Origin of the sequence: Burkholderia sp. Ac-20365, assembly GCF_017104715.1 — a bacterium.
GTDB lineage: Bacteria > Pseudomonadota > Gammaproteobacteria > Burkholderiales > Burkholderiaceae > Paraburkholderia.
Map to the genome: position 1 here is coordinate 53,409 of NZ_JAAGPI010000004.1, position 223,308 is coordinate 276,716.

239 protein-coding genes and 1 pseudogene (2 of these 240 running past the window's edge) are annotated in these 223,308 nt (G+C 59.6%); 152 read left to right on the forward strand and 88 right to left on the reverse strand.

Annotation, left to right across the window (positions count from 1 at the left end):
- The 4 genes from G3O01_RS08900 to G3O01_RS08915 all read right to left on the reverse strand — a co-directional run.
- Positions 1–133: the 5' portion of a hypothetical protein gene (locus tag G3O01_RS08900; protein ID WP_205804174.1), read on the reverse strand. Its footprint begins 122 nt before the window's first position; 133 of the gene's 255 nt are visible here — the first part of the coding sequence; the start codon lies at positions 131–133; the stop codon falls past the left edge of the window.
- 81 nt (positions 134–214) lie between these two features.
- Positions 215–397, reverse strand: a complete 183-nt coding sequence (locus tag G3O01_RS08905; RefSeq protein WP_205804175.1) for a hypothetical protein — start codon at positions 395–397, stop codon at positions 215–217.
- On the reverse strand, positions 394–759 hold the full coding sequence (locus tag G3O01_RS08910) for a hypothetical protein (RefSeq protein ID WP_205804176.1): 366 nt from the start codon (positions 757–759) through the stop codon (positions 394–396). Before G3O01_RS08910 ends, G3O01_RS08905 begins: the two co-directional genes overlap by 4 nt.
- Positions 760–771: 12 nt before the next feature.
- Entirely contained in the window at positions 772–1,233 is a 462-nt protein-coding gene (locus tag G3O01_RS08915) for a hypothetical protein (RefSeq protein WP_205804177.1), read from the reverse strand.
- On the opposite strand from G3O01_RS08915, the gene G3O01_RS08920 reads away from it, so the two are divergent.
- The 8 genes from G3O01_RS08920 to G3O01_RS08955 all read left to right on the forward strand — a co-directional run bounded on the left by G3O01_RS08920 (position 1,232) and on the right by G3O01_RS08955 (position 8,828).
- On the forward strand, positions 1,232–2,071 hold the full coding sequence (locus G3O01_RS08920; protein ID WP_205804178.1) for a hypothetical protein: 840 nt from the start codon (positions 1,232–1,234) through the stop codon (positions 2,069–2,071). The two genes, G3O01_RS08915 and G3O01_RS08920, sit on opposite strands and share 2 nt — an antisense overlap.
- Positions 2,055–2,747 carry a DsbA family protein gene (locus G3O01_RS08925; RefSeq protein ID WP_205804179.1) on the forward strand — a complete coding sequence of 231 codons (693 nt, stop codon included), beginning with the start codon at positions 2,055–2,057 and terminating at the stop codon, positions 2,745–2,747. Before G3O01_RS08920 ends, G3O01_RS08925 begins: the two co-directional genes overlap by 17 nt.
- A gap of 284 nt (positions 2,748–3,031) precedes the next feature.
- On the forward strand, positions 3,032–3,766 hold the full coding sequence (locus G3O01_RS08930; RefSeq protein WP_205804180.1) for a hypothetical protein: 735 nt from the start codon (positions 3,032–3,034) through the stop codon (positions 3,764–3,766).
- Positions 3,767–4,000: 234 nt separating this feature from the next.
- Complete coding sequence (locus G3O01_RS08935; RefSeq protein ID WP_205804181.1) at positions 4,001–4,876, forward strand: hypothetical protein; 876 nt, start codon at positions 4,001–4,003, stop codon at positions 4,874–4,876.
- Between the two features lie 220 nt (positions 4,877–5,096).
- On the forward strand, positions 5,097–5,486 hold the full coding sequence (locus G3O01_RS08940) for a hypothetical protein (RefSeq protein WP_205804182.1): 390 nt from the start codon (positions 5,097–5,099) through the stop codon (positions 5,484–5,486).
- 159 nt (positions 5,487–5,645) lie between these two features.
- The gene (locus tag G3O01_RS08945) at positions 5,646–6,638 is read left to right on the forward strand and encodes a hypothetical protein (protein WP_205804183.1); all 993 of its coding nucleotides are present in this window, start codon (positions 5,646–5,648) and stop codon (positions 6,636–6,638) included.
- A 387-nt stretch (positions 6,639–7,025) separates the two neighbouring features.
- Positions 7,026–7,352 (forward strand): hypothetical protein, encoded by a 327-nt coding sequence (locus G3O01_RS08950; protein WP_205804184.1) that lies wholly within the window; start codon positions 7,026–7,028, stop codon positions 7,350–7,352.
- Between the two features lie 159 nt (positions 7,353–7,511).
- On the forward strand, positions 7,512–8,828 hold the full coding sequence (locus G3O01_RS08955; RefSeq protein ID WP_205804185.1) for a class I SAM-dependent methyltransferase: 1,317 nt from the start codon (positions 7,512–7,514) through the stop codon (positions 8,826–8,828).
- 183 nt (positions 8,829–9,011) lie between these two features.
- On the opposite strand, the gene G3O01_RS08960 is transcribed toward G3O01_RS08955, so the two are convergent.
- A complete protein-coding gene (locus tag G3O01_RS08960; RefSeq protein WP_205804186.1) occupies positions 9,012–10,172 on the reverse strand; it encodes a hypothetical protein in 1,161 nt (386 codons plus the stop codon).
- Between the two features lie 197 nt (positions 10,173–10,369).
- The gene (locus G3O01_RS08965; RefSeq protein WP_241023812.1) at positions 10,370–12,223 is read right to left on the reverse strand and encodes an AAA family ATPase; all 1,854 of its coding nucleotides are present in this window, start codon (positions 12,221–12,223) and stop codon (positions 10,370–10,372) included.
- 415 nt (positions 12,224–12,638) lie between these two features.
- Here G3O01_RS08965 and G3O01_RS08970 point away from each other — a divergent pair, with 415 nt between their 5' ends.
- From G3O01_RS08970 to G3O01_RS08995, 6 genes are all read left to right on the forward strand, one after another.
- Positions 12,639–13,100: a hypothetical protein gene (locus G3O01_RS08970; RefSeq protein ID WP_205804188.1), complete on the forward strand. Its 462-nt coding sequence runs from the start codon at positions 12,639–12,641 to the stop codon at positions 13,098–13,100.
- A gap of 72 nt (positions 13,101–13,172) precedes the next feature.
- On the forward strand, positions 13,173–13,616 hold the full coding sequence (locus G3O01_RS08975; protein WP_205804189.1) for a hypothetical protein: 444 nt from the start codon (positions 13,173–13,175) through the stop codon (positions 13,614–13,616).
- On the forward strand, positions 13,613–13,936 hold the full coding sequence (locus tag G3O01_RS08980) for a hypothetical protein (RefSeq protein ID WP_205804190.1): 324 nt from the start codon (positions 13,613–13,615) through the stop codon (positions 13,934–13,936). The genes G3O01_RS08975 and G3O01_RS08980 overlap by 4 nt, the downstream gene beginning before the upstream one ends.
- Positions 13,937–14,019: 83 nt before the next feature.
- A complete protein-coding gene (locus G3O01_RS08985) occupies positions 14,020–14,997 on the forward strand; it encodes a DUF932 domain-containing protein (protein WP_205804191.1) in 978 nt (325 codons plus the stop codon).
- A 76-nt stretch (positions 14,998–15,073) separates the two neighbouring features.
- The gene (locus tag G3O01_RS08990; RefSeq protein WP_205804192.1) at positions 15,074–15,469 is read left to right on the forward strand and encodes a hypothetical protein; all 396 of its coding nucleotides are present in this window, start codon (positions 15,074–15,076) and stop codon (positions 15,467–15,469) included.
- Between the two features lie 51 nt (positions 15,470–15,520).
- The gene (locus G3O01_RS08995; RefSeq protein WP_205804193.1) at positions 15,521–15,799 is read left to right on the forward strand and encodes a hypothetical protein; all 279 of its coding nucleotides are present in this window, start codon (positions 15,521–15,523) and stop codon (positions 15,797–15,799) included.
- A gap of 108 nt (positions 15,800–15,907) precedes the next feature.
- On the opposite strand, the gene ltrA is transcribed toward G3O01_RS08995, so the two are convergent.
- The 8 genes from ltrA to G3O01_RS09035 form a co-directional block, all read right to left on the reverse strand.
- Complete coding sequence (gene ltrA, locus G3O01_RS09000) at positions 15,908–17,152, reverse strand: group II intron reverse transcriptase/maturase (protein ID WP_205804194.1); 1,245 nt, start codon at positions 17,150–17,152, stop codon at positions 15,908–15,910.
- Positions 17,153–17,728: 576 nt separating this feature from the next.
- Positions 17,729–18,043, reverse strand: a complete 315-nt coding sequence (locus G3O01_RS09005; RefSeq protein ID WP_205804195.1) for a hypothetical protein — start codon at positions 18,041–18,043, stop codon at positions 17,729–17,731.
- Between the two features lie 92 nt (positions 18,044–18,135).
- On the reverse strand, positions 18,136–18,696 hold the full coding sequence (locus G3O01_RS09010; protein ID WP_205804196.1) for a hypothetical protein: 561 nt from the start codon (positions 18,694–18,696) through the stop codon (positions 18,136–18,138).
- A complete protein-coding gene (locus G3O01_RS09015) occupies positions 18,693–18,983 on the reverse strand; it encodes a hypothetical protein (protein ID WP_205804197.1) in 291 nt (96 codons plus the stop codon). Before G3O01_RS09015 ends, G3O01_RS09010 begins: the two co-directional genes overlap by 4 nt.
- 255 nt (positions 18,984–19,238) lie before the next feature.
- Positions 19,239–19,772, reverse strand: a complete 534-nt coding sequence (locus G3O01_RS09020) for a polymer-forming cytoskeletal protein (protein ID WP_205804198.1) — start codon at positions 19,770–19,772, stop codon at positions 19,239–19,241.
- Positions 19,773–19,801: 29 nt separating this feature from the next.
- Positions 19,802–21,190 (reverse strand): hypothetical protein, encoded by a 1,389-nt coding sequence (locus tag G3O01_RS09025; protein WP_205804199.1) that lies wholly within the window; start codon positions 21,188–21,190, stop codon positions 19,802–19,804.
- A 67-nt stretch (positions 21,191–21,257) separates the two neighbouring features.
- Positions 21,258–22,385: a hypothetical protein gene (locus G3O01_RS09030; protein ID WP_205804200.1), complete on the reverse strand. Its 1,128-nt coding sequence runs from the start codon at positions 22,383–22,385 to the stop codon at positions 21,258–21,260.
- 82 nt (positions 22,386–22,467) lie between these two features.
- Positions 22,468–22,701 (reverse strand): hypothetical protein, encoded by a 234-nt coding sequence (locus tag G3O01_RS09035; RefSeq protein ID WP_205804201.1) that lies wholly within the window; start codon positions 22,699–22,701, stop codon positions 22,468–22,470.
- On the opposite strand from G3O01_RS09035, the gene G3O01_RS09040 reads away from it, so the two are divergent.
- From G3O01_RS09040 to G3O01_RS09050, 3 genes are all read left to right on the forward strand, one after another.
- Complete coding sequence (locus tag G3O01_RS09040; protein ID WP_205804202.1) at positions 22,700–22,981, forward strand: hypothetical protein; 282 nt, start codon at positions 22,700–22,702, stop codon at positions 22,979–22,981. The two genes, G3O01_RS09035 and G3O01_RS09040, sit on opposite strands and share 2 nt — an antisense overlap.
- Before the next feature lie 75 nt (positions 22,982–23,056).
- Positions 23,057–23,968: a hypothetical protein gene (locus tag G3O01_RS09045; protein WP_205804203.1), complete on the forward strand. Its 912-nt coding sequence runs from the start codon at positions 23,057–23,059 to the stop codon at positions 23,966–23,968.
- 2 nt (positions 23,969–23,970) lie between these two features.
- The gene (locus G3O01_RS09050; RefSeq protein WP_205804204.1) at positions 23,971–25,818 is read left to right on the forward strand and encodes an ATP-dependent helicase; all 1,848 of its coding nucleotides are present in this window, start codon (positions 23,971–23,973) and stop codon (positions 25,816–25,818) included.
- A 579-nt stretch (positions 25,819–26,397) separates the two neighbouring features.
- Here the strand turns inward: G3O01_RS09050 and G3O01_RS09055 are convergent.
- Positions 26,398–26,937, reverse strand: coding sequence for a hypothetical protein (locus tag G3O01_RS09055; RefSeq protein WP_205804205.1), 540 nt, complete (start codon positions 26,935–26,937; stop codon positions 26,398–26,400).
- A 577-nt stretch (positions 26,938–27,514) separates the two neighbouring features.
- On the opposite strand from G3O01_RS09055, the gene G3O01_RS09060 reads away from it, so the two are divergent.
- The 16 genes from G3O01_RS09060 (at position 27,515) to G3O01_RS09130 (ending at position 40,063) form a co-directional block, all read left to right on the forward strand.
- A complete protein-coding gene (locus G3O01_RS09060) occupies positions 27,515–28,651 on the forward strand; it encodes a ribonucleotide-diphosphate reductase subunit beta (protein ID WP_205804695.1) in 1,137 nt (378 codons plus the stop codon).
- Positions 28,652–28,793: 142 nt separating this feature from the next.
- Positions 28,794–31,706, forward strand: coding sequence for a ribonucleoside-diphosphate reductase subunit alpha (locus G3O01_RS09065; protein WP_205804206.1), 2,913 nt, complete (start codon positions 28,794–28,796; stop codon positions 31,704–31,706).
- Positions 31,707–32,135: 429 nt separating this feature from the next.
- Positions 32,136–32,282 (forward strand): hypothetical protein, encoded by a 147-nt coding sequence (locus G3O01_RS09070; RefSeq protein ID WP_205804207.1) that lies wholly within the window; start codon positions 32,136–32,138, stop codon positions 32,280–32,282.
- A 95-nt stretch (positions 32,283–32,377) separates the two neighbouring features.
- Entirely contained in the window at positions 32,378–32,623 is a 246-nt protein-coding gene (locus G3O01_RS09075; RefSeq protein ID WP_205804208.1) for a hypothetical protein, read from the forward strand.
- 130 nt (positions 32,624–32,753) lie between these two features.
- Positions 32,754–33,002, forward strand: a complete 249-nt coding sequence (locus G3O01_RS09080; RefSeq protein ID WP_205804209.1) for a hypothetical protein — start codon at positions 32,754–32,756, stop codon at positions 33,000–33,002.
- Positions 33,003–33,145: 143 nt separating this feature from the next.
- Positions 33,146–33,394 carry a hypothetical protein gene (locus G3O01_RS09085; RefSeq protein ID WP_205804210.1) on the forward strand — a complete coding sequence of 83 codons (249 nt, stop codon included), beginning with the start codon at positions 33,146–33,148 and terminating at the stop codon, positions 33,392–33,394.
- 150 nt (positions 33,395–33,544) lie between these two features.
- Positions 33,545–34,027: a hypothetical protein gene (locus G3O01_RS09090; protein WP_205804211.1), complete on the forward strand. Its 483-nt coding sequence runs from the start codon at positions 33,545–33,547 to the stop codon at positions 34,025–34,027.
- A 137-nt stretch (positions 34,028–34,164) separates the two neighbouring features.
- Positions 34,165–34,494 carry a hypothetical protein gene (locus G3O01_RS09095; protein ID WP_205804212.1) on the forward strand — a complete coding sequence of 110 codons (330 nt, stop codon included), beginning with the start codon at positions 34,165–34,167 and terminating at the stop codon, positions 34,492–34,494.
- Between the two features lie 138 nt (positions 34,495–34,632).
- On the forward strand, positions 34,633–34,986 hold the full coding sequence (locus G3O01_RS09100) for a hypothetical protein (RefSeq protein ID WP_205804213.1): 354 nt from the start codon (positions 34,633–34,635) through the stop codon (positions 34,984–34,986).
- A 227-nt stretch (positions 34,987–35,213) separates the two neighbouring features.
- Positions 35,214–35,942 carry a hypothetical protein gene (locus tag G3O01_RS09105; protein WP_205804214.1) on the forward strand — a complete coding sequence of 243 codons (729 nt, stop codon included), beginning with the start codon at positions 35,214–35,216 and terminating at the stop codon, positions 35,940–35,942.
- Positions 35,943–36,125: 183 nt separating this feature from the next.
- A complete protein-coding gene (locus tag G3O01_RS09110) occupies positions 36,126–37,130 on the forward strand; it encodes a phosphoadenosine phosphosulfate reductase family protein (protein ID WP_205804215.1) in 1,005 nt (334 codons plus the stop codon).
- A 172-nt stretch (positions 37,131–37,302) separates the two neighbouring features.
- Positions 37,303–37,602 carry a hypothetical protein gene (locus tag G3O01_RS09115; protein ID WP_205804216.1) on the forward strand — a complete coding sequence of 100 codons (300 nt, stop codon included), beginning with the start codon at positions 37,303–37,305 and terminating at the stop codon, positions 37,600–37,602.
- A 201-nt stretch (positions 37,603–37,803) separates the two neighbouring features.
- A complete protein-coding gene (locus tag G3O01_RS09120) occupies positions 37,804–38,091 on the forward strand; it encodes a hypothetical protein (protein ID WP_205804217.1) in 288 nt (95 codons plus the stop codon).
- A 46-nt stretch (positions 38,092–38,137) separates the two neighbouring features.
- Positions 38,138–38,272, forward strand: a complete 135-nt coding sequence (locus tag G3O01_RS45550; RefSeq protein ID WP_277403017.1) for a hypothetical protein — start codon at positions 38,138–38,140, stop codon at positions 38,270–38,272.
- A gap of 547 nt (positions 38,273–38,819) precedes the next feature.
- Positions 38,820–38,993, forward strand: coding sequence for a hypothetical protein (locus G3O01_RS09125; RefSeq protein ID WP_205804218.1), 174 nt, complete (start codon positions 38,820–38,822; stop codon positions 38,991–38,993).
- 158 nt (positions 38,994–39,151) lie between these two features.
- A complete protein-coding gene (locus G3O01_RS09130; RefSeq protein ID WP_205804219.1) occupies positions 39,152–40,063 on the forward strand; it encodes a hypothetical protein in 912 nt (303 codons plus the stop codon).
- A 148-nt stretch (positions 40,064–40,211) separates the two neighbouring features.
- Here G3O01_RS09130 and G3O01_RS09135 read toward each other — a convergent pair whose 3' ends face one another.
- Positions 40,212–40,358 carry a hypothetical protein gene (locus tag G3O01_RS09135; protein ID WP_205804220.1) on the reverse strand — a complete coding sequence of 49 codons (147 nt, stop codon included), beginning with the start codon at positions 40,356–40,358 and terminating at the stop codon, positions 40,212–40,214.
- On the opposite strand from G3O01_RS09135, the gene G3O01_RS09140 reads away from it, so the two are divergent.
- The 8 genes from G3O01_RS09140 to G3O01_RS09175 all read left to right on the forward strand — a co-directional run bounded on the left by G3O01_RS09140 (position 40,357) and on the right by G3O01_RS09175 (position 50,480).
- Positions 40,357–41,778 carry a hypothetical protein gene (locus tag G3O01_RS09140; RefSeq protein ID WP_205804221.1) on the forward strand — a complete coding sequence of 474 codons (1,422 nt, stop codon included), beginning with the start codon at positions 40,357–40,359 and terminating at the stop codon, positions 41,776–41,778. The genes G3O01_RS09135 and G3O01_RS09140 overlap by 2 nt on opposite strands.
- A gap of 167 nt (positions 41,779–41,945) precedes the next feature.
- On the forward strand, positions 41,946–43,262 hold the full coding sequence (locus tag G3O01_RS09145; RefSeq protein WP_205804222.1) for a metallophosphatase family protein: 1,317 nt from the start codon (positions 41,946–41,948) through the stop codon (positions 43,260–43,262).
- On the forward strand, positions 43,186–43,893 hold the full coding sequence (locus G3O01_RS09150; protein ID WP_205804223.1) for a phospholipase D-like domain-containing protein: 708 nt from the start codon (positions 43,186–43,188) through the stop codon (positions 43,891–43,893). The genes G3O01_RS09145 and G3O01_RS09150 overlap by 77 nt, the downstream gene beginning before the upstream one ends.
- Before the next feature lie 242 nt (positions 43,894–44,135).
- Positions 44,136–46,565, forward strand: a complete 2,430-nt coding sequence (locus tag G3O01_RS09155) for a hypothetical protein (protein ID WP_205804224.1) — start codon at positions 44,136–44,138, stop codon at positions 46,563–46,565.
- Between the two features lie 122 nt (positions 46,566–46,687).
- Positions 46,688–47,362, forward strand: coding sequence for a hypothetical protein (locus G3O01_RS09160; protein WP_205804225.1), 675 nt, complete (start codon positions 46,688–46,690; stop codon positions 47,360–47,362).
- Positions 47,362–48,522 carry a hypothetical protein gene (locus G3O01_RS09165; RefSeq protein ID WP_205804226.1) on the forward strand — a complete coding sequence of 387 codons (1,161 nt, stop codon included), beginning with the start codon at positions 47,362–47,364 and terminating at the stop codon, positions 48,520–48,522. Before G3O01_RS09160 ends, G3O01_RS09165 begins: the two co-directional genes overlap by 1 nt.
- An 80-nt stretch (positions 48,523–48,602) precedes the next feature.
- Positions 48,603–49,184 carry a single-stranded DNA-binding protein gene (locus tag G3O01_RS09170; RefSeq protein ID WP_205804227.1) on the forward strand — a complete coding sequence of 194 codons (582 nt, stop codon included), beginning with the start codon at positions 48,603–48,605 and terminating at the stop codon, positions 49,182–49,184.
- 141 nt (positions 49,185–49,325) lie between these two features.
- Entirely contained in the window at positions 49,326–50,480 is a 1,155-nt protein-coding gene (locus tag G3O01_RS09175; RefSeq protein ID WP_205804228.1) for a primase-helicase zinc-binding domain-containing protein, read from the forward strand.
- A 210-nt stretch (positions 50,481–50,690) separates the two neighbouring features.
- Here G3O01_RS09175 and G3O01_RS09180 read toward each other — a convergent pair whose 3' ends face one another.
- A complete protein-coding gene (locus G3O01_RS09180) occupies positions 50,691–51,185 on the reverse strand; it encodes a hypothetical protein (protein WP_205804229.1) in 495 nt (164 codons plus the stop codon).
- Between the two features lie 177 nt (positions 51,186–51,362).
- Between G3O01_RS09180 and G3O01_RS09185 the strand changes: the two genes are divergently transcribed.
- From G3O01_RS09185 to G3O01_RS09195, 3 genes are read left to right on the forward strand one after another with little or no spacing between them, the layout of a single operon-like run.
- Positions 51,363–51,842: a hypothetical protein gene (locus G3O01_RS09185; protein WP_205804230.1), complete on the forward strand. Its 480-nt coding sequence runs from the start codon at positions 51,363–51,365 to the stop codon at positions 51,840–51,842.
- A 6-nt stretch (positions 51,843–51,848) separates the two neighbouring features.
- Positions 51,849–52,190, forward strand: coding sequence for a hypothetical protein (locus G3O01_RS09190; protein ID WP_205804231.1), 342 nt, complete (start codon positions 51,849–51,851; stop codon positions 52,188–52,190).
- Entirely contained in the window at positions 52,145–52,903 is a 759-nt protein-coding gene (locus G3O01_RS09195; RefSeq protein ID WP_205804232.1) for a hypothetical protein, read from the forward strand. The genes G3O01_RS09190 and G3O01_RS09195 overlap by 46 nt, the downstream gene beginning before the upstream one ends.
- A 192-nt stretch (positions 52,904–53,095) precedes the next feature.
- On the opposite strand, the gene G3O01_RS09200 is transcribed toward G3O01_RS09195, so the two are convergent.
- Positions 53,096–53,809: a hypothetical protein gene (locus G3O01_RS09200; RefSeq protein ID WP_205804233.1), complete on the reverse strand. Its 714-nt coding sequence runs from the start codon at positions 53,807–53,809 to the stop codon at positions 53,096–53,098.
- A gap of 515 nt (positions 53,810–54,324) precedes the next feature.
- On the opposite strand from G3O01_RS09200, the gene G3O01_RS09205 reads away from it, so the two are divergent.
- The 5 genes from G3O01_RS09205 to G3O01_RS09225 all read left to right on the forward strand — a co-directional run bounded on the left by G3O01_RS09205 (position 54,325) and on the right by G3O01_RS09225 (position 59,788).
- On the forward strand, positions 54,325–54,819 hold the full coding sequence (locus G3O01_RS09205) for a hypothetical protein (RefSeq protein WP_205804234.1): 495 nt from the start codon (positions 54,325–54,327) through the stop codon (positions 54,817–54,819).
- A 384-nt stretch (positions 54,820–55,203) separates the two neighbouring features.
- Positions 55,204–56,271, forward strand: coding sequence for a hypothetical protein (locus tag G3O01_RS09210; protein WP_205804235.1), 1,068 nt, complete (start codon positions 55,204–55,206; stop codon positions 56,269–56,271).
- 364 nt (positions 56,272–56,635) lie between these two features.
- Positions 56,636–58,366, forward strand: a complete 1,731-nt coding sequence (locus tag G3O01_RS45735; RefSeq protein ID WP_205804236.1) for an ankyrin repeat domain-containing protein — start codon at positions 56,636–56,638, stop codon at positions 58,364–58,366.
- A 57-nt stretch (positions 58,367–58,423) separates the two neighbouring features.
- A complete protein-coding gene (locus G3O01_RS09220) occupies positions 58,424–59,212 on the forward strand; it encodes an H-NS family nucleoid-associated regulatory protein (RefSeq protein WP_241023813.1) in 789 nt (262 codons plus the stop codon).
- 141 nt (positions 59,213–59,353) lie between these two features.
- Positions 59,354–59,788 (forward strand): SET domain-containing protein-lysine N-methyltransferase, encoded by a 435-nt coding sequence (locus G3O01_RS09225; RefSeq protein WP_205804237.1) that lies wholly within the window; start codon positions 59,354–59,356, stop codon positions 59,786–59,788.
- 23 nt (positions 59,789–59,811) lie between these two features.
- Here the strand turns inward: G3O01_RS09225 and G3O01_RS09230 are convergent, their stop codons facing one another.
- The 3 genes from G3O01_RS09230 to G3O01_RS09240 form a co-directional block, all read right to left on the reverse strand.
- Positions 59,812–60,033, reverse strand: coding sequence for a hypothetical protein (locus G3O01_RS09230; protein WP_205804238.1), 222 nt, complete (start codon positions 60,031–60,033; stop codon positions 59,812–59,814).
- Between the two features lie 123 nt (positions 60,034–60,156).
- Positions 60,157–60,567 (reverse strand): hypothetical protein, encoded by a 411-nt coding sequence (locus G3O01_RS09235; protein ID WP_205804239.1) that lies wholly within the window; start codon positions 60,565–60,567, stop codon positions 60,157–60,159.
- Between the two features lie 2 nt (positions 60,568–60,569).
- The gene (locus G3O01_RS09240) at positions 60,570–61,796 is read right to left on the reverse strand and encodes a hypothetical protein (protein WP_205804240.1); all 1,227 of its coding nucleotides are present in this window, start codon (positions 61,794–61,796) and stop codon (positions 60,570–60,572) included.
- 294 nt (positions 61,797–62,090) lie between these two features.
- On the opposite strand from G3O01_RS09240, the gene G3O01_RS09245 reads away from it, so the two are divergent.
- The 5 genes from G3O01_RS09245 (at position 62,091) to G3O01_RS09265 (ending at position 65,909) form a co-directional block, all read left to right on the forward strand.
- Positions 62,091–62,543, forward strand: coding sequence for a hypothetical protein (locus tag G3O01_RS09245; protein WP_205804241.1), 453 nt, complete (start codon positions 62,091–62,093; stop codon positions 62,541–62,543).
- A gap of 95 nt (positions 62,544–62,638) precedes the next feature.
- On the forward strand, positions 62,639–63,088 hold the full coding sequence (locus tag G3O01_RS09250) for a hypothetical protein (protein ID WP_205804242.1): 450 nt from the start codon (positions 62,639–62,641) through the stop codon (positions 63,086–63,088).
- Positions 63,089–63,138: 50 nt separating this feature from the next.
- Positions 63,139–63,876, forward strand: coding sequence for a hypothetical protein (locus tag G3O01_RS09255; protein ID WP_205804243.1), 738 nt, complete (start codon positions 63,139–63,141; stop codon positions 63,874–63,876).
- Between the two features lie 61 nt (positions 63,877–63,937).
- Complete coding sequence (locus G3O01_RS09260; protein ID WP_205804244.1) at positions 63,938–64,486, forward strand: hypothetical protein; 549 nt, start codon at positions 63,938–63,940, stop codon at positions 64,484–64,486.
- Positions 64,487–64,985: 499 nt separating this feature from the next.
- Positions 64,986–65,909, forward strand: a complete 924-nt coding sequence (locus G3O01_RS09265) for an HNH endonuclease signature motif containing protein (RefSeq protein ID WP_205804245.1) — start codon at positions 64,986–64,988, stop codon at positions 65,907–65,909.
- Positions 65,910–65,928: 19 nt separating this feature from the next.
- On the opposite strand, the gene G3O01_RS09270 is transcribed toward G3O01_RS09265, so the two are convergent.
- Genes G3O01_RS09270 through imuA form a run of 3 tightly spaced genes read right to left on the reverse strand, consistent with a single transcriptional unit; the run spans position 65,929 to position 71,194 of the window.
- Positions 65,929–69,084, reverse strand: a complete 3,156-nt coding sequence (locus tag G3O01_RS09270; protein ID WP_205804246.1) for an error-prone DNA polymerase — start codon at positions 69,082–69,084, stop codon at positions 65,929–65,931.
- A 3-nt stretch (positions 69,085–69,087) separates the two neighbouring features.
- Positions 69,088–70,554, reverse strand: coding sequence for a DNA polymerase Y family protein (locus G3O01_RS09275; protein WP_205804247.1), 1,467 nt, complete (start codon positions 70,552–70,554; stop codon positions 69,088–69,090).
- A complete protein-coding gene (gene imuA, locus G3O01_RS09280; protein ID WP_205804248.1) occupies positions 70,484–71,194 on the reverse strand; it encodes a translesion DNA synthesis-associated protein ImuA in 711 nt (236 codons plus the stop codon). The genes G3O01_RS09275 and imuA overlap by 71 nt, the downstream gene beginning before the upstream one ends.
- A gap of 262 nt (positions 71,195–71,456) precedes the next feature.
- Between imuA and G3O01_RS09285 the strand changes: the two genes are divergently transcribed.
- From G3O01_RS09285 to G3O01_RS09295, 3 genes are all read left to right on the forward strand, one after another.
- Positions 71,457–71,939 (forward strand): hypothetical protein, encoded by a 483-nt coding sequence (locus G3O01_RS09285; RefSeq protein WP_205804249.1) that lies wholly within the window; start codon positions 71,457–71,459, stop codon positions 71,937–71,939.
- Entirely contained in the window at positions 71,939–72,820 is an 882-nt protein-coding gene (locus G3O01_RS09290; protein ID WP_205804250.1) for a hypothetical protein, read from the forward strand. Before G3O01_RS09285 ends, G3O01_RS09290 begins: the two co-directional genes overlap by 1 nt.
- Positions 72,821–72,903: 83 nt before the next feature.
- Positions 72,904–74,121, forward strand: a complete 1,218-nt coding sequence (locus G3O01_RS09295; protein WP_205804251.1) for a DUF4268 domain-containing protein — start codon at positions 72,904–72,906, stop codon at positions 74,119–74,121.
- Positions 74,122–74,191: 70 nt separating this feature from the next.
- Here G3O01_RS09295 and G3O01_RS09300 read toward each other — a convergent pair whose 3' ends face one another.
- From G3O01_RS09300 to G3O01_RS09310, 3 genes are all read right to left on the reverse strand, one after another.
- Positions 74,192–74,608: a hypothetical protein gene (locus G3O01_RS09300; protein ID WP_205804252.1), complete on the reverse strand. Its 417-nt coding sequence runs from the start codon at positions 74,606–74,608 to the stop codon at positions 74,192–74,194.
- The gene (locus tag G3O01_RS09305) at positions 74,605–75,012 is read right to left on the reverse strand and encodes a hypothetical protein (protein WP_205804253.1); all 408 of its coding nucleotides are present in this window, start codon (positions 75,010–75,012) and stop codon (positions 74,605–74,607) included. Before G3O01_RS09305 ends, G3O01_RS09300 begins: the two co-directional genes overlap by 4 nt.
- Before the next feature lie 67 nt (positions 75,013–75,079).
- Complete coding sequence (locus tag G3O01_RS09310) at positions 75,080–75,838, reverse strand: hypothetical protein (protein WP_205804254.1); 759 nt, start codon at positions 75,836–75,838, stop codon at positions 75,080–75,082.
- Positions 75,839–76,180: 342 nt separating this feature from the next.
- On the opposite strand from G3O01_RS09310, the gene G3O01_RS09315 reads away from it, so the two are divergent.
- The 3 genes from G3O01_RS09315 (at position 76,181) to G3O01_RS09325 (ending at position 78,555) form a co-directional block, all read left to right on the forward strand.
- Positions 76,181–77,317: a competence protein CoiA family protein gene (locus G3O01_RS09315; protein ID WP_205804255.1), complete on the forward strand. Its 1,137-nt coding sequence runs from the start codon at positions 76,181–76,183 to the stop codon at positions 77,315–77,317.
- A gap of 143 nt (positions 77,318–77,460) precedes the next feature.
- Positions 77,461–77,754 (forward strand): hypothetical protein, encoded by a 294-nt coding sequence (locus tag G3O01_RS09320; RefSeq protein ID WP_241023814.1) that lies wholly within the window; start codon positions 77,461–77,463, stop codon positions 77,752–77,754.
- A gap of 93 nt (positions 77,755–77,847) precedes the next feature.
- Entirely contained in the window at positions 77,848–78,555 is a 708-nt protein-coding gene (locus G3O01_RS09325) for a lecithin retinol acyltransferase family protein (protein ID WP_205804256.1), read from the forward strand.
- 82 nt (positions 78,556–78,637) lie between these two features.
- Here G3O01_RS09325 and G3O01_RS09330 read toward each other — a convergent pair whose 3' ends face one another.
- The 8 genes from G3O01_RS09330 to G3O01_RS09365 all read right to left on the reverse strand — a co-directional run bounded on the left by G3O01_RS09330 (position 78,638) and on the right by G3O01_RS09365 (position 86,966).
- The gene (locus G3O01_RS09330) at positions 78,638–79,162 is read right to left on the reverse strand and encodes a hypothetical protein (protein ID WP_205804257.1); all 525 of its coding nucleotides are present in this window, start codon (positions 79,160–79,162) and stop codon (positions 78,638–78,640) included.
- Positions 79,163–79,171: 9 nt separating this feature from the next.
- Positions 79,172–79,588, reverse strand: a complete 417-nt coding sequence (locus G3O01_RS09335; RefSeq protein WP_205804258.1) for a helix-turn-helix transcriptional regulator — start codon at positions 79,586–79,588, stop codon at positions 79,172–79,174.
- Between the two features lie 57 nt (positions 79,589–79,645).
- A complete protein-coding gene (locus G3O01_RS09340) occupies positions 79,646–81,265 on the reverse strand; it encodes a S1 RNA-binding domain-containing protein (protein WP_205804259.1) in 1,620 nt (539 codons plus the stop codon).
- A gap of 49 nt (positions 81,266–81,314) precedes the next feature.
- Positions 81,315–81,959 carry a hypothetical protein gene (locus G3O01_RS09345; protein WP_205804260.1) on the reverse strand — a complete coding sequence of 215 codons (645 nt, stop codon included), beginning with the start codon at positions 81,957–81,959 and terminating at the stop codon, positions 81,315–81,317.
- Between the two features lie 46 nt (positions 81,960–82,005).
- On the reverse strand, positions 82,006–82,668 hold the full coding sequence (locus tag G3O01_RS09350; protein ID WP_205804261.1) for a hypothetical protein: 663 nt from the start codon (positions 82,666–82,668) through the stop codon (positions 82,006–82,008).
- Positions 82,669–83,315: 647 nt separating this feature from the next.
- Positions 83,316–84,206, reverse strand: a complete 891-nt coding sequence (locus G3O01_RS09355) for a hypothetical protein (protein ID WP_205804262.1) — start codon at positions 84,204–84,206, stop codon at positions 83,316–83,318.
- A 470-nt stretch (positions 84,207–84,676) separates the two neighbouring features.
- On the reverse strand, positions 84,677–85,141 hold the full coding sequence (locus G3O01_RS09360) for an HU family DNA-binding protein (protein WP_205804263.1): 465 nt from the start codon (positions 85,139–85,141) through the stop codon (positions 84,677–84,679).
- A gap of 241 nt (positions 85,142–85,382) precedes the next feature.
- Positions 85,383–86,966: a hypothetical protein gene (locus tag G3O01_RS09365; protein ID WP_205804264.1), complete on the reverse strand. Its 1,584-nt coding sequence runs from the start codon at positions 86,964–86,966 to the stop codon at positions 85,383–85,385.
- A 995-nt stretch (positions 86,967–87,961) separates the two neighbouring features.
- Between G3O01_RS09365 and G3O01_RS09370 the strand changes: the two genes are divergently transcribed.
- A complete protein-coding gene (locus G3O01_RS09370) occupies positions 87,962–90,118 on the forward strand; it encodes a hypothetical protein (RefSeq protein WP_205804265.1) in 2,157 nt (718 codons plus the stop codon).
- Positions 90,119–90,168: 50 nt separating this feature from the next.
- Positions 90,169–92,529, forward strand: coding sequence for a hypothetical protein (locus G3O01_RS09375; protein ID WP_205804266.1), 2,361 nt, complete (start codon positions 90,169–90,171; stop codon positions 92,527–92,529).
- Positions 92,530–92,618: 89 nt separating this feature from the next.
- Here G3O01_RS09375 and G3O01_RS09380 read toward each other — a convergent pair whose 3' ends face one another.
- Both G3O01_RS09380 and G3O01_RS09385 read right to left on the reverse strand, forming a co-directional pair.
- Entirely contained in the window at positions 92,619–93,848 is a 1,230-nt protein-coding gene (locus G3O01_RS09380; protein WP_205804267.1) for a hypothetical protein, read from the reverse strand.
- 84 nt (positions 93,849–93,932) lie between these two features.
- The gene (locus G3O01_RS09385; RefSeq protein WP_205804268.1) at positions 93,933–94,589 is read right to left on the reverse strand and encodes a hypothetical protein; all 657 of its coding nucleotides are present in this window, start codon (positions 94,587–94,589) and stop codon (positions 93,933–93,935) included.
- A 588-nt stretch (positions 94,590–95,177) separates the two neighbouring features.
- Here G3O01_RS09385 and G3O01_RS09390 point away from each other — a divergent pair.
- The 3 genes from G3O01_RS09390 (at position 95,178) to G3O01_RS09400 (ending at position 98,710) form a co-directional block, all read left to right on the forward strand.
- Positions 95,178–95,792 (forward strand): hypothetical protein, encoded by a 615-nt coding sequence (locus tag G3O01_RS09390; protein ID WP_205804269.1) that lies wholly within the window; start codon positions 95,178–95,180, stop codon positions 95,790–95,792.
- A gap of 28 nt (positions 95,793–95,820) precedes the next feature.
- Positions 95,821–96,009, forward strand: coding sequence for a hypothetical protein (locus tag G3O01_RS09395; protein WP_205804270.1), 189 nt, complete (start codon positions 95,821–95,823; stop codon positions 96,007–96,009).
- 478 nt (positions 96,010–96,487) lie between these two features.
- On the forward strand, positions 96,488–98,710 hold the full coding sequence (locus G3O01_RS09400; protein ID WP_205804271.1) for a phage integrase family protein: 2,223 nt from the start codon (positions 96,488–96,490) through the stop codon (positions 98,708–98,710).
- Positions 98,711–98,756: 46 nt separating this feature from the next.
- On the opposite strand, the gene G3O01_RS09405 is transcribed toward G3O01_RS09400, so the two are convergent.
- On the reverse strand, positions 98,757–99,239 hold the full coding sequence (locus G3O01_RS09405) for a hypothetical protein (protein ID WP_205804272.1): 483 nt from the start codon (positions 99,237–99,239) through the stop codon (positions 98,757–98,759).
- A 319-nt stretch (positions 99,240–99,558) separates the two neighbouring features.
- Here G3O01_RS09405 and G3O01_RS09410 point away from each other — a divergent pair, with 319 nt between their 5' ends.
- Positions 99,559–100,245, forward strand: a complete 687-nt coding sequence (locus tag G3O01_RS09410) for a hypothetical protein (RefSeq protein WP_205804273.1) — start codon at positions 99,559–99,561, stop codon at positions 100,243–100,245.
- Between the two features lie 158 nt (positions 100,246–100,403).
- On the opposite strand, the gene G3O01_RS09415 is transcribed toward G3O01_RS09410, so the two are convergent.
- The gene (locus tag G3O01_RS09415) at positions 100,404–100,988 is read right to left on the reverse strand and encodes a hypothetical protein (RefSeq protein ID WP_205804274.1); all 585 of its coding nucleotides are present in this window, start codon (positions 100,986–100,988) and stop codon (positions 100,404–100,406) included.
- Between the two features lie 983 nt (positions 100,989–101,971).
- Between G3O01_RS09415 and G3O01_RS09420 the strand changes: the two genes are divergently transcribed.
- Positions 101,972–102,601 carry a hypothetical protein gene (locus G3O01_RS09420; RefSeq protein ID WP_205804275.1) on the forward strand — a complete coding sequence of 210 codons (630 nt, stop codon included), beginning with the start codon at positions 101,972–101,974 and terminating at the stop codon, positions 102,599–102,601.
- A 4-nt stretch (positions 102,602–102,605) separates the two neighbouring features.
- Positions 102,606–103,103: a DUF3304 domain-containing protein gene (locus tag G3O01_RS09425; protein WP_205804276.1), complete on the forward strand. Its 498-nt coding sequence runs from the start codon at positions 102,606–102,608 to the stop codon at positions 103,101–103,103.
- Positions 103,104–103,134: 31 nt separating this feature from the next.
- Here G3O01_RS09425 and G3O01_RS09430 read toward each other — a convergent pair whose 3' ends face one another.
- Entirely contained in the window at positions 103,135–104,838 is a 1,704-nt protein-coding gene (locus tag G3O01_RS09430) for a hypothetical protein (RefSeq protein ID WP_205804277.1), read from the reverse strand.
- Positions 104,839–105,234: 396 nt separating this feature from the next.
- On the opposite strand from G3O01_RS09430, the gene G3O01_RS09435 reads away from it, so the two are divergent.
- Both G3O01_RS09435 and G3O01_RS09440 read left to right on the forward strand, forming a co-directional pair.
- Entirely contained in the window at positions 105,235–105,477 is a 243-nt protein-coding gene (locus tag G3O01_RS09435; RefSeq protein WP_205804278.1) for a hypothetical protein, read from the forward strand.
- A 242-nt stretch (positions 105,478–105,719) separates the two neighbouring features.
- The gene (locus G3O01_RS09440; protein WP_205804279.1) at positions 105,720–105,971 is read left to right on the forward strand and encodes a hypothetical protein; all 252 of its coding nucleotides are present in this window, start codon (positions 105,720–105,722) and stop codon (positions 105,969–105,971) included.
- Between the two features lie 197 nt (positions 105,972–106,168).
- On the opposite strand, the gene G3O01_RS09445 is transcribed toward G3O01_RS09440, so the two are convergent.
- From G3O01_RS09445 to G3O01_RS09465, 5 genes are all read right to left on the reverse strand, one after another.
- The gene (locus G3O01_RS09445) at positions 106,169–106,873 is read right to left on the reverse strand and encodes a hypothetical protein (protein WP_205804280.1); all 705 of its coding nucleotides are present in this window, start codon (positions 106,871–106,873) and stop codon (positions 106,169–106,171) included.
- Entirely contained in the window at positions 106,870–108,132 is a 1,263-nt protein-coding gene (locus tag G3O01_RS09450; RefSeq protein WP_241023815.1) for an HNH endonuclease, read from the reverse strand. Before G3O01_RS09450 ends, G3O01_RS09445 begins: the two co-directional genes overlap by 4 nt.
- A gap of 67 nt (positions 108,133–108,199) precedes the next feature.
- Positions 108,200–108,649, reverse strand: a complete 450-nt coding sequence (locus G3O01_RS09455; protein WP_205804281.1) for a hypothetical protein — start codon at positions 108,647–108,649, stop codon at positions 108,200–108,202.
- 24 nt (positions 108,650–108,673) lie between these two features.
- Positions 108,674–109,330: an ERCC4 domain-containing protein gene (locus tag G3O01_RS09460; protein WP_205804282.1), complete on the reverse strand. Its 657-nt coding sequence runs from the start codon at positions 109,328–109,330 to the stop codon at positions 108,674–108,676.
- 235 nt (positions 109,331–109,565) lie between these two features.
- On the reverse strand, positions 109,566–110,489 hold the full coding sequence (locus G3O01_RS09465; protein WP_205804283.1) for a hypothetical protein: 924 nt from the start codon (positions 110,487–110,489) through the stop codon (positions 109,566–109,568).
- A gap of 750 nt (positions 110,490–111,239) precedes the next feature.
- Here G3O01_RS09465 and G3O01_RS09470 point away from each other — a divergent pair.
- Positions 111,240–111,383: a hypothetical protein gene (locus G3O01_RS09470; protein WP_205804284.1), complete on the forward strand. Its 144-nt coding sequence runs from the start codon at positions 111,240–111,242 to the stop codon at positions 111,381–111,383.
- Between the two features lie 174 nt (positions 111,384–111,557).
- On the opposite strand, the gene G3O01_RS09475 is transcribed toward G3O01_RS09470, so the two are convergent.
- The 9 genes from G3O01_RS09475 to G3O01_RS09515 form a co-directional block, all read right to left on the reverse strand.
- The gene (locus G3O01_RS09475) at positions 111,558–112,769 is read right to left on the reverse strand and encodes a phospholipase D-like domain-containing protein (RefSeq protein WP_205804285.1); all 1,212 of its coding nucleotides are present in this window, start codon (positions 112,767–112,769) and stop codon (positions 111,558–111,560) included.
- Between the two features lie 198 nt (positions 112,770–112,967).
- Complete coding sequence (locus G3O01_RS09480) at positions 112,968–113,504, reverse strand: hypothetical protein (RefSeq protein WP_205804286.1); 537 nt, start codon at positions 113,502–113,504, stop codon at positions 112,968–112,970.
- An 84-nt stretch (positions 113,505–113,588) separates the two neighbouring features.
- Positions 113,589–114,374: an ATP-grasp domain-containing protein gene (locus tag G3O01_RS09485; RefSeq protein ID WP_205804287.1), complete on the reverse strand. Its 786-nt coding sequence runs from the start codon at positions 114,372–114,374 to the stop codon at positions 113,589–113,591.
- Positions 114,375–114,376: 2 nt separating this feature from the next.
- Complete coding sequence (locus G3O01_RS09490; protein WP_205804288.1) at positions 114,377–114,850, reverse strand: hypothetical protein; 474 nt, start codon at positions 114,848–114,850, stop codon at positions 114,377–114,379.
- Between the two features lie 646 nt (positions 114,851–115,496).
- Complete coding sequence (locus G3O01_RS09495) at positions 115,497–115,877, reverse strand: hypothetical protein (protein WP_205804289.1); 381 nt, start codon at positions 115,875–115,877, stop codon at positions 115,497–115,499.
- A gap of 90 nt (positions 115,878–115,967) precedes the next feature.
- Positions 115,968–117,287: a hypothetical protein gene (locus G3O01_RS09500; RefSeq protein ID WP_205804290.1), complete on the reverse strand. Its 1,320-nt coding sequence runs from the start codon at positions 117,285–117,287 to the stop codon at positions 115,968–115,970.
- Between the two features lie 255 nt (positions 117,288–117,542).
- The gene (locus tag G3O01_RS09505) at positions 117,543–118,622 is read right to left on the reverse strand and encodes a ParB/RepB/Spo0J family partition protein (protein WP_205804291.1); all 1,080 of its coding nucleotides are present in this window, start codon (positions 118,620–118,622) and stop codon (positions 117,543–117,545) included.
- A gap of 2 nt (positions 118,623–118,624) precedes the next feature.
- Positions 118,625–119,383, reverse strand: a complete 759-nt coding sequence (locus tag G3O01_RS09510) for a ParA family protein (protein ID WP_205804292.1) — start codon at positions 119,381–119,383, stop codon at positions 118,625–118,627.
- A 1,942-nt stretch (positions 119,384–121,325) separates the two neighbouring features.
- Positions 121,326–122,837 (reverse strand): replication initiation protein, encoded by a 1,512-nt coding sequence (locus tag G3O01_RS09515; RefSeq protein WP_205804293.1) that lies wholly within the window; start codon positions 122,835–122,837, stop codon positions 121,326–121,328.
- 1,800 nt (positions 122,838–124,637) lie between these two features.
- On the opposite strand from G3O01_RS09515, the gene G3O01_RS09520 reads away from it, so the two are divergent.
- The 25 genes from G3O01_RS09520 (at position 124,638) to pilV (ending at position 151,641) form a co-directional block, all read left to right on the forward strand.
- Positions 124,638–125,894 carry a TraI domain-containing protein gene (locus G3O01_RS09520; RefSeq protein WP_205804294.1) on the forward strand — a complete coding sequence of 419 codons (1,257 nt, stop codon included), beginning with the start codon at positions 124,638–124,640 and terminating at the stop codon, positions 125,892–125,894.
- Complete coding sequence (gene traD / locus G3O01_RS09525) at positions 125,878–127,713, forward strand: conjugative transfer system coupling protein TraD (protein WP_205804295.1); 1,836 nt, start codon at positions 125,878–125,880, stop codon at positions 127,711–127,713. Before G3O01_RS09520 ends, traD begins: the two co-directional genes overlap by 17 nt.
- A 78-nt stretch (positions 127,714–127,791) precedes the next feature.
- A complete protein-coding gene (locus tag G3O01_RS09530; protein ID WP_205804296.1) occupies positions 127,792–128,289 on the forward strand; it encodes a hypothetical protein in 498 nt (165 codons plus the stop codon).
- A 2-nt stretch (positions 128,290–128,291) separates the two neighbouring features.
- Positions 128,292–128,918 (forward strand): DUF4400 domain-containing protein, encoded by a 627-nt coding sequence (locus G3O01_RS09535; protein WP_205804297.1) that lies wholly within the window; start codon positions 128,292–128,294, stop codon positions 128,916–128,918.
- Between the two features lie 166 nt (positions 128,919–129,084).
- Entirely contained in the window at positions 129,085–130,131 is a 1,047-nt protein-coding gene (locus G3O01_RS09540) for an ATPase, T2SS/T4P/T4SS family (RefSeq protein ID WP_205804298.1), read from the forward strand.
- Positions 130,100–130,429: a hypothetical protein gene (locus tag G3O01_RS09545; RefSeq protein ID WP_205804299.1), complete on the forward strand. Its 330-nt coding sequence runs from the start codon at positions 130,100–130,102 to the stop codon at positions 130,427–130,429. Before G3O01_RS09540 ends, G3O01_RS09545 begins: the two co-directional genes overlap by 32 nt.
- Before the next feature lie 7 nt (positions 130,430–130,436).
- Positions 130,437–130,763, forward strand: a complete 327-nt coding sequence (locus tag G3O01_RS09550) for a hypothetical protein (protein ID WP_205804300.1) — start codon at positions 130,437–130,439, stop codon at positions 130,761–130,763.
- Entirely contained in the window at positions 130,757–133,270 is a 2,514-nt protein-coding gene (locus G3O01_RS09555) for a hypothetical protein (protein ID WP_205804301.1), read from the forward strand. Before G3O01_RS09550 ends, G3O01_RS09555 begins: the two co-directional genes overlap by 7 nt.
- The gene (locus tag G3O01_RS09560; protein WP_205804302.1) at positions 133,251–134,030 is read left to right on the forward strand and encodes a hypothetical protein; all 780 of its coding nucleotides are present in this window, start codon (positions 133,251–133,253) and stop codon (positions 134,028–134,030) included. The genes G3O01_RS09555 and G3O01_RS09560 overlap by 20 nt, the downstream gene beginning before the upstream one ends.
- Before the next feature lie 206 nt (positions 134,031–134,236).
- Entirely contained in the window at positions 134,237–135,541 is a 1,305-nt protein-coding gene (locus tag G3O01_RS09565) for a type IV secretion system protein (RefSeq protein ID WP_205804303.1), read from the forward strand.
- A 100-nt stretch (positions 135,542–135,641) separates the two neighbouring features.
- Positions 135,642–136,613, forward strand: coding sequence for a type IV secretion system protein (locus G3O01_RS09570; protein WP_205804304.1), 972 nt, complete (start codon positions 135,642–135,644; stop codon positions 136,611–136,613).
- Between the two features lie 304 nt (positions 136,614–136,917).
- A complete protein-coding gene (locus G3O01_RS09575) occupies positions 136,918–137,604 on the forward strand; it encodes a type IV secretion system protein (protein ID WP_205804305.1) in 687 nt (228 codons plus the stop codon).
- Between the two features lie 92 nt (positions 137,605–137,696).
- On the forward strand, positions 137,697–138,425 hold the full coding sequence (locus G3O01_RS09580; protein ID WP_205804306.1) for a TrbG/VirB9 family P-type conjugative transfer protein: 729 nt from the start codon (positions 137,697–137,699) through the stop codon (positions 138,423–138,425).
- A gap of 10 nt (positions 138,426–138,435) precedes the next feature.
- The gene (locus tag G3O01_RS45740; protein WP_205804307.1) at positions 138,436–139,863 is read left to right on the forward strand and encodes a TrbI/VirB10 family protein; all 1,428 of its coding nucleotides are present in this window, start codon (positions 138,436–138,438) and stop codon (positions 139,861–139,863) included.
- Positions 139,864–139,913: 50 nt separating this feature from the next.
- Complete coding sequence (locus tag G3O01_RS09590; RefSeq protein WP_205804308.1) at positions 139,914–140,906, forward strand: TrbG/VirB9 family P-type conjugative transfer protein; 993 nt, start codon at positions 139,914–139,916, stop codon at positions 140,904–140,906.
- Positions 140,906–141,529 carry a toxin co-regulated pilus biosynthesis Q family protein gene (locus tag G3O01_RS09595; RefSeq protein ID WP_205804309.1) on the forward strand — a complete coding sequence of 208 codons (624 nt, stop codon included), beginning with the start codon at positions 140,906–140,908 and terminating at the stop codon, positions 141,527–141,529. The genes G3O01_RS09590 and G3O01_RS09595 overlap by 1 nt, the downstream gene beginning before the upstream one ends.
- Positions 141,526–143,241: a secretin N-terminal domain-containing protein gene (locus tag G3O01_RS09600; protein ID WP_205804310.1), complete on the forward strand. Its 1,716-nt coding sequence runs from the start codon at positions 141,526–141,528 to the stop codon at positions 143,239–143,241. Before G3O01_RS09595 ends, G3O01_RS09600 begins: the two co-directional genes overlap by 4 nt.
- Positions 143,242–143,252: 11 nt before the next feature.
- Positions 143,253–143,804 (forward strand): type IV pilus biogenesis protein PilP, encoded by a 552-nt coding sequence (gene pilP, locus G3O01_RS09605; RefSeq protein WP_205804311.1) that lies wholly within the window; start codon positions 143,253–143,255, stop codon positions 143,802–143,804.
- 1 nt (position 143,805) lies between these two features.
- Entirely contained in the window at positions 143,806–145,371 is a 1,566-nt protein-coding gene (gene pilO2 / locus G3O01_RS09610; protein WP_205804312.1) for a type 4b pilus protein PilO2, read from the forward strand.
- Positions 145,371–147,173: an ATPase, T2SS/T4P/T4SS family gene (locus G3O01_RS09615; protein ID WP_205804313.1), complete on the forward strand. Its 1,803-nt coding sequence runs from the start codon at positions 145,371–145,373 to the stop codon at positions 147,171–147,173. Before pilO2 ends, G3O01_RS09615 begins: the two co-directional genes overlap by 1 nt.
- Positions 147,170–148,303, forward strand: a complete 1,134-nt coding sequence (locus G3O01_RS09620) for a type II secretion system F family protein (RefSeq protein WP_205804318.1) — start codon at positions 147,170–147,172, stop codon at positions 148,301–148,303. Before G3O01_RS09615 ends, G3O01_RS09620 begins: the two co-directional genes overlap by 4 nt.
- Before the next feature lie 44 nt (positions 148,304–148,347).
- Positions 148,348–148,848: a prepilin type IV pili gene (locus G3O01_RS09625; RefSeq protein WP_205804319.1), complete on the forward strand. Its 501-nt coding sequence runs from the start codon at positions 148,348–148,350 to the stop codon at positions 148,846–148,848.
- Positions 148,849–148,878: 30 nt separating this feature from the next.
- Entirely contained in the window at positions 148,879–149,871 is a 993-nt protein-coding gene (locus G3O01_RS09630) for an ATPase, T2SS/T4P/T4SS family (protein WP_205804321.1), read from the forward strand.
- Complete coding sequence (locus tag G3O01_RS09635) at positions 149,871–150,350, forward strand: hypothetical protein (RefSeq protein ID WP_205804323.1); 480 nt, start codon at positions 149,871–149,873, stop codon at positions 150,348–150,350. Before G3O01_RS09630 ends, G3O01_RS09635 begins: the two co-directional genes overlap by 1 nt.
- 10 nt (positions 150,351–150,360) lie before the next feature.
- Complete coding sequence (pilV, locus tag G3O01_RS09640) at positions 150,361–151,641, forward strand: shufflon system plasmid conjugative transfer pilus tip adhesin PilV (protein ID WP_205804325.1); 1,281 nt, start codon at positions 150,361–150,363, stop codon at positions 151,639–151,641.
- Between the two features lie 2,097 nt (positions 151,642–153,738).
- Here pilV and G3O01_RS09645 read toward each other — a convergent pair.
- Positions 153,739–154,827 (reverse strand): CAP domain-containing protein, encoded by a 1,089-nt coding sequence (locus G3O01_RS09645; protein WP_205804327.1) that lies wholly within the window; start codon positions 154,825–154,827, stop codon positions 153,739–153,741.
- A gap of 437 nt (positions 154,828–155,264) precedes the next feature.
- On the opposite strand from G3O01_RS09645, the gene G3O01_RS09650 reads away from it, so the two are divergent.
- Entirely contained in the window at positions 155,265–155,705 is a 441-nt protein-coding gene (locus G3O01_RS09650) for a lytic transglycosylase domain-containing protein (RefSeq protein WP_205804329.1), read from the forward strand.
- Between the two features lie 26 nt (positions 155,706–155,731).
- On the opposite strand, the gene G3O01_RS09655 is transcribed toward G3O01_RS09650, so the two are convergent.
- The 9 genes from G3O01_RS09655 to G3O01_RS09695 all read right to left on the reverse strand — a co-directional run bounded on the left by G3O01_RS09655 (position 155,732) and on the right by G3O01_RS09695 (position 162,197).
- Positions 155,732–156,088, reverse strand: a complete 357-nt coding sequence (locus G3O01_RS09655; protein ID WP_205804330.1) for a hypothetical protein — start codon at positions 156,086–156,088, stop codon at positions 155,732–155,734.
- The gene (locus tag G3O01_RS09660; protein WP_205804332.1) at positions 156,060–156,401 is read right to left on the reverse strand and encodes a hypothetical protein; all 342 of its coding nucleotides are present in this window, start codon (positions 156,399–156,401) and stop codon (positions 156,060–156,062) included. Before G3O01_RS09660 ends, G3O01_RS09655 begins: the two co-directional genes overlap by 29 nt.
- Complete coding sequence (locus G3O01_RS09665) at positions 156,382–156,987, reverse strand: hypothetical protein (RefSeq protein WP_205804334.1); 606 nt, start codon at positions 156,985–156,987, stop codon at positions 156,382–156,384. The genes G3O01_RS09660 and G3O01_RS09665 overlap by 20 nt, the downstream gene beginning before the upstream one ends.
- Before the next feature lie 156 nt (positions 156,988–157,143).
- Positions 157,144–157,698 (reverse strand): FlhC family transcriptional regulator, encoded by a 555-nt coding sequence (locus tag G3O01_RS09670; RefSeq protein WP_205804336.1) that lies wholly within the window; start codon positions 157,696–157,698, stop codon positions 157,144–157,146.
- 41 nt (positions 157,699–157,739) lie between these two features.
- Positions 157,740–158,405: a hypothetical protein gene (locus G3O01_RS09675; protein ID WP_205804337.1), complete on the reverse strand. Its 666-nt coding sequence runs from the start codon at positions 158,403–158,405 to the stop codon at positions 157,740–157,742.
- The gene (locus G3O01_RS09680; protein ID WP_205804339.1) at positions 158,398–159,459 is read right to left on the reverse strand and encodes a hypothetical protein; all 1,062 of its coding nucleotides are present in this window, start codon (positions 159,457–159,459) and stop codon (positions 158,398–158,400) included. Before G3O01_RS09680 ends, G3O01_RS09675 begins: the two co-directional genes overlap by 8 nt.
- Before the next feature lie 644 nt (positions 159,460–160,103).
- Entirely contained in the window at positions 160,104–160,784 is a 681-nt protein-coding gene (locus G3O01_RS09685) for a hypothetical protein (protein ID WP_205804340.1), read from the reverse strand.
- Positions 160,785–160,793: 9 nt separating this feature from the next.
- Complete coding sequence (locus G3O01_RS09690; protein ID WP_205804342.1) at positions 160,794–161,621, reverse strand: hypothetical protein; 828 nt, start codon at positions 161,619–161,621, stop codon at positions 160,794–160,796.
- A gap of 9 nt (positions 161,622–161,630) precedes the next feature.
- Complete coding sequence (locus G3O01_RS09695; protein ID WP_205804344.1) at positions 161,631–162,197, reverse strand: hypothetical protein; 567 nt, start codon at positions 162,195–162,197, stop codon at positions 161,631–161,633.
- Between the two features lie 1,487 nt (positions 162,198–163,684).
- On the opposite strand from G3O01_RS09695, the gene G3O01_RS09700 reads away from it, so the two are divergent.
- The 3 genes from G3O01_RS09700 (at position 163,685) to G3O01_RS09710 (ending at position 167,675) form a co-directional block, all read left to right on the forward strand.
- Positions 163,685–165,376, forward strand: a complete 1,692-nt coding sequence (locus tag G3O01_RS09700; protein ID WP_205804346.1) for a site-specific integrase — start codon at positions 163,685–163,687, stop codon at positions 165,374–165,376.
- Between the two features lie 280 nt (positions 165,377–165,656).
- Complete coding sequence (locus G3O01_RS09705) at positions 165,657–166,385, forward strand: hypothetical protein (RefSeq protein ID WP_205804348.1); 729 nt, start codon at positions 165,657–165,659, stop codon at positions 166,383–166,385.
- Between the two features lie 72 nt (positions 166,386–166,457).
- Positions 166,458–167,675 carry a DUF1173 family protein gene (locus tag G3O01_RS09710; RefSeq protein WP_205804349.1) on the forward strand — a complete coding sequence of 406 codons (1,218 nt, stop codon included), beginning with the start codon at positions 166,458–166,460 and terminating at the stop codon, positions 167,673–167,675.
- A 227-nt stretch (positions 167,676–167,902) separates the two neighbouring features.
- Here the strand turns inward: G3O01_RS09710 and G3O01_RS09715 are convergent, their stop codons facing one another.
- The 4 genes from G3O01_RS09715 to G3O01_RS09730 form a co-directional block, all read right to left on the reverse strand.
- Positions 167,903–168,559 carry a protein-glutamine glutaminase family protein gene (locus G3O01_RS09715; protein ID WP_205804351.1) on the reverse strand — a complete coding sequence of 219 codons (657 nt, stop codon included), beginning with the start codon at positions 168,557–168,559 and terminating at the stop codon, positions 167,903–167,905.
- Positions 168,560–168,602: 43 nt separating this feature from the next.
- A complete protein-coding gene (locus G3O01_RS09720; protein WP_205804353.1) occupies positions 168,603–168,830 on the reverse strand; it encodes a hypothetical protein in 228 nt (75 codons plus the stop codon).
- Position 168,831: 1 nt separating this feature from the next.
- Positions 168,832–169,131, reverse strand: a complete 300-nt coding sequence (locus G3O01_RS09725) for a hypothetical protein (protein ID WP_205804355.1) — start codon at positions 169,129–169,131, stop codon at positions 168,832–168,834.
- A gap of 421 nt (positions 169,132–169,552) precedes the next feature.
- Complete coding sequence (locus G3O01_RS09730) at positions 169,553–169,897, reverse strand: hypothetical protein (protein ID WP_346779163.1); 345 nt, start codon at positions 169,895–169,897, stop codon at positions 169,553–169,555.
- A 407-nt stretch (positions 169,898–170,304) separates the two neighbouring features.
- Here G3O01_RS09730 and G3O01_RS09735 point away from each other — a divergent pair, with 407 nt between their 5' ends.
- From G3O01_RS09735 to G3O01_RS09835, 21 genes are all read left to right on the forward strand, one after another.
- Complete coding sequence (locus G3O01_RS09735; protein ID WP_205804357.1) at positions 170,305–170,970, forward strand: hypothetical protein; 666 nt, start codon at positions 170,305–170,307, stop codon at positions 170,968–170,970.
- Positions 170,971–171,535: 565 nt separating this feature from the next.
- A complete protein-coding gene (locus G3O01_RS09740; protein ID WP_205804359.1) occupies positions 171,536–171,796 on the forward strand; it encodes a hypothetical protein in 261 nt (86 codons plus the stop codon).
- Between the two features lie 1,298 nt (positions 171,797–173,094).
- The gene (locus G3O01_RS09745; RefSeq protein ID WP_205804360.1) at positions 173,095–173,604 is read left to right on the forward strand and encodes a hypothetical protein; all 510 of its coding nucleotides are present in this window, start codon (positions 173,095–173,097) and stop codon (positions 173,602–173,604) included.
- A 9-nt stretch (positions 173,605–173,613) separates the two neighbouring features.
- Positions 173,614–173,823, forward strand: coding sequence for a hypothetical protein (locus tag G3O01_RS09750; protein ID WP_205804362.1), 210 nt, complete (start codon positions 173,614–173,616; stop codon positions 173,821–173,823).
- 1 nt (position 173,824) lies between these two features.
- Entirely contained in the window at positions 173,825–174,190 is a 366-nt protein-coding gene (locus tag G3O01_RS09755) for a hypothetical protein (protein WP_205804363.1), read from the forward strand.
- Entirely contained in the window at positions 174,187–174,540 is a 354-nt protein-coding gene (locus G3O01_RS09760; protein WP_205804365.1) for a hypothetical protein, read from the forward strand. Before G3O01_RS09755 ends, G3O01_RS09760 begins: the two co-directional genes overlap by 4 nt.
- A gap of 13 nt (positions 174,541–174,553) precedes the next feature.
- Positions 174,554–174,949: a hypothetical protein gene (locus tag G3O01_RS09765; RefSeq protein WP_205804367.1), complete on the forward strand. Its 396-nt coding sequence runs from the start codon at positions 174,554–174,556 to the stop codon at positions 174,947–174,949.
- Positions 174,950–175,012: 63 nt separating this feature from the next.
- Entirely contained in the window at positions 175,013–175,363 is a 351-nt protein-coding gene (locus G3O01_RS09770) for a hypothetical protein (protein ID WP_205804369.1), read from the forward strand.
- Between the two features lie 17 nt (positions 175,364–175,380).
- A complete protein-coding gene (locus G3O01_RS09775) occupies positions 175,381–175,659 on the forward strand; it encodes a hypothetical protein (protein WP_205804370.1) in 279 nt (92 codons plus the stop codon).
- A gap of 56 nt (positions 175,660–175,715) precedes the next feature.
- A complete protein-coding gene (locus tag G3O01_RS09780; RefSeq protein ID WP_205804371.1) occupies positions 175,716–175,967 on the forward strand; it encodes a hypothetical protein in 252 nt (83 codons plus the stop codon).
- A 27-nt stretch (positions 175,968–175,994) separates the two neighbouring features.
- Positions 175,995–176,300, forward strand: a complete 306-nt coding sequence (locus G3O01_RS09785; RefSeq protein ID WP_205804373.1) for a hypothetical protein — start codon at positions 175,995–175,997, stop codon at positions 176,298–176,300.
- Between the two features lie 6 nt (positions 176,301–176,306).
- On the forward strand, positions 176,307–176,654 hold the full coding sequence (locus G3O01_RS09790) for a hypothetical protein (RefSeq protein ID WP_205804375.1): 348 nt from the start codon (positions 176,307–176,309) through the stop codon (positions 176,652–176,654).
- A gap of 280 nt (positions 176,655–176,934) precedes the next feature.
- Complete coding sequence (locus G3O01_RS09795) at positions 176,935–177,399, forward strand: hypothetical protein (protein ID WP_205804377.1); 465 nt, start codon at positions 176,935–176,937, stop codon at positions 177,397–177,399.
- A 27-nt stretch (positions 177,400–177,426) separates the two neighbouring features.
- Positions 177,427–177,717: a hypothetical protein gene (locus tag G3O01_RS09800; protein WP_205804379.1), complete on the forward strand. Its 291-nt coding sequence runs from the start codon at positions 177,427–177,429 to the stop codon at positions 177,715–177,717.
- A gap of 16 nt (positions 177,718–177,733) precedes the next feature.
- A complete protein-coding gene (locus G3O01_RS09805) occupies positions 177,734–178,003 on the forward strand; it encodes a hypothetical protein (RefSeq protein WP_205804381.1) in 270 nt (89 codons plus the stop codon).
- 106 nt (positions 178,004–178,109) lie between these two features.
- The gene (locus G3O01_RS09810) at positions 178,110–178,418 is read left to right on the forward strand and encodes a hypothetical protein (protein WP_205804382.1); all 309 of its coding nucleotides are present in this window, start codon (positions 178,110–178,112) and stop codon (positions 178,416–178,418) included.
- Between the two features lie 97 nt (positions 178,419–178,515).
- Positions 178,516–178,884: a hypothetical protein gene (locus G3O01_RS09815; RefSeq protein WP_205804383.1), complete on the forward strand. Its 369-nt coding sequence runs from the start codon at positions 178,516–178,518 to the stop codon at positions 178,882–178,884.
- 20 nt (positions 178,885–178,904) lie between these two features.
- Positions 178,905–179,135 (forward strand): hypothetical protein, encoded by a 231-nt coding sequence (locus G3O01_RS09820; RefSeq protein ID WP_205804385.1) that lies wholly within the window; start codon positions 178,905–178,907, stop codon positions 179,133–179,135.
- A gap of 44 nt (positions 179,136–179,179) precedes the next feature.
- Positions 179,180–179,500, forward strand: a complete 321-nt coding sequence (locus G3O01_RS09825) for a hypothetical protein (RefSeq protein ID WP_205804387.1) — start codon at positions 179,180–179,182, stop codon at positions 179,498–179,500.
- 38 nt (positions 179,501–179,538) lie between these two features.
- On the forward strand, positions 179,539–179,748 hold the full coding sequence (locus tag G3O01_RS09830; RefSeq protein WP_205804388.1) for a hypothetical protein: 210 nt from the start codon (positions 179,539–179,541) through the stop codon (positions 179,746–179,748).
- Positions 179,749–180,367: 619 nt separating this feature from the next.
- Positions 180,368–180,553 (forward strand): hypothetical protein, encoded by a 186-nt coding sequence (locus G3O01_RS09835; RefSeq protein ID WP_205804390.1) that lies wholly within the window; start codon positions 180,368–180,370, stop codon positions 180,551–180,553.
- Positions 180,554–181,326: 773 nt separating this feature from the next.
- On the opposite strand, the gene G3O01_RS09845 is transcribed toward G3O01_RS09835, so the two are convergent.
- Both G3O01_RS09845 and G3O01_RS45240 read right to left on the reverse strand, forming a co-directional pair.
- The gene (locus G3O01_RS09845; RefSeq protein WP_205804394.1) at positions 181,327–181,836 is read right to left on the reverse strand and encodes a hypothetical protein; all 510 of its coding nucleotides are present in this window, start codon (positions 181,834–181,836) and stop codon (positions 181,327–181,329) included.
- 1,067 nt (positions 181,837–182,903) lie between these two features.
- Positions 182,904–183,086: pseudogene (locus G3O01_RS45240) on the reverse strand (hypothetical protein); the annotation flags it as partial.
- Between the two features lie 67 nt (positions 183,087–183,153).
- Here G3O01_RS45240 and G3O01_RS09850 point away from each other — a divergent pair.
- Positions 183,154–183,405 (forward strand): hypothetical protein, encoded by a 252-nt coding sequence (locus G3O01_RS09850; RefSeq protein WP_205804395.1) that lies wholly within the window; start codon positions 183,154–183,156, stop codon positions 183,403–183,405.
- A gap of 202 nt (positions 183,406–183,607) precedes the next feature.
- Here G3O01_RS09850 and G3O01_RS09855 read toward each other — a convergent pair whose 3' ends face one another.
- The 3 genes from G3O01_RS09855 to G3O01_RS09865 are packed head-to-tail and all read right to left on the reverse strand — an operon-like array spanning position 183,608 to position 186,371.
- Positions 183,608–185,095, reverse strand: coding sequence for a hypothetical protein (locus G3O01_RS09855; protein ID WP_205804397.1), 1,488 nt, complete (start codon positions 185,093–185,095; stop codon positions 183,608–183,610).
- A 32-nt stretch (positions 185,096–185,127) separates the two neighbouring features.
- Positions 185,128–185,889, reverse strand: a complete 762-nt coding sequence (locus G3O01_RS09860) for a hypothetical protein (RefSeq protein WP_205804399.1) — start codon at positions 185,887–185,889, stop codon at positions 185,128–185,130.
- Positions 185,889–186,371, reverse strand: coding sequence for a hypothetical protein (locus G3O01_RS09865; protein ID WP_205804400.1), 483 nt, complete (start codon positions 186,369–186,371; stop codon positions 185,889–185,891). Before G3O01_RS09865 ends, G3O01_RS09860 begins: the two co-directional genes overlap by 1 nt.
- 321 nt (positions 186,372–186,692) lie before the next feature.
- Here G3O01_RS09865 and G3O01_RS09870 point away from each other — a divergent pair, with 321 nt between their 5' ends.
- The 8 genes from G3O01_RS09870 (at position 186,693) to G3O01_RS09905 (ending at position 190,914) form a co-directional block, all read left to right on the forward strand.
- A complete protein-coding gene (locus G3O01_RS09870; RefSeq protein ID WP_205804403.1) occupies positions 186,693–187,427 on the forward strand; it encodes an HNH endonuclease in 735 nt (244 codons plus the stop codon).
- Between the two features lie 171 nt (positions 187,428–187,598).
- Positions 187,599–188,315 (forward strand): hypothetical protein, encoded by a 717-nt coding sequence (locus tag G3O01_RS09875; protein WP_205804405.1) that lies wholly within the window; start codon positions 187,599–187,601, stop codon positions 188,313–188,315.
- Between the two features lie 144 nt (positions 188,316–188,459).
- Complete coding sequence (locus tag G3O01_RS09880) at positions 188,460–188,663, forward strand: hypothetical protein (RefSeq protein WP_205804407.1); 204 nt, start codon at positions 188,460–188,462, stop codon at positions 188,661–188,663.
- A 137-nt stretch (positions 188,664–188,800) separates the two neighbouring features.
- Positions 188,801–188,971, forward strand: coding sequence for a hypothetical protein (locus G3O01_RS09885; RefSeq protein ID WP_205804409.1), 171 nt, complete (start codon positions 188,801–188,803; stop codon positions 188,969–188,971).
- Between the two features lie 48 nt (positions 188,972–189,019).
- Complete coding sequence (locus G3O01_RS09890) at positions 189,020–189,907, forward strand: hypothetical protein (protein ID WP_205804411.1); 888 nt, start codon at positions 189,020–189,022, stop codon at positions 189,905–189,907.
- A 16-nt stretch (positions 189,908–189,923) separates the two neighbouring features.
- Positions 189,924–190,124, forward strand: coding sequence for an antitoxin VbhA family protein (locus tag G3O01_RS09895; protein WP_205804413.1), 201 nt, complete (start codon positions 189,924–189,926; stop codon positions 190,122–190,124).
- A 47-nt stretch (positions 190,125–190,171) separates the two neighbouring features.
- Positions 190,172–190,675, forward strand: a complete 504-nt coding sequence (locus tag G3O01_RS09900; RefSeq protein ID WP_205804415.1) for a hypothetical protein — start codon at positions 190,172–190,174, stop codon at positions 190,673–190,675.
- A 95-nt stretch (positions 190,676–190,770) separates the two neighbouring features.
- Positions 190,771–190,914 carry a hypothetical protein gene (locus G3O01_RS09905; protein WP_205804417.1) on the forward strand — a complete coding sequence of 48 codons (144 nt, stop codon included), beginning with the start codon at positions 190,771–190,773 and terminating at the stop codon, positions 190,912–190,914.
- 139 nt (positions 190,915–191,053) lie between these two features.
- Here G3O01_RS09905 and G3O01_RS09910 read toward each other — a convergent pair whose 3' ends face one another.
- From G3O01_RS09910 to G3O01_RS09920, 3 genes are all read right to left on the reverse strand, one after another.
- Positions 191,054–191,977 carry a hypothetical protein gene (locus G3O01_RS09910; protein WP_205804418.1) on the reverse strand — a complete coding sequence of 308 codons (924 nt, stop codon included), beginning with the start codon at positions 191,975–191,977 and terminating at the stop codon, positions 191,054–191,056.
- Between the two features lie 150 nt (positions 191,978–192,127).
- Entirely contained in the window at positions 192,128–193,702 is a 1,575-nt protein-coding gene (locus G3O01_RS09915) for an SEL1-like repeat protein (RefSeq protein ID WP_205804420.1), read from the reverse strand.
- Between the two features lie 2 nt (positions 193,703–193,704).
- Positions 193,705–194,520: a hypothetical protein gene (locus G3O01_RS09920; RefSeq protein ID WP_205804422.1), complete on the reverse strand. Its 816-nt coding sequence runs from the start codon at positions 194,518–194,520 to the stop codon at positions 193,705–193,707.
- A 246-nt stretch (positions 194,521–194,766) separates the two neighbouring features.
- Between G3O01_RS09920 and G3O01_RS09925 the strand changes: the two genes are divergently transcribed.
- Both G3O01_RS09925 and G3O01_RS09930 read left to right on the forward strand, forming a co-directional pair.
- Positions 194,767–195,279: a hypothetical protein gene (locus G3O01_RS09925; protein ID WP_205804424.1), complete on the forward strand. Its 513-nt coding sequence runs from the start codon at positions 194,767–194,769 to the stop codon at positions 195,277–195,279.
- Between the two features lie 119 nt (positions 195,280–195,398).
- The gene (locus G3O01_RS09930) at positions 195,399–196,262 is read left to right on the forward strand and encodes a hypothetical protein (protein ID WP_205804426.1); all 864 of its coding nucleotides are present in this window, start codon (positions 195,399–195,401) and stop codon (positions 196,260–196,262) included.
- 65 nt (positions 196,263–196,327) lie between these two features.
- Here G3O01_RS09930 and G3O01_RS09935 read toward each other — a convergent pair whose 3' ends face one another.
- Positions 196,328–196,960: a hypothetical protein gene (locus G3O01_RS09935; protein ID WP_205804428.1), complete on the reverse strand. Its 633-nt coding sequence runs from the start codon at positions 196,958–196,960 to the stop codon at positions 196,328–196,330.
- Positions 196,961–196,989: 29 nt separating this feature from the next.
- Entirely contained in the window at positions 196,990–197,190 is a 201-nt protein-coding gene (locus tag G3O01_RS09940) for a hypothetical protein (protein WP_205804430.1), read from the reverse strand.
- A gap of 127 nt (positions 197,191–197,317) precedes the next feature.
- Between G3O01_RS09940 and G3O01_RS09945 the strand changes: the two genes are divergently transcribed.
- The 6 genes from G3O01_RS09945 (at position 197,318) to G3O01_RS09970 (ending at position 200,914) form a co-directional block, all read left to right on the forward strand.
- Positions 197,318–197,755 carry a helix-turn-helix domain-containing protein gene (locus G3O01_RS09945; protein ID WP_205804431.1) on the forward strand — a complete coding sequence of 146 codons (438 nt, stop codon included), beginning with the start codon at positions 197,318–197,320 and terminating at the stop codon, positions 197,753–197,755.
- A 361-nt stretch (positions 197,756–198,116) separates the two neighbouring features.
- Positions 198,117–198,392: a hypothetical protein gene (locus G3O01_RS09950; RefSeq protein WP_205804433.1), complete on the forward strand. Its 276-nt coding sequence runs from the start codon at positions 198,117–198,119 to the stop codon at positions 198,390–198,392.
- 8 nt (positions 198,393–198,400) lie between these two features.
- Positions 198,401–198,847, forward strand: coding sequence for a hypothetical protein (locus G3O01_RS09955; protein ID WP_205804435.1), 447 nt, complete (start codon positions 198,401–198,403; stop codon positions 198,845–198,847).
- Between the two features lie 45 nt (positions 198,848–198,892).
- Entirely contained in the window at positions 198,893–199,210 is a 318-nt protein-coding gene (locus tag G3O01_RS09960; RefSeq protein ID WP_205804437.1) for a hypothetical protein, read from the forward strand.
- Positions 199,211–199,511: 301 nt separating this feature from the next.
- On the forward strand, positions 199,512–200,303 hold the full coding sequence (locus tag G3O01_RS09965; RefSeq protein WP_205804439.1) for a hypothetical protein: 792 nt from the start codon (positions 199,512–199,514) through the stop codon (positions 200,301–200,303).
- A gap of 26 nt (positions 200,304–200,329) precedes the next feature.
- Complete coding sequence (locus G3O01_RS09970) at positions 200,330–200,914, forward strand: hypothetical protein (protein ID WP_205804441.1); 585 nt, start codon at positions 200,330–200,332, stop codon at positions 200,912–200,914.
- Positions 200,915–200,972: 58 nt separating this feature from the next.
- Here the strand turns inward: G3O01_RS09970 and G3O01_RS09975 are convergent, their stop codons facing one another.
- The gene (locus tag G3O01_RS09975; protein WP_205804443.1) at positions 200,973–201,125 is read right to left on the reverse strand and encodes a hypothetical protein; all 153 of its coding nucleotides are present in this window, start codon (positions 201,123–201,125) and stop codon (positions 200,973–200,975) included.
- A gap of 786 nt (positions 201,126–201,911) precedes the next feature.
- Here G3O01_RS09975 and G3O01_RS09980 point away from each other — a divergent pair.
- From G3O01_RS09980 to G3O01_RS09990, 3 genes are all read left to right on the forward strand, one after another.
- Positions 201,912–202,979 (forward strand): hypothetical protein, encoded by a 1,068-nt coding sequence (locus tag G3O01_RS09980; RefSeq protein ID WP_205804445.1) that lies wholly within the window; start codon positions 201,912–201,914, stop codon positions 202,977–202,979.
- A 4-nt stretch (positions 202,980–202,983) separates the two neighbouring features.
- Positions 202,984–204,114, forward strand: coding sequence for a hypothetical protein (locus tag G3O01_RS09985; protein WP_205804447.1), 1,131 nt, complete (start codon positions 202,984–202,986; stop codon positions 204,112–204,114).
- A 109-nt stretch (positions 204,115–204,223) separates the two neighbouring features.
- On the forward strand, positions 204,224–204,814 hold the full coding sequence (locus G3O01_RS09990) for a hypothetical protein (RefSeq protein WP_205804449.1): 591 nt from the start codon (positions 204,224–204,226) through the stop codon (positions 204,812–204,814).
- Positions 204,815–204,927: 113 nt separating this feature from the next.
- On the opposite strand, the gene G3O01_RS09995 is transcribed toward G3O01_RS09990, so the two are convergent.
- On the reverse strand, positions 204,928–205,608 hold the full coding sequence (locus G3O01_RS09995; RefSeq protein WP_205804450.1) for a hypothetical protein: 681 nt from the start codon (positions 205,606–205,608) through the stop codon (positions 204,928–204,930).
- Here G3O01_RS09995 and G3O01_RS10000 point away from each other — a divergent pair.
- On the forward strand, positions 205,607–207,178 hold the full coding sequence (locus G3O01_RS10000; RefSeq protein ID WP_205804452.1) for a hypothetical protein: 1,572 nt from the start codon (positions 205,607–205,609) through the stop codon (positions 207,176–207,178). The two genes, G3O01_RS09995 and G3O01_RS10000, sit on opposite strands and share 2 nt — an antisense overlap.
- A 115-nt stretch (positions 207,179–207,293) precedes the next feature.
- Here the strand turns inward: G3O01_RS10000 and G3O01_RS10005 are convergent, their stop codons facing one another.
- The gene (locus G3O01_RS10005) at positions 207,294–207,701 is read right to left on the reverse strand and encodes a hypothetical protein (RefSeq protein WP_205804454.1); all 408 of its coding nucleotides are present in this window, start codon (positions 207,699–207,701) and stop codon (positions 207,294–207,296) included.
- A gap of 143 nt (positions 207,702–207,844) precedes the next feature.
- Between G3O01_RS10005 and G3O01_RS10010 the strand changes: the two genes are divergently transcribed.
- Entirely contained in the window at positions 207,845–208,804 is a 960-nt protein-coding gene (locus G3O01_RS10010) for a GIY-YIG nuclease family protein (protein WP_205804456.1), read from the forward strand.
- 294 nt (positions 208,805–209,098) lie between these two features.
- Here G3O01_RS10010 and G3O01_RS10015 read toward each other — a convergent pair whose 3' ends face one another.
- The gene (locus G3O01_RS10015) at positions 209,099–209,803 is read right to left on the reverse strand and encodes a hypothetical protein (RefSeq protein ID WP_205804458.1); all 705 of its coding nucleotides are present in this window, start codon (positions 209,801–209,803) and stop codon (positions 209,099–209,101) included.
- Between the two features lie 351 nt (positions 209,804–210,154).
- On the opposite strand from G3O01_RS10015, the gene G3O01_RS10020 reads away from it, so the two are divergent.
- Complete coding sequence (locus tag G3O01_RS10020) at positions 210,155–210,646, forward strand: hypothetical protein (RefSeq protein ID WP_205804459.1); 492 nt, start codon at positions 210,155–210,157, stop codon at positions 210,644–210,646.
- Positions 210,647–210,759: 113 nt separating this feature from the next.
- Here the strand turns inward: G3O01_RS10020 and G3O01_RS10025 are convergent, their stop codons facing one another.
- Complete coding sequence (locus G3O01_RS10025) at positions 210,760–211,914, reverse strand: DUF4238 domain-containing protein (RefSeq protein ID WP_205804461.1); 1,155 nt, start codon at positions 211,912–211,914, stop codon at positions 210,760–210,762.
- A gap of 98 nt (positions 211,915–212,012) precedes the next feature.
- On the reverse strand, positions 212,013–213,458 hold the full coding sequence (locus G3O01_RS10030; protein ID WP_205804463.1) for a DUF746 domain-containing protein: 1,446 nt from the start codon (positions 213,456–213,458) through the stop codon (positions 212,013–212,015).
- 265 nt (positions 213,459–213,723) lie between these two features.
- Here G3O01_RS10030 and G3O01_RS10035 point away from each other — a divergent pair, with 265 nt between their 5' ends.
- Entirely contained in the window at positions 213,724–214,140 is a 417-nt protein-coding gene (locus G3O01_RS10035) for a hypothetical protein (RefSeq protein ID WP_241023817.1), read from the forward strand.
- Positions 214,137–214,346, forward strand: coding sequence for a hypothetical protein (locus G3O01_RS10040; protein WP_205804466.1), 210 nt, complete (start codon positions 214,137–214,139; stop codon positions 214,344–214,346). Before G3O01_RS10035 ends, G3O01_RS10040 begins: the two co-directional genes overlap by 4 nt.
- A gap of 51 nt (positions 214,347–214,397) precedes the next feature.
- On the opposite strand, the gene G3O01_RS10045 is transcribed toward G3O01_RS10040, so the two are convergent.
- Positions 214,398–214,622 carry a hypothetical protein gene (locus tag G3O01_RS10045; RefSeq protein WP_205804467.1) on the reverse strand — a complete coding sequence of 75 codons (225 nt, stop codon included), beginning with the start codon at positions 214,620–214,622 and terminating at the stop codon, positions 214,398–214,400.
- Between the two features lie 225 nt (positions 214,623–214,847).
- Here G3O01_RS10045 and G3O01_RS10050 point away from each other — a divergent pair, with 225 nt between their 5' ends.
- A complete protein-coding gene (locus tag G3O01_RS10050) occupies positions 214,848–215,924 on the forward strand; it encodes a hypothetical protein (protein ID WP_205804468.1) in 1,077 nt (358 codons plus the stop codon).
- Positions 215,925–215,978: 54 nt separating this feature from the next.
- Positions 215,979–216,416 (forward strand): hypothetical protein, encoded by a 438-nt coding sequence (locus G3O01_RS10055; RefSeq protein WP_205804469.1) that lies wholly within the window; start codon positions 215,979–215,981, stop codon positions 216,414–216,416.
- A 76-nt stretch (positions 216,417–216,492) separates the two neighbouring features.
- On the opposite strand, the gene G3O01_RS10060 is transcribed toward G3O01_RS10055, so the two are convergent.
- Positions 216,493–217,362 carry a hypothetical protein gene (locus G3O01_RS10060; RefSeq protein WP_205804470.1) on the reverse strand — a complete coding sequence of 290 codons (870 nt, stop codon included), beginning with the start codon at positions 217,360–217,362 and terminating at the stop codon, positions 216,493–216,495.
- 247 nt (positions 217,363–217,609) lie between these two features.
- Positions 217,610–218,596 carry a DNA translocase FtsK gene (locus G3O01_RS10065; RefSeq protein WP_205804471.1) on the reverse strand — a complete coding sequence of 329 codons (987 nt, stop codon included), beginning with the start codon at positions 218,594–218,596 and terminating at the stop codon, positions 217,610–217,612.
- Between the two features lie 418 nt (positions 218,597–219,014).
- On the opposite strand from G3O01_RS10065, the gene G3O01_RS10070 reads away from it, so the two are divergent.
- Positions 219,015–220,085: a hypothetical protein gene (locus G3O01_RS10070; protein WP_205804472.1), complete on the forward strand. Its 1,071-nt coding sequence runs from the start codon at positions 219,015–219,017 to the stop codon at positions 220,083–220,085.
- A 351-nt stretch (positions 220,086–220,436) separates the two neighbouring features.
- Here G3O01_RS10070 and G3O01_RS10075 read toward each other — a convergent pair whose 3' ends face one another.
- The gene (locus G3O01_RS10075; RefSeq protein WP_205804473.1) at positions 220,437–221,315 is read right to left on the reverse strand and encodes a hypothetical protein; all 879 of its coding nucleotides are present in this window, start codon (positions 221,313–221,315) and stop codon (positions 220,437–220,439) included.
- Between the two features lie 140 nt (positions 221,316–221,455).
- On the opposite strand from G3O01_RS10075, the gene G3O01_RS10080 reads away from it, so the two are divergent.
- From G3O01_RS10080 to G3O01_RS10090, 3 genes are all read left to right on the forward strand, one after another.
- Positions 221,456–221,929, forward strand: a complete 474-nt coding sequence (locus G3O01_RS10080) for a hypothetical protein (RefSeq protein ID WP_205804474.1) — start codon at positions 221,456–221,458, stop codon at positions 221,927–221,929.
- A 113-nt stretch (positions 221,930–222,042) separates the two neighbouring features.
- On the forward strand, positions 222,043–222,495 hold the full coding sequence (locus G3O01_RS10085) for a hypothetical protein (RefSeq protein WP_205804475.1): 453 nt from the start codon (positions 222,043–222,045) through the stop codon (positions 222,493–222,495).
- A gap of 57 nt (positions 222,496–222,552) precedes the next feature.
- Positions 222,553–223,308: the 5' portion of an abortive infection family protein gene (locus G3O01_RS10090; RefSeq protein ID WP_205804476.1), read on the forward strand. Its footprint extends 138 nt past the window's final position; 756 of the gene's 894 nt are visible here — the first part of the coding sequence; its start codon is at positions 222,553–222,555; the stop codon falls past the right edge of the window.

Sequence of the window (223,308 nt, forward strand, 5' to 3'; positions counted from 1 at the left end):
TGTCGAAGGCCGCCCACTTCTTTCGCCATCCCGCCACGATTCCAATGTCCGCATCGGCGGCGTTTCGCACGACATAGTTGCCGGCTCGAATTCTTAACAGGCTGTAATGGGTGCCTTCGACAAACGGTTGCATCTGAAATCCACACGGCGACTGCGAAGAAGTGAAGGGGGATGTGTGCGGCGCCTGTTCCGCGCCACACGTCAGGCGCTTTTTTCAATAGCGACGTCGACCGGGGCGTGACCGCGTGATGACCCAGACGACGGCGATGATGCCTGCGCCGATTGCGAGAACCATGGGCAGCCCCATGCCCTTGAACAGCACCCGCTCTGCGTTGTATACGACGCCCCTTACGACCGCGCCGGCGATCTGGTCGCCGAGATGGAAATGGTGGCTCAACTGTTTCTCCCTGGTTTTCTCAGTTGTAGAGTGAGGTCCGCGCCGAACCCTCGCACGAGGGGGAAGCGCGCTCCGATCATTTCTGCTACCCACGCCTGCACGTGTTCTCTGTACTCCGCGCCTAGCGCGCCGCCTGTTGCGGCATCTGTATGCTGACTAACGCCGTCCTCAGCCGATCGCGAGAGGAGGGCGACACTGCGGGTGTCGATCTGCTGCATTGCTTCGTGCGAGCACAGGTATTCGTCCACCGCCTCCGCTTCAGGGTGGCTTGCCTGTCGGAGCGTGTGCGTCACGGCCCGCGCCACGCGGTCGAAAGTCACGCCGGGCAGCAGGGACGTGGAAATCAGAGTCGATACGTTCATGATGAAAGTCGTCTAGGTGCTGGTGTTCTGCTGTTCCGCCGCTGGATCGGCGTTCTCACACGGCGCGCACGCGTCAAAGTTAAAACGGGCGAGCGGATCCTGCTGCGTTGGGCCGTTGCGGATGGCGTAATGCACATCGCGCATATAGGTCTCGGTGATCGTAAATTCGTCACCTACAACCAGTTGTTGCGACGCCGCGTAGTCGTGAAGCGAATCGAACCCTTCAGACTCGCTCTGTGCGAGGTACCCGGTGAAAATCAGGGGCGCCGCGTTCGGTGCGGGTGCAACGAGCGAATTGGCCGCCATCCCGCGAAGCAACCGGTTTTCCTCGATCGTCTCAACGAACGCGCGATAGAGATCAGGAAACGCCCCCAGAAGCGTGTCTTTGAGATCGTCCAGCGCTGCCGCCTGGCTGCGCTGATTTCCGACGCACCCTTCGTACTGATTTTTCAGGCTCAAAAGCTTTTCGAGCATGTTTCTCCCTTATGACCGGTGGCACTGGCCTTATGCCGAAAGCCACTTCAGCGTCAGCATGCACCTGCATTCCGGGAATGCAAGGCAGGCGGCGGCTGCGCGCGCCGGGATTCTGAAAGTCTACTGGTTCAAGCGTGGGCCTTGCTGCCGGAAAAACGCTTATTTTCTGCCGCTTTTCGCGCAACACACGAACGTCGAAATCAGTAAAGTCACTTTCATGAGCACACCGATCCCAACCCAAACGACAGCGGCACGCACACCGTCGGCGAACCCGGCGCTCAGTCGCAAGCCGCTTCCGATCCGTATGTTCCGCTGGCTGTTCGCGCGGGTCGCGCTGACGATATTCCGCGTGTCGGTGCACTGCCCGGCGGAAGTCGGCGCGATGCTGAAGGAGGGCGGGGTGCTGGTCACGGGACATCACGTAAGCAAGATCGACGCGCCGCTCATTTCACTCACGTCCCCGGTGCCGCTCGCGTTTGCGTCGGACACCGACTACTCGCGGCGCTCGGAAGCCGCCCGCCGCGGCATGGCCTTTCTTGTTGCTATCGGCTGCGGCGACGTCTTCGATCTCGATGCGACCGCCCCCTTCGCCATCCGTCGGGTCGTCAAGGATCTGCGCGCCGGCGTGAATGTGATGATTTTTCCGGAAGGGCAGATCACGCTCGGCTCGCCGATGCCCGACATGCCGGGGTTGGACTGGATCATTGAGCGCGCGGGCCCGCGGCGAGTTCATGTCACGCTAAGCGGGGCAGAGCAGTCACGGCTCTTCGCAAAACGCGGTACGAAATGGCTGCCGCGAATCAGACTGGAATACAAGGTATATGAAGCTGCTCGGTAAATATTCACTCGTCAAATTGAGCATCGCGGCTGTGCTGGCTACCTGCGGGGCGATGTGGGTCGTGTCCCGCGTTTCGCTCGCCAATGACCACTACGGCCCGTCACCTGAGGGTTATGCAATCATCCAGTCTGCAAAGGACAGCGCGCCGACGGTAAGCGGCGGTGCCGTCGAGGTCCTGGATCTTTATTTTAGTGCCTGCCCGCACTGCAAAAGCTTTGACCCGAAACTGCAGGCGTGGATCGAGATGGAAGGCAGCCGGATTCATGTGCGCCGCATCCCTGTGGCGAACGGCGACGTATTGACCCGCCACGCCGCGCTGTTCTATTCGCTCGACAGGATGGGACAGGCGGACCGGCTCCGCACTGCCATTTACGATGCGCTGGCCGACGACTCGCACGCGCTGGACACCGATCAGAAGATCGCTGACTGGGTGACGAAGCGGGGCGTCGACGCATCCGAGTTTGGGCGGCTCTACCGCTCGCCCGACGTTGCTGCAGTGATTCAGGCTGGCCGTGATGAGCTCGCCCACACGAACGTCAACACCGTCCCTGCCATTGTGATCGGCGGGAAGTGGGTTGTGAGCCCGACCACCGCTGGCGACGAAGCAAAGGCGCTGGATGTGATGAGCGGCCGCATCGACGCAGCGCTTGGGTCAGCCGCTAAAAACCCAACATGACTGACGGCGACGGTTGTCACGAACCCTGCCTACCGCTAGAATCAGGTCGCGCCGTTAGATCGGCAATAGATCCGCGCCATTGGCAAGATGGCGACAGACAACCTTCAGACTCCACGTCTCAACCTCCGCAAGGGCATTTCGCTCAGCGTCGCTGACCCAAGTGCCCCCTCCCGGTGCCTGCTCCTTTCTCACCGCCGACAAGTCGGCATCAAGGAGCGTTCATGAATAGCACAGCTGCACTTCTCCCGCACGCGTCGTCGAATCAGGCATCGCCAAATCTGGCCATGTTCGCCTCGCCGGACAACTGCCACGAAAAGGCTTTGCCCACCCGCGAAGAACTGGGGCGTCAGATCGTGGAAACCGTCCGTCGCCTGGATACCCTGATGAAATCGGCGATCGTACTGCCTGCTGATCACGAATGGTGGGCAGGTCCGAACCGGCTGAATTTCGGCGATGGGCCAGTCCAGGCAACCGAGTACGGCGTAAGCCTCTTCATCCGCAAGCGCTTTGCAAACCATGCGGCGGCAACCGCGGGCGTTGGTGATCCGGATCAGGTCGCCGTCGAAATCCGCGTCATGCTGCCACGCGCGCAGTACGCCACGAAAAAAGGGGTGCAGACGTACCGGGCACACGATGATGCGCAATACTCGGCAATTCTGTGGGTTCAGTCGGGGCCCCAGTGGGCCGGCAAGTCGACCGACCACATGGATCAGTCGACTTCGTTCCCGAAAGGCGCCACACCCGAAGCGTTCGTGATCGCCGTAGCCTCCGCAGTGAACGCAGCGCTGTATCGCGCCGTGCCGCAGCGGATGCCTCCCGCAACACCGCGCATGACGGCCGACCAGTACGCCGCTGAAGTGGCGCGCCTCGAAACCGCGATCGCCGCTGAAGACGCCGGGAAGAAAGACCCGACGAAGACACTCGCGCAAAAGGTCGAGCACAACCGTGCGCGAAACCTGTTGCAAGAGGACCTTCGGCAGCTGAAGCTCCGATACTTTACCGTCGTCGAGAACCCGTAACCACGATCCACGCAGCGTACGTCCCTCACGGATGTACGCTGCGCGCGGTCTTTCCGCACGTCCGGCACCGGACGCTTCGATGAGGCGGACGCCTCATCCGAGCGGCAGCTGCGCTCACTGCTTCTCATTCGCCTCAACAGGCAAAAAGGAGCAACCATGAACAGCAAGAGCAATGAGGCGGCCGCAGCGACGCCAGCCCAACGGCTCGTCGGGAATTTTCAGGTGGCGATGCGTGTGGCGCTGCCTGAAGTCGTGAGTGTCTGGCTGAGCATCTGCGATCCGCAATGCGTGCAGCTCGAGCAACTGTGGTCCGAGCGATATCGACGCGCCGGCCTCGCGACAGCTGCGCTCAGGCTCCTGCTCGCCTGCGCAGACGCAGAGCAGGTCAGCATCAGGCTCGTCGCACATCGTCTCCTCTACGGCATCGACGACCCTGCGCTCAGCGAGCCCGATATTGCCGAGCGTCATACGTTGAACGGCTATGCGCTGAGCAACGAAGATCTGGCCGCGTGGTACACCCGTCACGGGTTCTCGCGTTGCAACGAAGCGGGGGGGGATGACGCCATCCTCTATCGCGCGCCGGCGCATACGGACCCGAGCGACGGCATCTCTCGTGAAGTGAGCGAGATATTGCTGGCCGATCTGAAGTCGGGTGCCGTGGAAGCCGATGCATTCCGGTACGAGATGTTCGCCCGACGCATCGTCGCCGCCGAACACGGCCGGCCCGACGCAGTCGAATGGGCGATGGCATGGTTTCGTTCGCGCTTCGTCGATCAGGCTGCAGGAAATGCCGAGGCTGCACTGAGGGCCGCACAGCACGAGGCTGCCCGGGCACACGCGAGGGCGGAACTGCGAGCTGGCCGGGCGGGGAACCCCAACTATCAGGCATGGCTCGACACGGTTCAGGATCCGACGACGATCAAGAACAACGTCGAATACATGGCCTGGATCAGCCGTCTCAGCGCCGCGTTCGACAAAGCCTACCCACGGCGGAAATTTCCCGACGACCAGCAACGGGACCGATTGTGGAAGGCGTTTCTGAAAGCGGAGCGTGACGCAAATCTGTGCGATCGCGTCAAAGCTGCGGAAGCACTGCAAGCAGCGGCGTAATCCTTTTGGCAACTCCGGTCCCCACCACGAGGTGGCGGACCGGGCACTTGCCGCGCCTTTTTGCCGCCCAGAGATCGAACCCAGCGTCAATCGACTGAAAAAAGCCCAGCGCACTCGCGCGATGGCGCGCTCCGCTAACTCGTCACACACAGCTAGCGAAGCTCGCTCTCAGGCGCAGCTCCTCTCTTTTCAACGCCTCACAGGCAAGAGGAGTATTCCCATGAACCAGGCAATTCCTGCGCACGACCATCGCGCCGTTGTCGAAGCTCAATCGTCGCCTCCCGCGCACGACCCGATCTTCTACGTTACGGTCCGCTTCAGTGAAGAGGTCCACGCGAACGGCTTCACCTCCCGGCTCGACAAGTATGTGTGTGCCGCTGATGCAGACGAGGCGAGGCGCGTTGGAATCGCGTACTTCGAGAACAAGGGATGCAAGGTCACGACGGCCGAAGCCCGGCTGAGCGGGATACAGGACACGAACCGGCTCAATGCCGACAACATCGTGAACATCCCGCGCGAAGTCCTTTTCGCGCAGTATGAACGACGCCAGACGCCGCTACGGTACCGCATCGAGCCCGTCTACATCGATCCCCGCCGCAAGGCACATTAACCACGCAAAGCGAACCCTGCGCGCCGCCGATCCCAGGCGGCGCGCAGAGGTGGACGACCCAGCAATCCTGCAGTGAAGGCGGCTTTTCGCTGTCTTCACTCTAGCGTTGCCCTCCGTCTTTCTTAACGCCTTCCCAGGCAAAACACGGAGCGAACCAACATGAACCAGCAAACGGCAGCAGCACCCTCCGAGGTGCACGAATTCCTCTTCGACGTGAAACTCGACGCCTCGATACGGCTTCGGGCACCTAGCGAAGCGGCGGCCCGCGAGGCATTGCGCGAGTGTCTCAACTGCGGTGACGCCAATCTCGGCGAAATCCTCGGTCAGACGATCGTCTGCGAAGTTAGCCTCAACGGCGAAGCTGAACTCGCGGAAGTGGACGACGTCCCGACAGACAGGAGTGGGCCGATCCGAACCGGCATTACACAAACGCAACATGGCCCCCACGTGCGCGCGCTGCTCGCAAGAATTCTGGTCAAGAGCAACCGTGCGTCGGAGGACGGAATCGTCAGAAGGCTGTCGTCCGTGAATCGGCACGCCGACGCCGCAAAGGAGAACTTCGCCGCGCAGATGGAAGGCGTCGGTGCCGTGCAGGATGATGCCGTCTTCAACCCCGACTACCTGTCAAAGCGCGTTGGCGACGTACAGGACGAACTGGTCGAAGCCCTCAACGCCGACGCGGCAGACGCCAGTCCGACGGCGGCGCGATCGCCAGCGCGTTCCGACGTCGTCTCGGTGGTCGTTGTCGCGATCGATGCATTCGGGATTGTCGAGTATCGCGCGACGGGTGTTCTCACACCGATGGGCGACGTCTTCGTCTACTACCCGCTACGGGCTGAGGGCGAAGCCAACGACGTCGAACGCAAGCCAGGGGATGAAGGGCAGATCGACTTCACCTATGTGATCCTTCCTGATGGGCGTGAAGTCGGCTTTGATACGGAGGATCTGAAGGAAGCGGCGGAGTTCACACCCGACATGACTGCGGAACCGATCGCAGGCGCTGTCGCGCGCGTGCGGGAACTCGACGTGATGTTGCATGAAGGCGCCCGGTATCAGTGGAACGATGCCTTCCAGGCCTACGTCGCTATCGACGGGGTTCCGCGCGCGCTGATGGCCGGGGAAATCGCGCCACTGGAAACTACCAGCAAGTAACGACAAACGCCGTCTTTCCGCGAAGCGGAAGGCGGCGTCTTGTCTACGCTGACGGCGCCGCATACAATAAGGCCTGCCGTTCAAACGGCAATATGCGTGTCGCCTCACCCTGGCCGTCTGCGCCAATCACTTCTCTGCCGTGCACTTCGGTGAGCCTGATTTCACCAAAGTCCACCATCTGACTTTCCCTCTTGTAGCGCCCATTCGGGCATGAGGGACTCACCATCAAACCGTAATTCCTTCGACTGCAAGCTTGTCGAGCCGATTCATCGTGTGACGGGACGTGACCTTCCAGCGTACCGGCAACACCCGCAACCATTAACTTTTCCCATTGGGGCAACCGACCCCGAAGGGCTCTGGTTTGCCCCTCGCAAACTGGAGCAAGCAATGCTGAAAATCGCACCCGCAGCAATCGTCGCCGCAGTCCTCGCTGTCTCCGCGGTGCAGGCCGCAAGCGCGCAGTCGTTCGCGCCTGCCGTGTCCCAGTCCGCGCCGAGCGTGCGCGGAACTGTCGTGCGTCTGCGCCTCGCAACGCCGGCGACGACGTCGCCCGCAGTCGAGGCCGCTCGCGAGATGGCTGAAAGCGTCGAAGTAGCGGTGAAGCTGTCCAACGGCGACCTCTACTTCGCCTACGTCGATCAGGCTCACCAGCCGGCAGTTGGCGACACCGTGAAGCTGGCTGTCGCTGGCAACCACGTCCGGATCGTCGACTGACATCAACAGCAACACTGAACCGGGATCCCGAAAGGGCGCCCGGTTCCTTCACACCTCGCACCCGTCACCGAACGTGACCTTCGTGGACCTCACGGTCCCCAAAGCTCATGTCCGAGCGCTCCTTTGTCAACCGCCGGTTACCGGCACAAAGGAGAACCCATGAACGAAAACAACGCACGCCCCCCATTCGACGATTTCCATACGCCGGCTGAATGGCGCCTGAGCGACGACGATGTCCGCGAGGCATTTCTCGCGGCGACACCGTCCATCACCACAAACGCCCCAGGCTACTGGTTGCGACTCCCCTGCAACACCGCGCGGCTCATCGAAGAGGTTTCAGGACTGGATGTTGATCTGATGCGCCAGCACTCGATGCATGCGTTCGTCCGCTTGCCGCAGACGGCAGCAATCAGTCGCGTGCTCGATGCCCGCAGCATTTACGGGTCGACGGACGGTCCTCGCCAGCATTTCCTCGAACTGACGGAGGAGGGCCGCCTCTTTTTCCGCTATCAGACGATCCTCGGCCAGTGGCAGTGTCATGCGCAAGTGCCAGCAGATCTGACCGCCGCGCTCGTGGAAAGCGTTGCCGCCCAACTTCCCTCGCTGGTGTTACCGGCGCTCGCGAAGAAAGGCGTAAAAACGTCCACGCGCTCGTTGCACGAAGAGCTGTCAATGCTAAGCGCGGATGAGGGTCGCATCTATTTGCCCACAACGATGCTGCAGCACTATGCGTCGATCAAAAGGAAGATCGAGAACGCGGGTGGCACGTATGAGTCCGGCGGCTTCAATTTCAGCGTGGGAATCGACGCAGCTGATGTGCTCGACCGACTGCAGGGTGGCGAGAACATCAACTTGCAGCAATCGACGCAATTTTTCGCCACGCCTGAGGCGCTTGCCCGGAAAGTCGTGGCGGCCGGTATTGATGCGCTGGCAACCCGGAGGGTCCTGTTACCCGCGCCGCGGCCTCTGGAAGGCGTGGTCGTACTCGAACCCGAAGCGGGCGATGGTGCGCTCGCGCGGGTCGCTCGCGACCTTGGGGCCACGGTAGTCTGCGTGGAGGATTTTTCGGTAAACGCGGCCATCCTGCGTGACGCCGGCTTCGAAGTTCACGAGCGGGATTTCCTCACCGTCTCGCCGCAGGAACTGGGAACGTTCTCGCTCATTCTGGCCAATCCGCCGTTTCGTCGTAATGCGGATATCCAACATGTCGAAAAGATGCTGAAGTTTCTCGCGCCGGGCGGCGTCCTCTCCGTGCTGATGTCCCGTGCATGGCTGGATAGCAATCGCCGCTTGCACGTCGATTTCCGGGAGCGGTTGAAGGCTTACGCTGTCACGCAGACGGATGTGCCGGCAGGGGCCTTCAGGTCGTCAGGAACAGAAGTCGCTACCGTTCACCTTCTCATCCAAAGCGCCGCGCATCAGGCTCACGTGCCTCAGGCTGTATCGCAAGGAGAACTGGAACTCGAAGCGGCGTAGTGCTGAGAGGTGGCGTCGGGGTCCAATGCTCCGGACACGCTCGCCCAAGGAAATGATGGTTTGTCTCGAGGCCCTCATCAGGCTCTCTCTCGCTGATCCTGCCCGCTCGGCAGGATCAGCACTCTCTGCTCCCTTGCGTTTCAAGCTGGCAGGGGCGTTGCCCCGTCGGCTGCACCGTCTAGGTCACGGTTCCTTGGTGGTCCCGCTATTCCGTTCTTCGGGCGAGTCTGCCGCCGAGGCCACCTTCCGCGTTGCTCTCTTCCGCGTGCGCTGCCTCATTTTTTCACCCAGGAGGTCAGCAGGCTGCGACAGCTTTTGTAGCAACGCGAACTGCTCCTTGATAAACACCCGGGTATAGCCGGCCGCCAGCGCCTCGTCGAGGCCGACATGCCCTTGCTGAACCATTGCCCGCATGATGTACATAATCGCGCGGTCAACGATAAGATGCTTGTCCATGCCCGGCATCCTTCGACTGATCAGATCAAGGTTTCGCCACGTCTCTTCATTCATTGAGTAGGGGCGACTGGGTAGCTCGTCCCGAAGCGTTTTCGCCGCAAGGGCGAGGTCGGAATGCGTCAGGTGGATGCCAAGCCGGTTGGCCGCTTTGCGTATGCTAGCCTTGAGAGGGACAGCACCCGCCAACTCGAGTTTGATCTGGGCGAGGCGTTGGGGTGAAAGGCCGTTATCGACGCGCCTGCTACGAAGCAACTCCACGGCAGTATCAATCTGCGCGAGAAACGGCAGCTTGATGCCCATCTGCTCCGCGAGCGCCTTCATCAGTGATGGATTGGCGCGAAGGCCAGAGTTCCGCGCGGCGTCCAGGACCTGATTATCGGCACACTTCGTCTCGGTGTTCATCAGGCGACACAGTTCGGTCACGTTGACCAACCAGATCTTTCGTCGATGCACCTTCAATCGTTCAACTACGTCCTGCGCCGTCCATGTCTTCATGGTCGGCGTGGACCGCTTGAGGAATGCAGCGGCGCTCTCGGGCGACAGCGCGTTGCCGTACGGATAGAGCGCGGAGGCAAGGCGTCGGTGGTCTGCGGTTCTCAGCTTCACGTCCAGGACGCCGCACAGCATTTCAATCGCTGGAACGTTGATCGGCGTATTGAGTCCGATTGCGCGAATCAGCGTCAGGCGTTCTTCGTCAGTCTCGATAGCTTTTCGCGTCAAAATCTCGACCGCATGCCGAAGCTCATCAGCACTCAGCCGGTCGCGCACGGTTGGAATATCCGCATTGGCGTCGCCCGCATCGGATCGGCCGGGCGAGTCCTGCAGGCCGTATGGCGAGCTCTCCACCTGGTCGTTCTGGTCTGTAAAGTCCATCAGCTGACTTTCCATCAAGGTTTCTGTCAAATTGCCGAAAGCGCACCCAACTGATTGTTGGTTTCGCCTGGCACCCATTTTCTGGCGCACAGGAATCTCTTTCGGCAAGATCCTGGGAAATTTCAGTCGACAGCGCGAGCGGTCGTCGCACCGCACGCAACACGGAAGGGAAAGCCAAAGGGAAGGGGTGCGGCTTCACAGCCGCACCGGCCTTAGGGCTGCGTGGAAGTTGTCGCCACGAGTACGACCCGCGCCGCCGCGCTCACATCATCCGGGCCGATTTGCGCGACGTCGTGGCGAAGCGCACGCAGCGCGGCGTTATCGACCGCTTTTTGCAGCACTTCGTCCGCGTCTGCAATCGAGCGTCCGGCGAGGACTTCGATCAGACGGTCTGCCGTGCCCGGCAAGATCTCGAATTTTCCAGCCACGACCGCGACCAGTCGCGCGTTCAGGTAGCCAACCATATCCTTTTCGCCCGGTACATCGAACAGGATCTTCTCGGCGAAACGCCCGCCGCGAAGCGCTGCGGGATCCAGCCGGTCAAAATGGTTCGTCGCCGCGATATACACCACGTCCCGAACCCGTCCGCCGCCACCGTCGAGCGTCGTGAGGATCTTGTTCGTCAACGTCCCGACGTTCGAATACTGCCGGTCGCGCAAAATATCGTCCGCCTCGTCGATGAAAACGATGGCCGGACGGATATCTCTCGCTTCGCGCACAAGGGCATCCCACGATTCGGGCTTGGCCATGATTTCGGCACCCGTGGTTTTCAGGAACGCAAAGCCGCTCTCCTTGGCCAGCGCCATCGCGCCGCCCGTTTTACCCGTCCCGGGAGGGCCGTAGAACACGAGTCCCGCCGGAATCCGGCCACCGATCTTTTCCAGTCGATGAACGTTCTTCATCTTGTAGGCGAGATCCTGCAGCGCATCCCGCGACTGCGCCGGCATGATGATCTCGTCGATCGACTTCACGTTCTCAGGCAGCTTGCCGCGTCGGCCCACCATCAACCGCATGGCCTGCATTCCAACGTCGAAGGACATCTTCCCGGCACTGATCACACCATCGCGCCGCATGTCGCTCAACTGTCCGCCGAGTGCCGTCAGACGGCTTGCGCTGAATCCCTCCCAGCGCTGTGCAAGGCTCGCAAGCGCTTCCGGGTCGACCGCGGCATAGCCGAGTGCCTCTCCAATGCTCTTGCGAAGGATGGCTGCCCGCGCTTCTTCGTCCGGCGGCGGGATCTCGATCTTGAAATCGAAACGGCCTTCCCGGATCGCGGCGCTATCGAGCCGCTCAAGAAAGTTCGTGGCTGCGACGAGGACCACGCGCGAGCCGCGCAAGGAGACGACCTCGGTCAGCATCACGTTGGTCAGGTCCTGATCCATATGATGCGCGCCGCCATCGCGCGGCTTCACGAACGAGTCATACTCGTCGACAAACAGGACACAGACACCCACCCGCTTGGCCTGTTCGAACACAGCCTTGACCTTCTGTGGTGTCTCGTTCACGAACTTCGAGGCAGTGTCTCCGTAGGCGATCGAAAAGAACGGCACGTTCAGTTCACCCGCAAGAGCCTCGGCAAACATCGTCTTGCCGTTGCCGGGCTCGCCAAAGAGCATCATGCCATTCCGGTTACCCGCCTGGCCGCCGACAATCTCCTGCGCGGATGCGTACAGACGCTTCTTCGTGTCGGCCATGCCGACGATGTCCGCAAAGGTGTAGCGTGCTCGCTGGATGCGGTGGTCGTAGCTGTACTCCTGCGCCGGTTGCTGAGCCGCCGGCTGGGCCGCCGCCCCCTGTGCGGACGACATCTGCGGCGTGTACGTGCCTTGGCCCGTGACGCGCTCCAGACGGCGATGCTGGTAGATCATGCCCATAAAGGCGAGACCCCAGACAAACGCGCCGTACATGCTGTATTCATTGAATGCAAACAGCAGCCGCAGCAGCCCGACGCTGAGTACAGCGAACGCGGCCTGCGTCCAGCCCCAATGATTGCGTCGCTTGAGCCACACCGCTGCAGCCGCAACGATCGTGAGGGCGAGCATCTGCTGGCTGGCCTCGATGCTCATGCGCACACCCTCCTGGAGCGAGCTGAAAATCATCGTCGCCAGGATCGCCGCAGGCGCCCAGAAAAACATCCCAAAAAAGATTCGAAAAAACTCGAGCATCTAGCACCTCGATTCTTGATCCCGGTAGCGATCGACGTTGCCGCTATCAGCACGCTCGCTACCCTCTGATCTGATTGTGCAGCCTATTTTATTCGACGCAAGTCGACGCCCATTCTGCGCCGTACACCTTTAACGTTGAGCCACCCCGGAACACATCTGCCTCGTAATGCAAGCTCGAAGAAGGAATGCTCCCGATCCGACCTCCGACGACACGATTTCACTTCACACCATCGACGTCTTCCGATAATATTCCCACACCTTTGTGGTCCTCTTTCTTTTAGCCGCCGGCGCGGCATGACGTGAAAAGGAGGACGCAGTGCAAATACCTGTTCCTGAAACTGGGAACCGCTCCTTCGAGCGTGTTCTCAAGGCAATCGAACTCGATGAGTTCATCGGTCAAGCGCAGATTTCCAAATTTGTCGCCCCGAGAACGCGGACGAGCGAGGGTATCGACGGCCAGCCCGTTTATCCCCCAGGCAGTTTGCAACAACGTGATCTCGCGATTGTCCGGACTCTGTTCGTTCATCCCGATTTCATCGCCCGCGTAATCATCAACAACCCCGTATTCGATTCCACTGAAGCACGGGTCTATCAATTCCAGAATCAAACCAGCAACGGCAACTTCGTCTACGGCATCGTCGTGACGGACAGCGCTCGCAATCTGGTCGACTTCTGTCTTGACGCGTCGCGGCAGCAGCAGCGGCGCAATGTCCTGAAGCCTTTGATTCGCGCGATTTGCACGCCCGAGTCCCTGCAGCTTCACGGTCGAGTTCATTAAGTTCAGTCGCAGTATTCAATCGCAATTCATCTGGCCCAGTCTCCGGGCCGAATTCACAGAGGAAAATTCATCATGTCTCAAAAAGGCTCGCGCAAAGAGCGCCTGTTGATCGCTGACGTCCGTACGCATTGCGGTTCGCAATTCGCTCGCCTGTTCCAGACGAGCAGTTCGAAGCATGACAAGCCCGTCTTCATCTGGGAGGCGGGCACGACGGTGCCGTACAGCGCAAACGCAATCGGCGAAGGTGAAATTACCGCGGATACCGCCGCGGAAGCCATCCCGCTGTTCCAGAAGCACCTGTTCGAAGCGAAAGTGATCCCGAATGCGGCGTTCCGCACCGGCACGCATCTCTCGTCGATCCTCGTGCAGTTCAAACCGAAAGCGAAAGACGAGAGCGTCTGCGCGCTCCTCCAGCCGTATGGCGGCGCGCATCTGATCCGTCCGATGGCAGCGGCAGCACTGCTCGCGCGTCAGGCGGCGGAGCAGGCTGCGCAGCATGTCGCGGTGGCGGCATGAGCGCAGCAGCGCAGGCGCCCGCTCCGAAGTCGATCGACACCAGTGTCCTGATGTCGCCATGCGCGAGCAGAGCGGATGTGCTCAGGCTCATCCGCGAAGCGGACGCGCCGGCGAACGACGGGTCCGGATTCATCGTGCTGCTGAAAATCCACTCCGGGGATTTCTTCCGTGGCGCGCTAGTCGGTCTTATCGATGAAATCGACGCCACAGGAAAGCTCACGCTTGAGTTGTGGGAGGGCAAGCCCGATGGTGGCGGCCCGATCGGAGCCGATCTGACGGTCGATCTCGACAAGATCGGGCAGGCAGGAATCGAGTGGTAGAGAAGGGCGCGCGTAGTACAGCGCGCCCTTTTTCACATCAACTTTCAATCGGCGTCTATCGCCACATCAACGGAGAAATCTCCATGCCGCATCTGATTACTCAGCGCCAGCAAAATTTCGCTGAAATGGCCTTTCGCGGTTTGCAGCCGTGGCACGGGTTGGGGCAACAGGTAAGATCTGGCGCGAGTCTGGATGAATGGCGTAAGGCAGCCGGGCTGGACTGGGAGATCTTGCGATCGCCAGTCAAGTTCGAGCATGGCTCGCTTCGCACCTTCCGGGCGCACGACGTTCTCTATCGCAACGACAACTCGATGCCAATAAGCATCGTCTCGCCGCGATACCGTATCGTCCAGCCCCGAGAAGCATTGGCATTCTTCGAAGACCTGGTGACCAGTGCCGGCTTCGAGATCGAAACGGCCGGATCACTGGCGGGTGGCAAGCGGATCTGGGTTCTCGCCCGCACGGGCTTCGCTGGTGAAGTTGTCCCGTCGGACGACGTTACAGGCTATCTGCTGCTAGCGACCAGCTATGACGGAAACATGGCAACGATAGCTCAGTTTACGAGTGTTCGAGTCGTTTGCGCAAACACTCTACAACTTGTGCTAAACGGTGACACCAGCTGCTCGGTTCGCATCCGCCACTCGACCGAGTTCGAAGCCGACAAGGTCAAGGACGCACTGGGCATCGCAGCGAAGGACGCATGGGACTTGTTCATGAAGCGCATGCAAATCCTGGCGAACCTGAGGTTGACGTCGAGCGATTTCGGTGACGTTGTCCGTGATCTGATCCGCCCGCGCGTGTCGCCCGACAAGCGGAAGATCGTCGACGACACCGACGGCTTCAAGAAAATCATGGCGCTGTTCAACGGCCACGGCCGCGGCTCGCTCCTCGACGGATGCCGCGAAACGGCTTGGGGCGGCATCAACGCGATCACCCAATGGGTGGATCACGAGGTCGCTGCCCGTAGTCGCGAAAATCGCCTGACCAGCGCATGGTTCGGCGCGGGCGCGCGCCTGAAGGAAGAGGCGACCCTCAAGCTGCTCGAGCTCGCTGGCCAGTAGAAATGTAGCAATAAGGCTCCCCGCTTCCGGGGAGCTTCTTTCTGCGCGGTCGTCGCGACTGTGTACAAAGAAGCTCTTGCTCTATCCCTTCGACCTACCCAACTACGAAGAGGTTACCGTGCAACGCCAAACCGACTGCGTGCTTGCCTTGATCGTCACAAATGCCCTTCGTGACATTTCCATCGGCGAATCGATTGAATGCCAGGTGCTTGCGGCACCGATGGATCCTGATGTCGACGACGCGATTACCTGGCAACCGGCCCGGTTGGGCATCGACAGCGGGATCGTGCAGCTGGTTGGCGCAAGCGGCACCGGCATTCTCAATCACGAGCAGGCGTCCGGCACCACGCTGTTTCTGCGGCTGCCCGTCGCACAAATCGAAGTGCCGCTCGCGAATTCCAACCGTGTCGGGTGTGACGGACTCGTGGTGGTCAGAAGGGTGCTGTCCAACGGTGGCTACCTGGTCTCGTAGCGATCGCGTCTTTATTGGCGCCGACGTATTCGGCATAAGGAGAAGCAGACGATGAATCAGGACACTATCAACGGCATGAAGGCGGCCGCTCATACGCCCAACGCAACTTCGGGTGCGCGTGGAAAGGGTGGACAACTCGCCTCTGGCACGACGCAACGGCTCCTCGACGCGGGACATGCAAGGGACGTTACCGCCTTTGCACGAAGCATCGGTTATCGGGGGCCGCGGCGCGTCATTGTCATGGATAGCAAGGTGATCTCGCTCCGCTGGATCGACTGGGGCAGCTTCTGCGCGGCTTGCCGCGCGCGGGCCCGCCGCGAGCTTCACTGAACAGGACCGCGGTAAGCAATCGGGATAGGGGCGGTCAGGTAGTCTGACCGGTCCCCTCCCACACCACCCGGCATGCGGGTCCGCACCGGGCGGTTCGAGTAGTTGAGGTTATGAGAGCCGAGGTACGCCAAGCCGATCGAAGTAGGCAATGGGCAGGGCTCGGTTCAGCAGCTGGTGACTGTTGCGCCACCAGCGGCGGCTATTGGCCGCCACCTTACGGGCGTCCCGCTCCGAGGCGCCCAGCGCCCGCAACTCCCGGTACATCGTCGTTCCCCGACGCCAGTGCTTGAGCTGCATCGCACGCAGCCGGTGCCTGATCCACTCGTCGAGTTTGCGGAACACCGTGGGCGTCTGCGCCAGTTGGAAGTACGCCTTCCAACCCGGCATGTACGCCCGTAATCGCTCCGCACTTTCCGCCAGACTGCGCCCGCCTGAGCGGCGGGTCATTTCCCGGATGCGTCGCCGAAAGGTCTCCAGGGCCTTTCGGGCAACCGCGCATTTGATCCGATCACCCGCACCGCGCCACAGTTCGTAGCCCAGAAACTTGCGACCGGTCGCCTGAGCAACTGCCGTCTTGCCCTCGTTCACCTTCAGGTGGAGTCGGTCGTAGAGCTTGCGCAATCCCTCCAGCACCCGTTCGCCCGCCCGGCAACTGCGCACGTACACGTTGCAGTCGTCGGCGTAGCGCACGAAGCGGTGGCCCCGCCTCTCCAGTTCCCGGTCCACTTCGTCCAGCAGCACATTGGCCAGCAGCGGCGAGAGCGGTCCGCCTTGCGGCGTACCTTCCCGACGCGCCATGACCACGCCGCCATCCATGATCCCGGCCACCAGGTAATAACGAATCAGCCGCAGCACGGCCTTGTCTTCGATCCGCCTCGATAGCCGTTCCATCAGGATGTCGTGATTGACCCGATCGAAGAATTTCTCCAGATCCACATCCACTACCACCCGGTAGCCGTCCTGTACGTGACGCTGCGCCATCAGCACCGCGTCACGCGCTCGACGCCCCGGCCGGAAACCGTAGCTGTGTTCACTGAATGTCGGATCAATGATGGGCTGCAGGACTTGCAGCAGGGCTTGCTGGATCAGCCGATCCGTTACCGTCGGAATCCCCAGTTCACGCATCCCGCCACCGGCTTTCGGAATCTGGACCCGTCTCACCGGCGCAGGCCGGTAGCTGCCATCCAGTAACGCTTCCCGAATCCCCGGCCAGTGCGTCTTGAGATGTTCCGCCGTCTCGGCGATCGACTTCCCATCCACCCCGGCACTGCCTCGATTGGCTTTGACGCGTTTCCACGCCATCACCAGATTCGCTCTCGCGAGCGCCTGCGATAGCAGACTGTCTCGCCCCAAGCCTCCAGTTTCATGTCGCGCCGTCCGTGCTTCATCACACCTCGCTTCAGGCTCGGCTTCACCTCGCCATCCCGCGTTGCGCGCTACCTGCGTAGCCTTCTGATGCCCTGCACATCCGAGCGACACGGCCTTTGGCTCTCCTACTCGTTCGGCCCTTCGCTGCCACAAGCGGCAACTACTACGGCCTCTGCTGACTTCTCGCTCCGCTTTACCAGCGTCGCCCTTTCAGGCACAAGGCGAGATCTCCCCAGGTAAGAACGCACTCCTTCATCGCACAGCCGCCGCATTTACGCCACCTCGCCTTGGTCACCAGAGCTTTGTGGTCTTTTGCCCACTCGCCCTGCCCGGTTGCGCCTTGTATGCGGTTCTTGTTCATCGGCTCGCGATTTACGCTCCACGCTTCCTTCCCACACTCGGTCGCCCTCATGCAGTTGCGCTTCGCTTCGTTCGCAGTGACCAACTTACGGCGGGACTCGCACCCGCAGGAGTGCGCCCATGCTGGGCGCACAAAAGAGAAGGGCGCCTCGCGGCGCCCTTTTTTTTCGATCACGTTACCGGTGTTGATCACCGATGGCGTCACTTGACGCCGTGTTCGCGAAGCACGAAGGCCAGCGCAGCGCCCGAATAATCATCGCCGTATTCAATCGCAAGCTTCCCTTCAACCTCGAGCTTACGGCCGAGGTCTGTCAGTCGAAGCATCAACGGAATCAGCTTGCGCAGCGCGGCCATGTTCGTGCTTGCCACGGAGATGTCTTTCGCGAACTGGTCGAGCGTCTTGGACGGGTCGATTGCGAACGGAGCAGGCCGATCTACACCGTCCTTCTCAGACTGGAGCACCTGGCAGAGTGCAAGCAGCTCGAGGCCGCGATCAATCTCTACGTCGAGATCCATCGGTGTGCCTCCATTCGTGCAAGTCGATCGCTCAGCAAGCTCTCTATCCTTTTTCGTCGTTAAAACAGCGTCCGTTGCTATGTAATGCAACCTCAGCCCAACCTCGCGTCAGGGCGCGCCAATTCCGCCGCGTCGACGATGAGAGGTGACTGCGCATTGTCGAAGAAGTGCAACCGGGTTCGTCCGCGAAGCGCCTGGCACAACGCCGGCAGCGCCAGATCCCGTTCTGATTTGCGGCCGGGGGTCCAGCCACGAGGTGTCGTTTCGGCGCGCGCGATCAGGCGTGTCTCCCGATTCTGACGTGGCGTATGCACATAGACGAAAGACCAGTCCGCCAGATCGCCGAGGAGCTGAAGATGCTCGGCGGTGGCTGGGAACCCGTCGACGGCGATTCTCGGGCGCTGTCGGAGGAATTCAATGAGGACTGTCGCTGCCCGCGGCGCCAATGGCGTCCCCGGTTCGTGGCGCGCCAGTTCAAGAATAAGGCGACCAGGGATGTCCGATGGCCGTCTTTTCCGTTTGATCAGCCGTGCGAGCGTGCCGATGCTGAGATGCTCGTATCCATGCTGCGCCAAGGCGCGCCCGAGGGAGCTCTTTCCTGAACCATGCGGGCCGATCAAAAACGTGCGTGGCCCAAAGCGCGGCGGATTCATGGGTTCCCCGACATCGCGGAGCCAAACGGCGCAACGACCTTCTTGTCGAGCGATCCTGCGAGTGCGGCGAACAGGTGCACCCGGTAGTAGTTATCCCGCGTCTGGGAGAAGCTATCTCGTAGCTTCTCCAGCGAGGCGATCTCTTTCTCGAACGCGGCCCGTACCTCCGGTTCGATCGGCTCACTGCGCTTTAACGTGTCATAAAGCGTTTCGAGCGACTCGCGAAGACAACTGATCGCATCGCCGAACCGTTCGTAAGTCCATTCTGGAGTTTTTGATGCTGCCATGCTGGCCCCTGTAACCCTGCGCTCTACCTTGATTGCAGGCACAAGCGATCTTCTTTCTCGTCGCTCTTGTGCGCCTTGCAGTAGACCTCTCGTATCATTTTGAACGTGTTTCCGTCGTCAGCACCTTTGATCTCGCCGCCATGACGGAAGAGGGTGAGGCCCCAGAAGGCCGCGACGAGGGCGACTGCAAAGAGCCGCCTTCGTTGAAACAGCAGGAAGAAAGTTCCCACGGCTCACCCTGGCGATGGCCGGCGGTCAGGCCGTGAACGGCGTGATCTTGCCGCGGATCGCGCCAGCCGATTCCAGCGAACCGTACGAGATGTCGCCCGCCATCGAACCGTAGTTCAGCACGAGGTCCGACACTTTCGCGTCGCCTTCGAACTGGCCGAGGTTATAGAGTTTCTTGCATTCGATGCGCGCGTAGACGACTGCACCTTCGGCGATGATGACCGTCTGGCCCGGCGCCTTGATCGTGCCCTTCGGTGCGCTGAAGTTTTCGCAGATGTGCAGGCCGTGATTGAACGTCATCGTACCTTCGAATTCCGAGATGCCGACGAGCGCGCTGCGGACGTTTTCTTCTTCGTGATCGATGTAGAGCTGGCCGCCGTCGGTCTTCTTGAAGCGCTCGAACATCGACTGGAAGATCTGCGGCAGCAGACGTGCCGACGTGCGGTGAGCCGAGTCGCGATCGAAGTTGTATTGCGTCTGTTCTTGTGCCGATGCGGACGTTGCGGGTTCTTCTTCACGACGGAGATGAGCGACGTTTGCGGCGGCGAGCGGGCTGTTCATGGTGCGGTTCCTGGTTAAGTGAAGTGCTTTCAATAAGCGGCGAACTTGCCGCGCGAAGTAGTGAAGCCGCCGCCGTCGGGGTTGACGCTCAGCAACTTCGATCCATCGGGCAGGGACTGACCGACGGGAATCTGTTTCATCTTTCCGTCGACACGCACGACGACCGAATCGTCGGTGTGTGTGACAACGCTGTACGACGGATGCGAGGGGCCTTGGGGCGCAGCCTGGTCATCAGCGGTAGAACGCTTCGCGGGACGCACGACTAGGTTGACGGGAGCTGAGGGGTCGTCTTCACCGTCACCGCCAGCCGCCTGCGGCTCCGCCGTGGCACCGACGCTTGGCTGGTTCAGAAGCACCAGATCGCCGCTCGTGCGCGTCGGCTGCTGGACGCGGGGCGACGTGGGCTGCGGAGCCGCAGCGGGGGCGGGATGCTCCTGCGGATGGGCGACATGGCTCGATGAGGCAGTCGGGTGAGCTTCGTTTGAGGCCCGCGCGTCTGGCTTCCTGTCTGCAGGTGCGCGATCCCTTTCCGCGGAGGCGCGCTCTTTGTGTTCGGGTTGAACGACGACTTCCTTGACCTCAGCAACCTTGGTCGGCATCAACTGGACACTGTCCTGATCGTCGTCCGACTCGGGGGCCGAGAACGGTTCATTGACGGTCAGATGGACCGGAGCCGATGTCGAGGGTACATATGTAGAAGCCATCCCAGCCGGCAGCGGACCACCCGATGGCATCGGAAGGTAGGAGCCAGGGCCTTTACGGTAGTACTGCGGTACGTATGCCGGGTCCGCACTTTGAGGCTGCGCGCCACTTGCGCCACCCGGCGCCCCTTGCTGAGCTGCGTCGACGGGATGTGCCGGCGTGAAGCTGACGGGTTGATCCGTCGAAGCCTGCATCGGTTGGCGGACCGGAGGCAACGCCTGGACGTCAACGCTGTCGACAGGCTTCCACGGCGTGAGAAAATGCGGAAGTGCGAAGTGGACAGACTGTGCGATCGCACGGACGTCGATGTGCACAAACCGTGAAAGGCCCGCAACACACAGGACACCCACGACCGCGAGCGCGATCGCTTTCGGTATCAATCGCAGTGCGTTACCGATGTCGCCACGCGAAGCGGTTACGGCGCGCGTCAGTGCTCGCGGTGCGCCAGCGAACGCACGACCGAGCGCCACAAGCAGCGTGACAGGATCGAAGCGAAAACTGGCACGCTTCAGATTAAACGAATAATGCAGTTGCTGGACGAGGGAGAACTCAACGCCTTCAGCCGGAACGCCCCTCCGGGCGACACGCTGATCCTTTCCGTCAAACTCGAGATAGCTGGACCCCGGCTGCAGTTGGCGGATGCGCAGACGTCGTGCTGGCACCGCCGTAAATGCGCCGGTTACTGGTCGTTGGCTGAAGAAAAGTCGTGAGTCCATGGACGCCAAAGATAGGCGAGAAACGGACTCTCGTGGTGTTCAAATGTAAGCCAAAAAAAGGCCTTTTTCAGATCTGCGGGAAGCCCCGAGAAACGGCGAGGCTCGAGTGAAATAGCCGCGCCCACGAATGAGCCAGACCGACCTCGATATCCATGATCCCCGATCGATCCCACCAACCATTTCCGACCAGAATGATCGGTCGTCCATAGCCTAGATGGTAGAGCGGAAGCGACGTACTCGCCTCAAAGCAAACGAGCAGAGAATACTTTTCGCCCCCGATGTTTGCAATCTTGTGCAAGGCACTCCAATGCGGACGGAGCCCAGGTTCGATAACCGGGATAGGCTGGATCGCCGGGTAAAAGATGCCCGCCGGAAATACCCAGACGCCTTTCTGGTATGAGTCGAACCCCGCAACCCGGGCAATGCCGCCCGCGATCAAGGTACGATCTGCAGGGACGTCCAGCAAAGCGACGGTGGTAGGCGTAGGAAGCCCCAGGACGTTTTCGGGCAGGACAACTTTTTGTGCTCCCTTCGCATACTCGGCATGCACGGCAGGAGAGAAGCGCACACTTGCAAGTATGCTTCGCGCGAGGTTGGCCGGAGGCTGCGGTACCGGCATGGAAAGGGCCGAGACATCAACTGCGGCGGGCGGTGCGATGACATGAGCAACATTGCAGCCCGCGACCAGCAGAGCGGGAATCACCAACGGCCTGCAACTGCGCCGCTCTACAGCGTCGATCACCTTGCCACCGAACCATACCAGCAGTGCAATTCCCACCAGCCCGGTGCCCGGGAAGAGCCAGCCCGCGGAAGCGACAGGAGGGGCGACGAAGACAAACCCAAGACCCGGTATTGACAGTGAAAAGAAGACCCACGCGGATACAGCGCGGCTATCGGTTTGTAGCGCCTTAGGAACGACCGAGCTTGCGACGGCTGCAACGAGTCCGTAGCCAAGCCATATCGTCGCCGCAAGGGGAATGCCCGCGCCGACGTCAAAAACGGCAAACGGGATCTTTATCCCTACGCCAAGGAAGAACGCGAAGACATACCACGGACCGAGCGTGCGCTCCCTCAGTTGCAACCACGCGAGCAGCGGCAAAAAGACAAAGGGAAGCCCCGAGAACGGAGGCCGCGACGTCAAATGACCCGCGACGATCAGGCAGACGAGGGCGGCGGTGGCACGAAAGTATTTCATGGCGGCAAGATTAGCAGCGACATACCGTGGACCAGCCCGCCAAATGCGGAGTTGTTTTCACCGATATTCGTCCTCACGCCCATCAAAAAAATGCAGTTTCGCAAACAGTGGGGGGATGCGTTTTGTGAAATTGAATGCCTCTGTCGATGGAAAACCGCGTGAAATCAAGGGTGCTCTGTCTCACTGTGAGATTGGACGACAGTGCGCGTGGATGACGCTCGACCATCGAAACACCATGGACTTGGCAGTTCATTTCGGCGCACCCGGCCACGTTGCTGGCGGTAAAGTCGGTGCTTCCAAAAGGCAAGGCGATCATGGAAGAATTCGAAAAGGCGGTCAAAGAAGCGCTCCTGCACGCAGGCTTCCGGTTCCGCAACCGCATTCGCGCAATCCGACATACGGGCAACGGCGTGGACACGCTGCGCCGAACAGCGTGGTATGGCTACGAAGTGACGTGGGAAAAATCCCCCTCAAGGGATCTCCTGAGCCATCTCGCCAACCTCGCACCCCTGCGACCGACCACGCAGTTGTACGCGTCAGATGTGGATCGCATCAATCTGGTCGTATCCAGTACTCCGGCCACGAATGCGGGCTAAAAGCCCGTGTCATTTCGCGCTGCCCGGCGGCTCAGTACGTCCATCCTTCAGGGACCACCACCTCAAGGAACAGACATGACCGAACATCTTCTCCCCCAGGGCGAAATCACTAGCATTCTCGCGCGTGAACTCGGCGGTACGCCGGCACTGCAGACGTCGTCTGCAGACGCGGCGCCCGTCGACGAAGCTACCCAGGTCCATGGTGAGCTCGAGAGCGCGGCGCTGGCTTCCAGAAGCGACATCGAAGCAAAGATCAAACTGAACGATCTCGAGCCGCGCGACGACGAAGCGGGCGAACGCACCCAGGAAGAAATCCGCGCACTCCGCGATCGCCTGATGAAGCGCGCCGCAAAGCAACGACAGCAGGGCGCCGCAGGCCTCGTGCGCGTCGATGCGGGCGTGACCGCACTGAGCCTCACCGTGCAGATCAAGACGAAAGTGCTCGGCTCGGCGTTCCAGCGCTGGTTCTCGGCGATCGACCAGTGCGCGGCGAACCTCCAACGCCGCGGCGAAATGCTGCTGGGCGACAAGGGCCAGGTCCTGCTCGATGCGTTGAAGACGCAGATCGATGAAGTTGAAGCCGAGTCGATCGGCGAACTCGAGCGCATGAAGCATCTCGTCAACCAGGCCAAGTCGGAAGACATCTCGGACTCGTGGGTCACCCCGCATATCGAAGTGTGCGCGCTCAGTCTCGACGGGGCCAACATCCGTTCGAAACTCGGCCACCAGTTGTACAAGGCCGTGCGCCGCTTCGACGACGCGATGGAACTTGCGGACGTACTCGTGTGGAACGACCAGCTGACCGACTTCGCGAAGGCTGAACAGGAACTCCAGTACAAGAAATCACTCGGCAAGCTCTATGGTTTCGCCGCGCATACCAACCTGAGCCTGTTCCGCCAGTTCACCGCACGGCGCAATGCTGCCACCCGCCCGCCGAAAGCCAACGACGCGGGCAAGGAAGTCGCGCCGCTCGAACAGGCCGCGTAACGATGCGGGCCGACGTTCTCGACGGCCTGAACGATGACCAGCGTGCGGTCGCAACCTGTGAGCGCAATGCGATGGTCATCGCCGGGCCCGGTTCAGGAAAGACCAGTACGCTCGCACGCAAGGCAAGCCTGATTCTGCAGGATCCCGGCAGGCGGCTTGCCGCTGTGACGTTCACGCGAGAGGCGGCCCTTGAACTGCGCGAGCGGATCGTCAAGCTGGCAGGCGAGGAGTGCATGCCTCGTCTGCTGGTGGGCACCTTCCACTCGACCATGCAGATGATGTCGTTTCCACACCTGTGCCGCGGGAAGTTCGCTACCGAAATCATGTCGTCCGCGAAGTCCGGCTTCGGGAAGAAACAGTGGGAAATCGCGCGGGAGTCGGTCCGTCGGCTGTACATTTCACGCGCAATGGCGCACCTCGGCCTCGACATGGAGATCGAAGACGCGTCGCGCATCATCGAGCAGGTCAAATCCGGGCGACCGGCTGAAGAAAAGATCCACGAGGATCTGGCCTATGCCTACGCCGACGTAATGGAGCGCAATGGCGTTATCGATTTTCAGGACATTCTGCTGAAGACCATTCAGGGTCTCAAGGACGGTCACGTCACGCCTCTAAACGTGACCGACATGTTCATCGACGAGTACCAGGATACGGACCTTGTCCAGTTCAACTGGGCGGAGCAGCATTATCTGGCCAACGTCCGCCTCACGGGTGTCGGCGACGATGACCAGTCGATCTATGGCTTCCGGAATGCCCTTGGCTACGAGGGCATGCTGCGCTTCTGTAGCATGTTCCGCGCGGAGCAACTGATGCTTGGTCGGAACTACCGAAGCCATCAGGAAGTTCTTGGCCCCTCGGTGAACGTCATCCGCAACAACCAGGGGCGAATCGACAAGCATCTGGTGGCGAACAAGGGTGTCGGCGGTGCGGCGCGCTGGCAGACCTTCGGATCGCGAAATGACGAAGCCTTCGCCGCAGCGTCGTATGGCTTTGACGCCTTGCGTTCGAACGCAACCGTGGGCATTCTGGCGCGCACCAACCGTCGTCTGGACGACGTCGAGGCGAACCTTTCTGCGCGCGGCATCCCGTATCGCCGGCCACCAGGCGAGTCTGTCCTGAACCGGCAGGAGGTGGAGATCTTTGGGACCGCCTTGCAGACGATTTTCAAGCCCGACGCCCGGTCCCTTGACGCCTTGCTTGGGTGGAACGGCGTTGGCGAGGACGATCTGAAAGGAATCAAACGCGCTTTCAACGGCCAGATGATCGTGGGTAGCCCCGACGACTTCCGGCGAAACAACATCTCCGATGACGGCAAAAAGCGTTGGCAGGACTTCGTGAAACTGTTCACCGGATGGCAGCATAGTCTGAACTCCGGTGTTGAAAACCTGCTCATCCACGGCGTCTATGAATGGCTGTTGATCGGCGCTCCCGACAACCGGTCGAAAAAGATGCTGGAGATCGCGAAAGAGATCTACCAGCCACGACGCGCCGACGCCAACGGCAACCCGGCCCAGTCGATCAAGGAGCGTCTCGCGGCGGTCAAACGTGCGCAGGACGATCGCAAGGAAAAAGAGAACCTGAAAGAGACGGTGGTCGAACTCATGACCGCGCACGGTTCGAAGGGCCTTGAGTTCGACCACGTCTGGATCATCGGCGCGGAGGAGGGCACCTTCCCGGCGAAGGACGGCGCGCTTGAAGAAGAGCGCCGGTTGATGTACGTCGCAATGACGCGCTCGCGCAAGGATCTCGTTATATCTACAGGCGGCGGAAGCCCGCCCAGCCTTTTCATCGCGGAAAGTGGCATTGAACGAGTCTACGCCAAGGAAGAAGAGTCCGAAGCCGTTGCGTGAACGGATGCCGGGGGTCGCAGCTCACATTGACGGGTTGCGACTCCGGTTTGGACCGGACGCCGTCGACGCGCGCCTACGACAGGCAAAAGCGGGCGAGGCCACATTCTATGCCCGGGAAGGTCCGAACGAGTTCGGCACTGCGCCCTCCGAATTGCAACCCTGGCTCGCCTCACTCGACGAAGCCTTTAACGGGGAGTTTTCAGCCATTGCCGCTGAGACTGGCCCCGATCTCCCGACGGTCACCCTTGGCGACTCGCCGGCGCGCTCTTCAAATTTCTCTATGCGGCTCTTTTGCGATGGCTGCGACGGGTCGTGCGTAGGCACCGCGCGTCGATGCAGCGAGATGCGACAGTCGCTGGCAATCAAATCCCGATCTTCAGGAAGGAAGGAAAAGGAACTGTGGGCTTCCCCGGCCGAGGTACAGCCGATCGAGTTTGTCGATCCGTAGGGAGGCGGGTGGCGCCACGAGACGAGGCCCATGCCGAGCCTTCGATAGGTTTCAGCCGCCAGGTGCGCGGAGTGCGCAGAAATGAGGGGTGTGAGCGGATGGCTCGGCGGCCGGAGCCGCGAGCCGGGCAATTAGCCGATTTCGAGTTCTTCCGCCATCTGGGCAGCAGTCTTGGGAATGTGCCCGATCGAGAACTGCTTGATGCCGAGTAGCGCCTGGGTCACGGGTTCGAGCAGCAACTCGCGCTTGTCATGATCGAGCTTTCCGTTGAACTCGGACATATAGAGCTTCGTGCAGGCAACATCGGCGCGCACAAGCAGCCGATAGATCGTCGCGGCAAAGGGCGAAATAATGCGCAATGTGTACGTTTCCCCCGGGAACACAGCCTCGTTGATTTCCCCTTCGTAGTACTCGGTATCGGCTTCCAGCATCTCCACAGCGCCAACCAGATCGCCGAGCAGTTCGTTCAGGCGTTCCTTCTTGTTGGTACGACGGCCTCTCGCCGAATTCACGGACAGATAGAGACGGCTCGTCACAAAGTTGAATTCGCGGATCACCCAGCGGCGAATGCGGGGAGAGCGAATAAACGCCGTTGCTTCGGCGGCGACCGCCGTATTGATCTGGTTTGTCCGAGCCTCATTTTTCGGCGCGGAAAGCTTGATATTGTTCATCTTGGGTGCCTTGACCTCCCGAACTGCGTTCACTTGTTGATCTGCCAAGAGACGCGTCCCGGGTACCGAGACTGGCCGACCGCATGCCAGGAATGTCCTGAATGCTCTGGATTCTGCACCCTGTCACCCATCCGGGTCTCATGAATGCAGCCGCTTTTGCTTCGATATTCGCCGTGTGTCACTGCCCTTTTTTTCGGTTATGATTCTTCTCAGATTTTGAAGCGCCGATAGTTCGGCATGACATGCGACCGGTTTTACCGCGTCGCTCCAATCGGGTCACCTAGGACCCGACCCGCGCGTAGACCACGTGTTGGTGATGAATTTGGAAAGCGAACTGGTCGTCGCTTTTGACGTCGGGATACTCCTTAGTCCCGAAGTCGTTGTCGGTGACGATGACGATGTCCGGAGGCGGGTTCCTCGGAATCTGCCTCCGGGAGTTCAACATCATCCAGAAGCCGCCGTTTCGGGCGGCGTTTGCATTTGTGGCTTCAGAAAGGCGACTACGGCCGGCAGAGCGATCTCCGTCGACCGAAGATGCTTTTCAACCGCGTGCGTGCACGCACAAACTGGAGTCCACATGTCTACACTATCCTGGGATGAGGAGGCCACCGACGCCATTTCGCCCAAACCCACCAGCGCATCGAACACCCAGCAAGAACCCGGCGCAATTCCGCAGATCTCGGCACCGCACAACACGGGCCGGATTAACGTAGCGGACAAGCGCATCATCAACGGCCAGACTGACGTCAATCAGCTCGTGCCGTTCAAGTACAAATGGGCGTGGGAAAAATATCTGTCCGGTTGCGCGAACCACTGGATGCCGCAGGAGGTCAACATGTCCCGCGACATCGCGCTCTGGAGAGACCCGAATGGGCTGACGGAAGACGAGCGTCGCATCGTCAAGCGCAACCTCGGCTTCTTCGTGACGGCCGACTCGCTCGCGGCGAACAACATCGTACTGGGCACGTACCGCCACATCACGGCGCCCGAATGCCGCCAGTTCCTGCTGCGCCAGGCCTTCGAAGAGGCGATCCACACGCATGCTTACCAGTACATCGTGGAGTCGCTCGGACTCGATGAAAGCGAGATCTTCAACGCTTATCATGAGGTGCCGTCAATCCGCGCGAAGGATGAGTTTCTGATACCCTTCATCCACACGCTGACCGACCCGGCCTTCACCACGGGAACCCTCGAAGCTGACCAGAAGCTGCTCAAATCGCTGATCGTCTTCGCATGCGTTATGGAGGGCTTGTTTTTTTACGTCGGCTTCACGCAGATACTCGCGTTGGGCCGCCAGAACAAGATGCCGGGTGCAGCGGAGCAGTATCAGTACATTCTGCGCGACGAGTCGATGCACTGCAATTTTGGCATCGATCTGATCAACCAGATCAAGCTCGAAAATCCGAATCTCTGGACCTCTGGGTTTCGCGAAGAGATTCGTGAAATTTTCCTGCGAGCCGTCGAGCTGGAGTATGCTTACGCGGAAGACACCATGCCGCGCGGCATCCTCGGCCTCAATGCATCGATGTTCAAGAGCTATTTGCGCTTCATCTGCAACCGCCGTTGCCAGCAGATCGGTCTCGATCCGCTCTTCCCGAATGAGGAAAACCCTTTCCCCTGGATGAGCGAGATGATCGACCTGAAGAAGGAGCGCAACTTCTTCGAGACCCGCGTCATCGATTACCAGACAGGCGGCGCCCTGTCCTGGGAATAACCCCCTCAAGAAAACCGCTGGGCTCATGCCCGGCCGGACCCTCGACAAGCTAATCCCCTCGGAGTTCTTAGCCGGTAGCCATCACGCTACCGAGTAACAGCTCCACCTGTTACGTACGCCCATAGGTTTTTCAACCGGCGCAATGGCGCCAATACCTAGGAGAAGTTACGTGAACGACGATCTTATCAACTCGAAGAAGGTCATCAAGCGCACAGGGGAAGTCGTCCCGTTCGACACGAGCCGCATCCGTGTTGCGCTGACCAAAAACGCCCTCGACGCGCGCGGGCTAAAGGCGGCGGGGCGAACCGATCTGCCGCAGCACGACCGCGCGCTCATCGATGCGGTACTCGACGATGTCCTGCGCGCAGTGACGCGCACTGACGCGCTGGGAGTCGATATCGAGACAATTCAGGACACTGTCGAACTTTCACTCATGCGTCGCGGCGAGCACGATCTGGCACGTAGCTACGTGCTGTATCGCGCTAAGCGCACTGAAGAGCGTGAGGCGACTGTTTCGCCGCGGGCAGATCGCGCAATGCGTGTAGTAAACGCGGTCGGCATTTCGACGGACCTGAACACGGCCGCCTTGCTCGAAGAGCTGGCGTTCCGTTCTGCGGGCCTCGATGTTCCGGCACCGCAGGTGATTCTCGATGGCGCGATGCGTCAGTGTTTCGACGGGATGCCGGAGGAGGCCGTTCGCACGGCACTTCTGCTGAGCGTGCGCGAGAAGATGGAAATGCATCCGGATGCGACCAAACTGGCGGCCGGAATCGTCATCGGGACGCTGCTGGCCGAAGTGACGGGTGAGATCGTTGCTTCGCAGGATGTGAACGCCGCGTACGTGGACGGTTTCGCCCCGTACATCAAGCGTGGCATCAAGGCAGAGCTGCTCGACGAAAAGCTGGCCGGGTTCGATCTCGTTCGCCTCGCGAAGGCTTTGCGGCCCGAGCGCGACGCGCGATTCAACTACCTCGGTATCGAGACGATCGCCGAGCGCTATCTGCAGCACATCGAAAGCACGCGCATCGAATTGCCGCAGTGGCTGTACATGCGGGTCGCGATGGGTCTGTCGCTGAACGAGATCGACCGCGAAGCGCGAACGATCGAGTTCTACGAACTGCTCTCGTCGAACGACTTCATGTCGTCGACCCCGACGCTGTTCAACTCGGGCACACGCCGCTCGCAACTTTCGTCGTGCTATCTGACGACGGTGGCGGACGACCTGGACGGCATCTACGAGTCGCTGAAGGACAACGCACTGCTCTCGAAGTTCGCCGGCGGTCTCGGCAACGACTGGACGCGGGTGCGGGCACTCGGTAGCCACATCAAGGGAACCAACGGCAAATCGCAGGGTGTCGTGCCGTTCCTGAAGGTGGTCAACGATACGGCTGTCGCGGTCAATCAGGGTGGCAAGCGCAAAGGCGCGGTGTGCGCATACCTGGAGACGTGGCACCTGGACATCGAAGAGTTCCTCGAACTGCGCAAGAATACGGGTGACGACCGCCGCCGCACGCACGATATGAACACGGCGAACTGGATTCCCGACCTGTTCATGAAGCGCGTGATGGACGAAGGCCACTGGACGCTGTTTTCGCCGAGCGATGTGCCCGATCTTCACGAGAAGTTCGGCAAAGAGTTCGAGGCGGCCTACGTCCAGTACGAGCAGAAGGCCGCTCGCAAGGAAATCCGTCTTTCGAAGACAGTCGAAGCAGGGTGGCTGTGGCGCAAGATGCTCGGCATGCTGTTCGAAACCGGGCATCCGTGGATCACGTTCAAGGATCCGTGCAACGTTCGCTCACCGCAGCAGCACGTCGGTGTCGTGCACTCGTCAAATCTTTGCACGGAGATCACGCTCAACACGAGCGAGATGGAAATCGCTGTGTGTAACCTCGGCTCAGTGAATCTCGTCGCGCACCTGAAGCAGGGAGGCGACGGTTCGTACGCGATCGACGTTGAAAAGCTTGAGCGGACCGTGTCGACGGCGATGCGCATGCTGGACAACGTCATTGACATCAACTACTACGCGGTGCCCAAGGCTCGGAACTCGAACCTCAAGCATCGCCCGGTGGGTCTCGGCATCATGGGATTTCACGAAGCGCTGCAGGTGATGGGCGTTGCATTCGCCTCGGAAGCAGCAATCGAGTTCGCCGACGAGTCGATGGAGTACCTGGCATATCACGCGTATCGGGCTTCCAACGATCTCGCGAGGGAGCGTGGCCGTTATTCAACGTTCGCGGGTTCACTGTGGGATCAGGGCGTCTTGCCGCACGAAAGTGTAGCGATGCTCGAGGAACAACGTGGACTGAAGGTGGGGTTCGAAATCAGGCCGCGCCTTGGCGAAAAGTGGGCTAGGTTGAAGGAAGACATCCGCAAGTACGGGATGCGCAACTCCAACTGCTTGGCCATAGCACCAACGGCCACCATCAGCAATATTTGTGGAATTTCGGCGTCCATAGATCCGGTCTTTCAGAACATTTTCGTGAAGAGTAACCTGGCTGGCGAGTTCACACAGGTTAGCCAACGCATGGTCGTTGATCTGAAAAAGGAGGGTCTTTGGGACGAAATGATGGTGCTGGATCTGAAACACTTCGACGGGTCGCTTGCGAAAATCGAGCGCGTTCCGGAGCGGCTACGGCAGATCTATGCAACTGCGTTCGAAATTGATCCGACATGGCTCGTGGAGTGTGCGGCTCGCCGACAGGTCTGGATCGATCAGGCACAGTCGCTCAACATCTATCTGGCGGGTGCATCGGGTAAAAAGCTCGACGAGGTCTACAAACTCGCATGGGTGCGTGGACTGAAGACGACGTATTACCTGCGCACGATAGCAGCAACGCATGTGGAAAAATCGACGGTCGCACCGGGACGCCTCAATGCCGTGCCGTCGGGCGGTGAAGATGGGGCCCGCACGAAACCGACTGTTGAAGATTCCAAACGTGTTGTGACGTCGCCAGCAGCCAGTGCTACATCGGAAGAACCTGATGCGCTCGAAGGCCGGGTGTGCATGTTCCGTCCGGGAGACCCTCTGGCGGCCGACTGCGAAGCGTGTCAGTAGCGGTGGGCGAAGCAAAGAAATCTAGCGGTACGTAAGTTCTTTACAGCAATCATTCGGTAACTGTAGAATGGGGAGTCCGTAAGGGCTTTCCTTTGTTCACCCAAACGTGGACAAAGGAAAGCGCCTCCACCCCGAGGCGGAAGAAGCAAAACGCGCCGTGCAGATGCGGCATACGGGGACACTCATGAACTTCAAGAGCGAACGCTTGCTAAGCTCTCGGCCCGCCTAGGCGCCGAATCACGCAAGCGGCACTGCTATTGCCTTGCGAAAGAAGCAGGTAGAGCAGAACGTCTTCGCTCACGCCATTCCATCAAACTGAAATCGTTCGCGCCCGCGAAGGCTTTCCTGCGCCTGTTTGGCTCACGAAAGTCGTTGCGTCACGCACCGGCTTCCTCTTTTTCACGCCGCTACGGCAACAAGAGGAACCTCATGAACGAGCAAACCATCAAGTACCAGCGCACCCCGGCTCGCCAGATCGACAGCCAGGACCCGAACAAGTCCTATGTCTATCTCAATGGCTGCAAGCTGACCGAAGTGCGCATCAACGGTGTCTGGGTCTGCACGAACGTGGAATAAGGGTCGATCGCATTCATGCGACCACCCCGATCCAGTCCGTGTGGTCCAGTGCCTGTGTAAACCATCAAACCCGCAACTATCAAGAGGTAACTCTCGTGGATATCCGTAAAGGTGTTCGCCGTCGCATCCTGCTGTACGTTTTCCTTTCCCCCATCTGGGCTCCGCTGCTGGCGGCTGCTCTCTGGCGGATTGTGATTTTCGCCCTGCATGGTGTGCATAGCCATCACAAGCCCGAAGACATGCGCGCTGTTGTGCTGTTCTTCTGGGCATTGTTCGCAATTGCACTTTTTGTGAAGGTCGTCTTCATCAAGAAGCCGAAAACCGAACCCGTTCGCGTCTAGCGAACCAGGAACGAAAGCCCTCTGGGCTTTCCGATGTGCGTCATGTGACCACACCGGAAAGCCAGATTCACTCCGTGAACTCAGGCTTGCCCTTTTTTCAGCGCCGTTACGGCATCCAAAGGGGTAATTCATGAAAATCGCAAATCTGATCCAGAAAGTCGCTTACATCATCGCAGCTGTTCTGGTGATCGCAATTGGTGTGTACGAAGCGGTTGCAATTCCCTCGGGCACGATGACGATGCGCGCTGCGATCTTCATGCTGTGCATCGCTACGCTGGCAGCATGGTTCACGCTCGCTGGCTATCACGCACCGGGTTTCGGCCGCTTCCTGCAATCGCGGATGCGCAAGGCATCCTTCCCGCAAATCCAGCGCGTCTGACGCGTCATCAACCTGAAATCGAAAGCCCGTCCGGGCTTTCCGCTGTGTGTCCTGTGACCACATCGGAAAGCCAGTTCACGGACAACGTGAAAACCAGGCTTACCCTTTTTTCAGCGCCGTTACGGCATCCAAAGGGGTAATTCATGAAAATCGCAAATCTGATCCAGAAAGTCGCTTACATCATCGCTGCTGTTCTGGTGATCGTAATTGGTGTGTACGAAGCGGTTGCAATTCCCTCGGGCACGATGACGATGCGCGCTGCTTTCTGCATGCTGTGCCTCGGTACGCTGGCAGCGTGGTTCACGCTCGCTGGTTATCACGCACCGGGATTCGGCCGCTTCCTGCAATCGCGGATGCGCAAGGCATCCTTCCCGCAAATCCAGCGCGCCTGACGCGTCATCAACCTGAAATCGAAAGCCCTCAGGGCTTTCCCGTGCGTGTCGCATACGACCACACCGGAAAGCCTCGATGGCGGATGTGCCCCGAGACGTACCCGAACCTCTTTAAAACGCCGCCGTGCGCGGCATCACAAGGGGTTAGTCATGAAATTCGTCACGAAGTCCATCTCCGCTATCCATGTCGCCGCGATAGCTGTCGTTTTTGCGTGCCTCCTCTTCGAAGTCCACGCACTGTTGACGGGGACGATGACGGTGCGCATGGCGATGCAGGCGCTTACGGTCGGATCAGCCGCTGGCTGGATCGTGCTTACGACCGGATGGACCGCGCTTGCCGGACACTTTGCGCTCGCACGGTTGCGCTCGCGCAGCGCACAGATCGTCAAAGGCGCGCTTCCCAGGATCAACGCAGGCATCAACTGGTTTCTCCTCACAACGATCGCTGCGTGTGCCCTGATCCTCCTGTTCGGACTCAGTGAGGGCACCCTTTCCGAGGGCATACTCATCGGGGTGTTGCTCACCGCGGCCAGCTTCTCGTTCGTGGGCGTGGTTTGGCACCTCGCGTATAGCCAGTACGAGGAGTTGAACGGGTTTATGCAGCCGGCGGGAGACCTGGCCGCCGGGCAATAATCTGCACGCTGGATGTAACAGGAAAAAGCCCCTCCGGGGCTTTCCCGCGCCAGCCTTAAGGGGGGCGTCGGAAAGCCGCCCAGACGTTCGTGGCTATCCCTTTTTCACGCCGATCTTCGGCACATAAGGGGTAACTCATGAAAATCGCAAGCTCGATGCTGGCAAAGTTCGTCACACCCAAAGTGACGCGCTATCACAGTCTGTCGGCTCACAGCGTCGACCTCAAGCGCACGGCCCACACGAAACTCGCGAGCCGCGTGTTTTTCTGGGCAATGATGTTTGCGGTCGCCGTGTACATCGAGTCGGTGGCGTTTGCGAACATCCTCCATCGCGATGTCCCGCCTCTGGCGGCGTCCATCCCGGTATGTGTGCTCGTCGCTTTCGGCGCGCGGCTCGCCATCCAGATGCTGCTGTCCGCGCGGGCAACGAACAGGCGACTGCACGCTCACGCACTCTCGCGACGCTAGTCGCCGCGTTCACTGAAATCAAAAGCCTCTTCCAGAGGCTTTCCCGTGAGCGTCCTTCGGCGCCCACCGGAAAGCCTTCGGCACGCGAAGGTTTCCCCGATTACCACGCCGTTTTCTCGGCAATTCAAGGGGAATCTCATGAAGAACGTAATCGCAAAGGTCCAGGCTTTCGTCCGCGCTGTCGTGGTGCTCTTCGTCACACCGCGTGATTCGGGTCTGGTTCGCGAAATCTGCAACTACCGTTTCGCAACGGCCGGCAAGATGCACTCTGTCCTGATCTCGGGAATCGCGATCTCGGCGCTCGTGTTCATCTACATGATTCTCAGCGCGGCCATGATGAACGTCGACGTGAACTTCCGGTTCATGGTGACTTTCGCATGCTCTCAGACGGCGCTGCTGGTGATCTCCTTCATCGCACTCAGCTGGTATTACTCGGCGATGTGCAATCCCGAAGTGATCCTCGCGCGGCGCAGGCTGGAAGGGCGTCTGTAAGCTTTAAACCGAAATCGGAGCCCCAGCGAGGGCTTCCGCGAGGTAGTCGCCAGATTGCCGCGCGGAAGCCTTTCCGGGGCTCAACAAACGCGACGAAGGGCATCCCGCAACGCTCACGGTCTTTAAAAACTGTCCAGCGATGCAGGGCGTCTTTCCGGTTGTTTAAGCCACTCCGGGCCCGGTCCTATACTCCTTTCCCAACGCCAGATGGCAACAAGGAGTAATCCATGAAACCCCGTAACAACGCCCGTCGTCAGACGTCCCGCAAACAAGCGAACCGGAACGGCTCGCACCGGAAGCAGAAGGCGGCCAATCCGGCTACGGTCTCTGCGTCGCAGACGTCGTCGACGCCTGCGCCCCAGGCGCCGGCGAACGCGAGCCCTGGCAACGCGCAGCAGTCGAACGCCCAGTTCCTGAAACATTCAGCGTCGCATCTCATCGGGCACCTGGCCGGCGACGCGAAAGAACTGCTCAAGGTTCTCGTGCTCATCGCAGTCGCAATTCCGCTCTTCGCGTTGAGTCATCTCGCCGATGGCACGGACGTCACGCTGAGCTGGCTCATGCAGGTCGGATTCAGCGCGGCGCTCGTCGCCGCGAGCCTCATCGTGATTCTGTCCGCGGCGAAGAAGGCGGGCGTCCGCCTGCTGAGCGCCCAGAGCAAAGTGCCGCTCCCGAAGCCGACGGACGTGCTGGAATTTCAGGCGCTGGTATCGATTGGTATTTCGACAGCCATTCTGCTTGGGGCCATTGCCGTGTATGTCGCGTGCGAACTGCTCCTGGAATTCGGTCACGCAATTCATGCGCCCGAGTTCCCGCTGCAGGTCCTCGCCTTCATGCACAAGTGCGTTGTCGAGATGGGCTTCGGTGTCTGGCTGGCCGAAATGCTGGTCTGCGCACTGAAGTATGCGCACGCACTGTTTGCCAACGCCTCGGCGGAGGTTCGCGGCGCGCCCTGACACGCAGGGATTCGAAGAACTGAGGGACGCGACTGGCAACAGTCGCGTTTCTTTCACCCGGTTGCATGGCCCGTGATGAGTGAAATCTGCGTATCGCAACGTGCGTGGATCTGACTTATCCCAACCCCCGAACCCTTTTTCTGATCGCCGACTCTTCGGCACCAATATCAAAAAGGGAAAGCCATGCATCAGCAAACTCTGTTCGATGCGCCTGTCGAACCTGAAAGTGTCGAGCCTCTGTTCGATCCGTTCGCCTACGAAACGTACATCGTGTTCTTTTCAGGCGGGAAGGATTCGGTCGCGTGCCTGCTTCATCTGCTTGACCTGGGCATTGACCGCTCCAGAATCGAGCTATGGCATCACGACGTCGACGGAAACGGCGAGTCCTTCATGGACTGGGCGATTACGCCCGACTATTGCCGCAAACTCGCCGACGCGTTTCGCCTGCCGTACTACGTGAGCTGGCGTGAGGGTGGATTCCTGCGCGAGATGTTGCGTACTGACCAGCCAACCGCGGCCGTGACGGCTGAGACGCCGTCGGGTCTCGTCGTGGCAGGCGGGGCAGGGCCGTCGAATACGAGGCGCAAATTCCCGCAAGTCACCGCGTCGCTCGCGCAGCGCTGGTGTAGCGCGGCCCTGAAAATCGACGTGGGCGCTGCGGCAATTCGGAACCAGGAACGCTTCATCGGGTCTCGCACCCTCGTCATCACGGGCGAGAGGGCGGAGGAGTCGGCAGCTCGAGCACGCTACAACGTGTTTGAACGAGATCGAACGCATACGCAGAGCCGTCACGTCGATCACTGGCGACCGGTGCTGCACTGGACCGAGGAGCAGGTATGGGACGCACTGCGACGCCACGGCGTTGTGGCCCATCCCGCCTATCACCTCGGTTTTAGTCGGGTGTCATGTGCCCACTGCATCTTCGCAAATCCCGACCAGCGCGCGACTGAACGCAAGCTCATGCCACTGCGATTCGACCGAATTGCCAGTTATGAAGTGGAGTTCGGCATGACGATCGCACGTTCGAAGAGCGTTCACCAGGTTGCAGACGAGGGCACTCCCTACGACTACGACGAGGAGACCGCGGCAGTCGCCCTCGGGACGCTGTATCAGCAACCAATTCTCGTCGATCCAGCAGCATGGAAGCTGCCGTCCGGAGCATACCGGCACGGTGGCGGCCCGCTCTGACGACGCAGCCATCAACACAATCCTCAACGACAGGGAATGCCTCACGGCATTCCAGAACCACACGCGGTTCTGGAATGCCCCGTGGCAGATCGCTTTTCCCCGCCGGCATACCGGCAATCGCGATCATGGGCGCCACCCGGTGTGTGCCCAATCAACCGAGAGGACATGAAAGATGAAACAGCAAGCGCAGATCGAACCGGTTCAGGATCTCTCGAGCCGGGCAATGAAGGCTCGCCTCGATGTCTGGAGTCTCCCGCGTATCAAGGACAGCATCGCCGACCGCTCCAAGGTCGTCGGTCGCTGCGTCACCTGGGGCGCCGGAGGCCAGACCACTGTCATCGTGGCCTGCGATCCCGCGACACATCGGGTACTCACGCAGTCAGGCTCGGTCTACGAACTCGGCATGCCAAACATCGGATTCGCGGTCGCGAACCCCGGACTGATGGCACAAGTGGGCTTTGGCTCAACCTGAGTGCATCAAGCGCCAGCAAATGCCTGCTGTTCTCCGCCGGAGACGACAGGAGGGAATGCCTCCACAGGCATTCCAGAGCCGATGGGTTCTGGAATGCCACATCTCGGCAGATCGCTTTGTCCGCGCCGGATTTACCCGGCATCAATTGGTAAGCGCAACGGAAACGTTGCAAAGCGGATTAACAGCAATTGGAGAACAACAATGAAATTCAGGTTATCGGAAGAACTCAGGAAAGAGCTGACCAACTCTCTTGAAACGCTCGTCAGGTTCGCTGCCGACGTTTTCACCTCGGTTGTGATGCTCTTTCTCGTCGCAAAATCGGCACTGTTCAGCCATTCGGTTATCGAAGGGCTGGCTGTGGCGACACATGACACGCTGACCAGCGACCTGCTGTCGGCTGCTCATGTGGTCACGTTGGTCCTCCACGTCTTCGCCTTCGGGTGGGTGTCGTGGTTGGCCTTCAAGCGCTTCGTGAGAAGCCTCAAGTAAGTAGTCCCTTTTCAAACCCTGGTGTCTAATTAACCGGAGAATCCTCATGAAGAAACTCGCCAATCTGTTCGTCGGTGAGGTGCTCGATTTCACACGTGAAGTCGTTCAACCGATCCAGTCGGGCGTCCGCGCTCTCATCAGCGCGGTGGGCCGTGGTGCCCCGGCACAGTCGGCAGACTGATCCGGCTCCACTGTCCGCGAGTAACAGTCGTGAGCAGTGGCAAGAGGTCCCTTCGGGGACCTCTTCCGCTTCCACCCATCAAGAACCTGTTCGGCAGGGCATACAGCAGTGGAGGAACCACCGCTGTGTCTCCTGACACTCCAGTTTTCACACGCCTTCATTGGCATACTGGAGAAACCCATGAACAACAAGTTGTCTGCGAGGACGAAACCCGAAACGGGCCCCGCAATCACGGCCCCCATGCTGCCCGCAGTTGGCCAGCGTGTAGGCGTAGTGTGCGGTCCCGGCGAGCAGCCCCGCGATAACGCTGGCACGGTGCAAAGCATCGTGAAAGATCGCTGGGGCTCTCACGCCGTCATTCAGATGGATGCTGGTGACACGCGAACCTGCCACAGACTAAACAGAGGACCGGGAATCGGATGGCACACTCTCTAAGGAACGTCCGGTATTCCCTGGCACCGCATGCCTTGATCGCTTCGAATTCGCGCGCCAAACGGTGGTGGCCTGCTGCGCACGCAATCGTAGGCTTTCCCGGCGGAGGTGATTCGTGAAAACGGCAAGCTGGGTGATCCGCGAAAAGTGTACAGGCAATGTCCTCTTCGAAACCTGGGACGAACAGAAGGTCGCTCGACTCAATACGTCCAGGTACGAGGCTGTTCCAATTCTCGACTATCTGACCGGCCTCAATCGCGCGATCCGCGAGGGGACGATCGGTAACTGACACCGCCGCGAAGTCTCGCGCGCCGCCCGCCTTTGCGGTAGCGCGCGAGCCTCGCGATCAACAATCAGGGGGCACACCGGTTATCCAGACCGGCGTGCCCCTTGGGCACTCCCTTTTTCCAACGCCGATCCGATCGGCAACAGTCAAGGAGTGCATTCATGAGTAACAGCAACAGCAGCATCATGTCGTTCCCTTCGAGAGGCGAGTGGGGTAAGGCTTCGTGGCGCGGAAACTGTAGCGGTCACGTATACCGCACGCTGTTCGAGCAGATCCTCGTGGGCCTCGCCGATCCTGTATTCATCGACCCGATGATGGGGTCGGGCACGAGCATCGATGTCTGCAAGGACATGAACATCCGCGCGCATGGGCTCGATCTGCACATGGGTTTCAACGCGTTGCGTGACAGCATCCTGGAACGAACTGGGGAGCCTGGTAATCTCGTGTTGTCGCATCCACCTTACGGGGGGCAGATCAAATATTCGGGAGAAGTTTGGGGCGAGACTCCTCATCCCGATGACCTGTCACACTGCGTCGACGACGAGGACTTCCACAACAAGCTTGCGTACTGCGTGCTCAATCAGCGCGACGCCACCGTCGATGGTGGCTACTATGGCGTGATCATCGGAGACTGGCGTCGCCGTGGTAATTACACGAGCTATCAGGCCGAGCTGATCGCACGCATGCCGTCGGACGAACTGGCGGGCGTGCTGATCAAGGCGCAGCACAACACGATGAGCTCGTTCAAGAAATACGCGGGCAAGACAGCTTTGCCCTTCATCACGCATGAGTACATCGTGCTCTTCGCGAAGAAGGCACGGACCGTGCTCGATGTGCTCGCAATCACAGCGCGCGAAGCGCATGCGCGCCTGCAAGGCACCTGGCGCAACGTGGTGAAACTCGTGCTGATGAAACTCGGGGGCAGTGCGCCACTTCAGAAGATCTATGAAGCGGTGTCGGCCGCGACTGACAAGGTCGCATCGAACCCGAACTGGCAGGCCAAGGTGAGGCAGACGCTGCAGTTGCATGCAGAGTTTGCCCGGTCCGAGCGTGGCGTCTGGGCGCTCGCGTAAGCGGACAACGGCGAACGGAAGGTAACCCCTTTCCGTTCGTCCGTCGTCACGTTACACTGGTTGTGCTTCAAGGGACCGCGCCCCCTGGCGCATGACAGGGCTCTCGCCCGGATCGCTTCGGCGATCGACTGCATCACATCAACGAGCATCACGTCATCAGCGTGCCCACTGGCATGGAGTCACCATCCCAGTGCGCGACGCGCACGCCTGCCTTTAATCGCCAGTAATGGCATGAGGATCGATCCGGCAACCGCCGGCGATAACCGTCCGGACGCACGTCCAGGAAGGCAGACATGACCATCAAATCGAAATCCATTCTTTCCGACCGCCTGCAGACCAACGGCAGCGCTCGCGCTACCGGCAAGATCCGTTGCGGCACGAAGGAACTCACGAAAGCAGCAAAGCGCAACGAGCACGCAGTCAAGATTTTCGAGGCAGGTAAGCGCGATCGGCTTCGTGCTTCCGAAATCGAGAAACTGATTCGCGAGCAGACCGATATCGCGAATCCGATGTATCCGAAAAACACCGAGTACTTCAACGTGTCAGCGACCGACTTTGTCTTGCCGCTGTTCGCCCAGAAGATCCTCGAAGTCTATGGCGAAGACCGCGGCGAGGGACGTCAGCTGTACAAGATGCCTGTCCTTTTCCATTCGGACCATCTCCTCGATTTTTTCCCGCACCGGTTCGAAAGCCATACGGGCCCGGACAAGTTCCGCTCTGCATTCGACGACGCAGGTAATCGCGTCTGCGAAGCGCTGCCGGCCATCAAGCCACAGGACATCCTCAAGCAGCGAAGCGCCGGCATCAGACGGGTGCCGCGCCGAGACTGGCAGGTGCGCAGCCTGTGTGAGCCGCGGGTGTGCAAGGAGTTCCAGACGGGGCAGTGCAAGTTCAGAGGGCAGGTGAAGTTTTTCCTCCCGCTGATTTCTGGCCTCGGCCTGCTTGTGCTCGAGACGAGTTCGGAATACGCGGCGGAAAACATCTGGGCGACACTGGATCAGATCAAGGATGCCCTCGGGTACATCCCGCGATCGAATCCCCAGAAGCCAGGACAGCCCGTCTTCATGCTCAGCAAGGTACAGGAGGAGCGCGTCTACTACGACGAGAATGGCGAAAAGAAGAAGGGCCTGCAGTGGGTTCCTCGACTGACTGCCGATCTCGACATGGGGTCGTTGCTTGCCTCGTCGCATGCTGCTCTCGCTGCACCGACGGTCCCTGCCGCGTGGCTCGCCAATCCGGCCGCAACGGCGCCCGTCGACGAGCCTGCTCAACAGGCAACGGTGGCGCAGTCAGCCAGTGTCGCAAAACAGGAAACGGTCTCGGTTGTCGACCCGGTTCTGGTGCAGATCGAGGCAGGCCTGAAGACGGCCGGCTGCGACGCCGCGCTTTTCTACCGGTACGTCGAAAGGAAGTATGGCGCGCAGTGGCGTAATCAGCCGGGCGCTCTCCAGCAGACGTTCGACGCGTTGCAGAAACTCATGAAGTACGGCAAGGACATCGACCTCGTCGTGCGTGTGCGACTGATGCCTCTGGATCTTCAGATCGACGAGGCGCAGTTCGCGGTGTACACGCGGGAAAAGTTTGGTGATGACTGGCACAGGAGTTTTCCCAAAATGCGCCAGATCATCGGGCATATGGACCAACTCTTCGCCGGCGGCCGCGACGCCGCGCTCCAGACCATCGGGGCGTCCCACGATCTTGCCACGCCCGCGTAACGGGTAACAGGAAGGCCTCTCCCGGGGCTTTCCTGAGCGGTAGGGTGAAATCAGTATCAACACAGAAAGCCGCCTAGCGGCTTTCCCAAGGCTTCGGTCTTGGGAAAGCCTCTCTCTCCTCCTGTCCTGTTTTTATACGCCGCTCAATGCGGCAGGAGGGGATTCTCATGAACCAGCAATCCGGACGGGCTGTGCGGATCGCTCATTTGAGCGACCTTCACTACGCGCCGACGACCATCGCCGAGGTTGGGCCGTGCATGGAAAGCGCGGTATCGGACGCCATCGCAGCAAACGTTGATGTCGCCATCATCACGGGCGACTCAACTGATCGCCCACTCGGCGCTCACGTCCCGGCATTTCAGGACTTCGTACGGCAGGTTCAGCGCCTGGCAAATCATTGCCCGGTTCTGCTGCTACAGGGCACCTTCTCGCACGAACCACTGGGCATGCTCCATCTTTTCAGTTTTGTCTCCGCGCGTTTTGGCATTGAGGTGGTGGACCGCATTGGCCAGATCGCGCTGATCGACAAACGCTGGAAGTGGGTGCAGTCCGCCGGCGAGTGCAGAGGTGCCGACCTTGTCGTGTCAGCCGTTCCTACCGTCAATCGTGCGGATCTGATCGCATCGGTCGGCGCGGAACACGTCGCACAGGCAATGGGTGACGTGCTCGCGGGACTCATGGCTGGCGTCTTCGCACCCATCAATCGCGAACTGCGCGCGATGGGCATACCGACCGTTCTCATTGGGCACGGAACGGTAAGCGGTGCGCGCACGGAAACGGGTGTTCCGATGGATGGCCTCGATCACGAGTTCACGACGGGCGGGCTGTATGCCGCGCTCTGTTCCGCCGTGATGCTCGGCCACATCCATCAGCACCAGAGCTGGTCGCGCGAGTTCGAGGGCGTCTCACAGCTGATTGCATACGCCGGCAGTATCGGTCGCAATCACTGGGGTGAAACCGGCAAGCGCGGTTTCCTCATCTGGGAAGTCCTCGCACGCTCCGCCAGTTTCGATTTTGTCGAGACGCCGGCATGCCGGATGGTGGACTTCACATTCGAAGGCGCCCCGGACCTCGACTATCTGAGGACGAACGCTAGCGATCTGTCTGGCGCATTTGTGCGCGTCACGTACGAAATCGACGAGGAGTTCGCGTCGACGGTAGATCGCAAGGCCATCCGGGAAATTCTGCGGATGGCGCAGGAGGTGCATATCGACGGTCGGGTGATCCCGGCCATCCGTCGACGCGCACCAGGCATTTCCCGGCTCGCATCACTCGCGCTGAAGGCGGCGCGCTGGTGCGAGGCAACCGGCAACGAAGCAGAAGCATCAATGATCGTCCCGCGTCTGGAGATGCTCCAGACGTCGGACCCGCAAACCATCGCTACATCCATCCTGAAAGGACTTCAACATGAAAAAAACGATCAAGGCAATCGCCGCGCTGACGCTGTTGACGGCGTCGACGCTGTCGCATGCGGGCCGGTATGACTGGATCGCGGAAAGCGTCCAGCCCGTAGCGGACGTCATCACGAAAGCAGAAAACAAGGTGTCGTCGGCTATGGGTGCTCCCAAGGCGTCCGAGGCAAACGCCGATCTTCCGTCGATCACGAGCAAGGGCCACGCGAACTGCGACAGCATTCCGCTGCCTCCAGGCTCGACCCTCGACGTCGGCTTCTCGCCCGAGGGCACAGCGGAAGCGAAGGTGGTTAAAGCAATCCGTGAAGCGAGCGCCGGTAAGGGCGAGCATTCGATCCGCATGGCCGCCTACGAGTTCACCTCGTGGCCGGTAGCCAAGGCACTCGTCGCGGCGAAGGATGCCGGCGTGAAGGTCGCGGTCGTCGTCGACGCGAAGGAGAACCAGAAAAAGGCGTCGAAGGTCAGCTATCTCGTGGGCCACGGAATTCCGGTCCGCATGGATAGCAGCATCGCGATGCTCCACGACAAGGCGATCATCATCAATTCTGACACCGTCGAACTTGGCTCCTTCAACTACACGGCAGCTGCCGCCTCCGCAGAACATGCGGAGAACGCCGTGATTCTGCGACACGCGCCCGCTGTGGCTGCGTGCTATGCAGTTCATTGGCGGAAGCTGTGGGAGCAATCGACACCCGTGAAGTGAACTGAAAGTGATATGGGCCACCGGCGATCCTCTGGATCGCCGGTGTGTCTCCAATCAGCACTGGTATCCGTTCCCCGTTTGTTGTATTCTTTGCTCGCCGCCAGCGCGGCATTAACGCATTAAAAATCGCAGGTGTTTTTCCTTGCCGCAAGGCTGCCAAGGACAAGCATCTACGTCGATCTCTCTGAGACTCCGGCTCCGGACGTTTTCAAATCGCCGCTCCTGCGGCATGGAGATCGAAAATGAAGCCACTTGGGCTCTATCTGAAGGGCTTTTCAGGGATCACGTACGGTCTTCACAAAGACGAGATCACCCTGGACCTCACGGCCATCCCCGAAACTGCAACACTCATCGCTCTGTCTGCGCCGAATGGCAAAGGCAAGTCGACGATCCTCGATAACCTCCACCCGTACCGCATCATGCCGGGGCGGGCGCGAGGCAAAGCAACCCCCACCGCGTTTTCCTACTGGAACGAACTCGCATCGCCTGTCGCTGAAAAGCGCTTCGACTGGGAGCACGAAGGGGCCGTCTACCGGACCCATCTGCTATTCAAGTCCACGGGCAAAAGTCAGTCCCAGTCGGCGTATCTACTCGAGCGTCGCGGCCTGAACTGGGAGCCAGTCAGTATGCCGGACGGCACAAAGTCGGACGGCAGCGTCGCGTCGTACGACCGGTGCCTTGAAGCAATCCTCGGCAAGTGTCCGGTATTTGTCACGACTGCCTTCGCGGCTTCCAAGCGAACCATGCTGGCCGCGTATGACACGAGCGACATCAAGAAACTGCTCAGCATCTGGCTCGACGTCGAACGCCTCATCAAGATGAGCGATGACGCTGCCAAAGTCTCCGCGCTGCTTCAGGTGAAGCTCGATGAGATGCACACCCAATTGCGCGACGAGCAGTCGATACGGGACGCTGTACGTGTCGCGAACGAACTTCGCGCGCGCCTCACCGGCCAGATTGAAGCGCAGAACATCGCACTTCACTCAGCCGAGACCGTCGCAGAGGACGCCCGCCAGTCGGTCGTGCGCCTTGATGCACAGGTCGAGGGTATGCGCCAGATCGAGGTTCAGCGTGCGGACCTGCGCAGGCAGATCAACGAGGAGCGCAGTCGCGCGGAAGACCTGGCCGGTTCGATCCGCAAGCAGGCGAATGCGGCACTCGAACTCCACCGGCAGCAGGAGCGCGATCTCACGCAGAACCTCACGGCAACCGCGCAGGACATCCGCCAGATCCGGGTGCAGCTCGAAACAGTCGAGGCCCGGATTGGTGAAGAGGCTGGCGTCATCGCGGCAGCCACGAAACTGGCCGAGGTTCAAAAATGCCAGACGGATATCACCTCGCAACTGGAGGTGATCGCCCGGAAGGTCGCAGAACTCAAGCCACATCGTGTCATTGTCGTGCAGCAGACGGAATTGCAGGCGAACGCTTTCACGAACGGAAGCGCGACGCGGCAGCGTATCGAGCAGATCGAGAACACGGCAGCGTTGGCTGGCAAGGTGCCGTGTGTGGCGACCGACCTGCAGTCGCGATGCGAACTGTTGAACGACGCGCTGGCGGCCAAAGCGCAACTTCAATCGGTGACGACTGAACTGTTCCGCCTTCGCAAGGAGTACCGGTCGGCTGGTGAGTTGCTCAAGCGTGCCGGTGTCGAAGTCGCGAAGCTCGACGAGCTCGAAACCCAGGAAAGCCGCTTGCGTGCTGAATTGGGCGAACTGGCCACACAGGCTACTGCACTGGCCGCAACGGCGGCGCGGGCACAGTCAATCGCCGAGGCGAGACAGCAGCTACCCGTGCTCCGGTCGACCTTGTCCCAGAAGGAGCAGCATCTGGCCGAAGTCGAAGGCCGACGAGCAGCGAACGCCAGGGCATCGCAGGCGCTCGACGCGGAAGTCGAGGCGAAGGTCGGCGAGTGCCGGAAAGCGTCTGGTCTGGCGGTACAGGTCCTCGAACAGCGGCTTGCCGGTCTCCCCGCCGAGATCGCTGCACAGGTCAGGGCGGACGCTCTGGCGGCGCGTAACAACGCGGAGCAGGCAGTCGCGGTTGCAAAGCAGAAGCTCGCCGAATCTCGCGGGCAACTGACAGACGCTGAGCGCCAACTCGCGCAGGTGCAGGTGAAGCTCGAGCAGCTCGAACCTGTTCGGTGCATGGCCGACACGCTCTCGATAGAGATCGCCCACTGGAAGCAGACCTCGTCTGCCGCTGGCAAGGACGGCCTGGTCGCATTCGAGATTGACGACGCCGGTCCGGAAATTTCCGCCTACGCGAACGAGTTGCTCAAGCAGTGCTACGACGGTCAGTTTGTCGTGCGCTTTGCGACGCAGCACGAGTTGCGCAGCGGCGAGGTCCGGGAGGGCTTCGACATCAAGGTCCGCGACACACAGGGCGGCCCCGAGAAGTCGATCGACGATCTCAGTGGTGGGCAGGAAGTTTTCGTCAATGAGTGCGTCACCCGTGCAGTCGCGCTGTATCTCGCCGAATCCGGCAGGTATCGGTACGACACGCTGTTCACGGATGAGGCAGACGGTCCGCTTGACGAGGATAAGAAGCGCAAGTTCATCGCGATGAAGCGCAAGGTGCTCGAAATTGGGCGCTATAGCCGCGAATACTTCGTTACCCAGACGAAGGAACTGCAAGGAATGGCCGACTACGTTATCGACGTGGCCGCGCTGTAACCGAGCGGGAAAGCCCGAAAGGCTTTTCCCCTGTGGTCGCGATGCGATCCCAGGGGTAAGGCTTCATGGCCCGTTTCTCCGGTTTTTAACGCCCTTGATGGGGCATCACCCACGGAGAAACTATGAACTGGGGAATCGTTGTGAAAAGTCTTGAGCGCGTTGACAGCGCGAAGGTGATGCCGGAGGCACCCGCACCCGTCGTTGCCACAAAGCCGAAGAAAGCAGCCAAATCCGCTGCCGTCTGCGCGACTGTCGTGACCGCTCACGCGAAGCTCAGCGAAGTTCGTACCGTTTCGCTGGCGGAGCCTGACGACCTCGATGACGACGTCGTTGTCGTTGAAGCGAGCAGTCAGATTGAAATCGACCGGTCGGACAGCGCGGAGACCATCCTCGCGAAGTCGATGTGGAACCTGATGGGCAACGACCTGCGCGCGAGCTTCCAGTGCGTCGCCCTCGAGGAGTCGTCAGGGGACCTGTTCGGTCCTTTTACGGCACCGGATGCCAATCAGACGCGGCTGTATGACTGCCTCGCGTGGATCTACAGCTTCCAGCGTCCACGACGCACGGAAGTGATCGATGGGAAGGTGGTCAAGGATGTCTGCGTGACGATCGAGTGGGTTGCAAACCAGCTCGGCTGCGACGTGCACGCATTGCGTCGTCGTCTTGGCCGTGTGATGCGCCCGCATCTGAAGGGTCTGCTTCGCACCGTCGCAAAGATCACAAGTCCGGGCTTTGTCCGTGACTGTGAAATGAAGCTGGCGGAGTACGTCGATGTCACAGGTTGGAGGGTTCAGTAATGGGCTCCATGAACCTTGGCATTTTCGGCGTCGCTCTGCTGGTGTTCCGCGCGGCGTTCTACATCGTGAAGCACGTCTTCATGGGGTTCCGCGAAGTTGCGCGTTACACCGCGCGGGTCTTTATGACCTATCGGATCACGCGGCGCGAAGAGCAGGCTGTCGATGTCGCGAAAGCGAAGCTGGATTCGCAGGCGGGTGAAGCGGCGTCTGTCGCTGAACCCGCTGTGGCCGCAGCCCCTCAGAAGCGGGAAGCGCCGTCAGCCTCAGCGACGCCAGTCGAAAGACAGGCGCCCGCTGCTGCAAAGACAGCCGCTCCTTCGACGGAGGAAGCGGTTCGCAGCGGTTTGCACGCGTGCGACGTAACGATCGCCGACAAGCACGCCATCCGGAAGATCGGGGGACGTCCGTATCGGTTCTCGATGTATCGCGACGCGGGCAAGGTGGAACGGTTCGATCAGAAGGAACAGTCGAAGCTTGAACCGTTTACCCGGAGCCTGGCAAAGAAGCATGGTCTTGCCTTCAGCCTCGACGAAGCGATCCGATTCACGGCAACGCAAATCGCAGCCGCGAAGAAGTCGCCCGCACCGTCCCAACCGGCCAAACCGGGGAAGACATCGAAAGCTGCAGCGCCGGCCCCGGACGAGCGACAGCCTGCGCCGGACGCCATGCCGGACTACGGTGACGGTGATCTGCCGCCGGAAATGCCGCCGTGGATGAACACCGAGTCCATGAGTTCGCAGCAGGAAGACCACTACGAGCAGTTTGTCGCTCGAGAGGCAAAGATGGCGCCCCCGGAGGTTGGTCAAACCAGTGTCGACGACGAGGAACCCACATGGGAACCCGACGCCTACCAGGGTGTGATCAAAACTCTTGAGTGGCAAGCCCGCAGGCGTTCGGGTGGTCGCGGATTCAAGATCTACACGATGACTCTCGATACCGAGTCGGACGGAGATAAGGAGTTCGGCGGCGTCGAGATGCAAACTCTCGCGCAACGCTTCGACCTGAAGGTGGGCGACACGGTGCAGATTCGCAAGGGCACGCAGCCCTTCACGACCGTGAAGGGTGACGGCGAGTCCGAACGGCGAACCCGCAACGTTTTCAACCTGCATGTGGTTGCGCGGGCAATGAACGGACGTCGTCGCTACGCGAACGGTAAGTAACTGGAGAGGAGGGCGCGAAGTATCGCGCCCGACTCGCACGAATTTTTCAACGGCTTCGAGCGAAGCCTGGAGGGAAGCAAATGGCATCAGTGAACAAGGTCATCCTTGTCGGGAATCTCGGAGCCGATCCGGAGGTACGTTATCTGCCCAGCGGCGACGCGGTGGCAAACATCCGGCTGGCAACGACCGATCGCTATAAGGACAAGCAGAGCGGGGAGTTCAAAGAGAGCGTCGAGTGGCACCGGGTGAATTTTTTTGGGCGCCTAGCTGAAATCGTTTCGGAATACTTAAAGAAGGGTTCGTCCGTTTACATCGAGGGACGCATCCGCACGCGCAAGTACCAGGCTCAGGACGGCACCGATCGCTATTCAACCGAGATCGTTGCCGACCAGATGCAGATGCTTGGCGGCCGCGGCGGCGGCGACGGTGCCGACGGCGAACAACGCAGTGGAAACGGCAACCGTAGTCGGCCAGCAGGCAGCAGTGGCGGCGCTCGTTCTGCGGGTGGCAGCAACGGCTCGTCACCGGGACAAGCAACTGGTGCGCGACCCGCGACCGGCAGCTATCCTCAAGGCGGTGGGTTCGACGAGATGGATAACGATATTCCGTTTCCGGTCCTAACTAATTTCACGGATTCGCAACGGATGTATAGCGAATTCTAGAAAAAATGCGTCAGTTTCACTGACGCCCTGAAGGTCCCTCACGGGATCTTCTTGATGCAGCTACTCAGCTTCATCAAGAAGGTTCTGACTTCGCAGTACCTGCGCCTTTTTTGTCGCCATTCATTGGCATGAGGAAGAGCTATGAACAGCAAAACGCGTAGCACGCAACCTCGGCCCGTCCGGGAGAGGATTGATCTGGACAAGGTGGACTGGTTTGCCGTTTTGCCCGCCTACGGAATCCACGAGGATTACCTCAAAGGGAAACTCGGCTCGTGTCCGCTACCGAACTGTGGTGGTAAGACCCGCTTCAAGTTCTACAAGAATGCCTCGAACGGACGATGGTTCTGCGTTCACTGTGGCACCGGAAACGGCCTAAGCCTGCTTCAGCAATACACGGGCAAGGAGTGGGGGACTCTGTGTTATGAAATCCGTACCGGGAACTACAACGGAGGCATGCCGGTTTTTCAACCAGCACCGCCGCCGAAGGAGGCGAAGGGACGGGACGACCAGTCGGACGAGGATAAACGGCGCGCACTGCAGTACGCATGGGATCATCGCGCGCCGGAAGTAACTGAAGACTCCCCGGTATGGCAATACATCTCCGGTCGCGTGCCCGGTCTGAAACGGGAATGGTTGTCGCCCGACGTCGCGTATCACCCGGGCATGACCTTCGTCGACCATACGGGCAAGAAACTGGGCAAGTATCCAGTGATGCTGTTAAGGGCGCGAAGATCAGATCGCACGCCAGTCACACTGCATCGCACCTTCCTCACCAAGGAAGGCGAGAAAGTACCTTTTGTCGACGAACAAGGAGATTCAGCCGCGAAGAAGCAGATGAGTTCGCCGTATCCGCTGGCCGGCGCATCCATCAAGCTGAATACGGCCGTTTCGCGGAAGCTTGATCTGGTGGAAGGTTCTGAAACCGGCTTCGCTCGTGTTGCTGCGTGCGAAAACCGCCGGGAAGTGCGTTCGCTTCTGAACGCACGAAACCTTGGGGACGCGGATCTCGATTGGGACCAGTATGACGAAATCGACATCTATGCAGATCGTGATCGACTCCTTCCCGACAAGGGTTACAGGACGGGGCAGCACTTTGCGGAGAAGATCAAGCAAAAGGCCGAAAGCCAGGGTAAGCGCTGCCGCATCATCTATGCAGTGACGGAGGGCGAGGACTTTAACGACGTCTGGAAAAAGCAGTATGCAAAGCGAGAAGCGCGCAAGGCCGCGCGCGAAGCAAAGAAAAAGGCACGCGATGAAGCACGGGCTCAACACGCCGAACTCCGTCAAGCTGCCTGACACACTGTAGGATGCCGCCCTTCGGGGCGGCATTCACCTTTCCGCGCATCTTCAGCAACGCTTGCTGAGCGTTTCCGAAGATCCGTCTCTCCGTTTGCGCCTATTGGGCTGCCGCACACGGCGCCTGCCCCCCACGCCTCACCGCCTCAGCGCCTCAGCGCCTCACCGCCTCACCGCCTCACCGCCTCACCGCCTCACCGCCTCACCGCCTCACCGCGTCGCCCACGCCGGGCGGCCTATCGCTTCGTCACGCATCCACTCTTGCAGGCGTCCTGCCGTCACGTGCCCGCCTTCGGCCGCCGCGTCTAAGAGGAACGCACGGACAAAGCTACGACAGACGTCGTCAAAAAACGTCCAGGACCAGAAACTGTCCTGCCAGTCGGGCCGCAACCGCCAGACGACGTCGGAAGCGAGTTGATGCGCGGACTCACCGGCATGCCCCCAGGGACGATCGTCAACGGACCATGTCCGCCCGCTCGCGTTGCTCACAGCACGATGTTCGATCCCGGTGCCGACATGGGCGACGTGTGTATAGCCGAACGCCAGACCGACCCGATAGAAGTCGATCGGGCCGATATGGCCATCGGTAATCAGGGTGCGTCGACGCTTCTCGTCGACGAAATTGAAGATCTGAGCAGTCAAGATTTTCCTGATGGTGTCCAGGCCCAGCACAAAGTTTGGCCGCGCAACTGCGCGATCGTACATCTGAATCGCCTGCGGTCAACCCACCTCCCGTCAGCAGCGGGGGAATTTGAACCAGCCCGTTCTATGTTACGTTACTTGCTACAACCATCCGATTTTGCTCTTCAACTGCCACATACTGAGGCATCATGGTGTATATTGCGATCCCATACCTCAACCTCGTATCGCCGCGGAGGCGCTGTGCAAAACGATACTGTCCTTGTTCTCACCTATAAGAGCGTCGACACGATGTTTAAGGAGGGCGGGTGTGGGTACTGGCGGGCCAATGCCCATTCTTTGTCCAGTTGTAAATATCTTGTGGCCACACGCAACTCACGGCGGGCTGAACGGGAAGGCGATGAGCCGCATGGAGCTGCTTTCTTTGTCGGCGAAATCAACGGCGTGCGAGCTGACCGGGATCGCTACGTCGTCACGTTCAGCCGGTATGCGGTGCTCACAGTGCCGGTTGATGAAGTCTGGACCTCGGGCGGCTCAAATCCCGTGCACTATGCCGAATTCAGAACGCTCAAACTCCCCAAAAGCCTTGATTGGCAGGCGTGGCCGGCAACTCACGCCGAGAAAGTGGTCGATCGCCCACTGACTATCGCGCAGGCGAAAACAGGCTTGGCGATGACCTTCGGCGTCGATCCGTCTCAAATCGAAATCGTCATCAAGGGGTAGATGGTCATGGCAGCCAGAATAGCGAATGTCCGCTCCTCGACCGTTCTCGACGGAAAGCTCCTGTCGATCCGGGACGGCGGCTTCACGAAGGTCACGCGTGAGCAGCTAAAGCGCTGGTACGGATTGCGCCGCAATCTTCGCAGCGGCGTGACAGGGGCGCTCGCAGACGTTCATGAACGCTGGTTCGCAATCTCCGGCAGAGACCGGGGTTCCCTTCTTCAAATCGAGACCATCGACGGCTATCTTCTTTTCGCCGCCCACTCAGTGACAGTTTTCGGATGCCCAGACAGGATGGTCAAGCCATGTTCGAGAGCGGAAGCAACGCGCAAACGCCGCCTTGCGCAGTAGTAGGGGTCGGCGGCTTCGCCACCCGCATCGCCGACGAACTCTTTCGCCTGGCGCCGGCTGGCGAGTTGGCTCGTCGCTCGCCAGAGAACGCATCCACAGCGGGTGTCGATGCCAACGTGACCTTTGTGCTCTGGAACGGCGAAGACCCTGCGGCCGGGGAAGTCGCCGCCCGGGTCGAGAAGCGGGTTCGTGCAACAGGAGCACTTGCGGCGGGTGTGAGAGTGTTCTCGTCTGAAAGAGCACGTCCGCCTGTTGCGGACGGCCACGACAAGTCGAGCCTGCGGATCGACCTTGTCCGGGACGGCCTCGAGCACAAAATCGCCTGCCTCGTTGGTGGCTTCGCCGGCGCGATGGGCGAGCGCGGTGTCATCGGCGTCGACCTCGCGGACGTTCGCGAGGCCCTTGAGCATGCGGATAACGTCACGTACATCAGCGTTGGATACAGCGCTGGAGTGATGCGGGCGCAGGAGGCAACTCACCGAGCGCTTCAGGAGTTGAACAGGGCAGGCGTCAGGCCGATCAGTGCGACAGGAATATTCGTCCTGATCGCAGGCGCATCAATCAGGCCGACAGAAATGCGAGACGTGACGAACGTTGTTCGAACGGCCGCGGGAGGGCAGACGCATGTCTATCCGGGTGCCTATCGCGACGACCGCCTCGGACGACTGCTTCGAATAACCCTTGTCGTATCTGTGCCGACCGAAGCCCGGTGAGCTGTATAGCGTTGCCCCACCTGATCTCTTCGGCTGGCCCGCTTCCATGAATCGAACCGGTGTATTTGAAACTAAAACGCCATTTCATCATAAGATGCAGTCCTGACTACTGCATATACGGGGAGCGTCTGATGCAGTACCAACGGGCCCCTTCGGGGCCAAAAACCGGCCTCCAACGAAGGGGGTTCACTGTCACACGTCCATATATTGGCGTTCGCTCAGGGCCGTTCCGAGAAAATTGGCCACGTTCTTCATGATGCTAAGCAGCTGATATCCAACTTCCGCACTCCACCGATCACAAAGATCGAAGGAGGCCGCCTCGACGTTGCCAAACGGCTCCTCGGACGGTGTCCTGCGCAATACGCAGGCGCTCCAAAGCACAAAGCCACCAGAAGAGCGTGCGGGTAGCGCCGAATGAAGCGAAAACCCGACAAGCGAGGTCCTGCGGAACCTGAAACTCTCGTTACGCCAGCGGAACCCCGCCCACTCTCCGTCACGGGACCGGAAAACGAAGAAGTGCGCATCGTCTTCGAAGTCGGGCACCCATCCTAGGTCACGGAATGCGACAAAGTCCGCTGTGCTCGCCATAGAGGTGGGTGAGCCCGTCGTTCCGACTTCGATCTCGGTGATATCGCGAAAAGATCGCTTAAGCCCCTCATAGAGTTCGCCGTTCAGGCGCCCGGCCGACTCCCGCGCCCACTCCGGCGTCCAGCTCTCGTATTGCAGTCGAAGCCCGATATGCTCAAACACCGCATGGTCGCCGACATTTCCCCAAAGCTTGTTGTCGTTTTCCCGCGAACTGGCGTGCAAGGAGCCGATTGGATAGGGTGTTTTCTCGATCGGCATCCGCTTGTCGGTTGGGCGCTTCTCTTTACGGGGGGAGGACTCCGCTTCGTTTGTTGACATACAAGACACCCTTCGGACCTCGATCATTGACTGCACGGACGAGTTAGCCACTGCGGCCGGCATTCGGGTAGAAAAATCAGTTTAAGCGAAGAGAATAGCCCTCCGGAAGCCGGAGGATGCACCTGACACGCATAAAGTCGCAGGCGTGTGAAGACGTCATGTACAGTTCTATCTCAGTGCAACTTCCATTGCGACAGCGAGACTACGGGAAATGGTGAAACCGTCTTTGCTAGCGCCGATCGCGGCGCTAACCGTGCTTTCCTGCATCGCTAGCGGCGTGCGCGCCGCCAGTTTCGACTGTGCGAAAGCCAGTTCCAGGCAAGAGAGGGTGATATGCAAAGACAATACTTTGGACGAACTCGATTTCCGTCTTGCCGTCGCATACAAACAGACGCTCGATCGAGCTGACGATCAGGCTGGGCTTTTCAGGTCGCAGAGGGAGTGGATTCAGGCACGAGACCGCTGCAAAGACGTGGCCTGTATAAAGGAGTCCTATCTTACGAGGCTGCAAACCCTTGAAACAGGTCAAGCTCGCTGGCTATGCAACTTATCGCGATCCGGTCCTCGAGGTCTCGTTCGACTATCTTGCCAACAGGCAAGTCAAGAAATCCTGCAGCGCTGACCGTGTTTGTTCGCTCGCCCTGCTCGGCAAGAACATGGGCCCGAGCCATTACATCCTCAGGTTCACGCTAAAGGCCGGCGATCTGGAGACTGCCGCAGAGGATGCCGGGTTTGAGCGACAGGACGACGGCAGGTGGATGACAAAGTACGGTCCCGGCGTGCCCACCGAACCGGATGCTTTCAGCGGGCGTGGCTGGAAGGGGATTCGCGCGACGACGGCGTGTGGCGTCTGGGACCCCGAGACGGGAATGCATACGGGCGAATGCGTGCAGGCCGCGATCAGAAATGGAACACGGTCTGCGGTAGTCGATAGCGAGGGCAGCCTTGGCCTCGACGAGCCGAGCACGCGTAGCGTCGAATCGTTCAGGTTCACGTCCAAACAGCCTTGACCTCACCATCGGCCTCGAGGTCGAAAAGCCCTCGTTTATGGGGAAGTGGCGAAGCGCCTTTATCTACGGGGCATCGCGGGGCTGAGAAGACTACGTTTATCGGACGTCTCAACAAGGTCAGGAGAGATCGGCCGTGCCGGACCCAACGTCCGAACTGATTTTTCGACGTCGAAAATCTGCAAAGAACCGAATTCGAGAGACCCGGTTTTCCGGGCATCGGGTGCCCGACGCCTCGTCCCGGCCGGCCCGAAGCGGTGATGCGCATCGCAATTCCAACCGAACGGATTTTCCCAAGCCGTTGTTTACAAACACTATTCGCTTGTGATGCGGAACTAGATCGGATACTCTGCGGGGGGTGTGCTGTATATTTATACAGGGGGCCCAATGTGGCTAGAAGACCAACCTCAAGCCATCTTTGATATTACTGCTCCGCATCTCGACGAGTGGGTCGAGCGCCCGCTAAAAGCGTTCGAGATTTACATCCGACTGTTTGCTGGCAAGCAGTACTCGGACGTCTCCGCACGGCAGTACATAGCGAATTTTCGGAAGCTGGTCACCTTCCTTGAGTCGCGCAAGCCGCCCCAGAACGTGACGACGATCGGCCCCGACGGACTGTATGAGTTTCTGACCTGGCTTGAGGGGCGTAACCCCGAGTCGCCCATCGCACAGTCGACGGATGAACCCGGCACGACGACGGCCGCTACCCGTCGACAGGTCCAGAGCGAGACCAAATTCCGCTACATCGACGTCCTCAATGGGCTGATGGACCATCTCGTCGCTTACGGGTACCGGAAAAGCAACCCGATGCTGGACACGGCACGCGCCGTCAAGCGGGGGCAGGGAGAGGGGCAAATTGTCTTTCTTGAAGAGGAACAGGACAAGTTGCTTCAGCGCTACCTGCTCGAGGACTATGACGTCTCGACCACCCTCGGGAAGCGAAACCGCGCGCTTATGCTCATGCTGCTTGGAACGGGCATCACGCCGGCGCAGGCGCAGGGCGCCTGGGTGGACGACTTCATCTTCAACGACGGCCCCGCGGAGTTCGTCGTGCTCAAGGAGCGACCGGATACCCGCGATCGCAAGGACCAGCACCGTGTCCGCCTTTCTGCATTTTGCGTCGAGCCTATCGTTGAATGGCTGGCGCTGCGAAAAGAAGCACTCATCGACGGCCCGAACAGGCACGGCGAGCGCCTCGCATTTCCGAGTGAGCGAACCGACGGCCGACTGTCGAACGAAGGCATCTATCATATCGTCCGAACGACGTTCGAGACTCTCGGGTTGGATACGGCCGACGTGGGTCCGCGCGTGCTTCGGTACACCTTCATGCGCCGCCAGATCAAGGCGGGGACTTTCTCCGATCAGGACCTTATGAATATGTTGGGTCTCGGCACCACCAAAACGCTGTTGCGCGTTCGAAAACTGACGTTCAAAGGCGACACTGTCCCGGTATAATCCCCGCCGGACGGGCGTTTCCGCCGAAGGAGATGCCCGGTAGATAATCCTCACACCAATAGCCGTATAGCGTGTGGTTTCGCACATACGGCGGGTGTGGACGCACAGATATAATCGCCGGGAAATAAAATCGTCTGATGATTGTAATTGAAATTAGGTGTCAATCAGCCAGTGAGCTTATTGAAAGCCTGCTTAATCGCGATTTTTAGATCGATACCAGCCAGGGGCAGAAGGGTCCCTTGACTGGCGACAGCGCAGCGATAGCGCGCTAAAAAAATGAAGGCTGCCTTGGGCTACGTGCTCGCGGCCTGAAAGGGGAGTGAATGGGCGTTACGGGGACCGGTGGCCCCATGGGGGCACATCCGTGAGCGAGCTTGCCGCACGGGGAGAAAAGGCATCGCAGGACTTGATGGATGAGTTCGGGCGATTGATCTCGCTTTGGAGCGTCCACGACTCGTTGTCGCGAGCGCGCCAGCAGCGCGTTCAGGCGGCGCCACGAGCAATTGCGGACTGGATCGATCACTTCGCACCCAACCTCAAGGATCAACCGACCCTCGATATCGTCGTCGTGGCCAGTGCAGAGAATCTGGAGATCGAGGACGGCGGGGTCTGGTATCACCTCATCCCCAAGTTCCTAGAACGGATCATGACGGTCAACGTTACGATCCTGCCCGCGCTGGAAAGCCTTGGCTGGATGCGACTCGGCCGGAAAACCCGCTATTCGCGCACCCGATCGCCCCGCGAGATCTCCGCGATCGGGGCGCGCGCCGCAGAGTTTGTGCAGGCGTCGCTGCCCGAGTTTCTCGAACGCAACCCTGAGAAACCGATCGACCTTGTCGTGCTCATGGATGCCGAACTGGACGATCTGAACCGACGACTGCTGGGTACCGGCGGCATCGAGGCCGCGCTCGCGCGCGGTGCGTGCATTGCCGTGGGTTCAAACGAACTCCAGTCCTACGAAAAGCAGCAATGGTTGCTCGGGCAGTACGGTTATGGTGTGAGCGCTCCGGTTTGCGAAGTGGGCACGCTGCGGCTTGAGCACCTCTGTCTTCCTGACTACGAGGTGCGTTGGTCCGATGTGCTCTGGAAGATTGAATCGGCACCCTTCGATGGTCCATGGCCGCATGACCCGGCCGCAATGAAGCGGCTCGACAACTTCGAACTGTATCTGCTCGCAGCAGAGAAGGGGCTGGGCAAGCGCGTACACCGCGCTTATCTGGGCCAACCGAACTTTGCGCTGGAGTATGACGACGGAGAGCATATTCTGGTTGGGCTTCCGTCGGGCATTCTCGTCGACATGGTTGACGGCGCGCTGATGTACGCAGACGAGAATGAGGGCGTAGACGATCTGGAAAACGCCGCCGGCTTCACAGTCCCTGCGCACGTACGCGCCCAGTATCCCGATGAATCCGCACCGGCCTTCGAACGTGCGCTGTGGTCCGCAGAAACGGCCCGGCTGATTGACAAGGTGCTGCGAGCCGCCACGGATCCGGAGCCGCACTTTGTGCACGATGGCGATACCCCTGATGAGGTATTCGACGCGCTGAGGCCCGTCCAGAACGTCACAAGCTCAGACTCGGCCGGACCATTTGCACTCGGGCGACCAACACCCGGAGGCGAAGCCCTTTTTCGCGCATTATCCAAAGGGCAGTGGGGCGCGGCAATCAATATGATTCTCGAGGATCCCCACCTCGTTAATGCCGTCAACGAATACGGTGAGACCCCCGCTTTCCTGATTCGCCACAAGGATCGGACTGACTACCAGAAGCTCAAGCGTCTGGGTGCAAACCTATCTCACAAAGATAATCTCGGCTTTTCGCTTATTCACCGCATCGCACAGGCGGGTTCGAGAGATGCGGCGCTATTCTGCCTGATGAGTGGTGTCGACGTTAATCTGACTGGACCTGACGGATGGACACCTGCTTTACTTGCCTTGGCAAACGGCAATTTCGAAGTGCTTGAAATTTTGCTGCTGCAGGGTGCGGACGTAAGCAAGAGGACAGAACTCGGTTACAGTCTGCGGGATCTCGGCGAAGGATTGAATATGCCTGACAGACTTAAAGATCTCCTCAGGCACAGGGCGACGCCCAATTAAGCGGTGACTACCCGAATCCCTAAGAGTTGCTGCTAAGCCACTTTTACCTGCTATTCCTTGTCAATTTCGACAGTCATACTGTACGGCGTCTATAATCCAGGCGCTGGCGCGGTGTGCGCCTTGCACCACCGGGGAAACGACATGACAACTTTGAGTGCAATTCAAAAGCAGATTGCGAAGCTGGAAGGGCAGGCACAAGCACTGCTGAACAAACGCGGAAATGCCGCGCGTAACATCCTCAAGCAGATGCGCAAAGACGGCGTAACGATTGAGGATCTTCAGGCAATTGAACCGACGGGTCGCGCTCCTCGCAACGGCAATGCAACAGCTACTGCGCCGGCGGCAAAAAGCAAGATGCCCGCCAAATACCGTGACCCCGCTACTGGTGCAACGTGGAGCGGCCACGCGCGCCCTCCCGCCTGGATCAAGGACGCTAAAGACCGCTCGGTGTTCCTGATCGAAAAGAGCGCGACGAAGGCCACCGCCGTGCCGAAGACGACGGCAAAGGGCGCCGGCGCGTCGAAAGCTGCGGCTCAGCCGAAGCAAGCCCGGACCATGAAGGCGAAGTATCAGGATCCGGCATCCGGTGCGACGTGGTCCGGTGCAGGTCGTCCGCCCGCATGGATCGCTCAAGCGGAAGACAGAAGTGCGTTCCTGGTCGGCAATGCGTCGAAAGCTAAAGCGTCGACGAAGACTGCTGCAAAGCGGAGTCCCGCAAAGAAGGCCTCGACGAAAGCACCTGCGAAGAAGGTTCGCGTCGCGAAGAAAGTGACAACGAAGAAGGCTGCGGCGAAAGCACCCACTGCTCCGGCCATCACTGAGACTCAGGCCGCGGCAAGCGCCTGACGCTGAGCTCGGCGACATCGAGAAAAGCCACCTTCCCGGTGGCTTTTTCTTTTTGGCTTGCACATATCCGTCACGCATCGTCGGCGTGTAGACTTTGATTCAGCGTCCCAGCGACGAAACAGATCCTTTGGGAGTTCTTCTGTGCGGCGAGTCGTCGTAAGAAAGTCAGTAATTCATGGGAAGGGAGTGTTCGCACTGACGGGCCTAAAAGCCGGCGAGCGGATACTCGAATACAAGGGCGAGATTATCCGGTGGAAGAGCGCGATGCGTCGCTATCGCGACTCCGCCGAAACAGGCCATACGTTTCTGTTCGGCCTTTCGGACGGTCGACTCATTGACGGGGGGCGCGGCGGAAACAGTTCCCGCTGGCTGAATCACGCCTGTAACGCCAACTGCGAGACGATCGAGATCGGCGAAAAGGTGTTTATTGAGGCGACCCGAGATATTGCCGCAGGAGAGGAACTCTTCATTGCATACGCCCTTTCGGTGGATGATTGCAACGCTGAAGAGACCCGCAGACTCTATAACTGTCACTGCGGCGCAGCCGAGTGTCGAGGCACGATGCTAGCCGCTTGAGTGGGTGCGGCGCCCAGGAAAGGTCAGTTCGATCGGCCCAGTACAGCCTTGCGATACTGTGCGCGCAACAGGAAGTCGGGCACCGGTGCCAGAACTTCCGACATGAATTGAAGCTCAGGGCATGACTCAATACCGTGGCGGCGACCTGCGCGATAGAAGGCTTCCCGCGCAGCATCGAGTTGCGATCTGTCGCCGTTGGCAACGGCGCGAATAGCCAGCGTTTCGGACTCGGTCAGGATCTGCATGTCCGGAATCTCATGATTGTTGTCAGGTATGTCATTTTAAGCAACGGAAAGCGACCTGCAACTCGCGACCCGGTGAAAAGCAGCGAACGATGGACGATCGCCGTTTTTCCCGGTTCGCAGCTTCTAACAGGCCGACCTGCGCGGGAGCGTCTCGCTGTACGCACCCAGGCCGTACACGACGACGCCCCTCGCGAGGATCCATTCCGGTTCGCCAATCCTCGCCGCGAGCACGTCGGGCTTCCCGACGACTATCTCCGTGAACCTGAGTGCACGCATCTCAAGCCCCACCGAGCGCAAACTGGCCGCGAATTCTTCATGGAATCCAAATGGGCAATCTTCGGCGAAATCGATTCTGAGCACTGCCTGATCGCGCGAGCAGAGGTTGAGCACTTCAGCCCACGATTCGTAGCCCAGGCGCGCCGCCGCATGCTCAAGAACCACGCGGCCTGCCGCGCGGTCATCCTCAGTCGGCGTCATCTTGCGCCGGTAGCCGGAGCGGCCCACCGGTTCCTCCTGTTGGCGAGTCGCGGCCACGTCTAGCTCCAGTCAGAATCCACGGAAGAACCGGTACCCGTCGAATCGCGTCCAGTATCACCCCAATCATTTCCACCGTTGCCGGCGTCGAAAATCTTGTCGGCGGCCGGAGGAGGGCTCCGACGATAGTCGTCATCATCTGGAGCAACACGGCTTTCGGTTCGAGGTGCTTCGCGTGGGCGGTCGCGCTCCACATACACATCGCGCTCGATAACGCGATCGTGCTGGACGCCCCTGTCGTGATCGCGCAGAACATCCGCGAGCACGACAGCTGACAGCAGGTCAGAGGAGTCGCTGTTCTGCTGAACGATGACGGTTTGCGGCGCATGTGCGGGGGCCGCCGGCGACGGGGCGACGTAGTCGTCGCGATGCCTGTCCGTATAGGTTCCGCCGAACCGGAACTCCGGTTCCGATCGCGTCCCGGTGCGGCGTGTCTCGACGACTGGCTCGGTTCCGTTGATACGGTTACGAAGATGTCCTGCTTCACCAACGAGATAGGCCACATTACTCGCCGGCACAGGCTGGCCCGCTTCAAGAGAGGTCAGTGCGCCGACGATCCTTTGCTCAAGATCAACGGCGTTTTGCTCCAGCGAGCGAATGTCGGCGGACATCGCCAGCTTCGCATCGAGTTTTGCGTGCTTGACCGTAGAGAGCGCGTCGGTCAACTGGCGCATCTGATCCTTGCGCTCCTGAGTCTTGCGCTCTTCACGCGTCCGCTTGTGGCGCTTTACCAGCCACACGAAATAGAAGACCCCTATGACAAGTGCAGCGACCGAGGCGATCCACACGCCAACAGGAATCTGAATCTCCTTTTTCTGCGGCGCTCCAGCAACCGGCACGGTCGGCACTGTGGCGAGCGTCGCCGGAAGGGGGCCGCTGTTGTCACGTGAGGCAAGGGTCAGCTGTTCCTTCAGACGCGCCTCAATTTTCGCTACCCGATCGGCGCTCGCGAACGTCAGGGCGGCGTCAAGGCGCTTCGCCTCTGCAAGTTCCCTGAGGCCATCACCTGGGCGACCTTCAAAACCGAGTACCTGTGCCTCCCAGAAATGTGCCTTCGCGCTCGAGGGATGCGCTTTCAGAACATCCTGAAGCAGCACGTCGGCCTTCGCATACTGGTGCGCGTCAACGGCTTGCGCGATCTCGGCGACCGTCGGCGTCGCGAGCGCCATCGGTGCCGCGCAGGTCAAGGCGAGAGCTGCTAGCAGTTTCACTGTCTTCATTTTTGTCATTCATTCACCTGAAAGGAATCATCCCAGTTCCGGGATGCGTTACGCGACAGCATCACTCATGAAATCTCTACTGCAAGTCGTACCGCTCGATCTGGCTAACCGCTGCTCGCGCGATCCGTCGGCCGTCCCTGCGGCACCCCTTATCGACCACCCGAGGCGAAATTTCAGCCTTCGCCCGACAAATATCGCGACCCTTGCCCCGCAATTGGACTGAATTTCATCGTGTCGGCGCCGATAAGCGGGAATAGTGGCGCCCAGCGCGCGTGTTTAGCAGCGAGTCCAAGGGAACAGGCTATGAAGCAGATCGGGATATACATCAGTCCGCGTGGCATAGCGCGCCGTCTCGCGCTCGGGCGGTGGGATTACTCAACCGCCCATATTCTGGAACTGGCGTTCGTCAAGACAGTGCTGCGCGCCGGCTTCTCCCTCTTCCGGCAGCCGGAGTCGTTCTACGAAGAACGGGTCTGGGTATTTGAGCGGCGCGAGGCGTCCGGCATGAAAGCTCTGCTGGAAATCGGTGTCGCTGGCTCGGACCTTCGCGCATCTTGCTATGCACTACCGCCCGGTGAAGTGGACGGCACAGTCGTTGCGAAGGAGTTGTTGGTCCCCGACGATTCGCTCTCTACGAACCGGCTCAACGGCGCGACGAGGGCGTCGCTCCTGCTCGAGCAGTTGGCCAATCTGGAGATCTTCTGTACCGCGTCGCCCGGCTCTGCGCCGCGCGTGTCGTCGACCGTTGTTCAGTGAGGACACGGTCACGCCAAAGCGAGACAGCTTCGGCCCGAAGCTGGTGGGAGCCGCGTGACAATCTGGCTCGCCATTGAAAGACCGAATCCGGCTGTATGGCACAATCCGCTTCCACCTCACGCCACCATATGAAAATGATCAGAAAGACCGCGATTGTCCTCGTCGGCGTGTTCGTCTGTGCGTCGGCCGCAAGAGCCGAATGGGTTGCCTACACAAAGCCCGACGGTGACGCGCCCACTTACTTTTCAAACGAGGTTTGCCACGAGCTTGGTGCCAAGTCATTCGGCTTCATGGTGCAATGGAGCGACCATGGGGGCGAAGTTCGCGGATGCTGGGCGCCGGATGAGGTCTCGTGGCGGGTGGGTTACCCAACAGACGAAGAGGGTCCGACTAACCGAACGTGGACGCCTAACCAGGTGCATTGGAACAATGACGGCTACTACGGTGTGAAAGGCACGCGGCTGCCCGCCGGGGTACACGTGCAGGCCATCCCGCCCAAAGGATCAGGCGCCAATGCGCCGCGCCGGGTCCAGTATGCAGGCTGAACCGGCACACTGACACCCAGGTAATTTCGAACCACTTACAGGAGAGTAGCGTGTCCACGATCGTATCGGCAGCGCTTACCAAGGTTGAAATCTTCAACGTCACGGTAAATCACTATCATGTTCAGACGATTCCTGCTGTTGAAACCCTGATCGCCGGTCTGCGAGAAAAGCAGGAGGCGTTCGAGCTGCGCGCCGCGGCGATGGTCTCACCGGACCGGTTACAGGACAGCGCAATCGATGTCATCGCACTTTTCGGCAAGCTGCTGGACATGATCAAGCCGCAGGCTTTCGGGTCCAAATACGTCTACAGCACCGAACTTCTCAATGCGATGAAATCAGGCGTTGCTCTGCTGGACATGTATGAGCGAGTCAGCGCACAGGTTCCAGGATTTGGCCATGTAATTCGCGATCATCTCGCCAAGCGGCTGGACGCGTTCTATCGCGACAGTGAGGCGGGTCAGGCCATCAATACCGAATGGTTGGGCGACGCGATGTTCTACGACTGGCTGATTGCGAACGAGATGCTCGAGGACCCCCAACTCAATCGATGGGCCGATTACAAATACGTGCCGACTTTCAGCGCAGAGGAGCTCCAGGCCTTTGAGCAGGAGAAGGGCGCGAAAATCGCTAAGGCCGTCAAAGAGATCACTGCCGAGAATGGCGGGCGATGCTACATGGCGAATCCGCATCGGGATCCGATGATGCGAAACTACTTCGAAGCATACAAACTGCAGCGCGCCGGCATCAAGGATATGGGCAGCATCCCGGAGCAACATCGGCTCGCGTAGCCCCGATAGCCCGGTCATCCTGGGGCGCTTTAGTTCACACCAAAAAGGCTGATCGAACCTGATGCGAAGCATCTACGAGAACAAGAACTTGCGGCAGGCGCTCCACGACGTCTACGTGGCTCAGTTCAACGCCATCCGCCAGTACGGATCATGCTTCATCCCTAGCGACGCGACCAGAATGCTGACCGGGCTGATGGGTAGCCGGGTCTGGAGCTGGCGCGTGATCGGCGTGACACCCGCGGCCCTCGACGTATTCGCGGAAAACGGCTTCAAACCGCCTCGCCGCGCCCTCCAGCGCGGCCACAAACACAACCGGGCGGACACGGCGCAAGCATTGTTCTTTGACCGCGACGCGCCAATGCAGTTGAACGACTTCTACGACTTCTTTCTGGCGCGCGACGAGACTGTGCTCATGAAAAGCGGAGAGAACAGACCTCGGTCAAAAGCACCGTTTCCGGACTACATTCCGATCGATCGCAAACTGGATCTGTTCCCTTGCGCTCCAGTTGTCGGATGGCATCACCGGACGGAAGAAGTGAATTTTCTTCGCAACCTTCACGCGTCGTGGAAGTCTGGTGCGCTGGCGACAATTGCGGGCCGTACGGGCTGACAGCGGCCGGCGCTGAAGATGCGAGGCATCGTTGCCAGCCGCCCGAAGGGGTTACCCGCCCGCGTTCGGTGAGCTTTTCCAGGACCTCGGTGCGCATCGAGTATCGCTGATTGCGCATCCATTCCTCGAGCTCCGGACGCCACGCTGACCAGACTTGGTTGTCCAGGTCGAACTCCTCGTCGATCCTCGAGCGGTCTTCATATCGAAGGAGGGCAAAGACGATCTGCTGCCCGTCCCACCACGCGGCGCACGCGGCTTCCAGGTCTGCAGTCGTGCCAGGCGGCACATCGCGCAGCATCATGGCGAGATTGGACTTAAACGCCCTAAGCGATGAAGCCACAAGCGGGTCGTTCGGGTCAGATTCCAACAGTCGCTTGAGCGTCTCTTCAGAGCACATGGACGGTCCTCCACAATCGATACGTACGGCAAGCATTGCGCATGCCCGTGTCAATCCACATCGCAACTATACTTTCGGCAATTCACGCGAGCGCTTTTGTCCATGATTGATCTTTCAAACTATACCGGCCCTTCGCCGACCGATTTCGCGACGAGTGTCATGCAAGCGCTGTCAGCCGAAGGCTTTGACGTCGTGACGACCCCGCAAGGTCGTTTTGAGGACAGCCGGGCGACCTTGCGTATCCTCTGGCGGGGTGTCGTCGTTGGGTTGATGTCGGCCGACCTGTGGGAGAAAAAAGGATATGCCTGCCTGTACAAGTTTCCGGACGACCGTTCATCTCTCTCGATATCCAAGGCTCCTAAGGACTTCGACGTGGTTTCGTTTGCTACCCAGCTTCGTTGTGAACCAAACCGGCTCTACCTTGACCCTCGGTCTGACGGCTCGTACCTTTACGTAGAAGACGAAGCAACGTGCCTGGTCCTGATGCTTGACTGGGCGAGGCGGATTGACGAGATCCTGTTCCCGTCGCGGGGCAACGGGGAAGCGCAGCAGATTCTGAACGACGTACGCGCCATTCTTGAAGACAAGACAAAATCGCCGACCCAGCGGCGCGTCGAAGCAGACGCCCGACTGGGACAAGGAAAGTTCAGGGCCGATCTGATGAAAGAGTTCGGAAGCGCGTGCGCTGCGACGCAACTTGGCGTCGCACAGGTGCTGCGCGCCTCCCACATCCTCCCATGGAAAAAGTCCGACGACGACCAGAAGGTCGATCCCAAAAACGGGCTTCTGCCGTCGGCGAACCTTGATGCGCTCTTCGATCGGTATATGATCACCTTCCGGCCGGACGGCAGACTGGAATTTTCCGCATCAATCACACAGGCCGAACAGGAGAGGCTCGGACCCGCGCCCGACCTTCAAAGGAGGCCATGTGACAAGCGCGCGGCGTACCTCAAGCTACACAACGCGGAATTCGACCAGCTCGAGAAAAAACGACTGAAATACATGCAAGCCTGGGAGCGGTCCTGACGCAGTCAGCGCGCGCCACTCAGTGAAAATTCCGGCTCGCCGTTGGTAGTTCGCCCAAAAGGTGCGATAGATTGACTAGGCGTTGCGCAACAAGGTGCTTAACGTCGCCCTCACGTTGCCACTGCCCGTACACCGCCAGGAGCGAAGATCCGAGCGCCTCGGCACGTTGCCGCTCGAGTACGGACTGCCAGACGATCACGTTCACCGACCCGGTTTCGTCTTCCAACGTCATGAACATCACACCGTTCGCCGTTCCGGGACGTTGCCGGACGGTGACGATGCCGCACGCGCGCGCGAGTTGCCCGTTGCGGTATTGCGATAAGGCGTCCGCAGGCATGAGGCGCATCCCCTGCAACTTGGGACGGAGCAAGGCGAGGGGATGTCGACCCAATGTCAGGCCGGTCGACCTGAAATCGGCGACCAGATCCTGGCCTTCAGTCGGCGCCACGAGATCGGGGGATTCTTCCTCGCGAGCCGTTGCACGTAGCAGATCCTTGTCCGGCACAGCAGCCACGGCCTTCCAAAGCGCCTGATGACGATCGCCAGCAAGCGGCTTCAACGCATTCGCTGCTGCGAGCACCTGAAGGTCGTGTCTGTCGAGTTGCGCGCGATTCGCAAGATCAGCGACGTCTTTGAAGTCCATGACCGCGCGCGCGGCCTCAATACGACGCGCAGTTTCCTCACGCATGCCCCGGACTAGCGACATTCCGAGCCGTACGGGCGCCATCGTCCCTGCACCTTCGAGCGTCGATTCCCAGCTACTGATCGTGATGTCGACGGCCAGCACGCCGACGCCGTGTCTCTTCGCGTCCTGGACCAGTTGCGATGGCGAGTAGAAACCCATTGGCTGGCTGTTGAGCATCGCGCACAGGAATGCTGCTGGTTCATGGCGCTTGAGCCAGCAGCTTGCATAGACGAGCAGCGCGAAGCTCGCCGCGTGGCTCTCCGGAAAGCCGTATTCGCCGAAGCCCTGGATTTGCGCGAAGATCGATTCCGCAAACTCGCGGTCGTAGCCGCGCTGAAGCATCCCTTCAACGATGCGGTCGTGATAGTGTTGCAGGCCGCCCTTGCGCTTCCATGCGGCCATCGCGCGCCGCAACTGGTCTGCTTCGCCCCCGCTAAACCCCGCCGCGAGCATTGCAACCTGCATCACCTGCTCTTGGAAAATCGGAACGCCGAGCGTGCGCTTGAGCGCTTTTTCAACTTCCGGACTTGGATAGCTGACGGGTTCGAGCCCCTGCCGACGGCGAAGATACGGATGAACGGCTCCGCCTTGTATAGGTCCTGGTCTGACCAGGGCGACCTCAATAACCAGGTCATAGAACTCGCGTGGCCTCAGGCGCGGGAGCATGCTCATCTGGGCACGCGACTCGATCTGGAACACGCCGATGGTATCAGCGGCACAGATCATATCGTAGGTCGCCTCGTCCTCGGCGGGAATGTCCTGCATCTCGAATGGCTCGCCACGCTGCTGCGAGACCAGCTCGAGTGTTCGGCGGATCGCCGACAACATGCCGAGCGCGAGCACGTCTATTTTGAGGAGTCCTAGCGCTTCCAGATCGTCCTTGTCCCACTGGATGACGGTGCGATCCACCATCGACGCGTTTTCGACGGGCACGAGCCGCGAAAGCTTGCCGCGCGCGATCACGAACCCCCCTACATGTTGGGACAAATGACGAGGGAAGTTGAGTAGTGTCGCCGCAAGCGTTGCCCACTGCTGGATGATCGGCGTCTCTGGGTCCAGCCCGCTATCAACGAAGCGACGCATCAGATCGGCGCTCGAATCGAACCAGTGATGTTCCTTCGCGACGCGATCGACAATTACCGGATCGATGCCGAGCGCCTTGCCGGAATCGCGAATCGCCGATCGGGGGCGATAGGTTGTGACGGCAGCCGCGAGCGCCGCGCGCGTGCGCGTGTATTTGCGATAGATGTACTGGATGATCTCCTCTCGTCTCTGGTGCTCGAAGTCGGTGTCGATATCGGGAACGTCGCCCGCCAAAGCGCGTTCCCTTGAGATGAACCGTTCGAACAACAGATTGCCGCGCGCGGGATCCACCTCAGTGATCCCGAGGCAGTAGCAGATAGCCGAGTTCGCCGCCGATCCGCGCCCCTGACACAGGATGCCTTCGTTGCGTGCGAAACGGACGATGTCGTACACCGTCAGGAAGTACGGCTCGTATTTAAGCTCAGCGATCAGCGACAGTTCGTGCTCTATCTGCGTCTGCACATTGTGCGGGATGCCGCGCGGATACCGGCGATGGGCGCCGAGATAGGTTTCCTGCCGCAGGTACGCGGTCGGCGTGGTGCCGGGCGGCACGAGCTCGTCTGGATATTCGTATCGCAGCTCGTCAAGCTTGAATGTACAGCGCGACGCAATGATTAGCGTTTGCGCGAGCGCGTCGGCCGGATAGACGTTAGCCAGCCGCAACCGCGAGCGGAGATGCTGTTCGGCATTCGGCGCCAGTTCGAAACCGCATTCGGTCACGGGCCGGTTAAGGCGTATCGCCGTCAGTGTGTCCTGCAGCGGCTTGCGCGAGCGCACGTGCATCAACACCTGACCGCTGGCCACCACGTTCAAACCGTTCCGCTCGGCGACGTTGTAGACAGTATTGCGATGCAGGTCGTCGAGCGCGCGGGCGTGCAGGGTCAGCCCCATCCAGCAGCGGTCTGCGCCGAACGTCAGTGCCGCCCACTTCGCCTGCGCGTCGAGGCGTACATCCTTCGCGGGAAATTCAGGTGTCAGGATGACCAGGCAGTCGGGAAGCGCGCGCAGATGCGCATAGGGTGGATCGGGGTGTTCGAGGTCGTGCGGGTACACGACATAGGTGCCCTTGGCCGTGCGCGTGCGCGCGAGCGTGATGAGTTCCGACAGGTTGCCGTAGCCTTCACGGCTCTGGGCGATCGCAGTGAAGGCGAGGGCGGGCGAGCCGTCGGCGTTCGTGACGCGAAAGTGTGCGCCAACGAGAAGCTTGATGCCCGCTTCCTTTGCGGCGACGTGCGCGCGCACGATGCCCGCCAGCGAGCATTCGTCAGTGATCGCAATTGCCTCGTAGCCAAGCTGCGCCGCGCGAGCGGCCAGTTCCTCGGCGTGCGAAGCACCCTGCAGGAACGTGAAGTTGGATGCGCACTGCAGCTCGGCATAACCGGGCAGGCCGAATGACAGGGAGGACATGACTTAACCGAACAGACCATGCAGATACCAGCGTGGCTCGTCCTCGTCGACGGCTCCGATCCGCTCACGGAAAATCCAGTAGCAGATGTGATCGTCGGCCTCGGCAACAAAGTAATCGCGCGTTACCGGCTCCCCCTGGAACCAGCCCGCTTCGACACGTTCGCCGGATGAGACCGTCCGTAGTGGCGAGCCGTAAAACGGTCGCTCGCCCCGCATCAGCAGCTTGATCGGCGACTCCAGCAGCCACGCGGGACGGGGCGTGTCCGTCGCTGGCGGGACGTACTTCGTCTTGTCCGTGACGGACACCCAGCGCGCCGCGACTTCAGGCCTATGATCGGCAACAGGGGCGGGTTTGAGTACGTTTTCGGCGCCTAGGCGCGCGACCAGCAGTTCAAGCAGCCGCGCGTGATCGGCGGCCGTACCGCCGGGCTCTGGGAACAGCGAGTCCGACGCTGGCTCCGCCTCCTTTACGTCCTGCACAACGAGTTGCAGCGCGATGACGGCGGCCGCCAGTTCGACGCGGCCCAGCCGTTCTTTTAGCAGTCGCATCAGGTGGTCTTCCCGCCACGTCGGCTCGGCGAGTGACACGTCGATCGTCGTCGGCTCAATCGCGCTGCGGCCACGCTCGTGTTCGAGCAATAGCGCGATGCGGGTGACAGCGAGCTGCTTCTGTGTCAACCAGCCCGTCAGCTGCACAACAAGGCGACGAGCCGCGAATAGACACGCTTCCGCATGCTCAATCCGGTCAGGGAGTTCGACGCGCGCGTCGAAGGTGGGTGGCGTCTGGTACCACTCGTACACGTGTGGAGAATCCCCGCTTGCGCGGTCCAGCATGTCAAGAAGTGCCGTCCCGCAACGTTTTTTCAAACCTTCACGAGGAAGGCGCATCAGTTGACCGACGGTCTCGCACCCGATCCCCGCGAGCCATTCGAGATGACGACGCGCGGGAATGGCCAGTCCGACTGGTAAGGACGCAAGCGCGCCTGGAAGTGAATCGTGTGAGAGTGATACGCCGCCCCGATATCGGGCGAGCATCCACGCACCCTGGCCGGTCGGCGCGACGCCGATCGTCGCCGTGAGGCCGATTGCGTCAGCAACCCGCCGCGCCATCGCGCGCATCGACCGGATTCCGCCGAACAGGCGCAGGCTTGCCGATACGTCCACGAGCAGCGTGTTTTCCTCGGCCACGACCACCTGCGGCGACAGGTTCAGCAGACCGGTTGCCACCTCCCGAACAGCCACGATCTCGCGCGCGCCATCGCGCTCGTGCATCACGGTCTGCGGTGCGAGCGTAAGCACGCCTCCGCGTCGCATGCCCGTGCAGACGCCCGCACGCCGCCCTGCGTCGTCCACCGCAATCACGCGTTCCTTTTCGAGTACGGCGAGCCCATCGTCTCGCTCAAGCGACCACTTCGGCCGGAATATCTCGAGCGACAGGAGCGGAAGATGGACGCCAATCCAAAGCTGCATTGTTTCGTTTTACATTCAGGACCGGGGAGGGTGACAGCGGGACAAATAGCGGCTCATCGCGCGCGGGACCCCGGCGCTTCACAAACTCGATATTCACACCTCCGTTTGCCGCCCGTATCGCAAGCCGTAGCGGTGCTGGAGACGCGTCGCGCGTCGTAGCCAATGGCCGCATCATGAAGAAGAGCGAATCGGAAGCCTGCGCGGCCTGATGAAGCCGCCTGAGCGACTCCGGCCGCACGTGCTGCTGCCACATAAGCAGCGCACCACACGTGCCCGCCCGAAGAATCTGCTCACCTGCCCATAACACGTCCGCCGTCGAACCGGCGCCCACCGTCAACAGGTTGTCCGCTCGCAGCCCCCACCACGCGAGCGCCGTCGGCTGCAACTCGTGCGGGGGCTTAAGCAGCACCACGGGCTTGGCCTGGAGGGCCTCGAAGGCCGCGCGCAGCAGACGAAGCTCGCCGCAGCCGTGCTGTTGCACGAGGAGGTCGGTGAGAGAGCCCCGGGGCCACCCGCCGCCGGGCAATTCCGCAGCGAGACCCGCGTCGCCACAATCAACCGTCCTGCCCGCTACGCGCGCGAGCTGATTGCCCCTCCACAGGGCAGGATGTATCGCTTCCGGCAGCAAAACGGCCCCCATCGCTCCCTCCGCGCACTGTTAAAACACTGTATGGATAAACAGTATATCCTGGAATTCGCTGACCGGAAATCCGTCAAAAAGGGCGCTATCCCAGGTCCTGACCGCCCCACGCTCTGGCGACGCTTGACCAAAGCCACGCATCTGTGAAAATCGCTGCGCGTGCAACCAGACCAGCACAAATGCAGTGGCATCGCCGAAATATGCGCCCGCCAGGGGCAGTGGGCGCCGGCACCTCTTTGAATGTCGTTACAGGGGATCCAGAATGGACTACGAGACCGCGCTGTTCTTCGACAGCGCGTTAAGGGAAGTCATCGCTCGACATCGTCGTACGGTGTACGGGCGGGAGATAGGGCGTCAGCTATCCGAACTGCTCGACGCGGCGAACGAATGGCCTCGAGACGAACAAGCCTTCGCTCGCGCCGTGGAGTCCGCACTTGAAGTGCTGGTCGAACTTGCGTTCGAACACCCGTCGGAGATGGACCGGGAGAACCTGTTCGACGGATTGTCCAGAATCTGCCAGAAGACGATCTCACGCATTGAGTACGTCGACCGCGCGAGCAGCCGGGTCACCGGGGAACTCAACCGCCCCGAGCGCGCCGAGCCCGAGGATGACGAAGTCCTCCTCCGGTCGTTTGCGAGGGAATGGATACCGCCCGCGGACAACGAATTCCAGTCCGCCGATCCCGCGCCCCGTCGTTCCGGTGGCCGCGGTCGTGCGCGAAACAGTAACCGTGCGAGGTCCTGATGGCTGCCCGAAAGAAAGCGACTGGTAGCTCCGCGAAAGGAACAGCCTCGCAGAAGCAGAAGGCGCCCACCGCTGCACAAAAGAATGAAATCAGGAAGCGCCTCGACTCGCTGTTTACGCGTGCCGTCGAACAAAAGAAGGCGGCACATCAGCAGTCAACCGCTATCGGTCGCGGCCCCCTGACGATCGGCGGCCGGAATCTGAAAAAGGGCGCCGCGTTTGAACTGTTCGCCCTCGGTTGCCTACTGCATTACATGCGCGAACAGGGTTTCGATATCGAGGCAAAGAATGTCGGCCCCGGTAACACGCTCACCTTCGCGGGCGGCCCGTCGATGGCCGATAAGAGCGTGCACAGCTGGTTTTGCATTACCAAAAAAAGCTCCCCAATGCTGGAGGCGTGGGTCTCGATCGAGGCGACCACCATCAGCTCTTCGCTCTCTAACGGAACGAAACCCTCCGCGAAGAAAGCGTCTGCACACCATCACGAGTTCGACGTTGCCCTTTTCACCCCACTCGAGAAAGAGCCGCACAGGCCGAGCTACACGCAACTCGTGCTGGGCGCGTCGTGCAAGGACTTCCTCGTCAAGAAAGAACAGGTTCGGGAGGCCCTGGGGCTTCGCATGGAGACTGGCCGGCTTATAAACGCCGCCAAAACGAGCCTATGCGACTGGTTCGTGCCCAAGATTCCGGTGGATCCCGCTTCAGCTGTTGTGCTCTTCAGCAAGGGAAGTAACTGCGAAGCCTACGCACACCCTGTCGATAAACTCGGCCTGTATGTGCGCCAGCTGCAGCCGTGGATGGCTGCATACAGCCCATTAAAGGCCAGCGGTTCGCCTACCGGAAAGGCGCTAAAAAAAGATAATGGACTGGCGAAAAAATGAGAAAACCAGCGATCGCACAAAACCGCACAGACCTCGCGCCGACCGCTGACTCACGCGGCCTGTAACCCACGCATCCATCTTCTATGTCCCGCAACTCGTTCTCACCGCTTCTCATATCCCCACAATCGGAGACCATCCAGCTACGGCCCGTCGTAGCGGGCGGTCGTGAGGGTGACTACAGCGAAGCTGATTTACAGCGCCTCATCCACGCGCACCCGTCGTGTCTGCCGATCGCGGAGATCGATACGGTATTCGCTGACCCGATTGCGATCTGCACAGAGCTTGAAACAACTACCGGCCGAATCGACAATTTCATGGTCACCGCATCTGGTTTGCCCGTCATCGTCGAGTGCAAGCTGTGGCGCAATCCCGAGGCGCGACGTGAAGTGGTTGGCCAGATCCTCGACTATGCGAAGGAACTGACGCGCTGGTCCTCATCCGATCTGCAACGCGGAGTGCGGAGCCGCCTGAAACGCAGTGGCGATCCGATTCTTGAACTGGTGCGCGCGGTCGCCCCGGACACCGATGAAATCCAGTTCAACGACGCGCTGACGGGCAATCTTCGGCGTGGCCGTTTTCTGTTGCTGATTGTCGGAGATGGAATTCGCGAGGGTGTGGAAGCGATCAGCGATTACCTGCAGGCACATGCGGGCCTACATTTCACTCTCGGACTCGTCGAAATGCGCATGTTTTCGACGCCCGACGGAAGCCGTCTGATTGTGCCGCGCGTCCTCGCCCGAACGAAAGTGCTGACGAGAACCGTGGTGGCCGTCCCTGACGGCTTCGGTCTCGCTCCCGACGAAGAAGAGGCGATCACCGCCGGCATCGATCCTGCACGCGTCGACCGGATGAACGGGCAACAACAGTTCTGGAGCGGCTTCCTGCAGGCACTGAAGCTGGACGATCCCGAGCAGGCGATCCCAAAGCCCGCAAGACAGGGCTACCTCAACTTCATGCTGCACCCGAACGCGTGGTTGAACGTGTACCGGAATCAGCAACTCAATGAGGTCGGCGTCGAGCTCTCGTCAAACAGGAATACCGTCGGCGACTACGCCATGCGGGCTATCGTTGAGGAGTGGGCCAACATCAAGACGGACCTTGGCGGTGCCGCCGAAATTTTTCAGAGACCGTCCGATGGAAGAACGTCAATTCACGATCGCCGCTCATTTCCGAACACCGACGCGCCAGAAATCCGCGAACAGATCTATGAATGGCTGGCCGAGCGGACCAACGCGTTCGTCAACGTGTTGCGGCCGCGCGTCCGATCGGCGGTCGCGGACTTTGAACGGAAGGAAGGATGATCGGCGCGATGCGAAAACCCTAAATTGATTCGGCATTGCCGTCCGCCAGTAGGGCGGCAATCCGCGATGTTCAGTTTCCGGCGCGAGTCACCTGCTGGACTGCGAGACGCCAGTCCAGATTGCGCAGGGCACGGCCGAGCGCGTCATAGAAGACGTCGTCAGCAAGATCCTGACTGCCCGGATGGGTGTCTACCATCGTCGAAATGCCGGACGTGCCGCTGGTACGTCCATTTACCTTCATGATATGCACCGAGGCCCACGCAACGTTGATGCCGCTGAGCACAGTCGCATCACCATCAACGTCTAGGGCGAGACCGCGCTTCTGGAGCATCTCGCATTGAGCGTCCGAGACCTGATACCCGCCGTGTCGCTGAATGATGAAGACGAGGTTGTTCGGGGCGCTAACGGGGACCTCGCACGCCATCACTGCGCCGCACGAGAAGGCGGCAGCTGCTGCGAACGCTATCTTTTTCAGAATGGGTTTCATCGGTTTCGCTTCCGTTCTCCGCCAGACACTCCCGAACCGTGATGAACCCACACGAAGCCCATCAGCATCGCTACAAGCATGGCGAGCACAGAAAAAGCGCAAACGGCGTCTGCGGAACCGATGATCTCGATCGTCCGAAACTGCCAGCCGGTGACACCTTGTCCCGACGCCGCGATTGCCGGAGCCACGATGTACCGCAGCATGAGCGCGACGACCGGCAAAGCTGCCGCCGAAAACGTCGAGGGCTGGCGTGAGACTGCGTACATCGAAGCATTCATGCCGACGGCGGCGACGGCCAGACTGATGTCGACGGGAACGTCTGCGAGGTTGATCGCGAGCAATGCTGCGATGATCCAGCCAGGAATAATGCCGATGTTCATAGTTGTTGCTTCCTCCGTTTTCAAAGTTAAGGTCGATTTCGATCATTGATTCGACGGCTTGCCGTGTCGCTTGACGTAGATCCCGTACGGGTCACGACGCTAAATGATCCGGCATGCCCAGGCGTTTGCAATGTGACGCGAGAAGTGCGAGTGCAAGGCCCGCGCAACAGAGAGCCACCACCAGAAACCCACCCTGAGTCCAGTCGAAACGCCCGGTCGAGGCGGCGTACCGGAAGCGTTCGTCGATGAAACTCGCCGCAAAAAGATTCGCGAAGTAGAGCACGGCACCTAGAAGGAGGGCAGAGATTTCCCGAACGGATACCGCCAGATTCCAACGCGCGAGCGCACTCAGCAGCAGTAACGGAGTCAGGAAAACAGCAGTGCCTATCCACGCGATCTCCACCACGAGAGTCTTCCGGAACACACCCATGACGATCGAGTGGACGGTGAACGCTGCCAGGAGCATGAACAGTGCGGTTGCGGCGCCCCTGACGGTGAGCGCCTTGTCTTTTTTCGTTGCGACGGTGAAGTAATGAACGATCGACGGCATCCGGAAGAGCAGCGCGAAGGATAGTGCGTTGCCGATCATCGGGAAGACATACGCCGGGATCGCTCTGGCGTCGCTGAACGGCGCGATCATCACGTATCCGATCACACATAGGACGAGCGCCATCCATCGCACCCAATTCCATCCCCGGAACAGCCCGACACTCGCGACGAGGGTGCCTATCATTACGACATTCAACAGGTCCCACTGGAGGCGCGGATTCAGGACGGTGCCAAAGAATATCGGGTCGCTTCCAATGTGGGCGTGCTTATCAAATTGCCAGACCATGGTGAGGAAGTTCAACACATTGACGTACGCTAGCGCTGCGAGAGTAGGGGGTCTTTTCATCGCTGCTTTGAGATAGCCTGCAAGGGCTTGATCGCGGTTGTCTGCTCAGTTGGGTTCGAAGACGCGATCGTTTAACCAGTCGCGTTGCGAAGTGCCTTTTTCGCCCCGAGAGTTCCTCCATGGGGCGGCACCCCATCCTTTACGGCATATCTGCCGGGAATTTCAGTCCCGAGCCGGCGATAGCTGCCGAGAAAGTCCCTTATTTCGGGCCAGGTCTGTCTATACTTGGTAGGCGACGCGCGCCCGTTCGCCGGCACTGAATGCGCAGGAGCGCGTACGCGGTCACTGGGGATTGCGATGCCACCATTGAAATGCCTGACAGCAGAGAACAAGGTCATCCTCGCGTACAAGCTGACGCCGGACAGCTTCGAGAGCCTGCGGGCAGAGCAACGCGCGACGCACAATCTGCATTTCGACTGTTGCGAAGCCACGGTCGGATTGCGCGTCTCGCGCAACGGTCTGCAGCACTTCTATCACCTCGGCGGCCGGGGCCTGTGCCCCTATGAGGCCGAGTCCGAAGCGCACCTGAGCTTAAAGAAGGCGGTTGCGGATGCTGCCGCGGAGGCAAACTGGGCCGCCGAGTGCGAAAAGTCCAGTGGCCCCTGCGACGAACCCTGGCGGGCTGACGTGTTCGCGGAAAGAGGCGCCGCGAAGATCGCCGTCGAAGTACAACTTGCCAACCTGCCGTGGGACCGCATTGCGCAGCGGCAGGCGCGGTACCGCGCCGCCGGCGTCAGGGGGTTGTGGTTGCTCGGCCAGCAAAACTACCACGTCTCGCAGGAGGTCCCCGCCTTCCAGGTGCGTCTGGATGGCGACGGAATCTGGCAAGTGCGTGTGAGCCCGCCGAACGACCATTGGAACGTGACTGAACGGCCATATCAGGGCCACTGGACTCCGCTCGAAGTCTTCATCAAGGCTGCACTGACAAAGAACCTCGTCTGGTCACCCGTCTCCGACCTGAACCGGGTCGACGTGATCATCCGTACAGGCGACGCTCTTCGCTGCAACTGCGGTGCGAAGGTGCTTCGTCCGTCCAGTCTCGCGGTTGCGCTACCATTCCCGGGCCATCGAACGTTGCTATGGACCGTGCTTTCGCGTTCCCCGCAGCAGCCCAACCCTGGTCCGAGATGGCTCAACGAGCTCGTCGCCATCATCAATAACGGCTACCCGGAAAAGTCGGGCGCGCTGCTGGCTACCCGGCACCTGCGCGGGCGGGCTTACCACTACTACCAGTGTCCCGTCTGCGGCGCGGAGAAGGATGACGTGACAAACCGCCACGGCGAGACAGCCATTACCCGTCGAGATCTGCCGTTTCGCGGGCTCCTGTCTGTCCCACTTGCCGGCTCGCCAGAGCATCACTTCGTCTTTCAGTGGTGGCTTAGAACGGCGCGGCCAAACCAGCCCGAGCATCCCCAGATGGCCTTGGACCTCTGAACGGACTCCCAAGCCGGGAATCGCATCTTGCCGTCACGCATTGGTCCGCGGGCGCGAACCTGCACGGGGAAGGCATTCGGCGTGGGCCATGGGCGTCCGATTCTTGGTATCCTGCCTGACACCATTCATACAAGAACAAGACCATGATCAGGAATATCCTTCTGCTGGCGGCTGCCGTCGCCTTATCCGGTTGCTCCTCGACCACGGGCATCGTCCCGATCGGCAGCGGCATGTACATGCTCGGTGCCCAAGACGGGTGGGCGTACACCGGATCGTCGGTCAAGGCCGATCTGTACCATCAGGCCAACGACTTCTGTGCGAAAGACGGCAAACAGGTCGAGCCCGTCAACAGCCACGGGCAGGACTACGGGTTGGGCCAATATGCATCCGCCGAGATCCAGTTTCGATGCGTCGACAGGACAGCCCGCAATCAGTAAACCAGGCCGGGCATCGGCAAACGTTGAACTCTCCGCCCGAGCGTCTGGCTTCCATACGGCTGAATGAGCCACGGCAGCTGAGGCGCGCGTAGATTGGCGGCTCCGCCTTCAGGCGCGAAAACACCAAAGTTCGTTGGCCGCCTGCCGATCAGTTCAGCATCCACAACCAAAATCAGCGCTCAAGTCATGTCTATCTGGGATTCGATCGCCGACGCGCTCGGTGGGATTAAAGACGCAATTCAGAGCTTTCCTGAAATCATGAAGGACCCGAACGCGGTGTCGATCGGCCACGTGAAGGTGCCGAAGGTCTCATTTACCAATACGCTCTCGAAGGGTGTCGTGATCAAGGTCGGCCGCACGATGTACGACCACTACGGCGTCTATATCTCGGACTCCTGCGTCGTGCACTATCACGATGCCAAACGCGGGCTGCCGGGCGGCAAGAACCGGATCGAAAAAACAACCCTCAAGGAGTTTATGGAAGGTGCGACCGAACTGAAGGTAGTGACGTTCCCGACTTCGATTCACGCGCCCCGTAAACACGAAACCTATCAGGTGCCGTCCTTCATGCCCCAGCCGTGGCGTCGCCCGGTGGTTAGCCCGAACGCGGATCTGTACATGAATTTTTCCGCCGAGGAGGTAGCGAAACGGGCGCTAGGCGAGGTGGGAAAGGGCGGTTATCACCTTCTCTTCAAGAATTGCGAACACTTTGCAGTCTGGTGCGCAACTGGGGTCAGCGAGTCGGTACAGGTGCAGCGAATCATAGACATTCTGAAGGCGGGTGGAGGCGTGTATCGTTAGCCGCCAAGGATTCGTGCCCGCGGCTGTCTCCTGAAAGTCTGCAGTTACGACTGGAAAACGCGTGGCTTCAAAGTTGACACGGTTATTCGTCCAGTAGCGCGCGCTGCACCTTGGCGAGCGCATCGTATTTCTCACGTTGCTTCGCCTCGATCAATCGATTCTGATCATCTTTCCTGATTCGTGCTCGAAGACGATCCGCATTGATCCCCCACGAGAGCGCACTGTACAGCGTGTCAACCACTATCTCCAGGGCCTCGGTGCGCTGGTCCTTTCGAAAAACCTTCGTCACTTCCGCTTCGGCCCGGACATCCGCAAACAGCCTGGCCGACCCTTTGGTGCGGAGGTGCTTCAGCGCAGTGAACGAAACTGGCTCAGACGCCGCGACACTTGCAGAACTCAGTGTGTTCATCCACCTGTCGCCAAGCCGGGTGAACCGACACAGGACTGCGCAGATGCGCGACTTGAAGCCCTGTCGCGAAAACATCGGCAGGGAAAGGCTGATGGCACGGCACACTACTGCCGCATCCTTTCTCGACAGCCAGAAATCCTTGTCACCAATGGTCGCGACGTGCTCGCGAAGGCGATCGTTCACTGTTCTCGCATCCATATCGTTATCCTATGCTTCACTTTCTCGAATCCGAAGCTGACCAATCATCGCAATCACCTCGTTCCTGCTCATCACCTTCCTCGCGATGAGCCTCGCCACGATCGTCGCCAGTTCCGCGACAACGTCATCGCCGGCCGGAGCAGCGCCACTCCCAAACGAGCCCGGTTCATTATTCCAGGCCAGCCACTCCGCAGGCACATCGAGCGCTGCCGCGACCTGTTTCAGGAATGGCCCGCTGTAGGTCGGGTTCTTTCGCCCACGCATGTTGGAGATGACCCCGACACTGCAGTTTATCGCTCTCGCCAACTGTGAAGTTGACAGCTTCGCGCGGTCCATCGCGAATTTTAGCCGGTCAGGATAGAGCGCTAACGAGGGTAGCTCGCTCGAGCTCCTTCCGGCAGCGCCCTCAGATTCGCTGGTTACCATACGCTGGATTTTTCCTTGATCTGGGATATACGTCCACTTGGAGTAGGGCTCTTTTGACTACTCATCCAGCAGGCTTTTCGCTATGTCCACGCCAAGCGCGATGGCGTCCGCCTCGGGCGGCTCCTCTTGTTTTACCGATGACGGCAAGTCAAACAGCATAGCGTCCTCGAAGTCGTCAGAAAGCTCAACCTCTGCTCCTGCAGGAAGTGAGAATTTTGCCAGATCGGGGCGAGCACTGCGTTGGCCGCGGGCCGCCTCGTCACCTGGCACCGGCTTACACCGCATGATGCTCAGCTTCAAAAGGCGACGGGCTTCATCGACCTCGAGCACCACGACTGCGACACGTGAGCCTTTTACTGCAACCCTGGACCGATCAAGTTCAGTACTGTGAACGAGCCCCTCAATGTCCGATCCCACATCGACGAACACTCCGAACTCTACAACGTTTGTCACCACCCCTTCGAGGCGCTTACCTGGCGGGCAACGGTTTGCAAAACCTATCCAGGGATCCGGCTCGCACTGTTTCATGCTGAGGCTCAGTCGCTGCCGGGTCGTATCGACTTCGAGCACCTTGACCTTGACGACGTCGCCGGCGTTAAAAATCTTCGCCGGTGTGCTACGGACTCTTCCCCACCCGATTTCCGACGTGTGGACGAGTCCGACGACGCCGGGTTCCATCTCCACGAACACGCCGAATTTGGCGAGGCGCGATACTGAACCAACCAGCACAGTGCCGGGAGGACAGCGCTGCGCAAAGGAACCCAATGAATTGCCTGAATCGATCCGTTTGAGGCTGAGACGCAGTCGCCGATTGTCTTCATCAACATCGGTGATCGTGACCTCAACCGTTGCGTCTGGTCTCAGGACCTTGAACGGATTCACGTTCGAATCCGTCCCACCCATCTCTTCCCTGTGAATGAGGCCTTCAACGCCTCCCTCTACTTCAACGAAAGCGCCGTATCGTGTTAGATGCGTGACCTTTCCTGTGAGGCAAGCGCCAGGGGGACAGCGGTGCGCAAAGCCGACCCACGGGTCCGGCATGCATCGCTTCATGCTGAGCGTCATCTGGCGATCCGCTTCGTCGAGCTTAAGCACGATGGCTTCGAACGCGTCACCGACCTGAACGATTGATTTTGGGCTAATGTGCCGCGTCGCCCAGTTCATTTCACTTGCTGGAGCGAGCCCCTCGACACCCGGCGCAACCTCCATAAAGGCGCCGAACTCCGTAACTTTTGTGACCTTGCCAAGGAGACGCTGACCCGGAGCGTAGCGAGACGTGATGCCTTCCCACGGATCCGCGCTCAGTTGCTTGACCCCTATGTTAAATCGCCTCTTGTCTGCGTTGAACTTGAGTATCTTGCCCGTGACTCTCTGGCCGACAGACAAGACGTCGGCGGGATGGTTCACTCGAGTCCACGCCAGGTCGGTGACAAAAAGCAAAGCGCTGACGTCGCTTCCAATATCCACGAACGCGCCGTAATCGGTGATGCCAGTCACGACACCTTCGACGATGTCGCCCACTCTGTGCGGCATCTGATCATCTCGTTCCACATCTTCCGGCTGCTCCGCCTGACCGGGCGACTCAGAGGGCGTCCATCCACTCGCGGGCGGGCTTCCCGTCGCGCGAGTAAAGGGTCCAACTCCAAAAATTGCCGCAATGCGTTCTACCAGTCTCATGGTGATCCTGTTCTTCTCGATCGAAAGCCCGCTCAGTTGCCGCCGCAGCTCACAACAGGCTTTGAATCGCCAGCTTTATGCCGTGTCCAATGAGTTTGCCACCCGAGATGTCACTCAGACCACCAAGAACAAAAAAGGCAAGTCCGCTGATGACCACGAGCCCCGCCAGGAGCGCCACGCAAAGGAAGATCCCCAGAAAGTTCTGCCTGCGCGTGTACTTTGACCCGTTCGGGAACACCTCCGACGGTTCATCCAGCCATTCTTTTATTCGCGATTTGATGTTCATCCTAATTTCCTGTCGTCGATATCCCGCCGTCATGCCTTCTCGTAATCGGCTGCAAAATCTCCCGACCGTCTGCTCGGGGTGCGGCGCGCAGGGCGCCGCGCCGTTTGAGCCCCGTTGCTGACACAGTTCCCGCGCGGCGCGCTGCCGCCTGTACTCGGACTTCGTGCCCTCGGGGCGCTCAAGATCGAACAGGACGTGACCGCCGATGCCTTCGACGGTCATACGCTTTTTCTCTTCATCCCGGAACGTGCACGCGTCATCCCAGGAGACCTCCGTGGCAAGCACCCGTTGGATGTGCGATTGCCCTGCGAAGTACAGCCCCTTAAATCGCACGGTGTAGCGCGCCACAGCGCGCCAGTCCGCCGTGTACGCCGTCAAGGAAGCATCAAGACTTAGCGGTTCGATCATTGGTGTAGTCCTTAGTCGCTTACTCTTCACGTACGAATGCTGCTGCCTAGTCGGCCTTCTGACCAGACGTCTGCTTCACGTTCAGGCTCCATTCGCTGGTAAAACCATCGCAAAACTGACAGCGAGAGTCAGCAGGCCTCGGACTGCCGCAGCTGTGGCAGCTCATGATCTTCGGTGCGCGTTCCGCGAGAATCAGCGACTCACGTCGTCGCCACTCCCTCGACCCTTCCTGGATGAAATTCGGAATCGGCTCCTCGTGACGAGCGGCCCGATTCAACTCCTTTTGCGCCTCAACCCAATCGGCGGCTTCCTGTGTGGACCCGAAAAACACCTTCCGGTCTTTGCCTGCCTTGTTGACCTTGAACGGCTGCTTGTCATTTCCCAGGTAATGGCAGGTGTAATGCCTGGCCGTTTCCTTGATGATCGTGACGATCGAGATAGAGCCATTCGACTGAGCCAGGAGGGCGTGGGTCCGAACCGACGCCGCCCCGACACCTTTGAGCGAGTCGGACGCTCCGGTGTCGCCTGACGTCGGCAGTCCCAACGCTTGCTTGAGCCCGTCGACGCCATCTTTAAGCGCATCCTCCTTCGCACCGCGGACTTGAGCCGGCAGCGCCATCACGCTTGCGACGGTCTCCGCATCCTTTGCCAGCGCAATAATCTTTGCGCGAGCAGGGGATGGCGGCACCAACCGGGCGAGCTTTCTCACTTCCCCGGCACTTCTAGCGAGCAACGAATGCAGTCGCGGGTCCAACTCAGCTGACTTGTCTCGGCTTTCCATCTTTTCCCTGTATTGCAGTCTGTAGTGCGTCCCGCTGGCGCTTGCCCATATGGATTCCGCCCGGCAGACCGGCTGCCAGCGTAGCTTCTACGCGATATCACACGCTTGCGTCACGGCGGCCCACGACCCAGCCGCAACACACCGCGGAGCGTCAAACGGCGCGCATGCCTCCTTATTCGACGTTGTCCGGGGAGAATTCAGTCCGCGATCGCACTTTTTATCCGGTACGCCGTCCAGCTTCTGGAACGTTTGGCCACTATGCTTCAGCCCGCAGCGGCAATTTACCCTCGCCGCGTTCGACGCAAGGCCCTCCGCCGGCGGGCGGGGGCGGTGTATTCTGTGACCTCGAACAAAGGCTGGCGCGGGCCAGGCTGCTCCCACACCGCCGATTCCAATGCCTGTCACGCCATCGCCCGGCCTCACGATGGGACGAACCGCTTCCGATCCGCGAACGGGTGCGAGAACGATGGGCGAAAAAAAGGCCCGCCGGCCTTCCCCAAAAGGGGAGGCACGACGGGCCGCTTCCAGATTGATGGGTCGAGCCTCCAGGAGACGACGACTTCGTCTGTGGATTCTCAAACCTTTGCAGGGTACATGCTCTCGAACTCGCGGGTCGATAAACCAGACTCCAGGCGCTCGATGACCGAACTGCTGCTCATGTACGCCTCACATTGTTCGGGCGTCAGAAGCTTCCACATTTCGCGAAGACAGTCCTGGAGATCGCCCACCTCGTGATCCGGCGCGGACTCCTCGCCGTGCGCCTTGGCTGCACGAATGCACAGCTCAACAGAGCGCAGCGGATTCGCAGGCTTCGGCGCGGCGTTGCCCCGCCAAATCTTGCCTTCATTGTCGGAAGCGAACGCTTCCATCAACGTCGCGCTTCCGGCGCTGAAGCGTGCAGTGAAAATCAGATCGAACGAATCCAGCGAAGGAGGGCTGCCGTCATTCCTGTCCGCGCTCCAGGCCTCGACGCGAGCGTACTGGGTCAACTCATTGCCATCCGGCGAGTGCTCCCAGGTTTCGCCCGTTTCAATCAGGGTGAGACCGCTCCCAAAGTCGTAATCCTTCACGGCTTGAGACGCAACGCAGGCCAGGTGCTCTTTTCGATCCAGCACGCCGTTTGCAGACAAAAGGTCAGTCCACGTCGACGATTTCATCGCTTCTTGAGAGACAGCCCATCGATCGTCCGCACCGTCGCGTGACACACCCTCAATCAACTTTACTTCGAGGACGTGCTCGAAGTCGAAGTCCGACGCGCGCGTATCGCCGAAGCGGAAGGACCACTCGTCGCTCCCGGGTGTGTAATAGAAGCCGTCGCCAAGATCCGAACCGACGAGATCCAGATCACCGTTGCTGAGCACCGAAACTGCCTTCCGCGGCGTGGCGTCATAGCAGAGAAAACCGGTTCCGGGTACGACAAGTTTGATTGCCGTTTGCGTCGCGGTTTGATTGGCTTTTTCGTTCATGGTTTCTCCTTGATGTCTCTCGATGAGACGTTTGAAAAGGAGAGTGGGCGACGCTTGGATAAGAGCGACTGACAACCACAGCGCTTATCGAAGAATGCAAAGGGTGTATGGCAGGTCGCGGCCGGGGTGAACACCGGAGACCAGTGTGAAGAATGTGCTTGGTTGCCGATCTAAACGGCTCGGGCACAGTATATCAGCCGCGGGAAGGCAGGGGCAATGCGGCAAGGATAGCCGCTGGAGAGCGGTCCTTCGGGGTCGGGCGCCCGCAAACAGCGGTATATGCAAGGCTGGAAGAGAAGCGCCACGTTCGCTAACGCTACGGCAGCGGAAAGAACCGGTTTGTGAGGTCGGATCTGGGAGGGGACCGCGGTTTCTAACCTTAACCACCCAGAGGCCATCGCTCGTAAGCGCAGCACAAAGCAGGGCAGAACCCGACAACAGTCCGATGTCGGGTCCGGTGCGACCCAGGCTTACGCTGCTGCGTCCTTAAGCTTCTTGAGCGCGCGAGCCTTGATGCGCACACTCGCCGGCTTCGCGTCGAACCAGCGCTCTTCGCCCGTGAACGGATCCTTGCCGAAGCGCTTCTTCTTCGCCGGCACTTGCTGCACGGTGATCTTCAGCAGACCCGACAGGGTGAACTCGCCCGCACCCTTTTTGTGGACCGTGCCGAGGATCGTGTCTTCCAGCGCTGCGAGCACCGCCTTCGCGGCCTTCGGCTCAACATTTGCCGCCGTAGCAACGTGCGCGGCGAGCGATGCCTTGGTGAACTTGTCCTTAACCGGCGCGCCAGCGACGAGCTTCTTTGCCGTACCGTTTGTCGCCTTCACTGCAGTTTTCTTGGCTGCGGGTGCTGCCTTCTTTGCAGTCTTCGCAGCGGCTTTCGGTGCAGCCTTGCTTGCCGGATTCGTTGCAGCCTTCGTTGCAGTCTTTGCCATAGTTGTCGTTGACTCACTATCGTTTTAGGAACGCTTGCTGTGTATATTGCTGCAAGCAGTGCACATTCTATGACGCTTTTTTTGGCCGGTGCAAAGAATGCGTCGTAAAAGAGGCACCCAAACAGCAATTTCGCAACACTGCGAGCGCCATGATTGGGGGTATAAGTCGCAAAGGTGAGGGTTTTCAGGATTGCCAGGGACTAGACTTACTGCAGCGTCACTCAGAAAGAAGCGGGGTTCGTTACTCGGCCCGCTTGATCGTCTCGCGGACGCTCTTATTGATGTAGCGATCGTTGACCTTTCCGTTCGCATCGACGGGAAACTCCTTGGCCGCTTCAATCGCACGAAGCGCTGCCGGTGAGGCTTGTCTGGCCAGTTTTGTGAGTGCCGCGTCTGCGTGAAGTTCATTCGCCTGCGCAGCCACATCGGCATTACTGCCGTCTCTTTGGTCAGTCTGGCTTTCCGCTAGCCCGACATCAGGTGGCGAGGGGAGCGATGCCTTCTCTTTAACATCCGATACGCCACTTTTCCTCGGTCTCACCTCGTGGACCGGAACCAGGTAATTCCCCCCAATGTGCCCCAAATAGTCCCCAACATCGCGAGGTGGACCCAGATACTCCTGAGTCCAGCGAAAATCGTAAAGCTCCACACGCGTAAGCCGTTCGGTGACAATTAACGGCTGAAAGGGCAACGCGTTGAGCGCGACGACAGCCCCACGCGCCCCCTCGGCCGCTCCCTTCGTCAACGCATCGGTGAAGTACTTTGCAAGAGGGCGTTCGCGGCGCATCAGTTCCGCCTCCGGGATCGAGCCGGTGTCATCCTTCAGGCTATCAACCGCTGCTTCACCGACAAGATCGAATCCCGTTTTCACGACCTCGTCAATTACCTCGGCAAACGGTCCGGTCGCCTCAAAACCCGTCGCATCTGCTAGCATGTCCGCGAGACGTGCCTTAACCATTGGCTCGGCCAGATCCAACTGTCGCTCCTTAGCGATGACATCGCGCCGAATAGCGACCCACCTCTCTTCGAGATCGCCTCGCTGCATCCGCTCATCGCCGCCCTGCATATCGGCTGTACCAAGGCTCGCCCTTTCATCCGTCGACAGGTACATGTCTCCGGCCTGCTTGGCCAGTAACAAAGCAGTTGCGAGAAGCAACAGCCACTCCTGTCTCGCTTGCCCGGCCATCCCATTTTTTAGAATCTCGGCCTGCTCGGGATCGAGCTTCGTCGACGCATCATGCGATTTCGCTTCGTGCGCGGCCGTTTCCGCAGTTGCTGACGTGTTGGTAGTGGTGAGTTGCTGGGCAAGGACGAGCTTGGCGTTGTCGACCGTCCTTTGATGGGCCTGTGTCTTGAGCCGCGCGTGTATATCTGGTGTCCAGTCTGCCGATGGTACAGCCATCGACAACCCGAAGCACATGAACACAGCGGTCGCGAAGAAGACGCGTGACGCGGTATTCGTTGCTGCTCCATATGCACGCACAAGCATTCGGGTCTCGAGAAACACTGATGTTCCCAGCACCGCGATGTCCACGATCACCGCGACAACGAGTCCCATGTGTACGAAAGGTTCGATCGCATCGTGTACCCAGACTGCGAGGCGATCGTACGACAACGCCAGGCGTACAAGCAGCGGGTCGCCACCAGGCGATTCCGCAATTTTCAGGTGTGGGAAGAGGAGCAGGAAAGCCGTCTGAAAGCAGGTTCCAAGCAGTACTGCGTCGCAAACGCGTGTGACCAGACGATTGCTGATTTCACGCCACCTTCCGGTCAGGCACCAATCGGCCACGGTGATGCTGATCGCACGTACCAGCAGCGCGAACATGAACACAGCCACAACCACCGGAAAGTCCCGGATCCAGACGCACAGCGCGACGATTACTCCTGACGCGACAAGGGCGAAAAGAAGCGAGGCGAGGTAAGACGCTATCCGGACCCAAAGGACCTCAACAGCCGAGGGCGGGGACATTGAACACCCCCTTAAAACTTAACACCCCCTTATCACCGAACCTCAGACGAACGAGGCAACAAACAACCAGGGGGTTCATGCCGCCCCCTACCGCAAAAAGGGGGAGTGGAGATCCACACAACAGCTGCTATGTCGAGCTTGGAAAATTTTAGGTCACGGACCTGACGGTCTTCGCACGGAAATCCCTCAGAAATCGCCAAGGCCCTGTGCTTCGACGCCATCGCCACTGATGACGACTACTCGGCGCAGTGCCACAGTTCACGAAAGGTCCGTCCATCGCGGTCCCGCGTCAATTTCGGAAGTAGTGGATGCCCGCGTGCGCGCCCGGGGCCTTTCAACACCGCGCAGACGCCCGCCGGGATTTGCCAACTCAGCCTTGTCTCTATCTCTCTTCAATCTGAAGCGGAAGCTCAATCATCCATCGTACTTTGTCACGCCGTGAACGGTCGACAGATGCCCTCCGGATCAGCGAACACATGGCATGTGCGACTGCCGGAGTTACGGGCCCGCCAAGATGGGAAAGGAGACGATGTGCGACCGAGATGCGACTGTCGCGTTCGCGCCAACCCCATCCCGCAGACAGCACCCATGCCAGAGCCACTTCCGGTACTGAGAACGTCACACGACGCCACGGTTCAAGGGCATCCGGTCACGCCGACCTCGCCATTCGGGCTCTACCGTGCCGCTTGATCGCTCCAATGAATCGGGCTACCCTACCAGGGCATAAACGGCTCCGGAGCCGTGCCACCCACATTGGCGAAGCGTTAGTACCGGCATGGTTCAAAACGGGCCCCGATCTGCGGGGTCGAAAGTGGGTGCCACCCCTTGCTGACAACAGCAGAGGAGCCGTTATGCGAATTTATTTCGATTCGATGGCGCATCCCAAGCGCCTCGCCAAACGCCTTACGTCAGCCACCGGGCAGAAGCTCAACGCGTCGCAAGCCGCCGTTGCCCGCATGTTCGGGCACGCGGACTGGCACGCGCTCGAAGCCACAACTGAGCACTTGGGCCGGCGTCGGGCGTCGCTACCCGATCGCTTCTGTGCCCCCGACGTCGTGGCATCAAGATTCGTGTTCCAGTGCCACTCCCTCGCGCAAAGCTTCGATCTGGACGAAGACGAGGCTGATGCGCTGGTTCGGAAACTCCGGCCTACGGACGCTTTTCGAACAGCCGAGGAACGCGAGCACGCCGCAATCCTGCAGTTGATGTTCCCGACGCCTTGGGAGCGCGAGTTGTCCTACGAAGTGCTGGACGACATGATGCTGGGCGACGTTGATTCTCTTGACGTCGAGGATGGCATCACAGTCATTGTTTTGAACCCGGAGGAGGAACTCGCGGAAGGTGCCGCCGTGGGAAATGGTGCGGCTGATGCTCCCCAATATGGCGGCACACGCGTCTTAAGCGTGTTCGACGATGCCGGGGACAAGTGGGCCGCGCTCTTCTTCATCGTCGAGCCGACGATCAATCAGGATATTGTGGTTGGACTCGACATTACCCTGGGAAAGCTCGGCGATCTTGAGCAAGGCGAACTTGCCGCTGAGGCCATCGATCTCATCGCGCGCTGCCTGGTGCTCTATCTGAGCAGCCCCACGCTGAACGCATATTCGACTCACGAAATTTCCGGGGCCGTCGACGGTATCTGTGTCCGATTACACGGGCATCTCGACTCCCCCAATCTGTGCGAACTAGCTGCATGCTTCATGGAAGCCCTCGAGGAATGCCACGATGCCTTCGCCGATTTCGGCCATGATGACCCGCCTGAGTTGAATCACGCGGAATTCGATCCGAATTGTTCGCTTCCAGTCCGCGCGATCGAGGACTCAACGACCAGCGACTATATCCAGGCGTCGGAAGCGGGCGAAGACGACGAAGGCGATGACAGCCACGAGATTGGAAAATACGCGGACGAAATTGACGAAATTCCCCAGATGTTGGGCGAGTATTTGAAGGGCCGCGGGCGCGCTGACCTTGCGGCATTCGCGGATCACCACTCCCTCCGCGGCGACAAGGTAGCAACCCTTGAGTTTCTTTCGTTCCTGGGGGCAACCTCTCGCGCAGGCGCGCTCCCCCTGGACCTTGCCCGGACCCTCCGGATGGTGACCGTCCGCTGTTTTGCCGATCGGCTGGCCGCTGAAAGGGGCGAACCAGCGCCGCTCGATGCGGCCGAGCGCCGCAGTCGCGATGTAACAACCGCTCGAGAGCTAGGTGAACCCGCCCTGGCGGATTATTTCGAATCGGTATCGGCCACTGAGGTGAATAACGACTTCCGAAAAGGCTTTGCTGAGCTTATCGGCTTGGATCCGTCGGACCTCGCGGCGATCGACGATGCACGCGACGAAGCCGGCAAGTTGATGTCGGCAAGCGATTTTCACAAGTTCGCGTCGACCTTGCTGAAAAGGGCACTTGGACGTGACGTCGATCCGGCGGACTTCATCCGTCAGATGCGCATCAACGGGGGACTCATCGGTGTCCCGCACGAAGACTGGTACCAATGCCTCAAGCATCTAGGCTGGGACGTGGTCGGTGAACCCCGTGAGGTTGTTGCCCGTTTCGATCCATCCTTTTGGGTGTCGACGCGCGACGGCACTATCGAGTTGCCAGTTGTCGTCGAAGGTTACGCCTATGTACCTGAGGACACGACAGACGTCCTGGCAAAAGAGGCGTTCGAAGTCCTCGCAGCAAAGTTCCCCAAGGGCTGTCTACTCCTCTTCGGCGCGCTTCACTTCAAAAAGATACAGGACCGCTGCTATACCTGCGGCGGCATGTTGCTCCGTGACGGACACTGGGCGCCCTTCGCTCTGAGTGAACGAGTGGACGGACTTGAGCGTCTTTTAGCCCAGCGACAGGCCGGGTTCTCGTTTGACGCTCCGCTATCCGAATATGAGGACCCGTGTGGCGTCCTTGCGGTCTCTTTTAACCTTATGGTTCGAGGCCATGACTTTGAGCGCGACCCAAATCCCGACGTGATGGTGATGGAGGTTCACGGCTGGAAACTGCCGGTTGGCTAAGTGCCGGCCGCGCGGTGCGCGATGTTGACGGAATAAGGACTGGCCAGAACATGAAGCTAGCAATCAGAAAACTCGCGAAATACCTCTCCCTTCCGCTGCGCGGCGACGGCGACCTGATCAAACGTATCGAGTGCTGTCTCGCAACGTCCGACCGCGACCTGAGGGTTTTTCCAGAAACGGAAGCGGCGATCGCAATGATGCCCGACACGGCGTTGCGCGAAGCTACCGCGCGGTGCTTCTGGCGCTGGTTCGACGTGTTGCGAATGTTCGCCAGTGGTGCAGAGCCGCCACCCCGGGGGACAGCTTTTCTGGTCGCCGTTCCCTTCACGGTAGAGCGGCTCGACGCCCTGCGTGGCAGACCCTTGGAGACGTTGGTCCAGCCCATTGAACCGGCCTTCTCCCTCGATGCCCGTGATCCAAATTACCCTGGGCACAAAGCTTACGTGGTCGCTGCGCCGATGGTGAATGTGACGGCAACCGACATGTTTTGCCTGAATTTCATGCTGGCGAATTCTCACCTCGACACGCCGATCGACATCGTTTATCACGAAATGTGGGCAAAACACCTGGCGACGCCTGATTACTCGCGAGGACCCTACGCATTCATCTTTCCGGCGGTCATGCCGGACATTCCGCTCGAAACCGCGCTTAAGGAAGACTCTTTTCGCGGCGACTACCCGTGGCTCCAGCGCGGCCTCGACGTCATCCTGCAGCATGCCGATCATCTTAACCGCCAGTTTCCGATCCTCGGACTTGAGTTGCGGCCCGTTTGCCGTCTCTCCGATGCCCTTGCCGACGCCACACGATTTCGCCTGCAGTTGCTGATGAAACGGATGGTTAGTGAGTCCGGGCGCCTGGATGGCAAGCTCGATCCAAAAGACACGTTCGACCCGGCTTTTTTCGAAGAAGTCTTAAGAACGCTCCCGCCATCAGATGAATCAAACGAACCGGTCGCGGTCACGCGCGTCGTCCTTGGTACCTGTAGCTTCGCCGAACTCGGCGAAAAAGGATGCGCCGGCCGGCAGATTGGCCAGATCGCTGCTTATGGCGCGAATGGCCAGATGCTGGCCGCGATCTCGCCGCTGATGCTGCTTGGCTTTCCGTCCGCTGGCATGCGTGAAGCATGGGATGACACCTCGCATCGCGCCGCGATAGAGGTCGTCGAACTGCCCTCGGTCGCGGTCGACAGGGTCCCGGTGACACCGGACGGACAATCGATGCTACGTGACCCCGCGGGCGAATGGCGGGAGCGGGAGCTACTCTTGTATGGGGAACCTGGACAGGTTCTCAGGCATGGGACTTGGGAGCGCGCGATTGCGGCGAGTTCGTTCAGACATGTCGCCGCGCATCCGCAAACTACACTTTCGCTACTCAACGAGCAGCGGGTGGCTGAGCTTGTCGATGAGCACTACAGAAGCGACGTTGCGGGGATGCTCAGGTCACTCGGCGCGGAACCCGGCTTGTCGTATCGGGATGCAATGCGCCGACTGATGGAACGATGGCCGGAGTTCGGCTACCTGCAGTTGATGTCAAAGTCGACGATCCCTCCCAGGGGCCTGTGGTGCCTGCTCCACCATCGCCTGGCAAGAGGGGCGGTTTTCCGTGTTACCGACGCGCTTGTAACGATGATGAACGTCACCGACATAGACGAAAGATTCCCGGCCTCCTTCCTCCACTCTCCGTTCCCCGACGTCTATTTGCACTTCGAAACGCCGATAGCTCTACCCGCCATCGAAGGGATGCAGCCCGCCCGCCTTACCGGCATATTTGTTTCCGAGGAAGCGCTAAAGGATGGGACTGACATCAAACCTCGGGCGCGTAGAATCAGCTTTACTTTCAGTATCGACGAGGCGTCGGGGAGATACTCTCTTGACCAACCGGGCTTCGATTACTACATCGAGGAACGCGAAGGCGAGCAGGATAACTTCTATGCGCAGATGCACGAGTCGTTGCATCGCGGCATATCCGAGGAGATTGGGCCGATCTCTAAAGTGGACATGGAGCGCGGAGCGGATGCAATCCTGTCACATGTGATGCTCGCCGCGAAGATCCTCGTGTACTCGACTGTACGGAACGCGCGGCTGGTGCACCACAATGAAAAAACTCAGCTCACCGAACTTGCGAAGACGCAGACCGGTGCGGCCAGACACAAAACCGCCCTGCGCGCAGCGGCTGCGCTCGACTACATCGAGATAGGCCCCGAAGAGATTCGACCGCCCCGCGGACCCGGCAATACCGGCCGAACCATGCCGATCAAATGGCGTCGCGGTTTCATGGCCAATCAGGCTTACGGACCACGCTGGTCGCTGCACCGGCCACGATTCCAGCCTCCCGTGCTCGTCAATGCAGACTTGTTGGGGGAGTATGAACCGCCGCCGTTGCCTTCGGAATACCGGATCGGGGCGAAATAGCGGACGGCGAATCCCTTTCCGACTGTTGCTTCCAGTACCCCTTTTTTGCTCATGCGTTTTACAGTTGCCTTGGCTGACGACTATAGAGGTCAGCGGACGATGTAAGGCTTATTGACAAGGTCGGCCATCTCAGGCCCTTTGTAGAAAGCGTTAACCCAAACGTCTTTTTTTGCGTCAGGCGGACTGTTGGGTGGCCGTCTCCAGAATCCTGGAACAAGGAACCTCTTTCGAAGTGTGCGTTTGCCAGCGGCCGTTGCGAGTGGGTCATAGCTTACTGTAGGGTCGATCACTACGGGGATCTGCTTAATGCTTTCTCCAACGACAGAGTACGTGCGCGAATGCTGCGGATCGAAGCCCGGATTAGGTGCCCGGTGGCCTCCGCTGTGAATTGGACGTCCCGCGAGTTTTTCGGTGATCTCTGCGCCACGGGAGGTAATGTAAAGAATGCCGTTCAAAACCATCCGCGTGAAACGGAGTTGATCGTTCAGGAAGTGTTCGGGGAGTTCCTCCTCAGCTACGATATCGCCGTCTGGGGTCGTCTTCCAACCCGTGCTTATATCCCCCTCGTCCGGACGCATTCCGGGTTTGTCCCAGTCAGTATTGAGAGCCTGCTCGAGGTCCCAATCGTCCTTCATCGCCAATTGCCGCGAGACACCGGAATAAACTTTGCCCAACGTGTCGCCATGCTCATAGGCCACGATCAGTAATCGCCGAAATCCGACCTGCTCCAGCGTGTCGTCCCTGACAAAGACGGTGATGGTGTTGACGCCGTCGTGGGGAGTCTTTGAGATCGCGTGAAACGCCTCCGTTGCGGCTTCCGACCGGAACACGAAAACGAACCCCGGGACGGGGAGCTTAAGGTCACGTGCCGGCATGTTCAAAGCCGTGTATGACAGGCTTTCGGACAACCCGTCACTGAAAAAATACGTTTTGCTTCCTCCGTGGAGAAAGCTTACAAGCGATCGATACTCACGAAGCACGTGCAAGACGGCCGCCTTCAGGGCCGCGCGATCGTACAACCAAGGATTTATCTCTGGTCGGCGTCTCGCGTTCTCGATATATCCCTCGACATAAGCGTTTTCCGCGCAATCGCCGACCGGATCGAAGATTTGCTCCGGAATTTCTCCCGTCTGGCGCATCCGGGCCAGGTCTACCTCTGCAAACTTGAATATTGCGCGGTTGCCGACGCGTAGCAGGTCAACGTAGTCGAGAGGTAGTCCTGTGGGGGTCGGATCGGTGATGGCGCCGGGCCTCACCTGTGCCTGGTCAAGCTCGATCAGTCTCTTGATGGCCTGCTTACGTCTGCTAGCTTTTCCCATGGGAGGCTCCATTTCGCGGTTCGTGATCTCAAGTCCGTCACCAGGTCCGACGCAAGGCGGTAAAGCCACTTGATGGACACCCGCTCAAAGGCCGTATTCTTTCGGAGGCGCATCCATTGCTAACCTGTCCAGAAGTGCATATGGCAGATACTCGCAACCGAAGATCCGGCCCATTCGTTCGCGAGAAGCTTTCGGCAATTGGCCTTCAAAATTCGTACTGTCTGTGTTGCCGCGCGACTGTAACAATGATTCCTGGAGTGCGTCAGGCAGGAATGGCAGACCAAGGCTCGGCTTAGCCGACGCGTGCCAAATCATGGCATCTTCGAAATCAGCGGCCTCTATCACGAAAGGTATGAGCACCGGAGGCGGCGCGAAATTCCGGTCAGCATATGAGTGGAGTGGTTGCCAAGCGCGATGAACGTCAACGACATCACCTTCTTGTGAGGTGGCAGATTTGAGCAAGGCGCGGCCGAAGTCGTCGCAGCGAATGCTGCCTGCTGGAGGTCGAGCGCGCGAGAGCTCGCCGTTTCGATGTTGAACAGTCACCTGGTCAACAGTATCGTTCGCCACGCGGATGCGCACGTGTGGGCCGTAAGCGAAGAGTTCGCGAAGCGCTTTAGCCAGGTCTCCGAAATCAACCTTGGAGTGGTTGACGTGTGGAGGCTTCGCTTTCCCGGTCATCACAGACGTGAAATCAGGGGCTACCCACAACCCGAAGACGGCTCGGAACACGTTGCTCATAACGAATTTCGCGCGTTGACAAGTACTCAAGCATATCGCATCCTGCCGGCGGCGGCCTTGCCTGGGGTGCCCGGGCACAGAAGGACCGGTCCGGCGGGGCCGGAAAAGACCGATGGATTTTGCCGACAACTGCCAGTCCAACCGTTTTCCCAACGGAAACGCATCCTGCCTACCGAATGACCATGCCAGCCCGAACGCCTTCTCCCACCAAACCTCGCGGCGCCGTCTTTGCCACAACCAAACGGCACGCGGTATGACGGTTGCCTTTACGCAGACGGGCAATTGTCGACCATCGAACTGGGGCACGTTTTGCAACAGCTACCCGAACCTTCGCTGTCGATTTGAAGGCCCGAGTCAAGCCGTCGCCACTCACCGCGTACCACTCGAAGTGCGCAAGCCAGGTGATCCAACAAGTCCGAACGATGCCCCCAGGCGTTCATCCTGTATGATCGGGGCAGCCGTTCGAACGGCAATCACCTGAACCGGTTCCCGTCTATCCCAGCCCGCTTCCACGAGCACTGTTTGTGAAAGCGTTGCTGCGCCTCCTTTTTATGTAGGCCGCCCATGCGGCAAAAGGAGAGACGATGAATGATTAAAGAAAACACAATCCCCCAAAGCATCCGGGAGGATGCACGGGTCCGCTTCGCCCAGCTTCGCCGCGACGTCGCGTACACCGCTGAAGAAATCCTCACAGCTGAAAACGGCTTTCCCATCAGCATCCGGGAAATCTCTGACGAGGCGGCCGCTCACGCGCAGCGGTGGCAGTACGAGGACGCAAGGTCGGAACACGTCCCGGGCTGGAGCTGGCCGGACGAAGTCCGCCGCTTCCGCCGCAGGCCGCGTCGCGTGGACGCAGCGTTCTACGCGCATGACCCAGACAGTATCCGGTTGTGGGGACTGGTACTCGGCCGGATCAGCGACAGCCGCGTCGTCGCCTCCATCTATTTTTTGGAGCGCGATCCCGCGCAGAACCGCCACGCGGCGTTTGTCGCCGTCGCGAGTCGTTACCTGCAACTCTTCGCGGCTGCTGCGCGCTGCTCCGTGTATGCAATCAACCAGCCGAACCCGGCGCTGATCGACTATTACAAGGACTACGGGTTCAAGCGGGAACAGAGCCGGAAGAAGCGGGTCGTCCGCCTCGAGCAGGACGTGCCGCGCGACTTGCTGCGCGCGGCCGGGCTTGACGGAGATGAGCAAGCATGATATTCCTTATAAATCAAGGAGATTCCGCATGAAAGCAAAGCTGAAAAAGGTGCGTCACGCGCTCCCGCCGGCGGAAACGTCCGAGCAGTTGCGCGCGCGGTTGCGCAAGTTCGCGATGCTGACGCGTTCGGAAGCGACCCGTGCCCGTACTGTGCCGTTCCCCGAGAACGTCACCGTCCTGGCCGGACCGCTACGCCGTCGTGCGACCGCACGTTGACAGAGAAAGCCGCGTGAGAGGAGGGCGAGAGCCCTTCCGGACGCCAGAAACCGAGCCCCGCCATCCGGCGGGGCTTTTTTTCGTCCCTCGAAGGGCTGGATACCCGGACGTATCCAGCCCTTCACGTTTTCTCGACAAAGACCCCCTTTTCAAACTACATCTGCTAGGATGCCCGTGGGGTAAGGCGCGGCGCGGAGAAGCTCGAAATCCGATCAACGGGTGGTCTGAGGAATTGGCCGGTCCAAATGTCCTGGCAGGATTTTTTCGTCCGCCCCACTCTGGTGCAGAGAGACGGGAGGCAAGCGCCTGTAATGCCCGGTACGGAAACCGTAACGGGCGCGCTCAGGTGCCGGGGGAGATGGGCCAGATGCCAGAAGCAAGGTGTCCAGTTTCACTATAGGAAGCGGTGCCGCGCGCCGCCAGAAAAAAGTAGCGCTGGCCGTCGGCAGCGCGCCATCGAGCGAACAGGAAGAACGCGATGACGAAACTGCTGGATGATCACCGTGCCGCCACCGCGGACGCCGAGGCGCTCGCCGGCTTGCGTCTGCGGGCGCGCGAGGTTGAGGACGTCGACTTCCGCGAGACGTCCCGCGACGCCGTCGGCGAAGGCCGTACGGGTGCCCCGGTAGAGGGCGGTGCTGCTGCACCCGCGAAGGAGCCCGCGCGCCGCCGCATCGGACTGCACCACATCGCGTTTTTTCGAGCCTATCTCGAAGGGCTCGACCTGAGTGAGCAGGCCGAGCGCTATCTCGAAATCGGGCGCGACGCGCGGCGCGCCCAGAAGACCGTGCGCTGGCTGACAGCCGAACTGGTCGCCGCTGCACGCAAGCGGCTTGACTTCGGCGCCGCGCGCCTGCTCAAGATCCGGCCGTCGCTTATACGCTCCGCGTCGCCTGTCGTCGGCGCGGGTGTGAACGCTCCGCGGCGCCCTACGCTCGAGGAATTCGCGGAGGCGCATGACCCCGACGGCTTCTACACCGAGCGCGAGCTACTCGCGCTGTTCGCGCATGAGTACCCGGAAGACCGGCAGACGGGCGAGGATGCGGCCACCGCGCGCCGACAGGCGCGCAATGAGCGGTTGCGCAAGCGCCAGATGGCTGCGCTTTATGAACTCGAGCGCCTGCTCGTCGAGGATCCGAGACCGGACCATCACGTGACGGGCTGGTTTGACACGTCGGTCGCATTGCGGCTGGCGGACGCGAGACTCCACACCCTGGGGCAACTGGTCGACGTGATCAACGCCATCGGATATCGCTGGTATCGCAGCGTGCCAAAGCTGGGTGAGCAGGGCGCCGCGCGCATTGTCGCGTTCCTGCATGCGAGCAAAGCGGCGCTTGGCATGACAATCGCACCGGCTGCGCTCGATCGGCCGCCCGCGTATCCCGTTGCCGTCCCGGGTTTGGCCCGCGAGCCGTCGACAGCGCTGGGGCCGCTTGAGCTGTACGTGCCCGCGCCTGAACACGACGGCTCGCTGGGCGAGAACCGCGCGCAACCTTCACGGAACAAGACGGGCGCGTTCACCGACCGCGAAGCGATCTATTTCTGGCTTCGGAAGTACGCGCAGAAACCGACCACGGCAGAGAAGTACCGGAACGAGGCGGAACGGCTGCTGCTCTGGGCGAACCTGGAAAAGAACAAGCCACTCTCCAGCCTGAGCATCCTCGACTGCCACGAATACCTGAATGTGTTCCTGAACAACCCGCATCCGGCCCACACATGGGTAATGGAGCGGCCATTCAAGCGCGACGACCCGCGTTGGCGGCCATTCCGTGGGCCGCTCCGCTACAGCAGTCGCGAATCGGCCATGACGTCGCTCAAGAGCCTGTTTTCGTCTCTTACCAATGCGCGTTACCTGGACTTCAACCCGCTCGCTGAGGTGCGGATCGCCACGCTCGAAGTTGAGGGCGCAAAAGGGTCGGCCGCGCGTCAGACGCGCACTCACCGGATGCAGATCGAGCGCAGCCTGAGTCAGGACGAGTGGCGCTTCGTTCAGCGGTATCTGCGCAAGCTGCCTGATGACAAACCGGCCACACATCGCATGCGTTTCATTGTGCGCTTCGCCTACGGCACGGGTTTGCGGCGCGCTGAATTGGCCGGCGCCCGCACGGGCGACGTCGCTCACAGATTCGCTGGCGCTGAACTGGGAACGATCACCGTACTCAATGTACTCGGCAAGGGCGACGTGCTGCGGCAGATCCCGCTCTCGCCGGGCCTGCTCAACCTGCTCGGCGACTATCTCCAGCAGCGCGGCCTGAGCCGTGATCCGGCGCGCTGCCCGCCAGACACGCCACTCATCCCCGCGCTCGAAGACAATCGCGACAAGGCGAAGCGCAACGCCGCCGAGCAGGCGCTCGCAAACGCCGGAGTCAGTGAAGGCGAGGGTGCGGTCGCGCCTCCCGTCAAGGACAAACCGATCACCCCGGACAAGCTGTATGAAGCCATCAAACGCTTCTTCGCGAACGCGGCCAGCGCAGCGGCATTTGAAGCGCCCGAACTGGGCGCGACCTTCGCCGCGGCCTCGACACACTGGCTGCGCCACACGTTCGGCTCGCACGGCGTGGCCGGCGGCATGGCGCTCGCCACCGCCAGAAATATGCTCGGACACGCTGATATGGCGACTACATCGCTTTACTCTACGGCGGAGATTGCGCAGCAGTACCGGGAATTGGACGCTTTTCTCGCTGAGGGATTCGAAGACTGAGGCTACCTGTCCCTACGGTCCCGTTTGCGGAGGACCTTGTCGTCGTTCATGTGTCGCGAACGACTGAAAAGCCGAGCCAGAAAAGTTTGTCAAAAGCAGCTTCCTGATCTTCACCCGAGCTGCTGTCGCTTACGTGGTGGAGTTTGGCGAGAGACATCGTCGCTATAGGCTTCCAGCCATTGTTCGCCCAGATCGCAATGCGCGCCGGACACTCAGCACTCATCGCAAGCAGCGGTACGGTCGCTTTCATCACGATCCGAACCTTTCGCTCATCAAACGACTTCTTCGAATTCTTAAGCGAGAGATATTCGAACCGATCAATTGCGACCAGATAACCTTTGACCGAACCGGAGTCACCTTTCTCGATGTCGCGTTCAATCTCTCGCGACAAACGAAGCCTTTCAAGAAGGCCAACGCCAGCCCAAATTCCGTTTTCGGAACGCATTGGAATCCTTTGGTTTGAACTGAAAGAACCGCGTTCATGCGCCAACGCTTCGCGCCGCCCAACACGTTCGCCACCGACCGTCATGATCTGTCCGTTCGCTTGCTGTCCAGGTCACATCCAACACCGTATGTCGCTTCGTCGGCTACGGCTATGTGCAGTATATCAACCGGTTCCTGATCGAGCCGTGTGCAGGCAGATCTGAGGTCGGCCTTGACTCAGAGCAGCTGGCTTCGCTATATTCACGTCGCAACAAGGGACTTCCCTCCCCGGACGTGGACGGCCGACAACGGGATCACCTGAGTCTTCAGGTGACACAGCCTACCTTTGAACTGACGAAACTCCGTCAAGAGCGGGACGAACAACCGTCCACCGAATTCCCGCGACTCTTGGCCAAGGAATCGTCATGTCTCAAATTTTCACCGCCCCGGCATTTGATGCCAAAAATAGGCTGAAGCAATTCGGTCTGGACCTCTCTCTAAACCAAATCAAGGAAAGCTTCGCGCCGTTCTTCGGGTACCATCATCTGACCGACATGCTGCCGGATATGGAAGAGATTTCGGATCATCTGTCGCGGCAGAATGTGTTGCTCGTCCTGCAGTGCCCCGCCGGATTGGAGTGGGTCAATCGCAAGATTGGAGGCGACCCGGAAAAGCGCGTGGTGCCCGCGTATCAGATTCTCAAGCAGACGCTATGCAGCATGTTGCCGGGCTCATGCTTTGATAACGAAAGCGATCTGCTCGATCAGTGGGTGAAAGAGAAGCTGAGCCACCACTTGCTGCACGACTATGTGCCACAGGTTGCGACAGCACAGGAAAAGGTTTCTCGACGCTGTACGATTTTCGAATCCGCCGATATTGACTGCCAGGATCTGATCTTGGTGCGCGAACCCTTGTGGCACATCGAATATATGGGGAATCTGTATGCCCCGACGCAGGACGGCACGCCTGATTACCTCGGCGAGCAGATCGGCACCAGCTCGATGCTAACCTTCGACAAGGTTGGCCGCACCATGCTTGTTAAGGAGTTTGCTGCTAACACGAATGCGTTCGCGTGGAAACCGCACGTCGGTATGGGCGGTATTGAGCTGTAGCACTGGCAGCCTTTGGATCGACGACAATGGCAGCACTGAGGCGGGTGGCGGCAGAAGCCAGCCCGCCCCAGACAGTCGTGCCAGCGGCATGACACAGACCGCAAAGGCGCGTCGTATTCGTCCCACCTGCCTCGTACGCGTGCCGTCAATCGGTCCTACTACTCGTCCGTGTCGCGAAGTTTCTTAAGCAATGCCTCGATGGTCTCGGCATCGGGCGCGGTCGCGAGTATCTGCATGTCGTCTCCAGGTCGCTGGGGGTGGACCACCGCCGCGAACTCCCGCGCACTAAGTATCAGCACGCTCGGCCGCCCCCTGATTCGCTTCCATTCCTGCAGCTTCACCCGGGCAAGCTCGCGAGCCTCTTCGAGCGTCGCTACCACGCCATAGAACGTCGGTCTATCCCACGCCCCTCCGTCAAGGCAGCGCACATCAAAACCTCGGGGACCGCTGACCGCGTAAGGCCTGTCCCACCACTCGTCGAGTTCACTTTCACTGCGGTCTTCGTTCGGTGTGTCGTAGAAACCTTCCGGCAATTGAGGATCAACCAGCAGGACATCCACCTCTGGAGAGCCGGCTACGGCCTCCCTGACGGCCTGGGTGAGCGCGAACCAGCTTTCGTAGCCCGCCTCCTTCGCAGCCGCTTCCAAAGCGTCTGAATGAGAAATCGCGGCGGTGCGCGATCGAACCTTCGCTGACCGCTTGATGCGATCGAGCAATGTGCGGGTAGGGCGTTGTTTGGGCATATCGATCTCCTGCTGCGGGATGACAGCCCACTTGCCGCCCTCGCTGGAGGTCGATTGAATGAAGTGAATCCGTCGCGTCGAAACGCGTTCACCAGTCGTGGGCGGTAGGCGCCGGATGGAACGCCGATGAGAGTGAACCACACCGATGCCGAAAATTCAATTATGCGAAGCGCATTGCCAACTCATTGTGACTCCTTGACGAGGCACAGTAGCCGCGTGTACTCGCTACAATCGCTTCTCACCCTCACGACTGACAGACACATGCCGTTTCAATTTGGCCTGGTCCATTGCGCATTGCTGTTCTCCTGCAAAGCCTGGGGCGCCGACAATCCGCCCACAGTCAACCTGGCCAATTTCTCGAGGCTTGTCTTTTAGCGACGGCGGCGACCGTTGAGGCAGGCATCGTCGCCACGACCACTGTCCACAAAGGCGTCCCCGCAGTACAACAACCAGCGCGGTCCGCAGACGGCGGGCTTCTCACGTAGACATATGCGAATAGTCACCCTCGGAAAGGTCACGGCAGGCGCGCTGTGCATCGCAATGCTGACATCCGGCTGCTCGGAAATGCCGCCACGGGAAGAGTCCCAGCCCAGTCCGAAGAACGCCTTCGACCCACATGCACCACATCCCGGTACGATCGTTATGAATTACGCATGGGATCGCTCGAAGGTTGTGTTGAGTACGGCAGACTTACCGGACGCGTTCATCTTTCGCTGCGCCGACGCACGCGGACAAGCTATCGCACGCGAGGAGGCCGCGTGGTGCATTCCCGTCGTTGAGGTTGAGACGATCTCCCGCGACAAGGCGGGCAGTCCGGTCGCACCGAACGTGGCCGATACAATCACGAGCCTCGTGTACGGCCCGGGTCACATCCTCCTTGAAAGCGTCGAGTCCGGGCCCAGTGGCAACTACGCAAGCAAAGGTGAGCATGCCCCTCCTGGAAATGTCCGGGAGAAGTCAAACCGAAACAGCGAGGGACAACAGTGAAAATTCTCGCTCCACTCATCGTTGCAGTCAGCCTGCTGCTACCTGGTTTCGCCCGCGGCGAAGAACTGCGAGCCGGCATCTACGCGCTGCGAACAGTGCCCGGTGCTGACCTCGACCATCGCAAGGTCTACGTGGCCGTCAACGGAACTGAGATATCAGGCTTCTTCGACAATCCCTTTACGACGCCAGCAGCAAATAATCCCGACCGGGATCCTACGTGCCGCTTCCTGCTCAAGGGATCGAGCGCGGCGGGTGGCGTCGTGGAGTTCACGACATTTTTCGGAGCAGAGCGGGGCGCGAGCATCGCCGTTACGTCGCGCGGACGGGGAGCGTGGTCAGTACACGTAGATGGCGATCTCCCAAACTGCGAGGTGTCGACAGTTGAGTCTGGGGACTCGATGACTTTCGACTCGGAGCGGCACTGGCTCGGCTTCGCGCGCATCGCAAGCGCGAAGGCACCGCTGTTCAATGAACCGCAGGCTGATGCGCGGAGCAAGGCTTATCTCGTGCGTAACGATGTCGTGGCCATACTCGAACGGCACGCCGGTTGGGCGAAGATCGACTACTTCCAGCGCGGCGGTAACCTTGTGCGGTGGGTGAACGCAAGTGATCTGGCCGGAAGGTAGTGTCGTGACGTCGTCTACCGGATGGATCAGGGTCGGGGTAGCCGGACTTGTCATCGCCCTCGGAGCGTCAACGCTGACCGGCTGCAAGAAACAGCCTTATGAGCTCGAGCTGGTCGGTTACGACTATACGGACCGCGCCTTACTCGATTTTTCAGTCAACGGGATATCCGGCGGTAACGTCTTTCTCAGCACGAAGACGTCGGGAGGAGGGAAGTATGCCTGTTGCATCTTGCTTGACCGATCCGCGCATTTCCCGCTCGACATCGAAGTCGGGTACATGCGCGAGGCGCTGGTAGCGTCCCCCTCCGACAGGATTCTCGAGCCCGCAGACACGCGCCGGTTGATAGCGCGCGTACAGCTGCGTGGCCCCATCCCAGAAAGACCCGCGTTTCTTGAGGTGCACTTCTTTCCCGACGGACACATTGATGCCTCGTTATCCGGCGAGGAAGGGCCGTCGCCGCCGCGTCTGAAACTCGATCGGCGCTTGCCCTACGTGCGCTGACCAAGCGCGTATTGCCCGCGGATACCCCTGGTCAGTCGTCCACGTCGCCCCGATAGGCTAGTGCGAGTGCCTCCGCGCGCGGCTTCACGCCTCGCAACACGTAGACGCCTACCGACTGGCTCATGATGATCGGCGATCGGGAGAGCAGATTCTGAAGCGTGCTGAGATCCATCTTTCCAGCATCGAGCAAACTCGCCGTGAGCGTCTGTTTGCTGACCACAAACCCATGTCGCAAAAGCTCCTGATAGAGGTCATACTCTTTCCCGGTGAGTTCCCGGCTCGGATCAAGCTGAACGGTCGCTCGATAGCGCCCCTTCATGAAGCCGAGGAAGCTTGTGCGGTTCAGGATTTCGGCTGTGACAAGCCACGGCGGTGTAGGGTAGGGAGCACTTGAACTGCGCTCGTCCCGACCGATACGCAGGGCACGTACGCGCTCAATGGCGCCCATCGCGACATCGGTCGTAAGCGCCGCGTCGGCCACCGAACACACGCGTCGGATCGCAACGATCACGGGATTGTCATCAGCCGTTTCACCGAACCAAAACCACTCAGGATTATCGCGGCCCCGTTGTTCGAGCCACTCGAAGCCCTGGATAGCCTGAAGGTGGTCACGGATCGATCGCACAGCGTCCAGGTCCCATCCCAACTGAATGGCTTGACCGATCAGCACTCCAAGGTGGGCGGCTCCAACAGCGCGGATCATGGCGCGCGCCATGTTCCTCACCACAACGGTTCTCTGGTCATCGACGGACTCCGTCGAGCCAAGGTCGTTGAGGTAGCTCTCAAGCGTCAGAAGCGGCTTGCCAAGAATCTCGCGAGCAAAGCGCGAAGCGTCTGCAATCGACAGACTGTCACCTAGAAGCGGCCGGAGGACCCGCTCCATCTGGCTGGGCGAACACGGCAAGTGCTGCTTAGCGGTTGCTTCGATAACGTCAAAAACCGCAACGACGCTCGCCGGAAGACCAGATTCCGATGCGATTTGCAGCATGTCGCCCACAAGCTGACACGCACGGCTCTCGGTGATGCCGAAATCTCTTGCGATAACAGCCAGGCCGGTACCGTGCGGCGCATTCACCCCGTAGCGTTTCGCGAGCAGCGCTGCGTTACGTGCGGATGTCGTCGCTGTCCCACAGGCCAGAAGACTGCTCGCCTCGGTGATTGCCTTGGCCGCGGTGTTACCCGACGAAAGCACCCGCTCGGCCGCAGGCTTGCGCGTCGGGGAAGCTGTGCCGCCACTTCTGCCGAGAAGCCAACCAGGCGCAACTTGGAGCGCCGCCTCCCATGCGGCGATTGTCCCCTCGCTGACCGAATGCGGGATACCGTCGATTTCCCACTGTCTCAGCCTTGAGTCGCGCACCGCGATGGCAAGTGCGAGCTTTGTACGTGACAGGTTCAACTCCTCCCGGCGAGCGCGTGCGCGTGCGCCCGCGGCCCGAAGTCGGTCCGTAGCTTCTGCCTTGCCGGCTGGTGGTTTCGGTTCACGTTCCGTCTTGCCAAAAAGCCAGCCGCCCGGAACGTTCAGCACACGCTCCCAACTAGACGTATCGCTTCGCGACAGGTGAACAGGAACGCCAATTTTTTCCCAGCGAGAAAGCGACGCCAACGAGATGGTGCTGTTATCTGCGACGAATTTGCGAGACAGTCCCAACGTCTCACGGCGGCGTCTTGCCCGGTTGGCGGCTTCCATCTCGCGGTTGATGCGATTCCCCGCGTCGGCAAAAACGATCTGCGTCATGTGGTGAAGGAAGGGCGGCCGCGATTTTCGCTCGCCACCTCAAGAAATCGTGAAAGTTGCCGCAAGAGTCTCATAGATCGGGAGCGGCCGATCCCTCGAACTGGCGGCAAAACTGATTCCTTTTCGTCGCGGAGTCAATTGGAGAGGCTCCGCGATCCTGAGCCGCGCGGAGCTTAAAACCTGGCGCTTCCGTTTGTGGGGCACGGCGGCTAGAATATGCGCAGCCGCTAAAACGGCATCAGTCAAAGGTTGGCTTGTGCCAGCCACATGAACGTTTCTACCCATATCACAGGCCAGCCGTCAGCGCGGTCCGATGAGAGTGTGTCGCTCACCAGACCGAAGTTGTGTGTCGGTCCCTCCTTTTTCCCTGCCTTTCAGGCAACAAAGGAGAGTGATATGAATCAGCAAGCCGTTGTCAAAGTGCAAGAGCTGCGTGGCATCAAGGAAGGTACGCGCGTCGTCGTGCAAGACGTTCAGGCTCACCCGCCCGAATGGCACAAAGGCCGCGTTGCGTCCCTCTGGAGCGACAATAGCGCAGCGATCGTGTGGGACGAGCCGAACTATCCCGCCCGTGATCGTCGTCTCTACGACGATTTCGGCCACGTGGATATGCATAACGTGAGCGCTCTCACCTCGTAAGGTTGTAAAGGCCGCCTGTCCCTCGACAGGCGGCCTCCCGCCCAGCAAGGGCCGACACACATCAGAGCGTCGATCGCTCGCGTCTCCAGCCTTTCCCAGACTCGTCTGCACGCCGCCGGCTCATTCTGCTGAATCCTCCCGGATTGACCAGAGTGGATAGAGCCCCGATCTTCGGGATCGCCGACCGGACCACTCTCCCGTTTCTAACAGCCTGTATCCAGGCATAACAGGAGAGAGTCAGCATGAATTCGAAAGCCAACGAAGGCATCGAACGCCAGCACCGATTTGTGGCCGGTATCCAGATCGTCGACGCCGCCGAACGCGTTCTCGGGAAACTGACCGCAGTCAAGAGAGAAGACGGGCGCCTCCGAGGTACCATCAACGACGAATACGATGTCGACCTGAGCGGTAGTGTGGAGATTCTCGATCTGACGGGGCAGGCAAGGGCGCAGAATCCCGCGCTGGAAGCGGCGTATGTACGCCTGGCGCAGTGACCTTTCGTTCGAGCGTTGATGTCCCGGCTGCCGCGACTTAACGTCCGGCTGCTGCGTGCAACACTCCCGAAGCTATCGGGCACGTCCCTTCCAACGAATCCGTAAAGCCGCAATCAGCCCGTACCGCCTCCTAAGGCGGTGCGGGCTTTTTTGTTTTCAACCGCGACCGGCTGGGAGCGACGTCATGGCCCTATCCTTCAGACGTGGGAGAGCGCCAGCCGCAACGCCTCGTCGCGCCAATGGTTATGTGCCACATAACGCGGATGACTCGTGCGGTAGCAACGGGCGCGCCCCACGCGAAACTCCCAAAGACAGCGTTTCTTGATTACCCGGCTCGATGCACGGTCCGGAAAACAACTGTGCACGTACTCGTCGTAGACGTGTCCGGTGGTGAAAAGGATTACGTCGGGGTCGACGAATTCGATCTGCGCCCGCAGCAGCTGTGCCGACAACTCTCGCACCGCGTGAAATGCTTTTGAGTTGGTGGGGCTTCCACCCGCATGGCTTAGGCAGAAGAGGTTACCCCAATGTACGGACGGATTTGATCCTGGTATGTGCTTCGCGGCGGCCTTCTCGACCTGCTTCACGAACTGGATAAATTTCACATGGCCGGCGGCCTTCCGAAGGTACGCCTGCTGGGTCGCCATCGCCGAGCGCACCGCCTCGACCACGGGCGGATTGTTGCACCTGATCTCACACTCGCGATCGCGCCACTTCTTGGTCTCCTTCCCCACTACGAGTATTCGGAAATCCGACTCTGCGAATCGGTCCGGAAATCCCGCGAGGAAGACGCCCGAATACCGGTGCGGCTCCTGGAAAATCTCACCTAGATCAGTGGATGTGAGAATTTCCAGGTACCGGGAGGCGAGGGCGGCACTGTCTTGATCTGCAGTTCGACTCATGTGCGCTTGGCTTCCGCCTCGGCAAAAGCGGCAAGACGCTTCTCCAGTGCGCCAACTGAAGGACAGTCTTCCAGTCGCTCTGGAGTGACCTTCAACTCTTTGCCGTCGTAGTCCTTGTATTCGGAAGTGCGCAGCGCCTTCGAAAGTTTCACCCGCAGACGAGCGTCGATCGTCAGCAAATGCAGATCGAATAGCGTGTGAATGTCCGCGCGCAACAGAATACCGTTGCGCGTATCGTAGTCCGTGTTCACGGAGTGCGGAACGATATGCGCTGCCTCCAGGAGGTCAACAGTGAAGCTCCCTGTCACGGCGCAGCGTCGCCGATATGCTGCGAGCAGCCGTTCGCGGAAGTCTCGCTGCCCACGACGAGTCTTGATTGCCCGTTGCTGACGGTCGTCAAGATCGGTCTCGTCGCCGGTCCCAGGCTCATCGGCATCGTCACCTCCGATTTCCGGCTTCTTGCCCCGGACGATGCGGCTCGCACCAGTGTCTTTGTCATAGCGGTGCACATACCACGGCTCGGGGTCGAGAAATCGCCGGCTGACTGCCGAAGCCTTCTCCGCGAGCTGGTCGCGCGCGCGCCGGTCGCCGTCGCAGACGATCACATGGACGGGAAGGCCGCGGCCATACGACTCACGTATCGCCTCATCCAGCGCCCAGGCCCGCTGCGACTGCTCAATGACCCGTGATCTTTCGGACGGGTCGACAGTCGCCCGCGCCAGGCGCTCGAGCTCTAGCGCGGTTTCCTTTACTGACTCGTCCCAATAGACGACACCATCGGACGCCAAAAGCGTTCCGTACCACAGGCAAAGTACGAAGCCCTCTCTCACAGAGCCAAACGACCAGTTATAGCAAAACTGGGGGTTGGACCGATACTGCTCGACGGGATCTCCGTCCTTCGTGACGTGCCATTGGTCTACTGACACCTGCAGGCTCTTCAGGATGTCATAGATGACCTGTTTGGTACGCGGCTTGAGGCTATCGAGCGCTTCGACATCAGGATCGGTGCCGGCCCTCCGAAAAGTGACCCAGCCCGCCTCGCGATCGGCCTTGTACTTACGCCAACCGGCGCGCATCCACGCGTGGGCATGCACATGTGATTTGTCGCCCAGCGCAGAGTTTTCCCACCAGGCGTCAAACTTTCGCGAGGAGGGCGGTAGTTCACTCTCGATGATCCGCTCGATTTCGTCAAAACTCAGGGTGATTTCGTCGCTCGTGGTCAACCGCAAGAACTCGGAAAGCGGCGCGTATTTGCTCATGCCTTTTTATATTGGGTGATTGGAGTTTCTGTACCGCGTCGTGCCGAGCGCGGATGCACGTCCGCGCTCAATCGAACGGCGAAGCCTTGGACTGGCTCAGCAGAAAGCGCCGAAGCATTTTGTCCGCTTCCATCACGTGCCCGGCCCTCGCGGACCCAAGTTGCGTGTCATGAAGCTGAAGCAATTCCTCCATGGAGCCGGCCGCCTCGGCGGTCAGCTGCCAGACACCATCCGCAACGCCGCGATTGATTGCCGCCTCCAGGCCGGCCTCCACACGCCGATAGAACTCGTTATCGGCATGTCCGTAGCCCAACTCGCCCAGGTAAAAGGCGAGATAGAGGGCACGCGTTAGCTCATTCATCAGGTGCTGATTGCCAGCGAGCCCGCGACAGGCCACAAGGGCAAGATGATATCCAAGCGATATCTCCTTGACCGTGTTTGTGGGAAGGGGAAGCAACTCCTTCTTCGTCGGGATGTGCCGGCTTTTGCTGTGACGACCGGATGTTTTGCGTGCCATCTGGACGGGGAGGGCGTGAGGGTTCTAGCCGTGCAAGTCAACCGCCGGCGACCGCAACGCTTCCACAATGCGTTCCGCGGTTTTCAGGCCGATTCCGTCAACGGTTCGCAGATTGCTCGCCTCCGCAGTGAACACCGCGTGTGCAGAGCCGAACTTCCTCAGAAGTGCATCGGCCGTCGCGGGCCCCACACCCGGCAACCCCTGAACAAGATACTTGGCCATCAGCCCTGCGTCCTTCGGTTTTGATCCACGAAGGGGAGGGACATAGCCGAGTCCTTCAAATGCGTGGCGTGCCAACGTGAAAATGGTCATCGCGCTTCGCTCAACACTCGGCGTGGGGATCACCTGGATGCCACAGTTGATCACGAGGTGCGAAATCGCCCCCGTGATTGCGTCAGGGGCAATCGCAGACCGCACCATGTACGGATCGCCTTCGAGAAGAACAATCGGCTTCAGATACGCGGATTTCAACAGTTCTGATTGGCCGATGAACCGTCCGTCCATGATTGAAGCCACCAGGTCGTTTGCGGTCTTGCGCTCAATCGCTACGCCTTCGGCGATCAGGTAGTCCCCAACCTCAAGCTCCTGCACCTCGACTACGGCACGTTCAAACTTTTGAATGCGTTCGGGGATTGTCGATCGCGATTCCCGCGAGTCGACCACGATTCGGATTTCGTTCATTCGTCACCTCAGTGGTGCCGACAGGCTAACACGTGGGCGGTGCGGACGCGAACCCAGTTCGCATGCTTCGGAACGCCACAGATCTTTCGGCAACCGGCCGGTGTTCGATGGCAGAACCAGCGCCTCGAGTGCCCGATGCAGCGAAACAGATTGCAGCCCTCCACCATGCCCGCATCGGCATCGAAGCGGGCGACGGCGCGCGAGGACTAACTGAATCACGGAGGCAAGGGTAGAGTCAGGGCGCGCTTCGTGAAGTCATGTGAAATGCGCCGTCTGCGACCACGTTGAAACCGAAGCCGCAATCGCTCGCATTTCCCAGCGTCGTGACCGTTAGGGTTTCTTTGCCGTCGTATTCGAGGTGCAGGACGCAGCGGTCCGATTCGATGGCGGAGGGCGCCAATCTGCGGGTTCCGTCAACTGGCTTCCCGGTGTCATCGACAACGATGTCCGCTTTCCCGTCAAAAAACCGGACCAACCCTGCGATATTGCCGGTGTTGACGGACGCTGGCCCGTCGGACTGAATCTCTGGATAACCGAACTCGCCCGTCAATCTGAAAACGTCGGGCTTACCGCTCACTGGGCGAAGGGTAATCGTGTTGTTGACGCCCATGAAAATGTAGCGCTCGAAGGTCGCCCCGCTGGCCGGAACGCCTTTCATGACGTCCTTGTCGTTGATAGCGTCCAGCCGGGCTGTTGCGACGAGCCTTACCCGATCAATCATGGGTTGTGGGCCTGACCGGCCGGCACGCTCCAGAGCGAACCGATACCACGCTCGGGCTACCGCGGGATCGGTTTTGGCTGCAACGTCACCTTCGTGAATGAGCGCCATGATTGCACGTGCGGTGCCGCTCGCCTGTCGCTTCTCACTTTCAGCAGCCATCGCATCCAACTCCGCGAGGTCCAATTCCAGATCTACCGCCTGCGACGCCTCCACAGTATTTCCGGCCTCCAGACGCGACACGCCAAGTGCAGCACATGACGCATTGGTACGGCACGGTGTCAACCTGTTGTCGCGGAGAAGATAAGCCCTGTAGGCGTCGGCGGTGTCGGTGTCATTGACCGCCCATACGTCAGTGGACATAGTGGCGAGCACCAGCAACGCTGCCAGACTATAAACAGGTAGCACTCTGCGGTTGTTCTTCTTGGCGGACCGATTCATCAACATCGACACGGCTGTTAGCACATCACGATTCTATCGAGCTTTTTCTCACCGGAGCCAATCTGACTCCATTTGACATATATAAAACTGTCAATGAGACAGTTTTATTGTGCTTCGGACTACTACCGATATGTTGATAATTGGCCTTATGTCAAATCGCATAAATTGGGGAAATCGCAACGTCGAAGCTGTGGAACCTGATAGCCCTGTCTTTTCCCGGAGTGATTCCACTCAAACGCGTTCTACACAGGTCTTCAAAGCCCTTCAAGACAGCATTCGCCGCGCTCTCAGTGATTCTCGCCGACTTTGAGTTGACATTTTTTGTGTCGGATCCAACCAATGTCGTAGGAAAGGTCTATCGACAGCCACCCAATTGTGAGCGGAAAGGCCCAGATACGTACTCATGTTCTCCCGAGTGAAGATCCGGTCGACGTCAGGCTTAACTCAACGCTCCGGGCCAGACGTAGCTCACTTAGCCCTGTCTCTTCCCGCACGACGGGATCGGGACACAAACGCTACAGACCATGGCCTTGCCCGCTAGTCGCGCCTCATCGTCATCCCCTTTTTTCAGTGCGTGCCGTGGGACTCGGCCCGCACAACGCGGACAAAACACCGGCAATCCGCTAACCTTGAACCGACGAGACGTATTCATTGCCCCCCTTCCTTCCGGAACAATCTATGCCAGAGAGAGATGCGTTGAACATGCCAGCGGGACTCGAAGGCGCCAGTTCGAAGGGGATCATCAGGTTCATGAAGACCGTCGCGATGATGAACATCGCCAATCCCCTTTCTGACGAGCAGCTCAAGGATATCGAGAAGATGGGGCGCCAAACTCTGACCGACATTGAGAGAGCGACGCTCCGACGCATCGCGCTGGCCTGGTTCGCTGAGTAGGCAGTCGCGAACTTTGCTCATGGGTCACACTGGCGCGCGACGTCTTTGTATGCGGGATTTTCGGGGACCGTCAGAGCCCAAACCATCGCGCGTCGGCGTCACCGCAACGGTTTTCAAGTCTGAGGCAGTCCCTGCCAAACTCGCATTCACGACGTGCCAGCAGCCAGCCGAAGGTCACAATCGCGTTGCCACGAGAACCGGAACATCGTTTTCAAGTACAACACGCAGCCTGATGCGGGTATTGACCGGGCCAAAAAACCGATCCGCTTCAGGGCCATCAGCGTTGCCGCGACCGTACTGGAATGGCTCTGTAAATTCGGGCATGACGAGATGCCGGAAAGCGCCCAAGTTGCCCCGTATCCAGTTTGCCATTCTCTCCGGGTCCGCTGACTTGTTGAAAGGCGACCACGCACGTCTCGGTTCGGCGGACGGGAGCACGCTAATTATCTCGAGGTTGCCCGGCGAGTACCACGCGTCCACGGCACAGAGCAGGACACTACCCGTCACGTCGAACACCTCGATAATGACGTTACCATCGCCACTGGTGCGTGAGCAGTCAAAGACGAGCCGGAACCTTTCGCCCTCTATTTTCACCGGTCTGCGGTCGAGCCCCGGCTGAATAAAGGTGATCCGCGATCTCACTACCCTCGCCCATCCCAGCGAGCCAATGTCCTCTAGCACGCAAAGATAGCGATGGAAATCCTTGAGTTTGTACGTTTTTGCGCCAACGACCCACGAAGTCAGATCCACATCATCACGAACGACCAGAGAACACCGCCCATTACCTCGGTCCATTCGCGTCACCACACCAACAGCACCAGTGACCGACTGCCGTCGCGCTAACAACGACGCGCCCAACTCGGCGAGGCGGTGATGCAATCCCCTCTGCCGCTGCCTCTCTGACTCGGCTTGGCGTTCTCTCTCCTTTACTTCCATCGCGGCGAGAAATCCTTCCTGTGCGGCTGCGGCCTGCTTTCGAGCCGTGTCGAAGAGTTGCGCTAGCGGCCCGATGCGTACCTGCATCTCGTCGATCATCTCTCGCGTGACAGGCGTCCTTTCCAACACCCAGGGTCCAACCAGTTCCACCGCGGCGGTCGCGGCGTCAGGGCTGTCCGTAGTCACGGTCATCTCCCTGCGCACCGTCCCCGAGCGTGTGAGATTCTGACTGCCAATGCTCAGATATTTTCCCGGGACGAGGAATATTTTGGCGTGTAATTCCGCCACATGAAAAATGCGATGCCCCGCATCGAGAAGTCGGCGAAGCGCATTTAACGAAGACGCTCCGGACGCAAACTGCTCAGCCTCGAACAAGAGATGAAGGTCGACAGACATCCCATCGCCGAGAACAGTTTCGGCCGTCTTGGAGGTCACGTAGGGCGAGAACACTAGCGGCCTGCTGTCGGCGCCTGAAATCGCCTTGCGCCAATCGCGATGTACACCCTTAGTCCGATATGTAGATACGCCTGGCGCTGCTTTATGAAATCTTTCTGGCATGAATCGACTCGTCCCCTGTCCGCTTTCCGTCGAGCGAAGGCCCTCTTCGGGACCGCCTGTGTTCCGGGCTTTTACACTTCATCCGAATCTTCAGGCTGGGTCAAACCCACCGGCAGCCGAGGTAAATGACGCCCCCAGCGAAATCTGAGCTGCAGCCAAGAGAAGCCTTCGAAATTCCCGAACGTTCGCGAAAGCTTCTTCTACGGTCTCCGGCGTGCAGTGTTGATCCCACGGTGAGGCCATCGCTTCGTTAAGTTCCTCTTTCGTAGTCACGCGCGCAGTCGACCGCATCGGCTTTCCGTGAGCGAGTTGGTTGCGGACCTGCTTTAGTGTTGTGAGAGTCAGCCATGGCTGAGCCGACGCTTCGGTTGAGAGGTTGATCTTGCGACGCAGTATGCGCAGCTTGTCGGGGTAGCTTGACCTTTCGTTCCATGCCGGAATCTTTTCGGCTCCGACATAATTGATAAGGGCCTCGACCGCGAACGCCATCGCGATTAGCGCGCTCATGCAATCTAGCTTTATCCCGTCCTGCCGTCCTGCCTCGATCTTTTCTCTTATGGTCGTGACGTGATGGTGTGCCAACGCCATCAGATCGTTATGCGGATGATGTTTTATTCTGACCGACATAGATAACCTCGTTGCTCCGGCGCTGAGAGTGCGGTGTTCGCCCCAACGTCCGCTGTCACTCTCGCAGGGTCGCCGGGACATCTGTCACTTTTCCGTCGATTGTCCACCGGGGTACCCGCCGTCGACAAGTTGTTGCCAACGGCAAACTGTCACGGACCAATACGTCGTCATGGGCAGATCGTCGTACGCGCCCATCGAAAAACCGTCATTTAACTCGACAAGAGCGGTTGTTCCCGACTCGAGAACGCCGAAGTCTGCAACATATCCCCGCGCGGCACCAGCAACGGTCTCCAGCCGCCGGACGGCGTCATTGATCACAGCGATATCGGGCTGGATCTGCCGGTCGCCGCCGTGGTCAACAAAGCGCACGTCGAGGACTCTCCCATCCGCAACGTAAGCGCGCCATTCGCTTACGAACCGTACGGGTTCGGAGATCCAAACGGGTTTGTTCCCAGACGTGCCGCTGAAGCGGTAATCGTCCTCAAACTCAGCGACGAACCCCGTAAAGCGCTTCCAGCCCTCGGCCGGCTTGATGAACAACCGCTGCCCTGCCGCCAATAACGCCTTCGCTTCCCGCAGGGTCGACAATTTCTGAACCCGTCGATGGAGAAACGGAGCAAGCAGCGCCGGGTATGGTGTGTGTTCCGGGAGCGACTTGCCGAACTGTCTCAGCGCGTGCTTCACAAAGCCGACCGAACCCACCGGGACAACGCCGAACGGCACCCGAATCTTCTCACGTTCAAGTTGACGCTCCGAGGCATATGCGACTGGGACACCACGCTCGCGCGCTAGCGTTGCCATTCCTTGCTCCTCGCGTCCAAGTGCCTTGCCTCCCTTGATCTCGACGAGAATCCCCGCAGGCAGGTTCATGTCTACCGCCCCAGTCCGGTGGAATCCGGCAGGGGACGGACAGAAAGGAAGTAGTCGCTTCCGTCGACACCGTGTATTACGCCCTGCTCTTCGCGCTCGCTGACCAACACCGAAATTTGATCGATGTTCCGCGCCCTACCCTGTGATGCCGTGGGGGTCGCGTACAGTTCGGCGTCGATGACGCTGCGATCGCCATCGCTCAGATCAGTTTGTTTGAGCCTCAACGTCCAAGGGCTCAGATACGCTCCGCCGGCCTGCCCATCGCCCGCAACGCTTACCGCAGGTAGATAGCCAGTGTGGTCTCTAAGGAGCGCGTCCGCGCGGTCGCTCATAATGACGCGCTCGTGAAGTGTGGGCGCTCCAGCGGGACTAACGATCTTCAGGTCAACCACCAGAAGCCTCTGGTGGGCGAATACACACGTGTTGATGCTGACTAGGGCCGCAGCCAGGGCCACGAAAACGAGCTTTTTTGCCACACTTTTCTCCGATCTGATAAGGCTCAATAGACAAACGCCGTGCGCCGCGACGGGATAACGGACGGCCCCCGCCCTTTCGTACGCTTTTGTGAGAAATTCAGGCGTGGTCTCGACACCTGCCGCGGGAAATTGCGTGATCTTGCGTCGAACCCGTCATGCGTACGGCAGAACGGCCGTTGGAGGGCTTTGGTAATCGGAGGGTGGCAAGATGACTCGAAAGCGTCTATAACTGATTTGCAGGCCGCGCAGCGGGCTGCAATCGCCTTTCCTCTCCCCTCCCCGCGCCTGTCTGGGAGCAATTGCCGCGACGCGGAGCGGCGCGAAAGGTTCTACTGCTTAAGACGCTTCCCGTATATGCAGTAAATCGGACCGTGATCTTTCAGGAAGTCGGCTTTAATTCGAGATGTACTTCGGCGTAAGCGGCATTGCACCGCCAGATTTCCTTTCCTGAACTATAGAACACCGCCGTGCCATTTGTTATGCGACACGTCGCGCGAGGGTATATCGCGCCGTGACCGTTCATCGCAGCTGACAGCGCGTTTTTCTCCTTGCAGGTCGCCAAATAAGGCCCGTCCCGAGTATTCATATTTCGCTTCCTGCAAAATTCGCGACCTCTCCCACGAAATCGTAGCAATGGCCAGATGCCCTACTCCGTGGTGTGACGCAGACTTCCGGTGCACTTGAGCATGGGCGGCACAGCAGCAATGCCAAACGCGCCCAGCAAGCCGTCAAAGGTGATCAGATCGACGCGCTTTCCGGTGTCGGGCGGCAGTAAAGGCACGCCGGTAAGCTGATAACTCACCCGGGCATCAGCGCTGCGCCCGGAATGCTCCACCGCCTCAAAAACACCTCGGCGCATCCCATAGTCGAGCGCGCTTCGAAGGTCTCTCTTGGACATCAAGCCAGCCCCTGCCATCTGGGCAATTGTTCCCTCCCGGCCATTCGTCTTCAGCCAATCGCTCAACGCAAGCGCCCTGTCATAAGCTCCCATACTTTCACCCCACACAGAGAAATCAGTAGCCAGCATCGCATCCGCACTGCACGAGTCAATCGACGATCACGGTTTCAATCCCATAACCCTTCCTTGACCTTCCGGCAATGTGTAATTAAGGCCGCATCACTTCGCTCGGCCGCCGACTGACTGAAACAAAGTCGCGGCACCGGCCCCCTGATGGGATTCATCCGTCGCGTTATGACTGCTACTCCATGCCAGTACTGGTTGCATACGACCCGTTCCGGCCTTGGCTCCTTTCGCAGGCCCGTACTGGCGCACGTACTCGCGTCGTAGTTCGCAAGCCCGATCCTGGCTGATCCGGAAAAAGCGCCGAATCTCAGCTACGGTGTAGCGCGTCTTTCCGGCGGCTACCGCCGCAGCGAGTTGCGTAAGTAGATCCGGGGCCTCCTCAGTCTCCTGACGCATTGCCACTGGGGCAAACGGCGTCAACGACTCCGCCGTAGTATCGGGACCGCCCGCCGTTGCGTTCGCTTCGCTACCCAAGTTGAAGGAACTGTCGGACGACGTCGCGCCAGTATCGGTAACGAGTAACGCGTCGCTACTCTCATCCGTTACTGATGCGGTAACACGACGACTACTGTGCTCCGAATCGGTCACTACGGCCCCGGGCTTGGGCAATGTCAGTAACCAGCCGAGGCAGGCCACGCTCTCGAGTAACCATCCCAGGACCAGTGCTACAGCAAGATCGACGTCGCCAGTCGCGATACCGAGAGCGGCCGCGAGGAGTCGCGTCACAGGGTCCGCAGTCTGATCGGACCTCCTGTTCGCTGCGCGCTCATGTTCGGCCAACGCCTGATCGACGGCGCGTTCTCGACGTTGCGCCTCGGCGAACTCGACATTCAAGGCAGACAACCGCGACTCGAGATTGCTCTTGCGGAGGGTCAACCAGGTGCAATTCTCCGGACATTTTTGTGCTCGAGCCCGCGCGAGATCCTGTTCGACGTTCGACCGTTCGCCGGCAATTAGCGACAGGCTTCGCGTGGAAACGGCCCCAGCGACGTTTACGACTTTAGGCGGTTCTGGAATTCTCGACGCACGGATCTCGCCGGCATGCTGCTGCGCGAGAATAAAGAACGTTGCGTGGCCGTAGCCTGTCGCGACCATCGAAAACAGCCAGATGAGCAGCGCGGCGATCCTTGCCGTGATCGATAGTCCGCGCGTCAACGCGGGAATGAGATGCGCGCTCAACAGCAGCACGATGCCTATCGCGATCCAGGCCGCACGCTCTGTGGGATTGCCACCACGATCCCAGCCGGCGACGATAGCTATGCCGGCAGACGTGACAGTAGCGGTAACAGACAAGAGTCCCGCACACAGCCGCGTGAAGCGCGAGAGGCGCCTTGGGGCCGATAGTGATCCAGACGTGGGAAAAGAACTGTAGCTCGTGGCCGTTAGGGCCGAGCCGACGACGTGGTCAGTCATGATGCGTCCTGTGTGAGATTTCCTCCCGCACACCCGCTGTCAATCGGGTGAGTGGGCGCAAGGCAAGGTTGACAGACCGGCCACACAACACCGGCGAGCACGAAGCTCCCTCACCATGGCCCACCCATAATGGCGCACCAAGCAACAGCACTGGACAAAACGGGCCCCAGTGTGAAGTGTGAATCGGGCTGTCAACCCCGACCCCTGTTGTCTCAGGGGAAGTATAACGCTTCGGCGGCTCCCGGCCGCCCGCGGCTATGCCGCTTCTGCTGGTTCCGCTGGCAGTTGGCTGGTTTCCTGTTCGAGGAAATCTCTCATCTTCGTCGAGAGCGCATCACGAAACTCACGAGGCAGATTCTTAAGCGTAATTGTCAGCGAGTCGCCCCCATACGCCTTGATCTCGCCCGCCTTGATTCCGCCCGGCAAGGACACTTCAAATCGATGGACATATTTATTGCGGTCGCTCGACTTTTCTACTGCCTGTCCCTCGTTGCCCTTCAGAAGTTTGTCGACGGTCTTAACTGGCAGATCCTCAGTGATGATCCGATTGATAAGCCGATGAGCTGCCTGAGTGCCACGCGCGCGTTGATATCGGGACACGGCGTACGCGAAATCAAGCGTGAACTTTTCCCGACGTTCCAGCATCTTTTCTACCAGCTCGGGCGGGAGGTCTGCCAGTGCGATTATCTTGCTCAACGACGCGGCCGAAACCTTGAGGTCTTCAGCGAGTTCACCCTGGGTCGCGTACTGGTTCTCCCTTAGCAGGTTCTTCCATGCAAATGCGTCATCGAATACCGTTTGCCGCTCCTGCGTAATATTGAGAGTACGGCCGAGTTTGTAACTTTCCTTCCCCAACGGGATATCCAAGACAATCGACCTCGCAGCCTTCGCCTTATTTTCCCGGAGACCGCGCACACGTCGTCCACCGTCGTGGATAAAATATTTGCCCGGCCTGGAATAATCAGGACTCACATGGATCGGCTGTTGTTGTCCTTGTTGCGACAGGTCGCGCGAGAGCTCGTCAATCGAGCCCTGCATGTAGAAGTGCCGCGGATTGAACGGGCTCTGATCAAGGTCCGCCAACGGAATGTCGATGACTGTGCCCGGTGTATAACCGTTGTGGACACACCACGTGCGGAACTCGCCTGGCGGCAACTCGGCGAGCGCTGCACCGACATTGATTTCCGAGGGCGCTGGGGCAACCTCCGCTACACCGGCGCTCGGACTTATAAGCCGATCGGCCGTCGAGAATTTGTCAATCTGGTCCATCGCGGTCGGCTTGGAGGCCAGCTTGGGCGCGCGAAACGCGCTATTAAAGTTAGTGTTCTTTCCCATTTTCAAGCCTCTGCGATAGTTTCGTTTTCGCCTTCCGCTTCGGCCGCCTCGAGTTCAATCCGTCGCTGCTCCCGAAGCTCTTCAATGTACGGAGCCGGTTCTTTCAACCGTTGAAGCAGCTCCTTGACGATCGCGGTGACTTCTACCTGAGCGAGCTTTGACCCGGAACCACCGACCTTAAATACAGTTCTGCCAAGCGCGCATGCCTGCTTGTAGCACTCCCGCGTGGGAACCACGCGCTCGAACTGCGGGACGCAGGTCTCAACAATGGCACCGATCACGCTTTGGTCCAGCTTGCGCTTGCCCTCCGTTTTGTTCAGGAGCCAGATCGGGCGCAAGTCAGGGTTGTGTCGTTGAACCTTGATTACTTCGGAGATGAATTCCTCGCTTGACCAAAAGTCCGCGGGCGAGGACGACACCGGAATTATCACGGCCTCCGACACGAGCATTACTGCAGCAGGTCGAGGATCCTCGACCGATGGCGGGCAATCCACAACGATGAAATCGTAATCTTCTATAAGTTTTTTAAGTTCGCGATGGATATTGTGTCGGCTAGTATGCAAACTCACCACCATGAAGGGCAGGCCCTCTTCATCCTCCGGAGCTGCAGCTGCCCACTGGGAAAGCGTCGTCTGCGGGTCCGCATCGACGCCAAGGACCTTATAACCAGCATGGTGCAAGCCGGTACAAATGCTCACAGTCGTCGTGGTCTTCCCGACGCCCCCTTTTTGGTTCGCGACAGCTAGAATTTTGGCTGGCATGTTTTTATTTCCAAAATTATAAAGTTAAAGCAGATTATCACATCGATTCCCCAAGTCAAGGAATCTTCGGGGTTTTCTTCGCCCCGACCTACCCGTCCCTTTTTCCACGGGTGAGCCATGTTCGCTAGCGTTACACGCTCGATCAGGTGGTCAAGTCGGTTTTTCGACGTCGAAAACCTGCAGGAGGCAAACCCGCCGCACACCATGCCCCGCCTCCCATACCACGCCCGCTCGCAACGGCACACTGAGCCATCCCAATTTTCGACGTCGAAAAGTCACGGCGATGTTCAAATCCAATCCTCCGCAAAACCAAGCGGCCGGATATGTTTCGACGTCGAAAACGTCACCCGACTGTCTCTGCAATGCCGAATCCTCAAGCCCAAATTAGTTGTGTAATCACCGATCTCACTCACTACTTCGGTCGACGCGCCATACACCGACTCAACCATTCGATGAGACGCGAACCCACTTTTCGACGTCGAAAACACGCAATGTCGTTGACGCGGAGGTGTACTGCGTTCCTTCTCTTCAGCACCTTCCCAGATCCCAAGGCATCTAGCGGCCGCCAGACATCAATTATCAGACGGGCTGCTGCTCCGGAAGATCCACTGGATCGTGCGAGTTGGACTCACGTGATTTTCGACGTCGAAAGTTCACGGCCGTCAACTGTGTCGACGCCGCATTGAGTTTCTGAAATGGATTACGCATCATCGGCGATACAGATCTTTCGACGCCGAAAACTGGCGAACGCTCCGGCAACCTTGTTATATGGCGGCAGCGTCAGGTTTTCGACGTCGAAAACGCTCAGGCTCTTGCATGAGGTAATCAAATTTCGTTCGTGAGTCAGTCATCCACCGTCGTCTCTTCGGGTCCTTAGCCCACCACTTTCGGTGAGCGGCGGTGTAACTGCCAGAGGGCCGTAGAGCAGGCGGGCCCCTCGATGAGTCATCCGTGGCACTCTGCTTGATACGAGGACGTGGGCCTGATCGCCCGCGGAACGAAATCAGTCGACGCTCATCATTTTTCGACGTCGAAAAATGGCCCGCTCTCTCTTCTGTTAAACGTGGATCGACGGATTTGTCGGGGCAACGATCGCGGGCAGTACAGTCGACACAGCCAATCCATCGCACCAGTCAAACAGGCTGCAAGTACAAACTCGGCTCGGCGCGTCAAAGTTGGATGTTGCCAATCCGCTCGGCACGGCTGCCCGAACGGCCCCGGGCCATCGCGGAATAGAGTTTTCGACGTCGAAAATCGCCGCTCACGCAAAGGTCGGCTGATGGCACCGGGTCATTGCGGTATTTTTCGACGTCGAAAAATGCGACTGCTCGTTAGCGGGATATGGCAACAACGGTCGTCGCGTCGGCGCCGACCTCCGCTCCCCGTGCAAAGTTCAACTGTCGCCACTCAGGTTTCGACGTAGAAACCTGCGCCCTGAGGTCGAGATGGTGTCAATGAGCCCGACTCTGAACGCCTTTTCGACGTCGAAAACCGCGGCTCGCGGCTAATGTCCCGAAGCGAGAGCGTCAAAGAGGTGGCGGGCGGGCGGTCGCTGACGTCGTTCTACTGAACGCAAGACGAAACATCGGTCGCCTAGTTTTCGACGTCGAAAGCCGAGCGCGTTTTAAAGGTTCATCTAACGATGCCCGCGATCGCCGGACTGCGAACTGGACATATGGGTCGTGTGGCTGCGCGTTGCGCGAGAACAATGTGAGTCTGCGGCTCGACGAGAGGGGAGGGATGCATGTCCTCTGGTTGGCCAGAGGGTGGCGAGGTGATCACAACAACGACGGGAAACTCCGTAACCTTTGCAAACTTTCTAAATTTTTCTTCTTGTGCAAATGCCACTTATATCGCTATTGCTCAACGCAAGATCAATTTGCTACCATTTGGCGTGTTGGGCGGTTGCTCCTTCGCCCAACAGCCGCATTTGGAGCATGACTTAAATTCGCTCGATCTGGCGAAGATAGCCAGTGAGTGCGGGGCGTACGAGCGGATGTTGAATGTTCGGCGCGCTGCCCGCCCGAATTCTCAATACCATCCTGATCGACTTCGCGTCGTCCGACGCAACAAATCGGTCCCATACGGCCTGTCGTTCATTGTCCGAAAGGTTCGTCCAGTAGTCGTCGAATTGGCTCGTCAACGACCGCTGCGCTTCGATCAGGCGTTGTTTCTCCTCCGCATTGCTCCGCTCCACTTGCGCGATACGATCGGCCTGAGCTTTCACCTCTCGGTGGCGGGTCAACTCGGTCTTTTCCGAGTTCGTAAGCAGGTAGCGATCCTCTTTGTCCTCGATCGCATTGTTGAAAAGCCCGATCCAACTCCTCACGGGAGCCTTCTGCTTTTTGAAGATGTACCGATAAAAGAGCACATCGACGATTTCTTCGATCCGCTCGGCAGAGTGGCGCAGTGTGATCTCTTTGATCTGCTTCTGGTTCAGGCCGAATTCCTCACGCAATTGCCTGAAGGTTTCCGGTCCCACCAGCGCCCGATCATCGGCACCAGCATTCTTCGGGTTGCTGGCGATGGTGAAATTCAGTCCCGTGACAGAGCGGTTCTCCCTTCGGTATGTCACCGTCGCAAAGATGTCGGCTTCCTTTTCCAACTCGGCGAGGGCCGGCTGAAGAACCCGATACGAAAAACGTTTGAACTCGGGATACTCGGACTCGCTGACCATCATCTTTTCTCTGAAGTCTGCGAGCCGGAGAAAGCCTGTCTGGCCCTTGAACATATGTTCGCGCAGTAACTCGTAGAGGTGTCCCGTGTATCGGCTCTTGAACTTCGCCACCATCGCCATCGAAATGTAGTAGTAGCGCTCCGGGGCTGCGTACAACTTGCACAGAAACTGCGGGATTTTCCAATGCAGCGTGGTGCCGTCGAAGTACACTTCCTGGATCATCTGGGTCGAAAAGAACTTCCCTTTGCCATTGGGGATGTACATGATCGCCTGCTGCATCTCGTGGATCGACTGCTTCAGGTAGTCGTAGTCCTTGACGTTGTGGTCAACGAGCCATGAGAGATAATCCAGGGGGACGGAAAAAAAGTTCTGCCGACTGAGATTAGGGCGAGCAACGAAGATCAGCGCGTTGTGGAGCTTCCACTGCAGAAGCCCAAAAGGGTTGACGTATTTGACGTTCTGAATTGCTTTCTTGAGCAGAATGTCTTCGCGAGCCTGGACGATCGGAGTGCCTTCGTTGAACAGGTCAAGACTCTGCTGATAATTCTGCTGCCCCTCGAGCTCGTTCGTCAGATAGAACTTCGCCAGATCCGGCGCGGAGAATTCCTCGGCCAGAGCGGCCTCGTCCTCGGCGGTGATCACTTGCGCGACGGCTCCACCGACCTCCGCGTCACCAACGGCATCTAATTTGAGAAAAGACGGTATCTCAATAACGTCCGTCACTTCGTCGGATTTCTTGTCGTGGCTTGAGCCGCGCCGCTTCTTCGGTTGGTCCATCGTCGGGTTCCACACTGTTCTTCGTGTGCCCGTACTATGAAGCCCGTAAAGTCCCAAGTCAAAGCTTTTGACGTGGTCTTTTCAACGACAAAGTCCCCTTCTTTCCCTATAAACGTAGTCTTTTCAAGCAATCGACTAAGCCGAGATGCCAGTTCTTCGATAATCCTGCCTTAGGATTCGCACTAAAAACGGGGGGTTCTGCAAACCCTATAAACGTGGTCTTTACGTCCAAACGCACCGTTGGCTGTACACCACGAGACGACCCCGGGGTACGCAATTCGCATCAGCGCGGCATGAACCCAGCGGCACCCAACGTGCCCTTGACAGCGCCAGCCCTATAAACGTGGTCCTTTGAAACCGCGACGACGCGCTTAAGCACCAACCGCCTGCTGCTGCGGGGTGCTCTCTTCCCTATAAACGTAGTCTTTACGCTGTCAGATGCCCGCTAACGACCCTCGCCTGGCGACCTGATTCCCTTCTACCACGTCGGCAAGATCGACCGCCGGACGCAGATGCAGGCTTGGGACTCGCGATCGGAGCGAAAAGACCACGTTTCTCGGGCGAGCCGACAGTCCGACGCCGCCTTGAGAGTGCCACGCGCCAGGCGGCAGGTTCAAAAGACCACGTTTATCGGGGCCGGTCAGGTGTAGACGCATAGCTGAAGACCACGTTTATCGGCGAGGACTCGCTCGAGGGGGCGAAAGGACTACGTCTCTGGGGAATCGACGCGCGGCCGGCTCAGAATGCGGACCGTTTCGGCCTTGCGATGCCCGGAAGATGGTCTCTAACACAGGTTCCAGCTGCTCTTTTCCCGATAAACGTAGTCTTTTCGAGCGCATTTAGGTTAGTGATCACTCACTTTCATCGCTCCAGAGTCTAAAAATCGCCCTATAAACGTGGGCTTTTCGATTCCACGCAGCAAATCAACGCTCCTCAGCCCAAGGATGGGCCCGGGAGCGCCTGCGATCCAGCATATCCCTATAAACGAGGGCTTTTCAGCCTTCTGACCCAGGAGTAAACATTAAGACTGGTGGCTAAGGCGCTGTTTATAAACAGAATAGCGACAGCGCGAGACTTATTTCCGGCAAGTTGGAGCTCCGTCCACCGCGTCACCCCTATAAACGTGGTCTTTTGGGTTCTCCGGACACCCGATGGCTACACGAACCGAGGGGGCCTTCCGGAAACAACGAGAACGCGGCCAAGGAACTTGCTGATTTTCCAGGAGAAATGGCTGATCGGCCGGTTTCGTTTGCCCATTTTTTTCTGGAGACTTTTGACCGCAGACGCCAGCATTTATCCACAGCATCTCTCTCACCGATCGGATCGTAAGATGTAAACCAAATCAAAATCTAATCGTTAACGCCTCGCAAGCCGTTGATTCTTTACCGCTTTTACGACGACAGGACCACGTTTATAGGGAGGTTTACCCCTGGAAACGTGGTCCTTAAGCGTGAAGACTACGTTTGTAGGGCGCACAAGGACCACGTCTATAGGGAGTGAAGCCCACGTTTCCAGGGTTGGGACTACACCTATAGGGGAGGGCTTTTCCCCGGCCGGCTGCCGTTGATACGCCGGTGTGCGGGCAACTGAGAAAAGACGTTTCGTGAGCAGAGGGTGGGTGGGCACCAGGAAAAGTGCATCCTCTGCTCACGGAAAAGCCCGAGAAACCGTGCCTTCGGGCCGTTTTTTGTCTCACTGTGAGACTCGACGGGACCGCGTTATCGCGGTCCCGTCGAATGTCGATTGTGGCAGCGGGTTATTTGCGACGGTTTGCCCGAAGCCGGTTCGTAACATCGGGGAATGGAATTCAAACTCCGCTCCCCCCTCGAGCTTGTCGACGCCCTCGACACAAAGACGAAGTTGATCCAGTTGCTCGAAACGGCAGCTGGCGTCACGGTCTCGCAATTCAACGATTTCTACAAGCCCCTCGTCTACGGGCTAGCGGCCTATGTTCTCGAATGTCCCCTTCAACGGGACGCTTACGCCGAACCGAGCGGAGCCCTGCGATTCGGAATGACTGCGGCGCTCTTTGCGCTTCGAAACACCACGACGAAGATCTTCTCGAACGGCCAGGGGTCGGAAAGGCGCCGGCTTCTATCCGAACAGTATAAGTACGCGGCCTTCGCCGCGTCGCTGGCTTCCGTGTTGCCCATCGTCCATAGCAAAGTTCACGTGACGGCGATGAAGGAAGGCCAAGCGGCTGTGTGGGCCGCATATCACGCGTATCCGCAACTGGAGAATTGGCTGAAGGCGTTCGCGCGAGCGGACCGCTACGAGATCGCCTGGAGGACCAATGAAGGGTCATTCAGCCAGTCTAACGCGGTCGCGTTGTCGGCCGACTTTTTCAAGGTCGGGCAGTGGCAATACTTCGACAAAGAGGTCGTGCAGGATTTGTACGACTCGATTTCTCCGGGTCAGAAGCAGGGGAAGGAGACGCCGCTATGGCTGACCGTCCACGAAGGACTGACCCTTGCGCATGAATATGAGCGCAAGGCGGCTGTCGGCACATACATTCCGATGGGGATGCCCGAAGGCGTTGGAGCGGAGTCGCTCGCTGCGATGGCCGACGGCAAACAGCCTGCATCCGCTATCGCCCAGCCCGCGCCGGCAGCACCGTCGAAACCAGCGTCCGGCGCCGCCGCGATTACGCACACAAGCCCTGCGTCTGAGCGCGTTCCGCAGAGCGAGCGGACAGACACCGCGCCTTCCGCACCTTCCCAGTCCGCGGAGCCGGCAAATCCAGTGCATGAGAGCGCGCGAAATCTTCTGAAGACGCTGCCGTCTCATGTTGCCGAAATATTCGTCGCTATTCGCGCAAAGCCGAACTACGCGGATTTGAAGGCAACGTGGACCTTCACAGACGATGGGTTGGCCCAGATCACGGTCGACACCATCAAATCACTGGGGCGCGGGCCCACGGATATCGCGACGGATCTCAAGGCGTTGAATCTCGCTAAGACCGTCCAGGGGCCGCCGCCCGGCCGGCGCAACCTCCTCCAGTTGTCTCCGGAAGCCACAGCCTTTCTGCTAGGTGAAGTCGATGCGATCGTACAGTGACATGTTCAGGCCCAACTACGACGTCGGGGCCGCCGCCATGTGGCTCGCCGGCGTCGGATCGCTGGCCGCGACGAGACCACCGTTCTGGGAGGTGCCGGCGCTCGCATCAGGCGTCATGGTTTTCTGCCGAGCCAAACTCGCGGCTGACCTTTACCGCTTCCGGCTTTCGCTGAGTGGGTACCGCGTCGAAGTGAAGACCCTCCCGGACACGCTCAAGGAATCCCACGCCATGTACGAGCGCGGGATGCTCTTCCTCGGCAATGGTTATCGTTGGGAGCAGTACCACTCCGAAGTTGCAACGAAAATAATGCGTCGAAGCTCGTCGGAGATCCCGGGCGTCCCCGCGTGGCTGCCCAAAGGTGTCGTCAAGCGATTGACTCCGCAGCACTGGACGCCCGTCAAAGACACCGCAGTCGGCGTCCCTTGGATTCACGGTATCGAGCCGGATGACGCGCCGATCGGTATCCCTTTCGACGCGCTCGAAGGGCACACACTAATTGCCGGGACTACCCGTGCGGGCAAAACGCGCCTGTACGAACTGATCATCACCCAGCTCATCTACCAGAAGCGGACCGTCTTCATCATCGACCCGAAGGGCGACAAGGACCTCGAGAAGCGGTGCAGGGAAGAGTGCAAACGTGCAGGCCGCAAGTTCCTGTTCTTTCACCCGTCTCGCCCTTCCGAGTCGATCCGGCTCGACCCGCTCGCGAACTGGACCAACATCGCGAACATTGCGACGCGAGTGGGGCAGCTCGTCAATGCGGACGATTCATTCAAGTCGTTCGCATGGAAGACCCTTTACACCATCATGCGCGGCATGGTGGCGGCAGGTCAGCGGCCGAACATCCAGTCTGTCAAGCGCTATGCCCAACTGGGCGTGGAGACCCTGCTCGACACGGTTATTGGGATCTGGATGCCGAAGAATCACAAGGGCGGTCACAAGTGGGATGAGGACGTCAAGTCCCACATGAGCCAAAAAGATCCGCGCGAGATCGTCGCAAAGATCGCCCTTTACAAGAAGCTGACCATCGAGACGGGCGCCAAGGACGAAGTGATCGACTCGCTGATCGCGATGGTCGAGCACTCGAAAGAGCATTACTCGAAGATGATTCAGGTGCTTGAGCCAATCCTCGAGATGCTCGGCTCCGACGAAGTGGGCAAGATGCTGTCGCCGGATCCGACGGACCTCGACGACGAACGTCCCATCTACGACACGCGAAAGATCATCGAAGAAAACTGCGTCTGCTATATCGCGCTCGACTCGCTGTCCGACGCTACGATTGGCTCCGCGATCGGCTCGATTATTCTCGCGGACCTCGCGAACGTCTGCGGGCACATCTACAACTTCGAGAAGGGAAAGAAGGACGTCTTCCTTTTCGTCGACGAAGCATCCGAAGCTCTCAACGACCAGTTGATTCAGATCCTGAACAAGGGTGGCGGTGCCGGCATGAAGTGCTTCATCGCAACGCAGACGAAGGCCGACTTTGCAGCGCGCCTTGGTAGCGAAGACAAGGCACGACAGGTGCTCGGCAATCTGAACAACGTGATTTCCCTTCGTCTGAAGGACTACGAAACGGCCCAGTGGATTGCCGAGTCCTTCGGCAAGACAGCATTCCGCGAGGTCAAGGAAAGCATGAACTCGGGGATGGGAAGCGTCGCGCATCCGACGGAATTCAACGCGTCGAGCGGACGGTCTCTGGATGAGAAGGAAGCAGCGTTCGTATCGGCCGACTTGCTTACCCGTCTACCCCCGTTCAACTTCTTCGCGTTCATCGGCGGCAGCACGCTGTACAAAGGACGCTTCCCAATCATCAACTGAAATCCCCCAGGAACCGACTCGCGCTCCCCGGTAGGTCAAATGGATAGCACTAAAGAACACCACAACCAGCCCGTAACGATGACCCAGATCGCCCGAGAAGGGGGCGTGTATCCGGCCGCGAGTGATCTGTGGACCCGGCATCCCGATTTGAAGGCGTGGTCCAACGACCTCTCTGCCCATCTCGGCCCGATGTTGCCTGGGGCGCACGGTAACCTCTTGATGGACTGCCTTGTCGACGCGATCGCCTCGTACAAGAAGGCCGAGGCGGACGGCGAAGACCCGGTCGGAGCGTACGTCGTCGCGCTGCTTGAGCGCGCGACGGACGTTTTCGACATCGACGTCACAGCAAGCGTCGAAAAGGGCGTGATTGCTTGGGACCCGTTGCAGCAATCGCTTCCAGATTTCTGCAGACTTTATTCGGACGTGCCGATCTCCGTGGCGCGGGGGAAACGGGTGGTGTCCGACGAGGTGAACGGAGAATCACTTCTGCTGCTCGGAGCTCGCCTGTTGCCGGAATACATTGGCAGGCACATCGTCCGCAAGGTCATCAAGCGTAACGCGCAACCGGTTTCCTGATCATGGCGAGAAGCACAAACCGTTTCGTAACGGTCATCTACTTCTGGTGGCTCATCGCTCCGATACTCAGCGCGATGCTTTTTCCGGCTTTCATGCCAGCGGAAGGGCTCCAGATACAGGCACCCGAGGTTGATTTCGCGATCCAGTGCGATAGAGACCTCGCACAGATCAATGAGAGTGCGCGAGCGAACTTCGATGCGTGGTTCGTTCAGACTGGCATTCTCCGCCAGACGTTGACGAGTTCCGTTCACGCTGAAGATACGGGGTGGTCGGGCTACTCGTGGATGGGGGGAATGACTCACAAGTGGTTCGCGAAATTCTGGATGTTCACCTATCGAGTGATCTGGCGTTGGACAGCGTTTTGGCCGCTCTACATCGCGGGGATATTCGGAATCGTTGCACCCTGTCTGGGTGACGGCCTTGTCGTCCGAGCTCGAAAGCGATACGAGTTCGGCTCCTACAATCCGCTTGCCTTCAATATCTGGGGTACGTTGCTATCGCTCGGTATCGGCCTGATGATCTATCTCCCTATGTGGCCGTGGTCGCTGACAGCGATAGTGATGGCCTCTCTCTTCTGTGGTTTGGGCGGCTTCGCCTGGTTTGCCACAGCGAACTTCCGAACGTCGTGATGCAACAACGACGGCAGTCGTACTAGAACCCGGCATATTCGCCGGGTTTTTTTTTTGCGTAGCGATTTTGAGCCGATTGCGAATGCGGCCGTTTTCGGGTGGTTTTTCGGGCCAGTTGGTCAGCTATCGCTCTCCAAAATTACTCCCAATGGCTGTGACGAGAGGGATGAATGCTCGATCTCAGCGCCTCGTGTCCGAAAACTCCGTCGCCTATTGGATCGCCATGCTGACCGCCCCCGTACTCACCGAGAACCTCCATAAGGCCTTGCGAAGCCTGAAGCCCTATTTCGACGACCCGTTCGTGACAGAAATCATGGTCAATCCAGGCGGCCGTGTGTTCATCGAGCGTGCGGGTGAGATGTTGGCTGTGGAAGCCTTGCGCATCTCGAACGACGAGATTGAATTTGCGATCAAGCAGGTCGGGAAGTTGGTGTCACAGGACCCGACACGAAACACAGCTTCTGCGGTCATCTCCGCCTCGGTCGGCGACCTCCGGATCGCAGGCACATTCGATCCTGCTTCGCATGGCGGATCTTCCCTTTGTATCCGCAAGCACCAGCCTCCGGAAACGCGCCCGTCGCTGGAGGAACTGGTCGCGCGTGAAATGTTGACCGAGAAGCAGGCCGAAAAAATTTTGCGGCTTTTCGTGCACGAACGCAAGAACGTGATTGTCGCTGGCTCAACCGGGTCCGGAAAGACAACCTTCGTGAACGCTCTGCTGAAGCGCATCCCCGGATTTGAACGTGTCGCAACGATCGAGGACTCGGTCGAGCTTCACCCCGGCCTCCCGAATCACATGCCCTTCGTCGTGAACCACGACGCCAACGTGACTGCTCAGCTTCTGGTCAAGCAGTCGCTTCGTTACCGTCCGGACCGTCTGATTCTCGGCGAGACGCGGGGCACGGAAACATACGACCTCATTCGCGCCTTCAACTCGGGCCACGACGGTTCGCTCAGCACCATTCACGCGAGTTCTGCTGTTCACGCACTCGCTGCGCTGGAGATGCTCTTCCAGATGAGCGTTCCTGAGAACGCGACTCTCTCGGGAGAGGCAGCACAAAAGTTTATTGCCACGGCAGTGCACGTCGTCGTGCACGTGACGCGGCACACCGAAGAAGTAGATGGGCGGGTGAAGAGCATCCGCAAAGTCAACGAAGTTGTCCTTGTTAAGGGAGTGAACGATGGAAATTACGACATTGAAAAAGTGGCTTAAGTCCCCAACGCTGAAGGCGGGAGCCATCACGGCTGCGATGGTGATGAGCCAGGCCGCGATGGCTCAGTCGGTGGGCGGCGCCAACCTTTCGGGCCTCTGCATCATTCCGCAGATCCTGAAGTACATCGTCGGTATCGTCGCGATGGGCGCGCTGCTGCTGTGGGCGGTCGCGCACATGAACTCGAAGAACGAACTGTCGGACCTGACGATCAAGATCGCTGTTCCCTGCGTGCTCGCCGGCATCGTGGGCTACCTGATCACCCAGTTCGGCCTGTCGGCGAGCTGCTCGGGCATCTGACGTCAGCATGCGCCAAACCCCAATCGAACGCGCGCTCGTTTATCCGAAGATGTCCGACGGTATGAGCACGACCGCTATGGCCGCCATCTACGGGTCCGCCGCAATGCTGGCTTTCTTCGCTTTTCAATGGAAGCCCTGGGCGGCGATCTTCCCGTTCATCGTTGGCGGTGTGGTGCATGCATTTCTGAAGGTCCAATACAAAAAGGACCTGTTCATCATGCAGATCTACAAGATCTACAACCAGACCGGCGATCACTATCAACCGTGGTCGCGGGAAGAGTTGAGGGGGCGCGGATCGCGGCCCCGTGGATTTGGTCGGGGGTTGCGATGCTGAAGCCGTTCTACAAGGACCTCGGAAGGAAGGAGCGTCCTTTGCAGGAACTCGTCCCGTACATGGTGTACGTCACCGACGACATGCTCCTGAATAAGGACGGATCGTTGATGGTTGGGTTCGAGTATGAGGGCCTTGACCCGGACAACATCGACAGCGGGCTCATCAACTATGCTACTGAGCAGTTGCAGAACGCGATTTCTGCGAACTTCGACGAGCGCGTAACCCTCTGGTGGAGCACGTTGCGCCGAAAGGACGACGGTTACCTCGAGAGCGATTTCTCGAACGAGGTTGCAAAGCGGCTCGACGATGCGTATTCACGCCAGTTTCGTAGCGGCCGCTTTTACAAGGTCAAGCACTGGCTCTTTGTTCTTTTCACCGGAAGTACCGGGGTCTCGGGGCTTATGGATCGCGCCTCGCAGATGATCAACGAAGACGGCGTCAATCCCGTTGCAGCGTTCATCAAATCGATGTTCGGCGCGGTGTCGGTCAACGCCTCATATATGCGCGACGCGAAGCTGCTAGCGCAGAATATCCGGGCCTTTGAGCAGGTGCTCTCTGGCTTCACGGGAACGACGCCGTCGCTCAAGATGACGCGTCTGAGCATGCGCCGTCTCGACAACGCGCTGTTCCAGATTCTCAATCCCGCATCGCCTGAAATGACGATCAATCGTCCCCTCGAGTCGATGCTGGACAGCTATCTGCCGGCTAACGAGATCGTGGCCGGAGAAGACGTGCTGCGGTTCACGGGCAACCGCGGCGACCGCTTTGCAGCGGTGTACGGTATCAAGGAATGGCCGAGCCATTCCAACCCGATGATGCTCGAACAGCTGCTCAGTTCGGACAACGAGATGCTGGTCACCCAGATCGTCCGTTGCATGAGCCGCGAAGCGAGCGCGAAAATCATCACCGACGTTCGCAACTTCCACAAGATGACGCAGCACAGTCTGATGAGCACTGTGATGTCGAAGGTATCTGGCAAAAAGCCAGAGCCAATTGCTGGTAAGGCCAACCTCTATCACCAGTGTGAACGCGCGCTGGCGCGCCTCAATGAAGGCGGCCCGACGTCGGCGTTCGTCAACGTCTCCGTTATGGTGTTCGACAGGGATCAGGCGGACCTCGAGGACCGGTGCAAGAACGTCGAGCGCATCTTGTCGCAGCGCTCGCTCTTGATGATTCGCGAGCGGCTCAATTTGCTCCCGAGTTACGCGGCAATGCTGCCCGGCCAATGGGCGATGCAATCGCGTTACCACCTGCTCGGCGTCGACAACGTAGCGGACATCGCGCCGATCTACACGATGAATCCGGGTCCGACGCATCATCCTTACTTTACCGAAGTATTCGGGGCGAAACAGCCGGCCCACGCGATGTTCGTCGATAGCTATGGAGGCAAGTATTCGTTCGTCCCTCACGTGGGTCAGGTTGGACACGCGATCCTTATCGCGCCGACCGAGTCTGGGAAGACAACGCTCGTCACGTTCCTCGCCTCGCAGTTCCTGAAGTATCCGAACGCCAACATCTTCATTTTCGACCGGGACCATTCGTGTCGTACCGTCACCGGCCTCATGGGTGGTGAGCACCTCGACTACCGTGCGGGCAAGATGAAGTTGAATCCCTTCGCGCTGGACGACGGCACTCCGGAAGGGCGTACATGGATTCGAAATTTCATTATCCGCATGTTGGGTCAGTCCGGATATGACGCGACGGCCGAGGATCGGGAGGAAATCGACCGCGGTATCCGCGCACTCCTGGAAACCGAAGTGCTTGAGAAGCGGCTCCGGACATTTGCGGCCGACATGCCGGCACACCTCACGACGGCACTGGGTGAGTGGCTTGAAGGCCGCCCGTACGACATCTTCGACAACGAGGAAGACGAGTTCGAACTGTCGCAGTGGACCACCATCGAGATGAAGGAACTCTCGAAGATACCGCCGCTGATGGAAATGTTCATGGAATACGCATTCCGTCAGATCGATCTACGCCTGAGCCAAAACGCCCAGCAAGTCACCTTCATCTACCTCGAGGAGGCCAGCTTCCTTCTGCAGAACCCGAAGTTCGCGGATGCGATCGCCGATTGGTTGAAGACGTTCCGGAAAAAGAATGCTTTCCTGTGGCTGACGCTTCAGAGCCCCGATTCGATCGACGGCGCGGTGAAGTCGTCACTCGTCGACAACATCAAGACCACGGTGCTCATGTACAACCAGAAGGTTGAGATGCACCGCGACTACTACAAGAGGAACTTCGGTCTAACGGACCAGCAGGTCGACATGATTCGGCACCTGCGGCCGAAGCGCGAGTACATGTTCGTGCAGGACAAGTTCACGCGGGTCGTGCAAACGGCGTTCACGCCCGAGTCGCTGAATTTCCTCCGTTCCGAGGCTCACCTTCAGGCGCTCTTCAAACAGTACGCCGATGCTCGTGACACCAACCCGCACTGGCTCGACGACTACCTCGAAGCCGCTGGCAACGTCAAAAATATGGAGTTCCAACATGCAGAAGCTGAAGTTTAGTCTTGGGTGTATCGCCGCGGCGGTATCGTTGGCGTTCCTGTCGCCGGCGGCCGTCGCTGGAGGGGGCGGGCTCGTATTCGATCCGACGAACTTCGCGCAGAACATTCAGACCGCGATGGCAACCGTCAAGACGGAGTCGCTCGATATCGAGGAGGCCATCCGTAGTGCGCAGATGCTGGAAAACTCCATCAAGAACACGGCGAACACGGTCTCGAACCTGAGCGGCATCGGCTCGATTACGAACGACATCGCATCACTCCAGTCACAATGGAACGTTGACCAGACGTTGATGACCCAACTCGGCGGTCAGGCAAATTTCGTGCAGAACGTGATGTCACAGTACGCGGCTACGGGCACGGACGGCTCGTTCACCGACTATGTGCAGGCTCTCGCGAAGGCGGCACAGCAGGGCCAGCAGAACGCGAACGGCCTGTTCTCGAACTACACGAGTCTGACCCAGGAACTCCAGAAGACGATCAACCAACGCCAGTCGATCGCGCTGAAGAACTCCGGCGCGCTCGGCACGAACGATGCGATCCAGGTGACGAACGCGTCCCTAGACAACATTGCCGAGATCAATCAGGCGACGCTGCAGGGTATCAACACCTTGGTGCGCCAGCAGGCGTATCAGCAAATGCAGCAGTCCGGACGCGACGGCGCGAACGCTGGGAGCCTGGACAGCTATAACAATGCGAAGTCCGCCGACGCGCAGAACTTTATCAATCGGGCGCCCACGGCAACCACGATCATGGGCTACTGAAAATGGCAGGCAGCCGGTCCACTGCGTCGCTGACGCGCCTTATCAACTGGAAAGCGTTCGCCGCACTGTGTATTGCGTGCATCGGCTTGCTTACGATATCGGAGGCTCACGCAAGCGTTCTGGGCTCGATCTTGGGGTCCGGCGGGTGCTCGACATCCCCGGCATGGAAAGCGGAGGCGCAGACGTTCACGAAGGTTGTGGACACAATGCTTGCTCCTTTCAATGACGCTGACAGCGTCATATCCAGCACGGCGTTCGATATCGCCAACAATCTGATGGGCGGCGCATACGTGTTGGGCGGCATTCTCGCTAGCGGGTACTTTCTCTGGGCGACCTTGCGGTATATAGCAGACAGCCAGGAAAATTACATGTCGCTGGTAATGGATGCGCTCATTCCGGTCGCAATCGGAGCGGCGGTCCTGAAGAACTACACGTCGGTCATCACTGGCGTGCAGAACATCTTCAAGTCGATGTTGGTCGGGTCATTGAGCAACGGGCTCACAGGTCAGATCGCCCAGCTGTTTGCCAACTTCATGAGCGGCCTCGCCAACGGGTTCCTTGGCGAACTCAACGCTATTGCGTGCGCGGACTTCACGTCGTCCCTAGCAGTCTATTTCAACTCGTTCATCAACCTGCTGTGCCTGCTGGTGGCCGCGTTCCTTGCGGTTTTCGCGCTGGCGGAGTTGGTAGGGGTTTTGCTGACTGGCTCTGTGTTGATGGGCGTAGGAATTTCCGTCGGGCCGTATTTCGTGGTGTCAGGCGTCACCCCTTGGTCCAAGGGCTTCATGGACAAATGGCTCAGTTTTTCTATGGGCGCATTCTTCTACAAAACACTGATCACAATCGTTCTCGCGTTGATGAACGGGGTGATGTCGAGCGTAATCACCCAGCTTGCATCTTATAACGGCACAACGGGGCTGCCCCTCGGTACCGTCATCGCGCTTGTTGGCCTGATGTGGGTGATGCGCCATATCTTCATGGGAATCCCAGGCATCGCTGCCGCGCTAGTTGGTGGTCATCGTATTGGTCCGCCGAGTCTGAATCGTGAAGCGGGTAACGTCGCTCGTGATATCAGCAACTACATGGAGAAGAAGGAGCGCCAGGAAGAGCGCCGGCAACAACAAGCGGAGCGCGAAGAGCGTAGGGCGGACCGTCAGCGGGAGGCGGAAAGCAGAGGTAATGGTGGCGGGACCGGTCCGACGGTATCTTCGCAGCGCGGCTCCTTCAATCCCGGCGCGGGTCCGTCCGGCGCACCCGCGCTCTCAGGACGTGGCGGGTCTGGCGGGTCCTCGGGATCCTCCGGTAGCGGTTCGTCGAGTGGTACCGGCCCGTCAGGCGGCGGAGGACCGAGCGGCGGACCGGCGAGTGGTCCTCGTTTCCGTCCTGAAGCGGACGTGCAGGACGTCCGGTTCAAAGAAACGCCCGATGACGGGTCCAGCGGCTCGGGCGGTCGTACCAGCACGAGCACCGGTATGCCGCGTGGCGGCGGTTCCGGATCGTTCCAGGTCTAAGGTCGTAAGCGTGCGGACAGTTACAGGCTTAAGGTCCTGGATACTAGCGCTCGGGCGCGTTCTCGGTGGCCTCGCGCTGGGCCTCATCAGTGAGTTCGCAATGGCCGATACCGCGAGCACGTCGGGCTGCGACATCACTGCGTTCCAGACAAGCGCAACCACGCTAAACAAGGTGGTCGGTTTCCTTTTGTCTCCGTTCACCGACGCGGACGCCGTGATCAGCAGTTTCGCCCAGAGCACGGCGACCAGCCTGATCCCTGGCGCATACGTGATTGGCGGGATACTGGCAAGCGGCTACCTGTTGTGGTCGACGCTCAAGTATCTGGCGGACGGGCGCGAAAACTATCTCTCCGTGGTGATCGACATCGCGGCGCCGAGCGCTGTGTGCGGAGGCGTCCTCCATCAATACGATTCCGTCACGGATTCAATCGGGGGGATCTTTACCTCGTTGGGGGTCTCGTCGACAGGAGGGCTGACGAACGCGATTGCACAGTTTGGTATCGCCCTGTTCAACGGTCTGGTTACCGGATTGATAGCCGCCTTTAAGGCGATCGCGTGCGCCAACATCCTGACGTCCGGGATGGGAACATTCTTCTTTGGCTTCATGATGGTACTGCTCGTATTGTTCGCGATCGTGCTGTCGGCGATCGCGTTAGCCGAGCTGATAGGGGTATTACTGCTGGGAAGCATCCTCATGGGGATTGGCATCCTGGTGGGTCCCTACTTTGTGATCTCAGGGGTCACGCCATGGTCGCGATCTTTAGCCAACCAATGGCTGGGTTTCACGATGTCAGCATTCTTCTACAAGTCGCTAATCTCCATCGTCTTGACCTTGTTGAAGCCGGTGATCGACACGTTTAATACGCAGTCCGCGGCAGCGCTGACGAATGCGACAGGGCTGTCCTTCGGTATGGCTCTGGCGATGATCGGCCTGATATGGATCATGCGGTTCATCTTTCTGAAGATCCCTGGCCTTGCTGCTGACCTCCTCGGAAACGGCCACGCTCAAGAGGTGAGCCTCGTGAAAGATGGAATGCGGCTCGCGCGAATGATTGCGGGCATGGCCAAATAGCCGCGATCGAAAAATAGCGATCCATCGACACGATGTGCACGGGTCTTAGCAATTTGTGCGATCCGTGCACACGAAAAATCCCGTAAATGCTGGGGTTCCGCAAACTCGCCCGTCTCACGGTGAGACAGCAGATACGGTCGGCTTGCGACTCGACGTCGCCTCGACCGGCAGTCTTCGGCCCGAAGCAAAGCGGAGTTCGACCACATCAAAACAGGCCAGAACGAGGCTTACATTCCGCGCAGAAATCAATCTTCCAGCGGGCACCATCTAGACGTGCACTCAACAGTCTGGATGATCCGCGCAAATGTCTCAAACAACTTCCGCAGCACCGGTGAACTTCACGCCTGGTCCCGTGAACGAGGCGGCGACCCGCGAATTCTTTGTTCGTGGCGCGAAACTCAAATTGCAGAGCGACAGAAGTTACTGGTTCTCTGTTCTCTCAATGATCATGAATCTGGCGCTCGTCGGCGTGGTCATCATGCTGTTTCCGCTGAAGACGGTGCAGACCGTGGTTCTGCATGAGTCGCCGAGTGGTTCCCTCTCGCCTGATTTCCAGGCTGTCGACAACTACACACCCGATCAGAACGCTATCTCGTACTTCCTCTCGGAGTGGGTCGAGAACGTCATGGACATCAACGCATCGGTGATCAATGACCGGCTGGTCACCGCTGGCAATCAGGCAATCGGCGACGCGGCCGATCAGTTGAAGGACCTGATCCACCAGCAGAACCCGCTGGGCCGCCTCCATCAGTACCCGGCTCTTCGTCGGACCTATAAGCGTCTGAGCGTCAACTTCATCAAGAACGATACGGCGGTGCTTCGCTATTCGCTGACTGAGCGGCTCGGACCCGGTGTGCAACCCACGATCACCGTGTGGGTGATGACGATCACTTTCACCCGTGTGCCGCCCCATACCCAAGAACAGGTGATGAGCAACCCGGCGGGTCTGTACGTCACGAGCTTCAACAACAACCAAGAGTCGACTCAATGAGAACCCCCCGATTCGCATGCGCAGTCGTCTTCTTCGTAGCGGCGATGCTGCGGGCATCGCTCGCGAACGCAGGCTATAGCGCAGAAGACCCCGTGCCCCTGCCGACTGACAACCGCATCGTTACGTTCACCTACAGCTCGGACGCCGTGTACACGCTTCTGGCCATGCAAGGGGCAGCCACGCATATCGAACTCGGAGCCGACGAAGGCATTACCGAGAAGCCCGGTATCGGTGACTCGATCCAATGGCGCGTCAGTGGCGGTCCGAAGAACCTCTACATCAAACCGGTTCGGCCGGGCCTGATGACCACCATGACGCTGGTCACGAATAAACGCACCTACGAGTTCGAGCTGCGGTCGTCGCCTGTGGGTGGGAAGTTCTATCAGAAAGTCGGCTTTGTTTACCCCGACGAAGAGCAGGCGTTGCAACTGCGCGCGCAGTCGCAAGCGCAAGCGTTTATCGCAGAAAAAACGCGGCTGAATGATCAGTTGATCTCGCCCTCGGGCGACCCGTCGACCTACCACTACGGGTACACGATTACAGGCGACGCGCCGTTCCGTCCGCTTGAGGTTTTGGACAACGGTTCGAAGACCTTCATCCACCTTCCGCATATTCAGGATCAGCCCGCGGTCTTCCTCAAGGATGGGAACGGGAAATTGCAACTGGTTGACAACCATATGCGTGGCGAGGACTTCGTCGTCGTCGATCGCCTTGCGGATGCCCTGGTTCTGAAGCTGAACGATCAGGAGGTGACGATTACCTCGGATCGCGCTCCGAAGCATTGGTGGCAGCGGTCTGCCTCGACGGATTACACGCATTGAGGTGACCAACGTGTCCGATACCTTCGATAACCCCTTTGATCACAAGCCGGATGCGCAGGACCGGCCGATGGCTGATCCTCCGCAGTCCGCTCAAACGCCGAACCGTAGCGCTGCGTCGGACATGACGCGCAAGAAGCCTAAGCGGAACCTCCAGATGTATCTGGTCGGATTAGGCGTTGTCGGCCTTGTCGCGTGGTTCCTGTGGCCGCAGTCCAAGAAGGCGCCGACCGTCGCGAAAGCCGACCAGCAGGTTGTGGCCGCAGCGAGCGGCAGGGACGTGTTGCGCGCTGCTGAAGACGCGGACGCAAAAGCCAGGCAAGCCGCGCTCGCAGCGAGCGCTGCGACCGCTGCCGCCGCTTATCCGTCGAGCGATCCGAATGCCGCTGCCGCGGCTGCTATCGGCACAAACAATTATTCGGCGGCAGGCGCGGGCGGTCAGCAACGCAACCCTGCGGCGTCACAACAACAGGCCCAGCAGGAAGCGGCCGCGCATCAGGCAGAACTCGACAAGGCGGAGCAGAAGCGCGCAGAGATCGCTTCCTCGGAGATTCTCGCGAACAACGTGGAAACCGTACGGAATAGCAACGGTGGTGGGTCGTCAGGAGCAAGCGGCTCGCAACGTGAGACAGCGGACCAGCTTCGTACGCGTCTGATGTCCGATCTCGCCACGCAGCAACAGCAGCAGACGGCAACACTCGACAAGGCGATGCAGATGGCGGCAGCTGCGGCCTCGGGTCAGCAGAATGCTTCGGCGATCCCGATCGTCGCAGGGCCGGCCGCTCAGCAGGATAAGTGGTTGGCGTCCCAGTCGAGCGACGGCGATCAGGTGCTCCGGCAGCACTCCAAAGCGGACGGCTACATCATCTCCGAAGGTACGCCTGTCCGCACGGTCCTGATCACGGGTCTTAACACCGACACACCGGGCGTGGTCACGGCACAGGTGACCTCTGATGTCTTCGACTCAGCGACTGGCAACGCGCTGTTGATCCCTCGTGGTTCCCGCGTGATGGGGAAATACGACCACGACATCAAGAACGGCCAGGACCGCGTTCTCGTTGCACTGACGCGTCTGATTCGCCCAGATGGGACGTGGATCGATCTCGCGAGTGCGTCCGGCGCGGAGATGGATGGGAAGGGGGGCCTAGAGGGCGACGTCAACAACCATTTCTGGAAGATCTTCGGGAGCTCTCTCGTCATTGGGGCAGCGACGCTTCTGCTCGATAAGAGCCAGACGACAACGACTGTGTCCCAAGGGCTCGGCACCACGCAAATGGGCGGGACCATCTTCGCCCAGACGCTTCAGGACGTTCTGAACACTCTGCTGTCGCGAAACAAGGACATCCCGCCGACGATCAGTCGCGACGCGGGCACCGAGTTCATTTTCATCGTGCGTCGTGACATGTCCCTGACGCCGTATCACCGTTCCAACGGAGTCTAGTCATGAGTTCAACTCGCGCGCGCGCGCTCATGCGTCGTGTTCTCCCGGCGTTGGTCGCATTTGCCAGCGTTGAATTTCCGATCGCGGTTCACGCTGCTGGGCCACTGGATTTTGGCTATGCGGTGGACGGGCCGGCAGCGGTGCGCCCCGTTCTCGTGTTCAACGACGGAACGGACACGTACATTCAGCCGGCGCCTCACATCCCGACGACGGTTAAAGGCGGCGTGCAGGACGGCCCTTATCTCCGCGCCCCTGGTTTGCCGGACCAACTCACTGTTCGCGCCGGACGGTATTCGATGGTGGTCACCCACAGTGGCGCGCCGAGCGCTGGCGCCGGAGCAACTCCGTCTCGTGGCCTCAGCAACGGACTGCGGTCGGTATCCGTTCCCCCTCAGCCGGCTGGCCCACGAGCCGTCGGTCTGAACGTCGTGAGTGCGCCGGCGACGGCGCCGGATGCAATAGAGAAAGTGGCGATGAGCATCGCTGCCAAGGACGCGATCGGGGGCGGGGCAGGCCCCGTCGCCGCGTCCGGCGCGCATAGCGGTGTCTCGCTGCTCGCAAAAAACTTCGGCGCGCAGGCAATTCGTGACAGCGACGATCTCCATACCCAGATCAAGTTTGCAGCGAAGCAGGCGGCACTTTCGTTCACTACGCCCGATGGGAAATCGCTGGCGGCTACGTGGGACACGTCTGGAAACGTCGTGACCATTGACCGTGCACCGCGCTTCATCGTGTCGAACGGGCAGACGAGCGTCGAAGTCGGCCGGACCTCCTCGAACGTGTACCAGTTCGACGTCGCTGGTCCTGCTCATCTCGAAGCCGTGTTTGACAGCGACGGCGCGACGTATTTCAAGTTCGCCCCTTCGGTTGTGAAGGTGACTGTCGAAGACGTCAACCATGCGGGTTCGGGCGAGCAGAAGGGCAACTTCTATCGCTTCAAGGGTGTCGCCGATCAGTTCATCGTCGTCGCCGACGGGAAGACCGCCAACGTCACCCGAAAGCTCGAGGTCAAGTACTTCGAGCGTCTTGCGCAGAAGTCCTGATGTCAGCGGCCCATACGAAAAAGCGAACAGCAATGAACAAAAAAATTTCACGAGCGAGCGCGATCGCATTCTCCACCGCCGCTGTCTACGCCGCGTTTGCTGGAAGTGCAAATGCCCAGAGCGATTGGCAACCGCTTGGCGGTGGGGAGTCGTTCAACACGGCTTCGCTGAGCCCCCAGGACAAGCTGCCGTCAGCAGCCGATGGTCTTCCGGGTAACGGGTGGAACCTGGTGTCGAAGGAAGAAACGGCACCGACCCCTGCGGCACCGGCACAAGCCCCGCAGAAAGTCGCGGCCGCGTCGGGCGCGATTGCGGCGGCGCCCGTGGCGACGCCTGCGGAAGTAGTGGTCACACCTGTACCGCCGGTGGCGTCGTTCGATTTGGTCGCGGGCCAGTCGCTCGAAGCACAAATACAGGCGTGGGCAAAGCGGGTGGGGTGGTCGGTGGTGTGGAAAGCGACTGATGACTACATCGTTCCGGCGCCGAGTTCGTACGGAAGCGATTTCATCGTGGCTACGCAGACGGTGTTCGACGATGCCGCCAAAAACGGCGCTGATTTCCGCGCAGACATCTACAAGGGTAACCGCTCGGTGGTTATCGACCAATCCGGAGCAAGCGAATGAAGCTTGATTTCAAGAAACTGATCGCCACGGTGGTGGCTGTCGCGTCGATCGCGACGATCACGGGCTGCGCAATCCCTGACGTACAGCGGCAACAGGCCGCACTCGCGGCAACGGCGCAGGCTAATGCAGAAAATGGCCCGTTGTCCCGTCCTGTAGTGCAGATTCACGATGGCGCGTGGTTGCTTGGCGAGAAGATCAAGGCGAGCAAAGCACAGCCGGAGATCTTCGACCGCGACGTGTACTTCTCGTGGACGAAGAGCGGATCGCCGACCCTCTCGGACATCGCGCAGTGGATCGTCGAAACGCAGCACGTGCGCTCGTCGATCGACTCCTCGGTTACGGCGGGAACGTCCGCGTCGAGCGGTGCAGCGACAGCGCCTCTGACTGGCTCGCTGGTCGCACGGGCCGGCGGTCCGCTGCCTTTGCCTGGAATGGTCCCGGCCGTAGCCTCGGCGACGCCTTCGGGTGCCGGAGCTATCCCCGTTGCTACGGCGCGCGGGCCGGTCAAGTACACCGGCAAGTTTCGCGGCTTCCTGGATATCGTCGACGCCTCGTTTAACGTCTGGTCGCGCTATCAGGACGGGACAGTGTCGTTCTTCCGCACGGAGACCCGGACGTTCGCCATTCCGACTTTGCCCGATACATCCAGTATGACGGGCTCGATCTCGACCGGAGAGGGCAACTCGTCGTCGAGTTCTGGCTCGGAAAACGGCGGTCTCACGTCTGGCACGCAGAGCCTGACGCCGACGACGGGCGCTGGCTCGAGCAGTGGCAACTCCGGCAGCGGAGGCCAGACGATTCGTCTCGGTATTCACGTGAGCCCGTGGGAGAAGCTCGAAGCATCGGCAAAGGCCGTTGCGGGTGGCGACGCGCTGGTCCACGCAGACCCGAATCTGAACATGCTGACCGTGACGGGCACCCCGCCGCAATGCGATCGCATCGAAGACTGGGTGAAGAGTCTCAACGCTCAATACGGCAAGCAAGTCGCGATCGACGTTCACGTCTATCAGGTTCAGCGTACGCAGGAAGACAACTATGGCCTGAATCTCCAGCTCGCGTATGAAAGTTCAAATGGACATACCGGTATCAAGTTCTCGGGTGCGGCCGCGCCGACCGTGACGAGCAGCTCGTCACCGATGTCGTTCGGCGCGACGATTCTTGGCGGAACGCTGGCAGGGTCGAGTGCAGCGGTGCAGGCGCTGTCGACGCTCGGCAATGTTTCACAGGTGGTGGCGCGTTCGGGTGTGACACAGAACGGCAAGGTCCTCGCGCTTCAGGCGGCTCGCAGCCAGGGGTATGTGGCGTCGACTCAGACCACGCTGGCGACGAGCGTCGGCTCTTCGACCTCCATGCAGACAGCGACGCTGGTGCCGGGTTTCACCAGCAGCTTTTTGCCGAAGATTGTGAATGGGCGCGTCCTCATCGACTTCGACATGACGCTGTCGGATCTCGTCAACCTTGTGACGTTCACCTCGGGCAGTGGCTCCAATCAATCGAGCGTCCAGTTGCCGACCCTGCAGGTCACGCGTTTTGAGCAGTCGGTCAGCCTGAAGCCAGGCGAGACGCTGGTGCTCACTGGCATGCGACAGCAGTCGGCTAGCACGACGAACAACGGTGTCGGTTCCGCATACAACCCGCTGCTCGGCGGCGGCATGGACGCCCAGAAGGGCGACACGATTATCGCGGTTGTGATTACCGCACGCCTTCTGTGAGGGATCCCATCATGCGTACCAAGAAGATCGCTTTTGTTATCGCGGTGCTCGCCACCGGTTTGTTCGGAAACGCGATGGCTGCGACTGTCCAGCAGGACAAGCCAGAAGGGGCGGCTACGCCAGGTGCTGTTTCTGCATCTCCCGTCGACCCTGTCGGTAAGTCGCAAGCACAACAGGCGGCCGAACTCGACGCTGAGGCCGAATTGCTTTCGAGACGACTCAAAGTCGCCGAGTTGAAACGCAAACTCGCGGAGTTTGGCGACGCAGGGACGAATAGTCCCACGCGGGTGCAGAACTTGACCGATCGGGGCCCGGGGCGCGCCGAGGCGGCGCGCCAGCTTGGCCTTCAACTCGTGCCGACGGATAGCGGCGCGTCGATCACGATCGACCTGATCAGCGCAAGCGAAGGTCACTGGCAAGCGTGGCTTACCGTGAACGGCCGTAGCGGGTTCCCTGTTTCCGTAGGTTCCACCGTTGCTGGCGGATGGACCGTCCGTCAGATTACGGAAGACAGCGTAGAGCTCGAGAAGGGCAAGCGTAAGTGGACACTGAAGGGAGCATAACGTGGCGCACTCGCTTTCCCTACCCAACGTAAAGGGTGAGTTCGTCGTCGGCATGTCTTGGCGTCATGAAGACCACCGTCCCAAGCGCAAGGACCTGCAGCGCCACTCGCTCGACAAGGGCCGGTGGGGCCTTCGTCGCGAGACGATCTCGGGCAACCACCAAAGCGCCTATTGCGACCCGATCTTCGGTAAGAAACCGGAAAAGCTGGTTTCTCTTGCGGCAATCGTCGCTGAGCAGCATCAGCAGCCGTGGATGGGCCTGTATCAGCTGGATGATGACCTGTACTGGTATATCGCTGTTCGCGATGGTCATTCCGTCATTCCTGACGGCGACAAGATCGGCACGTATGCCGAAGTTATTGGCGTCCACAACCGGCACTTACACGAGCTCGGAGAATGGGACGAGCAGGAAGGTACGCTCAACGATCTCGCGGAACTTGTCAGGGGATCGACGAGAAATATCAAACTCCAGGATCTGCAGGGCGGGGGTTGGGGCAAGGCGCTCGCGATCGGAGGCGGCATTGGGGTGGCTCTGATCGGCGGGATCGCTGGTGTTGTGTACTACCAGCACGGCGAAGAAGAAAAGGCACGTGTTGCGGCCGAGCAGCGGCGCGCTGTGCTCTCGGCCATCAAGGCGCGTAAGGACGCCGAGTCGCGCATTCTGCCATGGACCCGGTTGGCTATGCCGTCGGACGCTTTCGCAGCGTGCCGGGATGCGTGGTATTCCCAACGGCTTTCGCAAATGGGATGGAAGCTGGCTTCGTGGCATTGCGGTGTACAGCCCAACGCAGTCACTATCAATGCGACCTTCGACCGTGACGGTGGGCTAGCAGATGACGCCCCGGGCCGGATGGCCGCTGATGCGCAGCACTCAACTGTCAGTCAGCAGATTCCGGTCAGCTTTCCGGCGCCATCGTCGCTGGCGGAGACCTCGGACGCAGCAAGCCGTGCCGCATGGACGCTCTCGCAGCGCTACGGGATTCCATTGACCCTAACTGCGCAGCAGACCGTCGCGCCGTTGCCGGGGAGCAAACAGGCGGAGGCGGAGCAGGCACCCTGGACGTCGTCACCTGCAATTTACACCACGCGTGTCGCCCCTTGGCTCTGGTTCGCAGAGCTATTCGATGCAGTGCCGGGTATGCGAGTCAACACGCTCGACTGGACCGCGGCGAAAGGCTGGGAAGTGAATGGGTCGCTCTACTCACTGCGCGGTGGCATGCAAGCAGGCCAAGGAAAAGTTGGTCCGCAAAAACTCGCGCCGGCCGCTGTCGTTCATAAGGCAGCTGATGTTCAGCAGATCGTCGCGATAACGCCATCAACGGCTCAACCCGTGCCGGCTGCTGTTCCACCCGTGACGGCCGTAGAGCCGCCTGCAAAGAAATCTGATGCCCCTGTTGGCGTCCAGCCGAGCGCGCCGGCCGTCCCGGCTGCACAAGCAAAGACAGCCTCAGTGAGCGGTGTTGCTCCCATGCCGTCGGCAATCGCCGCGCTGAGCGAGATGCATCCACCGAAGGCGCCGACCGAACAACCGAAGGCGGCCTCACCCTCTAAAGGAGAAAGTTGGTAATGGCATTTCCTGGAATGTCCCTAAAGAGGGCGTCAGTCGTTGCTGAGGCACCGGCCAGCATCGAACGCAATGCCGCCGCAAGGGCGGTAGACGAGGCGGCGATCGTAAAGGTACCGGCGGTTCCGGCGAGCATCGCTGATCGAGTGTTTGTGTCGGCGGATTCGACACGGTCGTTTGCGTATTTTGCCGTGACGTTGAGACTGATGGCCGATGATCAGGCAACGGCATTGTCGCGGCACCACCGAACCAAGCGGGGCGATATCGGAGAACTCGCTGTCGGCACCGGAGCGCTGACGCCGGAGGGCGTAGCGCATATCTCGGCCGCGCAGGGCGTGGAAATCAGTGTTGACGCACGCCACGCAGGACTGCCGCAGTTCTTGACCTGGATTGAAGATGTCCGCGGGCTCGGGATTATCCCGAAGGTGCGGAGGGTGTCAGCGCAGGATCTTGTTGCTGTTCGCGAGTCGAGGCGGGTCGAGCCGTCGAAGGAGCAGTCAGACCTCAAGACGCTCACCAAAGCGCGGGACCTGATATCCGACGCTGCTCTCGTCAAGTCGAGCGACATCCATATCCGGATCAACGAAAAGTTCACCGAGGTCCTGGTTCGCGTAAAAGGCGATCTCCAGGTTGCTGAGAAATACAGCATGGACCAGGAGGAAGGGGACGCGCTCGTCCGCTCGATGTACACCGGGCTTGCGACCTCAAAAGAAGGAACCTACAACCCGCGTGAATTTCAGGACGCGCAGATCCGGGGCGACGTAATACCTGGCAGTGGCCTCTCCAGCGTTCGAATCATCCGTGGGCCGAAATATCCCGAGGAAGCGGGTTGCAGCTATGTAGTCGCGCGTCTCCAGTATGAAACAGCAACTGGGAAACAAGCGGACCCGTCGAAGGCCGGCAATCTTCAGTTGAGGAAGCCGAAAGCGCCGATAGGCGACATCGAGCTGATTGGGTTCACGCCGCTTCAACAGGAACTCTGTGACCGGCTTATCAGGCTCCCGGCAGGGATCGTTCTCGCGACTGGCCCGACGGGGTCGGGGAAGACGACGACGCTCTACAACCTCATGAAGCGTCAGGCCCAGCTGTTCGTTCACAAGGCGCAGTTCACGATCGAGAACCCACCCGAGTATCCGCAGGATTGGGCAGTTCAACTCGCCTCGGATGGTGACGATTTTCAGGCACGACTTCGAGACGGACTCCGATCGGACCCGGACATCATCATGCTCGGCGAAATTCGCGCCGCTGCCGAAGCCGTCGCTGCTGTGCAAGCAGCAATGACTGGCCACTTCGTGTGGTCGACGCTGCACGTCAACGACCCGTTTTCCGCATTCCGGCGACTCGAAAATCTTGATCGCGCTCTTCTTGATCCGCAGAAGATTGCGGACGCGGATCTGATCTCGGGACTGCTCGCACAACGAATCATCCCGATCCTGTGCGGCGAGTGCAAGCAGCCTCTCGCGGAGAAGCCCGAAGCACTTACATCCTATCTCGGAAGCATCGTCGGGACGTGGGGGAATGGCGAGCGCCTCTATGTGCGCGGCGACGTTCCTGATTGTGGTTGTTGCTTCGGCACCGGGATCATCCGCACTCAGGCAGTAGCAGAGGTGGTCGTCACGGACGAGGAGTTTATGGACGACGTGCTAGCACAGGGAATCAACGCTGCCCGAAAGCGGTACCGGACGCGTAAGGACGCCGACAAGTCTATGCTGGGCAACGCGATGGACCTGGTCCTCGCAGGTATGGTTGACCCGAACGATGCACACGCCAGCGTGCGCCTTCGCCAGAAGCGGGAGGGCGCATGAGCACGCCGATCCTGGGGTGGGCAACGCGCAAGCGGACGGTGGATGAGGTGACGAAGCAGGCAGGCGAACGGGCGCGTCCGCAGAGTCTGAGTTGGAGCGCGCGCAAGCGCCTGTACGAACAGGCGTCGAGCCAGCTGGACAACGAACGGACACTGCCTGAGATCCTGCTCGACTATCGCGACCGTCTGTTGCGTCGTGGAAAGAAGAATGCAGGCGCAGCCGCGAACCTGATCTATCGACGCGTCATCGACGGCGACACCTTCACGGTCGCACTCGGCGAGAAGATCAGTCCGCTCGAGCGAAGCGTAATCGCAGCCGGCGAGAAGGCAGGGGAGTTGTCGCACTCGATGCGGCTAGTTCTTCAGTTGCGTGACCGGCTCACGCGGATACGGCGCTCAATGCAGTCGAGCTTCTTCGCGCCAACCGTGTACCTCATCTCCTTGTGGTGTGTCCTTTTCACGATCGGATACATGATCGTGCCGCAATTCGAGATGGCATTGCCGGCAAACCGCTGGACAGGCTGGGCGAGGGTCCTGTACCTGATGGGATCGATTGCGGTGGGCTGGGCAGCACCGGTGTTTGTAGTGCTGTCTCTCGCCGTGGGTCTCTTGATCTGGAAGGCCCTCCCTAACTGGACAGGGGAAGGGGTCATCAAAGGCCGAGCTTTCTGCGACAAGTACGTCTTCCCCTTCACGGTCTACAGGGAGGTACAAGGCTTTGCGTGGCTGCTCGCCTTTGCCACGCTTCTGCGTTCCAACGTGCCCGACGCAGACGCCATCTATGACCAGATGAAAACCGCAACGCCATGGGAGCGGTCACGGTTGCGTCCGATTCACGCCGGACTCAAGAACGGCCTTGATATGGCGAAGGCAATGCGGTTGTCGGGGTACGAATACCCCTCTTTGGACCTCATCGACGAGGTGAATGCATACGTTGGATTCCCCAATTTTCCGGAAAAAATCGAGGTCGTGGCCCGGCAATATGCAGACACGCTAGAGCGCCGTCTGCTGACCAAAGGAATGGTGCTCTCCGCCGGATTCTCCGGGTTGATGTTTTTCGCGTTCGTAATTCTCCAGTTGGGCGCCAACGAGATCTCTTCGCTCTTGTCGTCGTCCGTGGGCCATTTCTAGTGCGATCGAAATTAACAACGTTTTGCTTCTAAAGGGGGTTTTGAATGGACGGTATTCTTGGGCGCATCGTCGCAGTGATTCTCGGTCTGCTCGCGATGGCAGGTGTTGGGGTGCTGGCGTATAAGGCGTTTTCGACGGACAAGAACGGCGGTGTCACGACGGACATCACGCAGGTCATCACGAATGCGCGGGCGCAGTTCTCGCAGAACAACAACGGCTACACGAACTTTACGACCGCGAACGTCGGCGCAATGGACACGGCGGGCATCTTCCCGAAGAGCATGGTCCGCGGCGGGGTGGTGCTCGATCGTTGGGGCAATCAGGTGCAGTTTGCGAGCCTTAATTCGGCGACGCAAGGCCAGATCACGTTCGGCGGTGGCGGCTCGGAAAACGCGGAAGCGTGTACGGCTGTCGTGACGAGCCTGAAGGACTACGTCAGTCTCCAGGTTGGTGGATCGACGTTCGATCAGACCAACCAACCGGATGCGGTGACGGGCGGTCAAGCCTGTGCGAATTCGCTGACGCTGACGCTCACGTTCCAGTGACCTACTGACAACTGCCTTTCCTGAGAACGTATGTCGTCGCTGCTCACCGAACCGTCAACGCTTTCTTCGCTTCCGTTCTCGGATCTACTTCTGGAGCCGGACGGCTTTGCCTGGTATAAGGCGAGCCCTCTGGACCGAAAGCGCAACGCGCTTGTTGATGAGGCGCTTAGCGAGGCGCAAGCGTTGCGGGAACACCTTGTCAGTAACGACATAGGCATGGATGAGCGGGTACCTTTTGGCGACCGCATCCTGCGCATCATGCGGCAATACACGGTGCGCGGCGACGTCTACGTTTGCCGCGACATTCGTGTCGAGGTTATGCCCTTTGATGAATTGGGGCTGCCGCCGATGCTTCTAGATTCGCTCCTGAAGCCGCGAATCCAACGCGGTGGCCTCGTCATTTGGTTCGGGCAGGCAGGAGCCGGTAAATCAACAAGCCAGTTCTCCTTCGTCTCCGAATATCTCAAGAAATTTGGAGGCATCGCGTGGACGGTTGAGAACCCGGCAGAGACCATGCTAGACGGTCCGCACGTTGGTCCAAATGGGACCGTTGGAACGTGCTATCAAACCGAGATCAAACGAGATTCTGAGTATCCGGAAGCGATTCAGAGACTGTTGCGGGCAGCGCCGAACCTCATCATGCTCGGCGAAATTCGCACGCCACAGGTTGCGGCTGAAGCGGTGCTCGCTGGCATGAGTGGTCACGTAGTGTCGACGACGCTTCACGGGAGCGACGTAGTGACTGGGCTGGAAAGGCTCAAGAACCTCGTCCGGGAGTCCGGTCTCGATGCGTCCATGATTGCAGATGCCCTGACGGCCGTTGTGTATCAGTCAATGTCTATGGGCAATTTTGCTGGGGTTGCGCGGAGGGTCATTACTGGCAGTCCGTTAATAATCGGTGGATCTGCGACTGAAACATCGACCCGCGTCACGCTGAGAAAGGGTGACTACGCGCAACTTAAGACGGAGATCCAACGGCAGCAGAATATCTTCGATGGTACGAGCGTTGGAGGAAAGATCTGATGGGCTTCGCTATCTTTCCGATCGTCGTGGTGATGTTCTTTGCCGGCATCACCATGCAGTTGATGCAGTCCGCTAACGGAGTCGTTGGTGCTAGTGTTGCGGAGCACATACAAAACAAGGCGATCGTCAGTGCCCTAGAGGCAGAGGCGTTTTCAACTTCGTGCCTCAACGCGGCACTCTCGAGCCCCGGGATGGTTAGTGCAAACATCACGGTTGTTTTGCCCAACGGGGTTCCGACGCCGCCGAATGCGGTGTGCATGTCGACGAGTGCGCCAGGTGGGGGGCGCAACGTCTACAGCTACCTACCAGCCGTCCCTGGCGAGTTCGGGCGTATCGGCGCGGATTCAGGTATGAGCGAGCTGTGGCTGCGGGGGCTAGGCCAAGGTCAAGCCGCGAGCATCGCTAGTGGTCAGTCTGTGACCGTGCCGACCAACATTCCGACCGGAACTGTCATCCAGCAGGTTCTGGTCAACCCGTGAGAGCTTCAATATGGAATCGCTAATCGGCGCGATGGTCGCGCTTGTGCTCTCGATGCTCAGCGTCGGTGGGTTCATGACGTGGGCTGTAGTGGGCAGCAAAAATGTCCAGAATGCCGTCGTCGCGTCCCAAGGACAGACTTTCATCAAGGCTGCGATGCAGTACGTTGGAGACTACGGCACAACCATCGCTGCAACCGCTACAGCAACTGTACCGGTGACAATTACGCCCGCCATGTTGAGCGCGGCAAGCTATCTGCCTGGTGGCTTCTCTTCAACGAACGCGTTTATGCAGACGTGGCAATTGCAGGTGCTTCAGCCCACCGCTGGCACATTGCAGTCACTCGTTACGTCTGTCGGTGGCAGAGCTATTTCGGACACGAAGCAGCTTGTTCAGATCGCCGCACAGATGAGTTCCCAGTACGGCCCGGGTGGCTTTATCCCGTATGCGAATCAGGCCGGCGACGCGACGATGAACGCCAACACCGCATATGGGGCGTACGGCGCCTGGAAGATCGCTATGACGGGTTACACAAACCCGGGAAGCGGACACCTTGCGGCGCTGCTGGCGTTCACAAGCGCAGCAACCAATGGAAGTTACCTCTATCGCGTGCAGGTGCCGGGTCAACCGCAACTGAACGCAATGCAGACAGACTTGAGCCTTACAGATACGGGCGGAACGGCCCACAATTCAACGGGTGCTAATTCGTATCAGACGAAGGGCGGCGGTCAGCTGAATAACGACCAGGGCGGGTCGCTGGAGCTCGGTGGCAATAACTCAACTGCAGGTGCGGGCACCCCGTACATCGACTTCCATCTTGCAGGGCAGGGGGTGCAGGACTACAACGCCCGGGTCATCAATGATGCTGACGGTCATGTCGCACTGATCGCAGCGAGCGGAAAAGCCGGCCTTCAGGTTCAAGGCACGCTTCAGGCAGGCAACGTAGCTACGCCAAATACGGCGTGCACCACGAATGGCGTGATTGCAGCAAACAGTGATGGGTCGGGCCAAATCCTTTCATGCCAATACGGCAACTGGCTGCCGATCGGCGGACGTGTGCTCCGCATGGCCTACTACACGGTGCAGAACGGCTGGGGCGTCCCGGCGCCGACATGCCCTGGCGGTGGCATTCCGGAAATCGAGGTAGATCCGCAGACGTTTTACGTCAATCCGACGGCTGTCGTGAATTTTGGTCCGGTGACCGGTACAGGCCCGTGGGTTGTTCACATCACGGACGGCGCTGGCAATCCGAATTCCGGAACTGCTGTTGCGTCGACTTACTGCGCTTACTGACGCTCCGTCAACTCTTAGCGGCCATCCAGCCGGACGACGGTAGGGCGGTGTCGACTGAAATGGCGAAAGATTCGTGGCGTCATTTCAGCAAAAACGGCTTATTTGACAAGATAAATTCTTCGAAACGTTTGGCGCATCGCCACGCGTCAACTTCTCGCGAAGACGGGGATAGATATGAAAGGTTTGGAGGTAACGCGCGTCGGGATAGCAGCCGGCGCGCTGGCTCTTGCGATTGGAGCGCATGCAGCAGGACCGCAGCATTGTGCCGCGGGGTTTCAGGACTCAGCTTGCGTTACCCAGTTATCACACGCCGCAGCCCCCCAGCCCCAATGCCCCACAGGGGCGGGCTGGATGACCGTCGCTGCATCGACGTGGATTGGATCAACCTGGACATCGCCGCAGTGTAGCTATCAGGCACCACCCACGTGCCCGGCGGGTTATAGCCAAACATCTGCGCCGTGGTGGACAGGTTCTTCCTGGGTCGGTCTTTCGTGTGCTCCTCCGCCGCCTCCACCGTCCGACGACGCCGATCCCTTAGGATTCTGCACTCCTAAGCTTGCGCAGCCGGGATACACCGCTCCTTGGGCTCCGTTGAAGCTGGTGTCGTGGCCAGAGGTCGTTTCCGGAACCCAAAATAACCCCTATGAAGGGCAGCTGGTTTATGCGTGGTACCTGACGGGGCCGACCTATTCTCTCGCGTGCCGCGACGACAACCTCTACATAGGCGAATGCTTCTTCAGCAGCGCCGATCACCACTACCTGGGGACCGTTATTGCGCAGGGCACAGGGGGCACAGGCGGCAACTGCGGCCACTAGCCAGGTAGTTCGTTACGCAGTCTGAGAAAGAGCTGACCGGTTCTCCGCGGTCGGCTCTTTCTCTTGGATGAATTCCAGTCGTCGTGCCAGCGCCACTTGTTGGGGGCGGCCAGGTTTCCACAGGCTCGCTGTCCAGTGCGCTCAAGAACCAAATTGTGCGGGCCTTGTTCAAGACAAGGTGCCAGCGGCACCAGGATCGTAACATCCGATTGAGCATGGACCGACTGCTCAAGGGGGTTAGCCGGTCGAATCTTGCTTGGTTTCGGCTTGGTTTTAGTCACTAGGCAATGGGTGACCGAGGGCAAGCTTCGGCTTCTGCATTGACGTTTCGGCGGCAACAGTGCAGTCTCTTTAACTTACAAACATCGGATAACTAAGAAAAACGTCTTTTCGCGAGTCATACGCGTTTCATGTGTCCCTTATACAGTCCAAAACACTGTTACTTGGGATCGGTATGAAAACTCTCGCAAAACATTCTTTGAGTTTGACGGTGCTCCTGCTGGCCGTTTCGGCATTTGCAGGATCCCCGCAGCTCTGCAGTGTGGGGTATCAAGATAGTACCTGTGTGCCCGCGTTGGTCCGATCTGCAGATCCGCAGCCAATGTGTTCGACTGGTCCCGGTTGGACCACCGTCACCGCTTCGACATGGATCGGCTCACGCTGGACGGATCCGGCGTGTAGATATCAAGCACCGCCGACCTGTCAGGCGGGCTATACGCAAATTATCGCGCCGTCATGGACTGGGTCGTCGTGGGTCGGCCTGAATTGCGCACCTCCGCCGCCGCCTTCGGCACCGGGCGCGCCATCTGGCGGAGTTCCATCTCCGGTCAACGTCATCATCTTGCGTTGGTTCCCAATGTACGGGAATGCCTGGTATGACGAAGGAAATGCTACGGCGACAAAATACACGATGCCCGACGGTAGTGTCCTGTGGTCGACTTTGGTAACGGGAGGCACCTGGGGTATCGGGACCGATAAGCCGTGGAAGGCATATCCGACGCATCAGACTTTAGCAGGGCTGCCGATGATGGCGGTCGATATGATGTGTGAAGGAACCGCTTCGTACAATGGTGAAAACGGCCCCGTCCCGCAGATGATCACTGGAGGGTTGATAATGGATCCGGCAGGGTATGGATATGTCACGGATCAGAGCCAGTGCTATACGGATACGTTCGTACCTTGATGCGACGAAGCGGAATGTGAGTGGCGTGTGCGACGAAAAAAAAAGCCGCCCGGTGTGAACCGGGCGGCTTTGTCATTGCAGGTTTATGACGTTGTAGATCAGCTCGCGCCGGTCGTCCACGTCCACGGCTTCGGGCTAACCGCCTTGCCGTTACGAGCGCCCGAAAACGCAACCGTGTAGGTCGTGTTCGGGGCAAGCGGGGCGAGCGGCAACAGGATTGCGACGCCGGGGTAGAACTTGTTGTTGACGTCGGCCGTTGCGCCCGTCGAACCCGAAAGCGCGGCGCTCGGGACGATGATGCGTGCGGGGACAACGGTGCCGTTTGCAGCGGTGAGCGTGAAGCTGCTGACCGTCAGAACGTCGCCCGGTGAAGCGGCGTTGACGCGCACCATGATCGGACGTCCCGGGTTTGCGAGGTCAGGCGCCGGGTTGGTCGTTTCCGGAACCATCGCGAGCTCGACACCAGTGGCGTTCGGCAGCGGTGCGACTGCGACCGCGTCCGTTGCCATCTGCTGCCCGCCGTAGATGTAAACAGCGTTTGCTTGCGGAGCGCCGACGACGTTGCTCACTTCAGCGAAATCGAATACACAGGTGTAGTCGACATACGTGCCGGAGTTCTGCGTGAAACCGATACCGACTTGCTCCACGCTGCTCGTCATATCTTGCAGGTGATAGACGGTGTCGAGCAGACGGCTCAGGCAGTCCTTCGCGTACGCGGTTGCGTCCGTTTGGGGAATGCCGCCGGCGACGTCTTCAGCGATCCAGTCGGTGACGGAGATCCCCGCCTTCTGCGCACGGCTGAGCGGCGTGTCGCCGTAGTAATTTGCGAGCGACGACGATTCATTGTGCGTCAGGCCCGACAACGCGCCCGTGCCGATGTTCGTGTTCAGATAGAACGCATGGGGCTGAGCGCTGGTGTCGAGGGTCGTGTTTTGCGCGACCAGTCCAACGCCCATCGCCGAGCGAAACGCGTTCAGTTGCTTGAACGTCTCCGCCTGCATCGTACCGGACGTGTACGTCGCCGCCGGCACGGTCGTTTGCAGATTACCAGCCGAAGCGGGCTGGCTCGGCGTGGCCGGCGTCGCCGGGGCACCACCGCCGCCGCCGCCGCCACCACATGCTGCCAGAGCGGCGGAGAGTGCGACCACGGCCGCGATAGCACTGATCTTGTTATATGCGTATTTCATGTTTTCCTCGGTTGAAGTGCTTCTGTCTAAGGTGAACACAGTTTCGCCGCCGTTTTGCCGGATGCAAGCCGGAAAAGATGCGCGAGCGAGTGCCGTCCTTGGTATTCACCAAAGAGATTGCCTGTGTATTAACGGAAATTACTGCGGATACTTGAGAGTGTTCCGGCGAAACGGAGCACGCTTTTTGAACGTGTACAAATACACGATTGATGTCTCCCACGACCATCGGGAGTTGAGACTTTGATGCCGCTCTGCGGCGTTGAAATGCAGTGCGATGTTAGCGCATGAAACAGGGCCTAAGCAACACGAAAAAACGCGAAATTTCCACATTCCGCTGTCGTTCGTGCGCTGTTCCAAATGGTGAGGGCTATAGCGCGTGATTTGGAGTCGAAGGGAGGCTGGCCGTTGTGAAAATAGGGGCGTTGAGTTCGCGTGTCATGCCGACCATGTTATTTCGCCTTCTGTTCATCCTTACCTTTTTCCTGGCAGCGACGGTAGCGAGAGCTGACTGCTTTGATGACGCAGCAGCCTACCATGTCGTTAATCCGACGATCCTGCGTGCCATATCGGTCGTCGAAAGCGGGAATAAGCCCTATGCGGTCAATCGCAACTCGAACGGGTCGGTCGACTACGGGCAGATGCAGATCAATTCGATCCACTTGCCAGAGCTGGCGAGGTACAACATGTCGTCGGCCGACCTGTTTGATGGTTGCAAGAGTATCTACACAGCCGCCTGGTTATTAAGGAAGGGAATCGACAGGTACGGGAATACGTGGGCGGCGATCGGCGCATATCATTCGGCGACGCCGATTTATCGGGATCAGTATGCTGCAAAGGTGAAGGCGGTTGCAGAGCGCTTGTTGCAAGAGGGACGTTAAAACTGCGCGGGCAGAAGCAAACCCGCTCAGGATTCGAGCGCTGCGGTAAGACCTTCACGAGCTTGCCGGACCAGATACGGAACCGTAGTTGCAACAATGGCCGCGATCCGGAAGCATGCGATCAGCATGAAGACTCGCAGAGTATTTGCTACAACAGCAGGCAGCGTTGAGCCGTGAGCGAAGTGCCCCTCGAGTGTGGTCTGAAGAGTATCCGACAGAAACATCCCGCCGGCGAATGCCGCGACAATCAGAAGAAACGGCGATGCGATCGCGATCACGGCCACTGCATTGAGCAGCGTCCATGCAGCAGGCGAGATCGGAAGATCCGATTGCGGTTCAAGGATCGGCCACAGCTTAGTCGTGTTTTCTTTTTGCTTGTTCATACATCTCTCCTTTCGTGTTGGTCCTGGCTTCGCGAATGATGGCAGGCAGGTCGCGCCACCGGACATCGCGTTTCAGATTCCGTTTCAGGATAACTCCGAAGGAGATGATTGCAAGCAGGTTCGCGGGCAGCAGAACGTATCCCACCCCAATCGAGAACCGGTCCATCATATAGGCCAAGAGAACAACGAGGGCAAGGCTGCCGTCGACCTTCCATACCCAGCGACCAAAGAGGGCAGACCAGACCGATTTCTCGAACGTCGGCAGGTCGCGCGGTTCGACCGATTTCTTTGCTCTAAGCAGCGACTTTATCAATCAAGGCTCCTGTTGTTGCGCGCGTGGCGCACGTCGTTGCCAACGTGGGGTACTGACTTGCGACAGCCTGAAGCTTCCGCTCTTCAAGTCGCGCGCGAGCCTGCCGCACACCCGGGTGCCAGTTGAAGATCGCGAGTTTCGAATCTGCATGTTCGAACGATCGCAACGCGATTTCAAGGGCGCGGTCCATGACCGAGGCGTCGGTGTCGGGGAAACCTTTTGACACCAGTTCGCGGCGAGCGCTCTCCAGAAGGTGGCTGACGGCCACATTGGGAAGGGTAAGCGGAATAGCGTTGCAGAAATTGAGGAGGGTGGCCTTCTTGGTTTCCAGGGCGTCGACGAAAGTTTTGTTGCGGGCCTGCGCGGTATGTCGCGCCGACAGGTAGTCTGCCGAACATTCCACCCGCAGCACGCGGTCTACGAGGTAGAGGCCCGCCGGTCTACCGCGCGCAGCACCCTTAGCCGCTGTGGTGATGTCGGGTTTTCCGAGAAAGCGTGTGATCAGTTGCGTGGTCCAGCCGCGTTGCTTCAGTTCGCGCACAAGGAGCATTCCTTGACGGGCGGCGCTTGTTTCGGGTGTCGTCATGGTCCGTAGCGGTTCTTGCGTGGAGGCACCGTGGTGCCGTTGCGTGTGGCTTTATGCCCATAGCGTAGCAAGGAACTGGCACGCCAAATCGCGATTGAAGCGCCCGGACATACGTGATTTGGTGAAGAGGGGCGGCTCTTCACCGTGATCCCGCCATTAGTGTTTCTTCTTCGGCGCGAGGCACATATCGCACGTATGTTCGCGATAGTGCGAGAGCACGACCAGAGGAATGTCACAGCACGAGCACTTCGCCACCTTGATGCCGTTCGGCGATCCCGCATTGCGGGCGAACGACGATCGGTCAGCGAAATGTTGGGTCAACGCGTATGCACGCTCGGGAGTGAGCAGCGGATCTCCGCCGCAGACGTCGTTGTTGTAGAACGCAAGAGTGCGTCCAAACGCGTGGGCGGTCAGTGCCTCGCGAGTCGAGTTCGGACGGGAGCGCTTCAGTTCCTCGAGGATCCGAAGGTAGACCATCACGATAAGTGCGGCATGCGTGCTCTGTTTGTACCCGGCCGCGTGAGATAGCAGGTTCGTGGGCAGTTGACCGGACGGGCTCGTGCGGTTGTGGTGAACCTGATAGAAGTGGTTCACTGTCGACTGCGGCACTTTCGCGATACGCTTGACGATCGGTGCGCGCAGCTTGCCCTTCACCAGGTGCTCGGCAAGGCGCTCGTTTTGTGTGCTTTCGAATTTCTTGATCTGTGACATGGTAAATCGCCCCGTAATTCGCTTGATACGCTGATTGGTCTCTATCTAGGAATGTCGACGTCTCTGAACGCCCGAAGCATGGAGGTCACCACGCTTTCGCGGTCGAGAAAGCCGACTGAACTGGCCCCGTCTTCGTCCTTGCTTTTCATGTCGAAGCGAATGGCCCACACAGGTTTCTCCAGGTTCCGGAGGATCTGCCAGTCACTCGCGAGCATCCGGGCCGTCAGCGCGAAGGACGCCGGTGGCATGTCGAAGAGAAGGTGGGCAGCGGGGTCATCGACTGCAGAAAACGAAACGATTGCGTCGACGACCTTGGCATTGGCCGCTGCGATCTTCCCTTTTGAGTAGGTGCCGAGGCGCGACCATGTCGCAGCGTCGAGATCGCCGAAGGACTCAGTGATCGAGGCGGTAATGTGGGACCGATCCAGAAGTACGGACGTGGCCGTGCTAGGTGCGGGTAAAGCGCGCAACTGGAAGCGATTTTTCCAGATGGGCACGGAGCTCTCTGCCAGGCGCTGCGAGTCGCGGAATTGCAGTGCCGTTGCAGCGTTGAATGCGGCGGCGTCCATTCCGAAGATCTGGTGCGCGCGTTCGAGGCTGACGTCTCGCAGGGAGAGCACAGCCTCTATTACTGCGCGATTCGCCGAGACGATCTTCTCCTTGCCTGACGCGCTGACTTCGAGATGCATCTGCGCGAATTCATGCATGGGCTTCTCCCGCCTTCATGAGAATGTTGGCGAGCGCAAGGAGATTCTCGCCGGTCGACTTGACCGCGGTCCGAGCGGCGTCTGAAAGCGCCGCGGCTTTCGAGACGACATCGAGCGGGAATTTGCCTGTGATCTCCTGCACAATACCTTGCAGGGCATCGAGGGTACGCTGCGATTCGCGGGCCTCCGCAATCTCGCGGTCAATTTGCTCCAGTTCCGAGCGGGCCTGCGCGAGGCGTTCGCGTGTGGCAATAAGCTCCGTCTCTTTGTCGGCGATAGCCTGGACCGCCGACGTATAACCTTCGGGGGGGACTTCCTTGGGCTCGTAGCGAACCTCTGCACTGACCGCCTGTGCGTTGGCGAGTTGCTGTTGCATCTGCTGCAGGTCGAGTTCCTGAGCACGGATGGTGTCTTCGAGACGCGAGACGGTGGCGGCCGTTTCTCGTTCGTGGAGTTCGTTTCTGTCGGCGCGCGCTTTCTCGGTCTCAAGCATCCGGTTCAGTTCGACGAGTTGTGCCTCCTGATTGGCGATCGTTCCCTGCGCCTCGAGGATCTGGTCGGAACGTTGAGTGAGATCGTTCCTCATCCCCCGCAGAATCTCGTCGATATCCGACTTCTTCACTTCACCCTGGCCGGCGAGAAGTTTGACCTGATCGATAACGGACGGATCGGTTTCGTCGCCGAGCATCCGGAATACAGACAGCTGCACGTTATGAGCCTGGGGAAGCAACTCCCCATCTTCGGTAACAAAATGCTGACGAAGCACGTTACCGATCTTCACATAACGGTATGTGGTTGCCCGGCTGAAGTTGAATGTCTGCTCGCAGAACGCTGCGAAGAAAGACGAGTGTTCGCCGCAGAGGTCAAAGACCTCCTTCAGCCGGGAAACGGCGACACCAGCGTTGGCGAGTGAAAGGGCGGCCTGCTGGTTGCTGATCTTGATGATCTGCGCAAGTTCGACGATACGCTGCGCCAAATCGGCAGCGATGCCCGTCGGCAGCTGGATCGGTCGTGCGACCGACGAGGTAGTGACGACCTCGATAGAACTGGACATGTGAGCTCCTTATACACACATAGACATTTGTCGCCCAGATTGCCACCCTTGTCTGGAAGACCAACAACGAAAATCAGCGATTTCAATCAAGCTTTTGCGCGCATCGGGGTGGCGAGCGCGCGTGATGCCCCCTGTATCGGAGGAAAGGCGGCAAAATTCAGCGCCTATTCAAAATAATTTTCGAGGGATCGCTCGGAGCCGGCTTAAAAAGTGACGAGCCGCAAGCAGAGGGTGTATGGGTACCAGGGGAATTGATGTTCTCTGCACACGCAACGGTCTTTGAAATCAAAGACATAGCAAATTGCGGTGTCTCACCGTGATACTGATGAGATGTGCGAGCAGACCTGGAAATTTCGACGGCGAGGCCCGGAGGGGGATTGAGGGCGCCGTGTCGCTCCGGTGACCGTGTCAGACCGGGGCGTAATTGCTTATGACTTTATGCCGAACGCTCGGCGGTGCGTTTCCAATCAGCCGCGAGGGCGGATGGGCGTCTTGAAAGTTCGTGCGAGGCGATGGCCTGTGGAACTCAAAAGAACACGCGCGCAGTATAGCATTCGATCGCGGGAGGCTGCGCGATCGATTGCAAACGTCGGTCAAAGGAGAACCCCAGCGACTGCTGGGGTGCGGTCGGCGAGCGGAGTGCCTTAGCGGCCAGTGAATAATTGCAGAGGGAAACCGGCGTGATGAAGCCCTTCGATAGCAATAAGCACTAGCGCACCGGAGGAAAGCACGATTGCAGCTGACCGTGCCTCTATAAAGAAGCGGCGGGTCCGTATTGCAATGGCCTTCAGGTGATAGGTTGCGAGGCCCGCGAGGGTTGTTTCGATTGGCCTGGTCGGAAGCGGGGGCAGGCCGTTCGCCGCTGCCGCAACATCCTCGAGCTTTAGGCTCAGGCCTTTCTCTACGGCCTTCAGGATAGACTGGGTCGAAGCGTTTGCCTCTTGAACAGATCGAAGGGCGGATGAAGAGATCCTGCGCGCCTCTTCGAGTACCGCCTCGTCCCTGGCGGTCTGAGAGAGTTTCCTGCTCTCGTGGAAGTCCATCTGGGAAATGTAGTTGTTGGCGTAAACGTCGAACGCGATGTCCTTTCGAATGTCAGCCCACGATTGTTTCCAGGTCTGCTCTGAGTCTTCGACAGCCTGGGTATGCCTGTGCAGTGCTTTGATGAGCCGATCGTTTTGTAGTTCGGCCGCCTTGGAGTTCTCGCGGATCTCGGCCGCATGCTTTTCTAGGGCAGCTGAGATCGCTTGAAGAACGGCAATGGTATCCGCGAGTTCATCCTTTGTAGCGATGGTGATGACGGCGGCCAGATCGGTCAGGTCCATGCGCGATCGTCAGGCTACGTCGAGGTGTTCGGAAGTGAGAGCGCTCACATAGCCAAACGCCGGCGCAGTGGGGGGGCCGATGTTCAGTTCCCGGAATGCGCGAGCAAGGTGTGGAAGCGCGCCGTCCCTCAGTCTTTGCGCAGTCGCGGCTTTTTCACGAGACAGGCGTTGTCCCATGGGCTGGCCCCGTGTCGCGGCTACTGCACCCCGGTGGTCGGCGACGTCAGCCAGAAGATCTCTCCAATCGATCTTGTGAAGATGGATATAGCTGAAGAGTGCGTGATGCGGGATAAAGCAATTTTCATTTGTTTCGACCCCTAGGTCCATGCAGCCTTTGAACAGAGTCGAGAACTGCATTGCCATGGAAAAACCCCTTTTGACAGGTTTTGTTTTGTTCAAAAGGAGTCGAACCTTACTCGGTTCAAGGCCTTGATCCAGCAGCTTCTCCAGGCACAAGAGTACATCGGTTTGAGCGCGACCCGGATCGGCTACGAGGACGACGTAGTCGTAAGAGTGAAGAACATGGGAGTCGCGCAACTCAAACATGAAGGGCTCGTAACACGAAGCGCCAACGTCGGTGACCGAATTTTTACCGGCTCGGTCACGCTGCGCGAGCACCTCCATATAGCTGGAGAACGTCTCGGGTACAAACGTCTCGATCTCTGCGCCGTAGAGGTCGTGTGCGTCGTCGTTCGAACTCTCAAACGAGAGGATCGGTTCGTCGCCAAGGTTCGGCTGGAGCAAACAGGCCGAGGCCGTGCTCTTCCCGGAGGTGCCGGCTGGCGACATCACGGCGATATTGACACCTTCCGGATCATTCGATTCGACATTGGACATACAGGCTCCTTAGCGTCTGTTGCTTTCTTTCTTGCGTAAATTCGCTTCGTACTCGGCGGTGCTCGCTTGGAACTCCGGGGTTTGAAAGCGGTTGACGGTCGTGCGCGCGGGCTGCGAAGAGAGGTGGCCCGTGCCCGAAGCTCGATCGCTGTTCGGTGGATGATATTCGTGTGGACGCTCGATTGCTGGATCGAAAACAGTGGTCTTAGTCGCGGTTTTCGGAATCGGGCGCCGCGTCTCGCTTGGGGACGCGGTGGCGGAGATTCGCGGCGCGGTGCCCGACGCCAAGGAAGCGTCGCCATCGACGATTTCGCTGGTGGAATGAGTGCTGGTTTGCAGGCTCGCAATGGGCGGCACATCGACGCGACCTCGGTAGGCCTTCACGAAATATTGAATCGCGCGAGCCGATACGTTGAGTTGCGCCTCTTCGTTTAGTCGGGCTGCGATGTCGACCGCGTTATAGCCGATAGCCAGGAGTTCAAGAATCCTCGGCTTAAAACCCGCCAGCTTGCCCGTGGCTTTATGGCGGCGGCGATCTCTGAGGAAGGCGAGGTCATCGGCTTTCGTATTAGTCATGAGTGCTCCGTTGCAGAAAGCATCATCCACCAGTTGTCACCGTCCCTTTTTGCGAAAGCATTAGGGTGGGGGCGCCCTTTCGTGAGTTTTTGCTAGCGTACGAAGCAAAACGAAGCGAGGCGAAGGCTAACGAATGAAAGCGCATACGGAGACGAAGTGCCGCGCAGTGATCGGAAGCGGAACGAAACCGATGACGAAGAGGCGGCGCTGGTGAGCGAAAGCAAGCGAAGTGCGACGAAGTGACGCGACGGTGTCAGCGAAGTTTAGCGAAGCGAAAAGCGACGAGAAGCGAAGTCGAACGAAGTGTTACTAAGGTCCAAAATGTAAGGCGACGCATAAAGTTGGCCTCGTGGACCGCCGGGCCGGGTCGTTGTCACGGAGGATCGGGCGTTAGTCCGCACTGCATCGGCAGGGATTCCTTGTGACGTGGTGAAAGAGTCCCTCGCGTCGTATGCAGGATTTGCGTGCGACGCAAAGCGAAGGAGATCGAATGTGATAACGAAGTAGAGAGAAGCGAAGCGAAGTAACACGAAGGGCGCGGCGAAGTAATCCGAAGCAGCGGTGAGGGGTGCCGACGCTTCGGGGGCGAGACACTTGCTTTTCAGTGGAACTGAGGCCCCAATGTCTAGTACGGCGAGGGAGAGCATTCCCTTGCGACATAAGTCCGTGCGCGCTTGTCAGGCCCGTAGTGTTGTGGTCTACTGTCGTCGCAAACGTCAACTTCGTGCCATCGTGCTCGAAAGAAGGCGTGACCGATTTAAGCGTGCCGCCGATGCGGCAGTTCCGACTCGCAACGGAACACCCCTAAAACGGAGTGACTGCAAAGCACTCCGGATGAAGTTTCCAAACAGACGCCGTCCCGGCGTTTTTATTTTCCCCGTCACATATTTCCCCACAGTTTTCCACAGAGGCAAGGCGAAACCCTTGTCGGATGCGGACGAGCGGGAAGAGTTATCCGGCTGAACGTACACATACGTGTCGAAAACCGGATACGCAAGATCAGCGACTGAGAGCCTCTGCTGCCCCATGTTGGCAGGCCATTGAATCTGCGCGTAGGCGAGGTTCATGGAGGGCTTTCGCCCACCCGAGTGGTTGGAGTGATGAACCGTAGAGGTACGTGCGCTATCTCAGAACCCTCCCCCGTAGCGGGCAGGGACGCGCACAAGAATGGTCCCGCTTTGGATGGGCCACACACCTGAGTCAGCGTGCTCAGGTCCCCCTGCTAACCGTAAGGTCAGGGCCGGGTGTAGAAGTATTTAGACGTCGGCTTCCCACTCGGAATCACGCATTTTTAAGACCAAGGTGGCGTCTACCACGATGTGAAATGCGGGAGATTGGACTCCCGGCGCGGCGAAAAGCGCGAAGCGGAACCGATGGCGAGATCGGGGAGGCACCAAGGCAATCGCATGGGAGCGGATGACGCTCCCGGGCCGGGCTGGCAGTCCAAGAGACAGGCGCGGCTTTTCACATTATGGGAGTGACGGGGTATGGCCAAGCACGATCTAAACGGTGCCCGAGAACGGGACGCAAGCGACGCTCGCGCGACCAACGACGGGAAAGGCGGGTGGCGGTTTCAACTGCACGAGATCATCAACGCGAATGTCGGTGTCCGTGTGAACGGCCGGGTGTCGTCCAATCGAACGCAGCAGCAGAACCGGGACGTTCTGGACCTGATGTTCCGGACGCTGCACAACGAATTGAATCTGGCTGTGTATCCGCACAACCTTCGCGAGAAGCACATCGCGGCGATCGTCCACTACTGGATCCAGCAGGGGAAGGCGCCGCGGACCATCAAGAACGACTTCAGTGTGATCGGCAAGTTCTGCACGTGGATTAACAAGCCTCAACTGAAAAAGTCGCTGGCTGAGTATCTTCCGCAGGGCGTGGACGTTGCGCAGTTGAAAATTGTGAACGCGGCGGAGCAATCGAAGTCCTGGACTGCGGCGGGGATCGATGTCGAGAAAAAGTTGGCGGAGGCGTTCGAGATCGACTTCCGCTTTGGGTTGATGGTGTCGATGCAACTGGCGTTCGGCCTGCGTCGCAAGGAGGCGCTCAACATTCGCCCGTGGGTGTCAGATCTGCGCGATCAAGGACAGAACGGGTTCATGATCTATCGCGACAGCGGAGGCAAGGGCGGGCGCGAGCGGCTGATCCCGCTCGAGTTCGGATTCCAGGTGCGGATTCTCGATACGGTCAAGGCGCGCATTTCGAAGCGTGCTTATCTTGGCTGGGACAAAGACTCGTACGGGCGAAAATCGAATCTGGAGAAAAACCTCGGCCGCTACAAGTACCTCATGAAGAAGCTGGGGATCGGCAAAGAGGCGTGCGGCGTTGTCGGTCACGGCCTCAGGGCGGAGTACGCGGAGAACTGCGCGATTCTCGAGGGCTTCATCCCCGGTAGCCTTGGAGGGACGGAGGGGCAGATGTCGGCTGAAGACCAACGCAATGCGCTGATTCGGGTGAGCAAGCGTCTTGGGCATAACCGTCCTCAGGTGACCGCGAGCTACTTCGGGAAATTGAAGAAGAAGCCGGACGCCGGTGATGGGTCTGCGCCGCCTGCAACCGGAGGCGAAGGTGGCGCTGGAAGCGGCGTGCGCGCTTCATTGGCGACGCTCAACCTGCCTGTTCCTGCGGAGCCGTCGCGCGCCGCCACGGATGACCTGTCCGCGCAGCGAGAAGTCGCAAGTGCGGAGAAGGCGCCGCTCGACGGCCGGCTGTTGGGTACGGGATTTTTTGGCAAGTTCAGGACGCGGAAATCCGTGTCGGCTGGCAAGCGCGCGACCGATGTGCCGGCCGTCGGCAGTGGACGCGGTGCTAGAAATCCGACAGACGCCGCGTCGAGCGCGAACGACGTCCCTGCGACGCATTCGCAATCGAAAAGCACACAGAATCCGGCGGGTTCGGAGGTGGGTGGCGCTGGAATGAAGGCTACGCAACCGGCGGGAGTTGAACGGTCCGTCCCCGCGTCGCTCATCGAGACGCTTGGCTGCACCTATTACGATGCGGCACCCCGGCCTCGTCCGGAGACGCCCTCAGTTGAATCCGCGCAACAGCATTCTTTTGCCGAAGACCGCTCGGCTCGCGCTCCAAAACCGGTCGCAAAACTCAAGGAAGTCAGGGACTTGCCAGCGATTGATCCCCGTCAATTGCGACTTCCCCTCAAGCCCCCCCAGCTCTGAGGGGTGGAAAAATGGGTGCCGGGTTTGCATAATGTGGCATCGCAACAACAAGCGCCGGGAAACATTTCCGACAAACGTTTTCGTTCTAAGCAAACCCTCAGATTACCTTTCAATTAGTTGGGAACCTGGGGGAAAATAGGTGCCTATAAAAGCGAGCCAGTCTGCATAATCTTAAGAGGCGCTATTTTTGCTCATGTATTTCGATGCGTCCGACAAAATATTAGATGCAGCATCTGTCCATGCTCTTGCGTAGAGCTATTGAAGCGAAGAGAAAAGCGAAATGGGTGTGATCCGCCTGGTATTCGAGCGGCCTATCGTCGGGGAGGATGCGGCCGGGGAGCAAGAGCCCGCGGCTGAGGTTCGTCTTTCTGAGGATCTGGAGGCGAAGGAGCGAGCGGACGCGAAGCGAGAAGGGGCGGGTGCTGTCGACGAGCCTCGGGAGAGGGGAGCCGGACAGGAGATTTTGCCGGCTTCAGGAGCCGAAGATTCGGGTTCAGACAAAGCGGAAGAAGTCGAGAAGACGGAAAAGATATCGGTCCAGTGCATGGACGGGGAGATATTCTGCTCTTTCTCGCTCGATGACATCGCCAGAACCATTGGCCTGACGTTCTCTGAGGAGCTGATACCGACTGTGGAGTTGCTCGGGTTTGAAGGGCAGGTTTATCCGGTTCCGACGCAGGAGCACGCTGTCCGCAGAATGATCCATCTCCCCGCGCTGGTGCAGGTGTTAGAGCGCTTTAATTCAGAGGGGCAAGCGGTGCTGGACTGGCTGGAGCAGGAGCCCAAACTCGAGCATCGACGTGCGGAGATCCATCGTCTGCGATATCGGCCTATTGATCCGAAACTGGCGAAACAGCTGCAAGAGACCACCAGTATGATGCAGCTCAACCCGAACGTCACAGTCGCGGAAATCGGCGAAGCCATTGGCGTCTCAATGGATCAGGCGGACAGATTTTTCCGCCATGCTCGCCAATTTATTGCGACTGTTCATCCCATTTTTCGCCGTTAATCTTCGCACCGATCAATAGTCCGGCTTTTCCGCGTTGCGGAGGCGCCGTGACTTCGTACGGGGACCGATGCGATGACGACAGTCTTGATGGGCGGGCGCAAGTTTGAACTGGACGACCTGCAGACAAGGCCTGCTTTTCACTCTCGATGGTTTGAAAAGGCTCGCGCGGAAGCGGGGCACGCGGAATGTCTCTGCTCCGTTCCGCGCCGCCTGCGGCTGGTAATCCGACAGCGCGAAGGCCTGTACCATCTGGCGGGTTGGCCCCTCGAGGGCGAGCAGCACCAGTCCTTCTGTTTCTTTTCCAAGCTCTTGCCAAGCTCGTCCGGTCGCGGCTCGTATGCTGCCGGCGCTATCGTCGATCGCGAGGATGGCAGCGCAGATATCAAGGTCGACGTGCCGCTGCGGATCCGGGCAGGCGATCGCGCGCCCAGTGCACCGCGCGGGGTTGCGACAGCTGGTGCCGGCGAAAGGCGACGGTCGGTTGGAATGCTCGGCCTGCTGCATGAACTGTGGGAAGGCGCGTCTCTCACGCGATGGGGGAAGGGCTGGAGTCGCAACTGGTCGCGTTGCCACTGGCATCTGCGCCAACTCGACCGGCGGATCAACGGCACGCCGCTCAGCGAGTGTCTTCACGTCGTCCGTCCGTGGGATCCCGCTCGCAAGGAAGAAATCGAAGCCGAGTTCGCGCGCTTCAAGGGGCGCCTGGGCGAAAGCGGCAGCTTCCGATATCGCGGCTATGTGATGGGTGAGCTGAAGACATGGCGTCCGACCGAGTACGGATATCGCATCGAGATTCGCCACCAGCGCGACGCGTACTTCGCCAGCAAGGCGCTGATCGAGGCTGTCGAGAAATCGTCGAGGGCGGTGATGGCGGCGCGCGAGAATCAGGACGCGCGCACCGTGGTGCTCATGCTCGTCGACGTGACGCCGAAGGGCTATCTGCAGGTCGTCGACATGACGCTGATGCTGACGACAAAGCACTATCTACCCGCTGAATCCTCGTTCGAACTCCAGATGGCCGACGCCCTCGTTGAGGCTGGCCGCTCTTTCGTTAAACCGCTGCGGTACGACGGAATTGAGGACACGTTCCCGGACTTCAAGCTGCTCGACACGTCGCCTGCGACCGTCGTCGAGGTATGGGGCATGATGGGTAATGCGAGCTATGAGGCACGCAAAACCGAGAAGGAGGCCACGTACCGCGCGAACCGCGTACCGGTGATCGCATGGGATACGCGCCGCCCGCTGCCGGACCTTCGTCCGGCTCGATCTGCTGAAACAACGGGCAGGTAAGAAACAGGCAGCGCGAATCGCCGATCAAACTGAGTGAAATATTTCTTTCGGGGGCGCGGCGGCCCGGAAGAATTCACTCACAATCGGGTCGTCGAGTGGTTGAAGACGCAACGTTCTGTTCGCAACGACAACAGCGCGCCGCCGTATTCCCCTGAATGGGCGATTCCGGCTCACTTTCGTGAGTAGCTGCTGTCAGATGAGGGGCAACACTCCAGTTACTTGCTGCCTCAGGGCGGGCAGTTGTAGGGGGGCGGGCCTGCTGCAGACATCGATTTTTGTTGGAGCGCTCCGCGTGAATAGAGAAGGTCGGCGTCCAACTTCATGTTGCCCGGATCTGTTGGGACAGGACCAGCCGTTGGGTCCGGAAAGGTCTGGTAGTAGGCGTCCGCCTGGATGTAGACGATCGTCCAGGATGAGGGAGTGGCCGGCACAAACCGCTTCAGCCAATCGGCGATAGACACCGGGCCGGTGCAAAACGAAGGATCAAAGATCATCCGCTGCCTGCTCCAGAAATTGCTGCCGCGAACGCAGAGGGAGGGCGCGGTGTGGTACGGAAAGCCACGGGTGATGCAAGCTGGAACGTACGGTGTTCTGCCCTGGAAGGTGGACCAGTTTGACTGTCGGACCCAAACCTGCAATGGCGAAAAGCCTTTGGCAACCATCACGTGGCACATTGCGCTGCACCGCGCGTAGCACAGCTCCTCGGGATAATTAAACGGTATGCATGGCGCACTGGGCGCCGTTGGGTTGCAATTCAGGGATAGCAGGTCCGCAAACAGCTGGTCGGCTTGCCTCGGGCCTATGCAGGTACGCAACCAACTGAGGTCGATAATTTTCCGTCTGAATGCATCGGGAGCCACCTTATTCCAAAGCGAATCGTTCATAGCACGCCTCTCGCCTCAGTCGCCGCGGCGCAAAGCCACCAGATCAGCAACCGGATTTTTTCACCAGAGCCTTCGCGCCGACGTCGACCTCATGGGTTTCATGCAGTTTCTCGAGCTGGTCCTCGCCGATCTGTGTCATGAGACAGTGTTGGCCGGGCGATGGCATTGGGATGACGCGACCGGTGGCTCCGCCGCCATCACGGGCGTAGCCGATACCGATAATCTTGCCGTGGTGGTTGTACCAGACATGGATATCTACGGGCTTCATCACGTCAGGCTCCAAGGGTTTGCTTTAACTCATAGACGTCGACAGAAGTGATATGGGGTGATGGCGTCTTTGCAGTGACGATGACGTTGTGTCCAATCGACTTGTCGTCATCATGAATTTGGACGTCGCCTTCGGCCATCGATGCGATCGCCCGCGGGCCGCCAGGCAGACCGGGAAACCAGATAGGATCGTACGGAAAAATGCAGTATGTGACGAAGTCCTGTTGACTGTAGCCATAGACGAACAGTGTGAACACTTCGCCTTCCGTCATGGACGAAATGGTGTAGAGGTAGTTAGCTGACATTGGCAGCCTCCCGCAGGAACGTCCTCGTCAGGCCCGACCCGGGACGCGTGCGCAAGCGTCGCATCGCCCGCCTTCCCGGTTGGAAGTGGAACGGGTCCAAAATCCTCAGTTGCCGCGTGCCCAGAATCAGCTGGCCTTTCGCAACGCACCGATACGCTATTCTCAATAAGGCGTTGAATGTCGCGTAACCCAAGTCCGCGCACGGATGGTTCATCGAGCCGGTTTTAACAAAACGATAGGCAAGCCCCCAATTAAAGCAAGGCTTTTTTGGGGACCATGGGTATGGATTCGAGCGCCCTCGAGAAGGACGACCGGTTAGCGCTTCATAGTGGTTAACAATGGCGGCCTCTATTGAGGCAATAGCAACCAGAGGCGAGTGAGGCGCTGACCTGCGGTGATGATTACTTCAGTAACCAGCGGCTTAGCCGTGTTGCAGCGTTCGTTGAGCCTGTGAAAGCAGCCACAGCAAAATCCACGCACGGGCCAGGTACGTCCAGAACCGGTGCTTGACGTTTGGGGCGCACACCCATGCCGTGCGGCTCCATGCTGCTATGAGCACGAGTTCGAAGACCATCGCCGGAATCCAGATAGCGTACGGTGTCGGCAGAGGCACCATGTACAAGACGTACGCGTTGACGAGCATCACGATCGTGCAGGTTGCGACGCCCAGCCCCCACCAGACCTTCCAGAGTGGTTCATTTCCGGCCCACGCATTCTTGAGCATTTCGTACCTAGGGTTGGTTGTGATGTCGCCGGCGGCGCGCACAACGACGCGTTCCAGTGAAGCTCTGTCCGATACTGCTTTGTCGGCTTATCGAGTGGAAACTTGAATGTCGATCTATCTCTGCCGTCTTTCCGGACCGAACAATTTTCATCGCACGCTACGATCGCTCCATCCGGGCAGGCAGACAGTTTGAGGCCACGACAATGCCTAATACAGGAGTGGGTGCGGCAGCCGAGCCGAGGCTGTCGCGACTGAACAAGAAGAAGCAGCAAAGATGAAAAAGACGACGTCACCAGTCAAGGGCTTTTCCGTTGCGGGAATGCCTGAGCAGGCGCGTGTCGTCAATATGCTCCTACGGCCGTCGCATCCCGTTCGCGCGGCGATCGCGTCTTCCACCGGAGCGCCGTCGTATCGCTTGGGCATTCCTGCACTCACAAAGCAGGAAGCCGATGAAACTCAAACAAAAACTATCTCGTGCAGTGGTCGCAGGTTTCGCGCAGTTCGCGTGCGCCACTGTTTTCGCCTCTCCGGTGCTGTGTACACCAGGTTTTCAGGATTCGACCTGCGCGCCGCTGCTGTATCGGGAAGCGGATCCGCAGCCGCAATGCTCGTCCGGCCCCGGTTGGACGACGGTCGTTGCGTCGACATGGATCGGGTCGCAGTGGAGTACGCCGCAGTGCTCGTACCAGCCGCCTCCGACCTGTCCCGCGGGATACACAGAAACCGCGCCGCCCCAGTGGAACGGTACGACGTGGGTAGGGCAGGTCTGCGCGCCGCCGGCGCCGCCGCCGTCGGCCTCGGCATCGTTCGAGGATCAGTTGAACGCTTGCGTGGCGTACGGCAACACGCACGACACGTATCACTACAACTTCAATGTGATCTCGAAGGGCGGGCCGTACGCGGGGACAGGCAAGAGCGCTTTTACCGCCGGGAACGTCGAGCTGCTCGGACAGTACTTCTCAGGTTCGAAAAGCAGCATCTGGTATGGCAAGCAGAATTTCGACCCACCAGCGGGTGCCGCAACCGAGATGATCTGGTTGCAACGCGTCGCGTGGGATGTGTGCTGGTTCGAACCTGGGACAACGAATATTCTCGGGTTCTACAACATGCTTTGACGGCGGCGCGCGGTTCCCGCGATCGCCGACGGCCAACGCGGCCCGTCAGCTTCCTTCCGGTCAGGGCGGCTGGCGGCATCCGCAACGTGATCACGCGTGGAAGGAGGTGACAGGCAAAGTCCGCGCGCGGCGTAACGGGTGGCGACAGAACGGCCTGGTGGGCGGGACTGTCGCGAAAAGAAAGAACAAACGCAGGTGAAATATGAAAAAGATAACTTCAATGGTCAGGGGCGTCCTCTTTGCGGGGACCCTTCTGTTGACGCAGTTCGCGCATGCCTCTGGTCCGGTGCGTTGTGCCACGGGCTATCAAGACAGCAGCTGTGTTACGCAACTCTCGCATGCAGCATCGCCTCAACCGCAGTGCTCGACGGATCCGGGCTGGACCACGGTGACGCCGTCTACATGGATCGGCTCGCAGTGGTCGACGCCGTCGTGCAACTACACGCCGCCTCCCGCGTGCCCCGCTGGCTATTCAGAGACCACGGCACCCTCGTGGAACGGCTCAAGCTGGGTGGGTCAGGTGTGCGCGCCGCCACCTCCGCCGCCCTCGGCTCCAGCGGACCCCGTGAGCGCTTGCCAGGGTGCGGCGCCAGGCCAGAACGTGACGTTCGGCCCCGATACCCGTATCGCGAACCAGCGGGAAGATCGGGGCTACACCGTCTACATGTTCTTCCCTGTACACGGACCTTACTATGAGGAAGCAGGTTACGCAGGCGATGAGTATGCGTATCAGTGCACCGTCCAGGATGGGACCGGGAATGTCGTCTACACCTTCACCTTCGACTACTGGTTTGCAGTCGGGCAGGGTTCGGGTAGCGGCGGTTGAACCCGCGCGCGTCGCAGTAGCCGGGCGGCGCGTTGCGTGACGAGTTTTGACGCGACGTCGGTGAGAAGCCGGCGTCAGCGTGACCTAATGACGGATCGGCGATGAGACGGCGTCTCTCGGACCAATCCGCATCGAGCGGTGTTGCCAGTCTCTGCCGGTGTCACGGCATCTGGCGCGACGCTTGTCCTTCGAGCGCAAGCCGCAGCAGACCCTGACTCGGGCGCGCGGCCGTAGCAGGTAGATGGTGGTTTGGAGACCAGAGATGAAAAAGAAGCGCGTATTCGCGCGGACGCTACTCGCCTGTAGCGTCCTGCTGTTCGGGGGTAGAACGTTCGCTGGCGGCCCCGCGCATTGTGCGCCAGGGTATCAGGACTCACCATGTGCCACACAGCTGCAACATGCAGCCATTCCGCAACCGGATTGCTCGTCTAACGGTGCGGGTTGGACTACGATCACGCCTTCGGTGTGGCAGGGCTCGCAGTGGTCCGCGCCCACATGCAATTACACGCCGCCGCCGTCGTGCCCCGCCGGCTACTCGCAGACTTCGTCGCCGTGGTGGAACGGCTCGAGCTGGGTGGGCCTCGGGTGCGCCGCGCCGCCACCACCTCCGCCGCCTTCGGCGTCCGCTGATCCAGTGGCCACCTGCAATGCGTACACAGCAGCGCAGGGCTTTCCGACAACCTGGAACACGGGGTACGCGTGGACTAGCGGCAACGGCATCTACTCGTTCACAGAATCGTGGTGGGTGGACGGCGGAACCGGCAACATCGAGCTTGAATGTGACGCGGACTCTAATGGGAATGTGACCTACTTTGAGCACCACTACGTAGGCGGTTACGACGGAGGCTGATTGCGCGCGCAACAATGAATGCGGCGACGGCGCGGGGGCGGGCTGCCGCTACTTCCCGCGAACAGGTCCGGCGGGACGCATCCCATCTCGCCTGAGCCCAGGTTTGCGGCCCGACACGCATACGCGGCGGAGTCGTCGAGACGCCACATCTCAGATGGCGCGCGCCGCCCGATCGGCGACAATTACGGCGCCAAAAAAATCGCGAGCCGTGAGCAGGGAGTGTGCGGGTAAAGTGAAATCGGCAACCTTTGCTTGTGAGAAAGCCCGCAAACTCAAGCTTTTCGCCTATTGCCACGTCTCACCCTGAGATTTGACAAGAACGTGGTGAGGTCGCTGAATTTTTCGGAAAGCCGGTCGATAAGGGGGTGGGTTAGCTGTTCCGGCGCGACCGTGGGGTTCACAATGCGCCGGCGCAGATCACGCGCGGGCGAACAACGGATTGGAAAGAATGGAAACAACATCCGACTACTACGCGCTGACGTTGCCTGTCAGCACCGACCAGCAATTGCGTCATGCGTCGCCATTCCTGGTCGATCACCGGTCGCCAATGGAGCATCTGCGCGCGGTCGAGACGCTCGCGCAGTACTTCAAACGCGAGATGCACTTCGATCAGGTGCAGTTTGACGCAGGAGAGACGCCTGATTCATTGGGCTACGTGCCCTATCAGGCCTGGTTCTTCCATGAGCCCGCGCGCGATCTGCTGGAAGAAGACGAACCACTGAAACTGCGCATCTTCGGCGCGTGCTGTTTCCGGTGGCGCGAATGGACCAACGCTGAGCCGAGCTGGTCGCTTGATTGGGTGTGGATGCATCCATACTTCCGGCGCCGCGGGCATCTGGCCGCCGCATGGCCGACGTTCCAGGCACGCTACGGCATTCGCTTTGATGTTGCTCAGCCTCTTTCGATCGAGATGGAAGCGTTCGTGCAGACCATGAGCCTCCAGGGCGATCAGGGGTAGGGCGGGAGCATGGCGAAGACACTTGGGGCAGTGATGATGGCCGCGGGAGCGGCCGGCTACGTGTGCGTGACCGAAGTTGGTACCGCGTACCGCAACGTGTTACCCACTCCCGATCCCGTGGCTATCCTGATCCTTCAGTTTGTGTGTCTCGGGATGTTTTTTGCAGGACTTTACAGGTTTTCAAATGGCGAATCGGAAGCCGGAAGCGAGTCCGATTGATATGAACGACAAAGAAACGACTTCCGCGGCGCCCGATCGCTTCGTGGCTATCGACGAGACCCGATATCTGTTGAGCGGACAGCAGGCGGTGAGCCTCAACCCGGCGAAGGACTTCGGCAACGCGGCGGCGCGCGATTTTATTCTGGACCTCTTCGAAGAGATCGCGGATCGCAGGCTCACACGTGAGCAGCGTGAACTGGCAGTCAAGACTGGCCTGGAACTGGCGAAGGGCGAGTCGTTCAGTCTCGGCTCGCTCGCCAAAGCATGGTTGGCCGAGTCTGACTTGCGCGACTTTGCGGCTGCGCTGCTGTACGCGGCGATTCCCGGCGGAGCGCACCTACCTGACGGGACGAAAGGCACTTCATGAAAAACATCGTGATTTTGCTCGCACTGGCGAGCCTGACTCAGGCGGCAATTGCAGGTGTAGTGGCGGTTGTGAAAGACACCCGCCAGTACATCACATACACAGCGTCGCTCGACAAGGACGGAAACTGCACGGTCGCCGTCGATCCGGATCATCCGAAGCAGGGCGACTGTCATGAGGTTCGCGCCACGGCCCCCGTCCGTGGCGAGTATGTCATCCGTTCCAAAGACTGGTGCCAGAGCGATTCCTTCAGCCAGGTCGAATCGTCTGCGGTGCTGGAAGGGCGACCTCTGCCGTCGATTCGAACTGACCATCGCACCTTCCGTTGCGACGCGCAGGGCAATGCTGTCTGAGGGGAACCCGAACGTGAAAAAACTGGCTCTTCTGTTCGCCCTCGCGAGCGTCACGATCTGCGCGGTGGCGGCAGCTCCGCAGCCTCAGGGTGCCGCTGACGTTCCCCTTCGGTTGACCCGCAGCATCACGCCCGGTGGCGGAGTCGACGACGCAGGGGATGTGATCGTGTTGCTCGAGCCGGGGCCTCAAGGCTGTCACTACTTCGGCGAGTTGACGAAGGCACAGGCCTCGCGCGACATGCTAAACAAACTCGTCGACATCGGCCTGAACGATGATCACGTCTGGGCGATCCGGATCTTCCGCAGGGCCTGCGCATCGACGGTCGAGCGGGTGGCATTGCAGGTTGATCTGGGTCGCCCGGCGAGGTTTGAGGTCGGCGCGGCACTTGTTGCTCACCCAGTCCGGTAACGGGGTGGAACCAACTCATGGCAATTTGAAGCCGCGGCTTCTTCGGGGTGTCTGGATATGAAAATGAAAACGAAGATCGGTATGTGTTTGCTCGCAGCCCTCATGGGATCCGCATGTGAGGCGCGAGAGCTATCGTGCGCAGCGCGAATCGCGCAAGGTGCCGCAGTCACCGTCCGGGTCGATCCGGTCCGGCCCGTGACCATCGCTCTATCCCCGGGTGTCCATTTCCTGCACTCGACTACCGGTAGCGGCGATAAGCTCGTTTATTTTGGCGGGGGGACGGCTTATCCAATTTTGTACCCAACCAACAAGGGTACGTTTTACATCTGCGCTATCGAGGTGCGCCCCGGCGAGAAGGTCGACGAATACGTCGAGCTGAGAGTGCAGGATCCGCGCGCCGACGCCGAAAACTAGCCGGATGGGACACTGGAATGCACATTTACGGCATGTTGACGATGGCGCTGCTCATGCTTGTCATCGCTTGTGAGCTACTTTTCCGTGGGGCGACAGTGCCGCGCACGGTTTCGTCGCGCGCTGTGTATCCGATGGCCGCGTTCGCGGCGGTAGGCGGCGCGGCACAGAGCCTTGGGGAATCGTTCTACGTGTATTCGAGCATGTATGCGGCGACCTTCTTCACGGCGTTTCTGGGGCCGCTGGTCTTTGCAAAGATGCACGCAAAAGCCGGGAAACGGCGGCATCTGGATAACTGAGCCGTAAGGCGCGCAGGCGACGCATCGCGCATGAGGCGCCGACGTCGGAGAACAGGATGGAAAACGGCATCATGGAAGTGATCTGGCGTGAGTTTGATGATGGCGAAGAGTGGTTTGCAGGAAGGCCGCTTTGGGTCTGGGCGCGCTCGTGGAAAAGGCCCCGGCTGGTGGTAGGAAGTATCGAGGACGGATGCGAATGCGAATGGGCTTACACAACCGGCGAGAAGCTCGGCGGGGAGGCGGACTTCGAAGAGGAGTTCCCGACGCATTGCAGCGACCCATTTTCACCGCCGCCGCCGGCGGTCTGAGACGACATCCTGAGGGGGAACTGAACGATGGACATGCAACGGGACATATTTGCGGAAATGCCGTTCGGCCAGATCGCATTGGCGAAATTGCAACCGTCAAATCCTAACTTTCGCCTCTATAGCGCTGGATGGCTGGAGACGGGCGGACCGCCTGAAACCTGGGACGAGATGGCGGTAACAGGCGCTGAGTTCCGCGAGGCGAAGTCCGGGCCGAACAAGGGCAAACTGAGCGTCATGGTTCCGAACACGAAGCGCACCGTCCATGTCCATCGAAGCGAAATGGCGGCGGCCGAAAAGGCAGCGCATCGCCAGCACGCTAATCGAATCGGATAAAGCGCCATGACAGCAGAACAACAGGGCCACGACGAATTCGTTTCCTTCTCGTCAGATGCGTATAACGCGGGATTTAGCATCACGCTTTACGTTGACGGCGGCATTCGTTCCAGCGCGGCTCTGGTGTCCTTAAATAAAGCGCTCGATAAGCCGTTCGGCCAAGTCCGGTTGGCCGTCCGCGCTTTAGCCTTCGCCCTGCATCAAGACGGCTACCCCGTCGAATATAGCGCGCAAGGCAAGGAGTGGCTTCCGGTCGGTGAGCCGAAATTTGATGCCCTGATGTACTACCGCCTGTTGCTCAAACCCGGGATGGCCGAGGCAGTAGTAACCGAACCAGACCCGGACGACTGCTGACAAGACGTTTAAACCAGTACCTACGCGCCGGCAAACAGCAAACGAGGAACGGTTCGAATGTGGCAAAAACTCTCTCTCCAGGCGGATGCTCGTTCTTGCGGGACTCGGTTTGCTCGTAGGCCGCTTCGTTCAGGGTGAGGCGGACAGCGGGCACTTTCCCGGCGTGTTCACTTTCATCGGTATCGGGCTGGCGTGCCTCATCGTCCAGCAAGCATGGGCGGACGGCGCAAAGAAGGCGCCTGGCCGAAATTAGGACGGGAAATTGATTCGGATGGGAAGGATGAAAATCAAGACTGGCAAGGTTGCGCCGTGGATCGCTAGCGTGGCCTTTGGTGCGGTTATGGGAGTGGTCCTGTTTCACGCGCCGCTGTGCCGTAAACCGTCGATGCTTCTCGACAACGCAGAGGCGCAGTATTGCGACATTCGCGGGTCCGCTGACGTAGGCGCACGCGGTCAAGGCTACCCGGCTGACGGCGAGCGCACGGGCCTCAATCTGCGGTTAGCCGATACGAACGGGTATCAGATTCTCTTTCTGGCAGGTCAACACCAGTCCGAGGAAACGGCGCGTCGTGTGGCGACGATGCTCGGCGCGGACGGCGGCTACCTGAATGCACACGGTCAGTATGTCGGTGTAGAAGGCCAATGGTCCGTCGCGGCTGCGCATCTGGACGATGGCCCCGCTCGGGACGCAGATCCGGGGACTGTAGCGCTCCTGGTGAAGAAGCGCGGAGCCTCGCAAAATTGACAACGAAAAATAATTCGAAGGGGTGACATGACGAACAACATTACTGCGCCTACCACGTCGGCTGATTCGTTGCGTGAATTGACGGAGACAACCGAACAGTTCCTCCGTGCCTGGGTGGAGAACATGCAGAAATTCCCGACTGATACGGAGAGGGTTGAGAGCCTTCGGGATCAATGTCGAGGCGCGATTCACCTCCGGTCGTTCCTCGCCATTCACATGTTCCATGAATCGCCAGAAGTTGAGCGGGCTGAATATGACCGCCTGCGAACGCTGGTAGAGGACGCCGGACGGGCGACGCTCGCGATGCCTCAGGGCTGATACAACTGAAGCGACCATGCAGCACGTCCATATCGAGATCGTTACTCCGGCATTAATGGGCCTCGTTGCCCTTCTGCGGGTGCTGATGCGGCGTCAACCGATCGGTTCCTTCGTCGTGGCTGCCTTGATGGGGATTGCCGTCACCTCATATATCGCTGGCGCAGCTGACTTCGCGAAGGCGGCGAATCTGGCGGGAGTGATTCTGGCAATCGCGTTGATCGCTTACCAGCGGAACTGGCGATCGGCCGCCGGCTCTCGCACCGACCACAGCGAGCAGAAAAGCTGAGCACGACATGGCACACACAGGCAAACAGGACGAAGAACGCGTTACCGTCGATCAGCTGACACAAGCACGGGCACTTTGTGGCGACAACCCGCTCCTGCAGACGGAGTTGGAAGACTTCCTGAACACGCGGCCATCGCGCGCGCAGATGTACGCGTTCATCGAGAACATGCGCGATCCTGCCCGTCGAAAGGCCGAGCTTGAGAGGCGCATCGCCCGGATTTGCGACTTTGTCGGCATCGCAGAACCGACAGGCACGGAGAAGCTGCTCGCGTTGCATATCGGCCTGCTCCAGGAGCAAAACCAGGCGCTGGACCGTCTGACCAACCGGACCGCGCAGGTCGCCGCGCAAACCGGCCAGCACCCGCCGGTCCTCGGTCCTGTACTCGCCGCTTTGCTGATCGACAGGGTGCTGTAATCACGCGAGTCGGGAGGCAGAGGCAGGGTGATGCACCACGGCTCTCAGGCACTTCGACGTTTCAAAGAGGTTCCACACAAAATTGGGGAAAGCGGAAATGAAGCTCGGTTCGGTACTGAAGTGGGCAAAGGGCCTTGTCGGCGACGCGGAACCAAGCGGCGTATTCAAGCTCGGCTATGGCGTAGCAGAGCCGACGACACGTATGGGGAAGTCGGCTTTCAGCGATGCCATCGTAAAGACGCTTGCCTCAATCGGGGCGCGGCCCGGTGACATTGTTGAAGTCAACGAGTTTGGTGCAGCGCGCGTGGTCGGTCGCCGTCCTCATTCGGCGAATGAGCAGCCGGACGCGTCGGAGCAAGCGATTCGGGCCGCGCTAGAAAAGATTTACGGCGAGGATGCCGCAAGTCTCGACAACGTGACCGCAGGCGCAAACATTGTGGTGTTTCGCAAGTCCACGCAAAACTGATCCGAAAATTGGGAAAAAGAGTGAGCGAAAAATTCGACAAGGCCGGCTACGAGCGTCACCGCAAGGCACAAGGGCCGGAGCGCCTCGGAAGGCTCGTGGTCGGCCTGAGCGGTTTCATCTGCATTTTCATGGTGCTTATGCAGTTGATCTCTAGCGGTCTGCGCGGACCGGTCAGCTTCGGTGAATACGACATCACCTTGGCCGTCGCGGGAACAACCCTGTTGTTCATCGCGGCGTTTGTCGGTACGTGACACCGCGGAAACCGCGCCGCCGAGAAAGATAAGGAACACATGGCATGTACGAACACCACACTCTGCTAAGCGTCATGGCTGACCTGGCATTCTGCTGCGCCTGGTTTCGCATCTACGAGCGGGTCGTACCGGATTCTGGCGTTCGCCGGATCGGCGGCGCGACCGGCATGCTTTTGCTTCTTGCTGGATACGTCGAGTTGAGCGCGGATATCCTCACGCGTTTGATCGCTTCTCGTAGCTTCGATGCATGGGCGATGCCGCTTGATCTGTTTGAGAAGAGTGGCGCGCTGGCGGTGGTCGTTGGCGTGGGACTACTTCTCGTGGTGAACGCCGGGCGTCGACGCTGTGCAGCAGTCGCAGGTTGACCTTCCGCTGATTCAAGGACTGGAAATCTGGAGCGATTATGGATGATTGGCTCGGATCCGAATTCGGTGCAGGGGTGATGATTGGTATGGGCATACTGGGCGTGCCCGTGGGGCTGACCGTGGACATGCACAACAGTTGGCTGTTCGTCGCCGCTTCTGCGACTGTCGCGGCGATCGGGCTCGGCAGGTACTGGTCCCTCAGCAAAGACCGAGGAGAGCGCGCCCACGCCGGCGCTAACGTGGACTAAACGGGAAACGACATTGAACCGAAATTCGATACTGACGTGGGCGAGGCACCTCGTCAACGGACCCCAGCCCAGTGGCGTAATAACGCTGAGGTTCGGTATTCAGCAACCGGCTCCGCGTCTCGGAAAGTCACCGTTCGGGGGTGCGATCGAGAAGGCAGTTGCGGCATGCGCCGCGCAGCCCGGTGACATCGTCGAAGTCGATGCGCGTGGGGCGGCGCGTGTTGTGGGTCGACGCCCAAGCATTGCCGGTGAGGCGGTCGACATGTCCGAGCAAAGCATGCGTGCGCGTCTCAAAGCAGTGTATGGCGACGAGGTATCGCAGGTGGTTGATGTGGCGGCCGGCGCGAATGTGGTCGTATTCCGCAAGCGCGAACCCGGGTAGGAAGAAGGGCGTTAGCGTGTATGCCCGATGTGAACGTACGGCGCGCAGGATGGCGGACCGAAGAGAGCGTTTCGGAGAACCGCTACCTTCGTTACAGCGCAACGGGATGAGAGGCCATCGGGGCATTGAACCGTCAAGCGGCTTTGATACACACTGTGCGCGCCATGTATCGATAGTGCTCTGGAGCGCGGATCAATGCCTGTTTTTTCGCAGTTTGCAAGTACAACGAGGTGTCAGATGTCCAGGGGTATTTTCGCGAAGATGGTGAGCGTTCCGTCGCTTCGACCGCTTGACGAGGCAGACTCGGCCAGAATGAGCGCATATCTGCAGCAAGTGCGCGATGACGTCGTGCCGGTGATCGTGAAGCAAGTAATCGAACGTGAAAAGCGCGCGGTGGAAGCCCGTAAGCTGTTTCTTCGTTGAACGTCGGCGAATTTGGGAATCACATGTTCGGCGTTTGTGACTGGTCCTGCATGGCCTCGTACTTCCTGTCACTCACGGGTCGCGAAATGCTTGCGCTATACGTCGCGTTGCCGATGACGTTGACCTTCTGCCACGAAGGGGGGCACTACTGCGCGGCGAGGCTGTGCGGTATCGACAGTAAAGAATTCGCGCTAGGGAAGGGGCCGGCCTTTCTGCGAGTGCGCGTCATCGCTGGTTGTACGCTCGCGCTACGTATGTTCCCTTTCGGCGGTCGTGTCACCTACGACGACCGCTATTGGGATTTGAACTACGCGAGTCGTGCGTTCTTGAGTGCTGCGGGTTGGTTGGCGGATGTGGCCCTTGCGGTCATCGTCGTTTCGGTGGTTCACCTTCTGGGCGCGGCAGGGCCAGTCGCTACTTTCTTGTGCTGGCTTGTTGGCATCCGGGTCGCATGCAACCTTCTTCCCGTTACAGACGATGGACGAAAGACGATTCGGTATCTCTGGCTCGCAGCAACCGACCGCAAAGTTAGGGCGCGACGTACTTAAGCAGTCGAGAAAAGTCCGCAAACGGCAATGCTTGGGAAGGTGTTTCAGGCCGACGACCTAGAGATCGTCGCCGAGAGTCACTACAACTCGATGACGCAGTAAAAGAAAAAGGCCGGCGACGCTGGTCCATCTCGATCTCGTGCGACTGAAGCAAGGTGGGCGGCGTCTGGTGCGCCGGTATCCGCTGCAGATGCCCGTCGACACCCGCAGCAGATGATCCCAGCGTCACGGGACAGGAAAATGCAAGACAGGCCCGAGAGTAAGCTGGTATTTCCCCTCAAGACTTCCGCCAATACCATTGCCGATACCGGTAATCGTCCGGCCCACCCCATCGCAAACAACGTCATCCAACCAGAACTGGTTTCGAGGGTTGGGTGGATTGATAGGGGAAGGCGTACCGTCGTAAGCCAGGATGGCGAAACTGACGTTGTCGTCGGACTGGATGATCGTCGGGCCGATCAGTGCAATTTCCACACCCGTACCACCGTCCTTGGACCATACGTTCCCGACAAAGTGATTCGGCTGTACCATGAAATTGTGTCCGACTCGGATAATCCTTCCAGGAAGAAAATTCAGGGTCCCGTTAAGGGGATCTGTGTCAATCCCAGAAGTTGTGTTCAGCCCTTCCAACTTACACGAAACGATGACATTGATTACCTGCCCAAATGGTTTCGGCGGGACGTAAAACTTGTTTGCAGTCTCCAGGGACTGCTCGAGGAATTCGCAAGTTGACATGTCGCCTCCTTCATTGTGGCAAGCAAAGCTTGCAATGCAGTTCGCGTCTTCGTCTATTTATCGCACCCATCCTGGCGGTGAGGCGCGTTCGGAGTTCTCCAGTCGCGGACTCGAGTGCAGCAGAGGTATCTAAAAGGTCCTGACAGAGTGCTTCGCATTCATGGTCGCTAGATGAAAATACGGCGCCCATCGCGTCAATATCCTCGGGGGAGGGCGGAGTCACTTGCCTTTTCGCGGACCCTCCCGATGCGCGTTCGATGACCTTGCCGGCCACCTCGAGCACTTCGACCCGGACTTTTTCTTGGGTAATGCTGCTCGCAACGAGGGCTAGTTCTGACGCAATCGGATATACCCAGGGCGGTGGTCCCGGCCAAGGCCATCCGGGGTATTTTGTCCCGCAATCGTCAATGAACTGTGCGATGGCAGAGTCGATGGCTTTCGACAGTTCGGCCTTTGCCGTTCCGTCAGCCATCTTGGCCGTCACTTCCCGAAGGCTTATCACCGCGACGACCGACCGGACCGCATACCGCCAAGGGCTCGGATTTGGCTCCGCGCCCGGTCCCCGCCGGGTCATGCCCGCGGCTGAATCATCGGGGCTGTGGTGCGTGACAGGCGATGATCCTCTCTCGCTGCCGAGGAACGGGTTGTGAAGTAACGCAGCCATTAACTCGTCCCATGACCCCAGGTACGGGGGCAACCAAGGATTGCTCATCGCTACCTCCTTTCGCGCTTTGTTCACCGGCCTACGATGTGAAAAGTCCCCGACAAATGAAACTTTGAGAGGGATTGGTTTGCGCGGAGAAACGCGCGCCGCAATGCAATTGAAGTTTGGCGCCGCACTCGATGCATAAAACGATAGGCAACACCACGATGAAAGCAAGGCGTTTTTAGGCTTAGCCTGATTTGACAGAACCTGAGTAGCAGCGACGGCGCGGGCGTATGCAAAACCATGCGGCGGAAACAATAACAGCCCCCCACGATCACCAATGGTGGCAGTACTCATGCCGTGGAAAGCACTTCGCTCGGCAGGGTTCACGAAGTCTCATAGTAGGTGACGTTCTCATTTGCTACGGGCCCAAGTACGTAGGTTGCTCAAACACGAGATACCTGTCGGCGAGTCTGACATATCGAGTGCATACACGGCGAAAATGTATGATGCGATTGCAGAAAGCCTGATCGGGTTAGGGGTACAGAAGGCGGACGTCGTGTCGCCTTGTCTTGCGAGTCGAACGCGGCGGGATGACTACTTTCCTCAAAAAACACCATATGGAATTAATCAGAGAATAATTTTCGGTACAGTCCGAAAACGAGCGCGAAGTGCGTACCGCGCTGGCCAGGTACAAGGTGTGCCTGATCCACACACACTACCGCAGTTGGGTGCATCGCTTTTCGTGCTGGATTGGCGACGAAGAAGCGGTGCGCTGGCAAACCGCCCTAGCTGAAGCGGAGGCGCACGCGCGCGCTGTGGCGAACCGGAGTGCCGATCACGAGAACTGGGTGCGACTTATCGCGATCCAGCAACCTGCGCTTGTGCGCCAGAAGGACAATTTTCTGACGTTGCTTGGCTGACCATGGTAAGCGGCAGAAGTGCTTGTTGCTCTGCGAGCTAATGCCACTTTGGGCCATCCGCCTACGACGGTGCAATGGCTACGGAGTTCGCTGCCCTGAGTAGGGTTGCCTGCGCAGGTAGCCAAATCTATGGCGGCGCAGCGCAACAAATGCCGAGGGGTGTCGCGATTTGGATTCGGCCTGACGCGACGGTCCGCGGCATTTAGTACTGCAGGTGCTGGAGTTCATCACCGCCCGGTAGGTAGTCGAACAGTATTTCGAGAACACATTCGATCTCTTTTATACCGGCGGGGAGATTCGGCACTGTTAGCCCGATCTCCCAGGGGCCCTCGACCCGTGCATTCCAGAATTGTTTGACGCCCCACAGTTGGTCTGTCAGTCCCGGATACGGTGTGATCCACGCGTCCTGATCGGCGATCGTCTCACCCTTTCGCGAAATCGACTGTCGCGACAGGGTGGGCGCGGGCAGCTTTGGCGCTGAGAGGCGCATGCCTCTTACTCTAGTCAAGGTGCATCCCGCGGGCAGATCCGCGGCTTCAAATGAACATTCGCCAGAATATCCGGCATCGCCTGTTGGCTCCAGAACCATCGCCTTGGTTCGCACGGTACGCTGCGTCATCGCCGAAATGAAGTCGCACCAGTCCTCGATTTTCCTGATCTGTATCTCATAGAGATCCACCTGTGCACCACGATCCGAGTCGTCGAACTTGGAAAGCTGCACAAGATTCGACAGATCCGTTGCCTTCACAAAAGGGCCGAGAACCCGGGTCAACGCGTCGACGAAGCCTTGCGTGCGTGCTGCGAGTGACGACACTGCCGCGTCGTACCGCTGCAAAATGACCTCTTTGCGCCGCTCGAAGTCAAGATGTTTGCCGTACAACCGATCGGTCAGCAGGTCCCGCTTCTGCTCGAGCAGGGCGCGCCGTCTTTCGAGGCTTTTCCTGTCGTTTCCGAGATTTTCGATCGCTTGCTGAAGCGCCGGAATCGTGTCTCTGAGTTCCGCGGCCTGTTCGCGGGCACTGGCGACCTCGTCCGAATCTCGCGCGGCCGTGTTCGCCATTGTCTGTTCAGCCAGATACTTGGTTGCCGCGATGGACCCATCCAGGACCCGAGCTTTGTCATCGAACGGCTTGAACGTATCGTCTGTCCCGCGGGCGAAATTCTCTGATGGCGCAGGAGCGGTATCGCGCTTGTATTGCACAAATGCGAGCGCCGCGTCGGCGAGCAGCGTTCGGTCTTTTTCGGCAGCGATCGTTTGTATGACCGAATCAATACGAGCAGCATGCTGGTCCTTGTGCCGGGCAGCGAGCTCGGTATGACTGATCTGTTTGTCCAGTTGGGTTTGCGCGAACAAGCGGCCCGGCAGATCTTCCCCGACAAGGGCCTGTAGCTGCCCTTCTGTGTCATTGAGCTGGATCCAGATTGCGTCCTGGGCCGCGACCACTTGTAACCAGTCTGTCGAGGCCACTCTCGCTTCCGAGAGCGAGCGCAGAATAGCGGCTAGCCATGCTTCGTACTCGCGCGGGCCCGCAACTGGTCGCTGGTTTTCTTTCTGCTGCTGGGGAGCGAGAGCTTTGAGTCCTTCTCGAATTGCCGTCAGCCAGGCCGATTCATCTGCCTGTTTCGGCTTCACAATCTGCTTCCTGATTTCGTCGATGTTCAGATCCGGGAACCCAGACGCTGCGGGCATAGGAAGCCTCCATGTCGCGAGAGAGTAAGTGCTCAGACTATCGCGCTAGTCGGGTCGATTTCATCACCGCCCGCATACGCGCCGCCCACCGGCGGTCCAAGTGGTATATGGTCGTTGTCGGCTTTGTGCAGGATGGGCACCCGTTCGGGTGGCGGCCGCGGGCGCCCGGGGCTTTCGTTGTCGCGCTGTTGTATGTGGTCGAGTTCGCGGTTGATCTGCCGGTCGATCTCATCTATTTCCTTGCTGAGCCTCTCAATCTCCTTTTTGAGAAATTCGATGACCTGGTCTGTCGTTTCCTTCTCCGGCAGCCCCGGTATCTCCCGTTTGGGCACTGCGTTGAGTCCGTTCAGTTCCTTTGCCAACATTTTGTCTTTCAGCTTGTCGTAGACCCAATCTTCTGCGATGCCCGTCTTGGGTTCTGGTAGACGCGGGACGACCTGGTCGAACTGCTGGCCCATATCTCGTGCGCCGGGGAACCAGCCGAACGTTCTCGACGTCGCCTGCGTTGCATAGGTGGCGGAGCCGGCGGCCCCGTAGCTGGCGAGAACGAGTCCGACGAACACGGTTCCGGCTCCGAGGAGTCCCAACGGCGCGACAGAGATCAGTGAGAGCCCGATTGCGGTCGGACCCGTGAGATAGGCCACCGACGTGGCCCAGCCTGGCTCAACGACATGTTCTCGGTAAGCGGTCGCGGCACTCAGTGCGGCGCGGGCGATCTGCAGTTGCAGGCGTAGCTTCGCTTCCTGCTCCAGCATCCCGTAGTGGATGTTTTGCGCCACCGATGCTTCGTCCATCACGCCTCCTTCTCATGCGGCGTGAATATGGGCGGCGCGTCGGCATCCGCCATGGTCGACAGCGTGTGAAGGAGCGGTACGCAGACTCCGCTGATCACCTTTGGTAACAGCGCGTCCAGGATCCCCGCCTGTACCCGATCTCTTAGTGCCGGAGGCGTGTGGTCCCAGCTCGAGAGATCGGGTACCAGGTGGACACCCGGCAGCGTGAAGAGCTCAGCGCTGATTCCGGTAACCGCCACATCGACGGGATACAGCCAGAGAAACGGGGGCTTGTCGGGAGGGACGCCCACACCATCGCCTGTCAGCGGGCCCTGTAACAGGTGGACAACGGTCTCCTGGTCGCCGCCCTGGCCGACCGAAATCAGTCTGGGACTGTTTAGCACCAGATAGCGCAGGGCCAGACGACAGACGGCATCTTCTATTCCATCAGGTCGGTCTTGCTTGCTGAACCGCAAATGGGACAGGAACGAGATGTTGAACATGAACTCCCCACTGGCAGAAGCGGACGGAGAACGTAGATGGCGGAGCTTGGTGGGCGACTGTTCGAAACTTGCGCGACCAGTATCGCGGCAGGGGAAATGAAAGATTGTTCGGTAGCGCACATAAGCCGTTGACGGAGCGGGCGTAGAGGCACTGCCCTAAGGGCGCCGTAGGTCGGAACGATGGCCATGGGCTCGGTGAAAGACGTCTCTGAACGGTAAAATCCGAGCGGTTGCTAGAGGTTGACCTGGCGGGCAGGAGCGCTTCCAGTCACCGCACCGCCGAGAAAGCCGTTGGCCAGACAGAAAAGGATCGCTACCGCCATGAGTAAGCAGTACAAGGGCAAGACCTGTGTTTATTGCGCGATTCCGGGCGTGTCATCGACAGGGGACCACATAGTGGCAAGGAAGTTCTTCTCTGTAGATGAGCGCGATAATTTACCGCAAGTGCCAGCATGCGCCGCATGTAACAGCACTAAATCGGCGCTGGAAACCTACCTGACGGCGTTGCTGCCGCAAGGAGCCCGGCATCAAGACAATGTCGCGGATCACTGGGCTGAATCCCGACGGCGTATCGACAAGAACCAGAGACTCTATCGAGAGTTGCAGGAGGGCGCGGAAATCTCCATACGGGTCGATGAGACGGGTAAGCCCGTCGCCGAAACAACGATCCCCATTGACAGTTCCAAGCTACTAGAGCTTTCAAGATACATCGCCAAAGGGCTTTTGTTCCATCATTGGCGGGTGATCGTACCCAAGGATCAGGTCATCCATTCTCAGTTCATGAATGAAGCTGGCGAATCGAACTTTTCCAACATGATCACTGCTCTCCAGCAGGTCGTGCCGAACGCATCGTCGGAGGAGGTTCTCAAAACCACTGGGGTTATCCAGCTTGGTAGACAGACTGTCACCTACGAAGGATTCTTCTTGCCTCCCGATGAGCCTTTATCGGCGTGGCGCTTGAACTTTTATCGAGCGAGGCTGGGAATACCGGGCGTAAATGAAACGACCTCTAACCTCATGATGCTCATACCAGGAAAGAGTACACAACTAACTTAGCGGGTAACTGAGGACTGGGTTGGCGGAGGGGATCGGCGGTCGAAATGTCGACTCGTAAAGCTCGACATTTGCCAACTCCGATGGAAGGGCGAGGGCCTAACGTAGGGGCCTGGCTCGCCGGTGCGGTTCACGCAGTGGCGATACTTGGATCCTCACAAATAAAGGCTCTTCATGCCCTTCGACGGATTTCCTGTCGCGCGTCTAGTATTCGCTACGTGCATTGTTTTGCTTTCATACCCCTCGCTTTACTGGTTTCTCCGCGGCGTGAAGGGCGTGCCCCTGCGCTTTAATGTCACGGTATTCGTGGCTGTCCTGGCGGCGGGCCTGCTACCCCTCGAAATCACCGGTTTCGAGATCAGCCGGTCCGCGTCCCACCTCGAGACGGTGACCATGATTCTTTCTGCCGAGCAGCGATTGAACGACATGATGCTGGTTTGCAGCGCGGATCCGGCGAAGGTTAGTCCGGACCGGGTAGGTGTCGCGAGACAGCGACTCGTCGATCACACCGCAACCTGGTTCAACGTGCGAAGCCTGACTGAAATCACGTCGGCCCAGTGGCTCAAGACGGCCGACCCGTGCGACGACTGGGTGCCTCGCGAGAAAGAGGAGCAGGACCGTCTGAAGCTCCGCAACGCGGCGGATTGGCTCAAGTGGTGGCTGATCGCCAGTGTGATCACGGGCTTTGCTGGCGTTTTCGCGACGTATGACCTTGTGGTTAGCCGTATGCGGGAGGATCTGCGCGAGGCCAAGGTGGAGGGGCGAGTCGACCTTAAAGACGGAGGCGAAACGGCGTTTGTGGCCTTCATCTGTCTGTTTGCCTTCATGCCGGTCAGCCTGCTGTGGCTGCGCCTCTTCCGGTTCCCCAAGAAACAAGCGAAACCAGTGTAAGGTTGGTTCAGGCGGACGCTCGGGTCGGGTCTGCCCCGCTGATACACTTCTGTGCATGGGGCACCTCGGGGCAAATCGACCTGCGGCGTCTCCGCACGGAAGAGGACTATCGGGAGTGACACTACGGAGAAAGGCGCGATCACTATGGATTCGGCGGGCAAGTTACAACCGGGCTTTTACTGGTACCTCGAAGAAGGCAGCGATCCCGAAGTCGTACAGGTACAGGACTCCGGTGAGATTTACTACTGCGGGATGCTGATTCCCTACTACTTGCCTTCGGCGGGAGAGGTGAGTCACACGCTGAACGGCAAGTTTGTCGGGCCGCTGTACCCGCCGAGCGGGCATTAAAGCGGAAAAGTAGCGTGGATGTCGAGACAGAACACCGTCTCAAGATGCCACCCGACCCGCCGCTGAAACCGCGAAGCCGATCATGAGCGCCGCGTGCAAGCGGACACCGTAACGATCCGGCCGATCGGGTCAGCGGAATGCTGCTGGCCTTCGATGCGCCGGCTGAAGGGTCGGCTCTGGTCGATCAGGATCCGGTGCGCGCCGGCGCGCGCGGCGACAGGCTGGACATTCTCAGCATCCTCGTCGAGCATTACGTGCGCTTGAATGATTTCATGCTGTTTGCCTGCAGAAGTGGAAGCGGGAATTAGCGGCTAAACCGTCGCATACGACAGCCACACCAAAAGAACAGGTGATCCATGAGCACGAAAGAACGCCTCTGCAGCCACGATAAGGTTGGCGAGCTCCCGGGCTGGGAGCTTTACACAGAACTGTTCGAAGCCGACTCCGTTTATCTTCAATTCGATGGTGTCGAGGCCGAAATCACGATGACGGGCAACCTGGAGCGGGCGCCGGGAACTGTGTTGCTGCGGCTGCCCGTCGCGACGGCCAGGCAGTTGGGACTGGTGCCGCCAGCGTTCTCTCCTTCCGGATTCGCGCCTGCTGCGACCGGGGAATCGAAGGACGTTGTGGGGAAGTTGGCGCGCGCCGCCACGGGTGGGCAGCAAGTGGACCACTCAGCCATTGAGACATTGCGCGGGTCTGTTCGCCGCTTCGACGATCCGACCGATCCTGTCTGGCCCGCTCGAGAGACGGAACACGGCGACCCTGCATTGCGTCGACTGCAGGAAGCGATGGACGCCGGACAGCGACGGGAGCCTCCCCCGGAGAACGAAGCCGATGATTGGGTCGTCGCTTTCGAGGATATTGCCGATGAACGCGGCAACACCATCAAGCATGGCGTGCCGGTGTGGTTACCCAAGGCGGAATATATGGCGTTTCAGCGAATCCGCTTCGGGCAGCGCAATGAGCAGGACACTGCTGTCGCTGCGGCACAAATGCCGTTGTGGGAAGAGCTCGAGCGCGACCTCGCGCGCGGTGACGACTCGGCGGCACGAGAACACCTGCGTGCAGGCAATCCTGTCTACGTTGGAGCACCCCGGGCGTGGGCGGGCAGCGTGCTGCGCCTCCATCCCGATGGCCGCCGCGAAATTGTCCAGCTGGACCGGACAACGGGCGAGTTCAATGTTGTGGCGGAGCTCGAACCGCTGACGTCGGCACAACGCTGGTGGCAGCGGCCGGCCTGATCACTTGAGGACTGACATGACCAGCGAGAGAGGAAACGAGGTTCACGGAGCGAAGATCGATCCGGCAGAACGCGAGCGGCGTGTGCAGGCAGTAAGTTTTGCGCGCGCAAGCGTCGGGCTGGAGGGCTTCAGGCTCAGCGCGGAAGACGAAGCCCGTGCGGCGCGGTTCGTCGAGGGAGAAATCGATCTGCCGACGTTTCTGGGTGGAGCGCGGTGACAAAGGTCGGCGGCCACGTTTGAATATCTGATACAGGAGAGAGCCGTATGGAAGTTTCGGGCGCCACGCTACGCAATTCCGCTGGAGTGCCAATGGCGCTGACGGGACAGCTGCTCGACTATCTTGCCGCGAGGGGAAGGGCGCTCGCCAGGTTTGCGTTTGGCGACTGGCTGGCCACACTGTCCGACACGGATCTGCAGCACCTGGTAGACCTCGCGGGCGCCCAGCTTGGAGGCAATGCTGCCGAGGGAAGCACCGACGACCTTGGGGGTGTGGCGTGGATCGGCAGCGAGGCCGAAAAGAACCGGAACGTCGTTTGGACGAAGCGAGAACTGAGTGCGGTTTTCCAGACTATTACGCCGCGCTCGCCCGACGAACTGATTGAGCTGATGTGGAATGTCTTTCGGGCAGCCTCGATGGAAGGATACCGCCGGCAGGAATTCATGGAAATCAAGGGAAAAATACGCATTCACCCATTTCCGGGCGACCAGACCGTCCTCACAGATGAAGGCCTCGCGCACGGACTGTCTTTGAAGAACAGCATTCACTGACCGCACGGATACACTGGGCGTGTTGCTATCAGAGCGGCCGCAACTTCGAGAAGAGGCGTGGTCGTCTCGATAGCACCATACATGGAGAACACACGATGGAAGAGCAGCTTTTCGATGAACTGGTGAAGAGCCTGCGGGAAGCGGGCGACATAGCGCAGGGCAAGGCCGAGCCGTCGCGATCGTTCGTTCTCGAGCGCCAACTCAACGACGATAAGCCGGCAAGCAGCGAAAAAGAATAGTGCGTGTCGCCCTGTCGGAAATCCCGTGCCGTTCGCACCGGGTTGGGATATCCGACCGGACGTCTTTAGAGTCAGCAGACTGCTATTGCCACACGGTTTCTCTCGAAGCGCATGCCGTTGAGTGGTAAATGTCAACCTACTAAACCATATGCTCGATAACTTCGTGATTTCTCTCGTACGAGTCAATGTGGTCAGAGCTGTGAGGAATCTCGTGTTGCATGGGCCCGAGCTCTCGTTCGTATTCTCTTCGTCTCGCCTCGATCGTACGACGCTCAGCGTCTCTGCGCTCTTGCAAAATTTCCAAAGCGTGATCGAAGATTGGTTTAACGACGCCGTACCAGGTTATAGCCCCAAGTCCGACTGTTATCACCACGTTGGCGGCCTGAAGTAGTTGCATTCGCTCCGGAGTCGGTGGCAGTGCTAATGCACTTTGATAGATGCTCGTCATTTTGACTCTTGCTGCATCACCCCACGCCGTAACGGCGCCCGGCGAAATCACAGCCGGAAACGGATCTATTTCAGGTGGTAGTTTGGCGATCTGCTCGTTTTTCGTACGTTCAATCGCATCAACAATCTCAATTAAGATAGCGCGATCAACGTTGGCCAATTGGTCGACGGGAAATGATGTCGGATGAAAGTCAATGATGCCCGGGGCAGCATCGATTAGCAACGGTAGCCGGCTATCTAGCGGTCTCGATACCTCGCCCAGAAGATAGATCCAAGCCCCACTTGATCCATAGAAATGAACTACGTCAAAGCATCGTTTATATGCGTTAGTTAATGAACTGCGCCAACTTAGCATTGGATTTTCAAGTCCCGCGAGGATCTCTCCGAAGTCGAAGCTATCGTTTCCGACACCCCTAAAAGAATCAAATGCACCGTACTTCCCCTCGCGATCCAAAACTCGCTTGATAGCGCTTTCCAGCCGATGCACTTTTTGCTCCAGCGCCATCCCGTGTTCGGTCAGCGCTACTGACATGAACGGAGCAAGGTCTTTCTCTGAAAGGGCTACACCATATGCGGCAAAGCGGCCTCGCAATTTGCTTACAAGCATGTTCGCCATGTTTGCCTCCTGAAAGGAAGTCAAAGGTTGGCGCGATCAGGGCACGCTCGTAGGTGCGCTGCCGCACATAAAGGCTATTGTTGATTGTGCAAGGAGGGTTTTCCGACGGTTTCCGGTCTCCTTTTTACACGGGACCGGAAGGCTCGTGCCTTAACGGCCGGGCTGAAACGGTGCGTTGACGTTGAAAACGCCTAGCCCGACATAGCCCGGCGGCTCAGGTATGAGGTCAACGTCTTTTCCAGGTCTCCATTTCGCAGCCGCAGCTTCCGCCTGGGCGATTTCGTCCGCAGACACATAGGTCCTGTTCTCGGGGAGCGTCGTTTTGGCGAATTCGTAGCCGCGGCTCGCCGACAGGGTTTCCCAGGCGAAACCGCGGCGCAAATCCTTCTCAACCCCATTGCCGGTCATGAAGGCCCAGCCCAGCTCGTACTGCGCGCGACCGTTGCCTGCGATCGCAGCCGGGCGAAGCCATCTGACTGCCATGGTGTAGTCACGGGGCACGCGCTCACCATGCTGGAAAAGCGATCCGTATAGCGACTGTGCATCCGTGTTGCCGAGTTCCGCGGATCGGCGGATCCAGCCGAGTCCTTTCGCGTCGTCGCGATTCATGCCCTGCCCGAGTAACAGCATTCGGCCCGCGGCGAACTGGGCGTCGGCGTTCCCATGCTCTGCGGCCTTCAGATACCAAGCGTAGGCAATGGGCAGGTTCTTCTCAACGCCGGAGCCATATTCGTATAGAAAGCCTATGCCCGCTTCGCCCGTCGGCACACCCGCAGCGGCCGCGCGCTGGTACCACTGCATGATTGCCTTGTAGTCGGGCTTGCCGCCAACGCCCTTGTACAGCAGTCCGGCCAGTTCAGCGTACGCATTCGGCTCGCCGGCGTCGGCCGCCTTCCGAAACCACTCGAGGGCCAGCGCGTTGCTCTGGGCAACGCCATGTCCGCTGGCGTAGCAGCGTCCGACGTTCGTGTATCCCTGGGGGATGTTTGCGGCAGCCGCGCGCCGGAAGTGAAGCAGCGCCTGGTCGTAATCGATTGGAATGCCGGGGCCGCCCGCCTCGTACACGGCGCCGATGTTGTTCTCGGCGGCGACGGCACCCTGTGCCAGCGCCTGCCTGAAGAGCTTGAGCGCGCGGGGAATATCTCGCGGAAAGCCCGTAGTGCTCATGTACAGGGAGCCCAGGTTGATGGCCGCCGCGGCGTTCTTCTCAGAAGCGAGAGCGAGCCAGTGGGTGGCCTGATCGAGATCCTGGGGGACGCCGACCCCGCGCATGTAAAGCACACCGAGCCCTGACTGCGCATCGGGAAGTCCCTGTTCGGCATACTTACGATAGGTGGCGACGGCACCCGGATATTCCCGAGGTTCGGACTTGCCGCCAAAAAGGGTCCACGCGGCCAGCCCGAGTTGGCCTTCCGGACTGCCCGATCTCGCGGACTGCTGGAACAATGCCAATGCTGCAACAGGGTCGCGCGGCATACCTACGCCGTACATCAGCATGATTCCAAGGTCGGCCTGCGCGCGTGGGTTACCTGCTGCCGCCAGTTTGCGCAGTTCTGCCGTGGCCTCTGCAGAGTGGTTCTGTGACAGTGCGAATTCTGCACTGGCGACGTCCGCGCACGCCGGCGTAGTGCCCAGCGTCAGCGCCGCTACCGCAAGCAGTGCGACAATCCGGCAACTGATGCGCGGATGCCGACGCGTAGCCATGTCGTGGTGATGGAAGGGCATAGTCAGGAGTATTCGGGAAGATCAATCGGGGCACGCGCGGGCCGCGACGCCTTTAGAAAACTGGAAGCGCCGACCGACAGAAGGAAAAGCATGGTTATCGCGGCCGGCCAGGGAATCTGATAGGGGCGGACAGCGCCTCCCGGCAACGCTGCGACGAAGCGCGAGTAGGGCAGGAAACCGACCAGCGTATTCGCAATGGCGGCCGCCGTGACCCCTAGCGTGATTCCCGTGCGCCATTGGCGCGTCCCCTTTGCGGACAGGAAAATCCCGGCTGCGAGCAACAGTGCCGCCAATGGAACCGCGGTGATTCGCGGAATCGCATAGTCGAAAATCTGATCCGCGCCGCCGCCCGTCAGCCCTGCGACAAGGCCCCGGTAGAGCAACACGGCAGCGCCGGCGAGGCAAGCTTTTGCCACAAGGTCGCGCGCCGCCGGTCGCCTGGTTGCGCCGCTATCGACGAAGTACTTCGTGCCGGGGCTCCCGTACAGCACGGCAAGTGTCCACGCGCACGCCGGGACCGCGCTCAACGCAACTGTCCAAGGCAGCAGTGCGCAATAGGCTGCGATCGCTCCGACGGCCGTCATGCCATACAAGACGCGCGCCTGCGTTGTCCGTCTGACCAGCAGCACGCCAGCGCACAGGTACGCCGCCGAGCAGACCAAGCCGGTCAGCCACGCGAGGCGCTGGCCGGGCGGGTAAGCGCGCGCGATCTCCAGCCACCCGAGCGACAGGTAACTGGCCGATGTCAGGATGCCAAGAAGAGGCTGGAGCAGTAGCGTATAGAGCGTTATGCGAACTGTGGAGTGTCTGCGCTTCATGTGCTGTGGCCCGGTGGGGCGTGATCTCAAAAGGCCGTATCACCACTTATCGGCGCACGGGCTCAAGAATTTAGTCTCGCGACGAGCGGACGCAAGGGGGCGGTTCCACATCCCCCGCAACGGCCGCCGCGAAAGGTTGCGCTGACAATGAAGGTTGGCGGCCACCGACGTTTCGCCGCGCTACAATCGCCCGTCTGCGGTTGCCGATTGGATCTGCAGACACGGTTACCGCGGGGGAACACGGCAATGAGTTTGGAAACGGCGGACGTCGAAGTCCTGGCGCATCGCGTGCGCGAAATGGGCAATGGCCTGATCACGTTTGACGGATGCATGCTCGCCGGTAAGACGACACTGATGCGCGAGATCGCGCGTCGCCTCGGCGCGCAAGGGCTCGATCTCGATGATTTCGTCGAAAAACAACGAGGCGTGTTCGTCCCGGCCCTGCGGCTCGAGGACCTGACAGCCGCGATCAGGCAGGCGCGCGCCAGGTCTGACTTCGTGCTTCTATCCGGCATCTGCATGCGCGAAGTGCTGGCGCTGCTTGAACTTGATTCCAGACTGACTGTGTACGTTCAGGCGAACAACCGCGAGGGCATGCCCGATGACATCGATCTCATCGGCGCCGAAGCCGGACGGTACCCGGAACTGATCGATTCCTTTGGCAAACTCGAGGTCGAATGTTTTTCCTATCACGCGCGGTTTCGCCCCCGCGACGGCGCCGACGTGCTCTTTATCCGGACCCTGGAAGAGGACGAATGATCAGCAGCATAACCGACGCCTGAACCAGGGCATCGACGTCAGGCAGACCGAACTCCGCGCGCGCCCAGTCGTCTTTCCGACGCGCGGCCCCTGTCGATTTATCCGGAAGGTATTGACTGGTGAACACGCTACCCGCAGCAAGTCTCATCCCGGCCGAAGAGCCGGAACGAAAGGCAACGCCTCATACGGCCGTGCTCGATCCGGAGCGTCGCAAAGACACGGGGCTGAAGTCCGGACTGATCGCCGGGAAAGACGCGCTTCACATGGCCTATTACCCGGGCATCATTTTCCACGGGCACTCGGCTTTGGCGTCGCTGCGTTTAGGTGACGAGGTCGTCTTCTACGAAGTTGCGGTCCACGGGAAGATCTATCGCGCGCTCGCGCGGCCCGTACCGGGGCAGAATCCGCGAACCGATTCGCGCGATCTGAAATATGAGCTCGTCCGGACATGGGCCGAAGGCATGCGGCAGGATGGCTGGTTCCTCGCGCCGCCGCCCGCGATTCCCAACACCCCTCGCGCGCTGGTTCGCGAGATTCAAGAGGTGACGGGCTTGCCCATGGAAGTCGTAGTCGACGATGCCTACAGCATCCTGAACTATCGCCGCCATCACGGTGCGCATTATCCGGACACTATGACGCCGTCAGGGTATCGGTTCAGGGAGGCGTTTCTGATGTCTATCGAGCCGGATGGAAGCTTGAAGAGCCTGTACGAAACGCCGACGGGAGTGAACCCGGAAAAGTGGACGAACTTCCTCCGCGTGCTTGATCGAAAGGAGTCGGACGCGCTGCGGCAGTACGCTGTCTCCGGTTCGGCCATCACCGAGTTCGGCGAAGCCGGTGCCGTGGCGATGCGTGAAGCGGTTCGGCTGCGCGACGGTGACTTGCGCGCGTCGCCACCGGCGTCATATACGCCCTTCATGGAGCGCTTCCCGCTGGCCGACCACCAGAAGCTCGAACGCAACGTCGGCGGACAGCGACGGTAGGCAGGGCAGGCGAGGGTATTCCGGCGTTCTTCGGGGGCGCTCGCCGGCTAAGAAAATCTCACTTGCTACGATGTCCGAGCGCCTGAAGACGCCGCGAACATGTCGCCCGTCTCGACGACGGCACCTGCAGTCGTTGAGAGTCGCAGCGCTTCGTCGACGTCGTCGCGCCTGATGACGAAAGCGATGTAGTCATCCGATCCCGTGTCCAGGTGCAGTAGCGCGTATCCCCTTTGATCCAACCACGCGCCGAAGTTCAGCAACACACCGGGCACCGTCCGGTCGCCATCCGGACCACGCCATCGATCCTCAATGCCAAGCGTGTCCAGCAACCGGTTCGCCTGCCACTCGATCTCGTCAGATGCGCGCCAGTCAACGGAGATGCTGAGGCTCCATTCGGAGGAATCGACGCTCTCCGGCTCCCCAACGTGACGCGTGAGTACCCAATCGAGGATGGCGGACGCATCCTCGCCGGGCGCTGCATCGCGTGTCGACAACGCGAGACGTTCGCGCGTAGCGGAGCCAAGTGGCGTTGTAATAAGCCGCACGAGATCCGTCAGCGCCGATATCGAGGCCTGCGACGGCGTGAAATGCTCACGCAAAATCTCAGCATCGGGAATCTCGGGCTCGAACGCATCTCGCAAGACTTGCGGGCGTTGCCCTCGAAACCGGCTCAACCAGCGACTGAGAATCCGATACATGTGCTTTCTCTTTCTTCCTGACCGGCCTGTCAGTCGGGTGACCGGGGCGCCATGGCAGAGGCGGTGATTGCGCCAGCCATGGCGAGCAGGCAGGCGGATCCGGCGGCCGCCAACATCATCGTTGCGCGATCAACCGATTTTTTACTTGGACCTTCGATGTCGATCTGACAGAACAGCATGGAAAAGCGAAACCTCCGGCTGCGCCCGCTCGCGGCTTCATTTGCGTCCACAAAAACCTCCGTGTGGTTGGTTAGTCAGATAAAGCATAACCAGCACGATATGATTTATCAATAGGCTTATGTGCTTTTCATCACGGTTTGCTATCATTATGGTCGCGATGAATGGAGGAGCAGTACTATGACAGCCGCAAAGAAGGTTGCTTATTCGGCGATCGTTGGTGGTGTTCTCGCAGAAGAGCGTGAACTTCGAAGTGTGACGCAGGGTGCCGCAGCAACGGCGGCTGGGGTCACGCAGTCGACCTGGGCGAGACTCGAGGCTGGCAAGGCGTGCACGCTCGAAAACCTGGGACGGGCATGCGCGACGTTCGGCCTCGAACTCTGGCAACTGTTCAAGGTGGTTGACGATCGGGCGCGGGCACTACGGGAGCAAGGGATCGAGGTCGTCTATGAGCCGATGACCGATACCGACGAGACAGTGACATGGATAGCCGGCAACGAACTGTCGCGCATCAGTACCGCCGCTCTCGCGGCAACTTCGCCTCTCGCGTCGGTGGCCATTGCGGCAGGGAACGGCGTCGTCGGCTATATCAAAAACGTCCTCGGGAGAGCCGGCTAGACCCCTTGGGTCGCCTCCTTCAGGACGAGACGTCGCTGCTCGACGTTGCGAAGGCAAGGTGCGATCGGTCAAGTAAGAGGGGCAGCTTGCCGATAAAGCGTTGTCGGAGACCCTCTGAACGGCCGACGCCGCTTTCGTTGGTTTAACCGAAGCACATCAATGGACAACACAAAGGAAAGGGCATGCTTGCGTTTTCCAGGCGGAAGCCTTCGGCGCCATTTTGGGTGGTTTCAACGTTAATCCTCGTCGCCGTGCTTGGGTGGCTGCTGCCGCCCTCACAGCTGACGAGCAAAATTATGTTCGCGGTCGGCATCCTGGGTGGCTACCTCGCACTCGATGCAGCGAAGAGAGGTCACAAGGTATGAGCGAAAAGCGCCTGAAATCCGTCTCGCCAGTGAGTGCAGCTATCCATGCCGCGCTTGTCTCTCTGCTACTCGCGTACCCAGCCGTCGGGTTGATGCGGTTCTTCCAGCACTTTGATCCTCAACGGGCCGATGTCGCACCCACAGCGTGGTGGACCGTGTGGCTGCTGTTTCCGATCGGACTTGCGTTCGCGGGCGCGGTATGGGCGACGCTCGCCAGTCTCGCCTACAACGCGATCGCACGGTTCCTTGGCGGTGTGCGGTACAACGCATAGGAAAACAAATGCGCCTCGATATCATCCTCGCCTTGCTGCTGCTCGCATCTTCGCCTATAGCGCATGCCGCGACTCCGCTCGACGTATTGCAACAGCAACAAACCAAGATCAACGATGCGATCGATGCGCGCAACCGCTTTCTCGACAAGATAGGTTTCGCCGGTCATAGCAACGACTCCGTCGAACTCGCGTCGATCAACGGCTCGGAGCTTACCGTCATCTACACACTTCAAGCCTTGGACGACATGCTAAGGATCGTTGAGAAAAAGTCAGCGACCGTTCGGACAGGATTGAAGCACGTCGGGAATTCGATGGTTATGGTATGTCAGGCTCAACTAACGCAGATCGCATCCGATGGCGCGCAACTCGACGATTCGAGGATACGCAAAGAGATCGATAAGCAGATCAACAACGTGCGCGCGGCGTGCGATGCGATTGTGGCGGTGACAGATTGAACCTCGTCAATACCTCGTAATTTAAGGAAAACAAGGGGCCGAAGCATGTTAGTTGAATTGCGGGACCGGATCTTCAAAAAGTTGGGTTTGCGCATCAATCTGCAACGTGGCGACGTGTTGGAGGCGCTTAGTCGTGCATTCGACGGTGCGGAGGTCGCGCCCACGGATGAGCCGTGGGTTTTGCGAGTCGCGACCACACCTGTTCGCGAGGTCAACGTGACGGAAGAATGGCTGTCTCGATATGTTCAGTCGGGACGCTTTTCTCGCCATGATTTGGAAGACTATTTCCGACGGCAAAAGCTGCGGCATCACTGGGTCGATTTCGGTGACGGCACATTGCGGTTTTTGATCGACGGCAACTAGGCATCGGAAAAGTTGGGGAACAAATGAGTAAGGCAATGAAAGTAGCTCTGAACGCCGAGTGTCTACCGCGCTGGAAAGACTGTCTGAGCTTTACAGTCCTTGGACTCACGGTGTTGCTTGTCATGTTGCTGTCGAAGGGTACGGACGCTGCACTGTGGTTCGGAATCCGCTGGGGCGGATTGACGGCATTGTTGCTGGTGGTAACGGCGTTGCGGCACCGTAGGGCTGGTCGCGGTGCGGGATGGGCATAGAACCGCGCGAAGCGCCTCCAACGCGTAGAAAAAAGGAAAACTGCCGAAAAATGGACCGAAACGAACAGTCTGCAATAATGCCGGTGCCGACAAATCGCGCCTCCCCTCAGCTGCGTCCTACGAAATTTGTGACGAACGCTCTGCGGTTTTCCCAGGTCGGAACGCCGTTCTTCGTCGCGCTCGCATTAGCCACGAGTGCGGTGCACGCAAGGGAGCCTACCCGCGCGGACCAGGCTTTTTGCGACCACTATGCGGCGATCATGCAAAAAGCGCTGGAGGTCGATAGAGGTGGCGACCCGGCTGCGATCGCTCGGTTTCGTCAGTCAGTGGCCCGCGATCCGGAGGCGCAACTGATCATGCCTGGTCTAGGTGTGAGCCGCACGACGCCACAGTGGATTACTGACGTGACAGTGCAGTCGCGCGAGCATTGCCTCGACGAGGTCAGGCTCAATATGAGAGGCTGGCTACCTGACGACCCAGAGCGCCCGAAGGATGTAAGCTCAGCCTCCAATCATGTAGGGGCGATCACACGCTTACCATCCGAGCGCGCGGCGCAAGCCTCCGCCACCTCTGTTCCGCCCGCCGCCGACCAGTTTGAAGGTACGTTCATTGAACAGAACATGTACACGCCCGTGAAGGTGATATTTCGACGGCATGCAGGAATATGCTTCGGCGGCACGCTAGTGACTGTGCCCAGGCACGGGATGAAGCCATTGCAAACTTGCGGAGTGCGTGAACAGTCGGGCGCATATATCGTGCGCTTTCCGCAAGACAGTTTTGGAGAGGTGAGCGTCCCCTTTTCGACGATGCGCACAGCGGATGTCGACCAGACATCGAATTAGTCGGTAGAAAAAACGAAAGGGCAGAAATGAACCGGACGAACATGCTCCTTGCAACAGTTGCTTTTTTCGGCTCGGTGACCTTGGTGGCGATGATGCCGACTCTAGCTGCGGCACGTCCAGCGGACGTAGATTGGAAGTTATATGGCGGCTTTGATCGTGGTTCCCCGAATGAGAAGTCCTACTGCTTTTACGATTCGTCAGGGGTGACGCACTTTGCTGACAATCGACTCCGGGTTTGGGTCAAGTGCTTGAGGCAACGTGATCTCGATGCAGTGGACATCAAGGAGAGCTTCGGTGGCAAGATTCTGGAGAACACTGCGAAGAAGGTGGCGGATTATTATGTTCCCCCCATCTCGACAGTACAGAGCCTTGATGCAGAACAGGCGATGACAATAACCCAATATGAAGAAACCGCGGATGTCGCCGCAATACAGCCGCAGGCGAGTATCTTCTACGAGATCTCGTGCACCGAGAGAAAGATTCGGGAGTTGAGTATGACAATTAACATGCGTGGACGGCGCGGTTCGGATGACAAGAGCAGCGAGTGGAAGTTCGTTCCTCCGGAAGGTAATGCGGCGAATCTCCTCAAGATACTTTGCGGAGTGCCCTAGCTAAACCACGGAAAATTGATGCAGCGACGATACAGAACGTGGCGACAGGCCGCAGTGGTCAAGCAATCCCCCCTTTCGCAGAACGCGCGGCAGGAGCTTGAGCAAGCACTTGAATCTGGCTCGCCGGGTTGTCATAGACGGCACGCTTTTGGTTGTAGACGCCAATCAGGCGTTTAAAACCGGTGGCAACCGTGAGTGCCGATTTAAACATGGTCAGAATCACCTAGGATATGTCTGCGAAGCCTCCGGGTCTGTGGATACAGCAGCTATCAAGGCTGCCATTGCATGGGCCGAGGCACAGGCAAATAGCCCTGACGGCGATGGGCAGCATTCTCTCGCTGCGAATAACCACGGAAAATAACGCTATGACACAACCGTAGGGCGACTCCTGCACCAGTCGATTTCTGCTGCTACCTCAGACATTCCGGGTTTTCCTACCTATCCGAGCGCATCTCAACGCGCGTTGCGCGACCCCACTCCATCAGTCGACTGTCTCGAAGCGGCCCAGGCACGTCACAGCGCGCGGTCCGACAAGTAGGAAAAATATGGCCTCACATCTTAGGTTCGCTGAGCCTGCCGACGTGTCGGCTGATTGGCTTCCACGCGGATAACGACGCGTAACCGACCCAAACCACGTCTTGGGTGCAGACGATGCGCGATTACTCGCGCTTTCGATCGACTGGCGGTTGGTGGTCGACGTGAATGCCGGAGCCAGAGTTGGCCTTCGCGCTGTCGATGCGGGCGACGACCTTATCTACGTTGCTACCTAGGCCGCTAACCGAATCTAACGACGGAAAACAAGGCCGACGAAGTTTTACGTGACCCACAGCGAGCCTCTGACCGACGAACGTCGTGCTGAACTGGGGCTTGGCATAGCGACATCATCGACGTCCCTAGGTCATAGCGCAGCCGCGCCGACGCAGTGTCGACCTCTGCCCAAAGTGGGGGCGGGGTGTTCGGTGTAGGATGCACGCAAGAGAACCTGGCGGAGGGAACCGTGCTCTCAGACTACAGGCTGGTGCGGGCTGTGAGGCCGTCGACATTTGATCCATATCTCGGCTGGGTTGCCAGTTATCTGGGTTTCGAGTCGTCGACGCAACTGCTCGACGGCATCGGAGAGATTCGCGCTGGCGGCGCGCGTGTGAGCTTCGCCATCCGGCGCGACATTTCGTTTGCGGCGCTGCGATGGGTGGAGAGCGGTGCGGACCGATGTGAGGTACAGACCTTCTTCGTCCATCCAGCCACGAAATCAGCGCACGCGATGATCTCGATCAGGTCCGTGCAGTCCAGATCCTCCACCGACATCGGGCAACAGATGGTGACCCAGTTTGGCGAGGTCGTTGACGGTACTGAGGTGGACGAAAGCGTAATTGTGCCGGATTTCACGCAGCTTGTTTCATTGCTCTCGAGTGATGGTCTCTCTGCGCCCGTCCACGGTGAATTGCTGTCGCGCATACGCAATCTTGAATCTGAGCTCGAGTATGCGCGGATCGCTGCCGAAGACCAGCGTCGCGAACTCGCCACTGCTCGCGAAAACCTCAAACTGATGTCGATTGGTGCTGGCCCAGACGCGCGCCGGGCCCTGTTCCATACCAAGTCCACGGCGGCCGCCGCGTCGGTACCAGAAACGAACGACAGCCTGGCCGGGCTGCCCGGCTGGGCGCAGCGCAACGTTGAACGCATCGTGGTCTTGCCTCGGGCGTTGTCCGGGGCAAAAAAGTCACAGTACGAAAGCCCTGAGACTGTGATGGCGGCGCTGGAGTTTCTGGCCGGTCCCTATCGAGACCTCAAACGCGGAGTCATGACACTTGCTGAGTTCGACGAGACCCTGAAACAGCAGACGTTCCAACTGGCTAATTCCGTTGGCGTCAGCGTCGCGGGTGAACAGGGTGAGCAGTACTATGTCCGCTGGGCGGGTCGCAGGGTACTCATGGATCAGCACGTACTCAAAGGCGGTGGACGCGAGCCGCGCTACTGCATGCGGATCTATTTCTTCTGGGATCCCGACAGCGCGAGAGCTGTCGTAGGTGTACTTCCGCATCACCTCGAAAACAGTTTGACCTGAGATCATGCCAAGCGAAAACGACCTGATCCGAACCATGTCGAAGATGGTGAGAGACATGGGAATGCCCGAGGAAGAAATCGAGCGCATGGCCAACTTTGTGGCTGAAACGTCGACCCCACCCGATTCCGAACCGATACGCTCGTTCTTCGAAGAGGACTGGCAAGGCTTTCGCGATGAGATCGGCGGAATGCTTGAGGCACAGGACACGGCGCCGCGGATTGTCGTGTACGAGCGCGAGTACTCGGGCGAGCCGCACGACAAAAAAAGCGAGAAAGAGGAAAGCGGCAGGCTGGACACTATCTGGCGCCGTTCAGGCGAAAAATACGCGCCGCCAGAGTTCTTGCGCGGAGACGTCGAGATGCTACGGGGCTGGATGGACGACATGCTCTGTGAGAGTGTCGACTGCGAACAAGCGGTCGCAGTCTGGATTGTGCAGGTCCTTCTCCCCGAGGAAGACACCCGTCCTGATTTTCTGGTGATGTTTTTCCGCGATCAGGACGGCGGAGAGGAGCTGTTTCTGTACGACGGTACGTTCCCGCGCAGGAAGTCCGATGGCTCGGACAAGATTGAACAGATCCTGGCGTCATGGCGTCCCGAGGACATGGATGCGAGCAGCTGGGGCCTATCTATAGCGCTTCGTGACAAGCCGGCGGCGCGCGAGCGACTCAACGAATTGTGCAGCGAAAGCGGCGCTTCGCCCTTGACCGACGTCCAGTGGAAGGCAGTGGTTGAGTGGATCCGTACATCAGGCGTCGTGGAAACAGCGATCGAGGAGACGATCTGGAAGCACGTCGACCGCGTGCTCAGTGAGGCGAGCGAGTGGCTGCGCATGGGCACCCGGGCGGTACCCGATTTCCTTGATACGCTGCGTGAGGAATCACGCGAGAAGCTGCAGGAGATTGAGCAGCGGCATGAAAAACGATTGAAGGGCCTGCGCGCTGATCTCGACAAAATGCGCATGCTGTCCGACGGGATCAAGAAACGCGCGGACAAGGCCGATCGTGATAATCAGGATCTTCGTCGGCAGTTACGCGCCGCGCCACCCTCAGCAGTTCCGGCGTCGCCGTTGGCAGACAATCAGGCGCTGGCGGCCGATGGCACAGCAGTACGGCGGGCGCTTGACGGATATTTTTGAGATCGACGTTGTAGTCCGCAGGTGAGTCAATAGCGCGGGCCTGGACTGCACTGCGGTACGCTATCCAATGCGGCCACCGATGCTCGCGGCACCCACATAAGGAAACTGGATGAGTCATCCGACGGGCACTGTCTGCCCCGCTTGCCAGAAGAAAGAAGGCGTGCCTTTGCTGTACGGCTTCCCATCGACAGACGATTTCGAACGGGCGGCGCGCGGGGAAGTCATTCTGGGCGGTTGCGTTGTCGACTTCGACTCCGCTGATCAAAAGTGTCGTAAATGTGACCACAGCTGGTCTTCGACGGACATTCCGGCGGTTATCGGCAGTGACGAGAAGGAACTCAGACGCGAACCGCAGACGTTGCTCGCAAGGGACGGTGTAAATTCGTCGTCGGGCGGAACGTCACGTGCGCTCCCGACAAGTACCGCTGATCCGCGCGGTAAAGAACCCGGCCGCGCGGCGCACCCGAAGAAGGTCTCGGTCCTGCCTGCGGTTGCCGCTTTCTTTCTTGCCCTGATCTTTGGTCGTCTGTTTGTCGGCGCAGCGGCATGTGCCGACGGATGGAGGTCCGGTTCGATCGGCCACGCGGGTGCCTGTTCCCATCATGGTGGGGTCGACCGGCTGCCGGGCATACTCCTGCTTCTCTTTAGCTACTGTGTCGCTTTGGCGTTTCATCGCTATCGCGCCAGACGCAACGGGTGAGTGAGCAAGCTTTCTCGTCGAAGCGGAATGGCGGCCATTCATGCCGAGCGCAATATGCGACGGCGTGAATCCGCCTGTGAACTGCCCGTCGCTCCTTAGGTTTAAACCCTCCGTCACGTTCCCTTTCCATGCCATCGAACATTTGGAACACGTTTTTCGATCACTTCTCGCAAGGCCTCAAGAGTGTCTGTCCCAACCAGTTCGCGCGAGACTGGAACAATGTGGAGGCAAGGACGGATATCTACCGGTCGATCATCCAAAGCGCTACCGCGATGCCTGCTACGCCAAAGCTGACGTTTGAGAAGGAGCGTTGCCGGATCGATTTCATGCTGGGTAACGAGGTGCCCACCAGGCACGGCTTGCGGCCCGCGTTTGTGCCCATCATCGCGATTGAATCTGAAAACCATGTCAAGGACGCCGCGCACGAGGTCAACAGCCTGTGCGCGCTTGCCTGCCCGACGAAACTGCTGATCACATGCGCGATATGGGCGCGCAAACCCAAAGCGCAACTGTCCCGGGAGGCGCTGTTGCAGCACTGGCGGAGCATCTACATTGCGCATCAGGGCCCCCGGTCGGGCCGTCAAAGCGATGTTTTCGCTATTGTCGTAGGCGAGCGCACGCGACAGGAACTCCGCTTTTACCTTGAGTTCATTTCGTCGCCGATCGCAGGCTTGCCGGAGCCGTTTCACATAGTCCAACTTCCTGTAGACGAAGCATGTCCCGTGCGCTAACCCAGCCTGTGCGGCGCTGTGTTGTTTGCAGAAAAGCCGGACTCGTCGGGCGGACATCGGCATGCTATTTTTTCTGAAGGGCGTTGAGAACCAGGAGGCCAGCGTGTCGCGCGATTCTGATCGTAAGTCTGCCCGCACCGCGTGGGCGGTCACGCGCCGAACCGTGAGCGAAGATCGCGCCCGCGCAGCCGACACCGTGATGGCGTGGGCGCGCGACAGAGAAACAGGCGAGCCTCGTTACATTCTGGAGATTGACGCCGACCATCGCGGAGGTCTGTGCAACTGCGAGTGTGTCGACTGTGGCGCGCCGCTCATCGCAGTGAATGCCGCCCGGTCGTCGTTCATACGGCGCCCGCACTTCCGTCACTCAGATGGAGTGGAGAGGCGCTCGTGCATCTATACGGCGGCGCGCATGGCGATGGTTATCTCGCTCGTAGCGGACGGCCTTCTCGAGCTCCCGGCGCGGCAGCGGACGGCACGTGTGACAGGCCTCAGTGGCTGCGTTCATGAGGCCTGGGCCGAGGTACCGGCAGAGCGTGTGCAGATCGACGCCTGGAGTTTTGTCGATTCTGCCGAGGCGATGCTCACGCTTGAGGACGGTCGCGAGTTGCGCGTGTTACTCGTTGGCTCCAGCAATGCATCTGCGACGGATGATGCCGAGCGGCCACTCGGGATGCGGGTCGGTGAGGCGTCGATCCAGATCATAGTCGACGACCCGGCTATCGCGGGGATGGGCCCCGACGAGTTGCGCAACCGCACGAACCTTGCGATGAAACAGGCGCACTGGTGCGGGCACTGGGACGACCGGAAACTGGCGGCTTCCGCGCTAGAACAAGCGCGGGCTTCGGCCGTCGATGCACTCGACTGGCCACCCGGTGTCGAAGCATTACCCGACGGATTTGACCGGCCCGCAGCGCGGGAGACGCTGCTTCACCGGACCGCGAAGGAGATCCTCGCGCGCGAAAAGCGCCTCATGGTCCCGGCAGTGATCCTGCCGGAGCGGGGCGGCCAGATTGTCGGGCAAACACCCGCATCAGTCGGCCGGACATCCCGGATGCTTAATCTCGCCACGGTTGCGCTGGAGCAGGCTGTCGGCCGGATCAGGCCGGACGTTTGCGCGACAACCGAGCCTGCACCGGGCTGGCCGGCGGAAACGCTGCACATCGAAATCACGGTGACACACAAGCTGGACGCAGGGCGGCTCGATCGCATCTGGGCCGCGGGTGTCCCGACGCTCGAGATCGACCTGTCGCGGCTCGGCGGAAAAGTGACGCGCGCCGAATTCGAGAGACTCATCGTCGATGAACTGGCAGGCAAGAGCTGGGTGCACCACCCAGCCATTGACGAGGAGCGTCGAAAGCTTCAGGCGGCGCGCGCCAGAGAGGCCGAAACGGCTCGCCATCGCGCGGGGCGGGCGACGTCGGGCGCACGGTATCCGGCGGTCGGGCGCGGGGAAACCGCGCCGCCCGAAAGCTGGCGGGGACCTCGGGACGGAAACCTTTGGCTCAAAGGAGCGGCGCTCGAGCGCTGGAAAAAGGAGCACCCCGAGCGCGCGGCGGAACTGGAGCGCTGGAAGAAGGAACATCCCGAACGCACGGCGGGCTTATCGTTCGAAGATGGGAAAGACGAATAGCGGGTGCCTTACGCGATCTGCTGACGCGTGAATCGAACGTTGAGGCATTGCTGACGCTTTGCCGGGCCCGGCGCGCTCTCGTCGTCAAAGCGCCGCCGGTTCGGCTGCCCGTGCCTTATTCGATAGACGGCTGCAGCTTGATGTCTCCATCCGTCATGTCGATCCGATAGATCGGAAACCTGCTCGGCACGGTAACGGTCGTCGCCGCGAATACCTGGCCGAGGCCACCGACCTTGGCACGCAGCAGATGTTCACCTGGGTCGAGGTACAGCTCGAGCGATTCGCTTGTGGCAATGGATGCGGTCGGACGACCGTCGACGGACAGTTCAACCGTCACGCCCGCGGCGAACAGAGCGCCTGCATTGCGGACCACAGTGATTTTCTGGGCACCCTGTGAAGGCTGTGTCGACTCGATGGCAGTGATTCTGCTTTTTGGTACTCCCTTCGTCTCGGACATGGGAACAAGATGGGTCGCGCAACCGGCCAGCGACAATGTCAGGAGCGCCACGAGCGTGCGGAACATACCTACCCCGTAATTGTTGGAAGGATGCAAGTATGCCGCATGCCGACGCCGTCGCGATTTCCGCAAAGGGGGCGTGGAGCGGTTTCAAATCATCCAATCGCGTTTGTATAATCAAGTCGACCATTCTTTCGCGACCTTGAAAAATGCAGTTACCGGATAAAATCGAGATCCCAGATTACACGGCAACTACGCAACGCTGGATTGACAGGATTGATTGGCAGGCCGTGCGGAAGGCGTGTAAGCACCCCGGTGCGTCGGTTCAGATAAAGGTTTACATCCAACACCACGGCCACACTGCACTTGCCAAAATCATGGCGCAAAATCGCTGGATTGAGCGAATCGAGAGTGGTTTACACGATCCACTCACTATTTCAGCCGACGAAATCGCGCGCGCTGGCGGTAGCAAATGGGAATGGCTCGCCGAGTCGCAACAAGAACTCCATGTACTCTACAACGCGCGTTCTGCGCCAGTGGACGTTTTAAAAGTCCTGCAGTATGTCGACGCGCTATTTGCAAAAGGCGCGGCGCAAGGTCTTGCGCTGATGAATTACCTGTCTGCCTTGCATTCGGAACGTCAACGTCTTGATGACGAAAGGCAACGCGCTGAGCATGAACGCGAGCGAGAACGCGTGGAGGCGGAGGAAGCGCTTAGACGGCAAAAGCAAGAGAGGGCGGAAGAATCGCGCAGGAAACTCGCAGATGCCCTGAGGCTAGATGACGAGCTCATCAAGAGTGCACTGGCCGAGCGACAAGCGAAGGACGAGAAATGGGACGCCATTAGGGCGCTCCACACCTCGGTGCAAGAGGGATTTATTTATCTAATGTCGAATGAACTGATGCCGGGCATTTATAAAATCGGCTTTTCGGCAGCCGACCCCGCTCGGCGAGCAACGTCGCTGGATAAGCAATATCGATTGCCTGGACGCTTCAAGGTCGTCAAGTATTGGTCGACGAGAACCCCTTACGTGGTCGAGCAGAAAATATTTTCCGCACTCATCGACCACAGAACGTCCGGCGAATTTTTCCAAGTCGATCTCGAAATAGCAAAATCGACTATCGAAAGTCATCTGATCCCCCTTGACCCCGATCACCACGAGGCATAGCGGCCAGTAACCCGTTCACTGGGGTGTCCGGAAACCCTACAGCACTGCTATCTCGGGGTCGCTAATGTGACCATCGATGCGCGACAGCCGCCGCTGGCGGCAGTCGCAAGAAATTCGCCCGTAGCTTTCAGGCATACCAGCCATTTGATGTAGCCGTAATACCAGCAGCTGATGGCGCGGTTGCGCGGACATGGTCGCGACGCTCGCGCGACGCGAAGGCGCAGCGCCGGATTGGCGGACCAGCGCACGAAGGCCACGCCCGCCGCGCGCCAATCAGGTGGCGTCTGCCGTCAGTCAGAGAGCATCGTCTTGCGCTGCCGATTTCTTTTGATGTTCTTCGCCGAGATACCGACGGTACTCGGCCTGCTGTTCTGTGAACGCTTCGTCGTCGACGTAATTCAGATACGTCGTGGTGTCCGGCCATTTGCGGTCAACGACAATCCGCATTCTTCCGGGAAGCTGCCACTCCGCTTGCACTGCGCCTAGCGCCAAGTTTCCGGACGAAGCCTGCGGCTGACCGTACTTTTCGCTGACCATCGCGATGATCCTGCTGACCTGCTGCGTGTCGGCGACAGAGGGAAACGTGTATTCAGCGATAGCGAATTTCTGCGTCGCGCGAACATAGCCCATCCTGAGTGTGGTCACGCCTTCGAGGGTTCGGCGAGCGTCGTACACGTCGATCCAGGGGGCCGACTTGATGACCGATACGCCACGCCTTCGCAGCGACGCTCGCATCTGTTCTCGCGTTGCGCCCTTCAACGTGGTGCCGAACAGGGTGAGACGCGTGGCTTCCGTTTGCGCACTCTGCGCGCCGCCGGCCGCATCGCTCGCCTGTCGAGCACGGGCGACAGGAGCGCCTGTCAGAACTGCAGCGCAGGCCAGCATGCCGATGTAGCGACCGAGCATGCCCTGGAAAGACCTTGTGGCCCAGAGTGCAGTGCGGTTCAGGGGGAGGGTGTTGCGATGGGTCGTGTGACCCTTGGGGGAGATCTGCTTCATCGTTTCCTCTGCGCTAGCGCGAACGAATCCAAAGTGGCAGACGCAACTCCGGCGTCTGGTCTTTAAAGGGGATTCGCGTCTAGGCGAAGAGGTGGTGTTGGCAGGCAAGTAATGCTCAAACCGAACACGGGCGCATGGTAACCGCTACGCGCGGCGGAGTAAAGATTTTTTCAAGCTCGGCTCGTTGTGCCTGCTGTAGTCCGGGGCGCGACGAGATACGTGCGGCATGGACGCCTCCCGCCATCCTCTACGGCGGCAGCCATTCTAAAGCTTCAGCATGCGGGGCCGTTATGCACGGTGGGGGGATCCAGAGTGCGATCCCATAACAACAATCTCAAAGGGCTCACCACAATGGCAATTCAGCGCGTTCAATACGCTAACGTCGACCACCGCGCGCGCGCACGCAAGATGCTGCTCGTTCTCGGCGCGATGCTGTGCATAGCGCTCGGGGGATGGCTATTCCAGGGTTTCGCAGGGACCGCCACGTTTCTGGTCTTGGCCATCGTCGCTTACGGTATATGGTTTCAGGTCAAAAAGGGCGAACAGGTCGCGCGTGCGACGGAACATCTGCGCAACGCTGGAATTCACGCTGATCTGCGTGTGGGCGACGGTGACGTTCTGCTGATCGATTCGCGGAAGAAAATGTTTGCATTCGTGGACACGACATTGCGGACTTACGACCTTGTCACCGGCCACGATGTTCTCGCCTGGAGCGGTGTAGGCGATAGGTTGACGTTCGAGACAAGGAATGTGAACAACCCGGTCTACAAGATCCAGGTTCGTTCGAAGCAGGTGCAGGAGCTGTGGATGGCGCGCATTTCAGCGGTCATGGCCGGGCAATGAGACACGACTCGGCGGACCGGGCTGGCAGGCATTAACCGGTAGCCGGAAGCATCGCGAGGGGCGGGTTATGGCCGGGACGATCATGCGCCTCCCGCGCTCTTGCGTGCTACGAGTCAGGACACGGCGCCAAGGGCCTGGAATCGCTCGCGCTGCCAGTCGATAAATTGGAGGTGGTGGTACTTCCCCTCTTTGACAAGCTTCGAAAACTCCTTGAAGTCCGCGACAATCTGCTCGTTACGCACGATGACGGCAGGAACGTACTTCTCGCGTCTGGACATGCGCACGTAGTCGTCCCGCCAGCGCTTGGCGGCTGAGCGCAACCTGACGAAGGAAAGCGACAGGTTAATGTTTCGCTCCCCTCGGGTCGATGAAATCATCTGCATCTGGTATGGCCCGTGACCCTCAATGGGCCCGGCCGCAAACGTGTTTAGCCCGTTGTCCCTGTACGGGCTGGCCCGCCTGTAGATGGCGCCAACGTCTTGCCCAAGATTCCTGAAGTACACGGAACTTTCAGCTGCGCACATTTGCAAGGTGTTCAGTCCGTACACGTCGCGACGATCCGTAAGCACGACGGTCGAATTGTGCTTGCCAGGTAGCCCGTAGGTGTCGCCATCGAAGTACATCAACGTTCTTTTGCTGTCGATCGGAAAGAATAGCTGCAGTCCCTTCGAAGCGTACCCAAGGTTTGGCGCGTACTGCCGGAACGTCATGAACTGGTTGTATTCGGCCACCGGATCATCGGCTGCAATAAAATCTTCATCAGTGTTGTTCAGCAGCAGCCGTGTGTCGAGGTCAAGCAGCAAGGGGTGGAGGGAGAGGGTCATGGACGTCGAAAATCTGGCGGCGTCGCGCAGCCCTATCGTGATGGAGTCGGGATCGATTCCGCGCTCTTCCATCCAGTGTCGCATGATGTGCCGGGTGGTCTGATCGGTCATGTCATTGAGCCTTGCGACCTCCTTAGACGTGCGACCACACTGGGCAAGCACGTACAGAAGCAGGTCAAACATCGCTGCAGGATCCACGGGCAGTCGGTCGTTCGCGGCAATGTCCTTGAAAATCGCAGATGCGTGATTCTCTGCAACGCCGAGCGCGCGCTCGAAATCGGGTTCATGCCCGTAGAAATAGTCGCGAGAACACTGGTTTTTGATTGGGGCGGTCGGAATGACCTTCTGAGACCGGATAACGAAAGTGGGCACACTTTTGCCGTCGGTACTAAAGCGGCGCAGATACAGTTGTGGCACATAGTGATGGTTCTTGTTATCCGGCATTCAACCGCACCCCTTTGTGTGTTCTGACAGGACACGGCCGCCAGTCCAGGGATGGCGACCGTCAAGACATCTCGTGCGCAATTTTCTCACGGAGCGGCTTAGAGGGAGTCGACGGCAACGTCGAAGAACCCCTGGCAGACGGTGCAGCGAAACAGCCGGCGTCTGATCAGCGCGGCAGTTTTCGTGCGCGTGCGCTTGAACCCATGCGGGCGTGCCACGACAATCTCGCGGCAATGCGGGCACCAGATCTGCGGCGCGGGTGCTTTGAGACCAAGCCGCACCCGGCGCTCGAAATCACCCGACGGGTCGAGAGCGAGCAACCACTCACGAAAACGCTGAACCCACGACTTGATGATCTCCGGCTTTGTGCCCAGCGCCTCCGCAGCGTCGCGCAGGGTTCTGTGTTGCGAAAGGAGCGGGAGGATTGCGTAGAGCATGTCCTTGCGCAACATGTTGGCCATCGGCGTTCTGGTTGTCCGCGTGAAAAACCGGGCGCACGCTCTGCACTGGAACTGGGGTAACGCGAGGGCGGCGCGCATCTTCCCGGTGAGTCGCGTGTCGGCGCTGCCGCAGTGCGGACAGGCCGGCGGCTCCGGGCTGGGCGACAGGGCAAGGTCGACGTGCTTTTTCAGGAACCGGGTGAGCGTTTTGTCCTCGGTGAAGCGCCGCGCGATCGGGCTGTTGCTGCGCAGCGGCCTGCTGAAGTCGAAGCGCTCGGCCGCCGCCAGGGGAAGATCGGGCTTCGGTAACTGATCTGGCGGCGCGTGAGGTTCCAGCTTCATGGACGCAACGTCGATGCGCGGGAGGTCAGGCGCATCGAGGCCAGAGCGCAGGCGGCGCGCCGCCGCGTTCCGTGCGAGGTCGTCGACGACGATGAGCGGCACGCAGTCGACCGATGAATCGGCCTGAAGCGGCCAGGAGAGGAGACATGCGGGACACTTCGCGAGTCGCCGCTGATCGACGCTATATCCGCCATTGAGCTTTACACCGCCGCGGCCGCATCTCGGGCACTCGCCAGCGGGCCGATACTTGATGCCGAGCCTCACCAGCGATGTCCAGTGGCCATCTGGATCGTGCGCCGCGATCAGCTGGCGAAAACGCATCAGCCAGTTCGATGCCGCGGCATAGTCAACCTGCAGGCGGCGCGATGCCTCCTCGAGCGGAATCGGTTGCGACAACAGGGCGAAGAACGCGGGCATCTTGCTCGCAAATCGAAGCCGCGCGAGCGGACTTCCCGTCAACCTCGTGAATAGCCTCCGGCACGCGCCACAGCGGAAGTAGGGGACCGCGTGATATCGATTGGGCCGCTGGTGCAGTCGCGCGTTCACGCGTCCGCAATGCGGGCACTTCGGCGTGGGTTTGACGTCGGCTGCGTGCAGTTCTGTCCAGAGACTGGCCACGAACGCCGTCAGCGCGGTGTTCTCCTCGCTACCGTAGTCACGCTCGCCCGTCCGCGTGATAGGCGTCCGGGCGTCGAATATCGCACCGGTGGCGACGCGTTTGTTTTTGCGGGCGCGGGCGGTAGTTTTCGAGGCTTGTCGCATCAGGTCCTCGGTAGCCAGCCGCGCCGCGGCGCCGCCGGTCAGGGAGATCAGGGAAGAAGTGGTCTTTGCGCCGTTAACGGTTGAGGCAAGCCCGAAGTTTAATCCGGCGGCCCTGGCATGCCCCGTGTCATGCCGTCGGCATAAAAGATCTTGGCGACGAAATCTTGACCCCTGCGGCCCCTATAATCGGCACCATTCGAGAGCCGATGAGGAGGTCGCGCCCATGCCAATATGCCCAGATTTCGCCAGTGCCTTCCAGAAAAACATGGCCGCGCTGGGCCTGCCCTCGCCGTCAGGTCTCTTCGGCACTGTGCAGACTGCAACTGCCAACCTCGCCGCCATGCTCAATGCATTCAAGTCCGTCGGCACCGGCGCCACGATGGGAGAAATCATCGGCGCGACAACGGGGCTGGAGGTGTTGAGCGTCGTCGGCGGTATCACTGCGTCGTTCTACATTGGTGCGGTGATCGGTAGCCTGATCGTCGCGGCTGATACAGCGATGGTGTGTACGGACGCGTCGAGTGCGATATGGAACATCCATCGGTGGGGGACGCAGAACGGCATCGCGATACCGGCATCCATGTACACCTTCCTTCGCCGATATCCGGAAGTCGTCATTGATCGGCCAGGTCGCGTCGTGTACGCATTGCGCGCCGCGCGCGCGGCGAGGGCGGCCGCATGAAATGGATGACGGACAAGCTCGCGCTTATCGTGGTCGCGATTGCATGCGCCGCAGGAGCCTGGGCGCTGATGCACTACTCGGGCGATTGGTTCTTCCCCGTGGTGACGCTCGTAGCGGTGTTGTGCTTCTACGTCGATAACCGGCGTCTGCGCGCGCTGCTTCGGCAGCACAACATCGATCCGCGCTCGACGCGCCGCCAGGTCTAGGACGCGGAGGCTTGAAGGGGCGGCGAATCACGGCGAGTCGCGTCGATTGGACTATCGGACCTCGCGGTACATGGCAGGGCCCCCGATCAGGCCGATCGCTGTTGTTTCATCGCGCCCATAGTTGCGTGACTCCTTGCGTACCTCATAGCCGTCTTCATCACGGCGCAGCCGCGCGATGTGTTCTGCAACGGTGGCAACCTCGTCGCGCACCGCGGCCATATCGCGCATCACGAGTTCGCCGGGCAGCGATTTAAGACACTCCATTAGCTTTGCCACGTGGGATTTCCTCTCTAAGCCGGTTGCCGATCCTGTCTATCTTACCTGCCATCTACGCGAGTCAACGCCAGGCATAGGCATCCCTCGGCCAGCGGTCGGCTGGTCTCATTCTCGTGATTGATCAGCGACGCCAATCGGATGGAGACGCCCGTCTAAAAACCCGGCCTATCGGACGCAGAAAAGGCGTCCTAGAATGGCGCCTACTTCCTCATTACCGATTTGCCGATGCCCCTGAAGTGCCTTTCGCCGGACGGGCCGGTGCACGCGTTCGACTTCACGCGTGAGCAGTTCGAGTTACTGCGCCTGAAGCACAAGGCGCAGGGACACCTGTCATTCAAGTGCTGCGACGGGCAGGTCGGCCTGCGGGCATCAGCGGGTGGTATCCAGCACTTCTATCATGTTAAGCGCGGCGGCTGCAGGTACGAGGGAGGGGAGACGCTCGAGCACCTGCGGGCGAAGGAGGTGATCGTTCGCGCTGCGCGCAGGGCAGGCTGGCACGCCGAGACGGAGTTCGAAGACGAACTGGGCCGCTGGCGAGCGGACGTGCTGCTGACCAGGGGGACGGCGAGGCTCGCGTTCGAGGTCCAGTGGAGCGCGCAGACGTGGGCCGATACGCTGATCCGACAGCAGCGATACCGGGACAGCGACGTCCGCGGGTTATGGCTCTTTCGCCGGGCGAGCTACGAGCCGGCGAAGGATACGCCAGCGTTCCAGATCCGCGTGGTAGATGGAGGCAGCGGATTTGATGTCCTCATCTCGCCGCCCAAGGAGAAATGGGTGTACCCTGGCGAGGCCGACGACTGGATGGATCTCTCGGTGTTTGTGCATTGCGCCCTGCACCGGGGACTGAATTTCGGCCAGGGTGCGAGTGCGCGGCGCTTCTCGCTTCGCTATACGGGAGATGCATCGGCCAAGCCCTGCGCATGTGGCGTCGCCGATCTGTTCGTACCGTACGCCTTTTCTGCGACGCCGCTCGACCTCGACGGCCACCGCTCATACACCTGGCATAGGAGCCAACGCTGGCGCTATCCGCCCGCCTGGCTGAATGCGTTCTCCCGTCACTGCAACGCGACCACCAGGAAGCTCAAGCTTGCGTATGCAAGGAAGCTGGACGAGCACCCGCACTATTTCACGTGGCATTGCCCTGATTGCGATGCGGAGGTTTCGAACCTCGACGACCGCTACAGCACCGTCGAGGTAAAGGACACAGAGGTTTCCTCGCTTCCGGCGCCGACGCCTCGGTCTCCCGAGGCGAAGTTTGCCAACCGGTGGTGGATAGACCCGGAAGTGCTGGCGCTCTAGGCAGAGCGGACGATCGATTTCACCTGGCGCGCCGCCGTCCGAAGGAGGCTCATCATGCCCACCCGAATTTGCAATCGCGTCGACCTCGCATTTGAGCAGCTCGAGGCGGCTATCAGGCTGTTCCTCGACGACAAGAGTTACGCCGCGGTGATCACCCTCGCGGGTGCGGCTGAGCGCGTGCTGGGGCAGGCGCTACGACGCGCTGGTAAAGAGGCGTGCCTGGACTGGAGTTTCGGAGAAACCGCTCCGGTCCATCTCGTGCTGCACGGCGAACCGTTGAACAAAAAGGTGTACGCCGACGCGCAGAACCGGGTCAGCAACGCACTTCGCCATTTTGACGCATCAGACTCGCCGGACTTCGAAGCGGACCTCGACGAAGCTGCCTGCTGGATGCTCGTTCGTGCCTGCGAAAACGGGCATCGGCTCGGCCGCGTCGTGCAGGGCTATGACGAGTTCGACGCCTGGTTCATGGAGCATGTCGTTGGGATGTAGTTCGGCACCCCGGCGAGGATCGGCGGCTTGGCGCCGCCGTCCCGTCGCGCGCAATAGCGCTCTGAGAAACGCTGCGCTAGTCCAGCAGCTCGTCGAAGCCGTTGTCCAGTTGCCACTTTGGAGACTGGCACATGGCGAACGTCCGGGCGCACCACTGACCTACATCCGCAAAGTTCAACAACCGGTATTGGTTCTCGCGAAACTCGAACAGGTCCTCGAACCCGAGCCCGGCTCGCAAAGAGATCGCAATCGACTGGCCATCCATCACCAGGGCGCCGGGCGTGAACCAGTGCTGACCATCTGATGTCTGGTCAACGAGCGGTTGGCCCAGCAGGGCGATCGCCCCATCGGGGTATTTCTTTTCGAGCTGGCGAAGGTCATCACTCTCGAAGCCGGTGGGGTTCTCCGCTAAAGCGGCTGGCGCGAGAAGCGGGATGGAAAGATCGAATCGGCGAGAGTGGATGAAAGCAAGAGGCTCGCGGACACGCGCGGCCAGGTTGATGTCGAACAGCGCCCAATCCAGCATCTCTTTGAAGAAGACGATGTATGCGCGGTGTAGGCCCTGCTCGAAGAAAGCGTCTCTCGCTTTGAGGACGGGTTTGATGTCGTCGAGTTCGTTCAGTACCGCGTCGGGTCGTCCCGCCGATGGCTGCCAGCTGGCAATCACGGATAAGGCCTGCTGTTCCTTCAGGATCGGAACCGCGGCACTGAGCCGGACCGCCTGTGCGGTTCGGCGAGCCTCTAACGCGGAGTTGTCGAGATCCTCATCGAGCGGACTGACCGGTCCTTTCGCCGCGTTGGCTGAGAGGCTTCGCCAATGCTCGAAGCCAAGGACTACCGCCGTGATTTCCAGACACTGATTGTGGGGGATATCCCAGAACCCGGGGACGCGGCCGAGACGCTTTGCAGCGCGCCTGGCAAGGGAGATTTCGATCGTTGTACGCATAGTGAGTGAGCCTGTCTTAAGGTTAAATTGGCCGACGAGCCCACTTCGTCGACTATCCGTAAGACGGTCGAACACACACTGGTTGCTGCAAGAACCCTTGCCTGGACTTTGCCGTAATGTGGGCGGCGTGGAGAGGGTAGCTCCAGAGACCATTGTCTGGAAAACGCGCACGAAATGCAAGCGCACGGCAAGACGCAGCGGACAGGTCCTGGCCGGGATTCCCGTGCCGATCCGTCCGCCACGGCGCTCAGGCAGGGCAGCCGGATGTCGGCTGCGAGGAGACGGGCGGCGGGTCGAAGGGAATGCCAGCCTCGTGGAGGCGCGCGAACAGGTCGCCCGTCTCGAAAGCCCAGTTCTCGGTCATGATGTCCTTCAAACCCAGTCCGCCGCTGGCACGACTGGTGTCGAGCTTGCTCCACTCTGTTTCGGTGATCATCACGATGGCGAGGAACGGCCGGATTTCTTTCGCTACGTCTTCAACCGACGCGCCCTCGGCAAGTCGGGCGATGCACCTGTCCCGCAGGAACGCACAAGGCACGACGTGCTCTGGGTGCGTGCCGCCGTTCTTTCCGTACCCCCTCGGAACGTGCGCGGCGGCGATGAAGTACTCGAAGCATCGCGAGTGCGCTCCCTCGCCAGCGAGCCGAGTCTGCTGCAGATACCGCACGAGGCGAACGAAAGAGCGCTGAACAATCGATTCGCGGTCGCTGACGGACTGGAATGACCGCGCCGCCGTGCCGCACAGGATGGCCAGATCGGCGTCAATGGCCTCGTCGAACAGGGCACCGTCGTCGTTCTGTTCCAGCCGCCGCGCCAGCGCGGTCGCCGCCTCGTACAGAGACAATCCCCTCTGCTTGTAGAAGTCACCCAGCACGAGCTTGCGGACGGCCGTATTCGACATCGTCGTGGGGTTGTGAAAAGCGATGGCGCGCGTGTCGCCCGCGGAGCCTTCCTCCCACATTTCCAAGAAAAACCGCGCGGTTTCGAAGATCCGCCTGACGAGGGCAGCGCGCTTGGAGGTTTCTGGCGTCTCGTGGCTTGCGGTCAGCCGGCGCAGGCCGTCATACCTCGGCGTGACAACCTCGAACGCTTCGAGTGCCTCCATCAGCCCCTCCGCCGGACCAAATCCGATGCGCAAGCGCCGCTGAAGAAGGGCAACGGATGGGCTTTGTTCGTCGATAACGATGGCCTTTGCCTGGCTGATCAGATCCCGCGCGGGGCTGCTGGTGCTCATGTCTTGAATCCTCGTGGAGTCGGTTAGAAGGCGCGGGACTGCGCCCCCAACTCTTAACATGCTCGAGGAGCTTGTAACCTTCCCACTGTTACAAATTAGTTGATCGTGGGCGGGCTGCGTCCGCCTTCAGGCTCCGGCATTGAGGCGGAGTCACCAGACGCGCGGGAGAAGGGCGCCCGTCCGATAGAATTGCCATCCCATCCGTCTTTCTCAGCCCGCTTTCGCCATGCCTGAAGTCTCAATGCCCTACGGCCAGCGGGATGACCGCCTTGTGCACGTGAACGACCTCACTGAGGCTGAGCACGGGGCGGCTGCTCGCTGTGTCTGCCCTGGCTGCGGTGAGCCTGTCCTCGCGCGATGGGGCCCGGTCGTTCGGAGACACTTTTCACATGCGGCCAGCAACTGCTCGCCGAACGTGATGAGCCTGGTGCATCGGTTCGCTCAGGAGTTCATCGCAGGGCAATCGCACCTAGACCTCCCGGTGTTTGTCACGACTTTGGCCGCGAGCGTACGCGGCCGCGATTACTCGAAGCAACTGGAGTTGCCGGCGGCGCGCATGCAGATCCATCAGGCGTCGCTGGAAAAGACGTTAGAAGCGCGGTTGCGCCCGGATGTCTGGCTGGTCGCCCATGATGGAGACACCGAAAGCGCCTGCGGGCAGCTCGCGGTCGAAGTAAATTTCCGTCATGCAGTCGACGCGGAGAAGCTCGAGGGTATTGCAACCACCGACTTTTCGTGGATCGAGTTCGATATCTCCGATCTAGATTCTGAATGCGTGAACGCAGCGGAGATGGCGCGGGCCGTCGGGCAACTGGATCGCTGGACGTGGCTGCAAAGACCGGAGAGGAGATCCGCGCAGTTCAATTTCAAACTGGGCATGGAATGGCACGCGAGCGCGTTCGTGCCTGCTCGTCCCAACGCTGTTCCGGTCGTTAAGCCAAAGCCGTTCCGGAAGTTTCAGGACGCCGCGCGGCAGAGCAGCTGGGCCAAATCCATGCTGGCGCGACGCAGGACAGAGACGACGCGCACGGAAGCCGACAACATCGCGTGGTTCGCCGCTCTCTCCGACATCCAGCGCCTCGCTGTGTGTGGTGAGATATCCAGCTTCCCCCTTGAGTGGTTGCCACCACACTTCTATCAGGTCGTCGCTGGACCCAGACCGTCGGGGATCAAAAGCCACGCGTGGACTTGGCAACTCCCCTTATGGTCGAAGTTTGCCCGAAAGGACCGCGGCTTCACTTCGCTGGAGGTGGCGGCCTGGCTATACGCGGTGCTCGGTGACCGGCAGGAGCACAACGAATACGCGTCGACCAACGGCTTTAGCCGGCTCGCGGGCACCGTACACAATTTCCTTGTCAATCTCACCGCCCAGGGGCTGCTTGTGTCCGAACCCACTGTGCGCGCGGCAGACCGGGTCTTCCTCCGCGCGCCCGATGCGGCGGAGAAGCTCGAGGAAGCGATCAAGATGGCCGTAGCCGACGGCCACTGACCAGGCGATACAGCAGGGATATCCGACTTCTCGTGCGGGAGGTCGGCGCGCAACGCGCTGAGTTTGTTGCTGCGCACCGCAATGCCCATCGGAAGCGGTTAGAAGGAGCCGGGAAGCCCCGTGGCTAGTCTCCTGACTCGATGGCCCGTTCGAGATGTGCGGTGGATCCCGGTGGGATCTGTGGCCCCTGAGGCGCGGTCATTACCTGGTCGAGCGTGCGAAGGCAGAATTCGCAATGGCCTTCGCCCCATTTGCGGCCGCTCCAGCGGTGGCGCTCACCAACCGGCTTCCCCGTTTTCGGGCTGCGTCCGCCCAGTGCGCCGCAGGACATCACCCACTGACGTTTCCGGCTCATGCCGTACCCCTTTGGCTGGCGCCATGCGCGGCGGCGCGCGTGGCGATATCCAGTGCAAGCGCAACGATCCGCTCGTCGAGTTGCGGCTTGCCACCGGTCGACGTCAACGGGACGTCGTGCTCGCCGGCTACGACAACCACGAGCTCGCGATCGATCGGCCCGACCTGTGCAGTGCTGGCAAACGACATGGAGGCGTCGATCGACTCGGTCATGTCGTCGACGATACGCTGGAGCGCGACGGACAGGTCACCCATCGAGTGCGCATACGTTGCTGTCACGATCTGGTCGCGCCAGCTCCGGACGGCGTGTGTACGGGCGCTGCGCGTGTCGGCGTATAGCGGGAGGGTGGGATAGCTTTTCGGGCGATCGCCTTTCTCGAGCGATTCGACGGTGTTGGCCCATAGTGGGCCGGTGCGCGGATGGACGGGCACGTGCGCGATCGGCTCTGTCATTGGCACGCCGCCAGCCGCTATCCCGATGGCCGACGCCGTGTTCAGGTCTGCTCGGCAGGCAACCTCGATATCGGTCAGCGCGGCGAGTTCGTGATCGATGAAGCCCTGATCGGATTCGTCACCGGCGCGCGCGGACTTGATCAGCGCGCGAAACGAGTCGATGTGCGCGCTGACCATCTCCGCCAGCGAAGCATGATCGCCATACAGCGTCGCGCGCGGCTGAAGGATCATCGAGAGAATCTGGGACGACTCGAGCACGAGCCGATAGGTGCAGTCCGCCCGGTGTCCGGTGGCTTCTGCGCCGGGATTGCCGCACGTGCACGGCGTCCCGGCGAGCGCCGCGTTGAGCACGGCATTGGCGTGATCATGGGTAAGCGTCCACGCCGGCGCGCCGCGTGGAGCTGGATTGGTTGGATCCTGCATGAAGACCTCGCTAGTGAAAAGGGGATTTCCGTTCCCGGACAATCTAGCCCCCAGTCCGCGCAAGGCAAATCGCCGTGCCTTTGAGATAATCATCTCACCGGCAATCTTCGCGTCCAATGAACACAGTGCAGCATTTTCCCTTGAAACCTGTCGATGGCGAAGGCCTGGAAACAATGACCTTTGACACTTCGCTTGGGGCGCTTCGATCGTCTGCGTTCAACCACGGCGAGTTCGAGCTTCGTGCAGCCGAATCGATAAATGATGTCGTGCGGCTCGAACGCGTATCCGACGGATTCGGGGTCTACGTCATCTACGGTCAGTGCGAAGGAGAACGCGAAGTCCTTTACATCGGCAAGGCAGGCACGATTTGTCAGGACGGTACAGTCAAGATGCAGGGTATTCGGAGTCGCCTGACGATGAAGCAGGATGGCGTGTACCGGCGGGAGTATTTCCAGAGCGTCATCCGCGATCGGGGATTGGATGCGTTACTTTTTGAGTGGTTTGAAACCTACGCGGGGGGCAAGGGCCACACGCCTTTCCTGTCCGAGGCGATCCTTCTCGACTCGTTTCTCCAGTCCACCGGGTCGCTTCCCGTCTTGAATAAGGCGGCATGATTCCGCTCCGATACCGTCGCGCCGTTTTTGACGGAGCGTCGGAGCGTCAAGAAAAAACCAAACAGCCAATGTCCAGATCCGATGATGCAACATCATGTAGGTGACGAGATCTCGTGGCGATCGGCGACATCACGGTGTCGTTTACGATGCTTGAATCTGTCGTCCAGTCTCTGGTTCATACGCTACTCGGGCTGAAGGCGACTAAAGGGCAAGCGGTAACCGCCGAACTGTCATTCAAGAATCTACGCGCCCTCGCCGCCAGCCTCTATATTGAACGGCATGGCGCCGGGCCGAAGACTGTCGATTTTGCAAAGCTGATCCAACGGATACGGAGCGTCGAAGAGCAGCGAAACCAGATCACGCATTCCGTCTGGGCGGGCAACGACGCCGGCCAGATAGTGCGAATCAAGACCACCGCGAAGGAAGGGCGGGGAGTTGAGATGAAGCATCACGAGGTGACCGTATCGGATCTCACGAAGATCTCAACGGAAATAAAGCGGCTCGCATCGGAAGTCCAGTCGATACGCCTGCGCCTGGCTGCAACGCCGACGCAGATCGAACAATAGAACCCGGTAGCACGCGCGGACCAGAGTGCGCATGCGACCTGAACAGGGCTCCGGCCGATGAAACTCTCGCCTTACACACTCACGAAACTTGCCGACATCGTCTGCGGCAATCTGCCGGGCTGGCCTTATCGTCGGGGCACCGATCTTGTCGACTTCTTCAACCAGTACGGCTTTCGCGACGTCTATGAGTCGGGCTTCCCGAGCCGGGCTACGTTCGCGAAAGACAAGTTGACGGAGCTTTCGGGGAAGCCGGCGATGACGGATATGCTGTGCGCGGTAGCGGATCCGCGTCACTGGTTTGACATGAACACGGTAGAGGGTACGCCGACGCACGACGAGTGCGTTGCGAAGCTCAACGAGCTGCTCGCCTTTGATAACGTCCAGCTTGTGCGGGAGCGCAACGGCTACCGCATCCGTAGCCTCGACGGCACAGTGATTGAGGCGGAATCGATTCCCGGAGATCTCCCTGAGCCGTCGGCGGAGTCGATCGATGCGCAGATCCGCAAGTGTCGCGCGAAGCTCGAAGTCGGCGATTTCGACGGCGCGATCACCAACGCGCGGGCGCTCATTGAGCACCTGCTTCTGGCAATCGAACATGATCTGGCGACCGAGCCACCACCTCCGTTTGATGGCGACCTGGGGCGTCTGTTTAACCGTGTGCGTGCGTTGCTGAACCTCGATCCCGCACGCAAGGACATATCCGACGCACTTCGGCAGGTCATAACAGGGCTGGCGTCCATCATCCAGGGACTCGCTACGATGCGCAACAAGATGTCCGATAGCCACGGCACATCTTATAAGCCAGCGCGCCAC

What these genes read in the sequence shown, in the direction of transcription:
- G3O01_RS09445 (WP_205804280.1), bottom strand. Translation starts at nt 106,873, where the DNA reads ATGAGTCGAACTGCAGATCAAGACAGTGCCGCCCTCGCCTCCCGGTAC.
- G3O01_RS09905 (WP_205804417.1), top strand. Translation starts at nt 190,771, where the DNA reads ATGGAAGAGCAGCTTTTCGATGAACTGGTGAAGAGCCTGCGGGAAGCG.
- G3O01_RS08985 (WP_205804191.1), top strand. Translation starts at nt 14,020, where the DNA reads ATGCCGCATCTGATTACTCAGCGCCAGCAAAATTTCGCTGAAATGGCC.
- G3O01_RS09110 (WP_205804215.1), top strand. Translation starts at nt 36,126, where the DNA reads ATGCATCAGCAAACTCTGTTCGATGCGCCTGTCGAACCTGAAAGTGTC.
- G3O01_RS09735 (WP_205804357.1), top strand. Translation starts at nt 170,305, where the DNA reads ATGAAACTCAAACAAAAACTATCTCGTGCAGTGGTCGCAGGTTTCGCG.
- G3O01_RS10070 (WP_205804472.1), top strand. Translation starts at nt 219,015, where the DNA reads ATGAGCCTGGTGCATCGGTTCGCTCAGGAGTTCATCGCAGGGCAATCG.
- G3O01_RS09115 (WP_205804216.1), top strand. Translation starts at nt 37,303, where the DNA reads ATGAAACAGCAAGCGCAGATCGAACCGGTTCAGGATCTCTCGAGCCGG.
- G3O01_RS09190 (WP_205804231.1), top strand. Translation starts at nt 51,849, where the DNA reads ATGGCAGCCAGAATAGCGAATGTCCGCTCCTCGACCGTTCTCGACGGA.
- G3O01_RS09455 (WP_205804281.1), bottom strand. Translation starts at nt 108,649, where the DNA reads ATGGCACGCAAAACATCCGGTCGTCACAGCAAAAGCCGGCACATCCCG.
- G3O01_RS10065 (WP_205804471.1), bottom strand. Translation starts at nt 218,596, where the DNA reads ATGAGCACCAGCAGCCCCGCGCGGGATCTGATCAGCCAGGCAAAGGCC.
- G3O01_RS09620 (WP_205804318.1), top strand. Translation starts at nt 147,170, where the DNA reads ATGAGCACGCCGATCCTGGGGTGGGCAACGCGCAAGCGGACGGTGGAT.
- G3O01_RS09600 (WP_205804310.1), top strand. Translation starts at nt 141,526, where the DNA reads ATGAAGCTTGATTTCAAGAAACTGATCGCCACGGTGGTGGCTGTCGCG.
- G3O01_RS08920 (WP_205804178.1), top strand. Translation starts at nt 1,232, where the DNA reads ATGTTTCTCCCTTATGACCGGTGGCACTGGCCTTATGCCGAAAGCCAC.
- G3O01_RS09710 (WP_205804349.1), top strand. Translation starts at nt 166,458, where the DNA reads ATGACGACAGTCTTGATGGGCGGGCGCAAGTTTGAACTGGACGACCTG.
- G3O01_RS09670 (WP_205804336.1), bottom strand. Translation starts at nt 157,698, where the DNA reads ATGTCACAGATCAAGAAATTCGAAAGCACACAAAACGAGCGCCTTGCC.
- G3O01_RS09975 (WP_205804443.1), bottom strand. Translation starts at nt 201,125, where the DNA reads ATGTTTAAATCGGCACTCACGGTTGCCACCGGTTTTAAACGCCTGATT.
- G3O01_RS09995 (WP_205804450.1), bottom strand. Translation starts at nt 205,608, where the DNA reads ATGCCGATGTCCGCCCGACGAGTCCGGCTTTTCTGCAAACAACACAGC.
- G3O01_RS09485 (WP_205804287.1), bottom strand. Translation starts at nt 114,374, where the DNA reads ATGAACCTGCCTGCGGGGATTCTCGTCGAGATCAAGGGAGGCAAGGCA.
- G3O01_RS09760 (WP_205804365.1), top strand. Translation starts at nt 174,187, where the DNA reads ATGAAAAACATCGTGATTTTGCTCGCACTGGCGAGCCTGACTCAGGCG.
- G3O01_RS09650 (WP_205804329.1), top strand. Translation starts at nt 155,265, where the DNA reads ATGCCGACCATGTTATTTCGCCTTCTGTTCATCCTTACCTTTTTCCTG.
- G3O01_RS09970 (WP_205804441.1), top strand. Translation starts at nt 200,330, where the DNA reads ATGAACCGGACGAACATGCTCCTTGCAACAGTTGCTTTTTTCGGCTCG.
- G3O01_RS09505 (WP_205804291.1), bottom strand. Translation starts at nt 118,622, where the DNA reads ATGGGAAAGAACACTAACTTTAATAGCGCGTTTCGCGCGCCCAAGCTG.
- G3O01_RS09540 (WP_205804298.1), top strand. Translation starts at nt 129,085, where the DNA reads ATGAATGCTCGATCTCAGCGCCTCGTGTCCGAAAACTCCGTCGCCTAT.
- G3O01_RS09055 (WP_205804205.1), bottom strand. Translation starts at nt 26,937, where the DNA reads ATGAACAATATCAAGCTTTCCGCGCCGAAAAATGAGGCTCGGACAAAC.
- G3O01_RS09175 (WP_205804228.1), top strand. Translation starts at nt 49,326, where the DNA reads ATGAACAGCAAAACGCGTAGCACGCAACCTCGGCCCGTCCGGGAGAGG.
- G3O01_RS09775 (WP_205804370.1), top strand. Translation starts at nt 175,381, where the DNA reads ATGCACATTTACGGCATGTTGACGATGGCGCTGCTCATGCTTGTCATC.
- G3O01_RS09080 (WP_205804209.1), top strand. Translation starts at nt 32,754, where the DNA reads ATGAAAATCGCAAATCTGATCCAGAAAGTCGCTTACATCATCGCAGCT.
- G3O01_RS09550 (WP_205804300.1), top strand. Translation starts at nt 130,437, where the DNA reads ATGCGCCAAACCCCAATCGAACGCGCGCTCGTTTATCCGAAGATGTCC.
- G3O01_RS10020 (WP_205804459.1), top strand. Translation starts at nt 210,155, where the DNA reads ATGGCAATTCAGCGCGTTCAATACGCTAACGTCGACCACCGCGCGCGC.
- G3O01_RS08925 (WP_205804179.1), top strand. Translation starts at nt 2,055, where the DNA reads ATGAAGCTGCTCGGTAAATATTCACTCGTCAAATTGAGCATCGCGGCT.
- G3O01_RS09135 (WP_205804220.1), bottom strand. Translation starts at nt 40,358, where the DNA reads ATGTCTGCCTTCCTGGACGTGCGTCCGGACGGTTATCGCCGGCGGTTG.
- G3O01_RS09700 (WP_205804346.1), top strand. Translation starts at nt 163,685, where the DNA reads ATGGCCAAGCACGATCTAAACGGTGCCCGAGAACGGGACGCAAGCGAC.
- G3O01_RS09335 (WP_205804258.1), bottom strand. Translation starts at nt 79,588, where the DNA reads ATGGTAACCAGCGAATCTGAGGGCGCTGCCGGAAGGAGCTCGAGCGAG.
- pilV (WP_205804325.1), top strand. Translation starts at nt 150,361, where the DNA reads ATGGAATCGCTAATCGGCGCGATGGTCGCGCTTGTGCTCTCGATGCTC.
- G3O01_RS09815 (WP_205804383.1), top strand. Translation starts at nt 178,516, where the DNA reads ATGAAGCTCGGTTCGGTACTGAAGTGGGCAAAGGGCCTTGTCGGCGAC.
- G3O01_RS08940 (WP_205804182.1), top strand. Translation starts at nt 5,097, where the DNA reads ATGAACCAGGCAATTCCTGCGCACGACCATCGCGCCGTTGTCGAAGCT.
- G3O01_RS09035 (WP_205804201.1), bottom strand. Translation starts at nt 22,701, where the DNA reads ATGATCGCCTTGCCTTTTGGAAGCACCGACTTTACCGCCAGCAACGTG.
- G3O01_RS09180 (WP_205804229.1), bottom strand. Translation starts at nt 51,185, where the DNA reads ATGTACGATCGCGCAGTTGCGCGGCCAAACTTTGTGCTGGGCCTGGAC.
- G3O01_RS09935 (WP_205804428.1), bottom strand. Translation starts at nt 196,960, where the DNA reads ATGTATCGGATTCTCAGTCGCTGGTTGAGCCGGTTTCGAGGGCAACGC.
- G3O01_RS08945 (WP_205804183.1), top strand. Translation starts at nt 5,646, where the DNA reads ATGAACCAGCAAACGGCAGCAGCACCCTCCGAGGTGCACGAATTCCTC.
- G3O01_RS09625 (WP_205804319.1), top strand. Translation starts at nt 148,348, where the DNA reads ATGGACGGTATTCTTGGGCGCATCGTCGCAGTGATTCTCGGTCTGCTC.
- G3O01_RS09690 (WP_205804342.1), bottom strand. Translation starts at nt 161,621, where the DNA reads ATGTCCAATGTCGAATCGAATGATCCGGAAGGTGTCAATATCGCCGTG.
- G3O01_RS09780 (WP_205804371.1), top strand. Translation starts at nt 175,716, where the DNA reads ATGGAAAACGGCATCATGGAAGTGATCTGGCGTGAGTTTGATGATGGC.
- G3O01_RS09965 (WP_205804439.1), top strand. Translation starts at nt 199,512, where the DNA reads ATGGACCGAAACGAACAGTCTGCAATAATGCCGGTGCCGACAAATCGC.
- G3O01_RS10015 (WP_205804458.1), bottom strand. Translation starts at nt 209,803, where the DNA reads ATGAAGCAGATCTCCCCCAAGGGTCACACGACCCATCGCAACACCCTC.
- G3O01_RS09065 (WP_205804206.1), top strand. Translation starts at nt 28,794, where the DNA reads ATGGCGCCAATACCTAGGAGAAGTTACGTGAACGACGATCTTATCAAC.
- G3O01_RS09345 (WP_205804260.1), bottom strand. Translation starts at nt 81,959, where the DNA reads ATGATCGAACCGCTAAGTCTTGATGCTTCCTTGACGGCGTACACGGCG.
- G3O01_RS09450 (WP_241023815.1), bottom strand. Translation starts at nt 108,132, where the DNA reads ATGAGCAAATACGCGCCGCTTTCCGAGTTCTTGCGGTTGACCACGAGC.
- G3O01_RS09845 (WP_205804394.1), bottom strand. Translation starts at nt 181,836, where the DNA reads ATGTCAACTTGCGAATTCCTCGAGCAGTCCCTGGAGACTGCAAACAAG.
- G3O01_RS09770 (WP_205804369.1), top strand. Translation starts at nt 175,013, where the DNA reads ATGAAAACGAAGATCGGTATGTGTTTGCTCGCAGCCCTCATGGGATCC.
- G3O01_RS10025 (WP_205804461.1), bottom strand. Translation starts at nt 211,914, where the DNA reads ATGCCGGATAACAAGAACCATCACTATGTGCCACAACTGTATCTGCGC.
- G3O01_RS10050 (WP_205804468.1), top strand. Translation starts at nt 214,848, where the DNA reads ATGCCCCTGAAGTGCCTTTCGCCGGACGGGCCGGTGCACGCGTTCGAC.
- G3O01_RS09400 (WP_205804271.1), top strand. Translation starts at nt 96,488, where the DNA reads ATGACGAAACTGCTGGATGATCACCGTGCCGCCACCGCGGACGCCGAG.
- G3O01_RS09885 (WP_205804409.1), top strand. Translation starts at nt 188,801, where the DNA reads ATGCTGCTGGCCTTCGATGCGCCGGCTGAAGGGTCGGCTCTGGTCGAT.
- G3O01_RS09985 (WP_205804447.1), top strand. Translation starts at nt 202,984, where the DNA reads ATGCCAAGCGAAAACGACCTGATCCGAACCATGTCGAAGATGGTGAGA.
- G3O01_RS09355 (WP_205804262.1), bottom strand. Translation starts at nt 84,206, where the DNA reads ATGAACGAAAAAGCCAATCAAACCGCGACGCAAACGGCAATCAAACTT.
- G3O01_RS08975 (WP_205804189.1), top strand. Translation starts at nt 13,173, where the DNA reads ATGTCTCAAAAAGGCTCGCGCAAAGAGCGCCTGTTGATCGCTGACGTC.
- G3O01_RS09560 (WP_205804302.1), top strand. Translation starts at nt 133,251, where the DNA reads ATGCAGAAGCTGAAGTTTAGTCTTGGGTGTATCGCCGCGGCGGTATCG.
- G3O01_RS09555 (WP_205804301.1), top strand. Translation starts at nt 130,757, where the DNA reads ATGCTGAAGCCGTTCTACAAGGACCTCGGAAGGAAGGAGCGTCCTTTG.
- G3O01_RS09680 (WP_205804339.1), bottom strand. Translation starts at nt 159,459, where the DNA reads ATGTCCAGTTCTATCGAGGTCGTCACTACCTCGTCGGTCGCACGACCG.
- G3O01_RS09315 (WP_205804255.1), top strand. Translation starts at nt 76,181, where the DNA reads ATGCCACCATTGAAATGCCTGACAGCAGAGAACAAGGTCATCCTCGCG.
- G3O01_RS09140 (WP_205804221.1), top strand. Translation starts at nt 40,357, where the DNA reads ATGACCATCAAATCGAAATCCATTCTTTCCGACCGCCTGCAGACCAAC.
- G3O01_RS09230 (WP_205804238.1), bottom strand. Translation starts at nt 60,033, where the DNA reads ATGCAGATCCTGACCGAGTCCGAAACGCTGGCTATTCGCGCCGTTGCC.
- G3O01_RS09405 (WP_205804272.1), bottom strand. Translation starts at nt 99,239, where the DNA reads ATGACGGTCGGTGGCGAACGTGTTGGGCGGCGCGAAGCGTTGGCGCAT.
- G3O01_RS09910 (WP_205804418.1), bottom strand. Translation starts at nt 191,977, where the DNA reads ATGGCGAACATGCTTGTAAGCAAATTGCGAGGCCGCTTTGCCGCATAT.
- G3O01_RS09830 (WP_205804388.1), top strand. Translation starts at nt 179,539, where the DNA reads ATGGATGATTGGCTCGGATCCGAATTCGGTGCAGGGGTGATGATTGGT.
- G3O01_RS09530 (WP_205804296.1), top strand. Translation starts at nt 127,792, where the DNA reads ATGACCCAGATCGCCCGAGAAGGGGGCGTGTATCCGGCCGCGAGTGAT.
- G3O01_RS09950 (WP_205804433.1), top strand. Translation starts at nt 198,117, where the DNA reads ATGAGCGAAAAGCGCCTGAAATCCGTCTCGCCAGTGAGTGCAGCTATC.
- G3O01_RS09440 (WP_205804279.1), top strand. Translation starts at nt 105,720, where the DNA reads ATGAATTCGAAAGCCAACGAAGGCATCGAACGCCAGCACCGATTTGTG.
- G3O01_RS09155 (WP_205804224.1), top strand. Translation starts at nt 44,136, where the DNA reads ATGAAGCCACTTGGGCTCTATCTGAAGGGCTTTTCAGGGATCACGTAC.
- G3O01_RS10060 (WP_205804470.1), bottom strand. Translation starts at nt 217,362, where the DNA reads ATGCGTACAACGATCGAAATCTCCCTTGCCAGGCGCGCTGCAAAGCGT.
- G3O01_RS09090 (WP_205804211.1), top strand. Translation starts at nt 33,545, where the DNA reads ATGAAATTCGTCACGAAGTCCATCTCCGCTATCCATGTCGCCGCGATA.
- G3O01_RS09240 (WP_205804240.1), bottom strand. Translation starts at nt 61,796, where the DNA reads ATGACAAAAATGAAGACAGTGAAACTGCTAGCAGCTCTCGCCTTGACC.
- G3O01_RS09790 (WP_205804375.1), top strand. Translation starts at nt 176,307, where the DNA reads ATGACAGCAGAACAACAGGGCCACGACGAATTCGTTTCCTTCTCGTCA.
- G3O01_RS09890 (WP_205804411.1), top strand. Translation starts at nt 189,020, where the DNA reads ATGAGCACGAAAGAACGCCTCTGCAGCCACGATAAGGTTGGCGAGCTC.
- G3O01_RS10030 (WP_205804463.1), bottom strand. Translation starts at nt 213,458, where the DNA reads ATGCGACAAGCCTCGAAAACTACCGCCCGCGCCCGCAAAAACAAACGC.
- G3O01_RS09635 (WP_205804323.1), top strand. Translation starts at nt 149,871, where the DNA reads ATGGGCTTCGCTATCTTTCCGATCGTCGTGGTGATGTTCTTTGCCGGC.
- G3O01_RS09045 (WP_205804203.1), top strand. Translation starts at nt 23,057, where the DNA reads ATGACCGAACATCTTCTCCCCCAGGGCGAAATCACTAGCATTCTCGCG.
- G3O01_RS09085 (WP_205804210.1), top strand. Translation starts at nt 33,146, where the DNA reads ATGAAAATCGCAAATCTGATCCAGAAAGTCGCTTACATCATCGCTGCT.
- G3O01_RS09070 (WP_205804207.1), top strand. Translation starts at nt 32,136, where the DNA reads ATGAACGAGCAAACCATCAAGTACCAGCGCACCCCGGCTCGCCAGATC.
- G3O01_RS09290 (WP_205804250.1), top strand. Translation starts at nt 71,939, where the DNA reads ATGGCTGCCCGAAAGAAAGCGACTGGTAGCTCCGCGAAAGGAACAGCC.
- G3O01_RS09380 (WP_205804267.1), bottom strand. Translation starts at nt 93,848, where the DNA reads ATGGGAAAAGCTAGCAGACGTAAGCAGGCCATCAAGAGACTGATCGAG.
- G3O01_RS09120 (WP_205804217.1), top strand. Translation starts at nt 37,804, where the DNA reads ATGAAATTCAGGTTATCGGAAGAACTCAGGAAAGAGCTGACCAACTCT.
- G3O01_RS09320 (WP_241023814.1), top strand. Translation starts at nt 77,461, where the DNA reads ATGATCAGGAATATCCTTCTGCTGGCGGCTGCCGTCGCCTTATCCGGT.
- G3O01_RS09520 (WP_205804294.1), top strand. Translation starts at nt 124,638, where the DNA reads ATGGAATTCAAACTCCGCTCCCCCCTCGAGCTTGTCGACGCCCTCGAC.
- G3O01_RS09955 (WP_205804435.1), top strand. Translation starts at nt 198,401, where the DNA reads ATGCGCCTCGATATCATCCTCGCCTTGCTGCTGCTCGCATCTTCGCCT.
- G3O01_RS09880 (WP_205804407.1), top strand. Translation starts at nt 188,460, where the DNA reads ATGGATTCGGCGGGCAAGTTACAACCGGGCTTTTACTGGTACCTCGAA.
- G3O01_RS09925 (WP_205804424.1), top strand. Translation starts at nt 194,767, where the DNA reads ATGAGTTTGGAAACGGCGGACGTCGAAGTCCTGGCGCATCGCGTGCGC.
- G3O01_RS09015 (WP_205804197.1), bottom strand. Translation starts at nt 18,983, where the DNA reads ATGGCAGCATCAAAAACTCCAGAATGGACTTACGAACGGTTCGGCGAT.
- G3O01_RS09095 (WP_205804212.1), top strand. Translation starts at nt 34,165, where the DNA reads ATGAAAATCGCAAGCTCGATGCTGGCAAAGTTCGTCACACCCAAAGTG.
- G3O01_RS09020 (WP_205804198.1), bottom strand. Translation starts at nt 19,772, where the DNA reads ATGAACAGCCCGCTCGCCGCCGCAAACGTCGCTCATCTCCGTCGTGAA.
- G3O01_RS09645 (WP_205804327.1), bottom strand. Translation starts at nt 154,827, where the DNA reads ATGAAATACGCATATAACAAGATCAGTGCTATCGCGGCCGTGGTCGCA.
- G3O01_RS09370 (WP_205804265.1), top strand. Translation starts at nt 87,962, where the DNA reads ATGCGAATTTATTTCGATTCGATGGCGCATCCCAAGCGCCTCGCCAAA.
- G3O01_RS10055 (WP_205804469.1), top strand. Translation starts at nt 215,979, where the DNA reads ATGCCCACCCGAATTTGCAATCGCGTCGACCTCGCATTTGAGCAGCTC.
- G3O01_RS09800 (WP_205804379.1), top strand. Translation starts at nt 177,427, where the DNA reads ATGACGAACAACATTACTGCGCCTACCACGTCGGCTGATTCGTTGCGT.
- G3O01_RS09705 (WP_205804348.1), top strand. Translation starts at nt 165,657, where the DNA reads ATGGGTGTGATCCGCCTGGTATTCGAGCGGCCTATCGTCGGGGAGGAT.
- G3O01_RS09395 (WP_205804270.1), top strand. Translation starts at nt 95,821, where the DNA reads ATGAAAGCAAAGCTGAAAAAGGTGCGTCACGCGCTCCCGCCGGCGGAA.
- G3O01_RS09630 (WP_205804321.1), top strand. Translation starts at nt 148,879, where the DNA reads ATGTCGTCGCTGCTCACCGAACCGTCAACGCTTTCTTCGCTTCCGTTC.
- G3O01_RS08960 (WP_205804186.1), bottom strand. Translation starts at nt 10,172, where the DNA reads ATGGAAAGTCAGCTGATGGACTTTACAGACCAGAACGACCAGGTGGAG.
- G3O01_RS08965 (WP_241023812.1), bottom strand. Translation starts at nt 12,223, where the DNA reads ATGAGCATCGAGGCCAGCCAGCAGATGCTCGCCCTCACGATCGTTGCG.
- G3O01_RS09725 (WP_205804355.1), bottom strand. Translation starts at nt 169,131, where the DNA reads ATGTCAGCTAACTACCTCTACACCATTTCGTCCATGACGGAAGGCGAA.
- G3O01_RS09465 (WP_205804283.1), bottom strand. Translation starts at nt 110,489, where the DNA reads ATGAATCGGTCCGCCAAGAAGAACAACCGCAGAGTGCTACCTGTTTAT.
- G3O01_RS09050 (WP_205804204.1), top strand. Translation starts at nt 23,971, where the DNA reads ATGCGGGCCGACGTTCTCGACGGCCTGAACGATGACCAGCGTGCGGTC.
- G3O01_RS10000 (WP_205804452.1), top strand. Translation starts at nt 205,607, where the DNA reads ATGCTATTTTTTCTGAAGGGCGTTGAGAACCAGGAGGCCAGCGTGTCG.
- G3O01_RS09170 (WP_205804227.1), top strand. Translation starts at nt 48,603, where the DNA reads ATGGCATCAGTGAACAAGGTCATCCTTGTCGGGAATCTCGGAGCCGAT.
- G3O01_RS08955 (WP_205804185.1), top strand. Translation starts at nt 7,512, where the DNA reads ATGAACGAAAACAACGCACGCCCCCCATTCGACGATTTCCATACGCCG.
- G3O01_RS09535 (WP_205804297.1), top strand. Translation starts at nt 128,292, where the DNA reads ATGGCGAGAAGCACAAACCGTTTCGTAACGGTCATCTACTTCTGGTGG.
- G3O01_RS09595 (WP_205804309.1), top strand. Translation starts at nt 140,906, where the DNA reads ATGTCAGCGGCCCATACGAAAAAGCGAACAGCAATGAACAAAAAAATT.
- G3O01_RS09260 (WP_205804244.1), top strand. Translation starts at nt 63,938, where the DNA reads ATGCGAAGCATCTACGAGAACAAGAACTTGCGGCAGGCGCTCCACGAC.
- G3O01_RS09145 (WP_205804222.1), top strand. Translation starts at nt 41,946, where the DNA reads ATGAACCAGCAATCCGGACGGGCTGTGCGGATCGCTCATTTGAGCGAC.
- G3O01_RS09365 (WP_205804264.1), bottom strand. Translation starts at nt 86,966, where the DNA reads ATGTTCGCGCTGCTGGTACGTGCGATCAGCATCACCGTGGCCGATTGG.
- G3O01_RS45550 (WP_277403017.1), top strand. Translation starts at nt 38,138, where the DNA reads ATGAAGAAACTCGCCAATCTGTTCGTCGGTGAGGTGCTCGATTTCACA.
- G3O01_RS09565 (WP_205804303.1), top strand. Translation starts at nt 134,237, where the DNA reads ATGCTTGCTCCTTTCAATGACGCTGACAGCGTCATATCCAGCACGGCG.
- G3O01_RS08950 (WP_205804184.1), top strand. Translation starts at nt 7,026, where the DNA reads ATGCTGAAAATCGCACCCGCAGCAATCGTCGCCGCAGTCCTCGCTGTC.
- G3O01_RS10040 (WP_205804466.1), top strand. Translation starts at nt 214,137, where the DNA reads ATGAAATGGATGACGGACAAGCTCGCGCTTATCGTGGTCGCGATTGCA.
- G3O01_RS08915 (WP_205804177.1), bottom strand. Translation starts at nt 1,233, where the DNA reads ATGCTCGAAAAGCTTTTGAGCCTGAAAAATCAGTACGAAGGGTGCGTC.
- G3O01_RS09390 (WP_205804269.1), top strand. Translation starts at nt 95,178, where the DNA reads ATGATTAAAGAAAACACAATCCCCCAAAGCATCCGGGAGGATGCACGG.
- G3O01_RS09265 (WP_205804245.1), top strand. Translation starts at nt 64,986, where the DNA reads ATGATTGATCTTTCAAACTATACCGGCCCTTCGCCGACCGATTTCGCG.
- G3O01_RS09105 (WP_205804214.1), top strand. Translation starts at nt 35,214, where the DNA reads ATGAAACCCCGTAACAACGCCCGTCGTCAGACGTCCCGCAAACAAGCG.
- G3O01_RS10010 (WP_205804456.1), top strand. Translation starts at nt 207,845, where the DNA reads ATGCAGTTACCGGATAAAATCGAGATCCCAGATTACACGGCAACTACG.
- G3O01_RS09010 (WP_205804196.1), bottom strand. Translation starts at nt 18,696, where the DNA reads ATGAATCCGCCGCGCTTTGGGCCACGCACGTTTTTGATCGGCCCGCAT.
- G3O01_RS09515 (WP_205804293.1), bottom strand. Translation starts at nt 122,837, where the DNA reads ATGGACCAACCGAAGAAGCGGCGCGGCTCAAGCCACGACAAGAAATCC.
- pilP (WP_205804311.1), top strand. Translation starts at nt 143,253, where the DNA reads ATGCGTACCAAGAAGATCGCTTTTGTTATCGCGGTGCTCGCCACCGGT.
- G3O01_RS09285 (WP_205804249.1), top strand. Translation starts at nt 71,457, where the DNA reads ATGGACTACGAGACCGCGCTGTTCTTCGACAGCGCGTTAAGGGAAGTC.
- G3O01_RS09295 (WP_205804251.1), top strand. Translation starts at nt 72,904, where the DNA reads ATGTCCCGCAACTCGTTCTCACCGCTTCTCATATCCCCACAATCGGAG.
- G3O01_RS09200 (WP_205804233.1), bottom strand. Translation starts at nt 53,809, where the DNA reads ATGTCAACAAACGAAGCGGAGTCCTCCCCCCGTAAAGAGAAGCGCCCA.
- G3O01_RS10075 (WP_205804473.1), bottom strand. Translation starts at nt 221,315, where the DNA reads ATGCAGGATCCAACCAATCCAGCTCCACGCGGCGCGCCGGCGTGGACG.
- G3O01_RS09990 (WP_205804449.1), top strand. Translation starts at nt 204,224, where the DNA reads ATGAGTCATCCGACGGGCACTGTCTGCCCCGCTTGCCAGAAGAAAGAA.
- G3O01_RS09920 (WP_205804422.1), bottom strand. Translation starts at nt 194,520, where the DNA reads ATGAAGCGCAGACACTCCACAGTTCGCATAACGCTCTATACGCTACTG.
- G3O01_RS09275 (WP_205804247.1), bottom strand. Translation starts at nt 70,554, where the DNA reads ATGCAGCTTTGGATTGGCGTCCATCTTCCGCTCCTGTCGCTCGAGATA.
- G3O01_RS09165 (WP_205804226.1), top strand. Translation starts at nt 47,362, where the DNA reads ATGGGCTCCATGAACCTTGGCATTTTCGGCGTCGCTCTGCTGGTGTTC.
- G3O01_RS09805 (WP_205804381.1), top strand. Translation starts at nt 177,734, where the DNA reads ATGCAGCACGTCCATATCGAGATCGTTACTCCGGCATTAATGGGCCTC.
- G3O01_RS08980 (WP_205804190.1), top strand. Translation starts at nt 13,613, where the DNA reads ATGAGCGCAGCAGCGCAGGCGCCCGCTCCGAAGTCGATCGACACCAGT.
- G3O01_RS08910 (WP_205804176.1), bottom strand. Translation starts at nt 759, where the DNA reads ATGAACGTATCGACTCTGATTTCCACGTCCCTGCTGCCCGGCGTGACT.
- G3O01_RS09655 (WP_205804330.1), bottom strand. Translation starts at nt 156,088, where the DNA reads ATGAACAAGCAAAAAGAAAACACGACTAAGCTGTGGCCGATCCTTGAA.
- G3O01_RS09460 (WP_205804282.1), bottom strand. Translation starts at nt 109,330, where the DNA reads ATGAACGAAATCCGAATCGTGGTCGACTCGCGGGAATCGCGATCGACA.
- G3O01_RS09330 (WP_205804257.1), bottom strand. Translation starts at nt 79,162, where the DNA reads ATGGATGCGAGAACAGTGAACGATCGCCTTCGCGAGCACGTCGCGACC.
- G3O01_RS09695 (WP_205804344.1), bottom strand. Translation starts at nt 162,197, where the DNA reads ATGACTAATACGAAAGCCGATGACCTCGCCTTCCTCAGAGATCGCCGC.
- G3O01_RS09150 (WP_205804223.1), top strand. Translation starts at nt 43,186, where the DNA reads ATGAAAAAAACGATCAAGGCAATCGCCGCGCTGACGCTGTTGACGGCG.
- G3O01_RS09745 (WP_205804360.1), top strand. Translation starts at nt 173,095, where the DNA reads ATGGAAACAACATCCGACTACTACGCGCTGACGTTGCCTGTCAGCACC.
- G3O01_RS09545 (WP_205804299.1), top strand. Translation starts at nt 130,100, where the DNA reads ATGGAAATTACGACATTGAAAAAGTGGCTTAAGTCCCCAACGCTGAAG.
- G3O01_RS09480 (WP_205804286.1), bottom strand. Translation starts at nt 113,504, where the DNA reads ATGTCGGTCAGAATAAAACATCATCCGCATAACGATCTGATGGCGTTG.
- G3O01_RS09005 (WP_205804195.1), bottom strand. Translation starts at nt 18,043, where the DNA reads ATGGATCTCGACGTAGAGATTGATCGCGGCCTCGAGCTGCTTGCACTC.
- G3O01_RS09665 (WP_205804334.1), bottom strand. Translation starts at nt 156,987, where the DNA reads ATGACGACACCCGAAACAAGCGCCGCCCGTCAAGGAATGCTCCTTGTG.
- G3O01_RS09415 (WP_205804274.1), bottom strand. Translation starts at nt 100,988, where the DNA reads ATGCCCAAACAACGCCCTACCCGCACATTGCTCGATCGCATCAAGCGG.
- G3O01_RS09875 (WP_205804405.1), top strand. Translation starts at nt 187,599, where the DNA reads ATGCCCTTCGACGGATTTCCTGTCGCGCGTCTAGTATTCGCTACGTGC.
- G3O01_RS09675 (WP_205804337.1), bottom strand. Translation starts at nt 158,405, where the DNA reads ATGCATGAATTCGCGCAGATGCATCTCGAAGTCAGCGCGTCAGGCAAG.
- G3O01_RS09250 (WP_205804242.1), top strand. Translation starts at nt 62,639, where the DNA reads ATGGCACAATCCGCTTCCACCTCACGCCACCATATGAAAATGATCAGA.
- G3O01_RS09030 (WP_205804200.1), bottom strand. Translation starts at nt 22,385, where the DNA reads ATGAAATACTTTCGTGCCACCGCCGCCCTCGTCTGCCTGATCGTCGCG.
- G3O01_RS09130 (WP_205804219.1), top strand. Translation starts at nt 39,152, where the DNA reads ATGAGTAACAGCAACAGCAGCATCATGTCGTTCCCTTCGAGAGGCGAG.
- G3O01_RS09570 (WP_205804304.1), top strand. Translation starts at nt 135,642, where the DNA reads ATGGCCGATACCGCGAGCACGTCGGGCTGCGACATCACTGCGTTCCAG.
- G3O01_RS09360 (WP_205804263.1), bottom strand. Translation starts at nt 85,141, where the DNA reads ATGGCAAAGACTGCAACGAAGGCTGCAACGAATCCGGCAAGCAAGGCT.
- G3O01_RS09865 (WP_205804400.1), bottom strand. Translation starts at nt 186,371, where the DNA reads ATGTTCAACATCTCGTTCCTGTCCCATTTGCGGTTCAGCAAGCAAGAC.
- G3O01_RS09025 (WP_205804199.1), bottom strand. Translation starts at nt 21,190, where the DNA reads ATGGACTCACGACTTTTCTTCAGCCAACGACCAGTAACCGGCGCATTT.
- G3O01_RS09960 (WP_205804437.1), top strand. Translation starts at nt 198,893, where the DNA reads ATGTTAGTTGAATTGCGGGACCGGATCTTCAAAAAGTTGGGTTTGCGC.
- G3O01_RS09855 (WP_205804397.1), bottom strand. Translation starts at nt 185,095, where the DNA reads ATGCCCGCAGCGTCTGGGTTCCCGGATCTGAACATCGACGAAATCAGG.
- imuA (WP_205804248.1), bottom strand. Translation starts at nt 71,194, where the DNA reads ATGGGGGCCGTTTTGCTGCCGGAAGCGATACATCCTGCCCTGTGGAGG.
- G3O01_RS09160 (WP_205804225.1), top strand. Translation starts at nt 46,688, where the DNA reads ATGAACTGGGGAATCGTTGTGAAAAGTCTTGAGCGCGTTGACAGCGCG.
- G3O01_RS09040 (WP_205804202.1), top strand. Translation starts at nt 22,700, where the DNA reads ATGGAAGAATTCGAAAAGGCGGTCAAAGAAGCGCTCCTGCACGCAGGC.
- G3O01_RS09685 (WP_205804340.1), bottom strand. Translation starts at nt 160,784, where the DNA reads ATGGACCTGACCGATCTGGCCGCCGTCATCACCATCGCTACAAAGGAT.
- G3O01_RS09410 (WP_205804273.1), top strand. Translation starts at nt 99,559, where the DNA reads ATGTCTCAAATTTTCACCGCCCCGGCATTTGATGCCAAAAATAGGCTG.
- G3O01_RS09100 (WP_205804213.1), top strand. Translation starts at nt 34,633, where the DNA reads ATGAAGAACGTAATCGCAAAGGTCCAGGCTTTCGTCCGCGCTGTCGTG.
- G3O01_RS09060 (WP_205804695.1), top strand. Translation starts at nt 27,515, where the DNA reads ATGTCTACACTATCCTGGGATGAGGAGGCCACCGACGCCATTTCGCCC.
- G3O01_RS09795 (WP_205804377.1), top strand. Translation starts at nt 176,935, where the DNA reads ATGAAAATCAAGACTGGCAAGGTTGCGCCGTGGATCGCTAGCGTGGCC.
- G3O01_RS09895 (WP_205804413.1), top strand. Translation starts at nt 189,924, where the DNA reads ATGACCAGCGAGAGAGGAAACGAGGTTCACGGAGCGAAGATCGATCCG.
- G3O01_RS09900 (WP_205804415.1), top strand. Translation starts at nt 190,172, where the DNA reads ATGGAAGTTTCGGGCGCCACGCTACGCAATTCCGCTGGAGTGCCAATG.
- G3O01_RS09915 (WP_205804420.1), bottom strand. Translation starts at nt 193,702, where the DNA reads ATGCCCTTCCATCACCACGACATGGCTACGCGTCGGCATCCGCGCATC.
- G3O01_RS09785 (WP_205804373.1), top strand. Translation starts at nt 175,995, where the DNA reads ATGGACATGCAACGGGACATATTTGCGGAAATGCCGTTCGGCCAGATC.
- G3O01_RS09835 (WP_205804390.1), top strand. Translation starts at nt 180,368, where the DNA reads ATGTCCAGGGGTATTTTCGCGAAGATGGTGAGCGTTCCGTCGCTTCGA.
- G3O01_RS09435 (WP_205804278.1), top strand. Translation starts at nt 105,235, where the DNA reads ATGAATCAGCAAGCCGTTGTCAAAGTGCAAGAGCTGCGTGGCATCAAG.
- G3O01_RS09385 (WP_205804268.1), bottom strand. Translation starts at nt 94,589, where the DNA reads ATGAGCAACGTGTTCCGAGCCGTCTTCGGGTTGTGGGTAGCCCCTGAT.
- G3O01_RS09340 (WP_205804259.1), bottom strand. Translation starts at nt 81,265, where the DNA reads ATGAGACTGGTAGAACGCATTGCGGCAATTTTTGGAGTTGGACCCTTT.
- G3O01_RS09195 (WP_205804232.1), top strand. Translation starts at nt 52,145, where the DNA reads ATGTTCGAGAGCGGAAGCAACGCGCAAACGCCGCCTTGCGCAGTAGTA.
- G3O01_RS09300 (WP_205804252.1), bottom strand. Translation starts at nt 74,608, where the DNA reads ATGAAACCCATTCTGAAAAAGATAGCGTTCGCAGCAGCTGCCGCCTTC.
- G3O01_RS10035 (WP_241023817.1), top strand. Translation starts at nt 213,724, where the DNA reads ATGGCCGCGCTGGGCCTGCCCTCGCCGTCAGGTCTCTTCGGCACTGTG.
- G3O01_RS09750 (WP_205804362.1), top strand. Translation starts at nt 173,614, where the DNA reads ATGGCGAAGACACTTGGGGCAGTGATGATGGCCGCGGGAGCGGCCGGC.
- G3O01_RS08930 (WP_205804180.1), top strand. Translation starts at nt 3,032, where the DNA reads ATGTTCGCCTCGCCGGACAACTGCCACGAAAAGGCTTTGCCCACCCGC.
- G3O01_RS08995 (WP_205804193.1), top strand. Translation starts at nt 15,521, where the DNA reads ATGAATCAGGACACTATCAACGGCATGAAGGCGGCCGCTCATACGCCC.
- G3O01_RS09375 (WP_205804266.1), top strand. Translation starts at nt 90,169, where the DNA reads ATGAAGCTAGCAATCAGAAAACTCGCGAAATACCTCTCCCTTCCGCTG.
- G3O01_RS09495 (WP_205804289.1), bottom strand. Translation starts at nt 115,877, where the DNA reads ATGCTGGCTACTGATTTCTCTGTGTGGGGTGAAAGTATGGGAGCTTAT.
- G3O01_RS10005 (WP_205804454.1), bottom strand. Translation starts at nt 207,701, where the DNA reads ATGTTCCGCACGCTCGTGGCGCTCCTGACATTGTCGCTGGCCGGTTGC.
- G3O01_RS09755 (WP_205804363.1), top strand. Translation starts at nt 173,825, where the DNA reads ATGAACGACAAAGAAACGACTTCCGCGGCGCCCGATCGCTTCGTGGCT.
- G3O01_RS09860 (WP_205804399.1), bottom strand. Translation starts at nt 185,889, where the DNA reads ATGGACGAAGCATCGGTGGCGCAAAACATCCACTACGGGATGCTGGAG.
- G3O01_RS09945 (WP_205804431.1), top strand. Translation starts at nt 197,318, where the DNA reads ATGACAGCCGCAAAGAAGGTTGCTTATTCGGCGATCGTTGGTGGTGTT.
- traD (WP_205804295.1), top strand. Translation starts at nt 125,878, where the DNA reads ATGCGATCGTACAGTGACATGTTCAGGCCCAACTACGACGTCGGGGCC.
- G3O01_RS09715 (WP_205804351.1), bottom strand. Translation starts at nt 168,559, where the DNA reads ATGAACGATTCGCTTTGGAATAAGGTGGCTCCCGATGCATTCAGACGG.
- G3O01_RS09510 (WP_205804292.1), bottom strand. Translation starts at nt 119,383, where the DNA reads ATGCCAGCCAAAATTCTAGCTGTCGCGAACCAAAAAGGGGGCGTCGGG.
- G3O01_RS09470 (WP_205804284.1), top strand. Translation starts at nt 111,240, where the DNA reads ATGAAGACCGTCGCGATGATGAACATCGCCAATCCCCTTTCTGACGAG.
- G3O01_RS09870 (WP_205804403.1), top strand. Translation starts at nt 186,693, where the DNA reads ATGAGTAAGCAGTACAAGGGCAAGACCTGTGTTTATTGCGCGATTCCG.
- G3O01_RS09575 (WP_205804305.1), top strand. Translation starts at nt 136,918, where the DNA reads ATGTCTCAAACAACTTCCGCAGCACCGGTGAACTTCACGCCTGGTCCC.
- G3O01_RS09270 (WP_205804246.1), bottom strand. Translation starts at nt 69,084, where the DNA reads ATGTCCTCCCTGTCATTCGGCCTGCCCGGTTATGCCGAGCTGCAGTGC.
- G3O01_RS09615 (WP_205804313.1), top strand. Translation starts at nt 145,371, where the DNA reads ATGGCATTTCCTGGAATGTCCCTAAAGAGGGCGTCAGTCGTTGCTGAG.
- G3O01_RS09430 (WP_205804277.1), bottom strand. Translation starts at nt 104,838, where the DNA reads ATGACGCAGATCGTTTTTGCCGACGCGGGGAATCGCATCAACCGCGAG.
- G3O01_RS09245 (WP_205804241.1), top strand. Translation starts at nt 62,091, where the DNA reads ATGAAGCAGATCGGGATATACATCAGTCCGCGTGGCATAGCGCGCCGT.
- G3O01_RS09825 (WP_205804387.1), top strand. Translation starts at nt 179,180, where the DNA reads ATGTACGAACACCACACTCTGCTAAGCGTCATGGCTGACCTGGCATTC.
- G3O01_RS09500 (WP_205804290.1), bottom strand. Translation starts at nt 117,287, where the DNA reads ATGACTGACCACGTCGTCGGCTCGGCCCTAACGGCCACGAGCTACAGT.
- G3O01_RS09210 (WP_205804235.1), top strand. Translation starts at nt 55,204, where the DNA reads ATGTGGCTAGAAGACCAACCTCAAGCCATCTTTGATATTACTGCTCCG.